This is a genomic window from Actinomadura sp. 1N219 (assembly GCF_044326405.1).
Classification (GTDB): Bacteria; Actinomycetota; Actinomycetes; order Streptosporangiales; family Streptosporangiaceae; genus Spirillospora.
The window spans coordinates 681,686-910,485 of record NZ_JBIRAY010000001.1; the positions used below are offsets into that span (position 1 = coordinate 681,686).

The 228,800-nt window shown below is 71.7% G+C and carries 201 protein-coding genes and 3 pseudogenes (2 of these 204 running past the window's edge); 121 read left to right on the plus strand and 83 right to left on the minus strand.

Going from position 1 to position 228,800, the window contains the following annotated elements; all coding sequences use genetic code 11:
• On the minus strand, positions 1–1,240 hold the 5' portion of the coding sequence (locus ACH35V_RS03120; protein WP_395971122.1) for an LVIVD repeat-containing protein. Its footprint begins 116 nt before the window's first position; 1,240 of the gene's 1,356 nt are visible here — the first part of the coding sequence; its start codon is at positions 1,238–1,240; the stop codon falls past the left edge of the window.
• A 253-nt stretch (positions 1,241–1,493) separates the two neighbouring features.
• Here ACH35V_RS03120 and ACH35V_RS03125 point away from each other — a divergent pair, with 253 nt between their 5' ends.
• Entirely contained in the window at positions 1,494–2,138 is a 645-nt protein-coding gene (locus ACH35V_RS03125; RefSeq protein WP_395969973.1) for a DUF305 domain-containing protein, read from the plus strand.
• A 37-nt stretch (positions 2,139–2,175) separates the two neighbouring features.
• Here the strand turns inward: ACH35V_RS03125 and ACH35V_RS03130 are convergent, their stop codons facing one another.
• Positions 2,176–4,893 (minus strand): BTAD domain-containing putative transcriptional regulator, encoded by a 2,718-nt coding sequence (locus ACH35V_RS03130; RefSeq protein WP_395969974.1) that lies wholly within the window; start codon positions 4,891–4,893, stop codon positions 2,176–2,178.
• 247 nt (positions 4,894–5,140) lie between these two features.
• Here ACH35V_RS03130 and ACH35V_RS03135 point away from each other — a divergent pair, with 247 nt between their 5' ends.
• From ACH35V_RS03135 to arsB, 3 genes are all read left to right on the plus strand, one after another.
• Positions 5,141–5,677, plus strand: a complete 537-nt coding sequence (locus ACH35V_RS03135; protein WP_395969975.1) for a hypothetical protein — start codon at positions 5,141–5,143, stop codon at positions 5,675–5,677.
• Between the two features lie 86 nt (positions 5,678–5,763).
• Positions 5,764–6,075 carry an ArsR/SmtB family transcription factor gene (locus tag ACH35V_RS03140; protein WP_395969976.1) on the plus strand — a complete coding sequence of 104 codons (312 nt, stop codon included), beginning with the start codon at positions 5,764–5,766 and terminating at the stop codon, positions 6,073–6,075.
• Between the two features lie 56 nt (positions 6,076–6,131).
• Positions 6,132–7,169, plus strand: coding sequence for an ACR3 family arsenite efflux transporter (gene arsB / locus ACH35V_RS03145; RefSeq protein ID WP_395971123.1), 1,038 nt, complete (start codon positions 6,132–6,134; stop codon positions 7,167–7,169).
• Positions 7,170–7,176: 7 nt separating this feature from the next.
• On the opposite strand, the gene ACH35V_RS03150 is transcribed toward arsB, so the two are convergent.
• Both ACH35V_RS03150 and ACH35V_RS03155 read right to left on the minus strand, forming a co-directional pair.
• The gene (locus ACH35V_RS03150) at positions 7,177–7,779 is read right to left on the minus strand and encodes a DNA-binding response regulator (RefSeq protein WP_395969977.1); all 603 of its coding nucleotides are present in this window, start codon (positions 7,777–7,779) and stop codon (positions 7,177–7,179) included.
• A complete protein-coding gene (locus ACH35V_RS03155) occupies positions 7,776–8,996 on the minus strand; it encodes a sensor histidine kinase (RefSeq protein ID WP_395969978.1) in 1,221 nt (406 codons plus the stop codon). The genes ACH35V_RS03150 and ACH35V_RS03155 overlap by 4 nt, the downstream gene beginning before the upstream one ends.
• Before the next feature lie 106 nt (positions 8,997–9,102).
• Here ACH35V_RS03155 and ACH35V_RS03160 point away from each other — a divergent pair, with 106 nt between their 5' ends.
• Together ACH35V_RS03160 and ACH35V_RS03165 are read left to right on the plus strand one after the other, a co-directional pair.
• Complete coding sequence (locus ACH35V_RS03160; RefSeq protein ID WP_395969979.1) at positions 9,103–9,522, plus strand: hypothetical protein; 420 nt, start codon at positions 9,103–9,105, stop codon at positions 9,520–9,522.
• A complete protein-coding gene (locus ACH35V_RS03165) occupies positions 9,515–10,096 on the plus strand; it encodes a hypothetical protein (RefSeq protein WP_395969980.1) in 582 nt (193 codons plus the stop codon). Before ACH35V_RS03160 ends, ACH35V_RS03165 begins: the two co-directional genes overlap by 8 nt.
• Before the next feature lie 64 nt (positions 10,097–10,160).
• Here ACH35V_RS03165 and ACH35V_RS03170 read toward each other — a convergent pair whose 3' ends face one another.
• Complete coding sequence (locus ACH35V_RS03170) at positions 10,161–11,501, minus strand: aspartate aminotransferase family protein (protein ID WP_395969981.1); 1,341 nt, start codon at positions 11,499–11,501, stop codon at positions 10,161–10,163.
• Positions 11,502–11,676: 175 nt separating this feature from the next.
• Between ACH35V_RS03170 and ACH35V_RS03175 the strand changes: the two genes are divergently transcribed.
• The 13 genes from ACH35V_RS03175 (at position 11,677) to ACH35V_RS03235 (ending at position 24,928) form a co-directional block, all read left to right on the plus strand.
• Positions 11,677–12,687, plus strand: coding sequence for a Gfo/Idh/MocA family protein (locus ACH35V_RS03175; RefSeq protein WP_395969982.1), 1,011 nt, complete (start codon positions 11,677–11,679; stop codon positions 12,685–12,687).
• Positions 12,687–13,610, plus strand: a complete 924-nt coding sequence (locus ACH35V_RS03180; protein WP_395969983.1) for a Gfo/Idh/MocA family protein — start codon at positions 12,687–12,689, stop codon at positions 13,608–13,610. Before ACH35V_RS03175 ends, ACH35V_RS03180 begins: the two co-directional genes overlap by 1 nt.
• Positions 13,611–13,613: 3 nt before the next feature.
• Positions 13,614–14,468, plus strand: a complete 855-nt coding sequence (locus ACH35V_RS03185; protein WP_395969984.1) for a fumarylacetoacetate hydrolase family protein — start codon at positions 13,614–13,616, stop codon at positions 14,466–14,468.
• Between the two features lie 54 nt (positions 14,469–14,522).
• On the plus strand, positions 14,523–16,139 hold the full coding sequence (locus ACH35V_RS03190; protein WP_395969985.1) for an ABC transporter substrate-binding protein: 1,617 nt from the start codon (positions 14,523–14,525) through the stop codon (positions 16,137–16,139).
• Positions 16,140–16,216: 77 nt separating this feature from the next.
• Positions 16,217–17,176, plus strand: coding sequence for an ABC transporter permease (locus ACH35V_RS03195; RefSeq protein WP_395969986.1), 960 nt, complete (start codon positions 16,217–16,219; stop codon positions 17,174–17,176).
• The gene (locus ACH35V_RS03200; RefSeq protein WP_395969987.1) at positions 17,173–18,054 is read left to right on the plus strand and encodes an ABC transporter permease; all 882 of its coding nucleotides are present in this window, start codon (positions 17,173–17,175) and stop codon (positions 18,052–18,054) included. Before ACH35V_RS03195 ends, ACH35V_RS03200 begins: the two co-directional genes overlap by 4 nt.
• Positions 18,051–19,055, plus strand: a complete 1,005-nt coding sequence (locus ACH35V_RS03205; protein ID WP_395969988.1) for an ABC transporter ATP-binding protein — start codon at positions 18,051–18,053, stop codon at positions 19,053–19,055. Before ACH35V_RS03200 ends, ACH35V_RS03205 begins: the two co-directional genes overlap by 4 nt.
• Positions 19,042–20,043, plus strand: coding sequence for an ABC transporter ATP-binding protein (locus ACH35V_RS03210; RefSeq protein WP_395969989.1), 1,002 nt, complete (start codon positions 19,042–19,044; stop codon positions 20,041–20,043). The genes ACH35V_RS03205 and ACH35V_RS03210 overlap by 14 nt, the downstream gene beginning before the upstream one ends.
• 16 nt (positions 20,044–20,059) lie before the next feature.
• Positions 20,060–20,533 carry a RidA family protein gene (locus tag ACH35V_RS03215; RefSeq protein WP_395969990.1) on the plus strand — a complete coding sequence of 158 codons (474 nt, stop codon included), beginning with the start codon at positions 20,060–20,062 and terminating at the stop codon, positions 20,531–20,533.
• The gene (locus tag ACH35V_RS03220; RefSeq protein ID WP_395969991.1) at positions 20,530–22,074 is read left to right on the plus strand and encodes an amidohydrolase family protein; all 1,545 of its coding nucleotides are present in this window, start codon (positions 20,530–20,532) and stop codon (positions 22,072–22,074) included. Before ACH35V_RS03215 ends, ACH35V_RS03220 begins: the two co-directional genes overlap by 4 nt.
• Positions 22,075–22,104: 30 nt before the next feature.
• Positions 22,105–22,971 (plus strand): IclR family transcriptional regulator, encoded by an 867-nt coding sequence (locus ACH35V_RS03225; RefSeq protein WP_395969992.1) that lies wholly within the window; start codon positions 22,105–22,107, stop codon positions 22,969–22,971.
• Entirely contained in the window at positions 22,968–23,795 is an 828-nt protein-coding gene (locus ACH35V_RS03230) for an amidohydrolase family protein (protein WP_395969993.1), read from the plus strand. Before ACH35V_RS03225 ends, ACH35V_RS03230 begins: the two co-directional genes overlap by 4 nt.
• Positions 23,792–24,928: an alanine racemase gene (locus ACH35V_RS03235; RefSeq protein WP_395969994.1), complete on the plus strand. Its 1,137-nt coding sequence runs from the start codon at positions 23,792–23,794 to the stop codon at positions 24,926–24,928. Before ACH35V_RS03230 ends, ACH35V_RS03235 begins: the two co-directional genes overlap by 4 nt.
• 6 nt (positions 24,929–24,934) lie before the next feature.
• Here ACH35V_RS03235 and ACH35V_RS03240 read toward each other — a convergent pair whose 3' ends face one another.
• The 3 genes from ACH35V_RS03240 to ACH35V_RS03250 all read right to left on the minus strand — a co-directional run bounded on the left by ACH35V_RS03240 (position 24,935) and on the right by ACH35V_RS03250 (position 27,707).
• Positions 24,935–25,789 (minus strand): hypothetical protein, encoded by an 855-nt coding sequence (locus ACH35V_RS03240; protein WP_395969995.1) that lies wholly within the window; start codon positions 25,787–25,789, stop codon positions 24,935–24,937.
• An 83-nt stretch (positions 25,790–25,872) separates the two neighbouring features.
• Entirely contained in the window at positions 25,873–26,922 is a 1,050-nt protein-coding gene (locus tag ACH35V_RS03245; protein WP_395969996.1) for an LLM class flavin-dependent oxidoreductase, read from the minus strand.
• Between the two features lie 86 nt (positions 26,923–27,008).
• The gene (locus ACH35V_RS03250; RefSeq protein WP_395969997.1) at positions 27,009–27,707 is read right to left on the minus strand and encodes a TetR/AcrR family transcriptional regulator; all 699 of its coding nucleotides are present in this window, start codon (positions 27,705–27,707) and stop codon (positions 27,009–27,011) included.
• 145 nt (positions 27,708–27,852) lie between these two features.
• Between ACH35V_RS03250 and ACH35V_RS03255 the strand changes: the two are divergent.
• Positions 27,853–28,275: pseudogene (locus ACH35V_RS03255) on the plus strand (FAD-dependent monooxygenase); the annotation flags it as partial.
• Here the strand turns inward: ACH35V_RS03255 and ACH35V_RS03260 are convergent.
• Positions 28,239–28,418, minus strand: a complete 180-nt coding sequence (locus ACH35V_RS03260) for a hypothetical protein (RefSeq protein WP_395971152.1) — start codon at positions 28,416–28,418, stop codon at positions 28,239–28,241. The pseudogene ACH35V_RS03255 and the gene ACH35V_RS03260 sit on opposite strands and share 37 nt — an antisense overlap.
• 9 nt (positions 28,419–28,427) lie before the next feature.
• On the opposite strand from ACH35V_RS03260, the gene ACH35V_RS03265 reads away from it, so the two are divergent.
• From ACH35V_RS03265 to ACH35V_RS03275, 3 genes and pseudogenes are all read left to right on the plus strand, one after another.
• Positions 28,428–29,318 carry an FAD-dependent monooxygenase gene (locus ACH35V_RS03265; RefSeq protein ID WP_395971124.1) on the plus strand — a complete coding sequence of 297 codons (891 nt, stop codon included), beginning with the start codon at positions 28,428–28,430 and terminating at the stop codon, positions 29,316–29,318.
• A pseudogene (locus ACH35V_RS03270) lies at positions 29,315–29,422 on the plus strand (biphenyl 2,3-dioxygenase); the annotation flags it as partial. The gene ACH35V_RS03265 and the pseudogene ACH35V_RS03270, both read left to right, overlap by 4 nt.
• 241 nt (positions 29,423–29,663) lie before the next feature.
• Positions 29,664–29,930: a VOC family protein gene (locus ACH35V_RS03275; RefSeq protein WP_395969998.1), complete on the plus strand. Its 267-nt coding sequence runs from the start codon at positions 29,664–29,666 to the stop codon at positions 29,928–29,930.
• A 46-nt stretch (positions 29,931–29,976) separates the two neighbouring features.
• Here ACH35V_RS03275 and ACH35V_RS03280 read toward each other — a convergent pair whose 3' ends face one another.
• From ACH35V_RS03280 to ACH35V_RS03300, 5 genes are all read right to left on the minus strand, one after another.
• A complete protein-coding gene (locus ACH35V_RS03280; protein WP_395969999.1) occupies positions 29,977–30,399 on the minus strand; it encodes a hypothetical protein in 423 nt (140 codons plus the stop codon).
• A 57-nt stretch (positions 30,400–30,456) separates the two neighbouring features.
• Positions 30,457–31,023, minus strand: coding sequence for a hypothetical protein (locus tag ACH35V_RS03285; protein WP_395970000.1), 567 nt, complete (start codon positions 31,021–31,023; stop codon positions 30,457–30,459).
• A gap of 154 nt (positions 31,024–31,177) precedes the next feature.
• On the minus strand, positions 31,178–32,185 hold the full coding sequence (locus ACH35V_RS03290) for a helix-turn-helix domain-containing protein (protein WP_395970001.1): 1,008 nt from the start codon (positions 32,183–32,185) through the stop codon (positions 31,178–31,180).
• A 273-nt stretch (positions 32,186–32,458) separates the two neighbouring features.
• Positions 32,459–33,514, minus strand: coding sequence for a chromosome partitioning protein ParB (locus tag ACH35V_RS03295; protein ID WP_395970002.1), 1,056 nt, complete (start codon positions 33,512–33,514; stop codon positions 32,459–32,461).
• Positions 33,515–33,884: 370 nt separating this feature from the next.
• Positions 33,885–34,208: a hypothetical protein gene (locus tag ACH35V_RS03300; protein ID WP_395970003.1), complete on the minus strand. Its 324-nt coding sequence runs from the start codon at positions 34,206–34,208 to the stop codon at positions 33,885–33,887.
• Positions 34,209–34,630: 422 nt separating this feature from the next.
• Here ACH35V_RS03300 and ACH35V_RS03305 point away from each other — a divergent pair, with 422 nt between their 5' ends.
• From ACH35V_RS03305 to ACH35V_RS03320, 4 genes are all read left to right on the plus strand, one after another.
• Positions 34,631–35,683, plus strand: coding sequence for an NAD-dependent epimerase/dehydratase family protein (locus ACH35V_RS03305; RefSeq protein WP_395970004.1), 1,053 nt, complete (start codon positions 34,631–34,633; stop codon positions 35,681–35,683).
• Positions 35,684–35,829: 146 nt separating this feature from the next.
• A complete protein-coding gene (locus ACH35V_RS03310; RefSeq protein ID WP_395971125.1) occupies positions 35,830–37,371 on the plus strand; it encodes an acyl-CoA carboxylase subunit beta in 1,542 nt (513 codons plus the stop codon).
• 31 nt (positions 37,372–37,402) lie between these two features.
• Positions 37,403–38,164 carry a DinB family protein gene (locus tag ACH35V_RS03315; protein ID WP_395970005.1) on the plus strand — a complete coding sequence of 254 codons (762 nt, stop codon included), beginning with the start codon at positions 37,403–37,405 and terminating at the stop codon, positions 38,162–38,164.
• A complete protein-coding gene (locus ACH35V_RS03320) occupies positions 38,161–39,021 on the plus strand; it encodes a maleylpyruvate isomerase N-terminal domain-containing protein (RefSeq protein WP_395970006.1) in 861 nt (286 codons plus the stop codon). The genes ACH35V_RS03315 and ACH35V_RS03320 overlap by 4 nt, the downstream gene beginning before the upstream one ends.
• 79 nt (positions 39,022–39,100) lie before the next feature.
• Here the strand turns inward: ACH35V_RS03320 and ACH35V_RS03325 are convergent, their stop codons facing one another.
• Complete coding sequence (locus ACH35V_RS03325; RefSeq protein WP_395970007.1) at positions 39,101–40,054, minus strand: ScbR family autoregulator-binding transcription factor; 954 nt, start codon at positions 40,052–40,054, stop codon at positions 39,101–39,103.
• A 75-nt stretch (positions 40,055–40,129) separates the two neighbouring features.
• On the opposite strand from ACH35V_RS03325, the gene ACH35V_RS03330 reads away from it, so the two are divergent.
• From ACH35V_RS03330 to ACH35V_RS03380, 11 genes are all read left to right on the plus strand, one after another.
• Positions 40,130–41,146 carry a DUF1702 family protein gene (locus tag ACH35V_RS03330; RefSeq protein ID WP_395970008.1) on the plus strand — a complete coding sequence of 339 codons (1,017 nt, stop codon included), beginning with the start codon at positions 40,130–40,132 and terminating at the stop codon, positions 41,144–41,146.
• Positions 41,147–41,500: 354 nt separating this feature from the next.
• A complete protein-coding gene (locus tag ACH35V_RS03335; RefSeq protein ID WP_395970009.1) occupies positions 41,501–42,472 on the plus strand; it encodes a DUF1702 family protein in 972 nt (323 codons plus the stop codon).
• 3 nt (positions 42,473–42,475) lie between these two features.
• Positions 42,476–44,461, plus strand: coding sequence for a CRTAC1 family protein (locus tag ACH35V_RS03340; protein WP_395970010.1), 1,986 nt, complete (start codon positions 42,476–42,478; stop codon positions 44,459–44,461).
• A gap of 6 nt (positions 44,462–44,467) precedes the next feature.
• Complete coding sequence (locus ACH35V_RS03345) at positions 44,468–45,538, plus strand: enediyne biosynthesis protein (protein ID WP_395970011.1); 1,071 nt, start codon at positions 44,468–44,470, stop codon at positions 45,536–45,538.
• Positions 45,535–51,324, plus strand: coding sequence for an SDR family NAD(P)-dependent oxidoreductase (locus ACH35V_RS03350; RefSeq protein ID WP_395970012.1), 5,790 nt, complete (start codon positions 45,535–45,537; stop codon positions 51,322–51,324). The genes ACH35V_RS03345 and ACH35V_RS03350 overlap by 4 nt, the downstream gene beginning before the upstream one ends.
• Positions 51,321–51,791, plus strand: coding sequence for an acyl-CoA thioesterase (locus tag ACH35V_RS03355; protein ID WP_395970013.1), 471 nt, complete (start codon positions 51,321–51,323; stop codon positions 51,789–51,791). The genes ACH35V_RS03350 and ACH35V_RS03355 overlap by 4 nt, the downstream gene beginning before the upstream one ends.
• Complete coding sequence (locus tag ACH35V_RS03360; protein WP_395970014.1) at positions 51,788–52,327, plus strand: flavin reductase family protein; 540 nt, start codon at positions 51,788–51,790, stop codon at positions 52,325–52,327. The genes ACH35V_RS03355 and ACH35V_RS03360 overlap by 4 nt, the downstream gene beginning before the upstream one ends.
• Positions 52,324–53,709, plus strand: coding sequence for a cytochrome P450 (locus ACH35V_RS03365; protein ID WP_395970015.1), 1,386 nt, complete (start codon positions 52,324–52,326; stop codon positions 53,707–53,709). Before ACH35V_RS03360 ends, ACH35V_RS03365 begins: the two co-directional genes overlap by 4 nt.
• A 36-nt stretch (positions 53,710–53,745) precedes the next feature.
• Positions 53,746–54,324, plus strand: coding sequence for a DUF5987 family protein (locus ACH35V_RS03370; protein ID WP_395970016.1), 579 nt, complete (start codon positions 53,746–53,748; stop codon positions 54,322–54,324).
• Positions 54,321–55,982 (plus strand): FAD-dependent oxidoreductase, encoded by a 1,662-nt coding sequence (locus tag ACH35V_RS03375; RefSeq protein WP_395970017.1) that lies wholly within the window; start codon positions 54,321–54,323, stop codon positions 55,980–55,982. The genes ACH35V_RS03370 and ACH35V_RS03375 overlap by 4 nt, the downstream gene beginning before the upstream one ends.
• Positions 55,983–55,997: 15 nt before the next feature.
• Positions 55,998–57,119: a carboxymuconolactone decarboxylase family protein gene (locus ACH35V_RS03380; RefSeq protein WP_395970018.1), complete on the plus strand. Its 1,122-nt coding sequence runs from the start codon at positions 55,998–56,000 to the stop codon at positions 57,117–57,119.
• 64 nt (positions 57,120–57,183) lie between these two features.
• On the opposite strand, the gene ACH35V_RS03385 is transcribed toward ACH35V_RS03380, so the two are convergent.
• The 3 genes from ACH35V_RS03385 to ACH35V_RS03395 form a co-directional block, all read right to left on the minus strand.
• On the minus strand, positions 57,184–57,990 hold the full coding sequence (locus tag ACH35V_RS03385; protein ID WP_395970019.1) for a TIGR03084 family metal-binding protein: 807 nt from the start codon (positions 57,988–57,990) through the stop codon (positions 57,184–57,186).
• 132 nt (positions 57,991–58,122) lie between these two features.
• Positions 58,123–59,538 (minus strand): DHA2 family efflux MFS transporter permease subunit, encoded by a 1,416-nt coding sequence (locus ACH35V_RS03390; protein ID WP_395970020.1) that lies wholly within the window; start codon positions 59,536–59,538, stop codon positions 58,123–58,125.
• Between the two features lie 192 nt (positions 59,539–59,730).
• A complete protein-coding gene (locus tag ACH35V_RS03395) occupies positions 59,731–60,405 on the minus strand; it encodes a TetR/AcrR family transcriptional regulator (protein WP_395970021.1) in 675 nt (224 codons plus the stop codon).
• Positions 60,406–60,489: 84 nt separating this feature from the next.
• Here ACH35V_RS03395 and ACH35V_RS03400 point away from each other — a divergent pair, with 84 nt between their 5' ends.
• On the plus strand, positions 60,490–61,704 hold the full coding sequence (locus ACH35V_RS03400; RefSeq protein WP_395970022.1) for a carotenoid oxygenase family protein: 1,215 nt from the start codon (positions 60,490–60,492) through the stop codon (positions 61,702–61,704).
• A gap of 20 nt (positions 61,705–61,724) precedes the next feature.
• Here ACH35V_RS03400 and ACH35V_RS03405 read toward each other — a convergent pair whose 3' ends face one another.
• Genes ACH35V_RS03405 through ACH35V_RS03420 form a run of 4 tightly spaced genes read right to left on the minus strand, consistent with a single transcriptional unit; the run spans position 61,725 to position 67,592 of the window.
• Positions 61,725–63,020 (minus strand): hypothetical protein, encoded by a 1,296-nt coding sequence (locus ACH35V_RS03405; RefSeq protein WP_395970023.1) that lies wholly within the window; start codon positions 63,018–63,020, stop codon positions 61,725–61,727.
• A gap of 2 nt (positions 63,021–63,022) precedes the next feature.
• Positions 63,023–64,411, minus strand: a complete 1,389-nt coding sequence (locus ACH35V_RS03410; protein WP_395970024.1) for a transaminase — start codon at positions 64,409–64,411, stop codon at positions 63,023–63,025.
• 26 nt (positions 64,412–64,437) lie between these two features.
• Positions 64,438–66,636, minus strand: coding sequence for a N,N-dimethylformamidase beta subunit family domain-containing protein (locus ACH35V_RS03415; protein WP_395970025.1), 2,199 nt, complete (start codon positions 66,634–66,636; stop codon positions 64,438–64,440).
• Positions 66,633–67,592: an LLM class flavin-dependent oxidoreductase gene (locus ACH35V_RS03420; protein ID WP_395970026.1), complete on the minus strand. Its 960-nt coding sequence runs from the start codon at positions 67,590–67,592 to the stop codon at positions 66,633–66,635. The genes ACH35V_RS03415 and ACH35V_RS03420 overlap by 4 nt, the downstream gene beginning before the upstream one ends.
• Positions 67,593–67,995: 403 nt before the next feature.
• Between ACH35V_RS03420 and ACH35V_RS03425 the strand changes: the two genes are divergently transcribed.
• Genes ACH35V_RS03425 through ACH35V_RS03440 form a run of 4 tightly spaced genes read left to right on the plus strand, consistent with a single transcriptional unit; the run spans position 67,996 to position 73,296 of the window.
• A complete protein-coding gene (locus ACH35V_RS03425) occupies positions 67,996–68,973 on the plus strand; it encodes an ABC transporter permease (RefSeq protein WP_395970027.1) in 978 nt (325 codons plus the stop codon).
• Positions 68,970–69,839, plus strand: coding sequence for an ABC transporter permease (locus ACH35V_RS03430; RefSeq protein WP_395970028.1), 870 nt, complete (start codon positions 68,970–68,972; stop codon positions 69,837–69,839). The genes ACH35V_RS03425 and ACH35V_RS03430 overlap by 4 nt, the downstream gene beginning before the upstream one ends.
• Positions 69,836–71,671, plus strand: a complete 1,836-nt coding sequence (locus ACH35V_RS03435; protein ID WP_395970029.1) for an ABC transporter ATP-binding protein — start codon at positions 69,836–69,838, stop codon at positions 71,669–71,671. Before ACH35V_RS03430 ends, ACH35V_RS03435 begins: the two co-directional genes overlap by 4 nt.
• Positions 71,668–73,296 (plus strand): ABC transporter substrate-binding protein, encoded by a 1,629-nt coding sequence (locus tag ACH35V_RS03440; protein WP_395970030.1) that lies wholly within the window; start codon positions 71,668–71,670, stop codon positions 73,294–73,296. The genes ACH35V_RS03435 and ACH35V_RS03440 overlap by 4 nt, the downstream gene beginning before the upstream one ends.
• Positions 73,297–73,362: 66 nt before the next feature.
• Here the strand turns inward: ACH35V_RS03440 and ACH35V_RS03445 are convergent, their stop codons facing one another.
• Positions 73,363–73,602: a hypothetical protein gene (locus ACH35V_RS03445; protein WP_395970031.1), complete on the minus strand. Its 240-nt coding sequence runs from the start codon at positions 73,600–73,602 to the stop codon at positions 73,363–73,365.
• A 159-nt stretch (positions 73,603–73,761) separates the two neighbouring features.
• Here ACH35V_RS03445 and ACH35V_RS03450 point away from each other — a divergent pair, with 159 nt between their 5' ends.
• The gene (locus ACH35V_RS03450; RefSeq protein WP_395970032.1) at positions 73,762–75,486 is read left to right on the plus strand and encodes a hypothetical protein; all 1,725 of its coding nucleotides are present in this window, start codon (positions 73,762–73,764) and stop codon (positions 75,484–75,486) included.
• Here the strand turns inward: ACH35V_RS03450 and ACH35V_RS03455 are convergent, their stop codons facing one another.
• Positions 75,487–76,467 (minus strand): zinc-binding dehydrogenase, encoded by a 981-nt coding sequence (locus ACH35V_RS03455; protein WP_395970033.1) that lies wholly within the window; start codon positions 76,465–76,467, stop codon positions 75,487–75,489.
• Between the two features lie 5 nt (positions 76,468–76,472).
• Positions 76,473–77,372 (minus strand): haloalkane dehalogenase, encoded by a 900-nt coding sequence (locus ACH35V_RS03460; RefSeq protein WP_395971126.1) that lies wholly within the window; start codon positions 77,370–77,372, stop codon positions 76,473–76,475.
• A 54-nt stretch (positions 77,373–77,426) separates the two neighbouring features.
• On the opposite strand from ACH35V_RS03460, the gene ACH35V_RS03465 reads away from it, so the two are divergent.
• The gene (locus ACH35V_RS03465; protein ID WP_395970034.1) at positions 77,427–77,924 is read left to right on the plus strand and encodes a MarR family winged helix-turn-helix transcriptional regulator; all 498 of its coding nucleotides are present in this window, start codon (positions 77,427–77,429) and stop codon (positions 77,922–77,924) included.
• Between the two features lie 28 nt (positions 77,925–77,952).
• Here the strand turns inward: ACH35V_RS03465 and ACH35V_RS03470 are convergent, their stop codons facing one another.
• Positions 77,953–78,900, minus strand: a complete 948-nt coding sequence (locus ACH35V_RS03470; RefSeq protein ID WP_395970035.1) for a D-2-hydroxyacid dehydrogenase family protein — start codon at positions 78,898–78,900, stop codon at positions 77,953–77,955.
• Between the two features lie 66 nt (positions 78,901–78,966).
• Here ACH35V_RS03470 and ACH35V_RS03475 point away from each other — a divergent pair, with 66 nt between their 5' ends.
• Positions 78,967–79,770, plus strand: coding sequence for an SAM-dependent methyltransferase (locus ACH35V_RS03475; protein WP_395970036.1), 804 nt, complete (start codon positions 78,967–78,969; stop codon positions 79,768–79,770).
• On the opposite strand, the gene ACH35V_RS03480 is transcribed toward ACH35V_RS03475, so the two are convergent.
• Entirely contained in the window at positions 79,767–80,870 is a 1,104-nt protein-coding gene (locus ACH35V_RS03480) for an NAD(P)/FAD-dependent oxidoreductase (RefSeq protein ID WP_395970037.1), read from the minus strand. The genes ACH35V_RS03475 and ACH35V_RS03480 overlap by 4 nt on opposite strands.
• Positions 80,871–80,972: 102 nt before the next feature.
• Between ACH35V_RS03480 and ACH35V_RS03485 the strand changes: the two genes are divergently transcribed.
• Positions 80,973–81,362 carry a helix-turn-helix domain-containing protein gene (locus ACH35V_RS03485; RefSeq protein WP_395970038.1) on the plus strand — a complete coding sequence of 130 codons (390 nt, stop codon included), beginning with the start codon at positions 80,973–80,975 and terminating at the stop codon, positions 81,360–81,362.
• Positions 81,363–81,372: 10 nt separating this feature from the next.
• On the opposite strand, the gene ACH35V_RS03490 is transcribed toward ACH35V_RS03485, so the two are convergent.
• A complete protein-coding gene (locus ACH35V_RS03490) occupies positions 81,373–81,975 on the minus strand; it encodes a ClpP family protease (RefSeq protein ID WP_395970039.1) in 603 nt (200 codons plus the stop codon).
• On the minus strand, positions 81,972–82,628 hold the full coding sequence (locus tag ACH35V_RS03495; RefSeq protein ID WP_395970040.1) for a ClpP family protease: 657 nt from the start codon (positions 82,626–82,628) through the stop codon (positions 81,972–81,974). Before ACH35V_RS03495 ends, ACH35V_RS03490 begins: the two co-directional genes overlap by 4 nt.
• A gap of 137 nt (positions 82,629–82,765) precedes the next feature.
• Here ACH35V_RS03495 and ACH35V_RS03500 point away from each other — a divergent pair, with 137 nt between their 5' ends.
• The 4 genes from ACH35V_RS03500 (at position 82,766) to ACH35V_RS03515 (ending at position 88,225) form a co-directional block, all read left to right on the plus strand.
• Positions 82,766–84,277 carry an MFS transporter gene (locus ACH35V_RS03500; RefSeq protein WP_395970041.1) on the plus strand — a complete coding sequence of 504 codons (1,512 nt, stop codon included), beginning with the start codon at positions 82,766–82,768 and terminating at the stop codon, positions 84,275–84,277.
• Between the two features lie 143 nt (positions 84,278–84,420).
• Complete coding sequence (locus tag ACH35V_RS03505) at positions 84,421–86,409, plus strand: DNA/RNA non-specific endonuclease (RefSeq protein ID WP_395970042.1); 1,989 nt, start codon at positions 84,421–84,423, stop codon at positions 86,407–86,409.
• 172 nt (positions 86,410–86,581) lie between these two features.
• The gene (locus ACH35V_RS03510; RefSeq protein ID WP_395970043.1) at positions 86,582–87,061 is read left to right on the plus strand and encodes a peptidoglycan-binding protein; all 480 of its coding nucleotides are present in this window, start codon (positions 86,582–86,584) and stop codon (positions 87,059–87,061) included.
• A gap of 30 nt (positions 87,062–87,091) precedes the next feature.
• Positions 87,092–88,225, plus strand: a complete 1,134-nt coding sequence (locus ACH35V_RS03515; RefSeq protein ID WP_395970044.1) for a hypothetical protein — start codon at positions 87,092–87,094, stop codon at positions 88,223–88,225.
• A gap of 7 nt (positions 88,226–88,232) precedes the next feature.
• Here ACH35V_RS03515 and ACH35V_RS03520 read toward each other — a convergent pair whose 3' ends face one another.
• From ACH35V_RS03520 to ACH35V_RS03560, 9 genes are all read right to left on the minus strand, one after another.
• Entirely contained in the window at positions 88,233–88,559 is a 327-nt protein-coding gene (locus tag ACH35V_RS03520) for a hypothetical protein (RefSeq protein WP_395970045.1), read from the minus strand.
• Positions 88,556–89,668, minus strand: coding sequence for a zinc metalloprotease (locus ACH35V_RS03525; protein ID WP_395970046.1), 1,113 nt, complete (start codon positions 89,666–89,668; stop codon positions 88,556–88,558). The genes ACH35V_RS03520 and ACH35V_RS03525 overlap by 4 nt, the downstream gene beginning before the upstream one ends.
• A 163-nt stretch (positions 89,669–89,831) precedes the next feature.
• The gene (locus tag ACH35V_RS03530) at positions 89,832–90,938 is read right to left on the minus strand and encodes a hypothetical protein (protein WP_395970047.1); all 1,107 of its coding nucleotides are present in this window, start codon (positions 90,936–90,938) and stop codon (positions 89,832–89,834) included.
• Between the two features lie 11 nt (positions 90,939–90,949).
• Positions 90,950–94,777: a hypothetical protein gene (locus ACH35V_RS03535; RefSeq protein WP_395970048.1), complete on the minus strand. Its 3,828-nt coding sequence runs from the start codon at positions 94,775–94,777 to the stop codon at positions 90,950–90,952.
• A 24-nt stretch (positions 94,778–94,801) separates the two neighbouring features.
• Complete coding sequence (locus ACH35V_RS03540) at positions 94,802–96,787, minus strand: hypothetical protein (RefSeq protein WP_395970049.1); 1,986 nt, start codon at positions 96,785–96,787, stop codon at positions 94,802–94,804.
• Positions 96,780–99,701: a hypothetical protein gene (locus ACH35V_RS03545; RefSeq protein ID WP_395970050.1), complete on the minus strand. Its 2,922-nt coding sequence runs from the start codon at positions 99,699–99,701 to the stop codon at positions 96,780–96,782. Before ACH35V_RS03545 ends, ACH35V_RS03540 begins: the two co-directional genes overlap by 8 nt.
• Positions 99,698–102,463 (minus strand): DUF6603 domain-containing protein, encoded by a 2,766-nt coding sequence (locus ACH35V_RS03550; RefSeq protein ID WP_395970051.1) that lies wholly within the window; start codon positions 102,461–102,463, stop codon positions 99,698–99,700. The genes ACH35V_RS03545 and ACH35V_RS03550 overlap by 4 nt, the downstream gene beginning before the upstream one ends.
• Positions 102,464–102,500: 37 nt before the next feature.
• On the minus strand, positions 102,501–103,769 hold the full coding sequence (locus ACH35V_RS03555) for a hypothetical protein (protein WP_395970052.1): 1,269 nt from the start codon (positions 103,767–103,769) through the stop codon (positions 102,501–102,503).
• A gap of 64 nt (positions 103,770–103,833) precedes the next feature.
• Positions 103,834–104,811 carry an endonuclease/exonuclease/phosphatase family protein gene (locus tag ACH35V_RS03560; RefSeq protein ID WP_395970053.1) on the minus strand — a complete coding sequence of 326 codons (978 nt, stop codon included), beginning with the start codon at positions 104,809–104,811 and terminating at the stop codon, positions 103,834–103,836.
• Positions 104,812–105,367: 556 nt separating this feature from the next.
• On the opposite strand from ACH35V_RS03560, the gene ACH35V_RS03565 reads away from it, so the two are divergent.
• Both ACH35V_RS03565 and ACH35V_RS03570 read left to right on the plus strand, forming a co-directional pair.
• A complete protein-coding gene (locus ACH35V_RS03565) occupies positions 105,368–105,904 on the plus strand; it encodes a TetR/AcrR family transcriptional regulator C-terminal domain-containing protein (protein ID WP_395970054.1) in 537 nt (178 codons plus the stop codon).
• A 101-nt stretch (positions 105,905–106,005) separates the two neighbouring features.
• A complete protein-coding gene (locus tag ACH35V_RS03570; protein ID WP_395970055.1) occupies positions 106,006–106,458 on the plus strand; it encodes a hypothetical protein in 453 nt (150 codons plus the stop codon).
• Positions 106,459–106,563: 105 nt separating this feature from the next.
• Here the strand turns inward: ACH35V_RS03570 and ACH35V_RS03575 are convergent, their stop codons facing one another.
• From ACH35V_RS03575 to ACH35V_RS03600, 6 genes are all read right to left on the minus strand, one after another.
• Positions 106,564–107,757, minus strand: coding sequence for a ferritin-like protein (locus ACH35V_RS03575; protein ID WP_395970056.1), 1,194 nt, complete (start codon positions 107,755–107,757; stop codon positions 106,564–106,566).
• Positions 107,754–109,778 (minus strand): GMC oxidoreductase, encoded by a 2,025-nt coding sequence (locus tag ACH35V_RS03580; protein WP_395970057.1) that lies wholly within the window; start codon positions 109,776–109,778, stop codon positions 107,754–107,756. The genes ACH35V_RS03575 and ACH35V_RS03580 overlap by 4 nt, the downstream gene beginning before the upstream one ends.
• Positions 109,775–110,512 carry a hypothetical protein gene (locus ACH35V_RS03585; protein ID WP_395970058.1) on the minus strand — a complete coding sequence of 246 codons (738 nt, stop codon included), beginning with the start codon at positions 110,510–110,512 and terminating at the stop codon, positions 109,775–109,777. The genes ACH35V_RS03580 and ACH35V_RS03585 overlap by 4 nt, the downstream gene beginning before the upstream one ends.
• A 248-nt stretch (positions 110,513–110,760) precedes the next feature.
• A complete protein-coding gene (locus ACH35V_RS03590; RefSeq protein WP_395970059.1) occupies positions 110,761–111,831 on the minus strand; it encodes an amidohydrolase family protein in 1,071 nt (356 codons plus the stop codon).
• Between the two features lie 33 nt (positions 111,832–111,864).
• Positions 111,865–112,095 carry a hypothetical protein gene (locus ACH35V_RS03595; protein WP_395970060.1) on the minus strand — a complete coding sequence of 77 codons (231 nt, stop codon included), beginning with the start codon at positions 112,093–112,095 and terminating at the stop codon, positions 111,865–111,867.
• Positions 112,096–112,180: 85 nt separating this feature from the next.
• Complete coding sequence (locus ACH35V_RS03600) at positions 112,181–112,684, minus strand: DUF1269 domain-containing protein (protein WP_395970061.1); 504 nt, start codon at positions 112,682–112,684, stop codon at positions 112,181–112,183.
• A 266-nt stretch (positions 112,685–112,950) separates the two neighbouring features.
• On the opposite strand from ACH35V_RS03600, the gene ACH35V_RS03605 reads away from it, so the two are divergent.
• Together ACH35V_RS03605 and ACH35V_RS03610 are read left to right on the plus strand one after the other, a co-directional pair.
• Positions 112,951–114,750: an alkyl/aryl-sulfatase gene (locus ACH35V_RS03605; protein WP_395971127.1), complete on the plus strand. Its 1,800-nt coding sequence runs from the start codon at positions 112,951–112,953 to the stop codon at positions 114,748–114,750.
• A 45-nt stretch (positions 114,751–114,795) separates the two neighbouring features.
• On the plus strand, positions 114,796–115,788 hold the full coding sequence (locus tag ACH35V_RS03610; RefSeq protein ID WP_395970062.1) for a DUF389 domain-containing protein: 993 nt from the start codon (positions 114,796–114,798) through the stop codon (positions 115,786–115,788).
• A gap of 16 nt (positions 115,789–115,804) precedes the next feature.
• Here the strand turns inward: ACH35V_RS03610 and ACH35V_RS03615 are convergent, their stop codons facing one another.
• Positions 115,805–117,466: a SulP family inorganic anion transporter gene (locus ACH35V_RS03615; protein WP_395970063.1), complete on the minus strand. Its 1,662-nt coding sequence runs from the start codon at positions 117,464–117,466 to the stop codon at positions 115,805–115,807.
• A 254-nt stretch (positions 117,467–117,720) separates the two neighbouring features.
• Between ACH35V_RS03615 and ACH35V_RS03620 the strand changes: the two genes are divergently transcribed.
• The 3 genes from ACH35V_RS03620 to ACH35V_RS03630 all read left to right on the plus strand — a co-directional run bounded on the left by ACH35V_RS03620 (position 117,721) and on the right by ACH35V_RS03630 (position 121,790).
• Complete coding sequence (locus tag ACH35V_RS03620; protein ID WP_395970064.1) at positions 117,721–119,415, plus strand: SulP family inorganic anion transporter; 1,695 nt, start codon at positions 117,721–117,723, stop codon at positions 119,413–119,415.
• A complete protein-coding gene (locus ACH35V_RS03625; RefSeq protein WP_395970065.1) occupies positions 119,412–120,092 on the plus strand; it encodes a GAP family protein in 681 nt (226 codons plus the stop codon). Before ACH35V_RS03620 ends, ACH35V_RS03625 begins: the two co-directional genes overlap by 4 nt.
• A gap of 81 nt (positions 120,093–120,173) precedes the next feature.
• A complete protein-coding gene (locus ACH35V_RS03630; RefSeq protein ID WP_395971128.1) occupies positions 120,174–121,790 on the plus strand; it encodes an adenosine deaminase in 1,617 nt (538 codons plus the stop codon).
• Between the two features lie 39 nt (positions 121,791–121,829).
• Here ACH35V_RS03630 and ACH35V_RS03635 read toward each other — a convergent pair whose 3' ends face one another.
• Entirely contained in the window at positions 121,830–122,579 is a 750-nt protein-coding gene (locus tag ACH35V_RS03635; RefSeq protein ID WP_395970066.1) for an MBL fold metallo-hydrolase, read from the minus strand.
• 215 nt (positions 122,580–122,794) lie between these two features.
• Here ACH35V_RS03635 and ACH35V_RS03640 point away from each other — a divergent pair, with 215 nt between their 5' ends.
• The 4 genes from ACH35V_RS03640 to ACH35V_RS03655 all read left to right on the plus strand — a co-directional run bounded on the left by ACH35V_RS03640 (position 122,795) and on the right by ACH35V_RS03655 (position 126,075).
• On the plus strand, positions 122,795–123,328 hold the full coding sequence (locus ACH35V_RS03640; RefSeq protein WP_395970067.1) for a toxin-antitoxin system HicB family antitoxin: 534 nt from the start codon (positions 122,795–122,797) through the stop codon (positions 123,326–123,328).
• Between the two features lie 79 nt (positions 123,329–123,407).
• On the plus strand, positions 123,408–124,265 hold the full coding sequence (locus ACH35V_RS03645) for a DUF4097 family beta strand repeat-containing protein (protein WP_395970068.1): 858 nt from the start codon (positions 123,408–123,410) through the stop codon (positions 124,263–124,265).
• Between the two features lie 29 nt (positions 124,266–124,294).
• The gene (locus tag ACH35V_RS03650) at positions 124,295–125,275 is read left to right on the plus strand and encodes an ATP-binding cassette domain-containing protein (protein ID WP_395970069.1); all 981 of its coding nucleotides are present in this window, start codon (positions 124,295–124,297) and stop codon (positions 125,273–125,275) included.
• Entirely contained in the window at positions 125,272–126,075 is an 804-nt protein-coding gene (locus ACH35V_RS03655; RefSeq protein WP_395970070.1) for an ABC transporter permease, read from the plus strand. Before ACH35V_RS03650 ends, ACH35V_RS03655 begins: the two co-directional genes overlap by 4 nt.
• A gap of 72 nt (positions 126,076–126,147) precedes the next feature.
• Here the strand turns inward: ACH35V_RS03655 and ACH35V_RS03660 are convergent, their stop codons facing one another.
• Positions 126,148–127,128: an NAD(P)-dependent alcohol dehydrogenase gene (locus ACH35V_RS03660; RefSeq protein ID WP_395970071.1), complete on the minus strand. Its 981-nt coding sequence runs from the start codon at positions 127,126–127,128 to the stop codon at positions 126,148–126,150.
• Between the two features lie 142 nt (positions 127,129–127,270).
• Entirely contained in the window at positions 127,271–127,987 is a 717-nt protein-coding gene (locus ACH35V_RS03665) for a TetR/AcrR family transcriptional regulator (protein WP_395970072.1), read from the minus strand.
• Positions 127,988–128,157: 170 nt separating this feature from the next.
• Here ACH35V_RS03665 and ACH35V_RS03670 point away from each other — a divergent pair, with 170 nt between their 5' ends.
• Positions 128,158–129,279: a DUF6461 domain-containing protein gene (locus ACH35V_RS03670; RefSeq protein ID WP_395970073.1), complete on the plus strand. Its 1,122-nt coding sequence runs from the start codon at positions 128,158–128,160 to the stop codon at positions 129,277–129,279.
• A gap of 18 nt (positions 129,280–129,297) precedes the next feature.
• Here ACH35V_RS03670 and ACH35V_RS03675 read toward each other — a convergent pair whose 3' ends face one another.
• From ACH35V_RS03675 to ACH35V_RS03685, 3 genes are all read right to left on the minus strand, one after another.
• Complete coding sequence (locus tag ACH35V_RS03675; protein WP_395970074.1) at positions 129,298–129,969, minus strand: family 16 glycoside hydrolase; 672 nt, start codon at positions 129,967–129,969, stop codon at positions 129,298–129,300.
• A gap of 22 nt (positions 129,970–129,991) precedes the next feature.
• Complete coding sequence (gene wecB / locus ACH35V_RS03680; protein WP_395970075.1) at positions 129,992–131,128, minus strand: non-hydrolyzing UDP-N-acetylglucosamine 2-epimerase; 1,137 nt, start codon at positions 131,126–131,128, stop codon at positions 129,992–129,994.
• Between the two features lie 140 nt (positions 131,129–131,268).
• Positions 131,269–132,516, minus strand: a complete 1,248-nt coding sequence (locus tag ACH35V_RS03685) for a glycosyltransferase family 2 protein (RefSeq protein ID WP_395970076.1) — start codon at positions 132,514–132,516, stop codon at positions 131,269–131,271.
• Positions 132,517–133,017: 501 nt separating this feature from the next.
• Here ACH35V_RS03685 and ACH35V_RS03690 point away from each other — a divergent pair.
• Positions 133,018–134,841 (plus strand): DUF2334 domain-containing protein, encoded by a 1,824-nt coding sequence (locus ACH35V_RS03690; RefSeq protein ID WP_395970077.1) that lies wholly within the window; start codon positions 133,018–133,020, stop codon positions 134,839–134,841.
• A 39-nt stretch (positions 134,842–134,880) separates the two neighbouring features.
• Here the strand turns inward: ACH35V_RS03690 and ACH35V_RS03695 are convergent, their stop codons facing one another.
• The 3 genes from ACH35V_RS03695 to ACH35V_RS03705 form a co-directional block, all read right to left on the minus strand.
• Positions 134,881–135,831: a glycoside hydrolase family 113 gene (locus ACH35V_RS03695; RefSeq protein ID WP_395970078.1), complete on the minus strand. Its 951-nt coding sequence runs from the start codon at positions 135,829–135,831 to the stop codon at positions 134,881–134,883.
• Positions 135,832–136,030: 199 nt separating this feature from the next.
• Positions 136,031–137,296 carry a S8 family peptidase gene (locus tag ACH35V_RS03700; RefSeq protein ID WP_395970079.1) on the minus strand — a complete coding sequence of 422 codons (1,266 nt, stop codon included), beginning with the start codon at positions 137,294–137,296 and terminating at the stop codon, positions 136,031–136,033.
• 221 nt (positions 137,297–137,517) lie between these two features.
• On the minus strand, positions 137,518–138,222 hold the full coding sequence (locus ACH35V_RS03705; protein ID WP_395970080.1) for a pentapeptide repeat-containing protein: 705 nt from the start codon (positions 138,220–138,222) through the stop codon (positions 137,518–137,520).
• A gap of 367 nt (positions 138,223–138,589) precedes the next feature.
• Here ACH35V_RS03705 and ACH35V_RS03710 point away from each other — a divergent pair, with 367 nt between their 5' ends.
• From ACH35V_RS03710 to ACH35V_RS03740, 7 genes are all read left to right on the plus strand, one after another.
• Positions 138,590–139,612, plus strand: a complete 1,023-nt coding sequence (locus ACH35V_RS03710) for a hypothetical protein (protein ID WP_395970081.1) — start codon at positions 138,590–138,592, stop codon at positions 139,610–139,612.
• A gap of 22 nt (positions 139,613–139,634) precedes the next feature.
• Complete coding sequence (locus ACH35V_RS03715) at positions 139,635–140,816, plus strand: epoxide hydrolase family protein (RefSeq protein WP_395970082.1); 1,182 nt, start codon at positions 139,635–139,637, stop codon at positions 140,814–140,816.
• Between the two features lie 414 nt (positions 140,817–141,230).
• A complete protein-coding gene (lanL, locus tag ACH35V_RS03720; protein ID WP_395970083.1) occupies positions 141,231–144,068 on the plus strand; it encodes a class IV lanthionine synthetase LanL in 2,838 nt (945 codons plus the stop codon).
• Positions 144,065–146,104 (plus strand): alpha/beta hydrolase family protein, encoded by a 2,040-nt coding sequence (locus tag ACH35V_RS03725; RefSeq protein WP_395970084.1) that lies wholly within the window; start codon positions 144,065–144,067, stop codon positions 146,102–146,104. Before lanL ends, ACH35V_RS03725 begins: the two co-directional genes overlap by 4 nt.
• Before the next feature lie 4 nt (positions 146,105–146,108).
• Entirely contained in the window at positions 146,109–146,264 is a 156-nt protein-coding gene (locus ACH35V_RS03730; RefSeq protein ID WP_395970085.1) for a VenA family class IV lanthipeptide, read from the plus strand.
• Positions 146,265–146,409: 145 nt separating this feature from the next.
• Positions 146,410–148,191: an ABC transporter ATP-binding protein gene (locus ACH35V_RS03735; RefSeq protein WP_395970086.1), complete on the plus strand. Its 1,782-nt coding sequence runs from the start codon at positions 146,410–146,412 to the stop codon at positions 148,189–148,191.
• A gap of 26 nt (positions 148,192–148,217) precedes the next feature.
• Entirely contained in the window at positions 148,218–149,921 is a 1,704-nt protein-coding gene (locus ACH35V_RS03740) for an ABC transporter ATP-binding protein (RefSeq protein ID WP_395970087.1), read from the plus strand.
• A gap of 44 nt (positions 149,922–149,965) precedes the next feature.
• On the opposite strand, the gene ACH35V_RS03745 is transcribed toward ACH35V_RS03740, so the two are convergent.
• Positions 149,966–150,589: a GAF domain-containing protein gene (locus tag ACH35V_RS03745; RefSeq protein ID WP_395970088.1), complete on the minus strand. Its 624-nt coding sequence runs from the start codon at positions 150,587–150,589 to the stop codon at positions 149,966–149,968.
• A 97-nt stretch (positions 150,590–150,686) separates the two neighbouring features.
• Positions 150,687–151,079, minus strand: coding sequence for an STAS domain-containing protein (locus ACH35V_RS03750; RefSeq protein WP_395970089.1), 393 nt, complete (start codon positions 151,077–151,079; stop codon positions 150,687–150,689).
• Between the two features lie 210 nt (positions 151,080–151,289).
• On the opposite strand from ACH35V_RS03750, the gene ACH35V_RS03755 reads away from it, so the two are divergent.
• The 11 genes from ACH35V_RS03755 to ACH35V_RS03805 all read left to right on the plus strand — a co-directional run bounded on the left by ACH35V_RS03755 (position 151,290) and on the right by ACH35V_RS03805 (position 161,651).
• Complete coding sequence (locus ACH35V_RS03755) at positions 151,290–152,159, plus strand: alpha/beta fold hydrolase (RefSeq protein WP_395970090.1); 870 nt, start codon at positions 151,290–151,292, stop codon at positions 152,157–152,159.
• A gap of 126 nt (positions 152,160–152,285) precedes the next feature.
• A complete protein-coding gene (locus ACH35V_RS03760) occupies positions 152,286–153,278 on the plus strand; it encodes a MaoC family dehydratase (protein ID WP_395970091.1) in 993 nt (330 codons plus the stop codon).
• Between the two features lie 302 nt (positions 153,279–153,580).
• Entirely contained in the window at positions 153,581–154,555 is a 975-nt protein-coding gene (locus tag ACH35V_RS03765; RefSeq protein ID WP_395970092.1) for an ABC transporter substrate-binding protein, read from the plus strand.
• 26 nt (positions 154,556–154,581) lie between these two features.
• Positions 154,582–155,553 (plus strand): LLM class flavin-dependent oxidoreductase, encoded by a 972-nt coding sequence (locus ACH35V_RS03770; protein ID WP_395970093.1) that lies wholly within the window; start codon positions 154,582–154,584, stop codon positions 155,551–155,553.
• Positions 155,550–156,374, plus strand: a complete 825-nt coding sequence (locus ACH35V_RS03775; RefSeq protein ID WP_395970094.1) for an ABC transporter ATP-binding protein — start codon at positions 155,550–155,552, stop codon at positions 156,372–156,374. Before ACH35V_RS03770 ends, ACH35V_RS03775 begins: the two co-directional genes overlap by 4 nt.
• A complete protein-coding gene (locus tag ACH35V_RS03780; RefSeq protein ID WP_395970095.1) occupies positions 156,371–157,174 on the plus strand; it encodes an ABC transporter permease in 804 nt (267 codons plus the stop codon). The genes ACH35V_RS03775 and ACH35V_RS03780 overlap by 4 nt, the downstream gene beginning before the upstream one ends.
• Positions 157,171–158,028 (plus strand): ABC transporter permease, encoded by an 858-nt coding sequence (locus ACH35V_RS03785; RefSeq protein WP_395970096.1) that lies wholly within the window; start codon positions 157,171–157,173, stop codon positions 158,026–158,028. The genes ACH35V_RS03780 and ACH35V_RS03785 overlap by 4 nt, the downstream gene beginning before the upstream one ends.
• Entirely contained in the window at positions 158,025–158,945 is a 921-nt protein-coding gene (locus ACH35V_RS03790) for an NAD-dependent epimerase/dehydratase family protein (protein ID WP_395970097.1), read from the plus strand. Before ACH35V_RS03785 ends, ACH35V_RS03790 begins: the two co-directional genes overlap by 4 nt.
• A 48-nt stretch (positions 158,946–158,993) precedes the next feature.
• Positions 158,994–159,821 (plus strand): alpha/beta fold hydrolase, encoded by an 828-nt coding sequence (locus ACH35V_RS03795; protein ID WP_395970098.1) that lies wholly within the window; start codon positions 158,994–158,996, stop codon positions 159,819–159,821.
• A gap of 73 nt (positions 159,822–159,894) precedes the next feature.
• Positions 159,895–160,662 (plus strand): GntR family transcriptional regulator, encoded by a 768-nt coding sequence (locus ACH35V_RS03800; protein ID WP_395970099.1) that lies wholly within the window; start codon positions 159,895–159,897, stop codon positions 160,660–160,662.
• A gap of 17 nt (positions 160,663–160,679) precedes the next feature.
• A complete protein-coding gene (locus ACH35V_RS03805; protein WP_395970100.1) occupies positions 160,680–161,651 on the plus strand; it encodes an asparaginase in 972 nt (323 codons plus the stop codon).
• Here ACH35V_RS03805 and ACH35V_RS03810 read toward each other — a convergent pair.
• Complete coding sequence (locus tag ACH35V_RS03810) at positions 161,648–162,610, minus strand: LysR family transcriptional regulator (RefSeq protein ID WP_395970101.1); 963 nt, start codon at positions 162,608–162,610, stop codon at positions 161,648–161,650. The genes ACH35V_RS03805 and ACH35V_RS03810 overlap by 4 nt on opposite strands.
• Positions 162,611–162,666: 56 nt before the next feature.
• Between ACH35V_RS03810 and ACH35V_RS03815 the strand changes: the two genes are divergently transcribed.
• Positions 162,667–163,851, plus strand: coding sequence for a CaiB/BaiF CoA transferase family protein (locus ACH35V_RS03815; protein ID WP_395970102.1), 1,185 nt, complete (start codon positions 162,667–162,669; stop codon positions 163,849–163,851).
• A 21-nt stretch (positions 163,852–163,872) separates the two neighbouring features.
• Positions 163,873–165,039, plus strand: a complete 1,167-nt coding sequence (locus ACH35V_RS03820) for an acyl-CoA dehydrogenase family protein (protein WP_395970103.1) — start codon at positions 163,873–163,875, stop codon at positions 165,037–165,039.
• Here ACH35V_RS03820 and ACH35V_RS03825 read toward each other — a convergent pair.
• The 5 genes from ACH35V_RS03825 to ACH35V_RS03845 all read right to left on the minus strand — a co-directional run bounded on the left by ACH35V_RS03825 (position 165,014) and on the right by ACH35V_RS03845 (position 170,326).
• Positions 165,014–165,628 carry a TIGR03086 family metal-binding protein gene (locus ACH35V_RS03825; RefSeq protein WP_395970104.1) on the minus strand — a complete coding sequence of 205 codons (615 nt, stop codon included), beginning with the start codon at positions 165,626–165,628 and terminating at the stop codon, positions 165,014–165,016. The two genes, ACH35V_RS03820 and ACH35V_RS03825, sit on opposite strands and share 26 nt — an antisense overlap.
• A gap of 107 nt (positions 165,629–165,735) precedes the next feature.
• On the minus strand, positions 165,736–165,972 hold the full coding sequence (locus ACH35V_RS03830) for a hypothetical protein (RefSeq protein ID WP_395970105.1): 237 nt from the start codon (positions 165,970–165,972) through the stop codon (positions 165,736–165,738).
• Between the two features lie 177 nt (positions 165,973–166,149).
• Positions 166,150–167,124: a LysR family transcriptional regulator gene (locus ACH35V_RS03835; RefSeq protein ID WP_395970106.1), complete on the minus strand. Its 975-nt coding sequence runs from the start codon at positions 167,122–167,124 to the stop codon at positions 166,150–166,152.
• 161 nt (positions 167,125–167,285) lie between these two features.
• Positions 167,286–169,277, minus strand: a complete 1,992-nt coding sequence (gene ligA, locus ACH35V_RS03840; RefSeq protein WP_395970107.1) for an NAD-dependent DNA ligase LigA — start codon at positions 169,275–169,277, stop codon at positions 167,286–167,288.
• 71 nt (positions 169,278–169,348) lie between these two features.
• Positions 169,349–170,326, minus strand: a complete 978-nt coding sequence (locus ACH35V_RS03845; RefSeq protein WP_395970108.1) for a GlxA family transcriptional regulator — start codon at positions 170,324–170,326, stop codon at positions 169,349–169,351.
• 72 nt (positions 170,327–170,398) lie between these two features.
• On the opposite strand from ACH35V_RS03845, the gene ACH35V_RS03850 reads away from it, so the two are divergent.
• Positions 170,399–171,631, plus strand: a complete 1,233-nt coding sequence (locus ACH35V_RS03850) for an MFS transporter (RefSeq protein WP_395970109.1) — start codon at positions 170,399–170,401, stop codon at positions 171,629–171,631.
• Here ACH35V_RS03850 and ACH35V_RS03855 read toward each other — a convergent pair.
• Positions 171,609–172,529 carry a carbon-nitrogen hydrolase family protein gene (locus ACH35V_RS03855; RefSeq protein ID WP_395970110.1) on the minus strand — a complete coding sequence of 307 codons (921 nt, stop codon included), beginning with the start codon at positions 172,527–172,529 and terminating at the stop codon, positions 171,609–171,611. The genes ACH35V_RS03850 and ACH35V_RS03855 overlap by 23 nt on opposite strands.
• A gap of 46 nt (positions 172,530–172,575) precedes the next feature.
• On the opposite strand from ACH35V_RS03855, the gene ACH35V_RS03860 reads away from it, so the two are divergent.
• On the plus strand, positions 172,576–173,148 hold the full coding sequence (locus tag ACH35V_RS03860) for a DUF6506 family protein (RefSeq protein WP_395970111.1): 573 nt from the start codon (positions 172,576–172,578) through the stop codon (positions 173,146–173,148).
• Here ACH35V_RS03860 and ACH35V_RS03865 read toward each other — a convergent pair.
• Together ACH35V_RS03865 and ACH35V_RS03870 are read right to left on the minus strand one after the other, a co-directional pair.
• On the minus strand, positions 173,145–173,837 hold the full coding sequence (locus ACH35V_RS03865; protein WP_395970112.1) for a GntR family transcriptional regulator: 693 nt from the start codon (positions 173,835–173,837) through the stop codon (positions 173,145–173,147). The two genes, ACH35V_RS03860 and ACH35V_RS03865, sit on opposite strands and share 4 nt — an antisense overlap.
• Positions 173,838–173,842: 5 nt before the next feature.
• Positions 173,843–175,042 (minus strand): CaiB/BaiF CoA transferase family protein, encoded by a 1,200-nt coding sequence (locus ACH35V_RS03870; protein WP_395970113.1) that lies wholly within the window; start codon positions 175,040–175,042, stop codon positions 173,843–173,845.
• A 209-nt stretch (positions 175,043–175,251) separates the two neighbouring features.
• Here ACH35V_RS03870 and ACH35V_RS03875 point away from each other — a divergent pair, with 209 nt between their 5' ends.
• From ACH35V_RS03875 to ACH35V_RS03910, 8 genes and pseudogenes are all read left to right on the plus strand, one after another.
• Positions 175,252–176,427 (plus strand): acyl-CoA dehydrogenase family protein, encoded by a 1,176-nt coding sequence (locus ACH35V_RS03875; RefSeq protein WP_395970114.1) that lies wholly within the window; start codon positions 175,252–175,254, stop codon positions 176,425–176,427.
• A gap of 98 nt (positions 176,428–176,525) precedes the next feature.
• Positions 176,526–177,464, plus strand: a complete 939-nt coding sequence (locus tag ACH35V_RS03880; protein WP_395970115.1) for a transporter substrate-binding domain-containing protein — start codon at positions 176,526–176,528, stop codon at positions 177,462–177,464.
• Entirely contained in the window at positions 177,461–178,246 is a 786-nt protein-coding gene (locus ACH35V_RS03885) for an amino acid ABC transporter permease (protein ID WP_395970116.1), read from the plus strand. Before ACH35V_RS03880 ends, ACH35V_RS03885 begins: the two co-directional genes overlap by 4 nt.
• A complete protein-coding gene (locus ACH35V_RS03890; RefSeq protein ID WP_395970117.1) occupies positions 178,246–179,034 on the plus strand; it encodes an amino acid ABC transporter ATP-binding protein in 789 nt (262 codons plus the stop codon). The genes ACH35V_RS03885 and ACH35V_RS03890 overlap by 1 nt, the downstream gene beginning before the upstream one ends.
• Before the next feature lie 24 nt (positions 179,035–179,058).
• Entirely contained in the window at positions 179,059–180,666 is a 1,608-nt protein-coding gene (locus ACH35V_RS03895) for a 5-guanidino-2-oxopentanoate decarboxylase (protein WP_395970118.1), read from the plus strand.
• On the plus strand, positions 180,663–182,105 hold the full coding sequence (locus ACH35V_RS03900; protein WP_395970119.1) for an aldehyde dehydrogenase family protein: 1,443 nt from the start codon (positions 180,663–180,665) through the stop codon (positions 182,103–182,105). Before ACH35V_RS03895 ends, ACH35V_RS03900 begins: the two co-directional genes overlap by 4 nt.
• Positions 182,106–182,145: 40 nt before the next feature.
• On the plus strand, positions 182,146–183,363 hold the full coding sequence (locus ACH35V_RS03905) for an amidohydrolase family protein (protein ID WP_395970120.1): 1,218 nt from the start codon (positions 182,146–182,148) through the stop codon (positions 183,361–183,363).
• Positions 183,363–184,916: pseudogene (locus ACH35V_RS03910) on the plus strand (amidohydrolase); the annotation flags it as partial. The gene ACH35V_RS03905 and the pseudogene ACH35V_RS03910, both read left to right, overlap by 1 nt.
• 45 nt (positions 184,917–184,961) lie before the next feature.
• On the opposite strand, the gene ACH35V_RS03915 reads toward ACH35V_RS03910, so the two are convergent.
• From ACH35V_RS03915 to ACH35V_RS03930, 4 genes are all read right to left on the minus strand, one after another.
• The gene (locus tag ACH35V_RS03915) at positions 184,962–185,645 is read right to left on the minus strand and encodes a DUF305 domain-containing protein (RefSeq protein ID WP_395970121.1); all 684 of its coding nucleotides are present in this window, start codon (positions 185,643–185,645) and stop codon (positions 184,962–184,964) included.
• A gap of 208 nt (positions 185,646–185,853) precedes the next feature.
• The gene (locus ACH35V_RS03920) at positions 185,854–187,308 is read right to left on the minus strand and encodes an aldehyde dehydrogenase (RefSeq protein WP_395970122.1); all 1,455 of its coding nucleotides are present in this window, start codon (positions 187,306–187,308) and stop codon (positions 185,854–185,856) included.
• Positions 187,305–187,559: a 4-oxalocrotonate tautomerase family protein gene (locus tag ACH35V_RS03925; RefSeq protein ID WP_395970123.1), complete on the minus strand. Its 255-nt coding sequence runs from the start codon at positions 187,557–187,559 to the stop codon at positions 187,305–187,307. Before ACH35V_RS03925 ends, ACH35V_RS03920 begins: the two co-directional genes overlap by 4 nt.
• A complete protein-coding gene (locus ACH35V_RS03930; RefSeq protein WP_395970124.1) occupies positions 187,499–188,686 on the minus strand; it encodes an amidohydrolase family protein in 1,188 nt (395 codons plus the stop codon). Before ACH35V_RS03930 ends, ACH35V_RS03925 begins: the two co-directional genes overlap by 61 nt.
• A 175-nt stretch (positions 188,687–188,861) precedes the next feature.
• Here ACH35V_RS03930 and ACH35V_RS03935 point away from each other — a divergent pair, with 175 nt between their 5' ends.
• Genes ACH35V_RS03935 through ACH35V_RS03950 form a run of 4 tightly spaced genes read left to right on the plus strand, consistent with a single transcriptional unit; the run spans position 188,862 to position 191,887 of the window.
• Entirely contained in the window at positions 188,862–189,275 is a 414-nt protein-coding gene (locus ACH35V_RS03935) for a RidA family protein (RefSeq protein ID WP_131970760.1), read from the plus strand.
• A 36-nt stretch (positions 189,276–189,311) separates the two neighbouring features.
• A complete protein-coding gene (locus ACH35V_RS03940) occupies positions 189,312–189,830 on the plus strand; it encodes a 3-hydroxyanthranilate 3,4-dioxygenase (protein ID WP_395970125.1) in 519 nt (172 codons plus the stop codon).
• Positions 189,831–189,876: 46 nt separating this feature from the next.
• Entirely contained in the window at positions 189,877–191,088 is a 1,212-nt protein-coding gene (locus ACH35V_RS03945) for a 4-hydroxybenzoate 3-monooxygenase (RefSeq protein ID WP_395970126.1), read from the plus strand.
• Between the two features lie 16 nt (positions 191,089–191,104).
• Positions 191,105–191,887 carry a 2-keto-4-pentenoate hydratase gene (locus ACH35V_RS03950; RefSeq protein WP_395970127.1) on the plus strand — a complete coding sequence of 261 codons (783 nt, stop codon included), beginning with the start codon at positions 191,105–191,107 and terminating at the stop codon, positions 191,885–191,887.
• A 60-nt stretch (positions 191,888–191,947) separates the two neighbouring features.
• On the opposite strand, the gene ACH35V_RS03955 is transcribed toward ACH35V_RS03950, so the two are convergent.
• Positions 191,948–192,934 carry an ABC transporter substrate-binding protein gene (locus ACH35V_RS03955; protein ID WP_395970128.1) on the minus strand — a complete coding sequence of 329 codons (987 nt, stop codon included), beginning with the start codon at positions 192,932–192,934 and terminating at the stop codon, positions 191,948–191,950.
• Between the two features lie 122 nt (positions 192,935–193,056).
• On the opposite strand from ACH35V_RS03955, the gene ACH35V_RS03960 reads away from it, so the two are divergent.
• The gene (locus ACH35V_RS03960; protein WP_395970129.1) at positions 193,057–194,679 is read left to right on the plus strand and encodes an amidohydrolase; all 1,623 of its coding nucleotides are present in this window, start codon (positions 193,057–193,059) and stop codon (positions 194,677–194,679) included.
• 6 nt (positions 194,680–194,685) lie between these two features.
• Here the strand turns inward: ACH35V_RS03960 and ACH35V_RS03965 are convergent, their stop codons facing one another.
• Both ACH35V_RS03965 and ACH35V_RS03970 read right to left on the minus strand, forming a co-directional pair.
• Positions 194,686–195,390, minus strand: a complete 705-nt coding sequence (locus tag ACH35V_RS03965; protein ID WP_395970130.1) for a FadR/GntR family transcriptional regulator — start codon at positions 195,388–195,390, stop codon at positions 194,686–194,688.
• Positions 195,387–195,683, minus strand: coding sequence for a hypothetical protein (locus ACH35V_RS03970; RefSeq protein WP_395970131.1), 297 nt, complete (start codon positions 195,681–195,683; stop codon positions 195,387–195,389). The genes ACH35V_RS03965 and ACH35V_RS03970 overlap by 4 nt, the downstream gene beginning before the upstream one ends.
• 7 nt (positions 195,684–195,690) lie before the next feature.
• On the opposite strand from ACH35V_RS03970, the gene ACH35V_RS03975 reads away from it, so the two are divergent.
• The 8 genes from ACH35V_RS03975 to ACH35V_RS04010 all read left to right on the plus strand — a co-directional run bounded on the left by ACH35V_RS03975 (position 195,691) and on the right by ACH35V_RS04010 (position 202,166).
• Positions 195,691–196,491: an ABC transporter permease gene (locus tag ACH35V_RS03975; RefSeq protein WP_395970132.1), complete on the plus strand. Its 801-nt coding sequence runs from the start codon at positions 195,691–195,693 to the stop codon at positions 196,489–196,491.
• Positions 196,488–197,279 carry an ABC transporter permease gene (locus tag ACH35V_RS03980; protein ID WP_395970133.1) on the plus strand — a complete coding sequence of 264 codons (792 nt, stop codon included), beginning with the start codon at positions 196,488–196,490 and terminating at the stop codon, positions 197,277–197,279. Before ACH35V_RS03975 ends, ACH35V_RS03980 begins: the two co-directional genes overlap by 4 nt.
• A complete protein-coding gene (locus ACH35V_RS03985) occupies positions 197,279–198,163 on the plus strand; it encodes an ABC transporter ATP-binding protein (protein ID WP_395970134.1) in 885 nt (294 codons plus the stop codon). The genes ACH35V_RS03980 and ACH35V_RS03985 overlap by 1 nt, the downstream gene beginning before the upstream one ends.
• A 180-nt stretch (positions 198,164–198,343) precedes the next feature.
• Complete coding sequence (locus ACH35V_RS03990) at positions 198,344–199,342, plus strand: ABC transporter substrate-binding protein (RefSeq protein ID WP_395970135.1); 999 nt, start codon at positions 198,344–198,346, stop codon at positions 199,340–199,342.
• A gap of 25 nt (positions 199,343–199,367) precedes the next feature.
• Positions 199,368–200,342, plus strand: a complete 975-nt coding sequence (locus tag ACH35V_RS03995; RefSeq protein ID WP_395970136.1) for a creatininase family protein — start codon at positions 199,368–199,370, stop codon at positions 200,340–200,342.
• Positions 200,342–201,190, plus strand: a complete 849-nt coding sequence (locus ACH35V_RS04000) for a hypothetical protein (protein WP_395970137.1) — start codon at positions 200,342–200,344, stop codon at positions 201,188–201,190. Before ACH35V_RS03995 ends, ACH35V_RS04000 begins: the two co-directional genes overlap by 1 nt.
• A gap of 32 nt (positions 201,191–201,222) precedes the next feature.
• The gene (locus ACH35V_RS04005) at positions 201,223–201,558 is read left to right on the plus strand and encodes an extradiol ring-cleavage dioxygenase (protein ID WP_395970138.1); all 336 of its coding nucleotides are present in this window, start codon (positions 201,223–201,225) and stop codon (positions 201,556–201,558) included.
• The gene (locus tag ACH35V_RS04010; RefSeq protein ID WP_395970139.1) at positions 201,555–202,166 is read left to right on the plus strand and encodes a cysteine hydrolase family protein; all 612 of its coding nucleotides are present in this window, start codon (positions 201,555–201,557) and stop codon (positions 202,164–202,166) included. Before ACH35V_RS04005 ends, ACH35V_RS04010 begins: the two co-directional genes overlap by 4 nt.
• 163 nt (positions 202,167–202,329) lie before the next feature.
• Here the strand turns inward: ACH35V_RS04010 and ACH35V_RS04015 are convergent, their stop codons facing one another.
• Positions 202,330–202,932 carry a TetR/AcrR family transcriptional regulator gene (locus ACH35V_RS04015; RefSeq protein ID WP_395970140.1) on the minus strand — a complete coding sequence of 201 codons (603 nt, stop codon included), beginning with the start codon at positions 202,930–202,932 and terminating at the stop codon, positions 202,330–202,332.
• 108 nt (positions 202,933–203,040) lie between these two features.
• Here ACH35V_RS04015 and ACH35V_RS04020 point away from each other — a divergent pair, with 108 nt between their 5' ends.
• Positions 203,041–203,589: a dihydrofolate reductase family protein gene (locus tag ACH35V_RS04020; protein ID WP_395970141.1), complete on the plus strand. Its 549-nt coding sequence runs from the start codon at positions 203,041–203,043 to the stop codon at positions 203,587–203,589.
• A 40-nt stretch (positions 203,590–203,629) separates the two neighbouring features.
• Here the strand turns inward: ACH35V_RS04020 and ACH35V_RS04025 are convergent, their stop codons facing one another.
• The 3 genes from ACH35V_RS04025 to ACH35V_RS04035 all read right to left on the minus strand — a co-directional run bounded on the left by ACH35V_RS04025 (position 203,630) and on the right by ACH35V_RS04035 (position 209,728).
• Positions 203,630–206,629 (minus strand): right-handed parallel beta-helix repeat-containing protein, encoded by a 3,000-nt coding sequence (locus ACH35V_RS04025; protein WP_395970142.1) that lies wholly within the window; start codon positions 206,627–206,629, stop codon positions 203,630–203,632.
• A 96-nt stretch (positions 206,630–206,725) separates the two neighbouring features.
• Positions 206,726–208,192, minus strand: a complete 1,467-nt coding sequence (pntB, locus tag ACH35V_RS04030) for a Re/Si-specific NAD(P)(+) transhydrogenase subunit beta (protein WP_395970143.1) — start codon at positions 208,190–208,192, stop codon at positions 206,726–206,728.
• 3 nt (positions 208,193–208,195) lie between these two features.
• Positions 208,196–209,728 (minus strand): Re/Si-specific NAD(P)(+) transhydrogenase subunit alpha, encoded by a 1,533-nt coding sequence (locus ACH35V_RS04035; RefSeq protein ID WP_395970144.1) that lies wholly within the window; start codon positions 209,726–209,728, stop codon positions 208,196–208,198.
• Positions 209,729–210,019: 291 nt separating this feature from the next.
• Here ACH35V_RS04035 and ACH35V_RS04040 point away from each other — a divergent pair, with 291 nt between their 5' ends.
• The 5 genes from ACH35V_RS04040 to ACH35V_RS04060 all read left to right on the plus strand — a co-directional run bounded on the left by ACH35V_RS04040 (position 210,020) and on the right by ACH35V_RS04060 (position 214,621).
• Positions 210,020–210,211, plus strand: a complete 192-nt coding sequence (locus tag ACH35V_RS04040; protein WP_395970145.1) for a hypothetical protein — start codon at positions 210,020–210,022, stop codon at positions 210,209–210,211.
• A 185-nt stretch (positions 210,212–210,396) separates the two neighbouring features.
• A complete protein-coding gene (locus ACH35V_RS04045) occupies positions 210,397–212,139 on the plus strand; it encodes a substrate-binding domain-containing protein (protein ID WP_395970146.1) in 1,743 nt (580 codons plus the stop codon).
• Positions 212,133–213,380, plus strand: coding sequence for a sensor histidine kinase (locus ACH35V_RS04050; RefSeq protein WP_395970147.1), 1,248 nt, complete (start codon positions 212,133–212,135; stop codon positions 213,378–213,380). Before ACH35V_RS04045 ends, ACH35V_RS04050 begins: the two co-directional genes overlap by 7 nt.
• A gap of 32 nt (positions 213,381–213,412) precedes the next feature.
• Positions 213,413–214,087, plus strand: a complete 675-nt coding sequence (locus ACH35V_RS04055; protein ID WP_395970148.1) for a response regulator — start codon at positions 213,413–213,415, stop codon at positions 214,085–214,087.
• 114 nt (positions 214,088–214,201) lie between these two features.
• Positions 214,202–214,621 (plus strand): hypothetical protein, encoded by a 420-nt coding sequence (locus ACH35V_RS04060; RefSeq protein ID WP_395970149.1) that lies wholly within the window; start codon positions 214,202–214,204, stop codon positions 214,619–214,621.
• 75 nt (positions 214,622–214,696) lie between these two features.
• Here the strand turns inward: ACH35V_RS04060 and ACH35V_RS04065 are convergent, their stop codons facing one another.
• The 6 genes from ACH35V_RS04065 to ACH35V_RS04090 form a co-directional block, all read right to left on the minus strand.
• A complete protein-coding gene (locus tag ACH35V_RS04065) occupies positions 214,697–215,488 on the minus strand; it encodes a BTAD domain-containing putative transcriptional regulator (RefSeq protein WP_395970150.1) in 792 nt (263 codons plus the stop codon).
• 95 nt (positions 215,489–215,583) lie between these two features.
• Positions 215,584–216,564 (minus strand): SCO2521 family protein, encoded by a 981-nt coding sequence (locus tag ACH35V_RS04070; RefSeq protein ID WP_395970151.1) that lies wholly within the window; start codon positions 216,562–216,564, stop codon positions 215,584–215,586.
• Positions 216,542–217,492, minus strand: a complete 951-nt coding sequence (locus ACH35V_RS04075; RefSeq protein WP_395970152.1) for an SCO2522 family protein — start codon at positions 217,490–217,492, stop codon at positions 216,542–216,544. Before ACH35V_RS04075 ends, ACH35V_RS04070 begins: the two co-directional genes overlap by 23 nt.
• Positions 217,489–218,409: an SCO2523 family variant P-loop protein gene (locus ACH35V_RS04080; RefSeq protein ID WP_395970153.1), complete on the minus strand. Its 921-nt coding sequence runs from the start codon at positions 218,407–218,409 to the stop codon at positions 217,489–217,491. The genes ACH35V_RS04075 and ACH35V_RS04080 overlap by 4 nt, the downstream gene beginning before the upstream one ends.
• Before the next feature lies 1 nt (position 218,410).
• Positions 218,411–220,258 (minus strand): SCO2524 family protein, encoded by a 1,848-nt coding sequence (locus ACH35V_RS04085; RefSeq protein WP_395970154.1) that lies wholly within the window; start codon positions 220,256–220,258, stop codon positions 218,411–218,413.
• A gap of 4 nt (positions 220,259–220,262) precedes the next feature.
• Positions 220,263–221,051 (minus strand): SCO2525 family SAM-dependent methyltransferase, encoded by a 789-nt coding sequence (locus tag ACH35V_RS04090; RefSeq protein WP_395970155.1) that lies wholly within the window; start codon positions 221,049–221,051, stop codon positions 220,263–220,265.
• A 49-nt stretch (positions 221,052–221,100) separates the two neighbouring features.
• Here ACH35V_RS04090 and ACH35V_RS04095 point away from each other — a divergent pair, with 49 nt between their 5' ends.
• From ACH35V_RS04095 to ACH35V_RS04105, 3 genes are all read left to right on the plus strand, one after another.
• Positions 221,101–221,343, plus strand: coding sequence for a hypothetical protein (locus ACH35V_RS04095; protein ID WP_395970156.1), 243 nt, complete (start codon positions 221,101–221,103; stop codon positions 221,341–221,343).
• Positions 221,333–222,271 (plus strand): DUF6879 family protein, encoded by a 939-nt coding sequence (locus ACH35V_RS04100; protein WP_395970157.1) that lies wholly within the window; start codon positions 221,333–221,335, stop codon positions 222,269–222,271. Before ACH35V_RS04095 ends, ACH35V_RS04100 begins: the two co-directional genes overlap by 11 nt.
• Positions 222,272–222,348: 77 nt before the next feature.
• A complete protein-coding gene (locus tag ACH35V_RS04105) occupies positions 222,349–222,975 on the plus strand; it encodes a DNA-binding response regulator (RefSeq protein WP_395970158.1) in 627 nt (208 codons plus the stop codon).
• On the opposite strand, the gene ACH35V_RS04110 is transcribed toward ACH35V_RS04105, so the two are convergent.
• Positions 222,953–223,822 carry a LysR family transcriptional regulator gene (locus ACH35V_RS04110; RefSeq protein WP_395970159.1) on the minus strand — a complete coding sequence of 290 codons (870 nt, stop codon included), beginning with the start codon at positions 223,820–223,822 and terminating at the stop codon, positions 222,953–222,955. The genes ACH35V_RS04105 and ACH35V_RS04110 overlap by 23 nt on opposite strands.
• Before the next feature lie 118 nt (positions 223,823–223,940).
• Between ACH35V_RS04110 and ACH35V_RS04115 the strand changes: the two genes are divergently transcribed.
• The 5 genes from ACH35V_RS04115 to rox all read left to right on the plus strand — a co-directional run.
• Positions 223,941–224,519 (plus strand): dihydrofolate reductase family protein, encoded by a 579-nt coding sequence (locus ACH35V_RS04115; RefSeq protein WP_395970160.1) that lies wholly within the window; start codon positions 223,941–223,943, stop codon positions 224,517–224,519.
• Positions 224,516–224,944, plus strand: a complete 429-nt coding sequence (locus ACH35V_RS04120; RefSeq protein ID WP_395970161.1) for a VOC family protein — start codon at positions 224,516–224,518, stop codon at positions 224,942–224,944. Before ACH35V_RS04115 ends, ACH35V_RS04120 begins: the two co-directional genes overlap by 4 nt.
• 112 nt (positions 224,945–225,056) lie before the next feature.
• Positions 225,057–226,358, plus strand: a complete 1,302-nt coding sequence (locus tag ACH35V_RS04125) for an aspartyl protease family protein (protein ID WP_395970162.1) — start codon at positions 225,057–225,059, stop codon at positions 226,356–226,358.
• Positions 226,355–227,491, plus strand: a complete 1,137-nt coding sequence (locus ACH35V_RS04130; protein WP_395970163.1) for an endonuclease/exonuclease/phosphatase family protein — start codon at positions 226,355–226,357, stop codon at positions 227,489–227,491. The genes ACH35V_RS04125 and ACH35V_RS04130 overlap by 4 nt, the downstream gene beginning before the upstream one ends.
• A gap of 274 nt (positions 227,492–227,765) precedes the next feature.
• Positions 227,766–228,800, plus strand: the 5' portion of a protein-coding gene (gene rox, locus ACH35V_RS04135) for a rifampin monooxygenase (protein ID WP_395970164.1). 399 nt of this gene lie beyond the right edge of the window; only the first 1,035 of its 1,434 coding nucleotides appear in the window; the start codon lies at positions 227,766–227,768; its stop codon lies off the right edge, out of view.

Genomic DNA, 228,800 nt, shown 5'->3' on the forward strand with positions numbered 1-228,800 from the left:
TGGAGTAGATGTAGCCGTTGTAGTAGTACGTCGACCACGTGCCGGCCAGGTACTGCAGGTTGTTCGCCCACTCGCCGCGGTCGAGCCAGGCGATCTCCTTCGGGTTCCGGGAGTCGGTGAAGTCCATCACCGAGATGCCGCCCTGGTACCAGGACTGCACCATGATGTCCTTGCCCTTCACCGGGATCAGCGAGCCGTTGTGGGCCACGCAGTTCTCGTTCACGGTGTTGTGGCGCGGAATCTTGTAGTAGCTCCGGAACTTCAGCTCGCGGTGCTTGCCCTTCCCGACGATGTCGTAGATGGCGTTGGCGCCCTTCTCAGGGCCGATCTCCGGGTTGCAGGTCGCCGCCGAACCGCCGCCCAGCTCATCGGTGAAGACGATCTTCGTGGCGCTGTTGTTGAACGTCGCCGAGTGCCAGAACGCGAAGTTCTGGTCGTCGCGCACGCTGGTGATGGTGCGCGGCTTGAGCGGGTCGGAGATGTCGAACAGCACGCCGTCGCCCATGCAGGCCCCGGCCATCAGGTCACGGTCGGGGTAGGCGGTCAGGTCGTGGCAGCCCGAGGTGGCCCGGGTCTGGTTCGGCCACTGCGTGTCCGGCGGGTCGCCGGGGTTGCCGCCGTCCGGGAACAGCACCGGCTCGGCCGCCACGCTCGCCGCCTCCGGGTGCCGCAGCGGGACCTTCACGATCGAGATCAGGTCGTGCGGGGTCTTGCAGTCCGGGTAGGTGTCGTTCGGCGAGTACGAGGACACGTAGATGTAGGCGTTGCGCTTGCTCGGGACGAGCGTGTTGGTGTGCGAGCCGCACTTGGTCTCGACGGCCTTGACGTACCGCGGGTTGCGGACGTCGCTGATGTCGAAGATCTTGATGCCCTCCCACGCCGACTTCTCGGTCGCGGGCTTGGCCACGGACTGGCACGAGTCGTCGCTCCGCGAGCTGTCCGTCGACAGGAACAGCAGGTCCCCGGCGATCGAGACGTCGTTCTGTGAGCCGGGGCAGTGCACGACGGTGACGACCTTCGGCTGCGTCGGCCGGCTGATGTCGTAGACGGTGAAGCCCTCATAGTTGCCGCCGAAGGCGTACCGGCCCTTGAAGGCCCAGTCCGAGCCGTACGCGGCGGGTGCGGCGAGCGGCCCCTGCTTGGGGATGTTCGCCAGATGGTGCATGTTCGGGGTCTTGGTGATCTCGTCGCCCGCCGGGACGCGGTCGGCCGACGCCCCCGGGACGAGGACGGTGGACATCACCAGGACGATGCCGGTGAGGGTACCCAAGATGGTCCTGCGTCCGGTTCTTCGCTTAGGAGCTCTCGTCACCCCTGACTCCTTTGTCTGCGCGGCTCCATGAATGGATCCTGATCTTCCGGAGTATGGAGTGTTTTGGGTTCAATGTATAGGTCTGAACTTGTCTGTATGCGACTTGGTACTTAAGACCCTTTTGTTTAACCCTGCTCTACGGATACCGTCCGTGTGCCGGGTGGGACGTTCGGGAGGTTTGATGAGGCACCGGATCGCGGTGGCGGGCGCGGCGGTCGCGATGGCCGCGGGCGCCCTGACGGGCTGCGGCGGCGATGGCGACGACGGCGAGCGCGAGGCGGCTCCGTCGCGGACCGTGGTGGTCCCCGGACGGCCGGGCGAACCCAACAAGACCCAGGTCGCGGGCCCGCGCACGGCCGCGCCGCCCACCGCCGCCGAGGTCAGGTTCGTGCAGATGATGATCCCGCACCATGCCCAGGCGCTGGAGATGTCGGCGCTGGCCCCGGGCCGCGCGTCCGACAAGCGGGTGCGGTCGCTGGCGTCCCGCATCGACACGGCGCAGAAGGTCGAGATCTCGGCGATGCGGTCGTGGCTCGAACAGAACGCGGAGGCCGTCCTGAAGGCGTCCGGCCGCAACCACGGCGGGCACGCCGGCATGCCGGGGATGGCGACGTCTGAGCAGCTCAAGCAGCTCAAGGCCGCGAACGGCGCCGCGTTCGACAGGCTCTACCTGACGCTGATGATCACGCACCACCGGGGCGCGCTGACGATGGTGAAGGACGTCCTGGACAAGGGCACCGACGTCACCGTTCAAGAGATGGCGCGCGACGTCCAGTCCACACAGATGGCCGAGATCGGCCGCATGCAGGAGCTGCTGTCGGGTTGACCGCGGGCCGGCCGCCCGCGCTGACCCGACCCCGCGGCTAGGGCTCGGCGGCGGTCAGGCGGGCGCGGACCTTGGCCGCCTGCGGGGCGCCCAGCTGCTCGAAGATGCCGAGCGCCTGGCCCCATAACCGGCGCGCGGCCACGCGGTCGCCGGTGTCGTTCTTGATCTTGCCCAGATTGAACAGGGCGAGGCCCTCGCCGAGGCGGTTGCCGATCGTGCGGGCGACGGCCAGGGCGCGCAGCGAGTGGTCCTCGGCCTCGTCGAGGCGGCCGAGGTCGCGGTAGGTCTGGCCGAGCGCCCACAGCGCCCGGCTCCTTCCCCAGTGGTCGGCGACATCGTCGAAGAGGGCCAGCGCCCGCCGGGAGTACTCGATGGCGTCGCCCGGCCGGCGGACCTTCGCGCAGATCTCGCCGAGCTGGTAGAGGACCCACGCCTCCCCCCACTGATCGCCGATGGCGCGGAAGATCTCCAGCGCGCCCAGGCAGTCGTCCATCGCCTCCTCGAACTGCCGCAGGTCAGCGTGCGCCACGCTGCGCAGGGTCCGGGCGGACGCCTCGACCCAGGGTTCGCCGATCTCCCGGCTGATCGCGACGGCCGCCTCGAACCGCTCGAACGCCGTGTCGTGCCGGTGCAGGTCGCGGTACGCGTTGGCGATGCTGGTCAGCAGGTGCGCCTCGGCGTACCGGTCCTCGTTGCGGCGGGCGGCGGCGAGGCCGAGCTCATGCGTGGTGACCCACTCGGTCCACCGGGTGCGGAGGCTGAAATAGCTCCAGAGCGTGAACGGGAGCTTCCACGCGACGTCGTACAGGCCGGTGCGTGCGGCGTGGCGTGTCGCGGCCACCAGGTTGAGCCGCTCCTGCTCGCACCACCGCAGCGCGGCGGCGGGGGAGGACGGCGCGGCGGGGCGGCAGTCCGGAACGTCGAGCGGGACGCGGCGGCGCCCCGGCATCAGGATCCGGTCGGTGGCGTCGGCGGAGTGCAGGTACCAGTCGAGGACGCGGCGTACGGCCGCGTCCCGCTCCGCCGCCGGCTCGTCGGCCTGCGCGCGGTCCCGGGCGTAGACGCGCAGCAGGTCGTGCAGCCGGTACCGTTCGCAGGCCGTCTCCTGCAGGAGGTGGACGTCGGTCAGCGTGTCCAGCTGCCCGCGCGCACGCTGCCGTTCCTGGCCGGTGAGCGCGGCGACCGCGTCGAGGCTGATGTCAGGACCGGGATGCAGGCCGAGGAGCCGGAAGGTGCGGGCGGCGTCCGGCGGCAGCGCGTGGTAGGACCAGGAGAACGCGGCGCGCACGGCCGTGGTCTCGTCGTCGGGCGCCGCGAGCAGGTCGAGGCGGTCGTGCTCGTTCTCCAGCTCCCGGGTCAGATCGGCCAGCGTGAGGTGCGGGCGCGTCGCGGCGCGCTCCGCGGCCAGCCGCAGCGCGAGCGGGAGGCCCGCGCACAGCCGCGCCAGCTCCTCGGCCGCCTCGGGTTCGGCGTCGACCCTGGCCGCCCCCATCACCTCGCGCAGCAGTGACAGCGACTCGTCCCGCGACAGGACGTCGACGGGAACGCGATGCGCGCCCGACCGGACGACGAGCCCGGACAGGCTGCTGCGGCTGGTCACGACCGCCAGGCATCCGCCCGCGCCCGGCAGCAGCCACCTGAGCTGCGCGGACGACGCGGCGTTGTCCAGCATGATCAGCATGCGCCGCCGGTCGAGCTGGGACCGGTACATCGCGGCGCGCTCCTCCAGCGTCGGCGGGATCGCCGCGGGCGGGACGCGGAGGGCGCGCAGGAACCCGTCGAGAACCTCGTCGGGCCGCGCCGGCGGGCCGATCCGGCTGTAGCCGCGCAGGTCGGCGAAGAGGGTTCCGTCCGGGAACTCGTCGCGTATCCGGTACGCCCAGTGCACCGCCAGCGTCGTCTTGCCCACACCGGCCATGCCCGACATCGACGCGATCACCACGGTGCCCGGCCGGGCGCCGGGCTCCGGCAGCAGGCCCGCGAGGCGGGCGAGCTCGGCGGTGCGGCCGCTGAAGCCCGACACGTCGGGCGGCAGCTGCTGGGGAACCGGGGCCGCGGGCTCAGCGCCGTCCACCGCCCGGACCGGGGCGGCGAGATCCAGCGACGGGTCGCCGGCGAGGATCGCCGCCTCCAGCCGGCGCAGCCCGGCGCCGGGTTCGATGCCCAGCTCCTCGCTGAGCGCGCGGCGCGTGTCGCGGTAGACCTGCAGCGCCTCGGCCTGGCGGCCCGAACGGTACAGGGCGAGCATGAGCTGCGCCCGGAACCCTTCCCTGAGCGGATGCTCGGCGGCCAGCACCCGGAGCTCGCCGGCCAGCTCGGCGTGCCGGCCCAGCTCCAGGCCGGCGGAGATCCGGTCCTCGACGGTTCCCAGGCGCATCTCGTCCAGCCGGACGGCCTCGTCGCGCAGCGGCCGGCATTCGCCGAGCCCCTCGTAGGCGTCGCCGCGCCACAGGTCGAGCGCCTCGCTCAGCATCGAATGCGCGGCGGACACGTCACCGCTCTCGGCGGCCTCGCGTCCGCGCCCGACGAGGTCGGTGAAGCGCTGGGCGTCGAGTTCCCCTGGCCGGACGGTGAGGGCGTAGCCGCACGCGAGCCTGGCGATCCGCTCCGGGCTCTCCAGCGTCCTGCGCAGCGTGTGCACGTACATCCGCAGGTTCGCGGCCGCCGATCGGGGCGGCCGGTCCTCCCACAGGGCGTCGGCGAGCAGGTCGTCGGAGACCGCCTTATTGGCGTTGCGGAGCAGAACGGCCAGCACGATCTGTAATTTCAACGGAGTCGGCTCAAGGGCGCGTTCGCCTTCCGTCACCGAGAGTGGCCCCAGAATTCCGAACCGCATAGAGATCCCCCATCTCCTACGCGGGACCATAGCACGCGACCTGCCGATCAGGACGATCCGTTACCGGCGGCGCTCTTCGTGATCTACGAAGAATGTACAGCGGCTATACGGTCCATTCCTAACGTGCCGCAGGTACTGGCCATTCCTCCGGGACAAAGGAGATCTCATGCGGAACAAGGTCATGCGTGCGGCGGCTCGTACCGCCGCCGCCGGCGCGGTCGTGGCACTGGCCGGGACGGCGGCTCCCGCCGCCCTCGCCCAGGACTCGGAGCCGTCCGCGAAGAGCCGGATCTGCGTGCTCAAGCGCGGCGGCGGCCTCGACTGCGGCGACAGCGCACAGCGCCTCGCCGCCGGTCCGTGGGCGATCAAGATTCACCAGCACCCGTACTACGAGGGCGAGGCGCTCACCATCAATCTGCCCGCCGGAGTAAACAAGTGTTCGGCGGCTTTTGACAACGAATATCCGGTCGACATCGCGCACAACTCTTACTGGGACAACCGGCTCAGCTCCGTGCAGAGCAACGACGCGACCAACTGCAACATCAAGATGTACGACGGGCACAACCTCACGGCGAACGTGAAGGGCAACACGGGCTTCGCCGACCACTGCCGCCGGATCAGCCAGCCGTCGACCTGCGTCTACCACACCGCCCCGAGGGACAAGCCGTTCGACAACGTCACGAGCTCGTTCATCATCTCCTGAGCCGCCACCCTGATGATCGCCTGCCGTCGGGGGACGGCAGGCGATCAGCCCTGTCAGCCCTACCGGCCCTGGCATATCATTCCGGGATGATGTCAGTTGAGACTGATGTGTTGAAGGTGCTGGCGGATCCGCTTCGCGCCCGCATCGTGACCCTGCTCGCCGGTGAGGCGCTGTGTACCTGTCACCTGGTGGAGGAGACCGGCGCCAAGCAGACCAACATCTCCAACCACCTGCGTGCGCTGCGTGAGGCCGGGCTGGTGGACACCGAGCCGTGCGGCCGGTTCACCTACTACCGGCTCCGTCCAGATGCCTTGGACGCCCTGGCCGCGTTCCTCGGCGAGCTGGCCGACGCGGCGCGCGCCGCGCGCGCCGAAGACCGGAAAAGGCCCTGCACGTGACCGCGACCGATCCGGCGGCGTCGCACGCCGAGGACGCCGGGACGGACGCGTCCGGCCTGGTCGGCAAGCTGTCCACGCTGGACCGGTTCCTGCCCGTGTGGATCATCGCCGCGATGGCCGCCGGTCTCGGGCTCGGCCGCGCGGTGCCCGGACTGGACGACGCCCTGGCCAAGGTCGAGATCGGCGGCGTCTCCCTGCCGATCGGGCTCGGCCTGCTGGTCATGATGTATCCGGTGCTGGCCAAGGTCCGCTACGACCGGCTCGACACCGTCACCGGCGACCGCCGCCTCATGATCGCCTCGCTGGCGCTGAACTGGCTGGCGGGCCCGGCGGTGATGTTCGCGCTGGCCTGGATCTTCCTGCCCGACCTGCCCGAGTACCGCACCGGCCTGATCATCGTCGGGCTGGCCCGCTGCATCGCCATGGTCATCATCTGGAACGACCTGGCCTGCGGCGACCGCGAGGCCGCCGCCGTCCTGGTCGCGCTGAACTCCGTCTTCCAGGTCGTCGCGTTCGGCGCGCTCGGCTGGTTCTACCTCAAGGTCCTGCCCGGCTGGCTCGGCCTGGCCACCGACGACCTGCACTTCTCCACGGGCGAGATCGTGGTGAACGTGCTGGTGTTCCTCGGCGTCCCGCTGCTGGCCGGGTACCTCACCCGCCGCACCGGCGAGAAGGCCAAGGGACGCGACTGGTACGAGACCCGGTTCCTGCCCCGCATCGGCCCCGTCGCCCTGTACGGGCTGCTGTTCACCATCGTCATCCTGTTCGCCCTCCAGGGCGACACGATCACCGGACGGCCCGCCGACGTGGCGCGCATCGCCGTCCCGCTGCTGGTGTACTTCGCGCTGATGTGGGGCGGCGCGTTCGCGCTCGGCCGCGCCGTCCGCCTGCCCTATCCGCGCACCGCGACGCTGGCGTTCACCGCCGCCGGAAACAACTTCGAGCTGGCCATCGCGGTCGCGATCGGCACCTTCGGCGTCACCTCGGGCCAGGCGCTGTCCGGCGTGGTCGGGCCTTTGATCGAGGTGCCGGTGCTGGTCGGCCTGGTCTACGTGTCGCTGTGGCTGCGCCGCCGCATGCCCGGCCGGAGCTGAGCCCGGGTCAGATCCAGCCCTCCTCCCAGGCGCGGTGCGCGGCGGCGTGCCGGGAGCTCGCGCCCAGCTTCGCCATCGCGGCCGACAGGTAGTTGCGGACCGTCCCGGGCGCGAGGTGCACCTCGGCGGCGATCTCGTTGACGGACGCGCCCGTCCGCGACGCGCGCAGCACCTCCAGCTCCCGGCCGGTGAGCGGGCAGTCGTTCTCGGTCAGCGCGGACGCGGCGATGTCGGGATCGACGTAGCGGCGGCCCGCCGCGACGTCCCGGACGATCTCGGCCAGCCGGGTCGCGGGCGTCGTCTTCGGCACGAACCCCCGCACCCCGGCGGCCAGCGCCCGCCGCAGCACGCCCGGACGCGCATGCCGGGTCACCAGGATGATCTGGGTGGGCAGCTCGGCGCGGATCTGCTCGGCGGCGTGCAGCCCGTCCGCGGGCGGCATCTCCAGGTCGAGCACCGCGATGTCGGGACGGTGCTCGCGCGCCAGCCGGACGGCGTCGGTGCTGGTCGCGGCCTCGGCGACGATGGTCAGGTCCGCTTCGAGCTCCAGCAGCGCGGTCAGCGCGCCGCGGAGCAGGTCCTCGTCGTCGGCGATCAGGAGCCGGATCATCGGGCGCCCGCTCCGGCGGGCAGCGGCAGCGACCCGGTCAGCTCGAACCATTCGCCGTCGTGCCGCCAGGTCAGCGTGCCGCCCGCCTGTTCCAGCCTGTCCGCGAGGGCGCGCAGCCCGGTGCCCGATCCGGATGGTTCCGCCGCGCCGTCGTTGCGGACGCGCACGTGGGCCGAGCCGTCCGCCACCCGGTAGCCGATCGTGGCGTGCCGTGCCCGGCTGTGCCGCAGGAGGTTGGTGGTCGCCTCGCGCGTCACCAGCCCGAGGAGGTGACGGACGGCGTCGGGCAGGACGTCCGGGCTCGCCTCCTGCTCGACCCGGGCGTCGATCCCGGCCGCGGACAGCACCTTGGCGGCGTTGGCGAGTTCCGCGTCCAGCGTCGTCCGGCGGTAGCCCTGGACGACCGCGCGGGTGTCGCGGAGCGCGTCCACCGCCAGCCGCTGCACCTCCGTCATCTGCGCCGCCGCCCGCGCCGGGTCGGCGTCGGCGAGCCGCGCGGCCAGCTCGCTCTTGAGCGCGATGACCTGCAGGTGGTGGCCCTGGATGTCGTGCAGGTCGGCGGCGAAGCGCAGCCGCTCGTCCTTGACCGCCAGCTCGGCCGCCATCCCGCGGGCCCGGTTCAGCCGGTCGGCGACGTCCCAGGCCCACAGCATGCCGAGCATCGTCCACGCGGTGAAGGCGACCATCCCGGCGGGGAACGCGGTCGCGAGCCGCCATCCGTCGCCGGTGGCCGTGCCCGCCGTCCCGCCGATCACCCCGGCGGCGACGATCGCGGCGGCGAGCAGGACCCGGCGCCGCTCCGGCGGCAGGAACATCGCGGTGACCGACACCATCACGGCGGGCGCGAGCGACCACAGCCGCTGGCCCGGCAGCGTCAGCGGGATCACCCCGAGCACCGCCGCCGACGCCCCTCCGGCCGCCAGCCACGCCACCGGCGGACGGCCCGCGACCGCGCCGGCGGACGGCAGCCGCCGCCCGATCAGCACCACCAGCGACGCCGTCATGGCGAGCAGCGCGGCGGCGGCGACGGCGCGGGCCCAGGCGGCCAGCTCGGGAAGCGCGATCCAGTCCTTGGCGAACAGGGCGATGAAGAGGACGAACATGCCGGTCAGCGTCCACCTGGTGTGCCGGCGGAAGCGATCCAGGTTCGTCTCGCGGCCGTCCGCGCCTTCGAGCGGAAGGCGGACTCCCGCATGACAGATGTCATCGGATCCCATGACGGCTCCCTGCTCTTCGGTGCGGTTCCGGCACTGCCGGACGTTCCCGGCGTCCACCACCGTAGAACGCGAAGATACCCCACCCCCGTACCGAAGGGACACCGTCATGACGACACGAACCGAACGCCCGCACCCGATCGCCTGGCGGCATTTCCTGCGCCACTACCTGGAGATGGTCGCGGCGATGTTCGTCGGGATGGCCGTCTTCGGCATCGCCGTCCAGGGCCTGCTCGCCCTCGCGGGGCTGGAGCCGCCCGGGGGCGTGGAATGGGGCTCCCTGGAGATGGCCGCCGAGATGTCGGCCGGGATGGTCGTCTGGATGCGCTTCCGGGGGCACGGCTGGGCGAGCTCCCTGGAGATGACGGGCGCGATGTTCGCGCCGCTCGCCGTCCTGTTCCCGCTGCTGTGGCTGGGCGCCGTCTCGGGCGACTCCCTGATGCTCCTGGAGCATCTCGTGATGCTGCCGGCGATGTTCCTGCTCATGCTCCGCCGCCGCGACGAGTACGGGAGCGCCGCCCATGTCTGACACCGTGTCCGGCGCCGCCGCCACCGCCGCCCGGCGTTTCCGGCTCGCCGCGAAGCGCTTCTGGCCCGCCGCCCTCGCGATCGCGATGTCCGCCCCGTCCATGGGCGGGGGAGGGCCGGAGCAGGTCACCTCCCTGGCCCAGGCGCTCGCGCTGCTGCCCCTGCTGTACCTGCTGGTCGAGACGTTCCATTGGCGCCGGGGGACGTGGGCGGTGCTCGCCGCCCTGCTGGTGTCTTTCACCGTCCTGCGGGCGGTAGACGTGGTCGACCCGGCGGCGGTCGTGGCCGGTGTGGCCCTGGCCGCCCTGGTGTGGGGCTTCGTCCGAGGGCGCCTGTTCCGCTCGAAGGAGCTCCAGGCCCAGGCGCTGGGCATGATCGGGTTCGGGGCGGTGGCGCTGACCGGCCTGATCGTCGACCCGGACGCGGGACGCTACATCGTCGCGGCCGGCTGGTTCGCGCACGGCATCTGGGACCTCGTCCACCTCAAGCTCGACAAGGTCGTGCTCCGCTCGTACGCCCAGTGGTGCGCCGTGGTGGACGTCCTCATCGCCGCCGGCCTGGTCGTCGTCCTGTGACCCTGCCCATGCCGCGCCGATCACGCCAGAGCCTGGACGTGATCGGCGCGGCCGTCCGTGAGTGCTACTCGGGTCGGGCGAGCAGGCCGTCCTTGCGGATCGTGCGGAGGACGTCGTGGGCCGCCTCCAGCGTGCGGTCGACGTCCTCCGCCGTGTGGGCGGCGGAGATGTGGTTGCGCTTGAGCGTCAGCGGGAGCATCAGGAAGCCGCGGTCGGTCATGCGGCGGTGGAACGCCACGTACGCGGCGTCGTTGTTGCGCATGAGGTCGCGGTACCCCCTTATCGGGGATTCGGCGAAGTACAGCGAGAACACCCCGCCGAATCCCGCGGCGGTGGCCGCGATGCCGAGCTCGTCGCAGATCTCGGTGAGGCCCGTGCGCATGCGGTCGCCCAGGGCGTGGGTGCGCTCGTAGAAGTCCGGGTGGTCGCGCAGGTAGGTGATGGTGGCGATGGCGGCGGCGGACGAGACCGGGTTGCCGTTGAACGTCCCGGCCAGCAGGACGTCCCCGCCCGCCGAGCTGAAGTGCTCCATCAGGCGCCGCGGCCCGGCGAGGCCGGCGATCGGGTAGCCGTTGCCCATCGCCTTGCCGAACGTGGTCAGGTCGGGCAGGACGCCGCAGACCTGCTGGTAGCCGCCGAGCGCGTGCCGGAACCCGGTGATCACCTCGTCGAAGATCAGCAGCGAGCCCTGCTCGGCGGTCAGGTCGCGCAGCCCGGTGACGAACTCCGGGGCCGGGACGAGCGCGCCCACGTTGTGCGGGATCGGCTCCATGATCACGGCCGCGATCCGGTCCGGGTGCGCCTCGTACAGGGCGCGGACGGAGTCGAGGTCGTTGAACTCGGCGATCAGCGTCGAGCCGAGGGCCTCGGGCAGGATGCCGCGCGAGAGGGGGTCCTCGCCGTAGGCGCGGTCCGGCGCGGAGATCACGTTGCGGGCGACGGCGTCGTGCCAGCCGTGGAAGCCGCCCTGGAACTTGACGATCAGCGGCCGTCCGGTGACCGCCCGGGACAGCCGGATCGCCTGCGCGGTGGCCTCGCTGCCGGACATCGCCGAGATCATCTGCTCGGCGGACGGGATCGTCTCGGTGACGAGCCGGGCCAGCTCGATCTCGGGCTCGGTGACCCCCCAGCCGACCAGGTCCAGGCCGCCGCCGACGGCGGCGCGGACGGCGTCGTCCACCTCGGGCGCGGCGTGGCCGAGCAGGATCGCGCCGAACGCCGCGTGGTAGTCGAGGTAGCGGCGGCCGTCCGCGTCGGTGACGTGCGCGCCGGACGCGGCGGTGAGCGCGTGCGGCGCGCCGACCAGGCGGGTGGCGGAGTTGACGCCGCCGGGGATCACGGTCCGCGCGGCGGCGAGCAGCTCGCCGCCGCGGGACCGCTGCCCGGCCGGCTCGGCGGTGGTCATTCTGGGAGCCCCCAAGTGCTCTGACGGTTGCTTGCGGATGGGCGGAATAGTTCATGGAAAGGCGTTCCATGTCAATACCCCGCCTTGAACATCCCCGTACTGAGCTGGGGAGTCTCAAGATTTTGCGTGGCAACCACTTGACACGTGATTGGGCGGGGGATCAGGATCCCTCGACATGGAATCCCATTCCGTGCTTGTCGTCGGCACCGGGTTCATCGCCGCGCAGCACGCCGCCGCGATCCATGCCGAGCCGCGGCTGGAGCTCGCCGGCGTGGTCGACGTCGACCCCGGCCGGGCCGCCGCCGCGTCCCGCGCCAACGGCGGCGTGCCCGCGTTCACCGACCTCGCCGAGGCGCTCGCCGCGACCGGCGCCGAGGGCTGCGTCGTCTGCACGCCGAACGACACGCACGCGGGCATCGCCGTCCAGATCGCCGAGGCGGGCGCCCATCTGCTGATCGAGAAGCCGCTCGCCACCGACGTCGCCGGAGCGCGGCGGGCCGTGGAGGCGTTCGCGGCGGCCGGGCGGGTGCTGATGCCCGCGCACAGCCACCGCTACTACGACTACGCGCGGACGGTCCAGGACGTCCTGCGCTCCGGCGAGCTGGGAACCGTCGACCTCGTCCGGCTGTCCATCCTCGGCGGCTGGATCTGGCCGGACTGGCGCGGCTGGATGCTCGACCCCGCCCGCTCCGGCGGGCACGCCCTGCACAACGGCGTCCACCTGCTCGACCTCGTCACCTGGTGGACGGCCGACACCCCCGAGACCGTCTACGCGCGCGGCCGCCGCCAGACCGCCGCCGAGCTGGGCATCTACGACTACCTGGAGATGACGGTCGGGTTCGCGGGCGGCGCGACCGCGGTGTGCGAGATGAGCCGCGGGCACCGTCCGGCGTCGTTCGCGCGCCGGGACGTGATGGTCGCGGGCACCGGCGGGATCCTCACGCTCCCCTGGGACGCCGAGTCCGGGACCGTCACCGACGAGGCGGGCGCCGCGCTGCTCCCGCCCGGCGGCTCGGACGGGTTCGCCGCCCAGATCTCCGCCTGGGCCGACGCCGTCGGCGGGGGCCGTCCCGCCGTGACGGGCGCGGACGGGCTGCTCGCCGTGGCGATGGGCGTCGCCGCCGAACGATCGATCGCGACCGGCGAGCCCGTCCGGGTGGCCGACGTCCTGAAGGAGGCGTCCTGATGCGCGCGCTGAAGGTGCTGCCCTGGGGGACGGGCGGGTTCGGGACCCAGGATCACCAGCACGACATGTACGTTCCCGCGTTCCAGGAGCACGCCGGTTTCACGGTCGTGGAGAGCGGGCTTCCCAGCCTCACGGATGCCGTGCGGGAGACGGGCGCCGAGGTCGTGTCCGTGTGCGCGCCGCCGGCCGAGCGCGGCGCCACGGTCGTCGAGGCGTTGCGCGCCGGATGCCACGTCCTCGCCGACAAGCCCCTCGCGCTGGACGCAGCGGACGTCGAGGCCATCGCGGGCGTCGCGGCCGTGACGGGCCTCGTCTGCATGCCCGCGCACCACCACCGGTTCGGCGCCGCCGTCCAGGCCGCCAAGGGCGCGCTCGCCTCGGGACGGATCGGCCTGCCCTGGAACGTTCAAGCCGACTTCCTCGTCGACGGCGGCGACCCGTGCCCGGACGGCGAACTCGTCAACTTCGGCCTCTACCCCGTGGACGTCGTCCGGGCCCTCACCGGGCAGGCCGTCCGCCGCGTGCACGCCCTCCCCGGGCGCGAGCAGGGTCGGATGACCGTCCTGCTGCTCGACCACGAGCACGGCCTGACCAGCACGATCACCGTCGGGCGGCTGCGCGGCACCGCGGACGCGCCCGGCATGGCGCTGCACCGCTACCGGATCAGCGGGTCGAGCGGGGTCATGGACGTCGACGCCGCCAAGCCGGGCGCGTCCGTCCGGACGGTGACGGGCGACCGCACCGCCTGGCACGGGCCCGGCACGGTCGCGCGGATGCTGACCGCCCTGCACACCGCCGTCGTCACCGGACGCCCGCCCGAGACCGGCCCGGCCGACGCCCTCGCCGCGCTGCGCGTCACCGACGCCGCCGCCCGCTCCCTCGCCCTCGGCACGCCCGTGCCGATCGACTCCCCGGAGGTCTGATCCATGAAGCTCGCGACGTACCGCCTGCCGGACGGACGGGTCCGCCACGGCGAGATCGTCGGAGCCGGCGGCCGCGTCACCGACCTCGGCCCCGGCGACCTCTCGGCCGTGATCGGCGCGCTCGGCGCGGTGCCGTCCGGCGAGCCGGCGCACGACCTCGACGACGTGACGCTGCTCGCGCCGCTGCTCCGTCCGGGCAAGGTCCTCGCGGTCGCCGCGAACTACCAGGAGCACGTGACCGAGACGGGCGGGGACCCGATCGACAAGTCGCGGATCTCGCCGCGGCTGTTCCTCAAGCCCGCCACGTCCGTCAGCGGGCCCGGCGAGGAGATCGCGCTGCCGTCCGTCAGCCCCAGCGTCGACTGGGAGGCGGAACTGGTCGCGGTGATCGGGCGCGGCGGCAAGGACATCCAGGTCGAGGACGCCCTGGACCACGTCGGCGGCTACACGATCGGCAACGACGTGTCGGCCCGGACGATGGACTACGGCCACGAGCGCGACACCGCCGACTCCGCGGTCGCGTTCTTCGACTGGCTGAACGGCAAATGGCTCGACGGGTTCGCCGCGCTCGGCCCGTACCTCGTCACCGCGGACGAGGTCCCCGACCCGCAGAAGCTCGACGTGGTCCTCGACGTCAACGGGCGGGTCCGGCAGCGCGGCGACACCGGTCAGATGATCTTCAACGTCGCGGAGCTGGTGGCGTTCGCGTCCCGGCTGATGACGCTGGAGCCGGGCGACGTGATCTACACGGGCACGCCGTCCGGGGTGGGAGTGGCATCGGGGGAGTTCCTGTCCGCAGGCGACGAGATGACGGTCCGCGTGACCGGCCTCGGAAGCCTGGTGAACCGCGTCCGCTAAGGACACGTGGCCGGGCGGACGGCGCCCGGTCACCGCCGAGAAGAGGGCAAGTCAATGACCATTCGTACCGGCAGACGGGGCGTCGCGGTGGCGCTGGGCGGGGTGCTCGCGGCCGGCGCGCTCGCCGCGTGCAGCTCCGACCCGACGCAGAAGGACTCCGGCGGGGACGCGGGCGTCCTGAACATGTACCTCTACCAGAAGCCGAAGACGTTCAGCCCGCTCGCGCCGAACAACGGCCCCGACCAGCTCGTCATGTCGTTCGTCTTCGACTCGCTGTACGGGTCGGACGCGTCCTACGCGCTGAAGCCGCACCTGGCCGCCGCCGCGCCCGAGGTGTCGGACGACGCCAAGACCATCACGCTCAAGCTGAAGCCGGGCCTGAAGTGGAGCGACGGGCAGCCGCTCACCTCCAAGGACGTCGTCTACACCTACACCGCGCTCGCCGACCCGGCGACGGGCAGCGCGCAGGCGGGCAAGTTCGCGGCGGTGACCGGCGCGAAGGCCCTCGCGGACGGCAAGGCCGACTCGCTCGCGGGCCTGACCGCGCCCGACCCGAACACCGTGAAGATCACGACGTCGCGTCCGGCGGCGGGGCTGCCGGGGCTGATCGGCAACACCCCGATCCTGCCCGAGCACGTCCTCGGCAAGGTCCCGGCGAAGGGGCTCGGCGACAACGGCTTCTTCACCAAGCCGACCGTCGGCTCCGGCGCGTTCGCGTTCGTCGACTACAAGACCGACCAGTACGTGGAGCTGAAGGCCAACCCGCACTTCCGGGAGCCCGTGTCGATCAAGAAGGTGTACCTGAAGCCGGTCACCTCCGACGTCGCGACCGCGCAGCTCCGCACCGGCGAGATGGACCTCACCCAGGTCTCGCCGACCGACCTGCCGACCGTGAAGGGGATGGACGGCGTCAAGGTCGTGTCCGCGGAGAGCCCCGGCTACACGCGGATCGCCGTCAACCAGTCGCAGGGCCGGTTCAAGGACGCGCGGGTCCGGCAGGCGCTGCTCACCGCCATCGACCGGAAGGGCCTGGTCGACAAGGTGCTCGGCGGCGCCGGGAAGGTCGTGAACACCAGCTTCCACGGCGACGCCGCCACGTCCGCCGCCAACCCCTACGCCTACGACCCGGCCAAGGCGAAGAGCCTGCTCGCGGCGGCGGGCTGGGACGCGTCCAAGCCCGTCACGCTGTCGTGGATCCCCGGGCAGCGCGACCGCGACACCGCCGTGACCGTGATCCAGAGCCAGCTCAAGGCGGTCGGCGTGGAGGTGAAGCTGAAGCAGGTCCAGGCGGACGAGCTGCTGTCGTCCTACGAGGACAAGTCGTACGACCTGGCGCTGTTCGGCGGCGGCAACTACGCCACCGAGCCGTCGACCGTCGCGACCATCGACGCCTGCGACCAGGCGTATCCGGCGGGCGGCAACATCAGCCGGTTCTGCGACCCGAAGCTGGACGAGCTGCTCTCCAAGGCCGACGCGATCGCCGACCCGGCGCAGCGCAAGAGCCTGTTCCAGCAGGCCGCGAAGATCGAGAACGCGCAGGTCCCGTACCTGTGGCTCTACAACCCGGACGCCGTCTGGGCGCACCGGACGGGCCTGTCCGGCTTCGAGCCGTCGGGCCTCCCGACGAACGAGGTCGGGACCTGGGACTTCGCCAAGTGGAAGCTGAGCTGACCGGCCGCGCCGGACCGGGGACCGCTGCCCCGGCCCGGCGCGGCCCGGTCCGTCGCGACGACGAGAGGAGGTGAGGCGTGGCGGCCTACGTCATCCGGCGGCTGCTGGTGAACGCCCTCGTGTTCCTGCTGATCAGCGTTGGGATCTTCGTGCTGGTGCGGGTCGCGCCCGGCGACCCCGTCCGCATGATGGTCGACCCCGAGCAGATGCGCGGCGGCGGCGCCGCGTTCATCGAGGCCAAGCGGCATGAGCTGGGGCTCGACCGGTCGATCGTCGTCCAGTACTGGAACTGGCTGGCGGGCGCGCTGCACGGCGACTTCGGCTACTCCTACGTCGGGCACCGTCCCGTGTCGGCGGTGCTCGGCGAGCGGGTCGGGCCGACGCTGCAGCTCATGGGCGCCGCGCTGGTCGTCGCGCTGGTCGTGTCGATCGCGCTCGGCGTGGCCGCCGCGGTGCGCCGCAACAGCGCGGTCGACTACGGCGCGACCGTCCTCGGCCTGGCCGCGGTGTCGGTGCCGCCGTTCTTCCTCGGCATCGTCGGGATCTACCTGTTCTCGCTGAAGTGGGGCGTGCTGCCGTCCGCCGGGATGACGACGCCGGGCGGCGGCGGGCCCGCCGACCAGCTCAGGCACCTGATCCTGCCGGGGCTGATCCTGGCGTTCGTGACCGCCGGTCCTTTCACCCGCTACGTGCGCGGCGGCCTCGTGGACGAGCTCGGCGCCGACTACGTCCGGACGGCGGAGGCGAAGGGCGCGTCCCGGTCCCGCGTCGTCCTGCGGCACGCGCTGCGCAACTCGCTGATCCCGCTGATCACGGTGGTGATGTACCAGATCCCGCAGATGCTGGCGGGCGCGGTAGTGATCGAGCAGGTCTTCGCCTGGCCCGGCATGGGGCAGCTCGCGGTCAGCTCGATCGGCCAGCACGACTACCCGGTCATCGTCGGGTTCGCGCTGTACGTGGCGATCCTGGTGCTGCTCTGCAACCTGATCGCGGACGTCCTGTACGCCGTCGTCGACCCGAGAGTGAGCCTGCGATGACCGCGACGACCATGGTGAAGGGACCCGGCGCGTCGGCGTCGCCGCGGGCGCGGGCGGTCCGGCGGTTCCGGCGGAACCGGCTCGCCGTCGCCGGGGCCGCCGTGCTCGCGGCGGTGGTGCTGGTGTCGCTGCTGGCGCCGCTGATCGCCGGGCAGCCGAACGCCGTGGACCTGGACGCCGTCCGGCAGGGCCCGTCCGGCGCGCACTGGTTCGGGACCGACCCGTCCGGACGCGACGTGTTCGCCCGCACCCTCCACGCCGGCCGGGTGTCGCTGCTGGTCGGGCTCACCGCCGCGCTCGGCGCCGTGATCGTCGGGACGCTGTTCGGCGCGGTGGCCGGGCTGTTCGGCGGCGTCGTCGACAACGTGATCATGCGGATCGCCGACATCGTGATGTCGTTCCCGACCGTCGTGGTGATCCTGGTGCTCGCCGGGATCGTCGGGCCGAGCGTGACCGTGCTGATCGTCGCGATCGGGCTCACGCAGTGGCCGGTCGCGGGACGGGTGGTGCGCGGCGTGACGCTGTCGCTGCGCGACCGCGAGTACATCCAGGCCGCGGAGGCGTCCGGGGCGAACGCGTGGTGGCTGATCCGCAAGCACATCGTCCCCGCGGCGCTGGCGCCGGTCACGGTGACCGGCACCCTCGCCGTCGCGCAGGCGATCATGCTGGAGACCACCGCGTCGTTCCTCGGGCTGGGCGTCCGGCCGCCGCAGGCGAGCTGGGGGAACATGCTGAACGACGCGCAGAACCTGACGCTGATCCAGACGATGCCGTGGCTGTGGCTGCCGCCGGGCATCGCGATCGCGGTGACGGTCCTCGCCGTCAACTTCGTCGGCGACGGCCTCCGCGACGCCGTCACCCCGGGAGGACGCACATGACCCGGCCGCTTTTGGAGATCGAGGATCTGGTCGTCGAGTTCGCGGGCGACGAGGAGACCGTCCGGGCCGTGGACGGCGCGGGCTACACGGTCGCGCCGGGCGAGACGCTGGGTGTCGTCGGCGAGTCGGGGTCGGGGAAGAGCGTCACCGCGATGTCCGCGCTCGGGCTGATCAAGCCGCCCGGCCGGGTCGTCTCGGGACGCGTCGTGTTCGACGGCGCCGACCTGCGCGCGATGCCCCCGCGCGAGCTGCGCAGGCTGCGCGGCGGCCGGATCGCGATGATCTTCCAGGACCCGATGACCGCGCTGAACCCGGTCATGACGGTCGGCGCGCAGATCGGCGAGGCGCTGCGGCTGCACTCGGCCGGCATGTCGCGGGCGAAGGCGCGGGCGCGGGCCGCCGAGCTGCTGACGCTCGTCGGGGTGCCGGGCGCGGAGCGGCGGCTGAAGCAGTACCCGCACGAGTTCTCCGGCGGGATGCGGCAGCGCGCGATGATCGCAATGGCCATCGCCAACGACCCCGACCTGCTGATCGCGGACGAGCCGACGACCGCGCTGGACGTGACCGTCCAGGCCCAGGTGCTGGACCTGCTCCGGCTGACCCGGCGGGAGACCGGCGCCGCCACCGTGCTGATCACCCACGATCTCGGCGTGATCGCGGAGCTGGCCGACCGGGTCGTGGTGATGTACGCGGGACGGGTCGTCGAGCACGGCACCGTCGACGCGCTCTTCGACTCGCCCCGGCACCCGTACACGCGCGGCCTGCTGGACAGCCTGCCCGCGCTGGACGGCGAGGCCGGCGAGCTGACCCCGATCCCCGGCTCCCCGCCGGTGCCGGGCGAGATCGAGGAGGGCTGCGCGTTCGCGCCGCGCTGCCCGATGGCGCGGGATCGGTGCCGGGTGGAGCGTCCCGAGCTGACCCAGTCCGGGCCGGGACGGGCGAGCGCCTGCCATTTCCACGACGAGATGGCCGAGGAGGGGGAGATCGATGTCCGAGCCTGACGAGGTCCTCAGCGTCACCGGGCTGGCCAAGCACTTCCCGGTGCGGTCGGGGCCGCTGCGCCTGCGGACCGGCAGCGTCCACGCGGTCGACGGCGTCGACTTCTCCCTGCGCGCCGGACGGACGCTCGGCCTGGTCGGCGAATCGGGCTGCGGCAAGACGACCACCGGACGGATGGTCGTCCGGCTGCTGCAGCCCACCGCCGGGCAGATCGCCGTCGCCGGAAAGGACGTCACGCAGGCGCGCGGCGCCGAACTCCGCGCCCTGCGCCGCGACCTGCAACTGGTGTTCCAGGACCCGTACGCGTCGCTGTCGCCGCGGATGACCGTCCACGACATCATCGCCGAGCCGCTGCGCGTCCAGGGCCGCTACGACGACGGCGGCCCTGAGCGGGTCGCCGAACTGCTCGACATGGTGCGGCTCGCGCCCGCGCACGCTCGCCGCTACGCGCACGAGTTCTCCGGCGGGCAGCGACAGCGCATCGGGATCGCCCGCGCGCTCGCCCTCGGCCCGAAGGTCCTCGTGCTGGACGAGCCCGTCAGCGCCCTGGACGTGTCGATCCAGGCGCAGGTCGTCAACACGCTGCGGGAACTCCAGCGCGAGCTGGGCGTGGCGTACCTGTTCATCTCGCACGACCTGTCGGTGGTGCGGCACGTCTCGCACGAGATCGCCGTGATGTACCTCGGCACGATCGTGGAGCAGGGCACCCGGGACGAGATCTTCCGCAGCCCGGCGCACCCGTACACGCAGGCGCTGCTGTCGGCCGTCCCGCGCACGCGCGGCCGCGCCGCCGGGCGGGAGCGGATCATGCTCACCGGGGACGTGCCGAGCCCCATCGACCCGCCGTCCGGCTGCCGCTTCCGCACCCGCTGCTGGAAGGCGCAGGACATCTGCGCGACCGAGACGCCGCCGCTCGTCGAGCGCGACGGCGTCGGCCACCCGGCCGCCTGCCATTTCGCCGCGCCCGCCGACGTGCTCGCCACCGCCTGACCTCTGAGGAGAGACCTTGAACGACGCAGACCAGCGACTCGCCGCCGCCGCCCTCGACCCCGGAGCGGCGGGGGAGCGCCCGTCCGTCGCCGCGGCGCGCCGCTCCGGCGCCGTGCTGATCGCGTCCGGCCAGGTCGCCGCCCGCGACGGGAAGCTCCTCGCCGAGGGCCGCGTCGGGGACGACGTCTCGCTCGACACGGCCCGCTCGTGCGCGCGGCAGTGCGCCCGGAACGTCATCGCCGCCGTCCAGGACGAGCTGGGCGGGCTCGGCGCGATCGAGCAGGTGGAGACGGTGTCGGTGTGGGTCGCGTCCGCGCCCGGGTTCATCGATCAGCACCTGGTCGCCGACGCCGCGACGGACCTGTTCACCGAGGTGTTCGGCGACGACGCCGGACGGCACGCGCGGGTCGCGCTGGGCGTCGCCGCCCTCCCCACCGGCAGTCCCGTCGAGGTGCAGGCGACGTTCAGGCTGCGCCCGGAGGCCCCGTGACCGACCTGCTCATCACCGGCGGCACGCTCGTCGACGGCACCGGCACGGCCCCGCGCCGCGCGGACGTCGCCGTCCAGGACGGGCGCGTCGAAGCGGTCGGCGACCTGGCCGGACGTCCCGCCGCGCGAACGGTCGACGCGTCCGGCCACGTCGTCGCGCCGGGGTTCGTGGACGTCCACACCCACTCCGACCTGACGCTCCTGTCGAACCCCGACGCGCACAGCGCCGTCCGGCAGGGGATCACGACCGTCGTCGTCGGCAACTGCGGCCTTGGCGTGACCCCGGTCGCGGCCGATCCGGACGCCCTCCGCTCCGCCGCCGCGTATCTCGACCTGGACCCGTCCGTCCCCTGGAACTGGACCGACCTCCACGGCTACTTCGCCGCACTCGACACCGCACGGCCCGCCGTGAACGTGGCCGCGCTCGTCGCGCACACGCCGCTGCGCGCCGCGGCGGTCGGGTTCGGCGACCGTCCGGCCGACGCCGCCGCGCTCGACCGGATGCGCGGCCTTCTCGGCGACGCCCTCGCGGCGGGCGCCGCCGGAGTGTCGACGGGCATGGTCTACGCGCCGGTCTGCTACGCCCGCGAGGACGAGCTGGAGGCGCTCGGCCGCACCGCCGCCGCGTACGGACGGCTGTTCGCCTGGCACGTCCGCGACTACGCCGACGGGCTGCTCGACTCCGTCCGGCAGGCGCTGCGCGTCGCGGCGGCGACCGGCTGCCGCACCCAGATCTCGCACCTGGTCGCGGTCGGGCGGCGCAACCACGGCTCGGTCGCGCGGGCGCTGGAGCTGATCGACGCCGCCCGCGCCGCCGGGCTGGACGTCGCCTTCGACGTCTACCCGTACCTGGCCGGGAACGCGCCGCTCTCGCAGCTCCTGCCCGCGTGGGCGCAGGACGGCGGCGAGGGCCCGATGCGGGCCCGGCTCACCGAGCCCGCCGTCCGCGCCCGCGTCCGGGACGAATGGCGCGACCTCCCGAACTCGTGGGACGACATCACCGTCAACGGCCAGACCATGACGGCCCTGGCCGCCGACACCGGAGCCGACCCGCAGGACGTCGCGCTCGACCTCCTCGCCGAGCACGGCAACGGCGTCCAGATGGTGGCGTACGGGCGCAGCGAACGCGACCTCCTCGACGCCCTCACCCACCCCGCCGCCGTGATCGGCTCGGACGGCCAGGCCCTCGACCCCGCCGGCCCCACCGGACACGGCACCCCGCACCCCCGCTCCTACGGCTGCTACCCGCGCCTGTTCGCCGAGTACGTCCGGCCGGGGCGGCTCGGGCTCGCCGCCGCCGTCCGCGCCTGCACGTCGGCCGCCGCCGAACGGGCCGGGCTCGCGGGACGCGGCGTGCTCCGCGCCGGGACGGCCGCGGACATCGTGGTCTTCGACCCCGCGCGCATCGCCGATCGGGCTACGTTCGCAGCAGCCCACCACTACCCGGACGGGATCCGCGCGGTCGTCGTCAACGGACGCCCCGTGATCGAGGACGGCGCGCACACCGGGTCCCGGCCGGGCGAGATCCTGCGCACCCCCTGAACCGCGCTCCTGAACAGAGACGAGGCACCCATGCAGAGAGCCAGAGGGACGAACGTGGACGACGACCGCCCGGCGGCGGCGAACTACCACGCCAACGCGCTGGCCCGCGGCCTGGCGCTGCTGGAACGCCTCGCCGCCGAGGGCGGCACGCTCACCCTGAACGACTTCTCGACCGGGACCGGCCTGCCGAAGAGCACGCTCGTCCGGCTCCTCGGGGTGCTGGAGGAGATGGGCTACGTCGTCCGCGCGGACGAGCGTCCCGCGTACCGGCTCGGGCACAAGACGCTGACGCTGTCCGCCGCGTACCTGACCGGTCTCGACCTGTCGCAGGTGGCGGGCGAGCACCTCGCGCGGGTCGCCGACGCCACCGGCCAGACCGCCAACCTCGGCGTGCTGGACGGACGCGAGGTCCTGCACGTCTGCGTCCGCGAACCCGACCGGCCGATCCGCTTCCACACCACGCCCGGCACCCGCGACGCCGCGTACTGCACCGGGCTCGGCAAGATGCTGCTCGCCCGGCTCGACCCGTCCGACCTCGGCGCGCACCTGCCGCCCGAGCCGTTCCCGGCCCGCACCGAGCACACCCTCACGACGGCCCCCGTCCTCGCCGCGGAGCTGAAGATCACCGCCGAGCGCGGCCACGCCCTGGACGACAACGAGGGCAGCGTCGGCCTCCGCTGCGTCGCCGCGCCGGTCGAGGTGGACGGGTCCTGCGTCGCGGCCGTGAGCGTGTCCGGGCCGTCCGCCGAGTTCGACGACGAGCGCCGCGCCCGCTACCTGGACGGCCTGCGCGCCGCCGCGGCGGGCCTCGCGGCCGACGCCGACGTCGTCGCGGCCCTGGAGTACCTGCATTCGTCCCTGCGCTCCGGCGCGCCACGCACCCGGGAGGACGGTTGATCGACTTTCACACCCACTGCCAGCGGCCCGACCACTGGGGCCACGAGTGGGACGACCACTGGAAGCCCGTCTACGGGCGGGGCGCGCACGAGTTCACCCCCGCCGACTACGACGAGGCCATGACGGACGTGACCGCGGCCTGCGTGTTCGGCATCCGCGCCACCGCCGCCGGGGTCCTGACCCCGAACGAGTACACCGAGAAGTTCTGCGCGGAGACCGCCACCGACACGATCGGCTTCATGGCGCTCGACCCGACCGACCCCGACGTCCTCGACCAGCTCGCCGACGGCGTCGCCCGCGGCCTGCGCGGCATCAAGCTGTACCCGGTGCTCGCGCTGTTCGACCCGCGCGACACCGCCTACGACCCCTTCTACCGCGCCGCCGCCGACGCGGGCCTCGTCGTCCTGTGGCACATGGGCGCGACGCCGAGCCCCGCCGGCGACCTGTCGGTCAGCAACCCGCTGGTCGTGGACGACGTCGCCCGCCGCCACCCCGGCCTCGTCCAGATCATCGCGCACCTCGGGCACCCGTGGCAGCGCGAGACGATCGTGACGCTGCGCAAGAACCGCCGCGTGTACTCGGACGTGTCGGCGTGCTGGGCCCGTCCGATGGACGGCTACCTGGCGCTCGCCCGCGCCCAGGAGTGGGACGTGGTCGACCGGCTCGTGTTCGGCTCCGACTTCCCGCTCTGGACGCCCGCCGAGGCCGTCGCCGGGATCCGCGAGATGGCCGGGCAGCGCCCGTCCGGCTTCCCCGAGATCAAGAAGGAGACCGTGGAGTGGCTGCTGGACGGCGACCCGCGCCCGTCGATGGGCCTCGCATGACCGCCGCCCTCCCCGCCGGGCTGGCCGCCCTCCCCGCCGGGCTGGACGAGCTGCCGACGCCCGCGCTGCTGATCGACCGCCCCCGGATGGAGGCGAACCTGACCGCGATGGCCGCGTCGATCGGCACCGCCGGGGTCGCGCTGCGCCCGCATTTCAAGACGTCGAAATGCCTCGCGGTCGCGCGCCGCCAGCTCGCCCACGGCGCGATCGGCTTCACCTGCGCGACCCCGGCCGAGGTCGCACTACTCCAGGACGCGGCAGTCGAAGACGTCCTGTGGGCGCACCAGCCGGTCGGCCCCGCCAAGGTCGCCTTCGCCGTGCAGGCCCTGGCCCGAGGCGGCCTGACCATCGCGCTCGACTCCCTGGAAGTCGCGGAACCGCTCTCCGCCGCGGCAACGGCCGCCGGGGTCAGCGTCCCGTTCGTCCTGGAGGTCGACACCGGCCTGCACCGGGCGGGCGTAGACCCAGACCGGGCGGTCAAGACCGCCGCCGAACTCACCGCGCTGCCCGCGCTGGAGCTGCGGGGCGTCCTCACCCACGAGGGCCACCTCGCCGCGCACGGCACCGACCGCGCCGGACTGGAGGCCGCAGGCGACCTGGCCGGACGCACGCTCGTGCAGGTCGCCGAAGCGCTCCGCGCCGAGGGCCACGCGTGCCCGCTGGTCTCGGTCGGCTCGACGCCCGGCGCCACGTCCGCGCCGTTCGCCGAAGGGGTCACCGAGGCCCGCCCCGGCACCTACGTCTACTTCGACGCCAACCAGGTCGGCCTGGGCAGCGCGCAGACCGGCCAATGCGCGCAAACAGTCCTGGCCCGCGTCACCAGCACGCAGCGTCCGGGAACCGCCATCGTCGACGCGGGCATCAAGGCGATGAGCTCCGACTCCATCGCAACCGCCGGAATCCTGGGCATCGTGTGCGACGCGTCAGGAACTCCCCTCCCCGGACTGGAGTTCACCAACGCCAACGAAGAACACGGCTACCTGACCGGCCCCGGCACCGCAGACCTCCACGTGGGCGACCTACTCCGAATCATCCCCAACCACGCCTGCGGGACGACCAACATGTGGAGTGCCCTGTACTTCGTGGACGGCGATCAGGCCACAGACCGCCACCCGATCGAAGCCCGCTATTAGCCCTCTCTAAGAGGTGGGACGCGGTAGGCCGATCGGGTTGGGGAATGGCATTTCGCCATGCTCCGCGACGGCACGGGCAAGGGGGACGAGTAGCCGGTAGAGGCTTTCGGGGTCGTCCAGTGCCTGGTAGGGCGGGGTGGCCAAGGCGTCCGTCCGGCGCTCGATGTCGGCTTTCAAGATGTGGCCGGTGCCGGTCGCGCCTTTACCGTCCTTCATCACGAGGCCGCGGGCGGCGAGGGCTGCGGTCGCCCGGTCCCAGTCGTCCTGCGACCATCCGCGGCTCTGGAACACCAGCTCCGCGGGGACGTTGCCCGTGGCCGAGGCGAGTACGTTCGCCTCCAGCCCGTTGAGGCCCTCCGCAGTCAGGACGGCGACATGCCCGTCGCCGCGGTGCTCCCGCAGCGTGGTCGCCAGTTGCCAGAGCGCCGCCACGGGGTCGTCCGGGAGGGGCAGGTCGCGGTTGGCCGCGAACAGGACCCGTCCGGCTGCGTCCGCCGCCTCGACGGCCGCGCGCAGCCTGGGCACCGCCTCGGCCGCCACCTCGTCGATTTCCGGCGCCACCCGCCGGAGCGCCTTCGCCGCGGCCGCGGCCCGCATTCGCAGGATGCTTTCGGGCGAGGCGAACGTCCAGGCGTCGGGCACCGCGCGCCGCACCCGCGCCGGATGGAAACCGTAGAAGGACGCCTCGATCACACCGGCGGGGACGGGCCCGAGCGGAGCGCCCCGGCTGCCGAAGTAGCCCATCCAGAATCCCCTGAGGCCGACGTCCTTGTTCCCGTCGATGCACTCCGGCGAGAAGTACGTCACCGAGTGAAGGGGTTCGAGGACCGTCCAGAAATCCCGCGCTATGGGCACGTTCATCCTGATTCCCAATCCCGCTGTGGATCAACCCGGCACCGCGGCCCCCGGCACCGCGGCTCCGGCGCCGCGGTGCCGGGCGCGCGTCACTTGAACGCGGGCATCAGGTGCTCGTGGATCAGGCGGAGCTGGCCGTCCACGTCCGGGACGCCGGTGAGCTCCCGTCCGGTGAACGACTTCACCAGCGCCGGGTCCGTGATGGCGCAGATCATGTGGTTGACGCCGGTCGGGGCGATGTCGCTCTCGATCTTGGCGCGGACCTCGTCCGGGGTGCCCGCCAGGGACAGCCGCTCGGTGATCTCCGGGGTGGTCTTCTCGATGGCCCCGGCCAGGTCGCCCGCGCCGATCGCCTCGATGATCGGGACCATGTCCGCCGGGTCGACGCCGTTGCGCACCAGCTGCTCGGCCGGCATCGCCGACGCGTACAGCCCGACCATGCTGCGCGCCGCCTCCTTCGCCGCGGCCGAGTCGGGACCGACCGCGAACACGACCCAGGCGCCGATGTCGAGCGTCCGCCAGTCCTTGCCCGCGCGCTCGGCGCCGATCTTGACGTGCTCGACCGCGTACTCGTACGCGCCGCGCGAGTAGCTCAGCGCGTGGTGCACGCCGTCCGACAGCTCACCGGCCGCCTCGAACGACTTCGGCCCGCGCATCGCGCCGATCTTCACCGGCACGTGCTCCTGGACGGGACGCGCGAACGTGAACAGCCCGTCGTAGGAGTAGAACTCGCCGTCGCGGGTGATGGAGCCCTCGTCCAGCAGGGTCCGGACGACCCCGACGGCCTCCTTCACCCGGGTGAGCGGCTTGGTCGTCGTCCAGTCGATCTTGTACTGGGCGAGCACCCCGAAGTTGCCGCTGCCGAGGACGACCTCGGCGCGGCCGCCGGTCAGCTCGTCCAGCGTCGCGGCGGCCTGCGCGATCAGCGACGGCTCGCGCAGCGTCACCGCCGACACCGACGGGCCGAGCCGGATCTGCGAGGTGTCCGCCGCGGCCGCCGCGAACAGCAGCCACAGGTCCTTGTGCCACGGCTCGTCGGCCGCGTAGACGGCGTGGAAGCCGAGTTCGTCGGCGAGCCTGATGGAGGCCAGCGACTCCGAGAGGGGGTAGTCGGGGAGCATCGCGTAGCTGAACTTCACAGGGAAACGTCTCCTTTGCGGTGCGCGCCTTCGCGCACGCTTCGGGGGCTGTGGGAGATCGTAGGTGCTCCGCTGTGTCCAGAGGCTTACTTTTCGTACACCTTGTCCGGGCTGTCGGCTGGGCCCGGTGCCCCGTCCGCGCGGAGCTCGGCGGCCCGTGCCTCTCCCAAGGCGACCATGGCCTCGGCGAGCAGCGCCATCTGGTCGGCGAGGCCGCGCTCGGGCTCGGCCTGCAGCGCGACGAAGGCGCCGTCGAATCCGGCGATGCCGAAGTAGTCCAGCTCGTCCGCGACGGCCTGGGCGATCTCCTCGCCCTCCGGCGCGAACGACGCCGCGATCATCGTGTTCATGTGCGCGCGGCCGTCCCGGCGCACCTGCTCGATCATGGCGTCCACCTCGGCTTCGGCGGCCTCGGCGCTCATGACCAGGAGCAGGTGCAGGCGCAGGAAGTCCGGACGCGCCATGAAGACCTCGCCGGTGCGCTGGAGGTACCAGGTGAGCCGCTCGCGGGGCGTGCCGCCGTCCGGCCCGTCCGCCTGCGCGGCCCGCATCGCGGCGAAGAACTCGTAGGCGCCGCGCGCCATGACCGCCGTGAGCAGCCCGGCCTTCGAGTGGAAGTGGTGGTAGACCGCGCTCTTGGGGAGGCCGCTCTCCCGGCTCAGCACCGACAGCGAGGTGGCCGCGTAGCCGCGCTCCGCCATGATCCGGGAGGCGGCGTCCAGGATCTCCTCCCGGGACCGGTGGCCACGGCGGTTGCCGCCCTTCTCGCCCTCGGGTCGAAGCATCGATTTCCTCGCCTTCACGCCTGCCACCTGCGGTTCTGCAGGGTGGAATTTCATGGACCCCGGCTGGACGGCCATGTGAGGGTGGCCACGATTGTACCGACCGATCGGTACAATACTGGAGATCGGATCGTCTTCCGGAGCCCGCATGACCCAGCATTTCGACGCCGACGTCGCGATCGTCGGCTACGGACCCACCGGCGTGACCGCCGCGCTCACCCTCGCCGGGCACGGCGTCTCGGCCGTCGTGTTCGAGCGGGACGCGGACATCTACCCCCGCGCCCGCGCGGTCACCGTCAACGACTGGACGATGCGGATCTTCCAGAGCCTCGGCGTCGACGAGCGGATCACCAAGGTGATCGAGCCGCAGCGCGCGCTGCGCTGGGTGACCTACGACGGCACCGAGATCATGCGGGTCGAGCACCCGCCGTCCGCGCTGGGCGCCGGGCCCCGCTTCTACAACATCTACCAACCGGTCATGGAGGCCGAGCTCCGCGCCTGCGCCGAGGACCGCGGCGAGCTGATCGACGTCCGCTACGGCGTCGAGGTGACCGGGCTGGACCAGGACGCCGCCGGAGTCACGGTGACGACGGCGGACGCCGCGACCGGCGAGACGCGGACGGCGCGCGCTGGTGGCCCGACCGCGATCTCCTCACGTTCTGGTCCGACCGGCAGCGCCCGGTCGTCGACATCGCGCTCTCCGCCGGGAACCACCGCTGGGAGATCCCGCTCAAACCGCACGAGACCGAGGCCGACTTCGCGACGGAGGACGAGGTCTGGCCGCTGCTCAAGGCGATGGGCGTCACCACCGAGGACGTCTCGATCCACCAGTGGGCCTTCTACCGCCACCACGCCCGGATGGCCGACACCTGGCGCGCCGGCCGGATCTTCCTCGCCGGAGACGCCGCCCACCTCATGCCGCCATGGGCCGGGGCCGGGATGCAGACCGGGATGCGGGACGTCCACAACCTGGGCTGGAAGCTGGCCCGCGTCCTCAAGGGCGAACTGGACGAGAGCTGGCTGGACACCTACGAGACCGAACGGCGCCCGAACGCCGCGTTCTACACCGGGCTGGCCGTCCAGCTCGGGCGGGTCATCAAGCAGGAGGCGACCCCGGCGGAGATCGAGGAGATGAACCGGGTCCCGGAGAACACCGTCACCCCGTTCGAGCCGCCGCTGATCGCGCCGCCGGTGCTCGACGAGGGCTGGATCCGCGGCCCGGTCGGGGACGCGAGCATCGTCGGACGGATGGTCCCGCAGCCCATCACGGGCGACACGACCGGCCGGATGGCCCGCCTCGACGACCTGCTCGGCGACGGTTTCGTCCTGCTCGGCGCGGACGCCGACCCGGCCACGCTGCTCTCGCCCGGCGAGAAGGCCGGATGGGACGCGCTCGGCGCCCGCTACATCGCGATCCGGCCGAAGTCGTCCTACACGCAGGGCCCGGACGAGCTGGTCGACCTCGACGAGCTCCTCCTGCCGTGGCTGGCACGGTACGGCGTCCGCGCGATCGCGGTGCGCCCTGACCGGTTCGTCGCGGCCGCCGACGTCTCCGGCCTGGCCGCCCCCGCCCTACCCGCCGTAGCCCTAACCGATGAGAGGAGTGCCCGATGACCGGAGTGAAGGAACTGGCGTACGTCGTGTACGAGGCGAGCAGCCTCAGCGACTGGGAGCACTTCGCCGTCGACCTGCTGGGCATGCAGCTCGCGGAGAAGACCGCCGACACCCTCGCTCTCCGCACCGACGAGAAGGCGTACCGCTGGCTCGTCCGGCAGGGGCCCGCCGACGACCTGGCGGCCAGCGGCTACGAGGTGGAGAGCGGCGCCGTCCTGGACGAGATCGCCGGGCGGCTCGCGTCCGCGGGCGTCGAGGTCACCGAGGGCGACGCCGCGCTCGCCGCGTCCCGCAAGGTCGACCGCATCCTGGTGACCGCCGCACCCGAAGCGGACCCACCACTTCATGGTCGAGGTCACCGACGTCCGCGACGTCGGCACGGCCTACGACCGCTGCATGGACGCCGGGCAGCCGTTCGAGATGACGCTGGGCATGCACCCCAACGACCACATGTTCAGCTTCTACGTCCGGACGCCGGCGGGCTTCAGCGTCGAGTACGGCTGGGGCGGCCTGCTCGTGGACGACGACACCTGGCAGGTCAGGACGCTGGACCGCCTGCACAGCTGGGGTCACCGTCCACCCGAGGTCGTCGCGGAACTGCTCTCCCAATGAAAGGACGCCCGCTGATGCCGCCGCCCCAGGCCGGCACAGCGCGCACCTAGGGGTCGCGTGTCGTCAGGACGTCTTCGGGGGCGGCGGGAGTGGTGCTGCGGCGGGGTCTCATTCTGAGGCAGGCGAACGTGAGGAGTATCGCGCTCGTCAGGACCATGAGCGCTATGGCCACCCATTCGCGGGAACCGTCCGGGCTGTACACGCGGCTGGTCCGTCCGACGTCGACGGCCTTGGTCTGCGCTCCGACCTGCAGCGAGTCGCGGCCGGCGCCGTGGAGGGAGACGCCCGTCCGGTGGATTCCTCCGGTGTCGGACCTGAACTCACCCTTCCAGCTGCAGCTCTCATGTCCGGGATGCTGGATGCATTGCAATTGCTGTGCGGTGAATACCCCTGGAGTTCCTTCGGCGCTGGCGGCGCGGAGGGCCGGTCCAACGTTCGGGACGGCCAAGTAGAGCAAGTAAGCCGCCACGAGGATCGAGATTACGGTCAATCCATGAGAGCGACGCCGGTCGGCCATCCCCGGCCTTTATCGCTTGGAATCGACGGCGCAGGTGCAAAGCATGTGACCGTGTTCGGATTCGCGCGGTCGCCGGTGCAGGAGCATCGCCACCACCATCGGCATGAAGACGACCGCGTTGTAGAACAGATGGAGTTCGACCCGTGGAATGAGGAGCTGGATGATGCTCGTCGGGGCGGCACGGCCCGCGATGTTGTTGCCGGTGAGTGCCTGCAGCAGCAGGAGCAGGTGCTCGAAATGGTGCCAGACCTGGATCAGCAGCGCCGCGTTCCACCAGGCCCTCGACCTGCCGACGAAGCCGGATCGCAGCAGGATGAAGCCGATGAGCATGATTAAGGCGTAGCCGTAGTGCATCCACTCCGAGGTGACGAGCCAGGGGAACGGCATTCCGAGCACGCCGCGCGCTTCCTTCAGCGACCAGCCGAGCGCGTAGATCTGAATCGCCTGCGCGATGTGCTCGGCCCAGTGCCCGATGACTATCACGAGGAAGACGCCCAGAGAGGCGCGGTGATAACGCTGGTTGAGTGGTCGCAGTCCCGTTCCGAATCGCCTTGCCGGCGCGGTTTCCGTCGCCATGCCAGGTCTCCCTCCTGCGTCGGCTCGTTCCGCCCTGATATCCAACACCGGCGCGGAGCGGCGGCTCTACTCGGAGATTGCTTTCATGCCTTCGCGCTACACCGGTCTGCTCTCGCGCTACACCGGTCGCGCTGTGTGAATTGGCGTGCGATCGTCACCGGCGGTGACTTGGGACGGGGGCGGGTCCGCGCCGTACCGGGCGCGGCAGGGTCCTGCGGCGGGCGTGCTCCTTGTCGGAGGACGGGATGGGCTGGTGGACGGCGGAGCCCCTGTCGGACCGGGCCGGGTCGGGCCGGGCCGGACGCGCGCGTCCCGGAAGGTCGGATCGTCCGGGGAGGTCGGCTCGTCCGGGGAGGTCGGCGCGTCCTGGAGCGCGTTCGAACGAACCCACCTGCGAGAGGTGCGCGTTGTCGTCCATGCCGCCGCGCCGGGCGGCCGTGTGGGACGTGTCGAGAAGGGCGAGGAGGACGGGCGGGTCGAGAGGCTGCATCCGCCGGAGCCCGAGCCGCACCATCGGGAGCTGCTGGCCGTTCCTGACCGTGACGGGGCCGTGCATGGCGACGCGCGCGCTCTCCTGGTCGTCCGTCACGCCGGGCTCGGCCGCGTACGCCAGCACGTACCACGTTCCCTCGGGGACGTTCTCCATTTTGAAGGGGCCGGGGCCGTCGAGCACCGTACATCGAGCGGGCATGCCCTGCGGAATCGCGTCGGGAAAGAGCCCGATGAAAACAGTTCTTTCTGCATTGTCCGGCTCGGCGGGCGAGAAATCTCCCTGCAGTGTCGTGGAGAGCGTTTCCGGGCGGTGGGTTTCGAGGGGGGAGGCCGGCTGGAGGCCCTGCAGATCACGATAATCGGTGGGGCAGAGCCCGACGCTGCTCTTGAAGCGCGAGCTGAAGGTGCCGACGCTGCTGTATCCCACCATGTGGCTGATCTCGGTCACGCTCAGGGAGGTCGACAGAAGTAACCGCTTGGCCTCCTGGAGGCGGACCGCGGAGAGGAACCGTCCAGGCGAGACACCCGTGGCCTGCTGGAAGAGGCGCGTAAAATGGAACTTGCTGAACATCGCCGTGCGCGCCATGTCGTCAATGGTGATCTGCTCGCCTATGTTCTCTCTGATGCTTTCGATGACTCGCCGGATGCTCTGGACGGTGGCGTCGTTCATGAATCCCCGCTTCGTAGCTGACCGGGTTGAACAAGTGCGATTCTGTGGGAGTTTCCGGGCTGCCTCTCAGTCGCCTTTTTATAGCGGTCATATTATCAGAGCGATTTGGCGCGTAAAGGGCAGGAAGTTGAACATAGAATGGCCCTGTGGACCAATTCGGCTACGCAGGGTGCAGGTCGGGAGCACCGGGGTCCGGCGCGGAGTGCCCGGGACGGCGGACGGCCCCATGAGCGCGGGTGCCCAGGCCGGCCCCGTGCGGCGGGGCGGGCGGAATCAGTCGGTGGTGACGCCCCGGTTCTCCAGGGCGAGTGCGAGATCGTTCCAGCTCTCCTCGCACAGCCGCGCGATCGTGGCGACCGTGGTGGCCTGGTAGGGCGGGACGGCCTCGACGAGGGCCGTCCAGTTCTCGATTGCGGTCGACCAGGTGCTCAGCAGCCGCAGGAGCTCGCGGCCACGGACGGTGTTCCGGAGTGCGGGGTCCTTGGCGACCTTTCGCAGCAGGAGCAGGGGGTCCTCCGCCGGTTCGGCCCGGGTCGCGGTGGGGACGGCGTCCGCTCCCGGGTCGTCGTCATCCGCGCCGGGGGGCCGGTCGGTCGCGGTGAGGCGCCGCCCGCCGTCCCCGGACCGGCGCTGGCGGGCGGGCAGGGGATCCTCGCCGCGGTCCAGCCGGCGGCGCACGTCGTGGACCGTGCCGAGCGAGACTCCGGAGATCCGCGCGATCTCCCGGAGCGGGGCGCCCGGATGCCGGGCGATCGCCTCGGCGGCCCGGTTCCGGCCCGCCGTCCCGTTCACCGGGCGGACCCGTCCGTCGGCCCCGAGGCGCGTGTTCGACCCCTGAGAATCCTCGGTTGAACGCGTTCGGATCACGGCGACCGTCTTGGCGGCGAGACCGGCGTGCCGGGCGATCTCGCGGTCGGACAGCCAGGGGTGGGAGACGATGATCCGCTCCGCGGCCGCCTTGCGGTCGGCCAGGCAGAGCGGCAGGCCGTGCGTCACGTTGTTGGTCACCGCGCAGAGGAAGGCGTCTCCGAGGTCGCCGTCGAAGTAGCGGACCTCGATCTCGGTGCGCCCCTGCCGGACCGCGGCGTGCAGCCGGTGGACGCCGTCGACGACCCGCATGGTGCCGCGGTGGACGAGGATCGGCGGCAACCGGTCCTCGATCTCGCTGAGCCGCCGGACGTGCTCCTCGTCCAGCAGGCGGCGGGGCGACAGGCTCGACGTCAGGGCGGAGACGGCGACGGTCTCGAGATCGTGGTGAGCGGTGGACGGCGACTCCCCCAGATGATCTTCCAGAGCTCTGCTCCGAGGTAACAGCCCAGGTCGTCTCACAGGAATACCCCCGTCCTTTCTGACGCAGTGTCGCCAGAGGGACGCGGTCATCCCGGCGATGGCGACGCGACGAGCTCCATGCCTGATCCCGATTGATTCAAAAAGATACCGGCTGTCCGACTTCTGGCAATACTTCTTGGATGCTCACCTTGATTGGCCGTCGCGCGGGGGCTCGCCCGTATCAACGCACAGTACACAGACAAGGTGGCGGGCAATCTCCGCAACGGCGTGAATCGGCTCCGCTAAGTGACCGAAAACGCTGGAAACATTCTACTTACTTGCTCTTGACAAGTGCCACGACGTGCAGAAAAGACCCGTGTCCCGGACCGGTCCCACGGCCTCCGGCTTGGCGTGTTCCGGCCGTCCGATGTCACGCAGCGTAATGATCGCGGTGCCGATCCCCGTTCGGTCCCGCGCTGCCGCGCGAGCGGGCCGAGGGATCGGAGGGTACGGCCGTCATGCCCCTGAGTTGCTGCGATGCGGCCGGCGGACGGGCCGCCTCGCCGATCCGGTCGCTCGCGGCGAGCCGGGCGGCCGCGCACGCCATGATGCCACCGTGCGGCGGTCCGGTCGTCCGGCGGTGGGACGCGGAGCGGTCCTGGGTGCGTCCGCCTCCGGCGACCGGAGTACCTCGAAAGGCGCTGTCACCTCGCCGTTCGAGGATGAGGTCGCGGCGCCCGTAGATGATCTCCAAGGCCGTTTCTCCTTGAACTCCCCTTGGACGGGAAGTGTGCCCCAGATGGCCGTGAGTGTTCCTATGAGATTTACATCGGAGTCCGTGCGTTCCTGACCTGTGGAGAGGGGCGGTCAAGCTGTTTTCGCGAAGCGAAGCGTATGCGATTTCGTATCGGCGGCAAGTCAGATAGTTGAGAGCGATGTTGCGCCCCTTCTCATTGGTGCGTTTGTGGTTGCTGTGATCTCTGTTCAGCGGGTGGTCGAGGGATGTGAAGCCGGGCGCGGGGGCGGGCCTGGGGCGGACCGCATGCTCAGAGATGCGCCGGTGATCGTCGCTGGGCACGCTGGGAGCGCCGGGGCCTTTCATCGCGCGTAATTGAAATGACTCCGGTTGTGTTCACTTTCTTTTCTCGAAGTACTGAGGGCGCGGGAGATGGTTCGATGTTGGTGAGCGTGACCGGCGGCACCGGGTTCGTCGGGGCGCATTCGGTCGCCGCGCTGGTGCGGCGGGGGCATCGCGTCCGGCTGCTGGTCCGCGACGAGGGCAAGGCCGAACGGGCGCTGGCCCCGCTGGGCGTCGACCTCGGCGCCGTGGCGACGACCGTCGGCGACGTCACGGACGCGGCGGCCGTCGACGGGGCGGTGCGGGGCGCGGACGCGGTGCTGCACGCCGCCTCGGTCTACTCCTTCGACAGCAGGCGCCGCGCCGAGATGCGCAGGGTGAACGAGCGGGGCACCGAGGTCGTGCTGGACGCGGCCCGGCGGCACGGCGCGGGACAGATCGTCCACGTGTCCACCTTCGGAGCGCTGTCCCCAACGACGTGGCGCATCGTTGGCGTCGACGCGCCGGTGGGTCGTCCTCGCGAGGCGTACACGGCGACCAAGGCGGCGGCGGAGCGGATCGCGCGCGGCCACCAGGCGGCGGGCGCTCCGGTGACCATCACCTATCCGCCCGCGCTCCTCGGCCCGCACGACCCCAATCTCGGCGACCAGACGGCCCGGCTGCGGAATGCGCTGCGCGGGCTGATGCCCATGTGGCCGACGGGCGGTTTCCCGGTGGGCGACGTCCGCGACACGGCGGAGTTCCACGCGGACCTCTTCGACGGCGGGCACGGCGAGGGCGGCGGGCGCCACCACACGCCGGGGCGCTACCTGTCCACGCGGCAGTACGTGGCGGCGCTCCGGGAGGTGACCGGACGGCGGCTGCCGGCGGTGTTCCTGCCCGCCCGGACGATGCTGCCCGTCGGCCTGCTGGCGGACGTCCTGCAGCGCGTGTGGCCCTGGCACATCCCGGCCGAGTACGGCGCCGTCCACACCTGCGCCGCGGACCTGCGGCCCGCCGGGGCCCCGAAGCCGCGGCCGGTGGACGAGACGTTCCGCGACACGGTGCGGTGGCTGCGCGGGAAAGGGCTGCTGACGGCGGGGCAGGCGGGCCTCGCCGGGCGGACCGGCCTGCCGGGCGATGAACGCGAACTACGGACGGAGGGGCGGTGAGCGCTCCGGAGGCCGATTTCGTCCCGGTCGCGGTGCCGCGGCCGAACGGGCGCGGGCCCATTCCCGGACCCGTCCGGGAGGGGACCGCGCCGGACGCGGAGAGGACCGCGCCGGGCGCGGAGGGCGGCGGGCCTGGCGCGCCGTCCATGCGGGAGCTGCGCGAGGAGCGCGAGCGGCTGCGGTCGCGCGTGCTCTCCGGGAGCGAGGCGGCGGTCGAGCGGCAGCACCGGCAAGGCAAGCGGACCGCGCGGGAACGCCTCGATCAGCTCCTGGACGAGGACTCGTTCGTCGAGATCGGCATGTTCCGGCGGCACCAGGCGCACGGCCTGAAGCTCGGCGAGAACCGTCCGCACACCGACGGCGTGGTCGCCGGGTCGGGGACGATCGGCGGCCGCCGGGTGTTCGTCTACGCGCAGGACTTCACGGTGTTCGGCGGCTCGCTGGGCCAGGCGCACGCCGCCAAGATCCACAAGGTGATGGATCTGGCCGTGGAGAACGGCGCCCCGCTGATCGGGCTGAACGACAGCGGCGGCGCGCGGATCCAGGAGGGCGTGCTGGCCCTCGACGGCTACGGCGGCATCTTCCAGCGCAACGTCCAGGCGTCCGGGGTGATCCCGCAGATCAGCGTGGTGCTCGGGCCGTGCGCCGGGGGAGCGGCCTACTCGCCCGCGCTGACCGACTTCACCTTCATGGTGCGCGACACCGCGCAGATGTACCTGACCGGCCCGGACGTGGTCGAGGCCGTGAGCGGGGTGCGGGTCACGCACGGCGAGCTGGGCGGCGCGGACGTGCACGGCGGCAAGACGGGCGTGGCGACGTTCGTGTACGACGACGAGGAGACGTGCCTGGACGAGGTGCGCTTCCTGGTCTCGCTCCTGCCGAGCAACAATCTCGACCTGCCGCCCGCCGCGGCGCCGACCGGCGCGACCCGGGACGAGCGGCCGCGGCTGGCCGAGATCGTCCCGGTGGAGCCGAACCGGCCGTACGACATGCGCCGGGTGATCGAGGAGCTGGTGGACGCCGCCGAGTTCTTCGAGATCCACGAGAACTGGGCGCGGAACGTGATCTGCGCGCTGGGCCGCATCGACGGCGAGGTGGTCGGCGTCGTGGCGAACCAGCCCCTGGTGCTGGCGGGCGTGCTGGACGCGGACGCGGCGCAGAAGGCGGCGCGGTTCGTCCGGTTCTGCGACGCGTTCGGCATCCCGCTGGTGTCGCTGGTGGACGTCCCCGGGTTCCTGCCGGGCGTCGACCAGGAGCACGCGGGCGTGATCCGGCACGGGGCCAAGCTCCTGTACGCCTACTGCGAGGCGACCGTGCCCCGCGTCCAGGTCATCGTCCGCAAGTCCTACGGCGGCGCCTACATCGTGATGGACTCGCGCTCCATCGGCTGCGACCTGTCGCTCGCCTGGCCGACCAACGAGATCGCGGTCATGGGGGCGGAGGGCGCGGTGAACGTCCTGTTCCGCAAGGAGCTGACCGCGGCCGCGGACCCCGGCGTGCTGCGCGCCGAGCTGGTGGAGGAGTACTCCAGGCAGCTCATGCATTCCTACTACGCGGCCGAACGGGGACTGGTGGACGATGTGATCGATCCGGTGCAGACCCGTTCGGCCGTCGCCCGCGGGCTGGCGATGCTGCGGGACAAGCGCAAGCAGGGGCCGCGCCGCAAACACGGCAACACCCCCCTCTGAGAGACGGATGCGTGACGAAGGAGGAGTCGGCATGGGCGAAGGGGAATCGGCACCCAACCACCTCGTCTACGAGCGGGTGCGGAACAACGTGATCGCGTTGCTGGAGGGGCGTCCGGACGCCGCCGGCCTGCCGGTGCCCGCCTGCCCGGAGTGGACGGTGCTCGACCTGGTGGGGCACCTCGTCGACATCTGCGGGCTGGCGACCCGCCGGCTCACGGGCGACGGGCCGGACGGCGAGCCCCGCGCGGACCCGCCGCCGGGCGACGACGCACCACGCCTCGCGCGGCTGTTGCGGGAATGGCGGGAGTCCGGCGCGCGGCTGGACGACCTGATCGCCGCCCAGCTCAACCCCGCGACGAACGTCCTGGTGATGGACGCGTTCACGCACGAACTCGACCTGCGCGAGGCACTGCGCGCGGCGTCGGGGCCGGGCGTGGCGCCCGGCCCGGGCGTGGCGGCGGTCGACGGGCATCCCGCCTATCCCGGCGTGCTCGGTGTCGTCGTCGGCGGATCCTCGGGCGAGGTGCGCAAGCGGGGCCTGCCCGCGCTGGAGATCACGACCCCCGGTGCGAGCTGGAGCACCGGCGGAGACAGGCCGTCCGCGAAGCTCACCGCCCCCAACCCGCACGACCTGCTCCGCAGCCTCACCGGACGCCGCACCGTCGAGCAGATCGCGGCGCTGGAGTGGAGCGCCGACCCGGCGCCGTGGCTGCCGGCCTTCGCGTGGGGGCCGTTCACGCCGCCGGAACGACCGGTCGAGAAGGCCGCCGACTCGGTGCGGGCCGGGCAATGATCGTCCCCATTACGCAGGACAGATGGACGAGTGCGCGAAAGGCGCTCGACGAGACCGGCGACCGTTTCGCCGAACTGCTGGAGAGGGCGGCGCGGACGACGTCCAACGCGACCCGGGACTGGTCGGTGGCGGACACCGCCGCCCATGTCGCGACGCTGGCGCGGATCTACGCCTCGATCGTGGACGCGAACGGCCGCCCGTATCCGTTTCCCGGGGCCGAGAACCTGGTGAACGAGACCGTCGTCGACACGGTCGATGATTTCAACGAGGAGCTCCTCGGCGAGTTCACCGAACGGGACCCCGAGAAGATCGGGCGCGTCCTGCGCGCCGACCTGGACACGATCCTCCAGGTCACGGAGGGAGCCGACCCCGCGGCGGCCATTCCGTGGCTGGGCGGCTCGGAGGTCCCGCTGGCGGGGGTCCTCGCCCATCTGGTCAACGAATTCCAGATCCACGGCCGCGACGTCGCGCTGGCCGCCGGGTCTCCGTGGGTCGTGCCGCCCGAAGAGGCGGGCCTGTTCTTCGACCTTTTCCTGCTGGGTGTCACGCATTACGGCTACGGCAGGCTGCTCGACGGCCATGGGCCCGCCCCGAAGGGCCGGGTCGCGGTGGAGTTCTCGTCCAAGTTCACGTCTACTCGCGTCATGGCCTTGACGGATGGTTTCGTCACGGTGGAGGAGCCGGGCGGCGGGCCGGTGGACGTGAGGTTGTCGTTCAATCCGGTGACGCTCAACCTGATGCTGTTCGGGCGGATCAGCAAGGCGCGCGCCGCCTTCACGGGCGGGGTCGTCCTGCGGGGCGGGCGCCGCCCGTGGACGCTGCCGTCGTTCCTCCGCATCGTCCGGCTGCCGTCGTGAGCCGTGCCGGACCGTCGTGAGCCGTGCCGGGCCGTCGTGAACCCGGGCTGTGCCGTCGTGAACCGGGGGCTGACGGGCGCTAAAGGGGTGGGCCGGGCGGGGTGAGGCCGGACGTCAGCTTGGCCGCGCAGACCGGCGTGACCAGGCCGGGGAACAGGTGGCGCCACATCGCCCGGATCCGCCGGTGATGGTCGACGCTCCACCCCTCGACCGGCCGGGACGGCCTGCGCCCGGCCACCCCGACGGTCGCGACGATCACCTCGGCCACGCTCCTGACCTCGACGTCCGGCAGCAGATCGCCCTGCTCCCTGGCCTCGGTGAGAAGGTCCTCGACCGCGTCGGTCCAGGTGGGCAGGAGCGGGGGCACCGACGTCCCGATCCGGTCGAGTTCGCAGGCCAGGCGGGTGCCGGCGCGGATCGCGACATCGTCGCGGAGCATCTCCGTCGTGCGCAGGGACAGGTCGACGAGGGCCTGGATCGCGCTCCGGCGGCGGTCGCGGAGTTCGTCGGCCATGGACGGGACCAGGCTGAGTTGTTCCTCCAGGATGGCCGTCGCGAGCGCCTCTTTGGAGGGGAAGTGGAAATAGAGGGCGCCTTTGCTTATGCCCCGGCCCTTGACTATGTCACTGAGGTGCGTGCCGACGTAGCCCCGGGCCTCGAAACGTTCTGCGGCCGCTTGCAAGATGAGACGCCGGGTACGGTCAGCTCTTGCCTGCATGTTCCTGCCGTCCTTCCTGGGGGTCTTTAAGACTACCGCAGAGACCGATCTGGAGAAATTGTCCGCCCGTGCCGTTTCCGGCTTCGCCGGGTTTGGCGACGGAGGGGTGAGGACGGTTTTGACTCTGGTCATGTGCAGGGTGGCGGGCCCGGGTGGAACGGCGTGCCCGGCCCTTAAGGCCGCCCGGCGCGGGAGATACGGTCCGCCCGCGCGCCTGGTCACCTTGGCCCGTTCCACCGATCTCCCCTCCCCGCGGGCGGCGTCGCTCATGATCATTAATGTGCGCCGGCATCCACGCCCGCCGCTCCGCGGCATGACGGGAGAAGCGTCCGGTCCTGCGGTGTGCGAACGTTGGTCGTGAATCGTCGGATTCCCGATGGGGAGATTGTGATGGCGACCGTTCTGGGGTCGGTGCGCAGGCTCGTATTGGCCCCGTCTCTGCGAGACGTGACCTTTGCGGAACGGGGCTTTCCCGCCGCGCCGGCGCCGGCGATCGAACACCTCGAAGCGATTCCCCAGTCAGTGGTATGCGGATTCGAATGGGGTATCGACGCGTCCGGCCTCTGGGAGCTCCAGCGCCGGCTGGACATGGTGACCCCGGAATTGCGCGGCTTCGCCTACGAGGGTGCGACGATGGCATGCACGGTGCGCGACGTGATGCCGGGCCGCAGTGGACGTGCGCATGAACTTCTCGCCGGGCCCGGCAGGGCGCATATCTTTCTGGCCTACATCGGCATCGGCTTCGCGATGGCGCGGCTGCCGAGGATGATGTGGAAGAAGGTCCTGCCCGACCTGAAGGACCCCGGATACTACCCCGAGATGAATTGGCTGGCCGTGGACGGCTACGGCTTCGATCTCGCCTACTTCGACGTCGAGCGATGGGTGCGGGGGCAGGAGCGTCCTTCTCCCTATCCGTGGCAGGGGTTTCCCGACTACTTCCCGCGGGCGGTGGACCAGGGAATCGGCCGGGCGCTGTGGTTCATCTGCGGCGCGCAGGTCGCGGACGTGGGCCGGGCGGTACGGCGCTTCGCGTCCGGGCGGCACGCCGACCTCTGGAGCGGGGTCGGGCTCGCCGCGGCGTTCGCGGGCGGCTGCGATCCCGCCGGCCTGTCCGCGCTCGCGGACGAGGCGGGCGAGCACCGGGCCGAGCTGGCCCAGGGAGCGGTCTTCGCGCTCAAGGCCAGGTCCTACGCGGGACACGTGCCGCCGAGCGGAGAGCAGGCGGCGTCCGCCCTGATCGGACTGCCCTTGCCGGCCATCGTGGAGCTCGCCGACGACACCGCCCCCGCAGGCGGCCGAACGGACGGCCAGGCGGACGGCCAGGCTGACGGTGTCCCGCGCTACGAGCACTGGCGCAGGAACGTCCGGGAGCGGCTCGCGGCGCTCGGCCCCTCCCGCCACACCTGATCGACCGAGCCCCCGGCCTCCACGCCGCCCCCATGCCGCACCGTGCCGCACCGTGCCGCCGACGCGGGACGGAGTTCGCGTGCGCCCCGCGATTTGCCGCCGACTTGTCTCGCAAATTGCTCTTCTTGTTTTGGCAGGTTGCTCTTCTGTTGGGTGAGCACAGATGAAGTAGCCGCGGCCTTGGCGTCCTTGTTTCTATGAGTCAAGGTGCGCCACGGGTTGCCGGGCCAAGGAGTCGGGTGGATCGCGGTGACGTCCTTGGCGCGGTTTCCGTGTGCATTGATGGAATCCGCGCAACTCCTGCGCTATGCGCAGCTCAGCGGCAGGAGAACGTCCGCGGATCGAGGAGTAACGTTGTCCAGAGGATCGAAAGCGCTGCTACGTCGCATGCTCACTCCGAATGTCTCGGCGACATCGCTTGAGACGCGTAAGTTTCATGTCAAGGACGCAATCGCCAAAGACCTTCTGGAAAGGGTCGGGCGCACATTCCTCACCGGCTATGGCCACGCGGTGGAGACGGGCGGCGGGGCGGCGCTGGCGGACCGGCTCGCGGAGATCCCGGCCCGCTTCCGCGGCTTCGCCTACGAGGGCGCCGCGATGGGATTCACCGTCGTCGACGGGCTGACCTTCGCCCGGGGCCGCAGGGTCGGGCGGTTCATGGCCGGGCCGGGCGCCCCCCACATCTACATGGCCTACGTCGGGATCGGCTGGGCCATGGCGCGGCTGCCGAGACCGCTGTGGCCGAAGATGGCGTTCGACCCGCTGCTGCAGTGGTTCGTCCTCGACGGCTACGGCTTCCACCAGGCGTACTTCAAGACCGACAAGTACGTGAAGGGGCAGCACGAGGACCCGGCGTTCCCCTGGCCGGGCGGCCGGCACCAGTGGTACGCCGGCCGCGCCCTGGACCAGGGCATCGGCCGCGCCCTGTGGTTCGTCGGCGGGACGGACGCCGACGTCGTCACCGACCTCATCGGGGAGTTCCCCGTCCGGCGGCGTCCGGACCTCTACGCGGGGGCCGGGCTCGCGGCCACCTACGCGGGCGGCGCCGACGAGGACGAGCTGCGCCGCTTCTGGAAGGCCGCGGGCGACTGCCGCCCCCAGGTCGCGCAGGGCTCGGCGTTCGCGGCCGAGGCCAGGCGGCTGGCCGGGCTGGAGTACCCGCACACCGGGGTCGCCACCGGGGTGTTCTGCGACCTGCCGCCGGACGAGGCGGCCGACATCTGCGTCCGGACCCGTCCCGACGGGCGGGACCAGGGCGAGCTCCCTGCCCACGAGGTGTGGCGCAGGCGCATCGCCGACGAATTCGTTTCGCGTGGGAGGAGCTGATCCATGGCAGTCCTCAGCTGGCTGCGCCGGCAACTGCCGGGTGTCGTGGCACTCGTGGTGGTGGTCGGGACGTTCTATGCCGTCCGCCTGCCCGACGCGCCCGCGGCCGAGAAGTCCGAGGTGGCGCAACGCTACAGGTTCACGCCGATGAACATCGCGCTGCCGGGCGGCTTCCGGCAGCAGACGATCCGGCGCGTCAACAAGGACTACAAGAACATCGACGCCTGGATCTCGTCCGTCGGCGCCGGGATCTCGATGAACGACCTCGACGGCGACAGTCTCGCCAACGACCTGTGCGTCACCGATCCCCGCATCGACCAGGTCGTGGTGACCCCGACGCCGGGCGCCCGCGCCGACCGCTACCGCCCGTTCGCGCTGAGCCCCGGCTCCCTGCCCATGAACCCGGCCATCGCGCCGATGGGCTGCTCCCCGGGCGACTTCAACGAGGACGGCCGCATGGACCTCCTCGTCTACTACTGGGGCCGGACGCCGATCATCCAGCTCGCCAGGCCGGACGCCAAGCAGCTCACGGCCGCCGCCTACACCCCCGTCGAGGTGGTCCCCAACGCGGGCGGCTCGACCTACACCGGGGCGGAGTGGAACTCCAACGCCGTGGCGGTCGACGACTTCGACGGCGACGGCCACGTCGACTTCTACCTCGGCAACTACTTCCCGCACGGGCCCGTCCTCGACGACCGCAAGAGCGGCGGCGTGGCGATGAACCGGTCGCTGTCGGCCGCGCACAACGGCGGCGAGGACTACTTCTTCCGCTGGACGGGGGCCGCGTCCGGCGACAAGCCCTCGGTCACCTTCCAGCGCGCCGACCACGCCCTCCCCGACAAGGTCTCCAAGGGCTGGGTGCTGGCGGCGGGCGCCAACGACGTCGACGGCGACGGCCTGCCCGAGCTCTACATCGGCCAGGACCACGGCACCGACGCGATGCTCTACAACATCTCCCGGCCCGGCAAGATCGAGTTCCAGGCGGTGAAGGGCGCGCGCGCCGCCGGCCTGCCCAAGTCCAAGCGGATCGGCGACGACTCGTTCAAGGGCATGGGCATCGACTTCGCCGACTTCGACCACGACGGCCTGTACGACATGTTCGTCAGCAACATCACGACGACGTTCGGCATCCAGGAGAGCAACCTCCACTTCTACAACACCGCCAAGAACCAGGCTGACCTGCGAACTCAGCTGCGCGACGGCAAGGCCCCGTGGAAGGACCGCAGCAGCGAGACCGGGACGGCCTGGTCCGGCTGGAGCTGGGACGCCAAGGCCGCCGACTTCGACAACTCCGGCCGTCCGGCGATCGCGCAGACGACCGGGTTCGTCAAGGGCGAGGTCAACCGGTGGCCGCAGCTCCAGGAGCTGGCGGCGTCCAACGACCTGGTGGTCGAGCACCCGGAGCTGTGGCCGAACGTGCGGGCCGGCGACGACATCGCCGGCAGCCAGCGGCTGCACTTCTGGGCCGAGAAGAGCCCCGGCGAGTACGTCAACGTCGCGCGGGAGCTCGGCATCGGGATCCCCGTGCCGACCCGCGGCATCGCCACCGGCGACGCCGACGGCGACGGGCGGCTGGAGATGGCCGTCGCGCGGCAGTGGGACGAGCCCGTCTTCTACCACAACGACAGCCCGAAGCCCGGCGCGTTCCTCGGGCTGCGGCTGACCCACGATTCCGCGCCCGCGAAGCAGGACACCGAGCCCGCGAAGGGGGCGGCCGGGACGCTGCCCGCGCCCGGGTCCCCGGTGGTGGGCGCCCAGGTGACCGTGACGACCCCGGACGGGCGCAAGCACGTGGCGCGCGTCGACGGCGGCAGCGGCCACTCCGGCAAGCGCAGCACCGACGTGCACGTGGGCCTCGGCAGCGTCTCGGGGCCCGTCCAGGTCAACCTGTGCTGGCGGGACCGCTCCGGCCGGATGCACAAGCAGGATCTGCAGCTCACCCCGGGCCGGCACGCGCTGAAGCTCGGCTCTCAGGCCAAGGAGGAGTGACCGCTCATGTCCACCACCGCTCCCTCGAACGACAACGTCTCGAACGGCGCCGTGGCCGCCCCGGCCGCCCCGGCCCCGGCAGGTCCGCGGCACAGCCCCAAGGTCGTCATCGCGCTGCGCAACTTCGCCATGTCGATCACGGTGTTCAACATCTTCGGCTACACGATCCTGGGGTTCGAGCAGCCGTGGGTCTGGCCGTTCATCGCGCTGGCCACCGCCTACTCCTTCGAGTCGGCGCTGGAGTTCGTCTCGGCCCGGGTGGAGCGCCGCACGCCGCGCTTCATGGGCAACGGGATGCGCGGGGTCATGGAGTTCCTCTACCCGTCGCACATCACCGCGCTGGCCGTGAACATGCTGATCTACGTCAACGACAAGGTCTGGGTGATGATCTTCGGGGTGCTGGTCGCGGTCGGGGCCAAATGGGTCCTGCGCGCCCCGGTCAAGGGCCGCATGCGGCACTACATGAACCCGTCCAACTTCGGCATCGCCGTGATCCTGCTGGTGTTCCCCTGGGCCAGCATCGCGCCGCCGTACCACTTCACCGAGCGGTTCGAGAGCCCGGTCGACTGGCTCGTCCCGGCGATCATCCTCAGCGCGGGCACGATGCTGAACGCCAAGCTCACCGGCCGGGTGTGGCTGATCATGGGCTGGGTCAGCTTCTACGTGATCCAGGCGGTGGTGCGCGGGGTCCTGCTGGACGTCTCCATCCCCGCCGCGCTGATCATGATGACCGGCGTCGCGTTCGTCCTCTACACCAACTACATGGTCACCGACCCGGGGACCAGCCCGTCCGCGCCCGCCTCGCAGTTCGCGTTCGGCGCCGGGATCGCCGTCGTCTACGGCCTGCTCACCGGCATGAGCATCGCCTACGGCCTGTTCTTCGCGACCGCCGCCGTCTGCGCGATCCGGGGCGGCTTCCTGTGGTCGCTGCACATCTCCAACCGCGCCCGCGAGCAGCGCGAGGCGCAGGAGCGGGCCGCCAAGGCGATCGAGGACGCCGGCCAGGACGGCGACGCCGGCCAGGACGGCGAGGCCGCCAACGGTTCGCTCGACGGGAAGAAGGTCGTCACCGCATGACCAGGCTGGCAATCGTGGGGATGGCGTGCCGCTATCCGGACGCCACCTCACCGCGGGAACTGTGGGAGAACGCCCTGGCGGGCCGCCGGGCCTTCCGGCGCCTGCCCGACGAGCGGATGAACCTGGACGACTACTGGGACCCGGACCCGGCCGCGCCGGACCGGTTCTACGCCAAGACGGCCGCCGTCATCGAGGGCTACGAGTTCGACCGGGCGGCGCACCGCGTCGCCGGGAGCACGTACCGGGCCACCGACCTCACGCACTGGCTGGCGCTGGACGTGGCGGGCGAGGCGCTCGCCGACGCGGGCTTCGCCCAGGGCGAGGGGCTCCCGAGGGAACGCGCCGGCGTGATCGTCGGCAACACCCTGACCGGCGAGTTCGTCCGGGCGAACAACCTGCGGCTGCGCTGGCCCTACGTCCGCCGGGTCGTGTCGGCGGCGCTGCGCGAGCAGGAGGGGTGGGACGACGACCGGCTGTCGGACTTCCTCGACGATCTGGAGGCGGCCTACAAGAAGCCGTTCCCCGGCATCGACGAGGACTCCCTGGCGGGCGGCCTGTCCAACACGATCGCCGGGCGCATCTGCAACCACTTCGACCTCAAGGGCGGCGGCTACACCGTCGACGGCGCGTGCTCCTCGTCGCTGCTGTCGGTGGTGACGGCGTGCAGGTCGCTGCTGGAGGGCGACGTCGACATCGCCATCGCGGGCGGGGTGGACCTGTCCATCGACCCGTTCGAGATCATCGGCTTCGCCAAGACCGGCGCCCTGGCCAGGGGGGAGATGCGGCTCTACGACCGGCACTCCAACGGCTTCTGGCCGGGCGAGGGCTCCGGGATGATCGTGCTGATGCGGGAGGACGACGCCCGCGCCCAGAGCCGCCGGATCTACGCGACCATCGCGGGCTGGGGCGTCTCGTCCGACGGGCAGGGCGGCATCACCCGTCCCGAGATCGGCGGGTACCGGCTGGCGCTGGCGCGCGCGTACGAGCGGGCCGGGTTCGGCATCGACACGGTGTCGATGTTCGAGGGCCACGGGACGGGCACCGAGGTCGGCGACAGGACGGAGCTCACCGCGCTGTCGCTGGCGCGCAGGGCGGCCGACCCGGGCGCTCCGCCCGCCGCGGTCAGCTCGATCAAGGGCATGATCGGGCACACCAAGGCCGCGGCCGGGGTGGCGGGGCTGATCAAGGCCGTGATGGCGGTGCACGACCAGGTGCTGCCGCCGACCACCGGCATGGTCGACCCGCATCCGGTGCTGGCGGAGGAGGGCGCGGCGCTGCGTCCGCTCCGCAAGGCCGAGGCGTTCCCGGAGGGGCAACCCGTCCGGGCGGGCGTGACCGCGATGGGCTTCGGCGGCATCAACACCCACGTCGTGGTGGAGAGCACCGCCCCCCGGCGGCGCGTCACCGTGGACACCCGGATCAGGGGGCTCTCCGCCTCCGTCCAGGACGTCGAGCTGCTGATCGTCGACGCCGACTCGCCCGGACGGCTGCGCGAGCGGCTGGCCGAGCTCGTCGAGTTCGTCCCGAAACTGGCCTACGCCGAACTCGGCGACCTGGCGGCGACGCTGCAGGAGCGGCTGCGCGACCTCCCCTACCGGGCGGCCGTCGTGGTGTCCTCTCCGGACGACGCCGAGCAGCGGCTGCGGCAGGTAATGGACGCGCTGGACGAAGGCGAGATCCGGCTGATCTCCCCGGACGCGCGCGCCTTCCTCGGGCACGCCGCCCGCGCCGCCCGCATCGGGCTGCTGTTCCCCGGCCAGGGCTCGGGCCGCGGCACCAGCGGCGGTGCGCTGCGGCGCCGGTTCGCCGAGGTGGAGGAGGTCTATCTCAACGCGGCGCTGCCCACCTCGGGCGACATGGTGGCCACGGCCGTCGCGCAGCCGCGCATCGTGACCGGGTCGATGGCGGGGCTGCGCGCCCTGTCGGTCCTCGGCCTGGACGGCGAGGTCGCGGTCGGGCACAGCCTCGGCGAGCTGTCGGCCCTGCACTGGGCCGGGGCGATGGACGAGGAGACGCTGCTCCGGGTGGCGGGCGTGCGCGGCCAGACGATGGCCGAGCACAGCTCGTCCGGCACCATGGCCGGGATCAGCGCCCCGCCGCCGCGGGTGGACGAGCTGATCAGCGGCCTCCCGGTGGTGATCGCCGGGTACAACGGCCCCGGGCAGACGGTCGTCGCCGGATCGGCGGAGGCGGTCGAGGCCGCCGGGCGCGAGGCGGCGGAGGCGGGCGTCGGGTTCACCCGGATCCGGGTGTCGCACGCCTTCCACTCGCCGCTGGTCGCCCCCGCCGCCGGGGCGTTCGGCGACAAGCTGGCCGGGGAGTCGTTCGGCGCCGTCGGACGCCGGATCGTGTCCACGGTCACCGGCGAGGTCCTGGCCCCCGGCGCCGACCTGCCCGCGCTGCTCCGGCGCCAGATCGTCGACCCGGTGCTGTTCGCGCAGGCGGTGGAGCTGGCGGCCAAGGACGTCGACCTGTTCATCGAGGTCGGACCGGGCACGGTGCTCAGCCGGCTCGCCACCGGCATCGCCGACCTTCCGGCGCTGCCGCTCGACACGGACGCCGAGTCGCTGGCCCCGCTGTTCGGGGCGATCGGCGCGGCGTACGTGCTGGGCGCTCCGGTGCGGCACGAGGCGCTGTTCCACGGCCGGCTGACCCGGCCGCTGGAGATCGGCGCCGAGTTCTCCTTCTTCGCCAGCCCGGCCGAGGCCGCGCCGCCGGTCACCATCCGCGGGGGCAGCGGCCGGAAGACGGGCGGCCCGGAGGCTCCGCCGGACGTCCTGGCCGACGACCCGGAGGACGGCCTGCCGGGCCTGGAGGTGCTGCGCCGTCTTGTGGCGGCGCGGATCGAGCTGCCGCCGGAGATGGTCACCGACGACAGCCATCTGCTCGACGACCTGCACCTGAGCTCCATCACGGTGGGGCAGGTCATCAACCAGGCCGCGCAGGCGATGAACCTGCCGGTGACCCAGGTCCCGACCAACTTCGCCGTGGCGACGCTGGCGGAGCTGGGGCAGGCCCTGGACACCCTGGCCGAGACCGCCACCGCCGACGCCGGGCCCGCCCCGGTCGTGGCGGGCGCGGCCTCGTGGTCGCGGCCGTTCGGCCTCGACCTGGACGAGCTGCCGCTCCCCGCGCGGACCTCGCCGCAGGACAACGGCACGTGGCACGTCCACGCGACCGAGGGTCATCCGCTGGCCGAGCCGCTGCGCCGCGCGCTGGAGCGCGCGAACGTCGGCTCCGGCGTCCTGGTCTGCCTCCCCCGGGACGTCGAGCGGGATCAGGTCGAGCTGGCGCTGGACGGTGCGCGGCGGGCGCTGCGCGAGCCGGACGGCCGGTTCGTCCTGGTCCAGCACGGCCGGGGCGCGGCGGGGCTGGCCAAGACGCTGCGGCTGGAGTCCCCGGGCCTGAAGGTCACCATCGTGCAGCTGCCGCCCGGCTCGCCGGACTCCGGCACCGCGGTGACGCAGGTCGTGGACGAGGTCGCCGCCACCGCCGACTTCAGCGAGGTGCACTATGACGGCGGCGGCGTCCGGCGCGTCCCGACGCTGCGGGCCATGCCCGCGACCGCCGGACGGGTCGAGCACGTCCTCGACGGCTCGGACGTGCTGCTCGTCACCGGCGGCGGGAAGGGCATCACGGCCGAATGCGCGCTGGCCGTGGCCGCCGACACCGGCGCGAAGCTGGCGCTGCTGGGCCGGTCCGACCCGGCCGACGATCAGGAACTGGCCGCCAACCTGGCGCGCATGGCCGACGCGGGCGTCACGGTCGGCTACGCCCGCGCCGACGTCACCGAACCGGACCAGGTCCGCGCCGCGATCGCGGAGCTGACCACGTCGGTCGGGCCGGTGACGGCCGTTCTGCACGGCGCCGGGCGCAACGAACCGGCCGCGATCGCGGGACTGGACTTCGAGGCGTTCCGCCGCACCTTCGCCCCGAAGCTCGACGGGCTGCGCGCGGTGCTGGACGCGGTCGACCCCGGCGCGCTGAAGCTGCTGGTCACCTTCGGCAGCATCATCGGCCGGGCTGGGCTGCGCGGCGAGGCGCACTACGCCACCGCCAACGAGTGGCTCGCCGAACTCACCGCCGAGTTCGCCGAGCGGCACCCCCGCTGCCGGACGCTCTGCATGGAGTGGTCGGTCTGGTCGGGCGTCGGCATGGGCGAGCGCCTGTCGGTGGTCGAGGGGCTGTCCCAGGAGGGCATCACCGCCATCACGCCCGACCAGGGCGTGCAGATCATGCGGCGGCTGGTGTCCGACCCGGACGCGCCGGTGGTCACCGTCATCAGCGGCCGGACGGGCGGGATCGACACCGTCCGGCACGACCTGCCGGAGCTGCCGCTGCTGCGGTTCGTCGAGCGGCCGCTCGTCCGCTACCACGGCGTCGAGCTGGTCACCGAGGTCGAGCTGAACGCGGGCACCGACCCGTACCTGGCCGACCACCTGCTGGACGGCAACCTGCTGTTCCCGGCGGTGCTCGGCCTGGAGGCCATGACGCAGGCGGCGACGGCCGCGACCGGCTGGACCGGTCCGCCGGTCGTGGAGGACGCGGAGTTCCTGCGCCCGATCGTCGTCCCGCCGGAGGGCTCGACCACCATCCGGGTGGCCGCCGCCGTCGTGGCCGACCGCGCGGTGCGCGTGGTCATCCGCAGCGAGGAGACCGGCTACGCCGCCGAGCACTTCCAGGCGACGCTGGTGTTCTCCGGCGCCGAAGTGGCCGCCGGGCCGCCCGACCAGGTCACTGAGGGCCTGCCCGACGTCGTGCTCGATCCGATGACCGAGCTGTACGGCGGGGTCGCGTTCCAGGGGGCCAGGTTCCAGCGGCTCCGCGCGTTCCACCGGGCCGCGGCCCGGCACGTGGACGCCGACGTCGCGCTGGCGCCGGGCGTGACCTGGTTCGCCGGGTTCCTGTCCGGTGAGCTGCTGCTCGGCGACCCCGGCACGCGGGACGCGCTGATGCACGGGAACCAGGTCTGCGTCCCGGACGCGACGCTGCTCCCGCGCGGCATCGACCGGGTGCACGTCGGCCCGGCGGCGGTGGTGGAGGCGAGTCGGCCCGATGGCGTCCTCCGGTACACCGCCACCGAGCGCAGCCAGGACGGCGACACCTACGTGTACGACATCGCCGTCCGGAACGGCGCGGGCGAGGTCGTCGAACGCTGGGACGGCCTGCGGCTCCAAGCCGTGCGCAAGGGCGACGGAAGCGGCCCCTGGGTGGCCCCCCTCCTCGGCTCCTACCTGGAGCGCGAGGTGGAGGACCTCACGGGCGTCCGCGTCGCCACGGCCGTGGAACCTGACGTGGAAGGCGGCGATCGGCGCACGCAGACCGCGCTGGCCGCCGGTCGCGCGCTCGGCCGTCCTGTGGAGGTCCGGTACCGCCCGGACGGGCGGCCCGAACTCGACGGCGGCACGGTCTCGGCGTCGCACGGCGCCGGGCTGACCCTCGCCGTCGCAGGCGACGGCCCGCTCGGGTGCGACGTCGAACCGGTCGCGGAGCGCTCCGCCGGGGACTGGGACGGCCTGCTGGGCGGCAACGCGCCGCTGGCCGCGCTCATCGCCCGGGAGGCGGACGAGTCTCCCGACACCGCCGGGACGCGGGTGTGGTCGGCGATCGAATGCCTGCGCAAGGCCGGGCTCCCGGCCGACGCGTCCCTCACCCTCACGCCCGGACGGCGGAACGCCTGGATCGTCCTGGCCTCGGGCCCGCTGCGGATCGCGACGCTCGTCACGACCCTGCGGGACCGCCCGGGGCCGGTCGTCTTCGCGGTCCTCGTGGAAGGACGGTCATGACCACGGACAACTACTACGAGTACCGGCACATCGTGGGTTTCGAGGAGACCAACATCGTCGGCAACGTCTACTACGTCAACTACCTGCGGTGGCAGGGGCGCTGCCGCGAGATGTTCCTCAAGGACCGCGCGCCGGACGTGCTGGACGACCTCCGCGACGACCTCAAGCTGTTCACCCTGAAGGTCGACTGCGAGTTCTTCGCCGAGATCACCGCGTTCCACGAGCTGTCGATCCGGATGCGCCTGCTGGAACTGGCGCAGACCCAACTGGAGTTCGGCTTCGACTACGTCCGGCTGGACCCGGGCGGCCTGGAGACGCTCGTCGCCCGGGGGCGGCAGCGGGTGGCCTGCATGCGCGGGCCCAACACGCGGACCGTCCCCACGCGCGTCCCCGAGGCGCTGACCCGGGCGCTGGCCCCCTACGTCCCCGGGAACGGGGCGCGCGTCGAGGCGGGGAGCACGGCGTGAGCGTCAACTCGACATCCGCCGAGCGGCTGCTGGACACCAAGGCGCTGCGGAGGACGTTCGGCACGTTCGCCACCGGGGTCACGGTGGTGACGGTCGGCGGCGCGACCCCGCACGCCATGACGGCCAACTCCTTCACCGCGGTCTCGCTCGACCCGCCGCTGGTGCTGGTCTGCGTGGGCCACAAGGCGGTCATGCACCACGCGCTGGACGCCGGGCTGTTCGGGGTGTCGGTGCTGACCGCGGGCCAGGAGCGGATCGCGCGGCACTTCGCGGACACGTCGCGTCCGCTGGGTGCCGCGCAGTTCGAGGACGTCGACACCGACGCCGGGCCCCTCACCGGGGCGCCGCTGATCGCCGGCGCCCTGGCCAGGTTCGAGTGCGAGACCTGGAACACCTGCGACGGCGGCGATCACTCGATCTTCCTCGGCCGGGTCCTGTCGATGGACCGGCCGGGCGCCGACCACGACGAGGCGCTGCTGTTCTACCAGGGGCGCTTCCACCGGCTTGAGCCGGGACGAAACGAGGTCCAGACATGACCACCACGACCCGGCGGGCGCGCGCGGCCCGGCGGCGCGGGCGCGGCGGGCGGCGGCTGCCGCCCGGGACCCCCTTCAGCGCCACCCCGCGCCTGCTGAAGCAGCTGGTCTCCGACCGGCTCGGCATGATGACCACCGCCGCGGGCTACGGCGACGCGGTGCGGATGGTCATGGGCCCCCGCCAGCTCTACTTCTTCAACCATCCCGACCACGCCAAGCACGTGCTGGCCGACAACGCCGGCAACTACCACAAGGGCATCGGCCTGGCGCAGGCCCGGCGTGCCCTCGGCGACGGGCTGCTGACCAGCGAGGGCGACCTGTGGCGCATGCAGCGCCGCGCCATCCAGCCCGCGTTCCAGCACAAGCGCATCGCCCGGCAGGCGGACGCGATCATCGAGGAGGCCGCCAAGCTGGTCTCCCAGCTGCGCAGGCACGCGGGTGGCCCGCCGGTGGACGTCGTCCGCGAGATGACCGACCTCACACTCGGCGTGCTCGGCCGCACGCTGCTGGACACCGACCTCAGCGCCTACTCCTCCATCGGGAAGGCGTTCGAGGCCGTCCAGGACCAGGCCATGTTCGAGATGGTCAGCCAGGGCATGGTGCCGACGTGGCTGCCGCTGCCCAAGCAGCTCCGGTTCCGCCGGGCCCGCCGGGAGCTGGACGGGATCGTCGGCCGCATGGTCGCCGAGCGCTCGGCCCGGTCCACTGAGGGCGACGACGCCCTGTCCCTGCTGATCGTCTCCACCCGCGCGGAGGCGGACCCGGCGGTGGGCCGCCGCCGGATGCGGGACGAGCTCGTCACGCTCATGCTCGCCGGGCACGAGACCACGGCGAGCACCCTCGGCTGGTCGTTCTACCTGCTCGACCGGCACCCCGCGGTCATGGAGCGGCTGCGGGACGAGGTGACCCGCGTCCTCGGCGACCGCACCCCGGTCCTGGACGACCTCCACGCGCTGCCCTTCACCACCATGGTCCTCCAGGAGGTCATGCGGCTGTACCCGCCGGTCTGGCTGCTCAGCCGCCTGGCCCAGGCCGACGACGAGATCGGCGGCTACCACGTCCCGGCGGGCTCGGACGTCCTGATCTCCCCGTACACGATCCACCGGCACCCGGCGCTGTGGAAGGACCCGGAGCGGTTCGACCCCGACCGGTTCGACCCGGACAGCCCGGACACCCGTCCCCGCTACGCGCACATCCCGTTCGGCGCCGGACCGCGGTTCTGCGTCGGAAACCATCTCGGAATGATGGAGGCCACCTTCGTCCTGGCGATGGTGGTGCGGGAACTGGGCCTGGCCAAGGTCCGGAACCACACGGTGGTTCCCGAGGCCATGCTCTCCCTCCGCCTCCGCGGCGGCCTCCCCATGCACATCACCGAACGCTGACCGATCACCGAACGCTGACGACAGGAGGTGGCGCCGGTGTCTGCCGAAACCCCGGCGAGAGACGAGGACCGGGCCGTCAGGGTCATGACGCTCGAAGCCTTCGCGGACACGATCGTCCCCGGCGAGAAGCGATGGCCGGACGACCGCGCCGTCGCGGGCGCGTCGCCGGGCCCCGGCGCCGTGGCGGCCGGCGCGGTCGAGCTGCTGGAGACCCCGGCGGCCGGCGTGCTGCCGGGCCTCGACGAGCTGGTCGCCATGCTGAACGGGCACGCGGGCCGGCACGCCGAATGGGCCGGCCTGACGCCGGACCCGGACGTTCCGCCGTTCGTCGCGCTGCCGTTCGCCGAGCGGACCGCCCTCGTCCAGGCGCTCGTCGCGCCCGGCCACCCGGAGAAGGACGCCTGGGTCAGCGTGGCCCTGTTCGCCAACATGGCGTTCGACACCGGCGCGCACCTGAACACGCTCGAAGCGATCGCCGACGGCCATCCAGGCATCGCGGCACTGGGCCTGGCCAAGCCCGGCGAGGACGGTCTCTGGCGTTTCTCCGAATACGGCTACGGCCAGAAGCTCGCCGACGTCCATCCCGACACGACCCCTTCAGGGAGCCCGGCATGACCAGCGTTGAGAGCACCGACGTCGTCGTGGTCGGCAGCGGATTCGGCGGCGCCATCGCCGCCTACCACCTCGCCGCGGGCGGGGCGCGGGTCACCGTGCTGGAGCGCGGCCCGTGGCTGGAGGGCGACGACTTCGACCACGACTTCAAGCTCGGCTCGTCCTACACCCGGATCTTCGACTTCGTCGTCGGGGACGGCATGAGCATCCTCGGCGGGAACTGCGTCGGCGGCGGCAGCGTCGTCTACTTCGCCGCCATGCCCCGCGCGCCGCGCTTCGTGTTCGAGCGGCGCGGCAGCATCAACCGCCGGGTCTGGCCGAAGGCGGTGTCCCGCGAATCCCTCGAACCCTGGTACGACCGGGTTGAAGAGGCGATGCCGGTCGTCCAGCAGACCTGGGACGAGGTCACCTACGCGGGCGGGCTGTGGGGGGCGGCCTGCAACCATTCGGGGCTCACCGCCAACCCCGTCCCAGTCGCGGTCGACAATTCGCTGTGCGTCAACTGCAACTGGATGATGGCGGGCTGCAAGTTCGACGCTAAACGGTCGCTGTTGTTCAACTACCTGCCCGCCGCGCTCTCCCACGGCGCCGCGATCCGTCCGATGCACGAGGTCCAGCACCTGACCCGCAACGACGACGGCGGATACCGGGTGCACTACAACGTCATCGACGACGAGGACTACCGGGTCAGCGTCGGCAGCGGAACGATCGACGCCAAGCTCGTCGTGCTGGCGGCGGGCACGGGCGCCACGCCGGTGATCCTGCAACGCTCGGAGCCGATGCTCGGGAAGATGCCGCACGGCGTCGGACGCTACTTCTCGGGGAACGGCGAGCGCCTCAACACCGCCGTGATCGACGAGGACCGCGTCCGCGAGGTGCTCGGCCTCGACCGGGGGAACGGCCTGTCCTACGCGGCCAACCAGATCGGGCGCGGCCCGGTGGTGGCCAACTGGGACCGCCTCGACGGCTCCCTCCCCGAATACTCGCGCTTCTCCCTTGAGCAGCTCTACTTCCCGCCCGGCCTGGGCACGATCCTGGCGCAGACGTCCGACGCGACCGGCATCTCGCCCACCTGGTTCGGCGTGGAGAAGAAGGAGATGCTGAAGCGCTGGCAGTCCTGGCTGACCATCTTCACGATGTCGGAGGACGACAACGAGGGCGTCTTCGGCCCTCCGCCCGCGACCGGCAACGCGCACCGCATCTCGCAGCAGATGCTCGGCCGCGGCAACCTGCGCTACGACCCGACCGTGAACACGCAGCGCGGTTGGCGCGAGTCGGACGAGGCCGTCCGCGCGATCATCGAGAAGGACGGCCTCGGCAAGGTCATGCCGTGGACGAACGACGTGGTCGGGGCGTACACCGTCCATCCGCTGTCGTCCTGCCGCATCGGCGACGACCCGTACACCTCCGCGCTGGACGACCGGCACGAGCTGCGCGACCACCCGGGCATCTTCGTCACCGACGGGTCCGCGGTCCCGACCGGGCTCACGGTCAACCCCGCGATGACGATCGCCGCGCTCGCCGAGCGCGCCATGCCCGGCCTGGTCGAGGCCGCGCGGGAGCGGGGCGTCGAGGTCTCCTACGGCGCGCCCGCGCCCGACGGGTCGACCGCCGCGCGCCGTGCCGCGGCGCCGGTGGCCGCCGGCCTGGCCCGCGGCTAGCGGAAGGACGACGCGATGACCACGCTGTTCGCGCGGATCGCCCGGCCCGGCGCGCAGGACCTGGTCCGGCACGTCGCCATCGTGCGGCACAAGGGGGCGCGGGCGCCGGTCGGGGAGATCTACGCGCAGGTCGAGCGGGACTTCGGCGTGCTCGCCCCGCCGGTGATCCTGCACTCGCCCGCGCCGGACCTCCTCGCGGCCTGCTGGATGACGCTCCGGGAGACGCTGGTCGCGAGCGGGGCGGCGGACCGGGCGGCCAAGGAGGCCGTCGCGTCCGCCGTCTCGCTCGACAACAGGTGCCCGTTCTGCGTCGAGGTGCACGGCATGACCCTGCACGGGCTCGTCCGCGGCGAGGACGCCGCCGCCGTCATGGCCGACGGCCTCGGGACGATCCGCGACCCGCACCTCCGGTCCATCGCGACCTGGGCGCGGACGCTCGCGCTGCGCGAGCCGGGCGGACGGAGCCCCGTGCCGTTCCCCGCCGGGCAGGCGGCCGAGCTGATCGGCACGGCGGTGGTCTTCCACTACATCAACCGCATGGTGAACGTGTTCCTGAGCGACTCGCCGTTCCCTCCGAGCCTGCCGTCCAGGGCCCGGGGGAGGGTCGTCCGGATCATGGGCAGGTTCCTGCGGAGGATCGTGCTCAAGCCACGCGCTCCGGGGGCCTCCCTGCCGCTGCTGCCTGCCGCCGAACTCCCCGCCGACCTGGCATGGGCCGCGGATTCCCCGGCCGTGTCGGGCGCGTTCGCGCGAGCCGCCGCGGCCGTCGACGCGGCCGGCGAGCGGTCGGTTCCCGCGTCCGTGCGCGCCCTCGTCCTGGCCGAGCTGGCGGGCTGGGACGGCCGGCCGCCCGGCATCGACACCGCCTGGATCTCCCGCGCCGTGTCCGGCCTGCCCGAGAAGGACCGCCCGGCCGGACGCCTGGCGCTGCTGACGGCCCTCGCGTCCTACCAGGTGGGAGACTCGGCGGTCGAGGACTTCCGGCGCGACCACCCGGGCGACGCCGCCCTGATCGAGCTCACTTCCTGGGCCGCTTTCGCGGCGGCCCGCCACGTCGGGTCCCGGGCGGCCGATCCCTCAGGGCGGGCCGTGCCCGCCGTCCCGCGCTTGCGGAGGCCCGAGCCGGACGCCTCCTGACCGCCCCCGCCCGAGAGCCGCGCATCCCGGTCCAGACCGGGTGCGCGGCTCTTGGTCTTTCGTCTCAACTCGTCGCGGACGTCGCGAACTGTCCCGGTTGCCGGCCCGCGCCCGCCGGGCCGCGGTAGGCCTGCGCGACGTCTAGGTGCAGGTTCGCCGCCCCGCCCGCGGCCGTGAGCGCCAGATCGTCGCGGTGCCGGCGGCGGAGCACCAGCAGGCAGAAGTCGCTCGCCGGGCCGCTGATCCTGTTCTCGGCGTCCTCGGGCCCGAACTCCCACGGCGTGCCAGACGGCAGGGTGAGCTCGTACCGGAACGGCACGGTGGGCGGGTTCAGGCCGCGCGCCTCATAGCCGAAGTCCTGCACCAGGACGGCGAAGCCGACCAGATGGACGATCCTGTCCGTCCACTCGCGCTCCACGCCGAGCGCGTCGAGGACGTCCTGCCCGTGCCCGAGCGTCTCCATGATCCCGGCGCAGGCGAGGATCGCCGGGGGCAGCGGCCGGACCAGCCACGGCACCGTCTGGTCGGGCGGCACCGCGCCGAGGTTCGCGACCGACGCGGCGACCTTCCCGCGCCAGGTGGCCAGCAGCTCGCCGGGCTCCTGAGCCAGGTACGGCTTCATCGCGGCGTCGACGTTGGCGTTGAAGTCGTCGCTCAGCCTGGACGTCATCGCGGTGAACGCCTCCGGATCGCCCGCTGCGAGCCCGGCCATGTCGAAGATCTGGCTCAGATGGGCGATCTGGTGGTGGATCGTCCAGCCGGGCGCCGGGGTCGGCGTCTTCCAGCCGGCCTCGTCGAGACCGGACAGCAGCCCGTCGAGGACCTTCCCCTCGGCGGTGAGATCGGCGAGCACCTGATGCGGGTCGGTCATTTTGATCTCCCTGAGATCGTTCGTCGTGAATCGCCCGACACCATTGTGTGATCGGCCCGGTCACGGGTGCATCTTCTGAATTGCGGGCCATTAATTCATCGGTCCGAATTTCGGGCTCGGACCGAGAGGAATTCATCGCCGGCGGGAGGTGGCCGCTTTCCGGTCGCGGCTGGGGAGCCGCAGGGACATCAGCGCGCCCGCCAGGACGACCACGCTGCCCAGGATGACCGCGGGGACCAGGCCGCTGGTGAAGGCGTCGCCGGAGGCGTAGCCGCCGTTCGCCGCGAACACCGAGGTCAGCACCGCGATGCCGAGCGCGACGCCGAGCTGGCGCAGGGTGCTGTTGGTCCCGGACGCCTTGCCGTGGTCCTGGTCGTCCACGCTGGCCAGCACGAACGTGGAGAGCGGCGTCAGGGTCAGCCCCATCCCGGTGCCGGCGAACACGAACGGCAGCACGAGGGCGCTGTAGGGGACGTCGGTCTCGATGACGGCGCCCAGCCAGGCGAGCGCCACCGCCTGCAGTGTCAGGCCGGCCGCGACGAGCACCCGGCCGCCGATCTTCCCGGTCACGATGCCCGCGATGGGCGCCACGACCATCGGCACCATCGTCCAGGGGAGGGTGCGGACCCCGGCTTCGAGCGCCGAGTAGTGCTGGACGACCTGGAAGAACTGGGCGAGGAGGAACACCGAGCCGAAGGTGCCGAACGAGAACGTGAGCGTGACGGCGTTGGCGACCCCGAACCCGCGGGACCGGAACAGGCGCAGCGGGAGCAGCGGCGCGCTGGCCCGGCGCTGCCAGGCCAGGAAGGCGACCAGCAGCGCCGCTCCGGCGATCAGCGGCGTGATCGTGGCGGTCGACGTCCAGCTCCTGGAGTCGGCCCGGACGATCGCCCACACGATCGTGAGCACCCCGATACCGGCGAGCACCAGGCCGAGCGGGTCGAGCGTCCGGTCCGGGCCGCGCGATTCGCGCAGCACGGTCAGCACCAGGGGGATGGCCACGATCCCGGCGGGGACGTTGATCCAGAAGATCCACTGCCAGGCCAGCCCGTCGACGATGACGCCGCCGAGCACCGGGCCGAGCGCGACGCCCAGGCCGCTCATCCCGCCCCAGATCCCGATCGCGACCGTGCGCCGCCCGTCCGGGACGCAGGCGGCCAGCAGCGTGAGCGAGAGCGGCACGATCGCCGCCGCCGCCGTGCCCTGCAAGGTGCGGGCGGCGATCAGGATCTCGGTGGTCGGGGCGAGCGCGGCGAGCACGGACGCCAGCGTGAACAGCGCGATGCCGCCGGCGAACATCCGGCGGCGGCCGAGCCGGTCGCCGAGCGCCGAGGCGGTGAGCAGCAGGCTCGCGAACGCCAGCGTGTAGGCGTTGACGACCCACTGCAGGGTCTCCAGCGAGGCGCCCATGTCGCGGCGGATCATCGGGAGGCCGAACGTGACGACGAGGCTGTCGAGCGTGGCCATGAACATCGGCAGCCCGGTGATGACCACGGCCGCGGCGAAGGACGGGCGGCGGCGGCCTGCAGCCGGTCGAACGTGCGCCACCGCGGGCCTCCTCGGCGTCCGATGATTGCCAGCGGTTCGGACGTTATGACACTGACCTATGGCCTTTCAACGGCGCGTGAGTGCGGCGTAAGCCGATCCTGGAAAAAGGGCACGCTAGAAGAAAGGAGACAGGAATGCGGCTCCTGATTTGCGGTTCGCGACCGGGCGCGGGTTTCGTTTCCCCGCGGCGGGTCAGGCGCCTCCGGCGGGGATCCAGCCGACCTCGTGCTGGAAACGCTTCCGGGACGCGTCGACCGAGCGGGCGGCGGCCTGCCCGTCGTCTCCCGCGCTCGTCATCAGGCCGACGAGCTGGACCTCGAAGAGGCTCTCGGCGTCATAGGGCTCGATCAGGTAGTGGCCCAGTTCGAGGGTGATGAGGCCGTGCAGCCCGCTCCACGCCTGGTGGGCGATGAGCTCGGGGTCGCCCGCCCGGAACCGGCCCGCCGCGATGCAGCGGGCGGCGCACGTGGTGACGTTGGCCAGGGTGTAGCGGCCGGACTGGCGGTCCTCCTCCGAGAGCGAGAACCCGCCCAGCGAGGACCCGCCGAACATGACCGCGTACAGGTGCGAGTTGGCCAGCGCGTTGTAGCGGTAGGCGCGGCCGAGCAGCGCCATGTCGGCGACCGGGTCGTCGGTCCGGCGGACGGCGGTGAGGTGCCGCTGGAGACGGTCGAAGCCCTCGTGGACCATCTCGCGCACCAGCCCGCTCAGCGCCCCGAAGTGGGTGTACACGGCCATCGTCGAGCTGCCCGCCTCGTTGGCGATGCGGCGGGTGGTCAGCGCCTGGGGGCCCTCCTCGTCCAGGAGCCGGGCGCCGATCTCGATGAGGGCGGTGCGGGCGTCTGGTGCGGTCCGTCGTGGGCTCACGTTGACAGTGTGGCATAACACCGATATGTTTTAACCACAACACTGTTATGTGTCCTGTGCGAGCCCCGGAGAGGGGCGGTGAGGATGGCCACGGCGACCAGGAGCGCCGGCCCGCGGACGGCCCTGGCCGCCGCCGCGATCGGCCGTTCGACCGCGGACGAGCCCCTCCCCGTCGCGGGGACGCTGCCCGAGTGGCTGGACGGCGCCTTCGTGCAGGCCGCCCGGCATCCGGCCGCGTCCGGGCCCGTCGGCCGGGCGTCCGCCGGGCCGCACGCCTTCTCCGGCGTCCGGGTGACCGGCCGCGGCGCCCGGTGGCTCCGGGAGCGGCTGCCGGTGCGGCACGGCGCGCCGCTCGGACCGCTGCCCGCCCTGGCCCCCTCACTCTGGCACGCGGACCTCGGCCCGCCCGACGGGCCCGGCACGGCGTCGCTCGCCCGGCCCGTCCGCGAGGCCGGGTCGGATCTCTGGCACACCGTGGCCGCCTATCCCGGGATGGGGCACGCCGAGCATCTGATCGCGTCCGGGGACGGGACCGTCCTGCACGCGGAGCCCTTCCCGCTCGACGGCGCTCCGCTCCTCCACGCGGCCGCCGTCACCCGCCGCCATCTGGTGGTGCTCGACCTGCCGGTCGCCTACTCGCGGGCGGCGGCGCTGGTCGGCGCCCGCTCGCCCTACGTCTGGCGGCCCGAGCGTCCGGCGCGCATCGGGCTCCTGCCGCGCTGGTCGCCCGGGGCGGAGCCGCGCTGGTTCCGAGTGACCTCGTGCTACGTGTTCCGGGCGGTCAACGCTTACGAGGACGGCGAACGAGTCGTCCTCGACGGCATCCGGCACGTGCGCGCCTTCGACGCCGAGCCCGAGCCCGCGCCCGCCGCCGAGCCCCCGCGGCTCCAGCGCTGGGTGCTCGACGGGGCGACCGGGGCCGTCCGCGAGGAGGTCCTGTCGGCCGGGCTGGACGACGCCGTCGTCGACGCACGGGTCTGCGGATCGCGGCACCGCGTGGTCTTCGGCTCGGCCCACGCGGGCGCGGACGGCGGCGCGGTCGTCCGCCACGACCTGCAGACGGGACGCGTCCGGCGGGCGTCGTTCGGTCAGGGCTGGACCGCCGGGCGGCCCGTGTTCGTCCCTGGCGGCGGCGACGTCGCGGAGGGCGCGGGGCTGCTGCTGGTCGTCGCGCGGCACGCGGGGTCGCGGCGCTGCGAGCTGCGGGTGCTGGACGCCGCCGCGCCGGACGGGCCGCCGCTCGCGGTCGTCCGGCTTCCCGTAGAGCTGCCGACCGACCGTCCCACCGCCTGGATCTGACGGGGAAGCAATGTCCGGCGTCACCTACGCCTGTCGGCGACCATCGCGCGGATTTCTTCGTCGGTCAGGAGGCGTCCCAGCCGGGTCAGTTCCGCGTGGCATCGCTCCGCGATGGACGGGAGCAGGGCCGGGTCCGCGTTGATGCCCAGGCGGTGCAGGGTGGCCGCGAGGACGCGCGGGCCGCTCTGGGGTGTCAGGGGAATCCGGCGCTCGTTGCCGAACAGGGCCGGTTCAATGCAGTTGTGCATCAGCGGGTCCACTTCGGACTCGATGACGACCCAGTCGCCGCCGCCCCAGCAGAACGCGTCCGGTCCGGTGATGGGCTGGTTGACCGCCGGCTTGCGGCCGGTCAGTTCTGCGGCCGTCCGGGACAGTTCCGTCAGCGCGGCCAGGCGGATGCCTGTTCCCACTCCGTAGAGCGCCTCGAAGGCGGCGGCGGTCGCGGCGAGGTCGGCGTTGCCGGGGCCGCCGCAATAGCCGTTCACCGAGGACTCGACGACGGTCGCCCCGGCCCGCACCGCGCTCACGGCGCACGCGACGCCGAGGCCGAAGGTGTTGTGCGGATGGAGGCCGATCTCCAGGTCCGGTGCGGCGGTGCCGGTGGCGCGGACGAGTTGCCCGAACGCTTCGGGCCCGAGTGCGCCCGGCCCGTCGAAGAGCGTGAGCTCGTCGGCGCCCGCGCCGGCCATGACCGCGGCGGTCTCGGCCAGTTCCCCGTCCGTCAGGAAGGACACCATCGTGAAGGCGACGGCGACCCGCAGGCCCTGCGCGCGGGCGTGCCCGGCGACCTCGGCCGCCTGCGCGACGACCTCTTCCCGGGAGGCCGGGACCGACGGGCGGTAGATGCCCGCCGCCGGGCCGAACGCGGGCACGGCCACCTGCACGCCGTCGAAGCCGAGATCGCGCGCGAGATCGACGCCGTCCGTCGCGGACACGAACGGGCAGTACACGACGCAGCCCGGCTGCTCCTCCCTGACCAGCGCCAGATCGGCCCGGACCGCGTCCAGGCCGCGCCCGTCGCCGTGGTGCCCGGACCGGCCGGGCGTGGCGAGGACGATCTCCGGCACCCCCGAACGGGCCAGCAACCGCAGGAACTCGGTCTTCGCCTCGCGGGACGCCGTGACGCCGGGCAGCGACTCGATCGCCCGCATCGATGTGTCGCGGAGCCGGACGCGTTCGGGCATCGCGCCGGTCATCGCGGTGTCGCGGTTCGCGGGCGCCACCGACCAGCGGCCCGGTTCGTAGGCGCCGGGCGTCCTCGAACGGTTGACGTCCGCGCGGAACTGTTCGAGCTGGGTTTCGGACAGGTCGTCCACGGCTAGCGGCCCTTCCTGCCCGTGAGCGCGCCGATCGCTTCGGCGAACAGCGCGCCGTGCAGTTCGACATCGGCCTCGGCCGTCATCGGCGACATCAGCGCCGCGCCGCTCATGGCGTTGAGGACGACGCCCCGGTTGGCCAGGTACAGCCAAAGCGCCTGGCGGGCCGACGAGCCGACGCGCGGGTAGAGCTGCCCGGCGTTGCGCGGCGGGGAGGGGGTGAACGCGTACGAGACGCGGCCGCCCAGCCGTCCGACGTGCCATGGCAGGTCGTGGTCGGCGATGACCGCCGCGACGTCGCGTTCGTAGCGTTCGGCCAAGCGGCTCATGTGGGCGTAGTTCTTGTCGGTCATGACTTCGGTGAGCACCGCGCGCATGGCCCGGACGGACAGCGGCCCGCCCGCCATCGTGCTGCCGAGGCCGCCGTCCCCGTGCTCGGTGTAGCGCTCCGCCGCTGCGGCCACCGCGTCCGACATCCCGTACAGGCCCGCCGGGATGCCGCCCGCCATCGGCTTGCCCAGGGTGATCAGGTCGGGGTCCAGGCCGAACTCCCGGGTACAGCCGCCAGGACCGGCCGGGATCGTCTGCGTCTCGTCGATGATCAGCAGCGTGCCGGTGCGCCGGGTGAGGTCGCGCAGCGCGGCGTGGAAGCCCGGCTCCGGACGGATCACCGCGCCGCCGTTGGTCATCACCGGTTCGGCGAGAACGGCGGCGACGTCGCGCGGGGCGAGGGCCCGTTCGAGCGCGTCGAGGTCGTTGAACTCCACGACCTTCGTGGTCTGGCGGACGTCCACGCCGTTGGGATCGACGCCGGGTTCCGGCGCCACCTCGCCGTCCGCCGTCAGGACGACCCCGGCCTGCTCCAGCGAACCGTGGTACGCGCGGTGGAAGACGAGGATCTTCTGCCGTCCGGTGGTCACCCGGGCGAGCAGCAGGGCGAAGCGGTTGGCGTCCGTCGCCGACACGGTGAACTGCCAGAACGGAAGGCCGAAGCGGCGCGCCAGTTCTTCGGTCACCGCGACGTGGTCCTCACCCGACCAGAGGGTGACGCTTCCCTTGTCGAGCTGGTCCCGGATGGCCGCGACGACCGCGGGATGGTCGTGGCCCCAGAGTGCGGCCGTCGCGGCCAGGCCGAAGTCGGCGTACTCGTGCCCGTCGGTGTCGTACAGGCGTGCGCCCACCGCGCGGTCCACCACCAGCGGGACCGGGGGCGGGAACTGGCTGATCCAGTGCTGCGGGGTGCCGTGCAACTGGGACCGCCGTGCGCGCTCACGCAGTGCCGCAGCCCGTGGCCGGGCCTCGGTCCACCTGGTCCGTTCGGCGTCCAGCAGCGCGGCGAGCCGGTCAGGGTCGATCCCAGGCGGCGCCGTGCTCGGTCGATCGCTCGTCATCGCTCTCCCCGGAGGTCGGTCGGTCGTCAGGTGGACGGTTCCTGGATTAACGGCGCCGGGTCCAGGAAGCGGTGCAGGACGTTGCCGGTCACCTTCGCCACCGGATTGGCGTATCCGTCCACGCCCAGCGCCGTGCACCAGGCCATCGAGCCGGTGCTGAACACGGCGCCGCCGTTCGGGTACTCGAAGAACGCCATATCGGCGTGGACGCGAGGCTCGACGGTGCCGCCCTGCCGCGAATTCGACTGGAGGATCTCTTCGACCGCGAGCTGGAAGGAGTCGCTGAACCCGTCGGCCGTGGCCAGGACGACGGTGTGCGGCGGCGTCCCGAGAGCGGCGTCCACCCGGTCGATCTCCATCCCGGCGGCGGCATGGCTGACCAGCCCGTCCGCCTCGATGAGACCGTCCACGCCGGAAAGCGCGAACGCGCCGCGCTTGTCGTCGGCGGGCGGCGCGAGACGGTAGGGACGGCCCGTGCCGCGCCCGCCCTGCGCGGCGAAGCCGACCCCGACGTGCCGCTGCGGCGCGCGGCCCCGATGCCGCCACAGCCCGCCCGCCTCGCCGGTCGTGCTCAGATGCGTCTCGCCGGGCGGGACCTCCCAGCCCCTGGTCCCGGTGTGGCCGCGGCGGATCTCGATGATGTGCGGCTGCAGCGGCGACACCCCGGTCACCCAGTAGTAGCCGTTGCCGCCCAGGTACATCACCCGTCCGCCGCCCGCCAGGTACGCCTCGTGCGCGTCGAGCATCGGCGCCGTGAAGTACTCAGGGTGCGCACCGGTCAGGACGACGTCGTACCCGGCGAGCGCGGCGACCCCCTCGGCGTGCAATTCGTCGTCGCAGACCACGTCGTAGCCGATGCCCTCGTGTTCGAGCCAGTCGAGCAGGCACAGGTCGGCGCTGAGGATCCACGGCCCGAACGAGCTCCTGTAGTCCGGCGTCAGGGTGGTGAGCGGACGGAGGCGCGAGGCGTAGTAGCAGCCGCTGCCGTCGCGGTGGAAGTCGTACAGGCTGCACACCTTGTGCGCCGCGGACCACCGGTGCTGCTCGGTCGTCGCGTAGTCGAGGCCGTCCGGGCCCGACCGCTCCAGGTTCCAATGCGAGTTGGCGTAGGCGAGATAGGTGAAGGTGGAGATCAGCACCGCCAGCCGGGACGTCGTCGTGCCCCACGGCGGACGGACGAAGAACGGGATGCTCAGGTGCTCCCGCCCGGCGCGGAGCCGGAAGGCGTAGGCGCCGCTGCGCAGCTCGTCCGGCAGGCGCAGGGTGAGCTGCGGTTCCCAGCCGGCGTCGGTGAGGTCGTCGTCGTGGACGTGGATCGCGTCGTACTCGTCCGGGGCGAGCCGGAAGTCGATCTCCCGGCCCGTCCAGTTGGCGCCGGGGACGCCGCGGACCGGCGTGTTCACGGCCTCGGCGGTCAGCCCGTGCGGACCGGCGTCGGGCACCGTCACGCCTCCCGCGTCCTGGCCGGGACGCCAGCGCGCCAGGACCGGCAGCCCGAGCCGCTGCTCCGGGTCGGCGGCGGCGAGCGCTTCTTCGTCCGCGGCTCCGGCGAAGATGGTTGGACGGTCGATGCGGCCGTTGAAGCATGCGGCCGCCGTCGTCCCGTCCGTCCACCAGGCTCCGACCTGGGGCTGGATGTCGGTCGCAGTGACGTCGATCTCGCCGGTGGCGGACGCGGACGCCCGCCATGAGCCGACCGGCCACTCGGGCACCGGGACCTGAACCAGGGTCACCTCATGGGAGCCGAAGGAGGCGGCGACGAACGTCCAGCGGTGGGTGGGGATCGCTTCGCCGGTGGCGGCGACCGGCTCGTCGCCTGCGCCCGCCCACGCCGCGAGCCGGTCGTCTCCGGTGAGGCCGAGCGCCCAGCCGCGATGTTCGGAGGCGTCGCGGCGGGCGATGACGGCGCGGGGACGTCCGCCGGCGGGCATCGTCGGCATGATCCACGCCGCCACGGTGAAGGCGTCGACGTCGAGCGACGCATGCGCGGGCGCGCGCAGGTACGAACCGGACGGCAGCGGCTGGACGCGTCCCGCCTGCGTCTCGAACGCCATGTCGACGCGCTCCTCGCGGGCCCCGGGACCGCGCGGATCGTCCGTGCCGTGCACGAGGCGCACCAGCTCGACCTGGTAATCGGAGGTGGCGCTCACCATCAGCCGGATCTCGTCGCCGGCCGCGACGCTGAGCGGGTCGACGTAGCCGAGCAGCGTGGGCCCGGCCGTCATGGGAGGCGGGCGGGCAGCGCCGACACCAGTTCGCCGAACGCCTCAAGCTGGTCCATCCGGTCGTACATCGGGTAGAGGACCAGCTCGTCCGCCCCGGCGTCGAACAGCTCGCCCAGCCGCTCGGCGCAGCGCTCCGGCGTGCCGAACACGGCGACGCGGTCGGCCATCCCGGCGGCGTCGTAGACCGGGTTCCCGCCGAACGCCCGGTCGAACGCGGGGATCAGCCGCTGCCGCGCCTTCTCCTCGGTGTCCTCGACCGCGATGTAGAGGCTCCTGGAGATGGTGAACCCGGCCGGGTCGCGTCCCTGGTCGGCCAGCTCCCGCTTGACGAATTCGAGCTGCTGGAGGAAGTCGTCCATCGCGGCGGGCGCGGCGCCGGTCCAGCCGTCGGCGATGCGCACGGCGCGCCGCAGCGCCGGCTCGGCGCGGGCCCCGATCCAGATCGGCGGGCCGGGCCGCTGCACCGGGTCCGGCTGCGACCGGATGCCGGAGAACGAGTACAGCTCCCCGTCGTAGTCGGCCTCGGCGCCGCTCCACAGGGCCCGCATCACGCCGATGCCCTCGACCAGCCGCCGGACGGGCCGGTCGGCCGCGATCCCCAGCGCGGCGAGGGTCTCCCGGTGGTAGTCGTTGCCGACGCCGAGCCCGACGGTGAGCCGCCCGCCGGACAGCTGGTCGATGGTGGCCAGCTCCCTCGCCTGGACGGCCGGGTTCCGGCGTCCGGAGTACAGCACGCCGATGCCGAGGCGGAGCCGTTCCGTGACGGCGGCCAGGTAGGAGAGCACGTGCAGCCCGTCGAGAGAGGAGTTCTTGGTGCTCAGCGTGTCCTGCGTCCAGATCCCGGCGAAGCCCAGCTCCTCCGCGCGGCGCGCGAACGGCACCAGCAGGTCCGGATCGTTCGGCGCCCCGACCGAAAGCCTGGGACCACTCGGCACGACCCTGTCAGAAACGGACACCACGCCCCACCGCCCGGCTATTCGATTCGCGTTTTCCCGTCGACCGCCCCAAGTCAGACCGCTCCCGTCGGACGGCCCTGGAGCGCTCCGAGTATCCGAGTGCTGTGTTGTGATTGTCAACAGTAAGGTCGGCATCGCCATGAACTGCGAAGCAGCCCGGCGATAGCGGGCCCGCGCCGACTTCGTGAGTTCGCCGCCCGGCACGCGCGAGCACGTGCACCACCTGCCGGTCGCGACCCGTTCCGGACGGCTGTGATCAGGTCGTCCTTCCCCAGATCGAGTCTCTGCCCGAAACATCGGCGAGCCGAATTACTGTCTCAGAACCGAGACTCTTTCCATTCCTCGACTGTTGACATCCACAACAGAGCCGCCGCATTCTTCCGGGGACGACGAGGTGATGAAGTTGGGCGAACGTTCCCCCCATGCCCGCTGGCTGTGGCTGGTACGGCGGCTGCTGCTCGGCGCGGCGGTGGTCCTGCTGGTGTCGGTCCTGGTGTTCTTCGCTACGCAGGTGCTGCCCGGCGACGCGGCGCGCGCGGCCCTCGGACGGGAGGCGACGCCGGACCGGGTCGCCGCGCTCCGCGCCGAACTCGGGCTCGACGAGCCGCTGCTGCGGCAGTACTTCTCGTGGCTGGGCGGCGTCCTCACCGGCGATCCCGGCCAGTCGCTGGTCACCAAGGAGCAGGTCGGCGCCCTGGTCGGCGACCGGGTCGTGAACTCCGCCGTGCTCGTGGTGATCTCGGCGGCCATCGTGGTGCCGCTGTCGGTGCTCGTCGGCGCGCTGACCGGACGCCGGCGCGACCGTCCCGCCGACCGGGCGATGCTCGTGGTCACCCTCGGGCTCACCGCGCTGCCCGAGTTCATCATCGCGCTGCTGCTGGTGATCCTGTTCGCGACGTCGGTGTTCCACCTGCTGCCCGGCACGGTGCTGCTCGCGCCGGGGGAGAGCCCGTTCAGCAACGTCGAGCAGCTCGTGCTCCCGGTGGTCGCGCTGGTGCTGGGCGTCCTGCCGTATCTGGCCCGGCTGGTGCGCGGCTCGGTGATCGACGCGTACGAGTCGGAGTACGTGCGCACCGCGCGGCTCAAGGGCGTGCCGGAACGCGTCGTGCTGCGCCGCCACGTCCTGCCGAACGCGCTCGTCCCGGCCATCCAGGGGACCGCGCTCGCGCTCGCGTACCTCACCGGCGGGATCCTCGTCATCGAGCAGGTGTTCAACTACCCCGGCCTCGGCAGCGCCCTCGTGGACGCGGTGAACAACCGCGACGTCCCGGTGATCCAGCTGATCTGCCTGATGTTCGCCGCCTGCTACGTGGTCTTCAACCTCCTCGGAGACGTCCTGACCGTGTACGTCACGCCCCGGCTGCGGACGGCCGGCGCATGAACGCCGCACTGCTGCGCCGCTGCCTGCGCGAACCCCGCATCCGCGTGGGGCTGGTGCTGACCGGGCTGATCCTCCTGGTCACCTTCGCCGGCCCGTTCCTCGCGCCGCACGGCCACGACGACATCGTCGGCGCGCCCTACGCGGCCCCGTCGTCCACCGCCCTGCTCGGCACCGACTACCTCGGCGAGGACGTGCTCTCCCGGGTCCTCGCCGGCGGGCGGAGCATCGTCTGGATCGCGTTCGCCGGGACGCTGGCCGGCGTCGCCGTCGGCGCCGCGATCGGCATGACCGCGGCCTACAGCGGCGGCGTCCTGGACGAGGTGCTGATGCGCGCGATGGACGTCCTGCGCGCGTTCCCGCCGCTCGTCCTCATCCTGCTCCTGGTGGCGATGGCCAGGGCGAGCACGGCGCTGCTGCCGCTGATCGTGGCTGTCGCGTGGGTGCCGCAGGTCGCGCGGGTGGCGTACGGCGCGTCCAGGGAAGTGGTGTCCAGCGAGTTCGTCGAGTCGGCGGAGACCCTCGGCGCGCCCCGCCTCCGGATCGTGCGCCGGGAGATCCTGCCGAACGTGATGACCCCGCTGATGGTCGAGTTCGGGCTCCGGCTCACCTGGTCGATCGGGATCGTCACCGCGATGAGCTTCCTCGGCGTCGGCCTGCAGCCGCCCGCCGCCGACTGGGGCCTGATGATCAAGGAGAACTACCAGGGCCTGGCGCTGCAGCCGTGGGGCGTGGTGCTGCCGGTGGTGTGCATCGCGGTGTTCACGTTCGGGACCAACCTGATCACCGAGGGCTTCTCCTGGACGGTCGCCCGCGTCTCGTCCCAGGACACGCAGGAGATCCGGGAGACCCCGGAGGTGAAGTCGTGACGGCGGTGACGGTCAAGGGCCTGCGCATCGACCTGGCCGGACGCGGCGTCGACGTCGTCGACTGCGTGGACTTCACGATCGACGCGGGCGAGGTGCTCGGCCTGGTCGGCGAGTCCGGCTCGGGCAAGACCACGGTCGGGCTGGCGCTGCTCGGCGACGCCCGGCGCGGCGCCCGCATCGCCGGCGGCAGCATCCTGATCGACGGGCAGGACGTCGCGAGCCTCGCCCCCGGCAAGCTCACCGCGCTGCGCGGCAGCACGGTCGCGTACGTGCCGCAGGACCCGTCGATGGCGCTGAACCCGGCGCTGCGGCTCCGCCGCCAGCTGACCGAGCTGTTCGAGTTCCACCAGCCGGACCTGCCCGACAAGGAGCGAGACGAGCGGATCAGGACCACCCTGCGCGAGGTCGGCCTCGACTCCGACGACGCGTTCCTCGACCGCTTCCCCCACCAGCTGTCCGGCGGGCAGCAGCAGCGGGTCACGCTCGCGCTCGCGTTCCTGCTCCGCCCCCGCGTGATCGTGCTGGACGAGCCCACCACCGGCCTCGACGTCACGACGCAGGCGCGCGTCCTGAAGACCGTGCGGGAGCTGTGCGCCGTCCACCGGGTGGCGGCGCTGTACGTCACCCACGACATGGCGGTGGTGGCCGAACTCGCCCACCGGATCATGGTCATGTACGCCGGACGGGTCGTGGAGGCCGGGACCAGCGCCCAGATCTTCGACCGGCCCGTCCACCCCTATACCCGCGCCCTGCTCGCCGCCGTGCCCGTCGTGTCGGAGCGCCGGGAGCTGGCCGCGATCCCCGGCGACACCCCGCCGCCTGGACGGCGTCCCACCGGCTGCATGTTCCACCCCCGGTGCGCCGAGGCGCTGCCGGAGTGCGCGTCGACCGTCCCGGAGCCGGTCGAGGTCGACGGCGGCCATGACGTCCTCTGCATCCGCGCCGAGCATCTCTCGTCGGGCCCGTCCCGCGAGGCGCCCCGGCAGGCCGCCGCCCGCACCGGAAGCCAGGACGAGGTACTCCTGCGCGTGTCGAATCTGGACGCCTTCCACGGGCGACGCCAGATCCTCCACGACGTGTCCCTGGACCTGACCCGCGGGGAATGCCTCGCGCTGGTCGGCGAGTCCGGCTGCGGCAAGACGACCCTGGCGCGGAGCATCATCGGCCTGCACCGACAGCACAGCGGCGGCATCAGCTTCCGGGACGCCGCGATGGCGACCCGCGCCCGCGACCGTCCGCTCGAACAGCGGCGCGCGGTGCAGTACATCTTCCAGAGCCCCTACAACTCGCTCAACCCGCGCCGCTCGATCGGCGAGACGCTGCGCGAGCCGCTGAAGGTCCTGTTCTCGATGCCGTCGGCGAAGGCCGCGACCACGATCGCCGAGGCGCTGGAACGCGTCTCGCTCTCGCCGAGCGTGGCGTCGTCCTACCCCAACGAGCTCTCCGGCGGGGAACGGCAGCGGGTCGCGATCGCGCGGGCCCTGGTGTGCCGTCCCGACGTGCTGATCTGCGACGAGATCACCTCCGCGCTGGACGTCTCCGTCCAGGCGTCGATCGTGCGGCTGCTCCGCACGCTGCAGGACGAGGAGGGCCTGGCGCTGCTGTTCGTGACGCACAACCTCGCGCTGGTCAGGACCATCGCGGACCGCGTCATCGCCATGCGCGCCGGCCGGCTCGTCGAGACCGGACAGGTGGACGACGTGCTCGACCACCCCGATGACCCGTTCACCAGGCAGCTCATCGCGGCCACCCCCGAGTTCGGGTCCCCCGGACTCAAGGCCGCGACGGGCGGCGTCCCAGCGGAACAACGGTCGCAGGAGGACCGCACATGACCACGCAACCACGATCAGGTCTCAGCAGACGCGGGTTCCTCGGCACGGCGGCCGCGGTCGGCCTGACCACCGTCGGCGGCGCGACGCTCGCGGCCTGCGGCGACGACGGCGGCAAACAGGCCGCGGGCAAGCCGCGCCGCGGCGGCCGGCTCACCGTCGCGACCGGCGGCGCCAAGGGCTCCGACACACTGGACCCGATGCTGCTCAACAGCGTCCCGGTCAGCTTCATGGCCCGCGTCCTCTACGACCAGCTCGCCGACTACAGCAACGAGATGCAGTACCACCTGCAGATGGCGGAGCTGATCGAGTCCAACCCCAAGGGCGACGAGTGGACGATCCGCGTCAAGCAGGGCATCGAGTTCCACAACGGCAAGACCCTCGACGCCGACGACGTGATGTTCACGTTCAAGCGCGCCCTCACCCTGCCCGGATCGGTGATCGTCGGGAAGTTCAAGCCGCTCGTCGACCTCAACGAGATCAAGAAGCTCGACGGCCGCACGCTGCGGATGAAGCTGCTGCGGCCCGCCGCCACCTTCCGGAGCACGCTCGCCAGCCCGTTCAAGATCGTCCCGGTGGGCTTCGACCCCCGCAACCCGGTCGGCACCGGCCCGTTCAAGTACAAGAGCTTCACCCCGAACCGGCAGTGGGTCTGCGAACGCTTCGCCAACTACTGGAACGCCACGGGCCCGTCCCAGCCGAGCGACTCCGCCGCCCCCGCGAACCTGGGCCCCAAGCCCTACCTGGACGAGCTGGTCGTCAACGTGGTCAACGACGACTCGGCCCGGATCGACGCGCTGGTGACCGGCCAGGTCGACGCGATCAACCAGCTCCCGTACCCGCAGATCCCCACCATCGAGAAGCACCGTCAGCTCAAGCTGATGGAGTCCAAGACCGGGGCGTGGACCGGGATCTACATGAACATGGAGCAGCCGCCGTTCAACGACGTCCGGGTGCGTCAGGCGCTGCGGCTGGCGATCGACCGGGAGCAGGCGCTCACCGCCACCCTGTCCGGGCATGGCGTGGTGGCGAACGACCTGCCCGAGCCGTTCGCCCCGGCCTACCCCAAGCAGCTCACGCGCAAGCGCGACGTCGCCAAGGCGAAGCAGCTCCTCAAGGAGGCCGGGCAGGAGGGCGTCACGGTCGAGCTGGTCACCGGCCCGGTCTCGACGGAGGCGGTGCCGATGTGCACCGTCCTGGCGCGGAACGCCGCCGAGATCGGCATGAACATCAAGGTCCGGCAGGTGGACACGGCGACGCTGTTCGGCCCCAACTTCCACAGCTGGAAGTTCTCTGTGGACAAGTGGCCGACGCAGGGCAACTACCTGACCCTGATGGCGCTGACCGACCTCAGCGAGACCAACTCCCTGACCCACCTCGGCGGGGACGACCTCAAGCAGGTGCGTTCGCTCTACGAGCAGGCGCAGAGCACCACTGACCTGGCCAAACAGAACCAGCTCACCCAGCAGATCTACCAGATCCAGTTCGACCGCGGCGGCTGGATCATCCCGTTCTTCGCCAACGTCGAGAACGCGCACCACGTGAAGAACGCCGGCTGGCCCAAGAACGACTTCTCCGGCCGCACCTTCGGCAACGCCCACTTCGAACAGGTCTACCTGACCGAGTGAAGCAGCCCCACGCCTGACGGCACCCGCCCGTGCGCGGAGGGCGGGTGCCGTCAGCCGGGACGGGCTCTAGCCGCGGTGGCGGTCGTGCCAGAGGCCGTACAGCGTCAGTGACAGGCAGGTGACCGTGATTCCGGCGCCGATGGGGAGCCAGATCTCAGGGGCGAGCCAGACCAGGCCGCCCGCCATGATCCCCACGAGGACGCAGGCCGCGGCGGCGACCACATGCTGCGGCACGAACACCCCGGGGCCCCGTCCGTCAGACGGGGGAGCCGGGGACCGGGAGACGTTGTCGGCGGGCTGAGGCATTCCTGGCTGTCCTTTCACCGATCGGGGAAACCAGCAAGCCAGATCCGCGTGGCGTTGCACCACGCCGCAACCGGTGCGGTGCGGGTGTTGCAGCAAACGGCAACGCTCGAAAGGCGGCAACGAGCGATTTTCCGGAGCGCGAGCGCCGACCATGGACCCATGACCGAACTGGCCCTCCGGCAATCGGCCGCCTGCGACGCGTCCGGCTTCGCGCCGCTGAGTCCCGACCTCAGCCCTGAGATCGCGGTCTGGACCCGTGAGCTGCGCACGATATGGACGGCCGCCGGGATGACGATCAACCGGTTCGCCGCACGTTACCCGGTGGACAAGGGCACCCTGTCGCGCTACCTCAACGGCAAGCGAGTGGCCCGCGACCTGTGGTTCCTGAACACGCTGCTGGCGATCCAGGCCGAACAGGGCAAGGAGGTCTCCCAAGAGGTCCGCGACCATTTGACCGAGCTGCATCTGGGGGCGCTGAAGGTCGCCCACCCGCAGCAGTACCAGGTGCGGGTGGTCAGCGACGCGCTGGAGCTGGCCCAGGTCGGTCAGCGCGAGGCCGAACGGTACGCCCACGCGCTGGAGGAGCAGCTGGCCGACCGGATCCGCCAGATCGAGGAACTCTCCGACCAGCACAGCCAACTGCGTGCGGCGTGGGACGTCGACCGCGCCGCCATGGAGGCCGAGAAAGACCGGCTGGAGCAAGAGGTCGCCGACCTCGAACACCGCCTGCGGCAGGCTCATGAGCGCATCGCCCAGACCGAACACCGCTGCCGGCATCTCGAAGACATGCTCGGCCATTTGCAGGACGAACCGTCCGGCGAACGCGCCGACTCCACTCACGGCGACACGGGCGCCCGCGACCCGGCGGGCTCTATCAGCGACCTCCCGCTCGCCAATCCGGTGACCGCGGCGGAAATGCTGGGGGCGTTCAGGAAGGCGCATGCGACACCGCAGGCGCTGGCGCTGGCGGTACGGGCCGCCAACGAGGTCAGCGTCAGCACCGACCCCGGCGACGTGACGAGACTGCTGGAGGAACTGCGTGCGCTGGGAGCCTATGACGCCGCCCGGACATGGGCCGAGCGAGTCGTCCCCGTAATGCACGTCACCGCCCCGGGCGAGGCGGCGCGACTGCTTGCCGAGCTTCGGCAGGCCGGTGCGCCCGATCTCGCATCGGAACTGGCTGGACGAGTCGTGGCCGAGGTCAGCCTGACGACGGACACCGACGGCGTGGCGAGACTGCTGGGAGAACTGCGCCAGCTGGGCGTCTCAGAGCTCGCCAATACATTGGCCGAGTGGGCCGCCCGGAAGGTCGAGGTCAGCGACTCATGGAGTGTGGTGCGGACGCTGGTCGAACTGCGATACCTGCAGCCGCGGTTCGCTGAGACGCTCGCTGAGCGAGCCGTTCCCGACGTCAACGCGACCAACGCGTACGACATGCTGCAGATGCTGCGGGAAGTGCGAATGATGAAGGGCGGGGCCCTGGCGAGGCAGTTGGCCGAACGAGCCGTTCCATCGGTCGACATCGCCAGCGCGTTCAGCATGGCGCAGATGCTGCTGGAAGTGCAGAACATAGACCCGCGGCTAGCCTTGATATTGGCTGAGCGAACGGTTGTGACAGTCCATCGGACCAATCCTTCTGGCATTGTAGAGATCCTGTTTGAATTGAGATGGACAGGTGCCCATGACATGGCCAGGACGTTGGCCGAGCGAGCCGTCCGTGCTTTCGAGTTCACCGGCGACACGAAGGGACTGCGGGAGGCACTGTCGGCAATGGGCGCCGACGATTTGATCGAGGAACTGTCCCGGCGACGCGTGCCCTCCGAGGCGAAGGCGACCCACTTGGCTGTCGACGTTCTGGGCGGACCGGGGCAGGAGCCGCGTTGACTACGGTCTCAGGACGGTCTTTCCGGTGGTCGCGCGGGATTCCAGGGCGGCGTGGGCTGCGGGCGCGTCCGCCAACGAGAACCGCTGTCCGATCACTGGGATGAGCCGCTTGTCGATGAGCGCCTCTAGGGCGTCGCGTTCCAGCGTCCGGGTGCCGCCGGGACGGTTCAGGATGCGCGCGCCGACGGCGGACGCGGCGCTGATGCCCCGGCCGAACAGGTCGGCGCTCGACAGTTCGGTCAGGGATCCGGACGACGAGCCGAACATCACCAGCCGTCCGGCGGGGGCCAGCAGTTCCAGCGCGCTCCGGCCGATCGGGCCGCCGACGCCGTCCAGCGCGAGGGTGATCGGCGTGCCGGCGAGCGCGTCGCGGACGGCGTCCGGCCAGCCGGGCCGGTCGTAGTCGACGGCGTGGTCGGCCCCGAGCCGCCGGACCAGCGCGACCTTGCCGGGACCGCCCGCGGCCCCGATCACCGTCGCGCCGGTGGCGCGCGCCGCCTGGATCAGCAGCGCCCCTATCCCGCCCGCGGCCGCGGTGATCAGAACGACGTCGTCGGCGGCCGGTGCGGCGAGTTCGAGGATGGCCATGGTGGTCCGGCCGGTGCCGACCATCGCCACGGCGGCGTCGGCGTCGACGCCGTCCGGGATGAGGTGGACGGCCTCCGCCGGGGCCACGGCCAATTCGGCGTACCCGCCGCCGGCAAGCCCGAGATCGGCCACGACGCGCCGGCCCGCGAGCCCCGCGCCGACGCCGGGACCGATCTCGTCGACGACCCCGGCGACCTCCCGGCCCGGCGTCATCGGCAGGCGGGGCGCGACGCGCGGCCCACCTCCGCCTTGGCGGATCACCGTGTCCAGCAGGTGGACGCCGGCCGACTCGACCCGGATCCGCACCTCGCCGCCTGCGGGACGCGGGTCGGGCACGTCCTCCAGCCTGAGCTGTTCGGGGCCGCCGAACGCGGACTGCCTGATCGCTCGCATCGCGCTCAGCCCTCCGCGCCGGAGAGGAGGCCGTGCTTCTCCAGCCATGCGACGAGCGATGCCGCGATGGCCTCGGGCTGGTCTTCGGGCGTGTGATGTCCGGCGGGGCCGTGCGTCTCGATTTCGAGAGCGGACATGTGGGCGGCGCACCAGCCGATGAGTCCCGCGCTCATCATCGTGCCCGGGCCGGGCTCGAACGCGAGCAGGAGTTTGGGGACGTCCGGGCTCGCCGCCAGCCACTCGTCATAGGCGCTGACTCTGGCGACGACGTCGGCGGGCTCACCGTCCAGCGGCATCGACCGTGGCCATTGCAGCAACGGAGTCCTGCTCTGCCTGGTCGGGTACGGGCGGGCATAGACCGCCAGGTCCTCGTCGCTCAGCTTGCGGGCGACGGTGCGTGGCAGCGCTTGCTCGATGAACGCGTTCTCGTCCAGCACCAGGGCCTCGCCGGCGCCGGGCGTCCGCATCGACTCGAACAGGGGACGGGCCTCGGCGGGGAACTCCGCCCAGGACATCGGTTTCACGATCGTCTCGGTGAAGGCGATGCCGCGCGCCCGTCCGGGGCGGCGGGCGGCCCAGTCGAAGGCGAGAGCGCCGCCCCAGTCATGGCCGACCAGCACGACCTCGCCGAGGTCGAGGGCGTCGAACCAGGCGTCGAGGTACCGCGCGTGGTCGTCGAAGGTGTAGGCGATGTCGGGCTTTCCCGACTCGCCCATGCCGATCAGGTCGGGCGCGAGGCAGCGTCCGGACGCCTCGGCGGCGGGCAGGACGTCCCGCCACAGATACGACGACGTGGGGTTGCCGTGCAGGAAGACCAACGGGACCGGCCCGGCGCCCGCCTCCCGGTAGAAGATCGTCGAGTCCAGGACGTGTGCGGTCGGCATGGCCGGCTCCTCGCGGACGATGACATACTAGACAGTTACCTGACCAACTTAGAAAGTAGACAGGTGCCTGTCAATATGCGTGCAGACTCGTCCTCGAAGCGGCCTCGGTTCTCGCTCCTCCTGCGCCTGCTCCACCGCGAGTACACCGCCGGCATCGAGACGGCCCTCGCCGACGCCGGTTTCGGCGACATCCGGCCCGGGGACGCGAAGGTGTTCCCGTTCGTCCCGCCGGAGGGGATCCAGATCCGCGATCTGGCGGTGCGCGCCGGCGTCCGCAAGCAGACGATGGCGCAGTCGGTCGACCAGCTTGAGCGGGGCGGCTACCTGGAACGACGCCCCAATCCCCGCGACGGCAGGTCCCGGCTGATCGTGCTCACCGACCGGGGGAGGGCGGTGCAGCCCATCACCGCCGGTGCCGGAGACCGGATCGAGGAACGGTGGGCCGAACTCACCAGCCCCGAGGAATTCGAGACCCTTCACGCCCTCCTGCACCGCCTGCTGAACCGGATCGGCGAAGCCGACCCGGACGCGGCCGATCGCCTGGCGTCCATCGGCGAAGACCGGCTCGACTGAGAGCCAGAAGCCGGGCTTCAGACGAACTTCACGAGTGCCGTACTCGAATCGGCGAACCCTTCGCGAACGCGACGATGTTCTCGACCGCGTCGCCGTACCAGGAGGCGTAGGTCTCCTCGGTCACGTAACCGATATGCGGCGAGGCCAGGACGTTGTCGAGGGTGCGCAGCGGGTGGTCGGCCGGAAGCGGCTCCCGGTCGTAGACGTCGAGGGCGGCTCCCGCGATCCAGCGTTCCCGGCAGGCGCGGAGGAGGGCCTCCTCGTCGCAGATCGGCCCCCGGCTGGTGTTGACCAGCCACGCGTCCGGCTTCATCCGCCGCAGCTCGGGCTCCCCGACCAGCCCGCGCGTGCGGTCCGACAGGACGAGATGGATCGTCAGCACGTCGGACGCGGCGAACAGCTCCTCCTTCCCGACGAGCGCCGCACCGGCTTCGGCGGCGCGTTCCGCCGTCAGGTTCTGGCTCCAGGCCACGACCCGCATCCCGAACGCGTTGCCCACGGCGGCGACCTGGGAGCCCAGGCGGCCGAGGCCCAGGACGCCGAGCGTCCGGCCGGTGAGGGTGGTGCCGAGCCGGGTCGTCCAGCCGCCCGCGCGGACGCTCGCCAGCTCGGCGGGCAGCCGCTTCACGGCGGCGAGGATGAGCGCCCAGGTCAGCTCGGCCGCCCCGCCCTCGGCCAGCGGGGCGGTGCCGCTGACCGTGATGCCCAGCCCGGCGCAGGCCGCGATGTCGATCGCCGCGATGCGCCTGCCGGTCACGACGATCAGCCGCAGGTTCGGCAGCCGTTCGAGCGTGCTCTTCGGCAGAGCCGTCCGGTCCCGCATCGTCACGAGCACGTCGTAGGGCTGCAGCGCGGCGACCACCGCGTCCTCGCCGCCCAGCGGGGCGCGGAACACGTCGATCGTTGCGTGGACCGGCGACCAGTCGGCCGCCCGGAGTGCGACGTCCTGGTAGTCATCGAGGATTGCGACGCGCATGAATGTCCTTTCTCGGCTTATCCATGAGCATGTCAAAGCTCCGAATAAGCGGCAGGATGGGGCGGTATGGACGACCCACCGGTTCAGCCCCCCGAGATCGACACGACCGTGCCGCACCAGGCCCGCGTCTGGAACTACTTCATCGGCGGCAAGGACAACTATCCGGTCGATCGCGTGTTCGCCGAGAACATCCTTCAGGTGTATCCCGGCTTCGAGGAGGTGCCGCGGCACGCGCGGGTGTTCCTGGGACGCGCCGTCCGGTTCCTCGCGGGCGAGGCCGGGATCCGCCAGTTCCTCGACATCGGCACCGGTCTGCCCACGCACGACAACACCCATGAGGTCGCGCAGCGGGTCGCTCCCGACAGCCGGATCGTCTACGTCGACAACGACCCGCTCGTCCTCGCGCACGCACGCGCGCTGCTGACCAGCACCCGCGAAGGGGCCTGCGACTACATCGACGCCGACGCCCGCGATCCCGCGGGCATCCTGCGCGGCGCCGCCGCCACGCTGGACTTCACCCAGCCCGTCGCCCTGATGATCCTGGGGGTGCTGGGCACGATTTCCGACGACGGCGAGGCGCACGCCATTCTTCGCGAGCTTCTGGACGCGCTCCCGCCGGGCAGCTATCTGGCGTTGGAGGACGGCACCAAGACCGTCCGGCCCGACGCCGCGGCGGAGGCCGAACGCGTCCGGGACGAGTCCGGCTACGACTACGAACTCCGCACCCCGGAGCGGATCGCGCGGTTCTTCGACGGGTTGGAACTGCTGGAACCCGGTGTGGTCTCGGTGTCCCGCTGGCGTCCCGAACCGAACCCGTTCGGTGAGGCGCCCGAGGTGGACGCGTTCTGCGGCGTCGCCCGCAAGCCCTAAGAGTCCGCGCGGTCTGGGCGGTAGGCGTCGAGTTCCGGCGAGGCGTCGCCGTGAATCTCCTGGTCGATCAGGACGGCGAGACGCGGGCCGAGCGTGATGCCGCTGTGGGTGACGGCGGTGTAGAGGCCGGGCCGCTGCGAGCCGATGAGCGGGTACCCGTCGAGGGGGAGAGGACGGACGCACCGCCGTACTCGGGCGACTTCGGCCGTCAGGCCGGGGATGAGCACCCGCGCCCGCGCGAGCAGCTCGGCGCCGACCGCGTCCATCAGCGCCGGTGAGGCCGACTCGTCGACGCCGGCGTCCAGGTCGTCGGCTTCCAGGACGAGACCGCCGTCCTCCGCCGGGCGAGTGGAGAGGCCCGGGGCGTGGACGAGGCCGTTGACGACGCCCGGCGCGGCCGAGGTCGTGGCGACGAGGCACGGCGCGTCCGATCCGGGCTCGGACGGGTCGACCAGCGGAAGGACGACGCCGGCGGTGGCCAGGAGCGCGGGGCTGCGCCAGCCGGCCGCGCAGATCGTGAGGTCGGCGTCCAGGTCCCGGCCGTCGTCCAGCCGGACGCCCGTCACGCGCTCGCCCTCGGTGTTGAGGCGCACCGCGCGGTGACCGGTGACGACGACGGCACCCGATTCGCGGGCGCGTTCCGCCAGTGCCCGCGCGGCGGGGCCTCCGTGCACGTAGCCTTCGTCGGCGTGGTGCGCGATGAGCGCGTCGTCCGGAACCCTGATGTGCGGTTCGAGCTCGCGCAACCGGCCGGGGCCGATCACCTCGGCGGCGTAGCCGAGGGCGGCGAGGCGAGTGACGCGGTCGGCCAGCCGGGACTTCGCGTCATCGGCGTCCGCCCAGATCGTGTTGCCGGCCGGCCGGTACCAGGCGGGATCGCCGAACCCGGCGGCCAGGTCGCGCCAGGTGGACATCGCCGCCGTCCGGAACCGGTGGTAGGACGGGTCCGCGGGGTCGTTGGCGTTGATCCAGGCGTAGCTGGTGCCGGACGTCCCGGCCCCCGGCCCCTCCGCCTCGACGAGCGTGACCTCGTCCCGCCCGGCGAGCCGGTCCGCCAGCGCGGCCCCGATGATCCCCGCACCCACGACCAGTATCCGCACGTCCCCAGAATGGCAGCCGCTCCCGGACATCGCGAGACCCCGCCTTTCCGCGGTCGGCGGAACGCCTAGGGCCTGGCGGCGCCTCCGACTTACGATGTGCGCATGGCCGAGATGACCCGTCCGCTCAAGCCCGCCGATGAGACACCGCACGAGCCGACCTCGCCGGACGAGCCGAACCCGCCGCGCGACCAGGCGGAGCCGCTGTGGCGGGACGCCCTCGGCCATTGCCTGCGCCGCCTGCGCCTCGAACGCGGCGAGACGCTGGTCGAGACGTCCCGCCGTGCCGGGGTGTCGCCGCAGTACCTCTCCGAGATGGAACGCGGGGTGAAGGAGCCGTCCAGCGAGATGATCGCCGCGGTCGCCGGCGCCCTGGACGTGACGCTCGGCGATCTGACGCTCTCCGTCGCGACGACCCTGCTGACCGCCCGCGCCCCCGCCCGGACGGCTCCGGCGGGCGTGACCTGCCAGGCCGCCTACGCCCTGGCCGCCTAGGCGGCGGGTCCTACATGGGCAGTGGCTTCCGTTCCTCGATCACCTGGTCGATGAGGCCGTAGTCCAGCGCCGACTTGGCGGTGAACACGCGGTCGCGGTCGGTGTCGGCGCGCAGCGTGGCGACGTCCTGCCCGGTGTGCCGGGACAGGATGCTCTCCATGTCGCCGCGCACGCGGACGACCTCGTCCGCCTGGAGGATCAGGTCCGGGATCGCGCCGCGGCTCTGCCCCATCGGCTGGTGCAGGACGACGCGGGTGTGCGGCAGCGCGGAGCGCATTCCGGGAGCGCCCGCGGCAAGGAGCACGGCCCCGACCGCGACGGCCTGCCCCACGCACGTCGTCGCCACCCGCGCGCGGATGTAGCGCAGCGTGTCGTACACGGCGAGCATCGCGCTCGGATCTCCGCCTTCGCAGTTGATGTAGAGCTGGATATCGCGGTCGGGGCTGTCCGCTTCCAGGTACAGCAATTGCGCGACGAGAGCGTTCGCGACTCCGGCGTCGATCGCGGTCCCGAGATAGATGATCCGCTCGGTCAGCAGGTGCGAATAGACGTCCATGATGCGCTCGCCGCGAGGGTGCTGCGCGATGACGTTCGGGATCGTGTAGGTGCTCATCGCACGGCCCCTTCCGAGGGAATTCCGAGCCCTATGGTCCGGTGACTGGTCGGGACGACTTCGTCGAAATCGCTGACGATCGCGTCGATGAACCCGTATTCGAGCGCTTCCTGCGCCGTGTACCAGCGGTCGTGAAGCGAATCCTCGAAGACCCGTTCAATGGGCTGCCCGGTGTCCTCGGCGATGAGCCCGAGCACCGTGTCGCGGGTGTGGCGCAGGTCGCCGGCCTGCAGCTCGATGTCGACGGCGGCGCCCGCGATCCCGGCGGACCCCTGGTGCATCAGCACGCGGGCGTGCGGCATGGCACGGCGCTTTCCCCGCGTCCCGGACGACAGCAGGAACTGCCCGGCGCTGTAGGCGATGCCGAGCACCATCGTGGACACGTCGCACGGGATGAGCCGCATGACGTCGCGGATCGCGAGCATCGACGGCACCGACCCGCCAGGGGAATGGATCCACAGCGCGATATCGGTCGACGAATCCTCCCGCGCCAGCGTCATCAGCTGGGTCGCCAGCAGTGTGCCATTGTCGTCGTCGAGCGCGCCGTCGAGGACGAGCACGCGCTGCTGGTAAAGCTCGCTCCGCACCCGTTCGTTGAACAACGGGGCTTTCTGTTCCTCGCTCATGCATTCACCATGCGCGAGCCCGCGCACTGCTCACAGCCGTATCCGCCCACGGCAGATCCGCCCACAGCAGCAAGCCACCCGTCCGCCCGGTTGCCGCCGGGTCCGCGTCCAGGTTGTCTGGTTCCATCGAGGAGTGCGGCCCATCGGACCGCGCCAGGAGCGAGGTGTCTTCCGTGCATGAGCAGCCGAGCAACGCGGACGGAGCCGCCGCCACGCGGGCCGCGAAGTCCTTATCGACGTCCGGCGGTCTCGGGTGGAACCGTGCGACCGCGACGCTGGTGCTGCTGGCGTTCGCGATGCTGATCGTCTCGCTGGACCAGTACATCGTCGTGGTGGCGCTGCCCGACATCGCCCGCGATCTGGGCTACTCGGCGCAGACGCTCCAGTCGGTGATCAGCGCCTACGCGGTGGCCTCGGCGGGCTTCCTGCTGCTCGGCGGACGCGCCGCGGACCTGCTCGGACGGCGCAGGATCCTCGTGGCCGGGCTCACGGTCTACACCGGGGCGTCGCTGGCGGGCGGGCTCGCCACCGAGCCGGCCCTGCTGCTGGCCGCGCGCGCGTTCCAAGGGCTCGGCGGAGCGCTGGTCTTCCCCACCACGCTGACGCTCATCAACACCACGTTTCCTGAAGGCCGCGCGCGCAACCGTGCACTGGGCGTCTGGGGCGGCGCGGGCGCGGCGGGGCTCGTGATCGGCGTCCTGCTCGGCGGGCTGCTCACCCAGGTTTTCGGCTGGGAGGCCGTCTTCCTGGTCAATGTCGTCCTGACGGGTCCGGCGCTGGTTCTGGCGTTCGTGCTGATTCCGTCCGACGGCGAGCGGGAGAAGGGACGGACGTTCGATCTGCCCGGAGCGCTGAGCGTCACCGCGGGCGTCACCCTGGTCGTGTTCGCGCTCGTCCAGGGGCCGGGGCTGGGCTGGCTCTCGCCGGGCGTCCTGGGCGGCGGCGCGGCCGGTCTGCTGCTGATCGGAGCGTTCGTGGCCATCGAGCGGCGCAGCCCCGACCCGCTCATGCCGCTCCGGCTGCTCTCGAACCCGAACCTCATCACCGGCGTCGTCATCGCGTTCATGTTCATGGCCACCTTCGGCGCCGTGCTCTACTTCCTGTCGATCTACCTTCAGGAGGTCCGCGGCTACGACGCCCTGGAGACCGGCGCCGGGTTCCTGATCCCGACGGCGGTCGTGGTGGCGGGCTCGACGGCGGCCGGGCAGTTCGTCACCCGGTTCGGGCTGAAGACCACCCTGGTGGGGGCGCTGGCCGTCGGGGCGCTCGGCGCCGTGCTGCTCGGCGTCGCGATCTCGCCGGACGGTTCGTACGCCGCGCTGGTCCCGCGGCTGGTCGCGCTCAGCCTCGGCGACGGCGTGGTGTTCACGGCCATGTTCATCGCGGCCGCGACCGGCGTGGCGGACCGGGAACAGGGCATCGCCTCGGGCATCGCCTCCACCGGCTCCGGCGTCGGCGCGGCGGTCGGGCTCGCCGCCCTCGTGCTGATCGCGACCGCCGGGCTGGACGACCTCACCGGCGAGCGCCTGCGCGTCGCGACCGCGGACGGGATCAGCACCGCGATGTTCGTGGTGGCCGGCGGGATCGTCGCCACGTTCCTCGTCGCCCTGACCCGGTGCCCGACGCGTCCGTCGCCGGGACCTGGTCCCACTCCCCGCCAATGGCGCCGCTGCTGACAATGCTTCGCGCGTCGCGCGCGTCAAACGTTTCCCGATGCGGGGTAAAAGGGGGAACCCGGGTCTGGCGATAACCGGCGAAAATCGAGGAAATTAAGAGAAGCGGGTGGTTCGCGGATATGTGCTGACCGGGGGGGCCTGAAATGGAATTCTATGAGCGGGAGCAGGAGCGCCAGCGGGAGACGGCGGCGCGGCGGGTGGCCGAGCGCGTTCCGGAGCGGCGCGAGCACGAGACCGTCCTGGCCTCGCCCGGCGGCGTGGCGGTGGCCGACACCGCCGAGCGGGTCGCCAAGCGGGTCGACAGGCTGAGCCGGTTCTACGGCGACGGCGCCCTGCTGGAGCCCGGCGCCGCCGAGCCCGCCGCGCGGCTGGAGAAGATCATCAATACGGTCGACTACGTGGGCGTCCGCTACCTGGACGCCGGGGTGGCCGCGGCGCGCACCGTCGGCCGGGTCGACATCCGCGACGAGGGCGGACGCACGGTCGGGTACGGGACGGGCTCGCTCGTCTCCCCGTCCCTGCTGCTGACCAACCACCACGTGCTGCCCGATGCCGGCACGGCCGTGACCAGCATGGTCGAGTTCAACTACCAGGACGGCGTCGACGGACGGCCGCTCGCCGTCGCGGCCTACGCGCTCGACCCGGAGCGCTTCTTCCTCGCCGACGAGGGGCTCGACTTCGCGCTCGTGGCGGTCGACGCGCCGTCCGCCGAGCTGGCGGCGTTCGGCTACAACCGGCTGATCGAGGCCGAGGGCAAGGCGATCATCGGGGAGTTCGTCACGATCGTCCAGCATCCGCGCGGGGACCGGAAGCAGGTCGCGCTGCGCGAGAACCGGATCGTCGACATTCCCGAGCTGTTCCTGCACTACGCGGCCGACACCGAGCCGGGGTCGTCCGGCTCGCCGGTGTTCAACGACCAGTGGGAGGTCGTCGCGCTGCACCACGCGAGCGTTCCGGTGCCCGAACCGGAGGAGACCGGCGGGTTCGTGAACGAGGGGATCCGCATCAGCCGGATCTGCAAGGTGGTGCGCGAAACGTCGCTGCCCGAGCCGCAGCGGGCGCTTGTGGATGAGCTGTTCGCTCCTCTGGGGACCGAAAGCGCGGCGTCCCTCCAGGCGTCGGCGGTCGGCCCGCCTCCGGTCGCACCTCCGGTCGCGGCCCCGGTTTCGGCGGCGGTCTCGCGGCCGCCGGCGCGGGCGATGGCCGCCGTTCCGCTGTCGCAGAGCCGAGAGGGGACGGTCACGATCCCGCTTGAGGTCACGGTCCGGCTCGCGGACGGGCATCCGGGCGAGGCCGCGCGCGAGACGGAGGCGATCGACCCCGACTACAGCACCCGCGACGGCTACGATCCCGCGTTCCTGGCCCGTCCGCTGCCGATGCCCGTGCCGTCGCCCGAACTGGCCGCCGTCGCGTCGGCCGAACTGCGCTACCACCACTTCAGCGTCGTCATGCACCGGCAGCGAGCGCTCGCGCTGTTCACCGCCTGCAACATCGACGGCCGGAGCGCGCGGCGTCCCAAGCGCGACAGCGACCGCTGGTTCTTCGACCCGCGCCTGCCCGCCGGGGAGCAGACCGGCGAGGACGTCTACCGCGCCAACGACCTGGACCGCGGGCATCTGGTGCGCCGCCTCGACCCCGCCTGGGGGACGGAAGCCGTCGCCCAGGCCGCCAACGACGACACCTTCCACTTCACCAACTCGACCCCGCAGCACCACAAGTTCAACGCGGGCCAGACGCTGTGGCTCGGGCTGGAGGACTACGTCCTGAACAACGCCGACAACCTGGACCTGGCGGTCAGCGTGTTCACCGGGCCGGTGCTGGCCGAGGACGACGACGTCTACCGCGGCGTCCGGCTGCCCCGCCAGTTCTGGAAGATCGTCGCGATGGCCGGTGCGTCGGGCGGGCTGTCGGTGACCGGCTACCTGCTCAGCCAGGCGGTCCTGATCGAGGACCTGGCCGGGAAGGAGGCGTTCTCCTACGGCGCGTACAAGACGTACCAGGTGCCGGTCCGCAAGATCGGGGAGCTGACCGGGCTCGACGTCGGCCCGCACGCCCAGGCCGATCCGCTGGAGCGGCTGGAGGCCGTCCCGGGGCCGCGCGAGGTCGTCCGGCCGGAGGACCTGATCCTCTGACGGGGCAGGGCGAAACCGGGGCGCAACCGGCGCGACCGGCGGAACTGATATGAGCGCGGAAATGCGGAAAAGGAGGTCTCCTGATGCCTCTCCTTGGTTCTTTCTCCGCCGGTTCGCTGATTCGCTGGTTGGGACGGGGTCCATGGAAGCGAGTCCAATAACAGGAGGCGCCATGTCGGCCCCACCGTTCACGCCACCGAAGCTTTCCTACCCGCCGGTCATGAAGAGCCCGCGGGTCAAGCAGTGGCAGCAGCAGATGAAGACGCGCAGCTGGAACATCGTCCCGGACGGGGAGTTCGGCCCGATCAGCAGGCGCACCTGCGCGAACTTCCAGACCGAGAAGGGGCTGGAGCCCGACGGCGTCGTCGACGCGGTCACCTGGAAGGCCACCTGGGAGGCGCCCCCCGCCGAGCCCCCGCCGCCGCCCGACGAGAACCTCGGACACGGGGCCCAGGGAGAGCACGTCAAGGTGTGGGAGCGCCAGGCGAACCGCCGCGGCTGGCGGATCAAGGAGATCGACGGGCACTACGACGACGAGGACGTCCGCGTGTGCAGGCAGATGCAGCGCGCCCTCGGCCTTTCGGAGACGGGCGTCGTCGACTACGAGACCTGGTACGCCACCTGGTGGGAGAACGTGCCGACGGCCGTCTGATCCGGCCCGCTCCCGGAAGGACATCGGCGGATGGCCCGCTGGACCGGCTGGATCCCCGGCGCCCCGAGACTCGACGAATGGGCGCGCGAGCGGGGCTCGTGGGTGCTGTGCGAGGAAGTGCGCGCGGACGTCCACGAACTGCGCGCGATCCTCGCCGCCCCGCGGGACGAAGGAGCCCAGCCGCCCGAGAACGCGGAACTGCTGCGCGGCGCGCAGCAGGCCCTGGACCGGGCGATGGACGTCATCGACCCCGGCGCGCACCGCAGGAACCTGACGGCGTCCCATGTGACGACCGCCCAGCTCCACCTGAACTGCGCGCGTTCCCTGTGGATGCGGACGCTCTCGCCCGGCGAGCTGCAATCGTTCCTGCCCGCCATGTGCGCGTTGGTCAAGCAGCATCTCGCCCCGGCCGACGAGCACCGGATCTTCGTGGAGCGGCTGGCCAAGGAGTCGCGCGACGCCCAGGAGACCGGCCAGGCCGCGTCCCTCACCGAGGGGCAGCTCGTCACCCTGGTCGCCGCCGTGGACACCGCGCGCCAGGCCGCGCTGCGGGAGAAGCTGCGCGCCGACAGCTTCGTGCGGATCGTCCGGTGGATCGCCGTGTTCCTGTTCTGCACGGTCATTGCCATCGGGGTGCTTTCGGCGTTGTGGCGGACGGCCGCCCCGCTGTGCTTCACCCCGGCTCCGAGCCCCGGCGCGCGGGGTGACTTCAGCGTCGTGTGCCCCACGGGCGCGGCGCCGTCCGTCCCGGCCGGGGAGCTGGACACGCGGACGCGCGAGGCCGCCGGATGGGGCGACTACATCGTCGTGATGTTCATCGGGCTGGTCGCGGCCGGGATCGCCGCGGCGTCGGCGCTGCGGAAGATCCGCGGGACGTCCACCGCATTCGGGATCCCGGTCGCGCTCGCCCTGCTCAAGCTGCCGACCGGGGCGCTGACCGCCGTGCTGGGCCTGCTGCTGATGCGCGGCGGGTTCGTCCCCGGGCTCAGCGCGCTCGACTCGCCGGGGCAGATCATCGCCTGGGCCGTCGTCCTCGGCTACTCCCAGGAGCTGTTCACGAAGTTCGTGGACAGGCAGGGCCAGGCCGTCCTGGAAGGCGTGCACGGGCCGTCCCCGCCGCCGCCTCCCGTCTCCGCGTCCGCGCCTGCCGAGCCGAAGCGCTGACCGGCGCTCATCTCGCGAGGACGAGCCTGTCCTCCGTCCGGGAGAGGACGGTGAGGGCGAAAGGCGAGCCGCTTCCGTCGGGGAAGGTTACGGCGATCTGGTCCGTTCCCTGCGCGTCCCAGCGTCCCTCCACCTCGTTCAGGCGGTCGTCGCGTGCGGGACGGCGCTCGGTGTAGGTGCCGTCCGGGCGGAACTCGATACGGCGGCGCGGGCGGCGCGCGGGTGGGAACGGACGGTCGGCAGGCCGGTACACCGCCTCGGCCGGGGTGTCCTCCTCGAAGGCGTGCACCCAGGAGCCCGTGACGTCGGGGCCCGGACGTCCGCCGCCGGTCATCCGCCGGGACGGTGGCCGACGAGGCCCAGCATGTTGTGGATGTCGTCCAGGACTTCCCTGGTCAGCCGCTCCGAGTCGTGCAGGAGCCGTTCGACGTCGCCGTTCTGCGTCACCCCGCCGGCCGGTACGGGCTGCTTGGCGGGCTGCGCCGGGGCTGCGGGCTGCTCCGCGGGTGGCTGCTGGCTCGCCACCACGAAGGACGACCGCGCCCCCTCCAGGCAGGCGTCGATCCGCTCGCGCTGGCCCTTGGTGAACATGAACATCGCGGCGTCGTCGACGTAGTCCATGTAGTTCATGAACATGTCGCCGTTCGGGCCGTTGTTGCACGTGACGTGCGGGAACTTCGGGGCCCCGGTGTTGGCGTCCGCCTGGTTCGGCGTGTCGGCCACCCGGTCGTCGTTGCTGCAGGCGCCGTCGTCGTCGCCCCAGATGTGGAACAGGTCCAGCCAGTGCCCGATCTCGTGGGTGGCGGTGCGGCCCCCGTTGAACGGGGGCGCGGCGGTGCCGCTCGTCCCGAACGCCGAGTGCAGGACGACCACGCCGTCGGTCTGCGGCGGGCCGCCGGGGAACTGCGCGTAGCCGAGCAGGCCGCCCCCCAACTGGCAGACCCACATGTTGAGGTACTGGTCGGTCGGCCAGGGATCGGAGCCTCCTGTGGTGCTGGCCTTCACGCCGTCGTCCGTGCCGAACTCGCTCTGCGCGGTCTCGACCCGGACGATCCCGTCGGTGGGGTTGCCGAGCGGGTCCTTCGTCGCCAGGGCGAACTGGAGCTGGGTGTCCGCGACGAGCGGCATCCAGACGCCCGGCACCTTCGAGACGTCGGGGTTCGCGGCCCGGAAGTCCTTGTTGAGGACGTCGAGCTGGCTCATGATCTGCTGCTCGCCGATGTTCTCGGCCGCGCCGTGGTGGACGACGTGCACGACGACCGGGATGGTGATCACGTCCGTGCGGGCGGAGCTGCGCCGTCCGGACTCGAACTGGAGCGCCCGGTTCTCGATCTGCGCGCGCCGCGCGCGGTACGTCATGCTCTCGTTCAGCAGCCGGCGGTGGACGTGCATGGCCCCGCACAGGTCGCGTCTCGGCGGCGGGAAGGCGCTGGGTTCCGTCATGGCGGGTTCCTTTCAGAGCTGAGTTCAGAACTGAGTTCTGACGGCCCGCGCCGCATGGCGGCGGGCCGCGTCCCGCCGCGTTGGCGGCCCTACCCGCAGCCCTCCATCAACGAAGCCCCGAAAGCTACAAATGCCGGTAATGTTCCATTTTGAGGGCTGGTGCTCAGATGGGCGTGAACGCGCTGATGGTCGCCTCGATGAGCCGCGCGACAGGCTCGAACGTGCGCCGGAACGGCACCTGGCCCGGCCCGAGCGTGTCGTGCACGTTCTGCCAGACGACGACGAAATCGAGCCCGCGCGAAGTGTCGTGCACCACCAGGCCCTCCGAGAAGGTCTGCTTCCCGCTTTTCAGCGGTCCGAGACCCACCTTGCTGGCCGTGGCGATGAAACGTCCGTCGCGCGGCCAGATCACGGGCCCCGGAATGAGACCGGTGTGGTGGAACCACTTTCCGGCGCGCCGCATCAGGTCTCGCATCTCGTTGTTGCTCGTCGGCCCTATCAGCCGGTCGTCGAACAAGAGCGTCAGCATTCGCGCGAAGTGTTCGACCGTGGTGGCCTGGGCGACCAGTTCGTCGTTCTCGCTGTCGATCCGCGCGGACGGCCAGTCGGCCTCGTTCGTGAAATCGCCGGCGAGCCACACCCCTTTGTTGTTCGAGCTATCGAAGAATCCGTCGTCGGCGAGCTTGCCGTTGAGGTAGGGATAGCCCAGGCCGTGGATCGTCGTCGTGGCGCCCGGGTTGTGCTGACCGACGATCATGTCCTGGAAGGCGCTGAGCTGGCCCGGGGTGAAGTCGACGACGAAGACCGGACCGGTGCCGGGCTTCAGCACCGCGCTATAGTCCGGCTTGCGGTCCCGGTCTTGCGGACGCAGCCTCGGTGAAAGGCCCGGGTCGCTGATCAAGGCCGGGGTGCGGGCGTCGATCTCGGGATCGAACGCGGCCGTCAGCTCGGCCTCGATGGCGGGCCAGGCGGTGAGGCCGGTGGGGGCGATCAACTCGTCGGCACTCGAGCGGAGGTCGAACGCCGCGTACATCGCCGCGACTTTGAGCAGGCTGGCCGAGTAATGCTCCTCGTCCGTCCGGACGCCTGCCCAGGGGTGGTCGTCCTGTCCCTCGTGCCCGGTCAACAGGACGACCATGAGCGCCAGCCGGTCGACGTTCGGCGTGCCGATCGCCAGCAGGCCCTGCCGGGCCGTCTCCAGCGCCATCTGCATCGGAATGTGCACGGTGCCGTTGAGCGGATTCGGCTTCGTGCCCGCGAAAAGGCTCATGCTCTCAACTCCTAGATCGGCCACGCCTCGGACGGGCGGACGATGTCGAACGCGAGACCGCTGGAGCTCTCGCCCGTCCCGGCCGTCTTCTCCCGGCGGATCCACGCGTGCCAGGAGCCGTCCGTCCAGCGGGACAGCACCGGCCGCCGCGTGACGTGGCTCCCCTCCCGGGGGACCTCCTCCTCGTGCAGCCAGGTCTCCCCGGTCAGCAGGCGGCCGCGCGGAGCCGAGTCGACGCCCGGCTGCAGCAGGCCGACGAGCTTGAAGCGGATCGCGCCGGCGCCGACCGCCTCGGGGACGAGCGGCAGCCAGTAGTCGGGCACGATGGTCTGCACGGCATAGGAGGGCCCTGCGGGGGCGGGCGGCGCCGGGGCGATCCGGAGCCATTCCTCACGGCGGTCCAGGAGTTCGCCGCGTCCGTCGGTGACGGTCCGCTCGATCGCCCAGCCGACGTTGGCGAGCTCGTCCCGGGCCAGGACGAGGGTCTCCAGCGGCCGTCCCGGCATGTCGGCCGCGGTGGGCATCATGAGGAGCCCGTCCGGAGCGCCGTGCAGGGCGAACATGTTCCAGGACGGGTCGTTCAGCCCCGCCCGCTCGACCAGGTACCGCTCGCCGAAGGTGTCGGTGACCAGGATGGACGTGAGCGTGGTCAGCGAGCCCGCGGGGACTTCCAAGGGGAGGGTGAACCAGTCGTTGCCGTAGGTCGTGGCGAACCCGATCAGCAGGAGCCGTCCGGTGTCCAGGGCGTCGACCGCGACCGAGCCGAGGTCGACGGCGGCGTCCTCCATCTCCCAGAACCGGTCGGCGGGAATGCCGCCATATCGGACGGGCGCCGGGAGCGCCTTGGCGTGCAGCGGCAGGGGCGAGCCCGCCTCGGGGTCGATCGCGCCCGGCTCGGCGTCCAGGCTGTACCAGTCGAGGCCGTCGCCGAGGTACTCGTCGGCGGTCAGCAGCGTGTCGCCCGCCGCCAGCGCCAGGCGGTGCTCGAACCGGTGGCCGTCGAACGTGTCGGGCGTCGGCGGCGGGACGGCCTCGGCCCACCAGTCCCGCCAGCGGCGGGCGACGTCGGCGAGCCCGTCGCCGGGGCCGTCGCCGGTCAGCCGCCCGGCGTCGATCGCCTCGGCCAGCGCGACGGCGTCCGGGACCCGGCCGCCGAGCAGCCCGACCAGGCCGCCGCCGGACGCGGGACGCAGCCCGAACTCCGCCAGCAGCGGGGGCAGCGCGTCCGACAGGCCCGCCTCGGCCAGCATCGCGGCGAACTGGGCGCCGCCCTCGGCCCGCGCCCTGTCGTCGGCGACCGGCGGCTCCGACTCGACCTGCGGTTCGAGCGGCCCGAGCCGCGGATCGTAGGGCGTCCACGGCCCGTCCGGCGGCCGCCAGGACGTGATGGGCCGGCTCTGGCCGGTCAGCTCGACGTCGATCGGCGACCCGGCGTCCTGCCCGGCGAACTCGCCGAACTGCCACTGCCTGGTCAGCAGCCAGGCCGCGTCGTGCGTCCGCGCCGCCAGGCCGGACGCCACCTCGCTGCTGCGGTGCAGCGGCTCCATCCGGTACATGTCGTCCGGCGGGAACCGGGCCTCTCCGGTGAACGGGTCGAAGAGGCGGATGCCGGAGTCCTCCTCGAACTTCGCCAGGACGCGGTTCAACGTGCCGAGGAAGACGGCGGTGACGCCGGGCAGCAGGTTGTCGAGCAGCGGCAGGTCGCCCAGGTCGACGGCGCGCATCTTGGCCAGTTCCAGGGTGTCGTGCACGGCCAGGGCCAGGACGTCGGCCGTCCAGCCGCGCTCCGGGTCGGGCGGGACGGCGAGCAGCACGGCCTGCGGCGCCTTGGCGTCCGGGCGGTCGAAGGGGAACGCCACCCCGGTCAGCTCGTGCGGCCGGGTCCCCGCGCCGCCGATCGCGCCGTCCGAGCCCGGCAGCGTCTCGGTCCACTCGTCCAGGACGATCCCGGCGAGCGGTTCCCCGGCGCCGATCGGCTCGGGCAGGTGGCAGGCGAGGTGCCACTGCGCCGGCGGACGGTCGTCCGGATCGAACGTCCCGCCGATCCACGGGTCGGCGGCCGTGCGCATCGGCTCCTGCGCGGCGGTGTGGTCCGCGGCGCCGCCGGTGAGCAGCAGGGTCTCGTGCCAGGCGCGGGCAGCGGGCCGGACGGTGGCGTACCGGCCGAGCCAGGCCCCGATCGCCGAGCCGGTCGCGCCCGCCGGTCGCGGCCCGATGGCCACTCCGGTCAGCCGCGGGGCCAGCGGAAGCCGTGCGCCGAGCAGGGCGGAGAGCGCGTCGGTGACCATGCGCAGCCAGTCCTCGCCGGGCGTCCCGGCGAGGACCGTGCCGAGCCGCGCGGCCGCGGCGGCCGGGTCGGCGGCGGTGACGCCCAGCGCGGCGAGCCGTTCGGGGTCGCCGCCCGCCGCGACGACCGCGTCCCGGTATGCGGTGACGCGGTCGCGCAGTTCGCCGAGGTCGACGGGGACGGGAGCCGCGTCCGGCGGCAGGAGATGCGCGGGCGCCAGCGGCTGCGCGGACGCCAGCAGGGTCCGCAGCCGCACCGCGAGTTCGCGCAGCCCGGCCCATCCCTCGCCGTGGAGGCGCCGCGTGCCCTTCCGCGTCAGCCTCGGCTGATCGGCGCTGGACGCGTCCAGGATCAGTGCCAGCGCGCCCATGCCGAGCTGGTCGGCGGTCTGCGTGAACTCCTCTCCGGTCTCGGTCACCGTCCCGGAGAGCCGCAGCTCTGTGGCGGGCCCGAGGAGCCCGGACACCCAGGCGTCCAGCCGGGGCTCCAGAGCCGTGAGGTCGTCGGCGGGCCAGCCGGGCGCGGGCGCGGGGACGTCCGGCAGCGCCACCGCCAGCCGCTGCGTGATCGCCCTGCCCCGGTGCGGGGTGGTCAGCACCTCGAAGCGGTCCGGGACGTCCCGGCCCTGGCCGAGGGTGTCGGCGGCCATCCCGGCGCGCAGCGCGTTGCCGCCGATCAGGTGGTGCACGCTCTCGGCGAGGACGAGGTCGCCGACGGCGTCGAGGGCGTCGACCAGGTCGCCCAGGTGCGGCGCGACCTCGCCCTCGTCGCCCAGGCCGCCGGACGTCACCGCCCGTGCGAGCGCAAGGCCGTCCACCACGTTCCGGTCGGCGATGGCCTCCCGGCTCCGCGCCCACAGGTCGGACGGGGCGTCGCCGTCCAGGGGCGGCGGCTCGGGGGCCGCGGGCGCGGGGAACCTGCGGCGGAAGCGCGGGATCCGGTCGTCGAGCCCGGCGTCGTGCAGGGCGCGTTCGAAGCGGTAGCCGAGGAGCGTCCCGAGGTTCTGGCCGTTGCGGACGCCCCGGAGCAGCCACCGCGCGACCCTGGCCCGCCGGGACGTGAGGTCCACCGCGAGGGTCGCGTCGCCCGCGTGCGCGAGGAAGCCGGAGCGCAGCACGGCGGCGGTGGCGGCATGGTGCAGGGAGGGCGCGTGGATGTAGCCGTCGGCGAGCGAGACCGACACCTCGCCGACGCCCGGGAGGTTCGTGGTGACCGGCGTCTCCCGCGACGGCCGCAGGTCCTCGACCCAGCCGTACCCGCCGATCCGGACGCCCTCGCCGGGCGGGGACGCCGCCAGCCGCTTGGCGGCCAGCGAGGTGATCCACGCGTCCAGGCGGTGGGAGAAGACGTCGAGGACCTCCATCAGGAGCGGGCCTAGCTCGTCCGGCCGCGTCCGTACCAGCGCCTCCAGGCCCTCGATGATCCGCGGCGCGGCGGCGGCGGCCGCGCGGGCCGTCCGCCCGGCCCCCTCGATGCCGTCGGGAGTGCCGGGCACGTCTGGAAGCTGGAGCCGCACCCACGTGTCGACGACCGGGGGGAGCGTCAGCGCCATGGCGACGGGGTCGTCAGAGCTGTCTCAGGGGAGGCGGCTCCAGTTCTCGGTGATCAGCACGGCCGGGATGAGGTCCGATACGTCGAACGTGTCGAAGATGGTGGGCGGACGGTCCTCGGGGATGTCGCCGCCCGGCAGCATCGGCCACCGTTCCAGGTACTCGTCGAGCGTCAGTTCCGCGCGGACGAGCGCGAGGGCGTCGGCGATGCGCCGCAGGCTGACCTCGAAGAGCTCCCGGCAGCCCTCCGGGTCGGGGGCGATCAGCCGCTGGAACCGGCCGTAGTCGAGCCGGGTCGCCTCCGACTCGGGGTCGCGGGCCAGGTCGGTGGTCACGTCGGTGGGCACCTGCCACCGCAGCCCGGACTCGGGCGGGACGCCGCCGACCGAGAGCACCGGGCCCGGCGCCATCCGGTCGGCGGCCTCCATCGTCGTGCGCCCGGTGTGCACGCGCCGGATCAGCAGGTCGGTCGCGACCGGGAGCCGCGCGAGGACGTCCACGGCGGCCCGGTCGGCGGGACGCCCGTCGCCGACGCGCGGGATCCAGCCGGGGGCGAGCGCGGCCCGCCAGTGGTGCCGCAGCCGCAGCATCCACTCGACGATCAGTTTCTCGGTCGCGGCGTCCTCGGCCCGCGGGTCCGGGCGCCACTCGTCCAGGCCCGCCACCGGCAGGACGCCGTAGGGCTGGCGGCCGACGCGGATCGTGGGGAGCGGGCCGCGGCTGCGGACGAACCCGGCCAGATGCTCCCGGATCTCGCGCCATGGCCTGGGGTCGGGGAGGGACCCGGCGTCCGGGTCCGCTCCCGGCGCGTCGGGTTCCAGGGTGGCCAGGTCGAACCGTTTCGTCGCGGCCTGCGCGAAACCCTCGGCCAGCCCGCCCCACCCGATCGTGCACATCCCGGCGATCGCGCGGTCGGACACGTCGTCCGCGCCGTCGCACAGGCCGAGGAAGCGCCCGTCCGGCAGGCCGAGCGCGGAGGCCAGCGACGCGGCCGCGGTGCCGGGTTCGAGGGGCGGGTCCTCGGGGACCGGCGGCGGGACGTTCGGCCGCGACGACCAAGCCGACCGTGTCTCCGGAGTGTTGTTGGTCGGCGTGCCCGCGGGCAGGAAGGCCAGCCCGTTGTTGTAGGAGTGCCCGAGCAGCAGGTCCGCCAGCCGTGACGCCGCAGGGCCCGGCTCCTCCTGCCGGACGCCGACCGCGATGAGCTCGTCCAGATGCTCGACGCCCTCGGGCAGGTCCAGCATGGTCGCCATCCCGGCCCGGACGGCGGCCTCGAAGTCGACGGCCCAGTCGCCGGGCTCCGCGTCCGAGGCGAGCAGGCCCAGCGGGAGCACGTCCGGCACCTGCTCCGCCGTCTGGTCCACGACGACGGACCCGCCGGTCAGGCCGATGAACCGCCACCGGTCGGGCAGCGTCGTCACGCGGGGCGGGCGGCGTTCCCCGTCCGCGCGGATCTCCGGCGCCGGTGCGCCGGGACGGGTGGCGCGGACCGTCCAGGCGGCGCGGCCGGGGCTCAGCGTGGTGAGCAGCCGCCGCCAGGCGGCGTCGCCGGGCGCCGCCCAGTACGCGCGGCCCGCGTCCGCCTCCGCCGCGGTCAGCCGGGATTCGTGCGCGTCGATGTGCAGGTCGTCGGGATAGACCCGCACCAAGATCTGCCGCCCGTCGGGCGTGAACCGGGTCTCCAGCCGGACGGGGAGCAGCGCGATCGGCCCGTTGTTCCCGGACTCGAACAGCGGGTCGCCTGCGAAGAGCTCCTCCCCGATTTCGAGGAGGACGAGATCCAGCAGGTTGTCCAGATCGTCGGCCGCCGCCCGGCGCCCGTTCTGCACCTCGCGCTCCATGTCGAGCTTCAGCTGCGTGGGCACCCCGTGCTTGTACATGTCCATGCCCGCCACCAGGCGTTCCTCCAGCCGCCGCACCCACAGCTCGTGGTCGTCGGCGGCGGCGATCGCGGTGTCGCGCCGCAGGCGCAGGTCGTCGGCGTCGCGCCGGAGCGCGAAAACGTCAGCCACCGGGAAGCATCTCCTCGGCACGGTAGGCGAGCTGGAACGGCTGCTGGAACGCGATCCGCGCGACGTCGGCCGCGTCCCTGCCCCAGCCGGGATCGGTCCCGTTCTCCTCCTCGGGCGTGGGCGGATCGCCTCTCACGTGGCGCGGCACGACGAAGCCGCGCTCGTCGACGGGCACGTCCGCCCAGGTCAGGTCGGACCAGTGGTCGAGCGGCGGAGGGGTGCCCGACTCCGGGACGTCGTCGAACCCGAAACGGGTCCCGCGCATCGGCTCGCGGATGACGAACAGCCATCCGCCGGCGGCGACCTGCTCGCGCGTGGGCGTCTCGAACGCGTAGAGGTTGGTCGAGTCGTCCGCCGGGATCGTGAACGTCGGCTCGAACCAGGTTCCGGCGTCCTGCGGCGGGACGGTCCCGTCCTCGGCGGCCCGCACGGCGTGGACGACCGTCCCCTGAAACCGGCGCAGCACCTCGCCCCGGACCAGCAGGGTCAGCAGCGACCTGCCGCCCATGCGGTCGTGCCCGCCGAGCGGGACCCCGAGCGCCCAGCGCGCGATCTCGTCGATGTCGGGCGGCAGGCCCTGCTCATGGGACGGAGACGGGTCGGGGGACGACCAGAACCGGGCGAAGGCCGTCCCGCGCTCGTCGGTCGGGTACTCCCGCCAGCGCAGCTCCCGGTTGAACTCGTGGTTCAGCCCGACCAGGAACGCCTCCACGAACGCGGGGTTGGTCTCCATCAGCACGACCGAGTCCTCGGGCAGGCCGCCGAGACCCGGCAGCGCCCACTCCGGCCAGCGGCGGAACAGCTCCACCGCCATCGGGACGTCGAACGACGGATGCGCCATGATCGGCTTCAGCGGGCGCGGGTCGGGGACGGCGGCGTCCCGCACCCCCGGCGCCGACACCATGTCCTGGACGCGCGCCAGCTGCAGCGGCACCGGCTCGATCCCGGTGCGGATGGCGTCGGTGAGCGTCGCGGCGCCCATGCCCAGCGCGCCGCCCATGTCCTGCGGGGTGTCCAGGGACGCGAAGTCGGCCGTCCGGCGCACCCCGCGCAGCCATCCGCTGGACACCACCGTCCGTTCGGACGTGCCCGTCTCGGCGGCGAGCGTCTGGGCCAGGACGCTGAGCTTCGAGGTGTCCGGCGCGCTGACGGCGTCGCCGATCCCGGCGAAGTCGGCGTGCGCGGAGTAGTCGCTGCGGACCCTGCACTGGGACAACTCGCCGTCCATGAGCATCGCCAGCCGCCCGGCCGCCGCCGCGCCCGCCGGGTCGGTCTGCCGGACGCCGAGCGCGCCCGCGCCGCCGGTGGCCTCGGTGCAGGACGCGGGCGGGCCCAGCAGCCGGGTCCCGTCCAGGCCCGCCGCCAGCACCGCGTCCTCCTGCGGGGGCTGCTGCGCGGCGCGGGCGCTGCGCCGGGCCAGCGCGCCGCCGCGACGGGTCAGCCGGGCGAACGCAGTGGTGAACGCGCCGCCGGGGACCGCCGTCTCGCCCACCACGTCGCCGAGGGGCTGGGGCTCGCCCGTCCGCTCGAAGCCGAGATCGATCTGCAGGCTCGTCCCGAGCGGGGCGGACAGCGAGGTGAGGGCGACCTGATCCATCGTCGACAGGTGCTTTTCCTGGACGCGCTGACCGCTCTCGGCCGCCAGTTCCGCCACCGCCACCAGGCGCGCCGCCGCGCGGATCGGCCCGGCCTGCTCCCAGGCCCGCGCCATCAGGAACTCCTGCTCAAGCTGGACGTACCGGGCGCCGAGCGACGCCGCGACCCGGTACCTGACCTGGAGGTTCAGCGCCGTCTGCCAGCCGGCCGCGTCCGCCCGGCGCATCCCGGTGAAGTGGCTGCCGTACAGCGGCGGCGTCACCGGCCCGACCCCTTCCGGGGGCGGCAGATTGGGGTCGAACCTGCGTCCGGGCGCGTTCAGCTCGCCGAGCAGGTCCCCCATGAACGTCTCCTGGGCGGACGCCGAGGACGGCGCCGGATCCCACACCTCGTCGACCACCTCGGAGCCCGGGATCCGCAGCGCCCCCTGGATCTGCGCCGTGACGGACGGCGGCGTCCCCTCGGGCGGTTCACGGTGCGGCCACGGCTGCCGCACGCTGACCGTCCGGACGCCGAAACCGGCGATGGCGGACGGGTCCACCCCGACCAGCCGCCGGGCCAGGGCCTCGAACGAGCCGTCCGGGCCGGTGCGGAACCGCCACCAGTAGTAGACCGGCACCTCGACCGGGGCGGCGCCCGCCGTCCACGCGGGCTCCGCGGCCCGGCGCGGATCGGCGGACCGCCCGGTCAGCCCGGCCTCGCGGCCCGCCGCCGTCGCGGGCACCACGCAGGCGACGTACGTGGTGTCCTCGTCCAGCCTCCGCGGGCAGATCAGCCGGGCGATGACGGTGTCGGACCTGCGCCGCACGCCCGCCAGGATGCCGCCGCGGGGGTCGCCCTCGTCCGCCAGGCGGGCCTCCACATGCGCCCACATCGCCGCTCCCGCCAGGTCGGGCTGGGCCTGCGGCGGGATCGTCACCACCGGCAGCGGGCGGCGGTCGGCGGGGACGCCCTCGTCCTGGCGGAGCACGACGAGGACCAGCCAGGGCGGCGCGCCGGGCGGCGACAGCTGCCACGGCAGGTCGGCGTGCGCGAACTCCACGCACGCGAGCTCGTTGGTGGCCGCGTTCACGCAGCCGTCCGGCGGCTCCCGCCGCGCCACCAGGCCCCGGTCGAACCCGATCACGTCGCCCGGACCGATCAGGGGCAGGGTGACCTCGGCGCCGGGGCCCGGAAGGGTGACGTCCTCGGCCTCGCTTTCCGGGCCGCTGCGGGTCAGCGTGACGGACGGGCGCACCTGCGCCCGCCCCTCGCCTCCGACGGCGGCCGCGGCGATCGCGCCGACCCGCACCGACGAGGCGAACCACCGGCCGGTCACGCGAGCCTCACCAGGGGTTCGGCGCGCCGCCAGCGCTCCACCCGCTCCGCGGCGTCCCACCGGCGGGCGTGCGCCTCGGCCGCCAGCGCGGCGATGTGACGGCTGAGATGCTTCGGACGTTCCGGGCGGTATCCCGTCTCGTACCCGTCGGCGGCCCGCCGCGGCTCGTCCAGCCTGACCGCGGACGGGTCGGCGGAGAACTCCAGCCCGCTGACGAACTCCCGGAACGCCTCGCCGCCGAGCCGCTCGTCCTCGGTCATCGTGAAGAACTCCGCCGGGACGAACCGGTCCCTGACGAGGCTCGGGTTCTCGACCGGTGCGCCGCCCAGGCTCGCGAAGGAGGGCCGCCACCGCTGCGGCGGGACCGGCATGCGCTGGAACCGGTCGAAGGTGACGTCCATCGGCAGCACCGTCTGCCGGGCGCAGAGCACCGAGTCCGGGTGGATCAGGTCACCGTCGGCCACCTTGGCCTTCGCGTCGTCGGTCGGCCACAGGCCCGTCCGGTCATGGGCGGGCGCCCGCGCCGACCACGCCTCGCGCTTGGCGAACGCCTCGCCGAGCCTGCGCGCGGGCAGCTCGGGATCGACCGGCGGGGGCGCCACCGCCGGGGCGGAGCCCCAGGACACGTCGAAGTCGAGCGAGATGTCCTCGAACAGCACCGAGACGCTGCCGGTGCCGAACGCGTGCCACGGCGCGGGGCCTTCGAGGGTGAAGTCGAGAGAGATCCCGGCCAGCCGCTGCCCGAAGACCTTCACGGCGACCCCGGCGAACACGCGCGCCGAGAACGAGAACACCGGGTCGAAGATGAACAGCGTGTCGAGCCCCAGCCAGCCCTCCACGCCGCAGCCCGCGATCACCGCCTCCAGGCGCACCTGCCCGCCGAACATCACCGCGTTGGACGTGACCGCGAAGTACGCCTCGGCCCGCAGCCCGAGCCCGCCGCCCAGCCCGAGGCTCAGCCGGCGCAGCTCCGGCACCCCCGGCGGCCGGACGTAGCGCGGATGGAACCCGCCCGCCGACAGCACGAACTCGCCCCCGCCGCTTCCGCCCGCGCCCCGGACCAGCAGGTAGATGTCGCCCGAGACCGGCACCCCGGCGATCCATGAACCGGTCAGCGACACCAGCAGCTCCACCGAGGGAGCCCCCGGGTCGACCCGCCCGTACAGCTCCGCCTGCAGATGGACGATCGGCGCCTCCGCGTGCGGCAGCACGGCGAGCATCCGGCCCAGCAGCAGGAACTGCGGCGGCGCGGGCAGGTCGAGGATCACCGCGGCGGCGAGCGACAGGATCCCGCCGCTCCACGTGATCCGCAGCATCGGGCCGACGACGAACCGGCCCCGCGCCTCCGGGAACGCGGCCCCGAGCGCGTCGAGGATCTCCGCCGCCCGGCGGGCCGGATCGTCGGGGAACAGCACCCGGTCGGCGTGACCGTCGGCGACCATGCGGCGCAGCGCGTCGGCGTCCGCGCGGTGGCCGATCCCGACGATGCCGCCGACCGCGTCCACGGCGAAACCGAGGCCGATCTGGATGCCCGGCGGCGGGAACGAGGCGTTCAGCAGCAGCAGGAACGACATCGGCGCGTTCCCGGACGGCGGGCGGAGCCGTCCGACCGCCTTCACCGACATGGCCGCGAGATCCAGGTCGAGGACGCCGCCGTACGCGCCCGGCCCGGTCCGCATCAGGGCGCCGCCGCCGCTCACGGGGCCGATGTCCAGGTCGATGTTGAGGCCGTCCGGGCCGACGAGCGCGCACCGGTCCGGGAGCGGGCCGACCCTGTCCCCGGCCAGCGCGATCGGCAGGTCGAGCCCGATCCGCGCCACGCCCGCCCGCAGCGGCAGCCCCATCGGCCGGACCGCGACGGAGACGCGCGCGCCGAGCACCAGGTCCTGCCCCGCGAGGCGCAGCTCGATGCCCTGCTGGAGGACGTCCACTCCCGGCAGCGCCCCGCCCGCCGCCCTGCCGCCCCCGGACGCGGGCCGGAGCCGGACCCCGTGCCTGAGCTGGATTCCGGTGGCGCCCGTGTCGGCGAAGCGCACGCCGCCCGCACGGTCCGCGGCGATCATCAGCGCGGTCGGCGCGGTCACGAGCGGGCCGAGCAGGCCGGACAGGTCGTCCGGGACGACCGCCACGCTGAACCCGGCCAGCTCGACGCTCAGCCGGGGAGCGGCCGCGGCGACGTCGACGTCCAGCTGCGCGACGATCTTGTCCACGGCCAGGCCGGGAGGCCCCAGCCGGACGGCCACGGAACGGAACAGGAGGACCCGCACCGAACCCGACACGTCCGGGGTGCGCACCACGGGAGGGGCGCCCGGCACGACCGTCAGATCCCAGACGCCGGAGAAATCGCTCGCCCGAACCTCAAGCCCCCACGGGCCGTTCTCGTGCGCCACGCGGAGGCGTCCCGTGACGACGACGTCCAGTTGAGGGCCGCCGGGGACGACGGCGACGGCGGCGCAGACGTCCCCCTGCCTGGCGACAAGGGCGAGGCCGCGCTGCCCGTCCGGGCGCCGCCACCCGTGCAGCCGCACCGGCTTACCCGGCCCCAGGTCGCCGACCACCGACCGCAGGAACGCCATGAGCCCACCCCGGTCGCCCGGGACGGCGTCGACCGGCGCCAGCAGCCGCCCCTGCAGTTCGGGCGGCGCGGTGGGATCGGCCCCCAGGCCCGACAGCCCCAGTGGATCGGCCGCGTCGGTCACCGCGCGCTCCGCCAGCGGCCACAGCAGCGCCGCCACTGCGTCGAGCAGCTCCCTGGAATTCATGATCGCGCCCTCCTCCGGCGCCGGTGGAGCCGTGCGGTCACTCCTGCGGGCGCCCCGCCCCGAACCGCGTGTCGGAGCCGAGCGCGACCTCTTGCGCGAAGGCCGCGTACGAACTCGGATTGGTCAGCGCGGCGGTCGGCGTCAGATCCGCGTATGCGCCCAGCGACGCGCCGGTGTCGGGATCGGTGGCGATGTCGAAGGTGTTGTCTCCGATCGTGGCGCCGGACCACTCGGGGACGTCGATATCGGCCCCGAACGTGAAATGGACGGCCTCGTGAATGAGCACGGCCGCCCTGCCGTTCGGGCCGTGGAGTGTGGAGAACAGGTCGCCGACCTCGGTGAGGGTGCCCCGGCTCGCCCGCGCCGCGACCCGCATTCCCGGCGTCCACTGGAACCTGTCGGGGATGGCGTTGAGCCTCTCCTGGACCTCCTCGAACCGGGCCTTGACCAGGGCGACCTCGATCGTCTCCGTCATCGCGAAATGGTTGCCGAACGCGGTCTCGAGCGCCGGTGTCAGCGGGCCGTCCAGCGCCGCCAGCGTCCGCGCGACCCAGTCCAGGGCGACGTCGGTGGCCGTCCCGGCGTCGAGCAGCGGCAGGAGTCCTCGCCATTGGGTCACCGCATCGAACGGGTTCGTGACCGTGAACTCGAACGCCCCGGTGTTGTAGTCGTAGCGCGCGTAGATGGGCGCGGACACGGTCCGGCCCAGGCCCGCCGCGATCGGGCGCCCCTCCTCGTCGACCACCGTTCTGGCGGTGCGGAAAAGGTAGGCCTTCGTGCCGAACGAGCCCAGCCCCGGGATCTCGCCGTCGATCCCGGCCGTGAACGGGCCGGTCGCATTCCAGTTCGAGGCGAACTGCTTCGGATAGTTCGGCGACCTCGCGCTCGTGGTCCAGTCGAATCGGCTGTATTCGTCGACTTGGAAGAAATAGGCGAACTTGCTCTTTGCGCCGCCTCCGGCGAACACCGCGTCCACCCAGGTCCAGCCGGGCGGCAGGGCAAAGTTCGAGGCCGTGTCCGCGGGCGGCGACCCGTCCGGGAGGCTGTCGGACGCGTTCAGCCGCAGATATTTGTCGTCCTTGAAGACGTAATGGAAGGCGGCGAAGCTTCCCTGCCCCGGCAGCGCGCCCGTCAGGTCCCGGTCGAACGGGGCCGGGAACGGGATCCGGACGGGAGCGCCCTCGGTCACGACCCGGCCGGCCACCCAGTCGTAGGGCGCCGTCCAGCCGCCCGAGAAGACCGCCGTGACATCGGGGCCCAGCGACGGCATCCTGAGAGCGCCGTCGATTCTGGCGGTCGAGGACATGGCTCCCAGTATGAATTACGCCGCCGGGCGCAACCCCGATCTGTTAAGCCTTCTTTAGCGCCTCTTAGCTAGATTCGGTGACGCGCATGGCGATGGGGAAGTGGTCGGAGAAGCCGTCCTCGTCGACTTTCTTGCCCATTCCGCCGAAAGGGACCGGCCGGGGATAGGGGCCGGTGGCCGCCGTGCCGGGGAACTTCAGGATCCGGACGCTGCCGGCGTCCGCGCGGATCGCCGCCTCCCGCCGGGCCATGTTGACGTTGACCATGAACTGGTCCAGCAGATTCGGCTCATTGTTGAAATAGAAACTGCCGTCCGGGGTGCCGATGGCGGGCCACATCAGGTTCCACAACCGCGGCGTGTCGGCCTCGATCACGCGCCGCCGCTGCCGGGTGCTGAGCGCGTGGGTGACGAGGGACGCGTCGAACGGCTCGTCGTTGAAGTCGCCCATCGCCAGCACCGGGGTGTCGGCGCCGTGCTCCTCCAGCACCCGCTGATGGAAGAACGCGAGCGTTTCCGCGGCGATGTGCCGATAGCCCGCGGACTCGAACGCCCCGCCGCTGCGGGACGGCCAATGATTGCCGAACACCGCCCACGTGCGGCCCTGCCGGGTGCGGAAGTTGACCTGGACGAGTTCCCGCGTGGCGTTGCGCCGCATCACCACATGGAAGAAAACCTGATCGGCCGGCGCCTCCAGCAGATCCGGGTCGTAGAGGAACGCGACGTCGATACCGCGGGCATCGCTCGTGTCGGCGTGCACGATCGAATACCGCCGTCGCGGAAGCCGCTCGTGGACGGCGTCGGCGAGAAGGTCCAGCACGAACCGGTTCTCCACCTCGCACACGCCGAGCAGGTCGGGCCCGGCGCCGTCGTTCATCTGGACGATGACCGACGCGAGCTGGGCGACCTTGCGGTCCAGGAGCCGCGGCGTCCACCCGGCCACGCTGTTCTTGATCACCCGCGCGACCTTCTCGGTGCGCCGCGGCGAGTTCTCCTCGTCGAAGAGATTCTCCAGATTCCACCAAGCCGCATGGTAAGTCGGCATCGCGTGCCCCCAGCCCGGACCCAGAACCGTCCACTACCGAATATGAGAACACAATGTTCTAACGGATAGAACCCTCGTCGATAAGTGTTCGCTTCAGCCTGGTGCGAGCCGCTCGATACCCGGCTCGTGGATCTTCAGGACGGCACCGCCGGCGTCCTCGCACAGCCGGTTCGGCACACGCGACGTGCCCTCGGCACGGAACCGTCCGAACGCGTCCGCTCCGGCGGGACGCCGCGTACCGAAACGTCCTGCGCCCCGGTTCTGATCGAGCGGATGGCACGCTCCTACAGGTCAGGGGGTCGCGCGGGCGGGCCGGACGCGTTCACCCCGTTCGCGCGCGCCCGCCGCACCGGAAGATCTTGCCGGTCAAGATTTCGTTTTCGTTGCCTGCAAAAGGCGTAGCCCATAATCTGGATTCGCCATCACGTGCCGCCTGCCGCCGGTAAGGCCGGACGCTTGACGGCGGTCCATTGGTGGGTGGACTTTATGCACGCGTGGGATGCCGAAATAGCCTGGGGAGATCATGCGGCCCGACCGGGGACCAGCTTCCAGCTCCGTGCCCGAAAGTCCCGCCGATCGTGTGCGGCGCCGCGTGGTCGAGGCGGTCAGCGATTCCATGCGCTCGGTGCAGCACAGGGAACACGGTGAGCTGCACCTCTACCTCTCGCTGCTGCAGGACCGGCTGCCCGTCTACGTCGGCACCGTCGCCGACCTTCTCTCCCATGTCGGGCAGGCCAGCGTCCACAAGAACCTCGTGATGGTCGCGGAGGCGACCATCAGTTTCTACGACGAGGTCCTGGCCGCGAAGGTGGCGGTGGTGGCCAGCCCGGCGCAGCTGGTCAGGCTGCGGCAGGTGATGGGCCCCCGCCAGATCGGCCCCCACCAGGCCGAGAATTCGGTCGCCGTCTACCTGCGCCAGGAGCAGGAACTGGGACGGGTGGCGGAGCACGTGGACCCGCAGGCCGCCGCCCGGCTCCTGATCGGCGCCTGCCTCAACTGCGCTTTCACCGTCCTCCTGCTCGGGGACGACGCGGTGCCCCCGCGCCACGAGTACGCCACTGGTCTAGTCCACGGCCTGCGGCTGTCTCCCTGACGATGGCCGACTGCGGACAAGGCCGCCGGTTGAAATGACACTGGAACGTTCGATAAATCTATAAATGTCGAACAAAGTTTCATTTCTTCCTGGGAGAACACATGAAGTTATTACCCGGCTCACGCCGCCTGGCGGTCATCACGGGTGCGGCCGTGCTGGCCACCGCCTTCAGCGGAGCGGCCACCGCCTCCGCTCGAACCACGGAAACCGTCTGCGGCGCCGAGGTCGAAAACGGTTCCGTCGTCTACCAGATGTGCAGCGACGTCGTCTACGTAGGCGAGACGATCTACACCACCCAGCCGTTCCTGGAGGCCCGGAACCGCGGCATCTCCTACGTCGACGTGGAGTTCACGCTCCAGCACTGGGACCCCGCGGCGAGCGGCTGGGCCTCCGACGGCGGCGGCTCGAAGACGCTCCAGTCCGGCGCCTCGACGCGCTGGTTCGCCGGGCCGACCTTCTGGCCGTGCGGCGCCGACGCCCCCGAGCGCGGCCAGGTCGACACCAGCGCCGGAACCGGAGACTGGGCCGACGTCGTCACCCCCGCGGCCTGCTGACCGGCCCCCGGCCCGCTAGACCGGACCGGCCTGCCGACCGGCCCGGTCTGCTGAACGAATCACCCCGCTGAACGAACCGCCCCGTCCGTCATGCCATGACGCATGTCATGACGGGCGGGGTGCGGTCAGGGCGGACAGGTCGACGGGCTCGCCGGCGGAGAGGCCGGCCGCCTCGATGCGGGCGGCGGCATGCTCGACCGCGCGGTCGATCGTCTCCTGATCGATCTCGAACGTGGCGCTCGCCGACGCTCCCTCGGCCGCCTTGCGCGAGTTCGGGTGCGGGTTGCGGTAGAGGGCCTGGCTGCGGTCCCGCAGTTCGAGCATGACCGGGATGGCGTGCGCGATTTCGCGCGGACGTCCGGTGAACCCCTCCTGCAAGAAGGCCAGCATCTGGGCGTAGGCGTCGTTGAACGCCTTCGCGTGGTGATAGACGGACTTGTCGCGGCACTCCTTGTACTCGGCGACGGTCGACGAGCCGTCGATCCGGTAGACGTCCTCCCAGGCGACGTCGAGGGGCGGGCCGCTGGGACGGTCCCTCGGGAGGTCGTGCGGGCCGTAGAGCCGGCCCTCGGCGATCTCGTTGAACCGGAAGTAGTGCGCGACCTGGCGTTCCTCGCCGAAGATCTGGTCGTCGCTGTCCCAGATGGAGTCGCCGAGCCCCTCGCCCTGCTCGCTGACCACGCGCAGCGCCAGCAGGGCGGTGTCGCGGCCCGTGACCTTGAAGACCTCGCCGCCGGAGTTGTAGAAGTCCTCCGGCCCGACCTGGTCGTCCGCGTCGCCGGTGAACACCTCCTCCTCGCCGAGTTCGTCGATCAGGTCGAGCAGGCCCTGGCGGATGTAGGCGTAGAACTGGCCGATCGACGTCCAGCCCCTCGGGTCGGGCGGACCGCTCAGCGACTGCGGCCGCTCGATGCGCAGGAACGTCTGCAGCGCGTCCCGCGAGAAGTGCTGGAGCGGGACGGAGACGTCCCCGGCGCTGAGGGGCAGCGTGGCCGGATACTTCTTGACGAACTCCGGATGCGCCACGCACGGGGTCCCGCCGACCGCGTTGAGCAGGTTCGACACCAGCGTCATGTGGAGCATCTCCTCCAGCACGACGCTGCGGATGACGAAGAACACGCTCCGGTTGGTGCCGGGCCGCAGCGTGTACATCGCGGTGAGGTACGGCGGGATCGTGATGTGCTCGATCTGGAGGGCGTACTGGAGGTACGTGCGGAGTTCGTCCAGGGTGGCGGGCGGCTCGACCTTCAGCTCATGGGCCTGGACGATCCGTCCGTCGGACGCGTTCTCGCTGGTCATGCCTTCACCCCCGTGGGCTGCGCGCCGGACTGCGCGCTGGGCTGCGTGCTGGACGGTGCGCTCAGGTTGACCGGGCGGTGCAGCCCGGCCAGGTGCCGGTGGATCGCTTCGGCGCTGCGCAGCGTCAGCGCGGCCATCGTGAGCGACGGGTTCGACGTCCCGACGGACGGCATGCTGCCGCAGCCCACCGCGTACAGGTTCGGGTGCTCGTGGGTGCGCTGGTCGGAGTTCACCACCGAGTCGCCGGTGCCGGCGCCCATGATGTGCGTCCCGGCGCCGTGGCCCGCTCCCCGGTAGCCCAGGTCCAACTTCTCGAACGTCTCGTCGGGGGCGAAGGCGAAGTGGCCGACCGGGTACGTGCCGTCCGGCCCGCGCCCGTAGTCGGTGTGGTCGTCGGCCGACAGCCTGGCGAAGATCAGCTGGGACACCTGCCGGGCCGCGTAGATGCCCTTCTTGACGTGGTCGTCGAGGTCGTAGGTGATCACCGGCCGGGGGTTGCCCATCGCGTCCAGGTCCCTGGGGGCGATGGTGACCGTGTTGGACGGGTTCGCGGGCTGCTCCACGGCGATCTGCAGCGAGATCTGGCGGCCGATCGTCTCGCCCAGGGACGTGCGGAGCGCGGGGCCGAACTTGTCCAGGGCGGGATCGAGGTCGAGCACCTCACCGGCGGAGTCGCCGCCGATGCGGAGCATGGCCGCGACGTTGCTGAACGGCGCGCCCATCGGCCATCCCCAGCCCCAGTTGCTGATCTCGATGCGGAAGGGCGAGCGGGCCCTGCGCGCGTCGCCGAAGCGGAAGCTCTCGTAACCGGACGTGTGGCCGGGCCCGCGGAACGGTCCCACCTGGTCCCCCGATGGCATCAGCGCCCACGCGAGCATGGTCGGGTGGTCCATGAGGTTGCGTCCGAGCTGCCCGCTGTTCGGGGCCAGGCGCGAGGTCAGCATCAGGCGGGCGTTCTCGATCGCGTGCCCGGCCAGGACGACGATGTCCGCCTCCGCCGTGTACACGTCGCTGACGGGGGTCGCCGGATCTCCGTAGGCCCGGTACTCCACGCCGCGGACGCGTCCGCCCTCGCCCAGGAGCACGCGGCTCACCACGCACCGCGTGGCGAGCGTGACCGAGTCGCTCCACTGCGCCTGCCACCGCAGCGGCGTGAACTTCGCCTGGACGGGGCAGATCGGGACACAGCTGGCGTTCCCGACGCAGCGCTCCCCGTAGTTCGGCAAGCCCACCGCGCCCGGCGGACGGTATCCCGCGCCGCCGTCGTACTTCGGGTCCGGGGTGCTGGTCCGGGCCTGCGGCAGGGCCGTGACGTGCAGGTTGACCGTCTGGCCGCCCACTTCTTCCATGATCGGGGTGTCGTCGATCGTGCGGAACAGCTCGTCGATGTGGCTCGGCGGGATCTTGTGCATCGGGTAGCGGTAGTGCGGGTCGGCGATGACGGACGGGTCGTCGGGGTCGTCCACGTCGCGGAGCCACGCGCGCTGCTCGGCGGCGTCGCCCGCGACACCGATCTCGTGCTCGGCCTGGGCGTAGTGCCGCTGCATCTCGGCGGCGTCGATGGGCCAGTCCCGGCCGTACCCGTACAGGGTCTTGGTCTGGAAGTCAGTGGGGTGCATCCGGGGGACGGCCCCCAGCCAGTGCATCGCGGTGCCGCCGAGGACGCGCAGGTAGTCGGTGCCGTACGGCAGGTTCCCGTTCTGCAGGAAGTAGCCGCTGGCGCGGTACCCGTCCCCGCCGGGGATGGGGGACAGGTCGAGCACGTCCGGGGACGGCGCGGCGGCATTGTGGCGGTACGCCGAGTTCGGCACCTTGATCGCCGCCGCCTGGAAGGTGTCGAGCGAGTCCAGGTAGCCCGGCCAGGTCTGCGTGCCGCCGTTGCCGCCCTCCAGCACGAGCACCCGCCAGCCCTGCGCGCCGAGGCGCTTGGCGAGCAGGCTGCCGGACATGCCCGCGCCCACGATGATCACGTCGTAGCGGCGGCCGTCGAGCCGGCCGGGCGAGGTCACGGTGTCGGTCATGACTGCTGCTCCTGTCGCGTGGGCGGTGCGGCTTCGGAGGCTCCGGGCCGGGCGGCGGCGCCGGGCGGGGTGGCTCCGGGGGCGGCGGCTCTGGGCTGGGCGGACGGCGCGACGTAACGCTCCGGCGCCAGACCGGGCAGCATCGAGGGGTCGATGTCGGAGACCGACACCGGGGCGGTGAAGACGGCGTGCCGCCCCGCGAAGTCGGGCTCCAGCTCGTCGAAGATCTCGTCGATCCCCGGGACGGGCGGCGGCGCCATCGACCAGGTGCCGAAGCCGGGTGGTTTCGCGCCGCCCGGGTGCCCGTGGAACGTCCGCCACACCAGGCTCTCGGTGTAGGAGCTGGGCGAGACGACGAACTCCTCGTTCGCCATCTGCCGGCGCAGCGCGGCGTGCGCGGCGGGGGCCAGGCGCGGCCAGGCGCCGGTGTACCACAGATACGCGATGGCCCTGGCGACCTCCAGCAGGGCCGAGCGCTCGCCCCAGTCCGGGCTCTGGCGCGGGGCGTCCTCCAGGATGGCGATCAGGTCGTCGTAGCCGGACGCGCCGATCTGGCGCTTGACCGTGTCCAGGTACAACTCGGCCATTCCGGTTCCCCGCAGGTCGTAGCGGCTGAAGCCGGTGAGCACCTCCGAGAGCTCGACGAACTCCGTCACGTCATCGGACACGTCCCCCGCGAGGTCAGCGGCGCGGGTTTCTGCGCGCACGTCGTCCATCAGGATGTTTTCCTCCATTTCAGCGGGCGTAATTCGGGGCGGCGATTTTGATCAAGCCCACTGGAAAATCATTGTAGTCAAGGCGCTGTCAGAGGTGAATTGCCTACGGCGCTGACCTCGCGCCATTCAACGGTTACCCGAGCGTTAGGAGAAAGTCGCGCGAACGCATTATCCGGACCGAGTGGGCATCCGGGCAATATTCCCGATTTGTACGAGCAAGGCCGAGATACACCGCCGCGCGGCCGGGGCGCGACTGCCGGGGTGGCTTAGTGGAGGCGGTGGCCGGCGGCGAACGTCACGGCCGGACGCCGCAGGACCTCGGGGTCGTCGCGGGGGTCGTCGTGGTAGGTGACCAGGTTGGCCGGACGGCCCGGTGCGAAATCACCGGATGTGTCATCAGTGAGCAGGTAACGGCGTGCGTCGCTGCTGGCGGCGGCGAGCGCGCTCCGCGGGGAAAGGCCCAGTTCGGTGAGGAGACGAACCTCGCGGGGCAGGTTGCCGACGGCGTCGGTGCCCGCCAGGACGGTGACCCGGTGCCGGACGGCCTCGTCCAGCAGGTACGCGAGCCTCTCGCGGCGCTGGGCGAGACGCCGCCGTCTTCCTGGATCGCCGTGCGGGGCGGGCGCCAGCACTGCGCAGAGGGTGGGAGTCCAGGCGCCGCCCCGGTCGGCCAGGGCTTGCAGCGCGTCGCCGGTGAGCGCGTCGCCGTGCTCGATGGTGTCCACTCCGGCCGCGACCAGGTCGGCGGCCCAGCCGGTGGTGGTGTGCGCGGCGACGCGGGCGCCCTCGGCGTGGACGGCCCGCACCAGTCGCCGGACGTCCTCGATCGCGTAGGTCGGCAGTGCCAGATCCGGACGTGTCACGCCTTGGTCGATGGCGGGGAAGTCACCGATCAGCTTCACCCATCGCGCCCCTGCGGCGATCTGGGTGCGCGCGGCTTGGACGAGGTCGTCGGCGTCCACGGGTTCGTGGAGTGCTGGGAAGTATCCGCCTGGCGGGGCCAGGAATCGTCCGGCTGCCAGCAGTCCGGCGCCCTCCGCGGCGGCGGGGATCTGCAGCGTGATGGCGCCGGGGCTGCCCATGTCGCGGATCAGGGTCGTCCCCGCCTGCTGCGCGGCGCGCAAGTTCTGGTGGGCCTGGGGGATGGGCAGCGGGCGGGGGCCTGCGGCGTCACTGTCGTCGGCGATGCTCAGATGGCAGTGCGCGTCGACCAATCCGGCCAGGACGAACCGGCCGGGGAGCGGCTCGGCGTCCGCGGGCGGAGTGTCGGTCCAGCGTCCGTGCTGGTCGATTCCGCCTTCTACTGAATGGCCGTCCGGTAGTCCGATTGCCGTCACTCGCCAGGGTTTCATGGGCACTGGGGCGGCGTGTCAGGGACGGTGTTGTTCGGCTTCTAGTTCGTCTGCTAGGGCCGAGCGTTCGGACTGGTGGCGGGCGAGGAGTTGGGCGCTGAAGGCCGTCCATGCGGCGTCCTGCTCCGGGGTCATCTGGGCTCCGGCGACCTCGGATTCGACGTCCGGACGGGTGTTGAGGAATTCCGCGAAGAGCTGGCCCATCTCCATGCTGTGCCGCCGGTTGAGCCGAATGCGTCGGGGGTCCATCGGGCCATCCTCGCAGAGCGTCGCCGGGGCAGAGGGGCGCCCGGCGGCTCCGGAGCGGAGTCGCCGGGCGGCCTCGGGCGTTGGGTCAGGCGGGCTGCGGTGCGCGGGCGGCCTTGACCGCCGCGCGGAGGTGGTCCTCCTCGTCGGACGACAGCGAGGTCTGGATGATCTTGCCGCCGAGCGGCGCCAGCTCGGGGATCGCCTTGTCCGGGTTGCGCTTGTCGACCAGGACGAACAACGCCGCGCCGCCCGGCGTCAGGTGGTCGCCGAGGTCGCGCATGAAGGCGTCGTCGATGCCCGCGTCGGACGCGGCGCCCATGGCGGCGCCGGTGGCCCCGCCGACCGCCATGCCGAGCAGCGGCATGAAGAAGATCAGGCCGATGAGACCGCCCCAGGCCGCGCCGCCCAGCGCACCGCCGGCGGCGAGGTTGCGGGCCTGGTGAAGCTTGATCTTGCCGTTCTGCTTGCGTTCCACGACGACGACGTCGGCCAGCTCGAGGACGTGTTCCTTCTGCAGCTGGACGAGCTTGTCGCGGGCCTGTTCGGCGGTGGCCAGGTCGTCGTAGGCGACGGCGATCAGGTCGCTCATGCTTTTCCCCCGGTTGGTCTGTTCCCTGCCGATGGCGCAGGAGATTACTTATGTCTTTCCTACCTCTGTTCGCGCCAGGTCTTCCGGCGTGAACGTCAAATTTGCGCTACGCCGGGCGATGAATCGGCAAAGTGTCTCGATTGAACGCAGTGGGCGACTGCCGGAGGGTTCACGATCTTTTGCCCTTCGCTGGTCGTGATCCGCCGTCCGGCGGGGGAAATGCTCGGGTACTGACGAATTCACTCCGGGGAGCAGCTGTGAGCGCCATGCCGTCGATGGAAGACCGGACCGATTTCGAGAACGCCGACAAGGGCTTCGTCGGATCGGCGTCGCAGGCGAAGATCAAGGACGCGTCCGGCAAGGTCGTCTGGGACCTGGACGCCTACGCCTTCCTCGACGGGCCCTGCCCGGACACCGCGAACCCGAGCCTGTGGCGGCAGTCGCAGCTCACCGCCAAGCACGGCCTCTTCCAGGTGACCGACGGCATCTACCAGGTCCGCGGGTTCGACCTGTCGAACGTCACGTTCGTCGAGGGCGACACCGGCGTCATCGTCGTCGACCCGCTGCTGTCCAGCGAATGCGCGGCGGCCGCGCTGGCGCTGTACCGGGAGCACCGGGGGGACCGGCCGGTGACCGCCGTCATCTACAGCCATTCGCACGCCGACCATTTCGGCGGCGTCAGGGGAGTGGTGCCGGACGGCGCCGAGATCCCCGTCATCGCCCCGGAGGGATTCCTCGAGCACGCCGTGGCCGAGAACGTCTACGCCGGGACGGCGATGAACCGGCGGGCCATCTTCATGTACGGGGCGGAGCTGCCCAGGAACGCGGCCGGCCAGATCGGCGCGGGCCTGGGGCCGACCACGTCCACCGGCACGATCTCGCTGATCGAGCCGACCCTGCTCATCACCGAGACCGGCCAGGAGGAGACGGTCGACGGCGTCCGGATCGTGTTCCAGCTGACCCCCGGCACCGAGGCGCCCGCGGAGATGAACTTCTACTTCCCCGGACGGCGGGCGCTGTGCATGGCCGAGAACGCCACCCACAACCTGCACAACATCCTGACGCTGCGCGGCGCGCTGGTGCGCGACCCGCGGGTATGGGCCCGCTACCTCACCGAGGCGATCGAGATGTTCGCTGACCAGTCGGACGTGCTGTTCGCCTCGCACCACTGGCCGACCTGGGGGACGCAGGAGCTCACCGCTTTCCTGCACGAGCAGCGGGACTTGTACGCCTACCTCCACGACCAGACGCTGCGGATGCTCAACCAGGGCTACACCGGCATCGAGATCGCCGAGACGATCCAGCTTCCGCCCGCGCTGGAGCAGGCGTGGCACGCCCGCGGCTACTACGGCTCGGTCTCCCACAACGTCAAGGCCATCTACCAGCGCTACATGGGTTGGTTCGACGGCAATCCCGCGCACCTGTGGGAGCTGCCTCCCGAGGAGTCGGCGAAGAAGCACGTCGAGTTCATGGGCGGGGCCCAGAGCGTCCTGCCGAAGGCCAGGGCCGCGTTCGAGGCGGGCGAGACGCGCTGGGCCGCCCAGGTCCTGAACTATGTCGTCTTCGCCGATCCAGGAAACACCGAGGCCCGGGAGCTTCTCGCCCGGGTCTACGACCGGCTCGGGCAGGGCAGCGAGAACGGCACCTGGCGGAGCTACTACCTTCAGGGCGCCGCCGAGCTGCGCGGCGACAAGCCCAGCGAGACGCTGGACACCTCGTCCACGGACGTCCTCATGGCGCTCAGCATCGAGCAGGTCTTCGACTCCATCGCCATCCGCGTCGACGGCCCGCGCGCCTGGGAGCACCGCCTGACCATCGACTGGAACTTCACCGATCTCAAGGAGGAGATCAGGCTCAGCCTCGGCAACGGCGTCCTCACGCAGTCCCGCGCCCACGACGGCACCCCGGCCGACCTCACGCTGACGCTGACGAAGCCGCAACTGCTGCGCCTGGTCGCCACCCAGGATCTCGGCGACATCAGGGCCGACGGCGACCCCCGGACGCTCACCACGCTGATGGGGCTGCTGGACGACGTCGACCGCGACTTCGACATCGTCACCCCGTGAACCTGGCCTTCCCGGCTTGACGGCGCATCTTCCTGCCCTGTGCGGATGCTGACCCAGGTTCGGGAGCTGCTGGTGCCGGCGGTGCGGCGGCGGACGCCGACGGAGCTGAGCGCCGAGCTGGATCTGCGATCGGGCGGCGAGGCGAGCCTGTCGGCGTACTGGACGATGCTCGTCCTGTCGGCGGTGATCGCCGCGGCGGGCGTGCTGGCGGACTCGACCGCGACGGTCATCGGCGCCATGATCATCGCGCCGCTGTCCACGCCGATCATGGGAATGGCGCTCGGCCTGGTCAACCGGACCAGGACGGGCGCGGGCGCGTTCGTCCTCGGCGGGGCCGCCGCGGTCGTCGCCGTCGGGCTGGTGGCGTCGCTGGCCGTGCCGCGGACCTACGACCTGCTGTCCAACAGCCAGATCTCCGGCCGGACCTCGCCCGGGCTGGCCGACCTGATCGCCGCGCTGGCGACGGGGCTGGCCGGCGCCGTCGCCCTCGCCCGCCGCGACGTCGCGGCCGTGCTGCCCGGCGTCGCGATCGCGATCTCGCTCGTGCCGCCGCTGGTCGTGGCGGGCGTGTGCCTCGGGGACGGCGCGCCCGTCCTCGCACTCGGCGCGATGGTGCTGTTCCTGTCGAACCTGCTGTCGCTCGTCCTGGCCGGGACGTTCGTCTTCGCCGCCCTCGGCTACCTGGACGCCCCGCCACCAGGCCGGACGCGCACCCGCGCCACCCTGGCGCTCGGCGGGCTCGGGCTGCTCGTCCTCGTCCCGCTGACCCTCAGCACCGCCGCGAACTACCTGTTCGCGGCGTGGGAGAACCGGGTGGAACAGGTCGCCGCCGAGTGGCTGGAGGCCGAGCCCGGCGCCGGCGTCACGAGCGTCCGGACGGAATCCAGGACGTTCCACATCTCCGTCCGCACGCCCTCCGGCCTGCCGCCGCTTCAGGACCTGCTGGCCCGCCTGGACGGGGTCGTCCCCGGCGGCTCGCAGGTGGTGGTCGAGACGACCCAGGGCCGCACGATCAAGGCCGGGAGCGTGGGGCAGTAGCCGTCGCGGGGGCGGGTCAGGGTCCGTCCGGGCGCTCGAAGTCGGCGACGGCGTCGGCGACCCGGTGGTACATCCGGTCGCGGCCGATGCGCTCCTCCAGCCCGGTCGCGCGCAGCAGTTCCCGGACCGGGGCGCGGACGCGGGCCAGCGCCAGCCGCGTGCCGCGCGCCTCCAGATCGTCCAGGACCCGGTGCAGGGTCTGGACGCCGGTGGTGTCCATGTCGTACATGGCCTCGGCGTTGACGACGACGAGCCGGGCGGGCGGGTCGGCCTCGCCGGTGAGCCGCCGCAGGTCGGAGCGCAGCGTGTCGGCGTTGGCGAAGTACAGCGGCGCGTCGAACCGGTAGACGATCAGGCCCGGCACGGTCTCGGCGTCCGCGACGTTCGTGATGTCCCGGTACGCGGTGCTCTCCCCCGTCCGGCCGAGCACGGCCGTGTACGGCATGATCGCGCGGCGCAGCACCTCCAGCAGGGACACGACGACCCCGACCACGATGCCCTGCAGCACCCCGAGCACCAGCACCCCGCCCGCCGTGACGGCGGCCAGCACGAGGTCGGAGCGGCGGATCCGCCACAGCCGCCGCAGCTCGGCGACGTCGATCAGCCGGACCGCGGTGACGATGATGATCGCGCCGAGCGCGGCGTCGGGCAGGTCCCGCACCAGCGGCAGCAGCGTCGCCGCCGTCACCGCGACGACGGCCGCCGCGATGATGCCGGTGAGCTGGGAGCGGGCGCCGGACGCGGCGAGCAGCATGCTCCGCGAGCCGCTGCCGTTGGCGGGGAACCCGCCGAGCATCCCGGACGCGGCGTTGGCGGCCCCGAGCCCGAGGAACTCCTGCCGGGCGTCGGTGTCGCGGCCCTCCTCGGCCTCCAGCGCGCGAGAGGTCAGCACGGTGCCCGCGTACGCCAGCAGCGCGATGCTGAGCGCCGGGACGAGCAGGTCGGGGACGTCGCCGAACCGCGCGTCCGGCATCTCCGGCATCGGCGCCCCGCCCGGCACCGACCCGAGGACGCGCAGGACGTCGTCCAGCCCGGCGGCCGCGACCACGGCGGTCGCCACCGCCAGCGCGACCAGCGGCCCCGGGATCCTGGGCGTGAACCGCTGCATCGCCAGGACGGCGGCGGCCGTGAGCGCGGCGCAGAGCACGGTCGGCCAGTGCGTCCCGGTCACCCCGCTGAGGAACCGCCCGGCCTTGTGCAGCGAGTCGCCCTTGCCGCTGTCCACCGCGGTGATCTTGCTGAGCTGGCTGATGATGATGACCACCCCCGACCCGGCCAGGTACCCGGTGAGGACGGGCGTGGACAGCAGCCGCATCAGCACCGAAGCCCGCAGCACGTAGCCCAGCAGCAGCCATCCCGCGACCAGCAGCGCGAGCAGCCCGGCCAGCCCGGTGTGCCGTCCCGGGTCGGAGCCGGCCAGCGGCGCGAGGACGCCCGCGACCACGATCGCGACCGACGACTCCGGCCCGACGTTGAGCCGCCGCGCCGGCCCGAACACCGCGTAGCCGAGCATCGCGCCGAACGCGGTGTACAGGCCGGTCGTCGGGGGCAGCCCGGCGAGCTGCGCATACGCGAACCCCTGCGGGACGATCACCGCCCACAGCGAGAGCGCGGCGAGGACGTCGCGCCGCAGCCAGGCCCTCTCGTACCGGCGAAGCGTGCCGAGCCCGGGCAGCACCCCGCTAACCGGACGCCCGGAAGGCCGTGCTCGCGTGGGAGGCGGTGTCCTCGTGGGAGGCGGCGGATGCGTGGACGTTCATCGGAACCTTCCCGGCCTCGGACGTCTGCGGCGGAGTCGTGCAGAGAATCTGCCGCACCTCCCGCCGCCGCAAACGACGGGGTGATCGATGCTGGCGCGTTCTTGGTCATTTCGTGGCGAGGCGCCGGGTACCTCCGCTGTGCGTCCTGAGACGGCAAGGGGTGGGGGTCCGCTTGACCGATGCTGATCCGCCGCGCCCGGCCGGTCCTTCGCGTTCGGCCGGTCCGCCGCGCTGGGCCGGGGGGCTGCGGGGCGTCCCGCGGTCGGCGCTGCCCCGCGAGGTGCTCGCCGGGGCGACGCTGGCGGCGCTCGCCGTCCCGCTGAACATCGGATACGCCCAGATCGCCGGGCTCCCGCCGGTGACGGGCCTGTACGCGGCGATCGTGCCGATGCTGGTGTTCGCGCTGCTGTGCTCGTCCCGGCAGCTGGTGGCCAGCCCGGACGCGCCGATCGCCGCGCTGATCGGGTCGCTGCTGGGCGCGATCGCCGCCAAGCCCGGCAGCGCGGAGTACGTGGAGCTCGCCTACGCGCAGGCGCTGGTGTGCGCGGCGGTGTTCCTGCTGTTCGCGGTGTTCCGGCTGGGGTTCCTGGCCGACTTCCTGTCCGAGCCGGTGCTGGTCGGGTTCATCGCCGGGCTGGCGATCGAGATCCTCACCAGCCAGGCGGAGAAGATCCTCGGCATCCGCACCACGGCGGACGACTTCTTCCCCGAGCTGTGGCAGATCATCACCGGGATCCCGGACGCGAAGCCGTGGAGCGTCATCGTCGGCGTCGCGACGATGGCGCTGATCGTGGCGCTGCGCCGGTACGCCCCCGCGCTGCCGGGCCCGCTGATCGCGCTCGTCCTCGCGACGGTCGTGGTCGCGGTCGCCTCGCTCGACAAGCACGGGGTGGCGATCCTCGGGCCGGTGCCGTCCGGGCTGCCCGCGCCGCACTGGCCGGACGTCTCGCTCGGCCGCTGGGCGTCGCTCATCCCGGGCGCGATCGCGATCTGCGCCGTGACGCTCGCCGACGGGCTGCTCACCGCGCGCCGCTACGCCGAGCAGCACGGCTACCCGCTGGACGCCGACCGGGAGCTGCGCGCGTTCGGGTTCGCGAACATCGGCGCCGGGCTCACCCAGTCGATCACGGTCGGGTCGAGCGCGTCCCGCACCGCCGCGATGGACGCCACCGGGTCCCGCAGCCAGATCCCCGCCGTCGTCTGCGCGGCCGTCGTGGCGGTCCTGCTCGCGTTCTTCTCCGGGGTGCTGAAATACCTGCCCGCCGCGGCGCTCGCCGGGATCGTCGCGGTCGCCGTGGTCAGGCTCATCGACCTCCCCGCGCTGCGCCGCCTGTGGACGCTGCGCCGCTCGGAGTTCTGGATCGCGGCCGTCTGCATGCTCGGCGTCCCCGTGCTCGGCTCGCTGACCGCCGTGGTGATCGCGTTCCTGCTTTCGGCGGTGGAGGTGGTGCGGCGCGCCGCGCGTCCCGGCGGCACGACGCTCGGGCCCGGCCCGGACGGCCGCTTCACCGCGGCGTCCCGGCCGCAGGAGGCCGCCGCGGGCCTGGTGCTCTACCGGTTCGGGAACGAGCTGTTCTTCGCCAACGCCGCCGAGTTCGCCGCCCAGGTCGACGACCTGACGACGTCGGGGGACGTGCGCTGGTTCGTCCTGGACGCCGAGGCGATCACCGACATCGACACCACCGGCGCGCAGACCCTCGCGGACACCGCCGGCAAGCTCGCCGACCGCGGCGTCACCTTCGCCGTCGCCCGCGCCCCCCGGTCCCTGCGCGACCTGCTGGTCCACTACGGCCTCGGCGACCTCACCCACTACGACTCCAACGAGGCGGCGCTCGACGCCTACCGGCAGGACGGAGCACACCAATGATCGAGGCCTTCGCCGGGATGCTCCCGTACGTGGTGGGCCTGCTCGTCTCACCGTTCCCCGTCGTCGCGGTGATCGTGCTGCTGATCAGCGCCGGCGGCCTGCGCAAGACCCTGATCTTCGAGATCGCGTGGCTGCTCACCAGCTGGGGCGCCCTGCTCGGGCTGACCCTCCTGCTCGGCGCGGCCGACGTCACCGGCGGCGACCCGCCCGCCTGGATCGCCGCGCTGATCCTCGCCATCGGACTCGCCCTGATCGCGTTCGCGGTGCTGGGGGCGCGCCGCGCCGCCCGGCGCCGGGCGGGCGAGGCCCCGCGCGTTCCCGGCTGGATCGGCGCCATGGACCGCATGTCCCTGGCCCGCATCGCGGGCGTGGCGGTGCTCCTGGTCGTCGCCAACCCGATCAACCTCAGCGCCCTCGCCGGGGCCGCGCTCGCCCAGAGCCTCGTCCCGCTGACCTTCTGGGAGCGGGCGCTGCTCGCGGCGATCTTCGTGGTGCTGGGCAGCGCCGGTGTGCTCGCGCCGTTCATCGTCGTCCAGGCGAGAGGCGAGAACGCCGACAAACCCCTGCAACGGATGCGGCAATGGCTCATCCTGCACAACGGGGCGCTCACCCTCGTCCTCGTCCTGGTGTTCGGCCTCCTCTTCACCGCCAGGGGCCTGGGCCACCTGCTCGCCTGAGCCCCGCTATGACGATCAGATGATCAACTATTTGATTCCTCCCGGGGGAGGCCGCCGCCTTTTCCGAGCATGCCAAGGGTGATGGCCGAGGCTTTTCATCCGGGGGAACGCATGCATTGTCGACGTACGGGCGGACGCCGTTTTCTGGTCGGATTCACCGCTCTGGCCGTCACGGCCGTCATGGCCGGTTCGTCACCCGCCGCCACGGCACTGGCCCAGGACGCGCCGGACGCGCAGGACGCGCCGGACGAACGGGTGGAGGCTTACCTGGATCAGATCCGCGACGAGCCCGGCCGCCTGAGCGTGTTCACCAGGGAGCTGCCCAAGGGCGGCGACCTGCACACTCACCTCTCCGGTGCGGTGGCGACCGGCTGGCTGATCGACAAGGCCGCCGCCGAAGGGCTGTGCATCGATCAGAACGACACCGCCGTCGCCCCGCCGTGCAAGGACGGCGCCAGACCCGCTGCCGACACACGAACCGACCGGGCCTTCTACGACCGCGTCATGCGCGCATGGTCGATGAAGGGATTCACGGCGAAAAGCGGGGAATCCGGGCACGATCACTTTTTCGCCGCCTTCGGCAAGTTCGGCGCGGCCACCACGCAGAAGGGCGCCATGCTCGCCGCCGTCGCCTCCGAGGCCGCGAAACAGAACGTCTCCTACCTGGAGCCCCTGATCAGCCGGCAGACCGGAGCGATGAAGGACCTCGCCTCCAAGCTCGACTGGACCGACGACCTCCCCGCGATGGCCGCCAAGATCACCGGCGCTCCGGGCTTCGACCGCATCGTCGCGAAGGCGGCCGCGGAGACCGACGCCGACATCGCCGAGATGCGGCGGCTCCTGGGTTGCGGCGCCGACCGTCCCGACCCCGCCTGCCGCCTGGCCGTGCGCATCGACCACCAGGTCAACCGCCTCGGAGAGCCCTCGGTGGTCTTCGCCGACCTGCTGCTCGGCGCCGTCCTGGCCGAACGCGATCCCAACGTGGTCGGCATGAACCTGGTGGCGCCCGAAGACGACCCAAGGGCGATCAAGGAATACAGCCGGCAGATGCGGATGGTCGGCTACCTGCACCGCGCCCACCCCGCCGCGCACGTCACGCTGCACGCCGGAGAACTCACGCCCCGATTCGCCGGGCCGGACGCACTGAAATCGCACATCCACGAAGCCGTCACCGTCGCGGGGGCGGAACGGATCGGCCACGGCGTCGACATCGCGGGCGAGGCCGATTCCGCCGAGACGCTGAAGACCATGGCGGAAAGGCACGTCCTGGTCGAGATCAACCTGACCAGCAATTGCCAGATCCTGAGGGTCTGCGGGGCGCGGCATCCCTTCACCCTCTACCGCGCCCACAACGTGCCCGTCACTCTCTCCACCGACGACCAGGGAATCGAGCACACCGATCTGTCTCATGAGTACCTTCGCGCACTACGTGACTTCGACCTCACGTACACGGATCTGAAGACCCTCGCGCGCGCATCACTGGAGCACGCATTCATCCAAGGCCGCAGCCTCTGGCGTTCGCGCGACGTCCACCAACTCGACCGGGCATGCCGGCAGTCTGAAATCGAAGCGTCCCAGCCGGGACCGGCCTGCGCCGCACTCTTGAGTTCCAGCCCCAAGGCTCAACTGCAATGGCGGCAGGAGATCGCCTTCCATCACTTCGAGCAACGCTACAGCGCTTCCGAGCCGGCCAGATAGGAGCAGCCGCCCGATGGCGACGCGCGTCCGTTCCGGCCTTCAGTTTCCTGCGGCGTGAAGACCGTCGGCGTCAATGGTGAACTGCTGACCGTCGGCCGGGAACAGAATGTTCGGACGCGATGACGCCGTTACGTCGTCGCTCACGTGCGTCGCGAGAAGGGGGAGGTCAGGCCAGCGGCCGGCCACGGCTTCGACGTCGTCGAGCCCCATGTGCCCGACTTTGCCCTGCCCGGGAAACGAGGTGTCGATGGCCATCGCGACGCTTCCGCCCGCGAGTTTCTCCACCGACGGACAATGGACGGTGTCGCCGGTGTACCCGAGCCGGGCGCCGGACTCGTCCACGATGGAGTAGCCCAGCGCGGGGACCGTGTGCTGCATGGGCAGGGCGGTAATGGTGTATCCGTCGCCGGACCAGTCGCCGCCCTGCTCGCCGAACTCGACATAGCGCGGCGGCACCCTGGTCTTGAGGTCGGCGAAGGTGCCGGGATAGGCGAGCTCGAAGAGCTCCTCCAGCCGCTCGGCGAATCCGGTCGGCCCGATCAGCACCAGGTCCCGGTCGCGGCTGTGCTGGATGCCCTGTTCCAGGAACAGGAAGACGATGTCGAAGAAGTGATCGGCGTGAAAGTGCGTGATCAGGCAGATGTCGACCGATGTCGGGTCCATGCCCGCGCGCCGCATCGCCTTCATCGATCCGTTCGGGGTGTCGATGAGCAGCTTGCCGTCCACGAGTGCGGACGCGCTCATGCGGTCGCTCAGGATCGAGCCGGTGCCGATGAAACGAAGCTCCACGATGCGTCCCTTCTCGTCGAGGCCCGCCCGCAGCGGACGCGCCGCCTGGTTGATAACCCACCGCAATCAACATCACACGCTCTGTTGTCGTCAGTCGGGCCTAGCTGGGATGGTGGCGTGACGTGTCCCGTGCGCGAGGGCTGACGTCGCTGCCGCGTCGGAGTGACGTCAGATTGGCGGTTGACGTGACGTCAGTCTGACGCCATACTTGTGGCATGGACCTGATGCCGTACGTGGAGAACCTTCGCCGCGAACTCGTCGTGGCCGCTGAGGCGGGCGGGCCCGAGGCGCGCGCCCTGGCCGAGCGCCTTACCGGCGTCCTGGAGTCGGCGGCGCGGCTCGCGTTGCTGGAGGCGCTGTCGGCCGCGGCGGACGAGATCACCAGCGAGCTCGCCCCGGGTTCGGTCGACGTGCGGCTGCGCGGCGGCGACCCGGCGTTCGTGGTGACGCCGCCGCAGCCCGCCCCGGAAAGCGCGGTCGGCGGCGGGACGGAGACCGCCTGGGAAACCGGGCCGCCGCCCGCCGGGCCGCCCGCCGGTGAGGAGGGCGGGACCGCGCGGATGACCCTGCGGCTGCCCGAGCACCTCAAGACGCGGGTGGAGGAGGCGGCGAACCGGCAGGGGATCTCGGTCAACGCCTGGCTGGTCCGCGCCGTCTCCGCCGCGTGCGAGGCCGGCGCCGGGAGCCGTCCCGCCGCACGGCCGCAGCAGCCCCAGAGCGGGCGCAGCTACACCGGCTGGGTGCGTTAGCGCCACCCGCCCGCCCCATCACTCATCGCCCGGCCGCGCGGCCGGGATGTTCCACCGGACCCATGAGGAGGGCTCCGCCATGCCAACTTTCGACACGCCCGAGCCGATCATCGCCGATATCGACGTCTTCGTCGGCCAGGTCCACATCCACGCCACCGACCGCGCCGACACCGTGGTGGAGGTGCGGCCCAGCGACCCGTCCCTGGAGGCGTGCGTGCAGACCGCCGAGCGGACGGTCGTCGAGTTCTCCGGCGGACGGCTGCGGGTCAGGGGCCCGCGGCCCAAGGGCCTCGGGTACCTGCGGACCTGGCGCGGGTCCATCGAGGTGACCGTCGAGCTGCCCACCGGGTCCGGTGTCGAAGCCGGAGTGGCCGCGGGAGGCATGGCGAGCTTCATCGCCACCGGCGTGCTCGGCCGGACGGTCCTGCACAGCTCGAACGGCGACCTGCGCTTGGAGGAGACCGGCCCGCTGGAGGCCAGGACGTCCATCGGCGAGATCACCGTGGACCGGGTGACCGGGCCCGTCGAGGTGACCGGGTCGGTCGGGGCGATCCGGATCGGGACCGTCGACGGAACCGGCACGGTGAAGAACTCCACCGGCACCATCAGCCTCGGCGAGGTGACCGGCGACCTGCAGCTGAAGTCCGGCACGGGCGACATCACGGTCGACCGCATGCTGGCGGGCCTGACCGCCAAGTCCGCGCACGGCCGGATCCGGATCGGCGCCGCGGTGAACGGCAGGGTCCAGGTGGAGGGCGGCCACGGGAAGGTCGGCATCGGCATCCCCGAGGGCACGGCCGCCCTGCTGGATCTGAACTCCAAGAACGGCGTGGTGCGCAACTCCCTGACCGCCGCCGACGGACCCGAGACCACCGACGCCGTCGTCGAGGTGCACGCGCACACCAACTGGGGCGACATCGACGTCCACCGTTCCTGACCCCCCGAACGTCACGAAGGAGACCCCTCATGAGCGACGCGATCACGGCCGAAGGACTGGTCAAGAGATACGGCGAGGTGACCGCTCTGGACGAGCTGAGCTTCTCCGTCCCGCAGGGGACGGTGCTCGCCCTGCTCGGGCCGAACGGCGCCGGGAAAACCACTACGGTAAGGGTTCTGACCACATTGCTGCGCCCGGACGGCGGCCGCGCGACCGTCGCCGGATTCGACGTCGTCGGCGACGCCCGCCGGCTGCGCGCGCAGATCGGGCTGTCCGGCCAGTACGCCGCCGTCGACGAGCACCTCACCGGCGCCGAGAACCTGGAGATGGTCGGACGCCTCTACCACCTGGGCGCCAAGCGCAGCAAGGCCCGCGCCCGCGAGCTGCTCGAACGCTTCGACCTCACCGACGCCGGCGACCGTCCGGTGAAGGGCTACTCCGGCGGCATGCGCCGCCGCATCGACCTCGCGGGCGCGCTGGTCGCCGACCCTCCGGTCCTTTTCCTGGACGAACCCACCACGGGCCTGGACCCCCGCGCCCGCGCAGCGCTGTGGGAGACGATCTCCGAACTCGTCGCGGGCGGCAGCACGCTGCTGCTGACCACGCAGTACATGGAGGAGGCCGACCGCCTCGCCGACCAGATCCTGGTGGTCGACCACGGCCGCGCCATCGCCCGCGGCACCGCCGACGAGCTCAAGGACCAGGTCGGCGGCAGCCGCATCGAGCTGACCGTGACCGACGCCGCCGAGCTGGAGACCGCCAGGGAGACGCTCGGCTGGGTCGCCGTCGGCGCGATGCGGACGGTCCCGGAATCGCTGCAGATCACCGTCCCGGTCACCGACGGGCCCGAGGCGCTCCGCCAGGTCCTCGGCCGGCTCGCGGGCGCCGGGGTCCGGGTGCGGGACGCCGGCCTTCGCCGCCCCACCCTCGACGACGTCTACCTCACCCTGACCGGGCACAAGACGTCCGGCGCGGGCACCGACACGCAGGCCGAGGAGGCCGCCCGATGAACGCCATCACGATGCCCATCGCCGACGGCTGGACGATCGCCAGGCGCAACACCCTGAAGATCCGGCGGCAGCCGGACCTGCTCAGCAGCACCCTCATGCTCCCGATCGTGCTCATCCTGCTGTTCGCCTATGTTTTCGGAAGTGTCATCGACGTTCCCGGGATGTCGTACAAGGAGTTCCTGCTTCCCGGCATCTTCGTCCAAGCCGTGATCATCGGCGCGCAGACCACCGGCTACACGCTGACGCTGGATTTGCAGAAGGGCATCTTCGACAGGTTCCGCTCGCTGCCGATGGCGCCGTCCGCGGTGCTGATCGGGCAGACCGTCAGCGACGTGCTGATGAACCTCGCCAGCCTCGTCGTCATGGCGGGGATGGGGCTGGTCGTCGGCTGGCGGGTGCACACCTCGCCGTACGAGGCCGTCCTCGGCTTCGCGCTGCTGCTGCTCTTCGCCTACGCGTTCTCCTGGTTCACCGCGACCGTCGCGCTGGCCCTGCGCACTCCGGAAAACTTCAACAACATCGCGACCATGGTCTCCTTCCCGCTGATGTTCGTCTCCAACGCCTTCATCGACAGCTCCAAACTGCCCACGCCGCTGCGCGTCGTCGCGGACTGGAATCCCGTCTCCACGTTCACCCAGGCGGCGCGGGAACTGTTCGGCAACACCAGCACCGCGATGAAGACGTCGGACGCCTGGCCCATCCAGCACGCCATCCCGGCGTCGTTGCTCTGGATCGCCGTCATCCTGCTCGTGTTCGTCCCGCTGGCGACCCGCCTCTACAAGCGGGCGGTCAGCGCCTGACCAGCGCGACAACAACGCCAAGGCGCCCCAACCTCGGGGCGCCTTTTGCGTTGCCCGGCCCGGGCGGGACGGTCAGAAGGCAATGGCGACTTTTCCTCGTGCGTGGCGCTGCTCGATGTAGCGGAGTGCCTCGGGGATCTGGTCGAACGGGTACGTCCGGTCGATGACGGGCGTGAGCCGGTCCTTTTCCATGAGGTCGGCGAGGAAGCGCAAGTCCGTGGAATTGGGCTTCCAATGGACCGTGCCGATGCGCTGGCTGACGAACGGGGGCGTCAACGCGCCGCGGTACACCTGCGCCGCCGGGCCGAGCAGCCCGCCGCGGCCCGAGGCGATGCCGCCCACGATCACCAGCGTCCCGCGAGCGGTCAGGGCGCGCCGTAGCCGGGCCAGCGAGCGGTTGCCCACGTTGTCGATGAGCAGGTCGTATCGTCCCTCTCGTTCTGTGAAGTCCTCGCGGGTGTAGTCGACGGTGTCGTCCGCGCCTAGGGAGCGGACCAGTTCGGCGTTGCGGGTGCTGCACACGCCGGTGACCTCGGCTCCGAACGCCTTGGCGAGCTGGACGGCGAACGTCCCGACGCCGCCGGACGCCCCGTTGACGAGGACGCGCTGCCCGGCGGCGATCTTTCCGACGTCCCGCAGCCCCTGGAGCGCGGTGATGCCGGCCATCGACACCGACGCCGCCTGCTCGAAGGTGAGGCGGGCGGGCTTGACGGCGAGCCTGTCCTGCGGGACGGCGACCAGCTCAGCGAACGAGCCCAGCCTGACCTCCCCGAAGACCTCGTCGCCGGCCCGCAGCCCGGTCACGCCGTCGCCCACCCGCTCGACCACCCCGGCGAGGTCGGCGCCGAGGACGAGGCCCGGCTTCGGTCGCCGCAGGCCGACCACGAGCCGTACCAGCTTCGGGTCGGCCGCCACATGGCGCCAGTCGTAGGGGTTGACGGACGCCGCCCGCACCCGGACGAGGACCTCGTCGCGGGCGATGCCGGGTTCGCCGACGTCCTTGAGGGCGAGCACGTCGGGTGGGCCGTAGCGGTCCCAGCTCCAAGCCTTCATGGGCTCTTCCTTTCGGCGGGCGACGCCGTCCGTCGTACGGCGTAAGGTTGTCATACGCCGTAAGGTTATCGTACGGCGTAAGGGAGTCAAGGGCCGCCGGGAAAGTGCGGGCTCAGCGGTGTGCCATGAGGACCGGCGGGGGTCACCTACCGGCGGTGCGGCGCCGTTCCAGCCCTTCGAGGATCAGGTCGAGCGCGAACTCGAACTCGAACTGGTCGTCGCAGAAGCCGAGGGTGCCGTCCGGATCGTTGTGGACGGCGTCCGCCATCATCCCGACGATGTTCGGGAACCGGTCCGCCATCTGCTCCATGATCGCGTCGGCTCCCTCGGCAGGGGCCTGGGCGCCGTCGGGGGAGAACAGTTCCTGCGTGAAACCCAGGGCGCGGCTGCCCAGGACGTGCAGCGCCCGGTGCGCCAGTTCGTAGGAGAAACCGCCCGCCCGGAGAACGCCGACGACATGGTCGTAGTAGGCGATGACGAGCGGGCTCGTGGCGGAACGGCTTTCGAGGACCTGCGGGGCCCAGCGGTGGCGCAGGAACACGTCCCGCGCCGCGAGGATCTGCGCGCGCAGCGCGGCCTGCCAATCCTCTTCCGGAGGCGGGGCGTCGACGTCGTCCACCGCCGCCATGATCTCCCCGAGGATCACCTCGACGACGCCGTCGAACACGGCCTCCTTGTTGGCGACGTGGTGGTACAGCGACATCGCCTCGACCCCGACCTCCTGCGCGAGCCGGCGCATGGTGAGCGCGCCGAGTCCGTCGCGGTCGGCGAGCGCCACGGCCGCGCGCAGCACCCGCCTCCGGCTCAGCGGAACGCGGGGCTGCTCGGTCACCTCGTCGGCGTCGGCCCGTGGGGTCATGCGTACACGGTAAGCCTGCCCGCTCCGCGCCCGGCACCCGGCCGCGACGCCCGGCGTCCGGCCGGCGTTCCGCCGATGGGCTGGGCGTTCGTCCGACTCGCCGTCCTTTGTCACAGGACGCTGCCATGATTCTCGGGCCATGCCACCGACGACGACCTTCCGGAGGAGCCATGCTCAAGGTGACGCACGACGGCGTGGAGTGGATCGACGGCGACGGCGGCGGTCCGCTCGGCGAGATCTTCTGTCTCACCTTCCTCAAGGGGGTCGATGAGACCGAGGCGCTGTCGCGTCTGGGCGGGCTGCCGGACACGCTGCGTCCCCGCACCCTGGCGGAGGCGGGCGAGGCGTCCATGTCGTACGAGGCGGGCTATGCGGAGTTCGCGTTCGCGCTGGACCTCGGCGGCTGGACGGTGCTGATCGAGCCCAACGGCTTTCAGGGCTCGCTTCAAGAGCCGCTGACGGCGCTGTCCCACGGCACCGAGGCGGTGGCGGTACAGCGGCACGACTACGCCGACCATGCCTTCCGGTACGCCGTCGACGGCACGCTGGTCACCGCGTTCGAACCCACCTGGCCCGATCATCGCTGGGGGAGCGAGCCCGACCGGTTGCTCGGGCAGATGCGCGCGGTGGGCCTGGACCTGGACGCCTACGACGAGGACGACGAAGACGGCGAAGACGGCGAGGACGACGGCTACGTGCCGAGCGCGTACGTCCCGGCCCTGCTGCTGGCGGGCCTGATCACCGGCGCCGTCCCGCATCCGGACGCCCTGGCCGAAGAGCTGCCGTCCGCCGAGATCGAACCGTGGTTCAGCCCTGCTCCGCCCCAGCTGTCCCACGCCCCCACCGATCACGCCGTGATCGCGGCCCTCCAGGCCGCCCCGCCGGACGTGCTCCGCGCCGTCGCCGCCCGCGAGACGATGCGCCTGGCCTCCGTCCTCGGCGTGGACGGGACGCCCGGCCTGGCGGAGGCGGTCGCCGCGGCCGAGCGCGGCGAGCCGGTCACCGTCCCACCCGGCTCCGAACTCGGCACGCACGTCCGCTCCTGGCTGCGGCGCTCACGTCAGGCAGGCGGATCACTCAACGACCCGTTCGCCCGCTCCAACCTGAGCGACGACGAGCGGACCGCCGCCAACATGCTGGGCTGGTTCACCTCCGTGTTGAACGCCGCGCTGTGGCCCGACCCGCACGCTGCTGCCCGCGCCGTACTCCGCCCGCTCACCGAGGGCCCTTCCGAGCTCCGCGACTCCGCCGCGGAGACCGCCGTCCTGCACGCCCTCCGCGGCGACGCCTAGTGCGGTGTCCAGCGACGCCTAGCGACGGGCCTGGACGAAGATTTCGCGGAACTCGACCTCCGCGTCCTCGGTGTAGAGGCCGACGGCGCCTCCCGCGTACGGACGTTCCACGTCGGTGAACTCGGTCACCGGCCGTCCGTCCACCCGGACGGACATGGTCGCGCCGCGCTGGACGACGCTGACCCGGTACCACTTGCCGATGGCGAAGGAGCGCTCGCCGGTGGCGAGGAACCGCTGCCCTCCCCGGTAGGCGGGGTCGCGTTTGCCCAGCTCCCAGCCCGTGGGTTTCAGGATGAAGTAGTAGAAGTGGTGCTCGTCGGAGTAGGCCCAGACGATCCACGCGGCCTCCCACGGGTTGGGGGCCTTGTCGCGCAACTGGGCGACGGTGCGGGCGCGCAGGCGGAAGTCTATATGCCCGTACCGCGCCTGGGAGACGACAAGGCCCGCGTGCGTCTCCGCCGGATCGGTGGCCGGCTTCGGACGCAGCGAGATGACCCCGCCGCGGGAGCCGTTGGCGCCGTGGCCGTCGAACACCGCACGCCAGGGGCCGTGGACGGTGCCGTCCCGCCATCGGACGAACCGGTCCCCGCCGCGGTCGAGCACGGCGGTCACGGCGGCGACGGTGAGCAGGGCCGCCAGGGCTAGCGCGGGCGACCATCGGAAGGCGCGGGGCATGGCGGAGGGTGTCATGGTCGACATCATGCGGCAGGGCTCAGTCCCGTGCCGCGCGGCGCACGGCGTCCGTCCGGAGGCAGTCGCCGACGAGCGCGTCGACGATCCGCCCGGCCGCCCGGCCGTCGCCGAACGGGTTGACCGCGCGGGCCATCCGGTCGCGTTCCGCGGGGTCGTCCAGCAGCCGGGTCGCCGCCGCGTAGACCTCGCCGGGGTCGGTCCCGACGAGCCGTGCCACCCCGGCGTCGATCGCCTCGGGACGTTCGGTGGTGGTCCGCAGGACGAGCACGGGCTTGCCCAGGCTGGGGGCCTCCTCCTGGACGCCGCCGGAGTCGGTGAGGACGAGGTCGCACGCGGCGAGCGTCGCGGTGAAGTCGGCGTAGCCGAGCGGCTCGCAGATCGTGACGCCGGGATGCCCGGACAGCCCGGGGAGCAGGGCCTCGCGCACCGCGGGGCTCTTGTGGAGCGGGAGCAGCACCTCGCAGTCGCCCCGGTCGGCCAGGCGGCGGACGGCCCCGGCGAGCCCGCGCATCCCGCCGCCCTGGTTCTCGCGGCGGTGCAGGGTCACGAGGATCCGCTTGCCGGCGGTGCGGAACGCGACCTCGCCCCTGTCCTGGCGGAGCATCCAGTGGAGGTTGTCGATGACGGTGTTCCCGGTCGTGTGGACGTCCGGCCCCGCGATCCCCTCGGCGCGCAGGCAGGCCGCGGCGCGTTCGGTCGGCGCGAAGTGCCAGCGGGCGATGCGGGTGATCAGCCGGCGGTTCAGCTCCTCGGGGAACGGGTTGTAGAGGTTGCCGGTGCGCAGCCCCGCCTCGACGTGGGCGACGGGGACCTGCTCGTAGGACGCGGCGAGCGCGCCGCACAGCGCGGTGGTGGTGTCGCCCTGGACGACCACCACGTCCGGACGCTCGGCGCGGAGGACCGCGTCGAGGGCGGTGACCAGCCGTCCGGTGAGCCCGGACAGCCGCTGCCGGTCGCGCATCACGGCGAGGTCGGCGTGCGCCTTGACGTCGAGGGCCGCCAGCATCGGCGCGAGCATCTCCCGGTGCTGGCCGCTGCTCACCACGATCGGCTCGCAGAGCGGGGAGGCGTCCATCGCGCGGACGACGGGCGCGAGCTTGATCGCCTCGGGCCGGGTGCCGAGGACGAGCATGGCCCGGACCGGAGGCTCGGTCACGACGTTCCGCGGCCGGTTCCGTGCGGGGTCACGCTGGGGGAGAACAGCCATTGTCTCTGCTCCTCGCAGGCATGGTCGGAATGACGCGACGCCCACGTGGGGAGGGCGTCGCGCGGCGGAAGTCGGGGTGGGGGTCCTGCCTAGGTCCGTGCGGTCTTGAGCCAGGTGTGCCTGCCCGTGAGGACGCGGCCGACGGCCCACCAGCCGGACACGAACCAGACGTAGCCGTAGATCACATAGAGGTGGCCGAGCAGCAGCGAGTACGGCCTGCTCACCGGCTCACGCTTGCGGTAGACGAACGCGTAGGCGGCCGCGAGGCCGAAGGTCATGACGTAGAACCAGGGCAGCCACCACAGGGACAGGGGGCTGGTCCCGGTCCGGATCGAGGCGACGGCCGTGTCGCCGAGCATGAGGGCGAACGAGATCGGCAGCAGCGAGGTGAGCAGCAGCAGCGCCGGGCTCGACAGGTGGTACAGCAGGTCCGCCGCCGGCCGCGGCGCGATCGTGCGCAGGATCAGCGGCGCGAGGCGCGACGCCTGGATGTGCCCCTGGAACCAGCGGGACCGCTGCCGGAGCAGCCGCCCCACGGTGAGGACGGCCTGCTGGTGGACGGCGGCGGTGCCGCAGTACGCGTTGGCCCACCCGGCCGCGATCAGGCGGACGCCGAGGTCGAGGTCCTCGGTGAGGCAGTCGCTCCACGGCCTGCCGGGCAGCGAGCGCAGCGCGGCGAGCCGCATGAACTGGCCGTTGCCGCCCATCCCGACGCTGCCGAGATGCCGCCTGGCGTTCTGGAAGATCTCGCCGTAGACGACGAATTCCATGTCCTGCAGCCGGGCGAGAAGACGATTGTGGCGGTTGTACATGCGTACGCCCACCTGGACCGCGCCAACGCCCGGATCGTTGAAGAAAGGGTCGACCTGTTCGGCCGCGTGATGATCGAGGCGGCCGTCGGCGTCCACCACGCAAATGATGACGTCGTGCGGGTCTCGACCGTCCAGGACGTTCGTTTCGGACAGCCATTCGAGTCCGGCGTTGAGCGCCGCGCCTTTTCCTTTGCGGGCATCCGGAAATACGCGCCGGTAGAGATGGATTCGGCCCGGCGCGGACGCCGCGGCCGCGGTGACGATTTGGGCCGTTCCATCGTCGGACGCGTCGTCCACGACGAGGACCATAAAGTCGGCCAGCGGGAGATCGGCGAGGCGCGCCAGGCTTTCGCCGATCACTTTTTCCTCGTTCAGGCACGCGAGCATGAAGACATAGGTTCGCTCCCTTCCCGTTTCGCGCGGATGCGGCGTCCGGCGCTGGGACAGCACGAACATTCCGCTGTTGTACGAGACGGCCAGCACGATGATCGCCAGGCTGCCGGCCACCGCGAGCTGGCCGATCATGGCCACTCCCGGGAACGCCTGGCCCTTACACCGGCCGCGGCGCGAATCCGCACACCGGCGAGGAAAAGGCCGAATGCGGCCACGCAGTATAACCCGAAACCGATTCCGGTTATCTGCAGAAAGATTCGTGCTACCTGCATGACAGGCGTCTCTTCCGGTGCCGCCACGATGCCGGTGAAGGCCAGAAGGACGCCGATGGACGACTTTATGTACACCGCCATATACCCCCGTTTCCGCGCATGCCTGCGAACGGAAGGACCGCGCTCTCCGTAGCTCCCCTTCGACGGATGCGGGACCCTCCGCGGTGTTCCACTCCGGGACTCGTCAACTGTTCCTCGCGAACGGTACCCCGAAGTAAAGTCCTGTCAAAGTCGAGAAGATGGAAAAGCCGCGGATCGGCCGGATCGCGCCAGTGCCGCATCGATTTCCGCGGGTGTGGCGCGAAATTTCGCCCAGGGTGCGGAGTTTTTCACTCTTCGTTGAGGACGTGGAGGCAGTTCCATGACCATGAAATGGCGCAGCCGAAAAGGGGCTGTCCTGCTGGCGGTGGTGACCGCGTTGGCCGTGCAGACCGTCCCGGACGCGGGGGCCGGGACGGCCGGGGGTGCGGCCGCACCGGGCCACGCCGGGCCGGACGCCCGGCACGCCGAACCGCACTCCCTCGGACGCCCGGCGTCCGCGCTGAAGCTGAAGGAATGGGCCAAGACCCAGCGGACGGCCGACCGGCGCCGGCAGGCGAAACCACCGGCGATCCGCCCGCTCAAGGGGCTCAACCTCACGCCGCCTACCAGGCGGCCCGCGCCGCGGGGGGCCGCTGACGCGTCGGCTCTCGTGCTCTACGACACGGCCGGACCGTACGGGTTCCTCGGCGAGCTGTACGGGATGGCCACCGCGAACCTGGCCGGCGGCTTCGGCGCCGTCTCGGCCAAGCCCGTCCAGCAGTACGCCGCCGGGGAGGTCGAGCAGCACACCGCCACCATCTACGTCGGCTCGACCTACTACGGCGGGTCCGTCCCCGACGCCATCCCGGACGCGTTCTACGCCGACGTGGCCGCGACCGCCAAGCCCGTCGTGTGGATGAACGACAACATCTGGACCCTCGCCGGCAAGGTCGGCGTGCCCGCCTTCACCCGCAAGTACGGGTGGGACCCGACCCGGTCGTCCTTCGAGCCGGTCGGGAACGTCACCCGGGTCGACTACAAGAACGAGCCGCTGACCCGCACCATCCCCGCCGGGGCGGACGGCGGCATCCTGCGTCCCGCCATCACCGACCCGGCCGCGGTGACCACCCTCGCGACGGCCCAGGACACCAGCACGACCCCGGCGACGGCCTTCCCGTGGGCGATCAAGTCGGCCAACCTGACCTATCTCGGCGAGATCCCCTACGCCTACACCAACGAGACCGACCGGATCATCGCCTGGCACGACCTGCTCTTCGACGCCCTCGCCCCCGACACGCCCGCCCGGCACCGCGCCGTCCTGCGCTTGGAGGACATCAGCCCGGCGAGCGACCCCGCCGACCTGATGGCCGTCGCCCAGTACCTGGCCTCGCAGAACATCCCGTACGCGTTCCAGGTGATCCCCGTCTACACCGACCCGAAGGGGGTCTACAACGACGGCGTCCCGGAGACCGTCACGCTGGCCCAGCGACCGCAGGTCGTCGACGCGCTGAAGTACCTGGTCGCCAACGGCGGACGGATCGTGGCGCACGGCTACACCCACCAGTACCAGGACGTCCAGAACCCCTACACCGGCGTGACGGGCGACGACTTCGAGTTCTTCCGCTCGCACATCGACGCGAACAACTCCGTCATCCTCGACGGCCCCGTCCCGGAGGACTCCCTGGCGTGGGCGTCCCAGCGGATCACCACGGGCAAGGCCTTGTACGCACCGGCCGGGCTGCCCACGCCCGACATCTGGACGACCCCGCACTACGCGGGCTCGGCCCTCGCCTACGAGGCCGTCAAGCAGTCCTACGCCGCGCGGCTGGAGCGCAGCCTGTACTTCGCGGGCCAGCTCTCCGGCGGCCCGATCGACGGGCAGCGGTACATCGGCCAGTTCTTCCCGTACCCGGTCCGTGACATCGGCGGGGCGACCGTCCTGCCGGAGAACCTCGGGAACTACGAGCCCGAACCGGCGAACAACCACGCGGCGCGGACGCCCGCCGACATCGTCCGGGCGGCCCGGTACAACCTCGCGGTGCGGGACGGCTTCGCGAGCACCTTCTACCACCCGTACTTCGGGACGGGCCCGCTCACGGAGATCGTGAACGGCATCCGGGACCTCGGTTACACCTTCGTCGACCCGGCGAGCCTCGTCCCGTAAGAGGGCGCGGATCCTTCGGCGCTAACTCCTTGCTGGGCGTTACCTGGGACGCCACCAGCGCCGGAGGATCCGCTCCGCGGGCTTGCCGTGCGGCGAGTACGAGAGGCCCGGAGGGGTCTCGGCCGCGCCGGGCCAGTCGTCCCACATCCACCAGTGGACGCCCGCCCACCATGACCGGCCGGTGCAGCTCGCCAGCAGGGCCTCGTAGGCGGCGGCCTGCTCCGCGGCCCCGTCCGCCTTGCTGATGTCCCAGGCCCACGGCTCGGTCGTGGACCCTCGCTGGCTCACGTACCCGGCCTCGGTGAACAGGACCTTGCGTCCCTGGCGCGCGGAGAAGCGTCCGACCCGCTGCAGGATCGGCGTCCAGGCGCGACGCAGCGCGGCGACGTCGGTGGTGGGACGGTCGGCCAGCGGCCAGTAGGCGTCGATGCCGATCAGGTCGAGGACGTCCCAGAACGCAACCTGCTCGTACTCGTCGTAGTTGGCGGCGTAGACGAGCGTCCCGTGGAACTTCGCGCGCACTGCCTTGACGATGGCCAGCCAGGGACGCCGGTCACCCGACAACCCGGCCAACTCGGTGCCGACCGACAACTCGTCAACGCCGGTCTCCCGCGCCAGGTCGGCGTAGTGGCCGATGAAGCGCGAGTAGGCGGCGTACCAGCGGCGCGCGTCCCGTGGCTTGATTTCAGCCCGGTCCCTGTCGCCGGGCAGATCCACGTGCGGTTTCAGCAGGACGCGGAGCCCTGCCTGCCGTGCCAGGCGAACGATGTGCCGCACGCTCGTGTCGCTGGCCGTCTGCTCCGTGCGGTGCATCTCGGCGTCCTGCGGCGACCGCTGGTACCAGGTGGGGTTGAGCTGGATCCAGGACGCGCCCGCAGCGGCGATCGACGCGACATAGGCGCCCACCTGCGGACCGGCGTAGTCACCGGAGTCCCAGGACGGCAAGGCGATCCCGTGCTGCCGCCCGGCTTGCGCCGGCGATCGGCTCACCGATTCTTCCGGCCCCGCCTCGCCGGACGTCGAGCACGAGGTGGCCGCGGACAGGACGACGGCGAGCAACGCCGTCGCCCGCAGTCCCCGACCATGGGCCGAAGGCCCGTCCGCGTTCCTCACTCGCTCCATTCCAGCCGACCCGGCCGCCCGGCGCGAGCGAGCGGCTCACCTTGGCCGGAATGCGACAGGGCCGGTACTAGCGGGTTTGGCCGAGCCTCCCCAGCGCGGTGACGTTCAGCAGGAGGTTCGGGGAGCCGCTGCCGGGATTGGAGATGACGCCCCGCTGCGCCGCGTTGACCACCGCGTTCCGTGCCTCCAGCGGCGTCGCGTTCGGGTGGGTCTCCATGTAGATCGCGAGCGCCCCGGCCGCGTGCGGCGTCGCCATCGACGTCCCGCCGAGCACCGTCGAGCCGGTGTCGGACCCGTTGTCGGCCGAGGTGATGTCGCCGCCCGGCGCGAACAGGTCGAGGCAGCGGCCGTAGTTGGAGAAGTAGGACACCCCGTCGCCCTCGTCCGTCGACCCGAGCGTGACGGCCTCGGACACATCGCCGGGCGCGTCGCAGCCGTTCCTTGAGTCGTTGCCGGCCGCGATCGCGAACTGGATGCCCGCGCGGATCGCGCCCCTTGTCGCCTCGCGGAACGCCTCCGGCTCGGGGACGGGCGGGTCGGAGGCGATGCTCATGTTGCCGACGGCGGGCTTCTGGGCGTTCTTCGCCACCCACTCCAAGCCCTGGATGGCGAGCCGGTCGGGGGAGTAGCCGTCGCAGTCCAGGACCCGCACCGCGACGATCTTGGCGTCCTTGGCGACGCCGTACTCCTTGCCGCCCACGGTGCCCGCCACATGGGTGCCGTGGCCGTGGCAGTCCTGCGCGGTGGTGTCCTTGTCGACGAAGTCGTAGCCGTCGACCGCCCTGCCCTCGAACGTCCGGTGGCTGATCCGGACTCCGGTGTCCAGGACGTAGACGCTGACGCCGGTGCCCGCGCCCGGGTAGGTGTAGACGCGGTCCTGCTTGCCGTCGACACGGTCCGTGCCCCAGCTCGGCGGATTGGGCTGCGTGCCGCCTCCGGCCGCCGTCCGGACCAGCACCGACTTCTGCACGTACCGCACCGCCGGATCCGCGGCCAGGCGGCGGGCCTGCGCGGCGGTCATGTCGGCGGCGAAGCCGCGCATCACGGCGCTGAAGACGCCCTGCACGGAGCCGCCATAACGGCCCGCTAGATCCTGCGCCTGGGCTGCCACCGGGGCGTCGGCTCCGGGCGCGAGGGACGTCGCGCCCTTCAGCGCGACGATGTACTGGCCGTCGACGGTGCCGGGCGAGTCCGCGTTGATCACGTGGCCCTCGGCGGCGTTCGCCGGGGCCACGAGCCCGCCGACGCCACCTGCGCCGAGCAGCGCGGCGACCGCGATCAAGACCGGGCGCCGGGCCCTCGGCCGTCTCTGGATCTTCCTGACCGTACCCATTCTCGTTCGCCTCCGTACCCGTGGCGCGGACGGCCGGGAGCTGGGCCGCCGGGCCATAACACTAGGCTTTGCCCGAAGGTCGAACAATCCGAGAAAACTGCCTAAAAGGGAAGCTTCTTCCGTCAGCTTCCCCCCTTTTCCGGTGCTCAGACGCCATTCCGGGGACTCTTGATGGTGATCATCAACGCCGAACTAATCTGTGGCTCGCTTTGCCGCACGGGTCACCGGCAGGCACCGCCAGAGGGCTTCCCGCTCCAGGTCTTCCCGGCGACCTCGTCATACACCGCACCGTCGAGATCGGCACGATCGACCCACGCCCCGCCCAGATTGGCCCCGGTCAGATCGGCGCGGCGCAGGCACGCGTCCCTGAGATCCGCGCCGCGCAGATCTGCGCCGCGGAAGCTCACGCCGTCCAGCCGGGTCCTCGACAAAGTGATGCCCTGGGCGGACGCACCGGCGAAGTTCTCGTGCCGCAGATCCAATCCACCCAACTGCGCCCCGGCCAGCAGTGCCCCACGAAAATCGGTCCGATTCACGACGTCTGCGGTCAGGGCCTTTCCGCGCAGATCGACCGGGCCCGCCGGTTTCTTGTCCGTCGTCCCCAGATCGACGAGGTCTCGCGCGGACGAAGCGTGGATGACGAGCGCCGCCAGCCCGGCGAAAAGGATCGCGAGCGCGACCGCGAAGCCCTGTTCTCGTGGGTTGAGCGCCCGGCCCATGAGGACGAAGCCGACCGCGAGGCAAACGCCCAGTGCCGCGAGAGAACCGCTCGTCCCGAAGAACTCCCCGCCGACCGCGACCAGCGTTATGGCAAGTGCCGGCCATATCCAAATCGGCAGACCTCTTGCCCGGTCGCCCTGGGGCGGCGGAGGATCAACGGGGAGCACCTGCTCGCCGGCGACGCTGGAGGTCGGTGTCTGCGCCACGCTTCGATATTGGCAGAACCGGCCCTCCCTGGCGAGCGGTCGTCCGTCTCGTCCGCACCATCCGTCCGCGCCCGATCCCACGGGCGAGCGAGCAGGCCAGCGCAGCGGGAGCCCCCTGACATGACACATTCAGGGCCGTTCACCCCACCCGGAGTGACCATCCGCGGCGGCACCGTTTACAAGCCGTGCCGTTCGTGCGGTGAGCATTACCAGGGCAGGCTCCGCAGCGACGGCTATTTCGAGTGCCCCTCCGGTCACGTCCGGATTTTCTCGTGCCCGCAGCAGGGCTGTGGAGAAGCGGTGCGGCTGAGAGACGGAAAATTGATCTGCAAAAACCAGCACGAGCTGAAAGAACGTTGAAGCCGCCATGAGCGCACCCGATCTCGGAGGTGCCGCGGGGGCACGAGTCGGACGCTATTTCAGCCTGGTCAGCGCACTGCCGTCCGCCGTACTGGTCTTCTATGTGTACGTGCTGGTGTCGAGCGGTGCCTGGAGCGGTCCGCCCGACTGGAAGCGCGCCGCCAGCGCCGTCACCGGCATCGGCCTGGGCGCCGCCGCGGCGCTCTCGGTCGTCTCGCTGCTCGCGGGGCTCGTGCTCCATCCCCTCCAGTTCGCGCTCGTTCAGCTCTACGAGGGCTATTGGGGGACGTCGAAGACCGCTCGCCTGATGGCCACCAAGCGTGCGATGCGGAGATGGCATCACGTCAGAGCCTTGCGAGCAGAGGAAATGGCCCTTGAGATGCATATCGATGGCCACCCCGAACTCAGCGATCCATCGCGGCATTGGCTCAGGACGACGCACTTCGAGTCGGGCAGAGTGAGCACATCGTTCCCGAAAAAGCCGGAGCTCTTCATGCCGACCCGGCTCGGCAACGTGCTGCGCCGGTATGAGACCGAATCGGGAAAGCCCTACAGGCTGAACACCATCCAGGTCGTCCCACTGCTCGCGCTGGTCGGGCAGGAAAAGGACGTCGAATATCTGAACGATCAGCGTGGAGCTCTTGATCTCGCGGTGCGGATGAGCGTCACGTCCCTGATCGCCTGCGCGTTGTCCATCGCTTTCCTCTGGCAGGACGGCCTGTGGCTCATGATCAGCCTGATCCCGTACGGATTCGCCTACCTTTTCTATCGCGGCGCCGTCGTGACCGCTCGCGAATACGGCACGGCGATGGCCGCGCTCATCCTGTTGAACCGCGAGGCGCTGTATAAGCGGATCGGCATTCCCAAGCCCGCCGACACAAGAGAAGAGCGGACACAGAACGAGGGCCTTCAACAGTTGCTCGACCACGACGGTCTCGCGGACCTTCCCTATGAACCTGAGCCTGAGCTGTGGTGGCAGCGGCTGGACAAACGGCTGTTCGAGAAGCCCGACCCTGGCGCTCAGCCTTAAGGGTCGCGCGTAGGGTGGGTGTATGTCGGACGGGTTGCATCGGCTTGAGGCGTTCACGGCGGAGGCCGAGCCTGCAGCGCTGGAGGATCTTCGTGCGCGGCTGCATGCGACGCGCTGGCCGGACGCGCCCGAGGACGCCGGGTGGTCGCTCGGAACCGACCTCGACTATCTCCGCGATCTCGTCGCCTACTGGGCGGACGGGTTCGACTGGCCGGCGCAGGAGGCGCGGCTCGCGCGACTGCCCCGCTTCCGGGTCGGGGTCGGCGGACTCGGGATTCACTTTGTGCACGCGCGGGCCGTGGCACCGGCCGGGCCGGTCCTGCCGCTGGTCCTCAGCCACGGCTGGCCGGACTCGTTCTGGCGCTATACGAAAGTCATCCCGCTTCTCACCGATCCGGGTGCGCATGGTGCCGATCCCGCCGACGCGTTCGACGTGGTCGTGCCCGACATCCCCGGTTACGGGTACTCCGATCGTCCTGCCGGGAAGCCGCTCGACTCGATCGCGGTCGCCGGTCTGTGGGCCGAGCTGATGGGCGTCCTCGGATATGAGCGGTTCGGCGCGGCGGGCGGGGACATCGGCAGCCACGTGAGCCGGTACCTCGGGCTCGACCACGCCGACCGGGTCGTGGCCGTCCACCGGACGGACGGGGGCCTGCCCGCCTACGCCGGCGACCCGGCGGACCTCACCCCCGAAGAGCGCGACTGGTTTCAGAGAGCCGCGGCCTGGGGCGCCGCCGAGGGCGCGTACGGCGCCGTCCATCGCACGAAGCCGCAGACCGCCGCCTTCGGGCTCACCGACTCGCCGGCGGGGCTCGCCGCCTGGATCGTCGAGAAGCTCCGGTCGTGGAGCGACTGCGACGGGGACGTCGAGCGGCGCTTCACCAAGGACGAGATCCTCACGAACGTCACCCTCTACTGGCTCACGGGGACGATCGGCTCGTCGATGCGCATGTACCACGCGAATGCCGCGATCCCGCCCGCCCAGCTCGCCCGCCGGGTCGAGGTGCCGTCCGGGTTCTCGCTCTTCCGCGGCGACATCGTCCGGCCCCCGCGGGCGTGGCTTGAGCGCACCACGAACGTCGTGCGCGTGACCGAGCCCGCGCGCGGCGGACACTTCGCGCCGTTCGAGGAGCCCGAGCTTTACGCCGAGGAACTCCGCGCCTTCTTCCGCCCCTATCGGACGGCGGCGGGCCGGCAGGGCTGACAGGTCCACGGCGAGTAGCACATCGCGTCGGCGACTCGCCAGCGGTGGATGTGGCAGCCATCGGCCATGACCAGCACCGAAACTGATTCGTCGCCGAATTGGTAAAATCCGTGCCGATTCATTAGACGGCCAAGGCGGACATTATTCGCATTCCGGGACGCCGCCGCTATTTGGATCATCTCTGCGGCCACATCGGTCACACGATGCCCCGTAATCAGTAAGGCCCTTGTATCGCTTCGGCAAAAGTCGCCGAGAGGCGTCCGCTGGCGCCGCCCGGGGTTCCGTGGCTACCTTGTTCTCGTTCGCCGAATGCCTACATTTAATGATCGAAGGCGATAGATCGGAAAGACGAACGAGCACACCCGCGAGACGGACCGGAAGCCGGGACGAAGCGGAAAGAGGGCGGCAACCCACATGGCGGAATTCAATTTCAGCGTCTTCTCCGGCGCGACGTCTCCAGGCGCCGGGGACGGCCGGCTGATCGAGGTACTGGACCGGGCGCTCGCCTCGTCGCCCGGCACGGCCGGCTGGACGGCGCGCCGCGGCGCCATGTGGTGCCACCTCGAACGTGAGGGCGGCGTCTGCCCAGCACAGGGGTGGAAACTGCACGTCTCCGCCACGCCTGCGTCGGCCGTCGAGGTGCTCTCGCGCTCGCTCGCGGTGCTCCTCGCCGGAGACTCCTCCTTCAAGTTCGCCGCCGACCATGATCGCGTCGCGGCGCTGAACGCGCGCAACACGTCCCGCGGGCATTCGGGCAAGTTCATCACCGTCTATCCGCGGAGCGACGACGAGGCCGTCCGGCTGGCGCTGGAATTGCACCGGGCGACGGACGGCCTTGCCGGGCCGCGCATTCTGTCCGACCGGCCCTACGCTCCGGGCAGTCTCGTCCATTACCGGTACGGCGCCTTCGTCGAAGATCGCCGGATTACCAACGACGGGTTCTATGCCTGGATGATCCTCGACCCCGACGGCAATGCCGTGGAAGACCGGCGAACCGGCAGATATCTGCCGCCTTCCTGGGTCGAATGTCCCTTCCCCGACCACCGGCCGAGCGGTCAAAGCACGGCCCCGGACGCCGGCGGCGGCAATGCCAATGGCGGCAACCGGAGCGAGATACTGATCGGAACGCGTTTCGCGGTCCGGGAGGCGATCCGCCACACCAACAAGGGCGGCGTGTACCGCGCGGTCGACACCCTCAACGGCGACCCGGTGGTGATCAAGGAGGCGCGCCCGCACGTGGCCGCCGACGAGAACGGGACGGACATCCGCGACCGCCTCCGGGCGGAGGCCCGGGCGCTCGCCGCCATCGAGCGCCTGGGCCTCGCCCCGCGCCCCGTCGAACTGTTCACCCAGAGCGGCCACCTGTTCCTGGCGCAGGAGATGATCCCGGGAACCTCGCTGCGGCAGTGGACGGCGGACCTCATCGCCGACCGCGGATGGGGCCCGCACCTGCCCGCGGCCCTGGCGATGGCGCAACGGCTGGCCGGGCTGATGCATGAGGCGCACGACGCGGGGATCGTCCTGCGCGACTTCAACCCGAACAACATCATGGTCCGGCCGGACGGCACGCCCGTCCTCATCGACCTGGAACTGGCGGTGACCGCCGGAGACCCCGAGCGGGGGCCGCTGCGCGCGGGCACCCCCGGCTACGCGGCGCCCGAGCAGATGGACGGGGCGTCCCCGCACCCCACGGCCGACCATTTCGGCCTCGGCGCGACGCTCTGCCATGTGATCACCGGCGGCCCGCCGTTCCTCCTGGACGAGGTTCCCGCGACGAGGTCCGCGTCCGGACGGCTCGCGGAGTTGCTGGGCGCCCGCACCCGCGGCCTGACACTGCCCCCGTCCGTGACCGCCCTGCTCCTCGGGCTCATGGCCGACGACCCCGGCGACCGCTTGTCCCCGGCGCAGGCCCGCGAAACGCTCGCCGCCCTGGCCACCGGCGAGCCGACCGTCCCGTCTGAAAGGGCGGCGGAGAATTCGGCGCCTCTGGTGTCCCCACTCCCGGACGACGACGGCCCGGAGTGGCTGCGGGAGCAGAGCGGGCGCGCGGTCACCGGAATCGCCGGGCATCTGCTGGCCTCGATGACTCGCGGTGAGGGCGGCGCCTTGTGGCCCGCGTCCTGCGTCCACGGTGCGCCCGACCCGTGCAGCGTCCAGCACGGGGCCGCCGGGGTCCTGGGCGCGCTGGTCCGCTGCCACGAGCTCGCCGCCGCCCCCGGTCTCCCGGACGCGATCGCGGACGCGAGCCGCTGGATCCTCGCGCGCTTGAACGACGGCACCGCGCGTCCCGCCGGCCTGTACTTCGGCGCCGCGGGCGCCGCATGGGCCGTCCTGGACGCCGGACTGGCGCTGGACGACGCCGAGCTGATCAACGGCGCGCTGGCCGTGGCCGACCGGCTGCCGCCCGCCGCGCCCGGCCCCGACGTCACCCACGGGACGGCGGGCATCGGCCTGACCGCCCTCCACCTGTGGGCCCGCACGGGACGCGAGCAGTACGCCGACCGGGCCGCCTCCGCCGCGGACGCGCTGGTCGCGGGCGTCGAGAAGGGGCCGGACGGGCTCGGCTGGAGCGCCCCGGCCCAGCACGAGTCCAAGCTCGCCGGGAAGCGCTACCACGGCTTCGCGCACGGCGTCGCCGGGGTCGGATACTTCCTGATCGCCTGCGCCGAGGCGACCGGCCGCGACGACTGCCGGAACCTGGCCGTCGCCGTCGGGGAGAACCTGCTGGACGCGGCGGCCGTCACCGAGCGGTCGGCGATGTGGGGCGCGGGCCCCGGAGACGCGCCGACGGCACCGTACTGGTGCCACGGCGGGGCGGGGATCGGTGCGTTCCTGGCCCGGCTGGGCGCGGCGACCGGCGACGAGCGGTTCGTCCGATACGCCGAGCGCGCCGCGGAAGCGGTCATGGAACACCGCTGGCGCGCCCCGCTCGGGCAGTGCCACGGGCTGGCCGGCAACGGAGACTTCCTGCTCGACGTGGCGGCGCTCACCGGCGAGGACCGCTACCGCGACGCCGCCTGGCGCCTCGCCGAGATCATCCTCGCCAACCGGGCGCACCGCGACGGGCACACCGTGTTCCCCGACGAGTTCGGCCAGATCTCGGTGACCTGGGGCGACGGCATGAGCGGCATCCTGGCCTTCCTGCTGCGGCTCCGGCACGGCGGCCCCCGCCTGTGGACGGCCGACCCCGCCCTCGCCTACCCCGCCCTCGCCCGCACCACCGCGGTGGCCGGTTCGGGGCAGGCGTCGTGAGGGCGGCGCCGCCGGATCTCGTCCTCCCGGAGACGCCGCTCATCCCGAGCCGGTTCGGGTTCGCGTTCTCCGCGAGCGGCCGGTGGGCCGCGTGCCTGAGCGCCGTGCAGGACGACGTCACGCTCGAACGATGGGACCTGGCATGTCCCTCGCCGTCCCGCCGTGCGCTCGACCGCACCGGCCACGGCGACAGGTTGATGATCGGCGGTCGGGTGGTCGACCGGCGGTGCGGCGCGCTGCCGCTGGACGACGGCCGCGTGCTGCTCCTGCGGCCTTCGACCGACGATCACGGAGTACCCGCCGGGCACGGAACCGTGCTCGCGGTGGGACCGGCCGGGCCCGGGATCCAGGTCACCCGGTCCTGGCCGGTCCCTTCCATGCTCGGCGGGTTCCTGCTCGCCGAGCCGGGACCGGCGGGGACGGCGCTGCTCGTCGCCGTCGAGGAGAATGGGGAGAACTCGCGAATCTGGCGGCTGGCGGCGTCCGGCCTCGAACCGGTCCTGCGCGTCCCCGGGGTGCTCGCGGGCGGCGTCTGGGTGGACGGCCCCCGCACCCTCGCCCTCGACCACACCACGCCGGGGCACCGGACCGACGGCATCCTGGTCGACCTGCGCGAACGCACCTGGCGCCGGGTCTGGTCGGTGTCCGACACGACGACCGACCGCATCGCGGCCTACAGCCCCCGCTCGGGCGCGCTGGCCGTCACGACGACGTCGCCGGGCGTCCAGCAGGCGGGGGCCGAGCAGATCGGGCTGCGGTTCCCGGACGGCGGCCCCGTCCGGTTCCCCGAGACCCTGAACCGGTCGTCCCCGCTCCGGACGCCGCTGACCTTCGACGCCGCGGGCGAGCGCCTGCTCGTCCGGGAGATCGACGGCGCGGTGGCGCGGCTCGCGGTCTACAGCCCGGCGACGGACCGGCTCACCTCCGTCCCAGGCCCGCGCGGAATGGTGTGGGCGCCCGCCCGCTGGACGGACGACGGCCGGATCCATGTGCGCTTCGCCGCTCCGCACCGTCCGCCCACCCTGGCGACGGTGCCGGCGACCCTGACGACCGTGCCGCCCACCTTGGCGACCGTGCCGGATCAGGCGCGACCCGGCCGGTCATCGTTCGGGGCCGGTGACCGGCCGGCGAATCCCGGCTGGTCACTGGCCCCGGACGCCCCGGGAGGCGGCGGCGCCCGGCACGGCGCCGACCTGATCGAGCTGCCCGGCCCGGCGGGGCCGATCGAGGCGATCGTCTACGGCGACCTGAGCCGCCCGCGCCTGGTGCTGGCCCTGCACGGCGGCCCGCTGGCGGCCTGGCGGTTCGAGTTCGAGCCGCTCTTCCAGCACCTGGCGGCGGCCGGCGCGGCCGTGGTCGCGCCCAACTACCGGGGCAGCACCGGCTATGGCGAGCGGCACCTGCGGCCGGTCATCGGCGACTGGGGCGGCCCCGACCTGGACGACGTCGTCCACCTGGCGGAGGCGATCGTCCGTGACCGCGACGCGGCGGGGCTGCCGCGTCCGGTCGTGCTCGGCGGAAGCTACGGTGCCTACCTCGCCCTGCTCGCGGCCTGCCGGTCCCCGGAGCTGTGGTCGGGCTGCGCGGCGCTCGCGCCCTTCACCTCGGCGGACGGCCTGCACGCGGCCGCCCCCGGCGCGGTCAGGGAGCGCGTCGCGCGCCTGAGCCGATGCCCGGCGAGCACAGCGAGCACGGCGAGCGCAGCGAGCACGGCGAGCGCAGCGGACGCGGCGGACGCGGCGGGCGGCGAACCGCAGGCCGGACGCGACGTGCTGCGGGCCTGCGCGTCGCTCACCGCGCCGCTGCTGATCGCCCACGGCGGCCGGGACGAGGTCGTCCCGGCCGGGCAGTCCCGGGCGCTGCGGCGGCGCCTCCTCGAACTGGGCAGGACCGAGGGAGTCGACTTCGACTACCTGGAGGTCGACGACGACCATCACGGCGTCGTCCAGGCCTGGCCGGCGGTCCTGCGCGAAGCGGTGGTCCGCTTCTGCCTCACGGCGGAGCGAACCTACGCCACCGAAAAGGAAGGGAGGTGAAGACATGGACACGTTCGACGGTGACCTCGTGGCCGCTCTGCAGGAGCTGCCCGAGTCGGACCCCATCGAGCTCGAGGGGATCCAGCTCGGAGGCACGTGCAACTGCGTGGGCCTGCTGACGCTGCTGAACACCGTGTGCGTCGGCGTTTCCTGCGCCTAGTGCCGCGCACCCCATGCGGAACCCGGGACCCCTGAGAAGCTTCCGGCCCGCAGAACCCCGGTCACGGACCGGCTGATGCCGGTCCGTGACCGGACCCACCACGAGTCTAGAAGACGTTCGCGTGAAAGGAACGGAGCCGACGAGGGTGGCCCGGAAAACGACAGTCTCCGCCGGCGCCGTCGTGCCGGGCGGCGCCTCCGCCGTCCTCCGCGCCGGCGGACGGCGGCTGCTGCGCGAGGCGTTGCGCCGCTTCCGGGTGCGCATGGCCCTGCTGTCGGTGCTCACGGCGATCCGCGTCGCGGCGATGCTGATCACGCCGGTGATGCTGGCCAGGGCCGTCGACGCCGCCCACACCCAGGAGGATCTGGGCGCCGCCACGGCGTGGCTGGCCGTCACCCTGGGCGTCGCGCTGCTGGCCGACGCGGCGGAGGACGTCCTCGGCGCCTACTGCGGCAGCCACATCACCGTCTGGCTCCGGCATCGGCTGCTCGGACGGGTGCTGGCGCTCGGGCCGCACGGGCAGCGGCGCTTCCCCACCGGGGACGTCCTCTCCCGGCTCACCGAGAGCGCGTCGGGGCCTTCGGCGTTTCCCGTCCTCCTGGTGACGGCGGCGGCCGCGCTCGCGACGACGGCGGGCGCCGTGACCGCCCTCGCCATGATCGACTGGTGGCTCGCGGCGGCGTTCGCGGCGGGCGTCCCGCCGCTGATCGTGGCGCTGCGCCTGTTCGTCACGCAGGCCACCGACCCGTTCGCGCGCTACCAGGCCGGCCAGGCGGCGATCGCGACCCGGCTGCTCGACGCCCGGCAGGGCATCCGGACGATCCAGGCGAGCGGCACCGCCGCCGCCGAGACCCGGCGGATCCTCGGGCCGCTCCCCGAACTGCGCCGGGCGGGGGAGGAGACCTGGGCGGTGCAGGGCCGGGTCAGTCAGCGGCTCGCGCTCCTCGCGCCCCTCACGCAGGTGCTGGTGGTCGGCGTCGCCGGACTGCGCCTCGCCACGGGCGACGTCACCCCCGGGCAGCTCGTGGCGACCGCGTCCTACGCCGCGATGGCCGTCGCCTCGGCCTCCCTCTTCGACACCTTCGTCGCGCTGCTCAACTGCCAGGTCGGCGCGGGCCGGATCAACGAGGTGCTGGCGGCCGTCCCAGCGGTGCGGCCGCCAGACCACCCGGTGCCTTTGCCGGACGGGCCAGGACGGCTCCGGCTGCGGCAGGTCACCGTCCGGATCGGGGACCGCGCCGTCCTCGACCGCCTCGACCTGGACGTCCCGCCCGGCGCCACCGTCGCCGTCGTCGGCGCGTCCGGGACGGGGAAGAGCCTGCTGGTGTCGACCGTAGGACGGCTCCTCGACCCCGACGAAGGGGTCGTCGAGCTGGACGGCGTGCCCGTGACCGATCTTCCGCTCCCGCGGTTGCGGCACGCCGTCGCCTACGCCTTCGAACGTCCCGCGCTGCTCGGCGCCACCGTGCACGACACGATCGCCTACGCCCGTCCCGGCGCGACGCGCGCCGAGGTCCGCCGCGCCGCCCGCGCCGCGGCGGCCGACGACTTCGTCCGGTCGCTCCCGGACGGGTACGACACCCCGCTCGCCCGCGCGCCCCTCTCCGGCGGCGAGCTGCAGCGGCTCGGCCTGGCCAGGGCCGCTCTCACCGACGCGCGGATCGTCGTCCTCGACGACGCCACCAGCAGCCTCGACACCGCCACGGAGCTGAAGGTGACCCAGGCGCTCCAGCGCGTCCTGGCCGGACGCACCAGCCTCGTGGTGGCCCGCCGCCCGGCCACGGCCGCCCGCGCCGACCTCGTCGCCTGGCTCGACGCGGGCCGGATCCGGGTGCTGGCGCCCCACGCTGACCTGTGGCCGGATCCCGGCTACCGCGCCGTGTTCGCGACGCGTCCGGCCGCCACGCCGGAAGCCGCGGGCGCATGACGGCCCTGCCGGAAGGAACGGGCCGCATGACGGCCGCGCCCGCCGCCCGCCTCCTGCACCGGCACGTCCGCGGGCAGTGGCCGGCGATGCGGCGGCTCGCCGCGTGGTCGGCCGTCGAGGCCCTCCCGGCGTTCGCGTCCGGGCTACTGCTGGCCCGCGCCATCGACCACGGCTTCCTCGCGGGACGTCCGATGACGGGCCTGGCCTGGCTGGCCGCGCTCGGGGCGCTGTACGTCGCCGGCGCCGTGGCGACGGGCCGGGTCTACCCGTGGCTCGCCGCGACCGTCGAGCCGCTCCGCGACTCCCTGGTCGGCGAGGTCGTGAGCGCCGTCCTGAACCGGGGGGCGTCCGGCACGGCGGGCGCCGGGGTCTCCCAGGTCACCGAGCAGGCCGAGGCCGTCCGGGCGCTGCTCGGATCCGCGCTGCGCAACGTCCGGCAACTGCTGTCGGCCGGGATCGCCGCGCTCGTCGGGCTGGCCCTGCTCTCCCCACGGCTGGCGCTGGTGACCGGGCTGTCGGTGGCGATCGGCCTGGGGATCTTCGGCGCGTTCATCGGGCTCCAGGTCCGCCGCTACCGCGCCGTCGTGCTGCGGGCCGAGGAGATCGGCGAGACCGCGGCGGCGGTCGTCCACGGCGTCCGGGACGTCGTCGCCTGCGCCGCCGAGGACCGCGCGTCCGCCACGGTAGGACGGGTCGTCGACGCCCAGGCCCGAGCGCTGCGCGCCTACGCCCGGACGCGCCTGGTCCGCGTGCCCGTGCTGGCGTTCGGGGTGCATCTGCCGCTGCTCGCGCTGCTCCTGCTGTCCCCCTACCTGACGGAGCACCAGGGATTCACGACAGGGGAGATCGCGGGGGCGGTCGCCTACCTCGTGACAGGGCTGCAGCCGGGCGTCACCGTCCTCGTCGACGCGGGAGGGACGCTGCTGCTCAGCCTCGCGGTGGTCCTGGGCAGGCTGTCCGAGATCTGCGCCACCGGCCCGGGGCCCGCCCCGGCCGCCGTCTCGGCCCCGTCCGCCGCCGGGCGCTTCGACATCGAAGCCCGGCATGTGACGTTCGCCTACTCACCGCGCGCCGCGCCCGTCATCGAGGACCTGTCGCTGCACGTCCCCGAGGGCACGCACCTGGCGGTGGTCGGCCCCAGCGGGGCGGGCAAGTCGACCCTCGCCAACCTGCTCACGGGACTCGCGACCCCGCAGCGGGGCCGCATCACACTCGGCGGGGCGGCCCTCGACCCCGCGCGGACGAAGACGTCCATCACCCTCATCCCGCAGGAGAGCTACGTCTTCGCCGCGACCTTGCGCGAGAACCTGACCTACCTGTGCCCGGACCCCGCCGAGGCTTGGCTGGACGACGCCGTCCACGCGGTCGGGCTCGCCGAGACCGTCGACCGCCTCGGCGGGTACGACGCCGAGATCCCGCCCGGCGGCGCCACGCTCTCGCAGGGAGAACGCCAGCTCGTCACGCTGGCGCGGGCCTACCTGTCACCGGCGCCGATCGTCGTCCTGGACGAGGCCACCAGCCACCTGCACCCGGCGGCCGAGGCCCGCGCCGAGCAGGCGCTCGCGGACAAGGGCGGCACCCTGATCGTCATCGCCCACCGCATCAGCTCCGCCGAGCGCGCCGACCTGATCCTGCTCCTGGACGGCTCCGCCCACGTCCTCGGCACCCACGAGTCCCTGCTGCGCCGCAGCCGCCTGTACTCCGAGCTGGTCGGCCACTGGCACACGTGATCCCCGGCATCGCCCGCCCTAGGCCAGAACTAGTTCCGCCGGCGTCACAGCTGCCTGGGCAGCGGCGGGTGGAGCGAGCCCATCTGCACGACCGCGGGATCCGGCCGGACGGTCGCGCGCCGGTCCTCGGCGAGCTGGACCAGGCGGGCGGCCGTGTCGGCGAACAGCAGCAGCTGGCGGGCGGCGGACGGGCTGAACGGCTCCGCGCCCGGCCGGCCGAGGACGGCGAGCACTCCGCGCGTCGCCTCCCCGGTGTCCAGCGGCAGGATCAGGATCGGGCCTGCCGGCAGGGTGCTGAGCGTCTGGTCGGCCACGATCCGCGCGGACAGGGCCCGGCGGGAGCTGAACGCCCGGCCGAGCATCGAGCGGCCGCGCCGCACCGTCAGCCCGCGGATGCGGTCGCCTTCCACGCCGACCGCGATGTCGATCCGCAGGGTGAGGGCGTCTTCGGCGGGCAGCGCGATGAACGCCAGCGGAACGCCCGCCATGCCGCGGGCCAGCTCGGCCATGCGGGTCAGCAGGTCGGGCAGGGCGACTCCGTCCAGGACGGCCGCCATCAGGTCGAGCGACGCGGCCACGCGCGGGCTGTTGTCCGCGCCGCGGGACCCGTTCGGCGGGCCCCAGCCCGGGGCGGTCAGATCGTCAGCGGTCAGATCGTCGGCGGTCATGTCGTCACCACGCTTCCTCCTCCTTCCGGAGGCCGACCCCGCCAAGTCCCGGCGCCCGCCGGGTCTGTGCCCGATGCCCGGGCGGACCCCGCGGCGATCAGGCCGCGGCCGATCGCGGGGCCGAGTCGCCGGTCCGCGCCCAGGCGGCGGGGGAGCGGACGGTGAAAACGCGGGACAGTCCGGTGACCCGCAGCAGCCTGGCCGTGTGCGGACGCGGGCGGGCGAGGATCAGCGGCGTCCCGCCCCCCTCGAGCCGGCGCCGCGCGCCGACGAGCATCGCCAGCCCGGACGCGTCGCAGAACGTCATGCCCGACAGGTCGATGATCACGTGCATGCCGGGGTCGCGCAGCGCGACGTACAGGCGCTCCCGCAGGGCCGGGGTGGTGGACACGTCGAGCTCGCCGCTGATGGCGACGACGGTGTGGTCGGCGAACCGTTCACAGGTGAGGTCGGCCCCGGCCGTCGGGACGGGATGGTGTTGCGGCGTCATAGCGCCGGACCTGTCTGGCCCGCGAAGGACCGAGAATCGAGAAACCAGGGGATGCGGGCTTGGCCGCCCGCATCTAGTGAACCCTCGTCACCACGAGTCTACGCCCTCGCCCCGTCATCGCAGGCGTGCGCAAGGCCCCACCTGCGATCAATCCGCGAAGCGCGGCCCTGGGCCCGATGAGTTCTGGAGGTGCGGGAAGTCGATAGGGGCATGAGCACGCACACACTTCGGATTCCCGGCGTGGACCTCGTCTACGACGTCCGCGGCCCGCTGCCGACCGCCGGCGGGCGCCCGCCGCTCGTCCTGATCGGCCAGCCGATGGACGCGAGCGGCTTCGGCACGCTCGCGTCCCACTTCCCCGAGCGGACCGTGATCACCTACGACCCGCGCGGCCTGGGGCGCAGCGCCCGCACGGACGGCCGGACCGACAACACGCCCGAGACGCAGGCCGCCGACCTGCACGCCCTCATCGCCGAGCTCGGCGCGGGCCCGGTCGAGATGTTCGGCAGCAGCGGCGGCGCGGTGACCGCGTTCGCCCTCGTGACGGCCCACCCCGGCGACGTGACCACACTGGTCGCGCACGAGCCGCCGCTCATCTCGGTGGTGCCCGACGCGCCGGCCGTGGAACGTGCCCGGGTCGGCGTCCGGGACGTCTACCAGGCCAAGGGCTGGGGCGCGGGCATGGCGGCCTTCATCGCGATGACGACCTGGCAGGGCGAGTACACCGACGACTACTTCGCCCAGCCCGTGCCGGACGCCGCCGAATTCGGGATGCCCACCGAGGACGACGGTTCCCGCGACGACCCGCTGCTGTCCGACCGGTCGTGGGCGGTCAGCAGCTACGAGCCCGACGTCGAGGCGCTGACCGCGGCGCCGACGCGGGTCGTGGTCGCGGTGGGCGAGGAGTCCCTGACCGCCTTCACCGGACGCGCCTCACTGGCGATGGCCGAACTTCTTGGCCAGCAGGCGACGGTGTTCCCCAGCCATCACGCGGGCTTCATGGGCGGCGAATTCGGCCAGACGGGGCAGCCCGAAGCCTTCGCCCGCAAACTCCGCGACGTCCTGGAAGCCACCACCTGACGACCGCTCGCACCACCTGACGAGCATCGGCCGTGCCGCAGGCGGTAGCGGCTCCACCCGCTACCGCCTGCGCAAACACGGGTTTGCTACGTTCGGGCCCGGAGGTGGCCGATGGTGAGCCCGCGCGTGGAAACGGTCGACGGTCCGTACTTCGAGGACCTCCACCACGGGCTGCGGTTCGAGGACGGTCCCGCGCGGACCCTCACCGAGGGGCTGGCCGCCGCCCATCAGGCCATCGTCGGGTGCCGGTCGCCGCTCGTCCTGGATCACGGGCTGTCCGGGCGGGTGCTCGGCGACGGCGTCCTGGCCGCGCCGAACCTCGTCTGGGACGTCGCCATCGGCCAGTCGACGACGGCCACGCACACGGTCGTCGCGAACCTCTTCTACCGGGGGGTCGTCTTCCGGCGGGCGCCTCGGCTGGGTGACACCCTCCGCACGACCACCGAGGTCGTCGGCCTCCGGCAGAACTCCCGGCGTCCCGGACGGCCCGCCACCGGCCTGGCCGCACTGCGGATCAGCACGGCCGACCAGGACGGCCGCCCGATCCTGGACTTCTGGCGCTGCGCCATGCTGCCCCTCCGGGACCAGGCAGCCGAGACCGGGCACGCCGACGACCTGTCCGCGCTCGGTACCGACCCCGGACAGGACGAGATGGCCGCGGTCGCGTCCGGATGGGATCTCGCCGCCTACCGGGACGCGCTGCCCGGCCGCCATTTCGCCGGGCTCGCCCGGGGGGACGTCTACGAGGTGACCGGCGGGGACGTCGTGTCGTCGGCGCCTGAGCTGGCCCGTCTCACGCTGAACGTCGCCAAGGTGCACCACGACGCCACCTCCGGCGACCAGGGGCGGCTGGTCTACGGCGGGCACACCATCGGCATCGCCCTGCACCAGGCGGTCCGGGCGCTGCCGAACCTCGTCACCGTCGTCGGCTGGCACGGCTGCGACCACGTCGGCCCGGTCCGCGAGGGGGACACGCTGACCAGCACCATCGAGGTCGAGCGGACCGAGCCCCTCGCGCAGGGCGGGCTTGTGCATCTGCGCTCGCTCGTCCGGTCGGTCGGCGCTGATGCGGCACCGGCCGACGTTCTCGACTGGCGGTTCGTCGCCCTCTTCGCCTGACTTTCGGTGGCTCGCCTGACGGTCGTCTGGGACGCGCGCTTGATCACCTGACGGTCGGTTGGTGCGCTCTGCCGGTGGGACCGCAGGTCAGGCAGTGTGCCGTGCGGCGTCCTCCGGCGTCCGGTCTGCGCTTGAACTCCCCTTGGCCGCCCATTGACGGGCAGATGTTGTATGTGACAACATCCGCCGGACGTGAGCGGCGCCACTTCCACGTGACCGTGGGCATCGGTGGCGGTCAGAGGAGCGAACTCGCGCGGACCCGGCCACGGGCCCGCGTCGCGCCGCCGGAAAGCGAGGGGTTCATGAGGATTCGGGCACGCGCTCTCGGTTCGGTGCTGATCGGTGCGTCACTCGTCCTCGCCGGTTGCGGCGGGGACGGCTCGGAGGGCGACGGCGGCGCGAAGAAGATCACCGTCGCGACCCAGCCGGACTTCTTCGGGATACCGCTGTACTTCGCGGTGCAGAAGGGCTTCCTGAAGAAGCAGGGGCTGGACGCCAAGCTCCAGAAGTACCCGACCGGCGTGGAGGGCACGGAGGCCGTGGCGACCGGCCAGGCGGACTTCACCACGGTGGCGGGGTTCCCCGTCGTCAGCCTGGCGGCGCGGAAGGCGCGGGTGAAGGTCATCGGGCACAACGCGACGTCCGCCCAGTGGTGGGGCTTCGTCACCGACGGCAGCATCAGCAAGCCGTCCGACCTCGAAGGCAAGACCGTCGGGTTCCAGTCGAACTCCACCGCCAACTACTGGTTCGACCGGTTCGTGGCGCACCACGGGCTGGACCGGTCCAAGATCAAGGTGCTGGACGCCAAGTTCGCGCAGCTCGTCCCGTCGTTCGCGCAGGGCAAGGCCAACGCCGTCATCCACTTCGAGCCCAACGTCTCCAAGGCGGTGGCCAGTCGCGGCGGCGCGAAGGTGACCTGGTGGGGCGGCGACGACGGCCTGCTCCCGTTCTACGGTTACGTGTCGGCGGGCCCGAAGGTCTACGAGGACAAGGACACGGCGCTGCGCGTCCTGCGCGGGCTGCGCGAGACGGCCGCCTACATGAAGGCCAACGAGGCGGAGGTCGTCGCGTTCGCCAAGGAGCTCACCGGGATGACGGACGACGCGGCGGTCCGGAAGATCCTGGCCCAGGTCGACTTCAGCCTCGCGTTCGACCCGAAGAGCATCGAGCAGATCCAGGCGATCGCCGACTACCAGCTGCAGCGCAAGAACATCAAGTCCCGCGTGGACGCCAAGAGCCTGGTCGAGACGACCTGGGTCCAAGAGTCCGACCGGTAACGACCTGCCACGCGGAGGCACGACTCGTGGAAATCGGGATCTCACACCTGCCGGCGTCGCCGTCCCGGGCGCTGCGCCTGGCACAGATCGCCGAGAGCACCGGCATCGAGCGGTTCGGGGTCGCGGACTCGTCGCACCTGTTCGGCGCCATGTACCCCACGGTGCAGCTGATCCTGTCCAGGACGTCGCGGATCAAGGTCGGTCCGTTCGTCACGAACCCGGTCACCCGGCACCCGTCCGTGCACGCGGCGGACGTCGCCGCGCTCGCGGAGCTGTACTCCCCGGAGCGGCTGGCGGTCGTCATGGGCGCGGGCGACTCGGCGGTGCACAGCGTCGGGCTGCGACCGGCCCCGGCCGAGCAGGTGCGGCTCGGGCTGCAGACGATCCGCGGCGCGGCGCCGGACGGCGTGACGCTGGAACTGGCGGCGAGCGGACCGAGGGCCGCCTCGATGATGGCCACCGGCATCGACGGGCTGGTGCTCGGCGGCGGCCTGTCCGCGTCCTGGACGCGGCGGCTCATCGAGGCGGCGGGCCGCCCGGTGAGCGCGCGGGTCTTCCTGATCGGCCACCTGGTGGAACGCGAGGACGAGGCGGCGCGGGCGCGCGAGGCCGTGCGCGCCTCGGTCCTCGCGGTGGCCCGGCACGCCATCGGCGTCGACATGGCCGCCCGGGACGTCCCGGCCCGGCTGCGTCCGGGGCTGGAGCAGGCGTTCGCCCGCTACGACTTCTCCGCGCACGCCAAGGCGGACGGGGCCAACGAGCGGCTCCTGGACGACCACCCGGAGGAAGAGGCGTACCTGTTCGAGCGCTTCGCGGCGGTGGGCACCGCGGGCGCCGTCGCCGAACGCCTGCGCGCGTTCCAGCGGCAGACCGGGATCGACGGCGTCGTGCTGAGCACCACCGTGCCCGACCCCGATTCGCACGTCGCCCTCGCGGGGGAACGACTGATCGCCGCGCTAGACCCTGACACCACAGCCGACGGGAGAGGCCGCGCATGACCCCACCGATCACGGATTCGCAGTCGCGTCCGTCCGACGAGGCATTCGTCGTCATCGACGACGTCTCGTTCGCGTATCCCGGCAGCCCCCAGCCGATCCTCCAGGACGTCAGCCTGGAGCTGCGGCGCGGGGAGTTCTTCGTCCTGCTCGGGCCCAGCGGATGCGGGAAGACCACGATCCTCAACCAGGTCGCGGGCTTCGAGCGTCCGTCCACGGGCTCGATCCGCATGGACGGCAAGCCGGTCAGCGGCCCCGGTCCCGACCGCGCGGTCATCTTCCAGGGGGACGACTCCCTGCTCGGCTGGCTGAACGTCCGGCACAACGTCGAGTTCGGGCTGCGGGCGCTGCGCACTCCCGCCGCCGAGCGGAAGCGGCGCGTGGAGCACGCGCTGGAAATGGTCGAGCTGGACGGGCAGCAGGGCAAGTTCCCGCACGAGCTGTCGGGCGGGATGAAGCAGCGCGTCCAGATCGCCCGCGCCCTGGTGGTGGACGCGCCCGTCCTGCTGATGGACGAGCCGTTCGGCGCCCTGGACGCGCAGACCCGCACCACCTTGCAGGACGCGCTGGCCCGCCTGTGGGAGCAGTCGCAGCGGACGGTCCTGTTCATCACGCACGACATCTCCGAGGCGCTCATCCTCGGCGACCGGATCGGGGTGATGACCTCCGGACCGGCCGCGCGGCTGCAGACGGTGATGGACAACCCGCTGCCGCGGCCGCGCGCACGCGGCGCCGCGGAGTTCGCGGAACTGTACCGGGAGGTGGAGGAGGCGGTCACGGCCGCGAAGTCCCGTCCACCGGCCGCCGCCGGGGAGGCCAGGTGAACCGGGCCGGGGCGGGGACAGCCGCCGCCGGGCGCTGGCGCTGGCAGCGGCTCTCCCTGAACGTCCTCGCCGTCCTGCTGGCGGTGCTCGCCTGGCATGGCGCGGCGCTGCTGAAGGACAACCTGCTGATCTTCCCCACGCCGCTGACCTGCCTGTCGGCGCTGGGCGACGTGCTGTCCGATCCGGAGCGGCGCGACCAGCTGCTCATCACGCTGCGGCGGGTGATCGTCGGGTTCGCGCTGGGCAGCGCCCTCGGGATCGCGATCGGCGGGCTGATCGGCAGCGTCCGGGCCGTCGCGCTGACGCTCGAACCGGTCGTCCATTTCCTCCGGTCGGTGACGCCGGTGGCCTGGATCGTCCCGGCCACCATCTGGCTGGGCGTGGGCGAGGGCTCGCTGCGGTTCATCGTGGTCTACGCGACGGTCTTCCCGGTGGCCATCAACACCCTGACGGGCCTGACCCAGGTGCCGGTCAACAAGGTGCGGATGGCGCGCACGTTCGGGGCGTCCCGGCTGCGCATCCAGCTCTCGATCGTCCTGCCGAGCGCCGTGCCGTACATCGTCACCGGCATGCGCCTGTCGCTGGGCTACGCGTTCATGAGCGTCGTCGCGGCGGAGATGGTGGCGGGCAACGACGGCATCGGCTTCCTGATCTACGACTCGCGCGTCTTCTTCGACACCGCGACGATGTTCGCCGGGATCCTGCTGCTCGGCGCGGCCGGGCTGCTGGCCGACCGGGTGTTCAGCGTCGTCATCCACCGCGGCCTCGCCCGCTTCTACGCCGGGCAGGTGAACACGTGAGCGCGACGACACGGGCCAGGACCGGCGACGGCGCGGCGAATCGGGCGCGGCGCGCCGCCGCCAAGCGGGCGCGGCGGGCCAGGCTGCGCGGGGCGCCCGTGGCCGTCGCCGGCCTCTGCGTGATCCTCATCGGGTGGGAGGTCGTCTCCCGCGCCTACGGCAAGCCGCTGCTGTTCCCCGGACCCGCGGACACGGGCTCCACGCTGCTCGACGGCCTGACCAGCGGGAACATCTGGACAGCGTCGGTCGCCAGCGTCCTGCGCGTGATGGCGGGCCTGCTCGCCGGTTCCCTGGCCGGCGTCCTGCTGGGCCTGCTGTCGGGGTCGAGCCGGGTGCTGGAGGCCCTGCTCGAACCGTTCATCAACGTGTTCCGGTTCATCCCGCCGCTGGCCTGGTTCGCTCCGGCGCTGCTGTGGCTGGGGTCCGGGGAGACGTCCAAGGTCGCGCTGATCGTCTACACCTCGGTGTTCGTCGTCGCCGTGAACACGGCCGCCGGGGTGAAGGCCGTCCCGCGCGACATGATCCGGATGGCGCGCACGTACGGCGCGGGCCCGCTCAGGCTGTTCTTCGCCGTGCGGCTGCCCGCGAGCCTCCCCTACATCTTCTCCGGCGTGCGCATCGCGCTCGGGAACGCCTTCATGACGGTCGTCACGGCCGAGATGCTCGGCGCCGAGTCGGGACTCGGCGTCCTGATCACCGAGGGGACCGCCAACACCGACGTCCGCGGCGTCTTCGCCGCGCTGATCACTTTGGGCGCGCTGGGGCTGTGCGCCGACCGCGTCTTCGTCCGCCTGCTCCGAAGGTACGGCGGACGGTTCTCGGCCGCTACGCGAGAGGAAGGTCTGATCCGATGACGACCCTGGTCACGGGCGCGTCCGGTTTCGTCGGCAGGTACGTGGTGCGCGAGCTGGTCTCCGCCGGAGCCGACGTCGTCGCGCTGGACCACGCGCCCGCCGCCGGGACGCCGCCGCGGTCCCCGCGGGTGACGGCCGTCCAGGGCGACGTCCGGGACCTCAGACGGCTGATGCGCATCGCGCACGAGCACCGCGTCGGCCGGATCATTCATTTGGCCTCGCTGCTGGCCCCGGCGTCGCAGGACGATCCGTACCACGCGCTCGAAGTGAACGTCGTCGGGACCCAGAACCTGATGGAGGTCGCGCTGGCGCACGGCGTCACCCATTTCACCTGGGCGAGTTCGATGGCGGTGTTCGGCCACCAGACGCAGGCGGACGACGGCGCCGAGGAATTCACCGAGCTGAGTCGTCACTGCCCTGACAACGTCTACGGCGTCACCAAGTCGTATGCCGAGGGAATTTCGCTCGCGTACCGCGAACGGTACGGGCTCAACACCGTCGGGCTGCGCATCGGCCTGGTGTACGGGCAGGGCAAGGAACGCGGCGAGGGCCTGTTCACCGAGCACCTATTCGACCGGCCCGCCCGTGGCGAGGACTCCGTCGTCCCGTACGGGGACGACGTTTTCTCCTGGCAGTACGTCCGCGACGTCGCCAGGGCGTTCATCCTGGTCAACGGCCTTGATGAGACCGATCAGGGAATTTACAACCTGCCCGGCACGGTGGCGAGCATGCAGGACGCCGTGGGCCTCGTCCGGGATCTGCGCCCGGGTGTGTCCGTTCGCACCGAACCGGGACGGCTGGGATTCCCGCACCGGTTCAGCGTGAGCGCCTTCGAGAAACTCGCCGGGGACGAATACCGGCTGACCCCCATGCACGACGCTTTCGCGGAGACGCTGGACCTGATCCGCAATGGCTGACTCTCCGCTGCTTCACGGCCATTGGCACGACGAGAACGGGAGGTGAGCGTGGGAACGCTCGAATTGAGCGACGGGTCTGTGATCTGGTACCAGCGCCGGGGGACGGGCCCGACGATCCTGGACATTCACGGGAGCGGATTCGGCTACCGGAACTTCGCGATGCTGACTCCGCATCTCGTCGACTCCTTCGACGTGATCGACGTGGACCTGCCCGGCTACGGCGAGAGCGTCGCGAAGGGTCCGCTGGGCGTGGCCGAGTGGGCCGATTACCTCGCCGAATTCATCGAGCGGCTGGACGGCGGTCCCGTCCACGTGCACGGCACTTCGATGGGGGCCCTGGTCGCCACGACGCTCGCGGCCCGCCATCCCGAAGTGTTGAAGGATCTGATCCTCTCCTGCTGCCTGTTCCGTTACGACAACGCCGCCCGGCACATGCGGCAAACCTGGAAACGCGGCGCGGTGGACAGCGGCATGGTCCAGGCCGCCGACCTGACGGCCGCGGCGGGATTCTCCCGGAGCTTCTACGATCGCCCGGACGCCACGGAGATCCTCGACCGGCTGAGAACGGCGATGGGCTCCAACGACCCGGCGGCGTTCGTCGCGGGCACGGAGAGCCTGGAGGCGATGGACCTTTCCGGCCTGTTGCCCCGGCTGCCCCGGACCCTGCTGCTCGGCGGCGACGAAGACCAGATGACACCGCCCGCCCCGGCCGGAAGCGGAGTCGGATTCGACACGGCCGTGAACGCCATCCCGGACGCGGAACTGCACATTCTGGAGAGCTGCGGTCACTATCTGGTGCTGGAGCGTCCGGAGCGCGCCGCCGAGATCATCAAGCGGTTCGTCCGCCATCGCCGGAGGCAGGCGGATCTGTCATGATCCGCGACAGCCGTACGCCCATCCTTACGCCGATCCGCACGCCCATCCGTACGCCCATCAGGAGGAGCAGAGAATGAGCAGCGAGCCGTCATCGCGGGCGAAGGCGTCGCCGTCCGATCGGTCGTCTCGCGCCATCAAGCTGGACCTGCCGAGCGACGCCTCCGGCCAGCCGCAGGTCACCGACACGGTGGAACAGCGCATCGCCCAGGAACTGCGCCGGTTGATCGCCGAGGGCGACCTCGCTCCCGGGGCCCATCTGCCGTTGCGGCAGCTCGCGGCGCACTTCGGCGTCAGCATCACGCCGGTACGGGTGGCGCTGATCGAGCTCGCCGCGGCGGGACTGGTGGTCAGCCGCCCGCATTCCGGCATGCGGGTCGCGCCGATGAGCCTTGAGGAATTCGAGGAGGTCTGGACGATCCGGGTGGGCCTGGAATGGTGGCTCACGCGCAGGGCCGTCGAGCAGGTACAGGACCACGACATCGAGCATCTGCGCGGCGCCCTGGAGAAGATCCAGCACGCCGCGCACAGCAAGGCGGAATGGCCGGAATACGTCGGGCACAGCTGGAACTACCGCCGCTACCTCTACTCGCTCGCCAACCGGCCGCAGATGCTGAGCAACCTGGACACGATGTACGTCCGATCGGCCAGGTACAGCCGGCTCATGCTCGTGGACGGCGAGCGGATCCACCGGGCCGCCGCCTCGATGGAGGAGGCGCACGCCGCCGTCGAACGGCGCGACGCCGCCGCTGCCCAGGAAGTTCTGCGACGTGGAATGGAATGGACGATGGAGGCCGCGCTCAAGCAGTTCGTTAGCGACCTGCCCGCCACGCAGGAATGGTGATCCCGCCGGTGGTCACGGTGTTTTCGCTTGGTGGGACGATCGCGTCCACTGAAACGCCGGACGGCGGTGGGGGCGGGGTCGTGCCGCAGCTCGGGGCCAAGGAGCTGCTGGACGGTGTTCCCGGCCTGGACGGCTCGATCGAGTTGGAGGCGGTGGCCTTCCGGCAATGTCCGTCCGGAGACCTCGCCTTCGCGGACCTCATCGCCTTGGCTGCGGAGATCAAGGCGCGGTTCGAGGCTGGGGCGGCGGGGGTCGTGGTCGTCCAGGGGACCGACACCATCGAGGAGACCTCGTTCGTCCTCGACCTGCTGATCGACGCGCCGAACCCGGTCGTCGTGACCGGGGCCATGCGCAACCCGACGCTGGCGAGCCCCGACGGGCCCGCGAACCTGCACGCCGCCGTCCACGTCGCCGCGTCGCCCGAGGCGCGGGGGCTCGGCTGCCTGGTGGTGCTCAACGACGAGGTCCATGCGGCGCGGTTCGTCAGCAAGACCCATACGACCAGCCTCGCGGCCTTCCACTCGACGACGGCGGGTCCGGTCGGCTGGCTCGTCGAGGGACGGCTCAGAATCGTGCTGCGGCCCGCACCGCCGCTGCCTGCCGTCCCCATGCCCGCCGGGCCCGTGCCGCCGGTGGCGCTGCTGACGACGTGCCTTGACGACGACGGACGTCTCATCGAGCAGGTCGGCGCGCTGGGCTACGCCGGGGTCGTCGTTGAGGCGTTCGGCGGCGGGCACGTTCCGGCGCGTACCGTCGCGGCCTTGGAGCGGCTGGCCGCGACCGCGCCGGTCGTGCTGGCCTCGCGGACGGGCGGCGGCGACATGCTCCAGGCGACGTACGGCTTTCCCGGGTCCGAGCGCGACCTCATCGCCCGCGGGCTGATCCCGTCCGGGTTCCTCGACGGGCCGAAGGCGCGCGTCCTGCTCAGCCTGCTGCTCGGGAGCGGCGCCGGCACCGACCAGGTACGGACGGCATTCGCCAAGGTCTAGGAGCCGGACGGTTGCGCCGAGGGCCACAGTCCCTGGCGCAGGGCTGAATGAACCTGGCGGGTCAGTTCTTCGACCACGACGTGGGTGGCGGGTGCTCTGCGTCCTGTCCGGGGTGTGCCGAGCACGATGGAGCGCCACGTCGTGGGTTCGGACAGCGGCGCGGCGGTCAGGGAACCGTTGGCGACGTCTTCGGCGATGCCGACGCCGGGCAGGATGGTCCAGCCATGACCGGCTCGGACGAGCTGTTTCTGCACGTGCATGGAGTTGGTCTGCACGACGACGTTCATCGGGGTCCCGGCTCGCGCGGCGGCCGCGTCGATCAGCGCGCGCAGCCCGTGCCCGGCGGCCGGCATCACCAGGGGATGCGCCGCGACCTGCTCGAAGGGGACCGGGACGGCGGCCCGGAGCCCGGCGGCAGGCGGCGCGACCGCCCACAGTTTCTCGCGCACCAGCGGTTTGACGTTCAGCGAGGGGGTGTCGGCCAGGTCGTACAGGAGGCTGAGGTCTAGGTCGCCGTCGTCCAGCCATTGCTGCAGGTGCCCGGAGTACGCGGTGAGCACGCGCAGCTCGATGCCCGGGTGGTCGCGGGCGATGGCGGACACGAGCGGCTCGGCGAGCAGGTCGCTGGAGCTGTCGAGCAACCCGACGGTCACGATGCCGGTGACCGCGCCCGGCGCCGGCTGGATCTCCGCGCGGGCCCGCTCCAGCTCGTTCAGGGCGCGTCTGGCGCGTTCGAGCAGGATGAGCCCGGCGTCCGTGGGACGCATCCCCTGCCGGGTCCGCTCGAATAGCGCGACGCCCAGGTCCTGCTCCAGGGCGCGGATCTGCCGCGTCACCGCGGGCTGGACAAGGTGCAGCACCTCCGCCGCCCGGGTCACGCTCCCCACTTCGGCGACCGTGACGAGCGCTTTGAGCTGCTTGACGTCCAAGGGTTCCACCGCGCCATCTGCGATCGGCATGGAGATATCAGGAATCAATATTTTACTCCGGGCAGCATGACCATCGATGATGAGGCATGACCGAACGTCCGCTTACCGGCGTCACCGTCGTGAGCCTGGAGCAGGCCGTGGCGGCGCCGTTCGCCACCCGGCAGCTCGCCGATCTCGGCGCCCGCGTGATCAAAGTGGAGCGGCCCGGGGGAGGGGACTTCGCCCGGCGCTACGACACGACGGTGCACGGGCAGTCGAGCTACTTCGTGTGGCTCAACCGGTCCAAGGAGTCGCTGTCCCTGGACGTGAAGTCCGCGCGCGGCCGTGAGGTCCTGGACGAGCTGCTCATCGGAGCCGACGTGTTCGTGCAGAACCTGGCTCCGGGCGCCGCCGACCGGCTGGGGCTGGACGTCGCGTCCCTGACCGCCCGGTATCCGTCGTTGATCCCGTGCACCGTGTCCGGGTACGGGACGTCCGGCCCGTGGGCGGATCGGAAGGCCTACGACCTGCTCGTGCAGTGTCAGACCGGGCTGGTCTCCTTGACGGGCACCGACGGGGCGACGGCGCGCGTCGGGGTGTCGGTCGCCGACATCGCCGCGGGCATGTACGCCTACTCCGGCATCCTCACCGCGCTCTACACCCGCGCGACCACCGGCTCGGCTCGCGCTGTGGAGGTCTCGCTGTTCGAGGCCCTGGGCGAATGGATGAGCCAGCCCGCCTACTACACGCGATACGGGGGCACGCAGCCGCCGCGAATCGGCACGCAGCACGCAACCATCGCCCCCTACGGCGCCTACACGGCGGGCGACGGCGGGCAGGTGCTGTTCTCCGTCCAGAACGAGCGGGAGTGGGCGGCGCTCTGCGAGCGGTTCCTGGAGCGTCCGGACCTGGTGGACGACCCGCGCTTCGCCACCGGATCCGCGCGCGTCGCCCACCGCGACGAGCTCAACGCGATCATCGAAGAACGGTTCCGGCGCGCCGGCGGCGATGAGGTCATGGAAGCGCTGGACGAGGCCGGAATCGCCAATGCGGGAGTGAACGGCGTCCCGGAATTCGTCGCCCACCCGGTGCTCGCCGACCGCGGACGCTGGCACGACGTCGATCTTCCAGGCGCCATGATGCAGGCCCTCCAACCACCGGCTGACCTGGCCGGAATCCAGCCGCGCATGGATCCCGTGCCCGCCGCCGGAGAGCACACCGAACAGATCCTGACCGAACTGGGACGCACCGCAGCGGAGATCGACGCCCTCCGCGCAGACGGCGTGATCTGACCGAGCGAGGAGGGGCACCTAGTGAGCACCCTGGACATCCTGTCTTCCGACGAGCGGCTCGTCGTGGAGACCGTGCGCGCCTTCGTGGACGACGAGGTCAAGCCGTCCGTCCGGGAACTGGAGCACACGAACGCCTACCCCGAGGCGCTGATCGAGCAGATGAAGCGGCTCGGGATCTACGGCCTGGCGATTCCCGACGAATATGGCGGCAATGCCGTCTCGCTGCCGTGCTACGTCCTGGTCACCGAGGAACTCGCGCGCGGCTGGATGAGCCTGGCCGGTGCGATGGGCGGCCACACCGTGGTCGCCAAGCTGCTGCTGGACTTCGGGACGGAGGAGCAGAAACGCCGCTACCTGCCGAAAATGGCGACCGGCGAGATACGGGCGACGATGGCGCTGACCGAACCGAGCGGCGGCTCCGACCTCCAGGCGATGCGCACCACCGCCCGCAGGACCGACTGGGGCTACCTCGTCAACGGCGCCAAGACCTGGATCAGCAACTCCAGGCGCTCCCAGCTGATCGCCCTGCTGTGCAAGACCGATCCCGAGGCCACGCCCGCGCACAAGGGCATCTCGATCCTTCTCGTCGAGCACGGGCCCGGCCTCACGGTCTCCCGCGACCTGCCCAAACTCGGCTACAAGGGCGTGGAGAGCTGCGAGATCGCCTTCGACGGCTACCGGGCCCCGATCGACGCCGTGCTCGGCGGAACCGAGGGCAGGGGATTCGCGCAGATGATGAAGGGGCTGGAGACGGGCAGGCTCCAGGTCGCCGCCCGCGCGCTCGGCGTCGGGCGGGCGGCGCTGGAGGACTCACTCGCCTACGCCCAGGAGCGCGAGTCGTTCGGCAAGCCGATCTGGCGGCACCAGGCGATCGGCAACTACCTCGCCGACATGGCCACGTCGCTGACGGCGGCGCGCCAGCTCACCCTCTACGCCGCGCGCGAGGGCGAGGCCGGGCGGCGGGTGGACATGGAGGCGGGCATGGCCAAGCTGTTCGCGTCCGAGACCGCCATGCAGATCGCGCTGAACGCCGTCCGGATCCACGGCGGCTACGGCTACTCGACCGAGTTCGACGTCGAGCGGTACTTCCGCGACGCGCCGCTGATGATCGTCGGTGAGGGCACGAACGAGATCCAGCGCAACGTCATCGCGAGCCAGCTCGTCAGCCGAGGCGGCCTCGACTCGTGAGCGCCCATTCCGGGTCGCGGCCGAGGTAGCGGAGGAGGGCGGCCACGTCGTCGTCGCCGGAGTGCTCGATGGCCGCGGCGTAGGCGCCGTACTGGCGCAGCGGCTCGACGATCTGCCTGGCGACGTCCAGCAGCGGGCGGGCCATCTCGGGGGTGAGCGGGGACGGCCGTCCGGTGGCGACGGCGATGTCCCAGGCGTGGACGGCGGCGTCCAGCGCGGCGGCCCCGGCGCCGGTCTCGGGCGTGAGGGACCCGGGCGGGACGGGGACGGACACCGATTCGGCGTCAGGGTCGACGGTGGCCCAGGCGGCGGCGCTCGCCGACACCGAAGGCTCCAGGAAATCCATCGGCGATCCGCCGAGCTTGCCGGACGGCTCGAAGGGGTCGTAGTCGGGCCCGGCCTGGCCGGTGATGCAGGAGGCGTAGGCGAGCTGGTCGCCGGCCGCGTGCTGGAGGACTTGGGCGACGTTCCATTCGGAGCACGGGGTGGGGCGTCCGAGGTCCTGGTCGGAGAGGGCGCGGACGGCGGCGCGCAGCGCCTCGTGGGCGGCGTCGAGGACGGGCCGGCCGGAGTCGGTGGTCTCGTTCATGCCCTCCAGCCTAGCAGAACGGAATAATTCGTTCCACTAGGCCGGAGGGATGGTGCCCCGGCCGCCCGCGGGGAGGAGTGGAGAGCACACGGGCGGCCGGGGAGGTCTCACGGCTTGCCGGACCCGGCCGGGCACTCGCCCGAACCGCTGTTGGCGTGGACGCGGTACCGGCCGATGTCCGGGTCGCCGTGGTGGGTGATGGAGTTGCCCTGCGCCTGGCCGTCCGTCCGGCTTGGGAGCGCGCCGCCGGGGTGGCCGGGGTCGGCGCGGTTGCCGGTTCGGATCTGGGCCGTGACCGTGCCCAGCGGGTACCGGGTGCTCGCATACAGCGGTCTGCGGGCCATGTGGCACTCCTGGGAGAACGGGGGCAGGTGGAGAGATGGGAGTCCATTCGCGGGTCTCGGAATGGCGCCCACGTTGAAGGGTGGCATTCAAAGAGGCATATGGGGCCTGCTAATTCTGCATAGCCTCGGAGCTATGCCCTCTGAACCGTCGCCGCGAATGGCCTGCCGGGCACGTCATCAGGCGGCGGGGACGTCGATGATCTGGGGCCGGGCGTCGGGATTGTCGGCGAGCCAGCGCTGCGTGGCGATGTTCCGCTGGACGATCGGCCGGTAGAGATCGTGGAACGTCCGGTGCAGGATGTCGATCTCGCCCGCCGGCATGCCGGCGGTGCGCCAGCGCAGCACCCGGTAGGCGTCGGTGACGTGGTCGGCGAGCGCGACGACGGTGATCCCCTCGGGGGCCAGCCAGGTCGGCGACGCCAGCGCGATGGCGAACCCGGCCGCGACGAACCCGACCATGACGTTGACGTCCGCGCCGGCGTACCGGAACCGCGGCGTGAACCCGGCCGTCTCGCAGGCCGCGCGCAGCAGGGCCGTGCCGCCGTCGTCGCCGCCCTGCGGCGGGATCCACGTCTCCCCGGCGAGATCGGCCAGGCTGACCCGGCTCCGCGACGCCAGCGGATGGCTGGACGCGATCGCGATGCCGCACGGCTCGATCGTGATGACCCGCTCGCTGATCCCCGGCGGGCACTGCGGGGCGTGGTGGTCGGCGACGCGTCCCATCAGGGCGACGTCGACCTGGTCGTTGGCCAGGCGGCGGGTCAGGACGGCGCCGGAGTAGTCCAGGGTGGTGCTGATCGTGCGGTGCGGCAGCTCGTTCTCCAGGCTGCGCAGCCACTCGCCCAGCAGGATGTGCGGGTGCGTGCCGAGCCGGATGCCGGTCCGGGACCCGTCGCCCGGCACGGTGGCGAGGAGATCGTCGACGTCGGCCAGCACACCGCGGGCCCGGGCCAGGACGTGCCGTCCCAGCGCCGTGGGGGTGATCCCCTGCGGGCCGCGGACGAACAGCGGCCCGCCGAACGCGTTCTCGATGCGGCGGAGCTGGTTGCTGAGCGTCGGCTGGGACACGCCGAGGCTCGCCGCGGCGCGCGTGATGCTGCCCGTTTCGGCGACCTGGCACAGCACCCGTAAATGGCGCAGTTCCACCTGCATAGCCGTGAAGCTATGCCGAATTGGCTGGCCCCCGCAAGCGCGACGTGAATTTCACATTTCATTCTATAAACACTGAATGCTTCCGCCGAACTCCTTTCACGTGCGGTTCCGGCACTGCCGAAAGCCGTCCGTCCCTACTGTTCGTGATCGCGGAGGCGGGATCAGGTGACGCCGGCTTCGGCCAGCCAGCGCCAGAGCTGCGCCTGGTCGACGACGGTGACTCCGAGCTTCTCGGCCTTGCCGGTCTTGGCGGCGCCGACGTTGTCGCCGGCGAGCAGGTAGTCGGTGGTGGCCGAGACCGACGAGGCGGTCGTCGCGGCGGCCTGCTCGACCAGGCGCGTGACGTCCGGGCGGCTGATCTTCGCGCCCGAGCGCGGGTCGGTGAACGCGCCGGTGATCACGACCGAGCTGCCCTTGAGCGGGGAGTCGCCCGCGGCCATCGCGTCGACCGGGCGGTCCTCGTCCAGCACGTCGAGGTGCACGCCGCGCTCGCGCAGCGCCGCGATCTCCTCCCGGACCTCGGGGCGGGCGAAGAAGGCCACGATGCTCTCGGCCGCCTTCGGCCCGATGTCGCGGATCGCCACCAGGTCCTCGACGGTCGCCGCCGCGACGTCCTCGATGCGCTCGTACCCGGCCAGGCACAGGCGCTTGGCCGTGCCCTCGGACGCCATCGGGATCGCCAGCCCGATCAGCGCGCGCCGCAGCCCCATCCCCGTGGACGACGCGATCGAGTCGACCATGTTCCTGGCGCTGACCTCGCCCATCCGCTCGTAGCCGAGCAGCTGCTCGGCCGTCAGGTCGTAGAAGTCGCTGCGGCGCCTGAGCACGCCGTCCTCGGCGAGCTTCTCGATCCAGGTGTCGCCGACGCCCTCCATGTCGGCCGCCGGGCGCGACGCCCAGTGCATCAGCCGCCGCGTCGCCTGCGCCGGGCACTGCAGGTTCAGGCACCAGCGCTCCTCGCCGGTGCCGCGGACCTCCAGCTCCGAGCCGCACGACGGGCAGCGCTCCGGCGGGACGATCTCGACCTCGCTCCCGTCGCGTTTCTCGGGCAGGGAGCGCCCGGCGAACGGGATCACGTCGCCGCGCCGCACGACCGCCACCGTGTCGCCGATCCGCAGGTCGCGCTCGCGGATCAGGCGCGGGTTGTGCAGGGTGATGTTCTCCACGGTCACGCCGCCGACGAACACCGGCGCGACCTTCGCCCGCGGCGGGACGCGTCCGATCTTGCCGACCGGCCACTCGACCGACAGCAGCGTCGTCAGCTTCTCCTCCGGCGGGTACTTGAACGCGATCGCCCCGCGCGGCTCGGCGCTGTTGAAGCCCGCCGCGTCGAACGCCGCCGGCTCGTGCAGCCGCACGACCGCGCCGTCGATCTCGTAGTCCAGCCCGTCGCGGCGGCCGCCGATCTCGTGGATCGCGTCCATCACCTCTTCGACGGTCGTGCACACGTACACGGCGACCGGCTCGAAACCCGCCGGGTCGTCGATCGCGACGCCGTCGCGGTCGGTGCCGAACGCGAAGAACCGCAGCACCCGCTTGGCTTCCGCCGCCGCCACGGGGTCTTTCAGCACCAGCGTTCCGGCGGCGCCCGACCGCGGGTTGGTCAGCGTCCGGTCCGGGTGGGCCTCGTTGTAGGCGCTCCACACCGACCGCAGCATCACGGCCTCGCCGCGGACCTCGACGCGTCCGGGCGCCTCGATCTCGGCCGGCAGGCCGGGAATCACGTGCCGCACCTTCTCGGTCACCAGCTCGCCGACCGCGCCGGTGCCGCGCGTGGCGACGTAGTCGAGCTTCCCGTCCGTGTAGACGAGGCTGAGCGAGAGCCCGTCGAGCTTCTCCGACACCCGGAAGACCTGGCCGCCGAACCGCTCGCAGAACGTCCGGATCTGCTCCTCGCCCGTCGCCTTCGCCAGCGACAGCATCGGACGAGCGTGCCGCACGGTCGGGCCCGCCAGCTCCGCCGGCGCGTTGACCTTGCCGAGCGGGCTGTCGGCCGGTTCCAGCTCTGGATGCTCGGCGACGAGCGCCGCCAGCTCGTCCTTCAACGCGTCGTAGTCGGCGTCCGGGACCGGGCTGTCACCGGCGCCGTAGTACAGGTCGTTCAGCCGCTTGACCTCGGCGGTCAGCTCCGCGATGCGTTCTCCAACGTCCACCCCTCGATTAAACGCGATGACACCGACACTGTTCATCACCCGTTGTCGCGGGGGGATCGGCGCGCGGACGATCAGCGGAAGGAGCGGCGGTAGGCGGCCGGGGTGGTGTTCAGGGCGGTGTGGAAGCGGCGGCGGAGGTTGACCGCCGAGGAGAGGCCGACGCGGGCGGCGATGGTCTCGACGGGCAGGTCGGTCTCCTCCAGCAGGGCGCGGGTGGCGGCGAGGCGGCGTTCCAGCAGCCAGCGGGCGGGCGGGACGCCGAGCCGGCCGGTGAACTGGCGGGTGAGGGTCCGGGGGGAGACGCCGGAGTAGGCGGCCATGTCCTCGACGGTGATCGGGTCGTCCAGGCGCGCGAGGAGCCATTCGAGAAGAGGGGCCAGCGAGTCCGGCATGGGGCCGGTGGTGGGGAGGGGAGGGTACTGGCGCTGGCAGCCCTCGCGGTGCGGACCGGCGGCGAGCTGGCGGCCGATGCGCATGGCGTGGGCCGCGCCGTGCTCCTGGAGGACCTGGTGAAGGCAGAGGTCGAGGGTCGCGGCGGAGGCTCCGGCGGTGGCGACGTCGCCGTGATCGACGTAGATGACGGCGCCGTCCGGGACGACGCGGGGGTGGCGGGCGGCGAGCTCGCCGGACAGCTCCCAGTGGACGGACGCGCGGCGTCCGTCCAGGAGGCCGAGGGCGGCGGGGATGAAGATCCCGGCGGCGACGGCGACGATGCGTGCCCCGCGGGCATGAGCGTCGGACACCGCTTGGAGGACGGCCGGCGAGGGGACGAGCGTCCAGCCCGCGATGACCACGGTGTCGGCGTCGTCGAGGGCTTCGAGGCCGCTGCCCACCTGGATGGGGACGCCGAGCGTGGTGGGGAGGGAGCCGGGACGTTCGGCGCAGAGGCCGAAGCTGTAGTGCTGGGGGATGTCGGGCCCGTGGTAGCCGAAGACGGCCGACGCGGAGGTGACCGGGTAGAGCTCCTGGTTCGGGGCGACCAGGGCGACCACGCGATGCGGGCTGGACGGCGGCGGCGGGGTTTCCGGGCACTCCGGGGGGAGGGGCATGGCGCAAATGTACCCAAGGATGTCATTTAGGACACCAGTGCCCTGACCTGGAAATATCCAGAATTGGGGATCATGTGGACGAGGAACTTCACCCTCTACTTCGGGGCCCGCACGATCTCGCTGCTCGGCGACGCGATGATGCCCGTCGCCTCGGCGCTGGCGATCGGGAAAGTCTATGGGATCGCCGGCGTCGGCTCCGTGCTCGGGCTCTGGACCGCGTCCGCCGTGCTGGTCATGGTGTTCGGCGGGGTCGTCGCCGACCGGATCGGCGCCCGCCGCCTGATGATCGTCGCGGACGCGGTCAGGATCGTCACCCAGGGGGTGGTGGCCGTCGCCTTCCTGGACGGCGCTCCGCCGTACGCCCTGCTCCTGGTGATGGCGTTCCTGTCCGGCACGGCCGCCGGGCTGTTCGAGCCGGGCGTCAACGGCATGGTCCCCCTGGTCGCCGACGACCCCCAGCGGGCCAACGCGACGCTGAAGATCGCCGAGGCGCTCACCCACCTGGCGGGCCCCGCACTGGCCGGAGTCCTCATCATCGCCGCCGGACCGGTCGTCGTTTACACAGTGGACGCCGCGACGTTCCTGGTCAGCGGGGTGTGCCTCCTGCTGGTCCGGGTCGCCGTCCCCAAGCCGTCACCGTCCAACCTCGTCAGCGACCTGCGGCGGGGCTGGGACGAGTTCAGGGCCAGGAGCTGGATGTGGTCGGTCATCCTGGTCTGGGTGTTCTGGGGCGTGCTGGTGATCGGCCCGTCCGTCCCGCTGGCGTCGCAGCTCATCGGGGACGACTACGGCTGGGTGATGGCGGCGCTCGGCCTTGGCACCGTCCTCGGCGGGCTGGTCGCGATCAGGCTCAGACCGCGCCGACCGCTGGCGGCCGGGGCGATTGCGGTGAGCGGCTACGTCCCGGTGCCGCTGACCGTCGCGCTAGAGCTGCCGCTCCCGCTGCTGATGGCCGGGCACCTGCTCGGTGGCTGCGCGCTGGCGTTCTGGTCGGTGATGTGGTCGACGAGCGTCCAGACGCAGGTCGCGCCGGACGTGCTGAACCGCGTCAACGCCTACCAGATCGCCGGTTCCGTCGCGGGCATGGCGGCGGGTCAGGCCCTGGCCGGCCCGGCGACCGCCCTGATAGACCCGCGCACCTTCATGCTGGGCTCGACCGCGGCGACGGCCGGCATCGTCGCCGCCCTGCTGCTGATCAACCCGATCAGAAACCTGGGCAGAGATCCCCAGCCCCCCAAATGCCGCCCGATCCCTAACGCTCACGAGGCGCTGCCCACCATTGTCAATCAAGGAACTCCGCTGTAGCGGGTCGGCGGCGATCGACCTGGAGGTGGAGGACGTCGGCTCGCGCATAATGCCCGCCGGGGTCGAAGTTCTGACGTTCGGCGCGGACGGCGGCGGCGTCGACGTCGGCGGTGACGAGGCATTCCTCGTCCGAGACCGGAGCAGCGATCCATTGGCCGTCGGGCCCGGCGATGGCCGAACCGCCGTCGTACCGGGACGAGCGTTCGGCGAGCTGATCGTGGAAAGGGAAATCAGCCGGGATATCGGCATAGGAGAACAGAGCACCCGCAGCCAGGGAGTAGACGCGGCCTTCGAGAGCGATGAAACGGGTGATGTCACCGGTAAGCCTGGACGATCCAGGCCAGACCGAGACATGCAAGGTCTCGCCTTGCGCATAGAGGGAGTGGCGGGCCAGCGGCATCCAATTCTCCCAGCAGATCAAGCCGCCGACCGTGAAGTCTCCGACCTGATGCGTACGCAGTCCGTGACCGTCGCCGATGCCCCAGACCAGCCGTTCCTCGTGCGTGGGCATCAGTTTGCGGTGGACGCCGACGATCGCACCGTCCGGGGAGATCGCGACAAGGCTGCAGTAAACAGTGCCGCGGACACGTTCGGTGATGCCCAGATAGGTGAATATCTTCAGATCACCGGCGGCCTCGACGATCGTGCGCAGTTCGGGGCCGTCGAGCTCGACGGCGGCGTCCAGATAGGCGGCATAGGCGCGCTTCTGGTCGGGATCGTCGAACCGGGCCCCGCCGGTCTGCTCGACCCAGAACGGATAGCCCGAAAGGAATGTCTCAGGGAACGCGACCAGTTCGACATGGTCCGCGGCCGCCCGCTGAAGGAAGTCCACCACTTTGGCGACCCCGGCGGCAGGGTCGAGCCAGGGACATCGAGCCTGTGCCGCAGCAACGCGCATACCGGTGATTTGACCTCAACTCTGGTTGAGGTGGCAACCTGCCGGCATGAGCGAAGACAAAGTGATCATCTATGAGGAGACCGGCGCCGACCCCTGGACCGACGTGATGACCGTCCAGAACGGCGGCGGACGCACGCGCGTGCGGGCTGTCGGCAAGCAGGAGGAGATGGTCGAGCTGGTCACCCGGCTGGTCGGCGAAGGGGTGACCCAGATCGAGATCTGCGGCGCGTTCGGTGCGGTGTGGCACGCCGCAGCCGGACGGGCGGCCGGTGGAAAGGTGCCCGTCGGGGCCATCTACTACGGCTTCGAGTCGCTCACCGGCGTCGCCTCGTACAAGTCGCGTTTCGAGGCCGGGGACGTCCTGTCCGAGGCGTTCATCATCGTGCACGAAGGCGCCGACCCCTCGGGCGACGTGGTGACTCACGAGAGGGCCGACGGCGGCAGGACGACCTTCGTGGCGGTTCCCGACGAGGCCGCCGCCGGCGAGGTGGCCGCGGCAATGGCCGACGACCTGCAATTGATCGAACTGTACGGAGCCTCCGGCCCGGAGGGCGCCGAGCCGGTCATCCAGGCAGTCGACGGCCGAGTACCTGTCGGCGTGAGCGCGTACCGGCGTTAGGTCACCGGGTTCGGGGTGGCGGCCGCTTCTTCGGCGAAGACCAGTTCCAGGGCCGAGACGGCGTGGGCGCGGTGCTCGTCCAGGGACGCGATGGCCTTGCCGGCGTCGCGGGCGTGCAGGGCGGCGAGCATGGCGCGGTGCTCGTGGTTCACCCGCTCGCGGTTCTCGTGGTCGCTGTAGTACAGCGAGCGGTAGGCGTCGGTCGCCTCCCACAGCAGGCGGATGTGCCGGACGAGACGCGGCATCCCCGAAAACTCGAACAGCGTGAAATGGAGCAGCCGGTTCGCGGCGGCCATCTCGGCGACGTCGCCGGCCTCGCTGGCGCGCTCGACCTCGCGCTGGATCTCCTCGAGCCGGTCCACGTCGGCGCCGGTGACCTTGTCGACGGCGCGGCGGACGGCCTCGGCCTCCAGGATCTCCCTGATCCGGTAGACCTCGCGCAGGTCCTCCATGGAGAGGGAGACGACGCCGTAGCCGCGGTGCACCTGGTAGGTGACCAGGCCCTCGCCCTCAAGGATCTTGAGCGCCTCGCGCAGCGGGACGCGGCTGACGCCGAGTTCCTCGGCCAGCGCGTCCTGGCGGATCGGGTCGCCCGGCCGCAGCTCGCCGCTGGTGATGGCGCGCCTGATCTCCTCGAGGACGAACTGCTGGGCCGTCGGCGGGCGCCGGGGCCGCTTTCCCGCGGTCATCCGGGTCACCCCCCTCCGGGTTTTGGATCTTGTGTCAAGGATTCCACATCTCGGCCGCGTTCTCCGGCGATCCGGGCGCGGACGGCGGCGGCGTCCTCGTCCAGGCGCGGTGGCGCGGTGCGGTACCGGGGCGGTGTGGCGCTCAGCCGGATCGGGTTGGCCACCTGCCCCACCGGGTGCGGCCGGCGCGGGTCCCGCAGGGCGACGCGGGGGGACAGGCCCAGGCGGGCGGCGAGGTCGAAGGCGCCGGCGACGTCGTTGATCGGTCCGCACGGGACCTCCGCCGCGGTGAGGGCGGCGAACCACTGGTCCGCCGTGCGCTCGGCGAGTGTGGTCGTGAGCTCGCATTTCAGGGGGCGGCGGTTCGCCACCCGGGTGCTGTTGGTGGCGAACCGCTCGTCGGCGGCGAGGTCCGGACGGCCGAGCGCCGCGCAGAGCGAGCGGAACTGGCGGTCGTTGCCGGCCGCGATGACCAGCGGCCGGTCCGCGGTCTCGAACAGCTCGTACGGCGCGATGCTGGGGTGCTCGTTGCCCATCGCGGCCGGCACGACGCCGGCAGCGACGTACGCCGAGGCGTGGTTGACCAGCCCGGACAGCAGCGACGACAGCAGCGAGACCTCCACCCGCTGGCCCTCGCCGGTGGCGTCCCGGTGCCGCAGCGCGGCCAGCACGCCGAGCGCGGCGTGCAGGCCGGTGATCACGTCGACGAGCGCGACGCCGACCTTCATCCCCTCGCCGTCCGGATCGCCGGTCACGCTCATCAGCCCGCCGACGGCCTGCACGATCAGGTCGTAGCCGGGCAGGTCCGCGCCGCCGTCCGCGCCGAACCCGGTGATCGAGCAGTAGACGAGCCCGGGGTTGGCCGCGCGCAGCTCCTCGTGGCCGAGGCCGTGCCGCTCCATCGTCCCGGGACGGAAGTTCTCCACCACCGCGTCGGCGCGGGCGGCGAGCGCGCGGGCGGTGGCGGCGTCGGCGGGGTCGGACAGGTCGAGGGCGATGGAGCGCTTGTTGCGGTTGACCCCGAGGAAGTAGGTGCTCTCGCCGTCCGCGAACGGCGGTCCCCAGGACCGGGTGTCATCACCGCCGCCGGGCCGCTCGATCTTGATCACCTCGGCGCCGAAGTCGGCGAGCAGCATCGTCGCGTACGGCCCGGCGAGGACGCGGCTGAAGTCGACGACGACCAGGTCGCGCAGGGCTTCGGTCATGCCCGCGCGCCGGAGGCCGTGCCGCCGCGCCCGCGCCCGTCCCGACCCCACAAGCCGCTGCTCTGCATCCGGTCGGCCCTCCTAGCGATCTCCGCACATGGACGTACCGCCGGGACTCTAACCAGTGTTTATTGGAGAATCAATACTGGATCCAAAATAGATTCTGTGCTTCGGTAGTGCCCCGAGCTTTCGTTGAGGAGGGGCCTGGAATGACCGGCCAAGCGGTTCGTCCGCTGGAGCTGTTCGGCGTGGACGATTTGCTGACCGAGGAGGAGCGGGCGATCCGCGACACGGTCCGCGCGTTCGGCGCCAAAGAGCTGCGACCGCACATCGCGGAGTGGTATCGATCCGGCGAGCTGCCCGCGTCCGAGCTGGCCCGGAAGCTGGGCGGCCTCGGCCTGCTCGGCATGCACCTGAAGGGCCACGGCTGCGCCGGCGCGGGCGCCGTCGCGTACGGCCTGGCCTGCTTCGAGCTGGAGGCGGTGGACTCGGGGCTGCGCAGCCTGGTGTCGGTGCAGGGCTCGCTGGCCATGTACGCGATCTGGGCCTACGGCTCGGACGAGCAGAAGGACGAATGGCTCCCCGCGATGGCGGCGGGCGAGCGGATCGGCTGCTTCGGCCTCACCGAGCCCGACTTCGGCTCCAACCCGGGCGGGATGCGCGCCACGGCCAGGCGCGACGGCGGCGACTGGGTGCTGAACGGCACCAAGCTGTGGATCACGAACGGCGCGGTCGCCGACGTCGCCGTCGTGTGGGCCCGGACGGACGACGGCGTCCGCGGGTTCCTCGTCCCGGCCGGGACGCCCGGGTTCAGCGCACGCGACGTCGCGGAGAAGCTGTCCCTGCGCGCCAGCGTGACGAGCGAGCTCGTCCTGGAGGACGTGCGCCTGCCCGCCGACGCGATGCTGCCCGGCGCCCGCGGCCTGTCCGGACCGCTGGGCTGCCTCAACGAGGCGCGGTTCGGGATCGTCTTCGGCGCGCTCGGCGCTGCCCTCGACTGCCTGGAGACGACGATCGCCTACGCGCGGGAGCGGACGGTGTTCGACCGTCCGCTCGCGGGTTTCCAGCTGACCCAGCAGAAGCTCGCGAACATGGCGCTTGAGCTGGGCAAAGGCATGCTTCTGGCGATCCGGCTCGGGCGGCTCAAGGAGTCCGGCGCGATCACCTCGGAGCAGGTCAGCCTCGGCAAGCTCAACAACGTCCGGGAGGCGCTGGCGATCGCGCGCGAGTGCCGGACGATCCTCGGGGCCAACGGCATCACCCTCGAATACCCGGTGCTGAGGCACGCCAACAACCTGGAATCGGTGCTCACCTACGAAGGCACCAGCGAGGTGCACAGCCTGGTCATCGGCAAGGCGCTCACGGGCGTCGCCGCGTTCTCCTGACCCCGGACGGGCCCGGAGACCGCGCTCACTTTCGCAGCTTCAACCTGCACAACTCGCACAACTTGCACAGCCTGCACGAACGAGCCTTGGAGGCCGGGATGCGTACTCGTCGACTGGGTGCGGCCGTCATCTTCACGTCCGCGATACTCACCGCCGCCGCCTGCGGCGGCGCCTCGGAGACCTCCGACGCCGGGGTCAAGCCCGCCGAGACCGCTCCAGGGCAGCGGACGGCGGGCAAGGTCAAGGCCCCGCCGAAGTTCGCGCAGCCGGGGACCATCACGTTCTGCTCCACCTTCACCAACCCGCCGCGCTCGTTCACGCAGGACGGCAAGCAGGTCGGCAGCGAGGTCGAGCTCGGCCAGGCGCTCGCCGCCACCCTCGGCCTCAAGCCGAAATGGGTGCAGGTCCGGGTGGACGGGCTCGTCGCGTCCCTGCTCGGCGGGCACTGCGACATGATCGTCAGCCAGCTCAAGATCGTCCCGGAGCGGGACAAGACGGCGTGGCAGCTGCCGTACTCGATCGCCGCGACGCAGCTCGTCGTGGGCGCGGGCAACCCGAAGAAGATCAGCGACTTCTCGTCGCTGGCCGGGAAGAAGATCGCGGCGCCGGACGGCAGCGTCGCGCACGGCCTGCTGGAGGACATGAACAAGCAGCTCGCCGGGAGCGGCGGCAAGCAGATCAACATCGTCCCCCTGGCCGGGACGAGCGAGTTGTTCCAGCAGGTCGCGGCCGGCACCGTGGACGCCGCCGCGACGACGTACTCGGCCGGGTCCTACTACCTGCGCAAGGCCCCGGGACGGCTGGAGCTCGCCGGGCAGCCGTGCCTGTCGGACGTGAAGGCCGGCGGCAAGATGGGCTTCATGATCGCGAAGAACAACCGCGATCTGTACACCGCGATGGAGCAGGCGATGACCGCCGTCCGGGGAAGCGGTGAGTACCGCGACATCTTCCACCGGTACGGCCTGGACAAGGAGACGCTCGACGCGGCGGAGACGTCCAAGCCCGTCGCGTGCCTGCCGGCGGGGAAGACTCCATGAACTTCGACTGGCAGTTCCTCGTCGACCACATCTTCGCGCTGAGCCCGCACTACGGGGTCGGCCTGCAGCGCACCATCTTCATGGCCGTGGTGTCGATGTTCTTCGGCGTCATCCTCGGCATGCTGGTGGCGCTGGCCCGGCTGTCCAAGATCGCGCCGATCCGGTTCCTGGCCGGGATCTACGTGTGGCTGCTGCGCAGCATCCCCGAGCTGGTCATCCTCATCCTGCTCTACACCGGGGTCGCGGCCGCGGGGATCTTCAAGTTCAGCGACCTGACCGTCGCCGGGATGACGCTGCCGGCCGCGATGCAGGCCGCCATCATCGGCTTCACGATCCGCGAGGGCGCCTACATGGGCGAGATCTTCCGCAGCGGGATCATGGCCGTCGACCACGGGCAGGTGGAGGCGGCCAAGGCGCTCGGCCTGAAGCGGATCCCGACGCTCCGCCGGGTCATCCTGCCGCAGGCGATGCGGGTGGTCGTGCCGCCGATGGGCAACCAGTTCACGATCATGCTGAAGGCGACGTCGCTGGCGAGCGTGCTCGGCGTCCCGGAACTGCTGCTCACGACGCAGACCTACGCGGCCGAGACCTTCCGGGTGTTCGAGCTGTTCATCGGGCTCGCGATCAACTACCTGATCCTCACCACGGTGTGGACGTTCATCCAGTCGCTGATCGAGTCGCGGCTGAACCGGCACGAGGCCGACGCCTCCTCGGGCGGCCTGCTCGACCGCGTCCGCCGGGACCTCCTCGGGAGCGCCGGGCCGCAGAAGGAGGCCGCGTGATGGCGGAGGAGACGGGCCGCGCCGTGTCGGACGAGGTCGTCATCGAGGCGAGCGGCGTGCACAAGTGGTACGGCAAGCTGCACGTCCTGAAAGGGCTGGACCTGACCGTGCACCGCGGCGAGGTCGTGTGCCTGATCGGGACGTCCGGGTCGGGCAAGAGCACGTTCCTGCGGTCCATCAACCATCTGGAGTCGATCCAGAAGGGCCGTATCACGGTGAACGGCCGCCTGATCGGCTACCGGAAGGGTGACGGCGACGGCCTGGTCCCCGAGCGGGAGGACCAGATCGCGTCCGCGCGCCGGGGCATCGGCATGGTGTTCCAGAACTTCAACCTGTTCTGGCACATGACGCTGATGCAGAACGTCGTCGAGGCGCCCATGCGGGTGCTCGGCCTTTCGCCGGCGGAGGCGCGCGAGCGCGGCACGGAGCTGCTCGAACGCGTCGGCCTGTCGGACAAGGCGGGCGCTTACCCGCGCAAGCTGTCGGGCGGCCAGCAGCAGCGCGGCGCCATCGCCCGCGCCCTGGCGATGCGGCCCGAGGTGATGCTGTTCGACGAGCCCACCAGCGCGCTGGACCCGGAGACGACGAGCGAGGTGCTGGACGTGATGGAGGAGCTCGCGTCCGACGGCATGACGATGGTGGTCGCCTCGCACGAGATGGGCTTCGTCCGGCGGGCCGCGCACCGCGTCGTGATGATGGCGGACGGGGTCATCGCCGAGGACATCGCCGCGTCCGAGATCGACGCGAGCGAGGGCCGGATCCGCGACTTCACCACCAGGCTGCACTGAGCCGGAACACGAGGAGCAGAAGAAATGCGGACCGGCGCGGCCGTCACGGCCACCCTCCGGCACTACGGCGCCGACACCCTGTTCGGCATTCCGGGCGTCCACACGCTGGAGTACTTCCGCGGGCTCGCCGAGCAGGGGTTCAGGATCGTGCTGCCCCGGCACGAGCAGGGCGCGGCGTTCATGGCGGACGGCTACGCCCGCGCGACCGGACGCCCCGCCGTGTGCTGCGTGATCAGCGGGCCCGGCCTGACCAACGCCGCCACCGGGATCGGGCAGGCGTACGCCGACTCGGTGCCGATGTTCGTGCTGGCCAGCGTCACTGCGTCGCACACACTGGGACGCGGCCGCGGGCATCTGCACGAGTGCAAGGACCAGCGGCTGATCGCCGAGCCGATCACCGGGCTCGCGCTGCACGCCGGTTCGGTGGACGAGCTGCCCGAACTGCTCGCCCGTGCCTGGGGCGCGCTGACGTCGGGGCGTCCCCGTCCGGTGTACCTCGAAGTCCCGATCGACGTGCTGGCCGAGGAGGTCGGGGACGGCTGGCAGCCGCTGCCGCCCGTCCGGCCCGACGTCGAGGCGCCGTCCGAGGATGCGCTGGCCGAGGCCGCGCGGCTGCTCGCCGGGGCCGAACGTCCGGCGGTGCTCGTGGGCGGCGGGGCGGCGGGCGCGAGCGCGCAGGTCAGGAGCCTGGTCCGGCGGCTTTCCGCGCCCGTGCTGACGACCGTGGCGGGCAAGGGGATCGTCCCGGACGACGACCCGCTCTGCGCCGGGCAGTCGCTCAAGCGGGTCGCGGTGCGGGAATGGCTCGCCGACCGCGACGTCGTGCTCGCGGTCGGCACGGAGCTGGCGTCCACCGACATCACCGTGGACGTCCTGCCGCTGAAGGGTCGCCTAGTCCGGATCGACGTCGATCCGACGCACCTGCCCGGCGACTACCCGGACGCGCTGTGCCTGCGAGCCGACGCGGCATGGGCGCTCGACCGGCTCCTCGAACAGCTCCCCGCGAGAGAGGACTCCGGGGCGGAGGCCGACGTCCGTGAGCTGCGGGCGCTCGCGGCAGCGGCGGCGCCGCCGTACCGGGGGTGGCACACGCGCGTCCTGGACGCCGTCTTCGCCGGAATCCCGGAGAACGCCCGCGTCTACAGCGACATGACGCAGCTCGCCTACACCGGGACGCAGGTCGTGCCGATGCGCGCCCCGCGCCGCTGGCTGCACCCGTCGGGGTTCGGGACGCTCGGCTACGCCGTCCCCGCCGCGGCCGGCGCCGCCGTCGCCGACCCGGACGCGCCCGCCGTCGCGATCGTGGGCGACGGCGGCCTCCTCTACACCGCGCAGGAGATCGTCACCGCCGCCGAGCTGGGCCTGCCGCTCGTCGTCGTGCTGTGGAACAACGAGGCGCTCGGCCAGATCCGCGACGACATGATCGCGCGCGGCATCGAGCCGGTGGCCGTCACGCCCGCGCCGCCGGACTTCTCCGGCCTGGCCGCCGCGATGGGCGCCGGAGTCGAGGCGCCGGAACGGCTGGCCGACGTCCCCGCGGCGATGGAGCGCGCCGTGCGGCGGCGCGGGCCCGTCCTCGTCCGGCTGGACGAGGACGTGCTGGCGGCGAACGAGGGAAGGGAGCAGCGGTGAAGGAGATCGTCCACTACATCGACGGAGGGTTCCGGGAGGGGACGGGCGCCGAGCTCGTGGACGTCAACCCGGCCGCGCCGGACACCGTCCTCGCGAAGGGCCGTGCCGCCGCCGAAGCGCAGGTCGACGCGGCCGTGGCGGCGGCGAGCGGGGCCGCGCCGGGCTGGGCGGCGACCCCGTTCCGGGAGCGCGCCGCGGTCCTGGTCCGCGCGGCCGCGCACATCCGCGCGCACGCCGACGAGTGGGGCCGGGAGCTGTCGCTGGAGGAGGGCAAGACGCTCGCCGAGGGCGTCGGCGAGGTCCGCCGCGCCGCCGACATCTGCGACTACGCCGCGTCCGAGGCCGACCGCCCGACGGGCGAGCTGTTCGACTCGCCGCGCGCCGGTGAGCGGATCATGGTGGTGCACAAGCCGGTCGGGGTGGCCGGGGTGATCACCCCGTTCAACTTCCCGATCGCGATCCCGGCCTGGAAGATCGCGCCCGCGCTGACCTACGGGAACGCGGTCGTGTGGAAGCCCGCCGAGGTGGTGCCGCTGCTCGCGATCCGGTTCGCCGAGGCGCTGGCGGAGGCCGGGCTCCCCGCCGGGGTGCTCAACCTGCTGCACGGCGGCGCGGACGTCGGTTCCCGGATCGTCGAGCATCCCGGCGTGAACGTCGTCGCGTTCACCGGCTCCACCGCGGTCGGACGGGCGCTGATCAGGCGGTGCGGCGACCTGGCCAAGCCGGTGCAGGCCGAGATGGGCGGCAAGAACGCCGCGATCGTGCTGGCCGACGCCGACCTCGCCGCCGCGGCGGCGCAGATCGTGCCGGGCGTGTTCGGCGTGTCCGGGCAGCGCTGCACGTCCAACACCCGGCTCGTCGTCGAGGACCGCGTGGCCGACGACCTGCTGGCCGAGGTCGTCCGGCTGGTGGACGGACTGGACGTCGGCGACCCGCTCGACCCGGCCGTCCGGATGGGCCCGCTGATCACCGCCGCCGCCCGCGACACCGTCGGCCGCGCGACCGGCGAGGCGCTGGACGGCGGCGCGAAGGCGCTCGCGGGCGGCGAGCCGTACACGTCGGGGCCGCTCGCGGAGGGATACTTCGTCCCGCCGAGCGTGCTCGCGCTGCCCGGCCCCGACCTGCCGCTGTGGCGGCGGGAGGTGTTCGGCCCGGTGCTGGCCGCGGTCCGCGCGGACGGCCCCGAGCACGCGCTCGCGCTGGCCGACGACAGCGAGTACGGCCTGTCCGGGGCGATCTTCACCCGGGACCTCGGCACGGCGCTGCGGGCCGTCGACGAGTTCGACGTCGGCGTCCTGCACGTCAACTCCAACTCGGCCGGGGCCGATCTGCACGTCCCGTTCGGCGGGGAGAAGGCCAGCGGGTTCGGCGCGAAGGAGCAGGGCCGCGCGCCCCGCGACTTCTACACCCGGACGACGACGGTCTACCTGCGCGGATGACGCGGACGACGAGCATGCGAAGCGACGGAGGGACGGACGGATGACGCGGATCGCAGTGGCCGGGGGCACGGTGTTCGACGGCACCGGGGCGCCCGCCGCGCCGGGCGACGTGCTGGTCGAGGACGGCCGGATCGTCGACGTCGGCCCCGGCCTGGACGGCGCCGCCGACGAGCGGATCGACGCGACCGGCATGACGGTGCTGCCCGGCCTGTTCGACTGCCATGTGCACGTGTGCTCGTCGGGGCTCGACCTCGTCAAGCGGCTGGAGCGCCCGTTCTCGTACCAGTTCTACGTGGCGGCGCGGAACCTGTCCCGGATGCTGGACATCGGGATCACGTCCGTCCGCGAGGCCAACGGCGCCGACCTCGGGATCAAGCGCGCGGTCGAGGACGGGCTGATCGACGGCCCGCGGATGCAGATCGCGATCACGATGATCAGCCAGACCGGCGGGCATGGCGACGGCCGGCGGCCCTCGGGCCTCACCATGACGTACAACATCGCGCATCCGGGACGTCCGGACGCCATCGCCGACGGCCCGGACGAGATGCGCCGCAAGGTCCGCGAGATCGTCCGGGCGGGCGCGGACGTCATCAAGGTGTGCACGACCGGAGGCATCCTGTCCGCCCGCGACCATCCGCACGACGCGCAGTTCGTCCCGGCGGAGCTGGAGGCGCTGGCGGACGCGGCGCGCGCGGCCGGCCGCCCGTTCATGGCGCACGCGCAGTCCCCGGTCGGCATCAAGAACGCGGTCGCCGCGGGCGCCCGGTCCATCGAGCACGGCATCCACCTGGACGACGAGTCCGTCGAGATGATGGTCGAGCGCGGCTGCTGGCTGGTGCCGACGCTGGTCGCCGGGCAGGCCGTGCTCGACCTGGCGGCCACCGGCGTCCGGGTCAGCCCGGTCGCGGTGGCGAAGGCCGCGGAGGCGGTCCAGGCGCACAAGGAGTCGTTCGCGCGGGCGGTGCGCGCGGGCGTCAAGATCGCGATGGGCACCGACACGGGCGTCGGCCCGTTCGGCTCCAACCTGGAGGAGCTGCCCCTCATGCGGGACGGCGGCATGACGCCCGAGCAGGTCCTGCACGCGACGACCGGATCGGCGGCCGACCTGCTCGGCTCCACCGACCTCGGCCGGCTCCAGCCCGGCCGGGTCGCGGACCTCGTCCTGGTCGACGGCGACGCCGCCGACCTGGACGGACTCGCGGACCGGGTGCGGCTCGTCATGGTGGGCGGCGAGATCCGGCGGCGGGTCACGGGCTGATGGCCGGGCCGCTCGTCGTCCGGAACGCGGCCCTGCCGGGCCGTCCGCCGTCCTCGATCGCGGTGGCCGCCGGACGGATCGCCGCCGTGGGCGACCTCGCCGACTGCCGGGCCGCCGCCGGGCCCGGCGCGACCGAGATCGACGCGGGCGGCGGGACCGTCCTGCCCGGGTTCATCGACGCGCACGCCCACCTGCTGAGCCTCGGGGAGGCGCTCGACGTCCTGGACCTGCGCGGGGTGCCCGACCCGGACGCGGTCGTCCGCGCGACCGCGCGCCGCGCCGCCGACACGCCCCCCGGCGCCTGGATCACCGGCCGCGGCTGGACGCCGGCGGGCGTCCAGGACAACCACCTGCTGTCCCAGGCGGTGCCCGACCGGCCGGTGCTGCTGAACCGGTTCGACCACCACGGCGCCCTGGTCAACGCGGAGGCGCTGCGCCGCGCCGGGATCGGCCCCGGCACCCCGGACCCGCCCGGCGGCCGCATCCTGCGTGACACGGACGGGCGGCCGACCGGGGTTCTGCTGGAGACCGCGGCCGACCTGGTCCGCGCGCAGATTCCCGCGCACGGCGCGGCAGATCGTCGGCGGCTGATGCGCGCCGCCGCCGCGCACTGCCTGAGCCTCGGCCTGACCGGCCTGCACGACGCCATCGACGACCTCGCCTGGATCGACGACATCCGATCGCTGCTCGACGACGGCGTGCCGCTGCCGCGGATCTTCGGGATGGTCCGGGCGCCCGCCGAGGGCGACCTGGACGAATTCGTCGGCGACGTGTTCCACCGCGACCCGCGCTTTGGCCCGCGCTTCGAGCTGCAGCGGTTGCGGCTGGTCTTCGACGGCGGCCTCGGTGCCCGCGGCGCCCTCTTCGACGAGCCGTACCAGGACGACCCGGACAACACCGGGCTCCAGATGATGCCCGAATCGCGCCTCCGGGAGGCGGCGGACGCGGTCCTGGCGCACGGCCGCGGGCTGTGCGTGCACGCGATCGGCGACCGGGCGAACCGGATCGTCCTCGACACCCTCGAACCGGCCCTCGCCGGACGGGGCGCCGCCGACCACCGCTTCGTCATCGAGCACGCCACCGTCGTCGCGCCGCCCGACGTCCCGCGCCTCGCCCGGCTGGGCCTGATCGCGTCCGTCCAACCGGCCCACCTGCACAAGGCGATCGGGTACCTCGCCGACCGCCTGGGCCCGGACCGGGCGCGGCACGCCTACGCCTTCCGGACCATGCTGTCCGCCCGCGTCCGGCTGGCCCTGGGCACCGACTTCCCGGTCGCCCCGCCCGACCCGCTCGGCACGCTGCACGCAGCGGAGACACGCCAGACCCCGGACGGGACACCGCCCGGTGGCCTGTTCCCCGACGAGCGGCTCACCCGCAGCGAGAGCGTCCATGGCGCGACCTACGAAGGCGCCTACATGGCGCGTCGCGAGCACGACCTCGGCACCGTCGTCCCAGGGCACCGTGCCGACCTGGTGGTCTTCGACCGGGACCTGTTCGCCCTGGACGCCGCCGACCTGCCTGCCGCCCGCGTCCGCTACACCGTCCTCGACGGTCAGATCGTCCACGCGGAGTCGTGCTGGGCGCCCCCACGACCGCGGTCAGCTGTTGAGCAAGCCGAGCAGCTGGCTGACCATCTTGCTGGTGCGTTCCATGGTGTCTTTCGCGTACGCCTTGACGGCGGGGTTGGCTCCCTTCTTCAGCTCCACTTTCGACATCTCCACAGCGTTGTGCTGATGGCCGAGGAGCAGGTTCAGGAATGTGGTGTCGAAACCGCGGGCTTCGGCCTGTTTCAGCGCCTTCATTTCAGCCGGGCCGATCGCGGGGAGGCCGCCGTGGGCGGCGTGGGCGTTCGCCGGCCCCTGCACCGTGGTCGGCTTCGACCACCCGGTGAGCCATGAGGTCATTTGCTGCATCTCACCGGTGCTGTCCGTGACGACGGTCGCGGCCAGCTTCTTGACGTCCCCGCGCCGGGTGCGGTCGGGGGCCAGCTGGGCCATGTCGAGCGACTGGCGGCGGTGCGCGATCATCATCTGCAGGAACATGACGTCGTCGGCGTTGTGATCGGCCGATGCGTCCTGCTTCGGCTTGTCCGCCGGATCGCTCGCCTTCGACGTGCCGCCGCACGCGGTGAGCAGCATGACGAGGGCGAGGAGCGTTCCGGCGAGGACATGGTGCCGGGAGCGGGACGCGGCCGGACGGGGGCGGGGGCGGTGACGGGGGGCGGGGGTTTCGCGGACGGACGCGATGCGGCGGCCGTCGCGATGCGGGAGCTTGGCGGTCATGGGGAGCTCGTGGCGGTGCCGCGGGAGCCGGTGGTTCTTCGCATGGGAATCCCTTCGTGGTGGGCTCGGACGTCACGCTATCCATAAAGCCGGGGGCGATCACAGGTTGAATCCATTGTCCGCGCCCACGCACGAGGGTGTTCGGTTTCTGCTCCGCGGCGAGTTCTGCTTCCGCGCCGCCGGCTGAATGCCGGCTGAATGCCGGCCGTTATGCCTGGTCGATCTGCATGACGACCGCCTTCGGCTCGGTGAAGAAGTCGCGGCTGAAGTCGCCGCCCTCGCGTCCGACGCCCGAGGCGCCGACCCCGCCGAACGGGGCGCGCAGGTCGCGGATGAAGAAGCAGTTCACCCAGACGGTCCCGGCGCGGAGCGCCGCGGACACGCGGTGGGCCCGGCTCAGGTTCTCGGTGAACACCATGGCGTTGAGGCCGTACGCGGTGTCGTTGGCCATCCCGACCGCCTCGGCCTCGGCGTCGAAGGGGGCCACGACCACGACCGGGCCGAAGATCTCCTCCCGCCAGTGCGGGGCGTCCTGCGCCATGTCCGTGATCACCGTGGGGCGGACGACCCAGCCGTCGCCGAGCCCCCCGGTGCGGATCCGGCCGCCCTCCGCCTCGATGGTCTCCATGTATCCGCGCACCTTCGCGTGGTGCGTCTCGGAGGCGAGCGGCCCGAGCTGGGTGCCCGGCTCGGACGGGTCGCCGACCACCATCGCCTCGGCGGCGGCGGTGAACCGGTCGAGGAACTCGTCGTAGACGTCGCGCTGCACGTACAGGCGGCTGCCCGCGAGGCACACCTGCCCGGCGTTGGTGAAGATCGCCTTGATGGACCACTCCACCGCCTTGTCCAGGTCGGCGTCGGCGAACACGAGGTTGGCGCCCTTGCCGCCGAGCTCCAGGCTCACCGGGACGAGGTTCGCGCCGGCGATCTCGGCGATGTCGCGTCCAGTGCCCGACGCGCCGGTGAACGTGATCCGGTCGATCGCGGTGCTCTCGGTCAGCGCCTGCCCGGCCGACCGCGGCCCGTAGCCGTGGACGACGTTGAGCACGCCCGGCGGCATGCCCGCTTCGAGCGCCAGCCGCGCCAGGAGCGTCGCGGACGCCGGGCTGTCCTCGGCGGGCTTGAGCACGACGGTGTTGCCCCAGGCCAGGGCCGGCGCGACCTTCCAGGTCTCCAGCATCAGCGGGAAGTTCCAGGGCGCGATCGCCGCGACGACGCCGGCCGGGCCGTACCGGGTGTAGGCGTGGTGGCCGCTGTCCATCGGCAGCGCGTCCGCCGCCGCCAGGCGTGCGTGGTCGGCGAAGAAGCTGAGGTTCAGGGCCGACCGGCTGACGTCGTTGCCGATGCTCTGGGCGACCGGCTTGCCCATGTCGCGGGTGTCCGCCAGCCCCAGCTCACGCTTGTTCTGCTCGACCAGCTCCGCGAGGCGGTGCAGGATGCGTCCGCGCTCCGCGTAGCCCATCCGCGGCCAGGGGCCGTCGTCGAAGGCCCGCCGTGCGGACGCCACCGCCTTCTCCACGTCCTGCTGGGAGGCCAGGGCCACCTCGGACCAGGGCTTCTGCGTCCATGGATCGACATCGTCGAACCGTGCGCCGTCGTGCGACTCGACTTCCTCACCGTCGATGACGTGGCCGTAGAACTCCATGTCGTGGTCAACCCTCATTCCTCTGTAGTGCCGGCCTCTGCGGTGCCGACCTCTGCGGTCCCGGCCTCGGTAGTGCCGGAGGTGTCGCGCTCGGCGAGCGTGATCCCGCCCGCGGCCCAATGTGTCGGCGGCAGCTCGTGGACGAGCACCCGTACGCGCGCCGGGTCGGTTCCGGTGGAACGCACGACCGCGTCGTGCACTTCGCTGATCAGTTCTCGGATCTGGTCGGGCGGCCGTCCTGCGGCCAAGGTGACCTGGACGAGGGGCATGTCGGATCCTCCTGGCGGGAAGGGGCGGTGAGGGCGGGGACCAGCCGCGCCGCGTTCCCGCCGAGGACGGCCCGCTCGGCTTCCGGCGGCAGGCCGAGCCCGCGGACCGCGGCGACCGCGCCGGTGTCGGCGAGGTCGAACGGCAGGTCCGTGCCGAGCAGGACGTTGCCGTGCCCGACGTCCTCGATCAGGCGGCGGAGCGCGGCCGCGTCGAAGACCGCGGTGTCGAAGTGGAAGCGGCGCAGGTGGTCGCGGGGCGACGTCGGGATCGTCCGCGACTCCTCCTTGCGCTGCCAGCCGAGGTCGAGCCGGGGCGCCAGACCGGGCAGGCAGCCGCCGCCGTGCACCAGGCACAGGACGGGGTCGTGCCGGTCCAGGACGCCGCCGAAGATCAGCCGGGCCGCGGCGAGGGCCGTCTCCGCCGGGTAGCCCAGCAGCTGCACCAGGTGGTAGTCGCGCAGCCGGGCGGGGGACGACGCGCGGCTGGGATGGACGAGGCAGAACGCCCGGCGCTCGGTCAGCAGGCTCCAGACGTCCTCGTTGGCGGGGTCGTCGAGTTCGCGGCCCCCGCCGAAGGTGCCGGTCGTCAGCCCGGCCATGCCGAGCTCGTCCAGGCAGCGGGCCGCCTCCCGGGCCGCTCCGGGCAGCCCCACCGGCACCGTGCCCAGCGCCGCGAGCCGCCGCCCGGCCGCCGCATCGCCCGCCCCGCCGGACGCCGTGTCGGACGCCACGTGCTCGGCGAGCGCGTCGTTGGAACGGCGGGTGATCTCCATGACCAGGTCGTGATCGTCGGAGGTCGAACCGAACACGAACGGCGGCGCCGCGACCAGCTGCGCGTCGATGCCCGCGGCGTCCATGGTGGCCAGGCGGCGCCGCACGTCGTACTGCTCGGCGGCCAGCGGGATGCGGGCGCCCTTGGCGACCCCGGACACCGCCGGGTCCAGCAGCAGCGTCCCGGCGTCCACTCCGGACAGGTCCGCGTAGCCGCGGTCGGCGAGGTACCGGAGCAGGGGCATGGGCAGCGCGTGGGCGTGGACGTCCACCGTCGCCGGTCCGCCCGGCGCCGTCGACGGCCCGTCCGGTCCCGGATCGGGGCCCGTCGCGGCGGGCCCGCTGGTCGATGTCATCCCCGTCCTCCGCTCGCTGGTTTCAGATAACCATTATGATGGATATGTGTGTCGCTGACAATCGGCCGCCGCGCGGGCGACCTCGGCAGCGCTCCCGGAAAACGGACATTGACTCTAATCAACATGGTGGTTAGAGTCGCCGCGAGCGCCGGTCCCGAGCCAACCGAGGAGTGCCATGTCGAAGATCTCGATCAGTTCAAGCAACGCGCCCAAGGTCGGCTTCTCCACGGGGACCACCCCTCCGCTGTCGCAGGCGATCGTGCACGGGGACCTGATCTTCTGCTCGGGGACGGGCCCGCTTGACCCCGCCACCCGCACGATCGTCTCCGACGACCTCGCCGAGCAGGTCCGGCAGACGCTCACCAACCTGGTCGCGGTGGTCGAGGCCGCCGGCGGGACCAAGGACTCGATCCTCAAGTGCAACTGCTACCTGCGCGACGCCGCCCAGTTCCCCGAGTTCAACAAGGCGTACCGCGAGTTCTTCGCCGACTGCGAGAGCTTCCCCGCGCGCACGACCGTGAACGCGCCCCCGCACCGGGCCGGCGTGCTGGTCGAGGTGGAGTGCGTCGCCGCCGTCGAGCCCAAGTAGCCGGCCGCGCCCCAGGACGCCGGGAAGGAGCACCCGATGACCGAGCCGTACCGTATGCCCGTCGTCGACCTCGACGGGATCGCCGAGCGCCTCGGCAAGAGCGGCAGGCGCGTGGAGGTGCTGTGGCAGCACAGCGAGTCCCTCGCCTTCGTGGCGCGGGGGCGCGAGTACCGCTCCGAGTTCCACCTCAACCCGAGCGATGAGGTGATGTACGTGATCCGGGGCGAGCTGCGCCTGCACAGCCGCCGGCCGGACGGCAGCGAGGTGGTCGACGTGATCCCGGAGGGCTCGGCGATCTTCACGCCGTCCCGGCTGCCGCACTCCCCGCGGTTCGACCCGGACGCCTACATCATCGTCATCGAGCGGCTCCGCCGCCCCGGCGAGCTGGACCGCTTCCAGTGGTTCTGCCAGGGCTGCGGCGAGTTCCTGCACGAGGAGTCGTGCCACGTCGCCGACTACTCCACCGACCCGGTCGGCCAGGCCTACCAGCGCTTCTTCGACGACGAAGAGGCCCGGACCTGCGACGCCTGCGGCGAAGTGCTGCGGCCCTACTGAACCTCGTCCGCGTACAGCCGGTGACCGGCCCCGAGTGGAGTCCACCATGGAACGAACACAGGTCGCCATCATCGGAGCAGGCCCGGCCGGCCTGCTCCTCGGCCGGATGCTCGAACTCGCCGGCGTCGACGCCGTGATCCTGGAGCACCGGACGCGCGCCCACGTGGAGGGCCGCATCCGGGCGGGCATGCTGGAGCATCGCACCGCGCGGCTCCTCGAAGAGCTGGGGCTGGACGAGCGGATGCGCCGCGAGGCGTTCGTCCACCACGGGTTCGAGATGCGCTTCGACGGGACGCGCCACCGGATCCCGATGGCCGAGCTGACCGGCGGCTGCACCGCGGTCATGTACAGCCAGCAGGAGATCGTCCGCGACGCGATCGAGGCCCGCGCCGCCTCGGGCCTTCCGCTGGAGTTCGACGTCGGCGACGTGCGGCTAGACGGCCCCGAGACCGACCACCCGAAGGTCCGCTACCGGGCGTCCGACGGCTCCGAGCGGGTCCTGGCCTGCGACTTCATCGCGGGCTGCGACGGCTTCCACGGGGTGTCGCGGACGTCGGTCCCGGACGGCGTGCTGACGGCCTACGAGCGCGACTACCCGTTCGCCTGGCTCGGCGTGCTGGCCGACGTCGCGCCGTCCACGTTCGAGCTGATCTACGCGTGCCACGAGCGCGGGTTCGCCCTGCACAGCATGCGGTCGAGCGAGGTCAGCCGGTTCTACCTCCAGGTGCCGCCGGACGCGGACCTGGCCGACTGGCCCGACGACCGGATCTGGGCGGAACTCCAGCTCAGGCTCGGGACGGACGACGGCGCGCCCCTCGCCGAAGGCGCCATCACGAAGAAGAGCGTCACCGCGATGCGGAGCTTCGTCGTGGAGCCGATGCGGCACGGGCGGCTCTTCCTCGCCGGGGACGCCGCGCACATCGTCCCGCCGACCGCCGCGAAAGGGCTCAACCTCGCCGCCGCGGACGTGCGGCTGCTCGCCGACGCGCTGTGCATCTGGTACGAGTCCGGCGACCCGACGGCGCTGGACGCCTACTCCGACGACGCCCTGCGCGGGGTCTGGCGCGCCCAGCAGTTCTCCCGCTCGATGACGTCGCTGCTGCACCACGACCCGAGCGACCCGATGGAATGGCGGCTCCAGCACGCCGAGCTGAAGCATCTCTGCACGTCGGAGGCGGCGATGAGGAACTTCTGCGAGAACTACGTGGGGCTCCCGGCGGTCGGACGCGTCCACCGGCGCGAGCCCGAGCCGACATGAAGGAGATGGCCAGCCCATGACCACTGACACCGGCGCGCTCGACCTGGCGGCGGGACGCCTGGACACCGCGCAGCACACCGCGGCCGCGGTCGGGCAGCTCCCCGGCGGGCTCACCCCCGCCGACGCCTACGCGATCCAGGACGCGGTGATCGCCCGCCGGCTGGCGCGGGGGGAGCGGCCGGCCGGGCTCAAGCTCGGCTTCACCAGCAAGGCGAAGATGGCGCAGATGGGCGTGTCCGAGGTGATCGTCGGGCGGCTCACCGACGCCATGCGCGTCCCCGACGGGGGCGAGGTCGCGCTGGCCCGGTTCATCCACCCGCGCGTCGAGCCCGAGGTCGCCTACCGGATCGCCCGCGACGTCACCCCGGACGACGACGAGCTGCCCGTGGACGCGGTCGCGCCCGCGCTGGAGATCATCGACTCCCGGTACCGCAACTTCCGGTTCAGCCTGCCGGACGTGATCGCCGACAACGCCTCGTCCGCCGCCTTCGTCATCGGCGCCTGGCAGCCGCCCGGCGCGGACCTGGGCGGCCGCGAGGTCCGCCTGACCGTCGACGGCGCCGACGTCGAGACGGGCTCCACCGACGCCATCCTCGGCCACCCGGACCGGGCGCTGCCCGAGCTGCTGAGGATCGCCCGGCGCCAGGGCATGCCGCTGCGCGCCGGCCACGTCGTCCTCGCCGGCGCCGCCACGGCCGCCGCCCCATTCCCGGCGGCGCACGTCGAGGTCCACATCACGGGCCTAGGCACCGCCTCCGTCCTCGGCACGGCCCCGATCCCGGACGCCGCCCTCAGCTGAGGACACGGAAAGTGGGCCGGATCGGGGAGGATCCGGCCCACTTCGTTCCCCAGTCGAGGGTCAGGCCTTCGGCTCCTGGATGAGCTCGTTCAAGCTGACCGGTTTCTCGACGAGCTTGTACTTCTGCGTCAGCCGCACCAGTTCCTCGATCGACGCCCGCTCGAACGTGGTCGGCCAGGCGATCATCTTGATCCTGGCCGCCTGGGCCGGCGGGATCTTGGTGTAGCTGTTGAGGATCTTGCGGACCTCGTCGGTGTGGGCGTTGGCGTAGTCCAGCGACTTGCGCACGGCCGCGTCGAACCTGCGCACCACGTCGGGGTTGCTCTTGGCGTAGGCCGTGGAGGTGAAGTACGAGGCCACCGCCAGCTTCGGGTGGGTCTCGGCGTAGTTGTTGAGGACGGACCTGGCGCCGCGGTCCAGCAGCGAGGTGACGAACGGCTCGCACTCCCAGGCCGCGTCGATGCGGTCGGTGTTGATCGCGGTGACCATGTCGGGGAAGCCGATCTCGGTGAACTTCACCGAGTTCGGGTCGACGCCGCCCTTCTCCAGCGCGGCGCGGATCGTGACGTCCCCGATGTTGTTGAGGGTGTTGACCGCCAGCGTCTTGCCGGACAGGTCCTTGATGCCGCGGATCGGGCTGTCCTTGGGGACCAGCACCTGGCATGCCTCGTCGTTGCCCGGGGCGATGCCGACGCCCGGCGTGATCGCGTGCAGCGGCACGCCCTTGCTCTTGGCGACGATCAGCGACACGTTGTTGGAGAAGCCGAACTGGTTGCTGCCGCTGACGACGGCGGGCACGATCGCCGCGCCGCCCGCGGCCAGCTGCGGTTCGATCTTGAGCTTCTGCTCGGCGAAGAAGCCCTGCTGGACGCCCAGGTACAGCGGCGCGACGTCGGTGATCGGGATCAGGCCGACCTTCACCGTGGTCACGCCCTCGGCGTCGGTCTTCCCGGCCGACGTCCCGCCCCCGCCGCAACCGGCGGCGAGGCCGACCGCGAGCGCGGCGAGGACCACCCGGAGCCGGCGCCTTCGGATCGTTCTCATCATGGCCTCACTCCTCCGAGCGGTACACGGCGCATTTCGCCACTTATGACCAGAACGATTATCATCATTAGGGTTTATCGTCAACGGTGTGTCCGGTCGCTTTTGGCTGTTAACCTACAATCGTTATGACGAATCAGGATGGCGATTACATCGTCCGGGCCGCGTCCGTCGTCACCATGGACGCGGACCGGCCGCGCGCCGAGGCGCTGGCGGTCCGCGGCGAGCGCGTCGTCGCGGCGGGCTCGCTCGACCAGGCCCGCGCGGCGCTCGGCGAGCACGCGCGCGTCCTCGACATGGGCGGCGCGACCGTCCTGCCGGGGCTGATCGACACGCACATGCACCTGCTGTGGACCGGGCTCGCGCACGTGCTGCTCGACCTGGCCGGTCAGCGCAGCATCGAGGGCGTCGTCGCGGCGACCCGCGCCTGGGCGGACGCCCACCCCGAGGCGCCGTGGGTCGTCTCCGCCGACGGGTGGGAGATCGAGGACATCGCCGAGCGGCGCCTGCCGACTCGCGACGAACTCGACCGCGCCTGCCCCGACCGTCCCGTCCTGATCCTGCGCTGCGGCCACGAGGGAGCGGCGAACTCGGTCGCGCTGAAGCTGGCCGGTCTGACCGATGGCATGCCCGACCCGCCCGGGGGCCGCCTCGGCCGGGACGCCGACGGACGCCTCACCGGCGTGCTGATCGAGCCGCCGGCGATCGAACTCGTCCGCCGCCACATGCCCCCGCCGGACGACCAGACCAGGCGGGCCGGGATCGCCGCCGCGGCGCGGCAGGCCCTCGCCGCCGGGCTGACCTCGGTGATCGAGCCGGGCCTGCGCACCGAGGAACTCGCCACCTACCAGCGGATGCACGCCGACGGCGAGCTGCCGCTACGGGTGACCGCGATGCCGCTGCAGGTGGCGGGCGCGTCCGTCGACGACGAGGTCGCCCGCCTCACCGGCCTCGGGGTGGGCTCCGGCTTCGGCGACGACCGGCTGCGCCTCGGGCCCGTGAAGGTGTTCCTGGACGGCGGCGGCTCGCTGGGAACGGCGTACCTGCGTGAACCGTGGCCCGGACGGTGCGGCGACCACGGCCAACTCCTGCTCGACCCCGACGCGCTGCGTGCTCTCGCGGTCGGGCTGGTGAGGCACGGCTGGGGGCTGGGGGTGCACGCGGTCGGGGGCGGGGCGCTCGACGTGCTCTTCGACGTCCTCGATCAGGCCGATCGCGTGGCCGCGCTGAAACCGCTGCGCTGCCAGGCCATCCACGCGTATCTGACGCCCTCGGAGCGCAACATGGCCGACGCCCGCCGGCTGGGCGTGGTCGTGGCCGCGCAGCCGACGATGCAGGAGCAGTTCGCCGACCGTCTCATCGCCCAGCTCGGCCGGAACGCCGCGGCCGCCGCCGCGCCGCTGGCCACCTGGCTGCGCGCGGGCGTCCGCGTGGCGGGCGGCTCGGACTCACCCGTCACGCCGTTCCAGCCGCTGCGCGGGATCTGGCAGGCGGTGACCCGCCACCACGCGCCGAGCGGCGGGCCGCTCGGCCCGGACGAGCGGGTCGGCGCGGCGGCGGCGCTGCGGATGTACACCGTCGACGCCGCGTACGCCGCGTTCAACGACCATGCGGTCGGGACGCTCCGTCCGGGCATGCGGGCGGACTGGGTGGCGGTAGGCGGCGACCCGGAACGATGCCCGCCGGACGAACTACGCGACCTGCCCGTGCTGGCCACGGCGGTCGACGGGGAGATCCGTCATCGCGCCTGATCGGCGTCAGTTGATGACCGCCGTGGGCGGGCTGTGACGGCGGACGGCGCGGCGGACGCGCGCCTGGTCCTGCGACTCGACCGCGTCGACCAGCGCGACGTGAATACGGAAGGTCTTGCTCGCCGTGAAGAGCGCGTCAGAGCTGACCTCCTCGATCTCGTTCTCGATCATGTCGAGCATCGTGGTGTAGATGACGCGCAGGACCGCGTTCGGGGTGATCTGGGCGATCCGCCGGTGCACGGCCCAGTTGGCGCGCAGGAACCCGGCGGCGTCGCCCCGCTGCTCGTCCATGCGCTCCAGCAGCCGGCGCAGGTCGGCCAGGTCCTCGTCGGTGCGGTGGACGGCGGCGTCCATGAGGATGGGCTCCTCCAGCGCGTCCCGGACCGCCAGGCACTGCGCGCTGGCCACGCCGTTCTCGCGCAGCCCGAGGATCAGGTGGTTGACGCGCACGTGGCTCGGCGTGCGGAGGGCGAAGAGCCCGCCGCCCGGACCGGGCTTGGCGGACACCACGCCGCGCATCTCCAAGAGCCGGACGGCCTCGTTCACGGTCCCGACGGCGACGCCGTACTCCTGGCGCAGATCCTCCTTGGTGCCGAGCCGGCTGCCGTCCGGCAGCGCGGTCTCGATGATCTTGCGTTCGATCTCGCGGGCGATGGTCTCGGCGCGCGACAGCCGCCACTCGGTGCGGCCAGGACGCTCGGGAAGACTCACCGGTCGCTCTCCAGGGGAAGGGGTCGGGCAACGGCCGGCCGGCGGACGACAACCGGGACAGCCGTCACATCTTGACAGATAATCATCATGCTCAATATATTCAGTTTGAGGCTGGATTGCAATCTGGTGGCGACCGCGCAGGCCATGCGAGCGGAACGCGGCGCGCAGGCGTGCCCTGATGTCCACGATGTGCGGCCGGGCCCGGCCGGCGCGACGACGCGGGAGGCGACGAGGAGCCGCCCCCAGAAGGAGTTTTCGTTGACCCGGACTTCGACCATGTCGACGCCGATCATTCCTGGCATGAGACGGCGACTCCCGCGAACGCCGAAGTTCATCGATGGGCTTCTCGGCGCAGCGGGGCTCGTCGCGGTGCTGGCCGCCCTTGAGCTTTCCACGATAGTCGGATTGCTGCCAGAGAAGACGTTTCCGCGCATCTCCGCTGATCTCGGGGAGCTCGCCGGATTGACCACCGGCTCGGAACTGTGGAAAGCCATCGGCGAGACCATGCAGGGCTGGGCCGCCAGCTTCGGCCTCGCCGTGGTGATCGCGGTCCTGCTCGGGCTCGCGATCGGGTCGAACGCCGTCCTGCACGCCGCCACCAGCGCGGTCATCGAGTTCCTGCGCCCGATCCCGTCGGTCGCGCTGATCCCGCTCGTCGTCCTGGTGCTCGGCACCGGCATGCAGAGCAAGGTCTTCCTGGCGACGTTCGCCGCGAGCTGGCCGATCCTGGTCGCCACCATCTACGGGATGCGGGACGTCGAACCGGTCGCCCTCGACACCGCGCGCTCGTTCCGGGCCCGTCCGCTCGACACGCTGCGGTCGGTGGTGCTGCCGAGCGCGGTGCCCTACATCGCCCCCGGCCTGCGGGTGGCGTCGACCACCGCGCTGATCCTCTGCGTCACCGCCGAACTGGTGATCGGCGCGCCCGGGCTCGGTCAGTCGATCACCGTGGCCCAGGCGGGCGGCCAGTTCCAGCTCATGTACGCGTTCATCATCGCGACCGGCCTGCTCGGGGTGCTGCTCAACCTGGTCTTCGTCGCCATCGAGAAGCGGCTGCTCCGATGGCACCCGTCCCAGCGAGTCCAGGGAGGCGCGCAGTGAGTGCTGGGAAAGGCATGGTGAACCGCCGCGGGGTGCTGCTCGGCATCCAGATCGGCGCGCCCGTCCTCGTCCTGCTCGGCTGGGGGCTGTGGTCGGCCGGCAGCATGAACATCTTCTACCCGCCGCTGACGACGATCCTCGACGTCTTCCAGGACACCTGGCTGTTCGAGCGGGTCGGCTCGGACGTCGTGCCCAGCCTGGCCAACATGCTCGCCGGGTTCGCGCTGTCGATCGTCATCGGCGTGCCGCTCGGCATCCTCATCGGCCTGCGGCGCACGCTGCGCACGGCGCTGGCGCCGGTCATCGAGTTCGTCCGGGCGATCCCGCCGCCGGCGCTGATCCCGTTCGGCATCGTCGTGCTGGGCGTCGGGACGAGCATGAAGGTGTTCATCATCCTGATGGTCGGCCTGTTCCCCGTCCTGATGCACACCATCGACGGGGTGCGCGGGGTCGACCCCGGGCTGCTCGACAGCGCGCGTGCCTACCGCGTCGGCCGGCGCGACCGGCTGGTGCGCGTCGTGCTCCCGGCCGCCGCGCCGCAGATCTTCGCGGGGATGCGCGTCTCCCTCTCGCTGTCGCTGATCCTGATGGTGATCAGCGAGATGGTCGCCAGCACCCGCGGGATCGGCTATTTCATCCTGGAGTCCCAGCGCACCTTCGCGATCCCCGAGATGTGGTCCGGGATGGTGCTGCTCGGAATCCTCGGCTACCTGTTCAACCTTGCCTTCGGCACCATCGAGCGTCGCGCGCTGCGCTGGCACCACGGAGCACGAAAGGGAGCATCCTGATGACCGACGAACAGCCGATCCTCGAGGTCGACGGCCTCGGCAAGACCTACGGCGGCGGCGCCGGGGCGGTGCACGCGATCGACGAGATCGGCTTCACCGTCGCGCGCAGCGAGTTCGTGTGCGTGGTCGGCCCCTCGGGCTGCGGCAAGACGACGCTGCTGCGCTGCCTCTCGGGTCTGATGCCCGCCACGAAGGGGCAGGTCCGCGTGGACGGCCGGAAGGTCGACCGCACCCCGGACGACATGGCGATCGTCTTCCAGGACTACAGCAGGTCGCTCTTCCCGTGGATGTCGGTGACGGAGAACGTCGCGTTCCCGCTGCGGCGCAAGCGGCTGGACCGTGCCAAGCGCCGGAAGCTGATCGGCGACTCGCTGGAGGCGGTCGGCCTCGCCGACGTCGGCAAGCAGTACCCGTGGCAGCTCTCGGGCGGCATGCAGCAGCGCGTGGCGATCGCCCGCGCGCTCGCCTACGAACCCCAGATCCTGCTCATGGACGAGCCCTTCGCCGCCCTGGACGCGCAGACCCGCGCCGACCTGGAGGACCTGACCCTCGGGCTGCGCCACGACTACGGCGTGACCGTGGTGTTCGTGACCCACGACATCGACGAGGCGGTCTACCTGGCCGACCGCGTGATCGCGCTGACGCCGCGCCCGACCCGGGTGCGGGAGATCATCGACGTCGACCTGCCGCGTCCGCGCGACCAGCTGACCACCAAGGAGCTGCCCGACTTCGCCCGCCTGCGGAGCCACGTCTACCGCCAGGTCCGCCAGCTAGGCGACAACGCGGACCGGGACGCCGCGGGCCAGGACGACGCCGGCCGGGGCGCCGCGCAGGGGACCGCCCAGCCCGCCGCCGACCTGGACGCGTCCGCCCGCGCCTCCTGATCGCGCCGGTCGAACACTTTCGACCTATTGAATATATGCATTAGGCGGATTATGTTGGGCGGGACGAACACGTCCCACCGGTGACGTACCCGGCGCCGCCGACCGGCGCCCCCGCACCCGCACCGGACCACATCGACTCGTGCACCCCTCGCGCACCCCCGATTCCCCTGGAGTTCCGAGATGTCCCTTCTCCACCGCGGCCGGTGCGGACGCCCGGTCCGCCGCCGCACCGCCGTCGCGGCCGGCGTGGTGCTGGCCCTGACGCCCCTCACCGCCTGCGGCTCCGGAGACGGCGCGAAGGTGAGCGCCACCGGCACGGCGGAGGTGAAGCTCGGCGTCATCCCCATCATCGACATCGCGCCGGTGCACCTCGGCATCTCGAAGGGCGTGTTCGCCCGGCACAAGCTGAAGGTCACCACGCAGAGCGCCCAGGGCGGCGCCGCGATCGTCCCGGCGGTGGTCAGCGGCGACTTCCAGTTCGGCTACTCCAACCTGGTCAGCCTGCTCACCGCCCGCGACAAGCGCATCCCCGTGACGATGGTCGCCGTGGGGGCGCGGGCGTCCGACGACGTCCTGGACGACGGGTCCGGGCAGCTGATGACCCGCGATCCCGCGATCAAGGGGATCGCCGACCTCAAGGGCAAGAAGATCGCGATCAACACCCTCAAGGGCATCAACGAGGTCGCGGTGAAGTCCAGCCTCAAGAAGCAGGGGCTGGCGCCCGAGGACGTCTCGCTCACCGAGGTCCCGATCCCGAACATGCCGGAGACGCTGAACTCCGGCAAGGTGGACGCCGCGATGATGAGCGAGCCGTTCATCTCCATCGCCAAGGGGCAGGGCGCCAAGCCCCTTCCGGTCAGCTACGCCAGCATGGGCCGGAACCTGCCGTTCGCGGGGTGGTTCACGTCCAAGCAGTTCGCGACCAAGAACCCCGAGGTCGTGAAGCGCTTCACCGCCGCGCTGAAGGAGTCCCTGACCTACGCCGAGGCCCACCCCGACGAGGCCCGCGCCGCCCTGAACGGCTACCTCAAGCTGGACGCCGGCCTCAGCGGCAAGGTGACGCTGCCCGGCTGGAACCCGGAGGCCGGACGGAACGAGATCGCCCCGCTGGCCCAGCTGGCCGTCGACGCCGGAGTGATCGGCAGCACCCGTCCACTGGACGACCTGCTCGCCCCCTGACACCCACAGAACCCTCGGGACGACCATGAGCTCACAACCGCGCACCGCCGCCGCACCGGCCGCCACCGCACCTACCGCAGGCCAGGACCTGTCGCGCGAACCGTCCGGAGCGGCGGCCATGCCCGGCGGCGAGGCGGGCGAGGCCGTGACCGGCGACGTCTTCGCCGGGACGCTGGCGGAGCTGACCTGGTACGAGGTCGACCGGGCCGCCCGGTCGGGAGCGGTGCTGCTGTGGGCGTTCGGGGTGATCGAGCAGCACGGCCCGCACCTGCCGACCGGCACGGACGTCTACCTGCCGGTCGCCCGGCTGCGCGCCGTGCGGGCGCTGCTGGCCGAGCGCGGCGTGCAGGCGCTGGTCATGCCGCCCTACTACTGGGGCGTCAACGTGGTCTCCGGGTCGTTCCCCGCGTCCTACAGCGTCCGGCCGGAACTGATGCAAGAGGTCATGGTCGATCTGCTCGCCGGCATGGCGCGCGACGGGTTCCGGCACGTGTTCTGCTTCTCCGGCCACGGCGACGCCCTGCACAACCGCACGATCCACGACGGCGTGCGAGCCGCCCGCGACCGCACGCCCGCCGATGCCAGCTTCGTCACCGAGCCCGCGCTCGCCCGGCGCATCGGCCTCGACCTGGACGACCCGTCCCTGACCCTGTACGGCCCGGACGAGCCGCCGCCGCCCGGCCCGGCCGACGTGCACGCCGGACGATGGGAGACGTCCCTGATGATGCACTCCCATCCCGGACTGGTGCGCGAGGAGGTGCGCGCCCGGCTGGAGCCCAGCGGGCTGGGCGCGTCCGACCTGGCCGTCTGGCGGCAGGGCTTCGACGCCGCCCGCCGCGTCACCCCCGACGGCTACTTCGGCGACCCCGCCGCGGCCGGCGCCGGAGAGGGACGCCGCCTCCACGCACTCGCCGCCGAACAGGCCGCCGACGCCATCGCGCTTCGCCTGCGGCGGCCGCCGCCCGCCCAGACCGCTCACCCTTCCCGGACGGAGGATTGATGGCTGAGATCAGCCTCGCCGTGGCCGCGAGCCACACTCCCGGTCTCACCGGCTGGTTCGACAAGGCGCCCGAGGCCGACCGGGACACGGTCCGCGCGGCCTACGCCGAGATCCACGACGCCGTCGTGCGGTCCCGCACCGACGTGCTCCTCATCATCGGCAACGACCATGTGGAGAACGCCCCGGTCAGCGACTGCCCCGACTTCACCTTCGGCCTCGCCGAACGGCACACCGGCCCGGACGAGTGGTTCAAGCCCTGGCTGCGCGTCGCCGACTACGCCGTGCCGGGGCGTCCGGACGTCGCCGACGTCCTCTACCGGAGCGTGCAGGGGGCCGGGCCGCGCGTGCGCGCCGTCCACGAGAACCTGCGCTACGACGACAACCTCTCCGTGCCGATCACCCTCGCCGGACTCGTCGACGCGGGCGTGGCGGTCGTGCCCGTGCTGCAGAACTGCACGGTCCCGCCCATCCCGGACGAACAGGCCTGCTACGCGTTCGGCGCGGCGCTCGGCGACGCCATCCGCACCCGCCTCCCCGCGGGCCTGCGCGTCGGCCTGTTCGGCTCCGGCGGCCTGTCGCACGAACCGGGCGGGCCGCGCTACCTGGAGATCGACGAGAAGTTCGACCGCTGGTGGCTGGACCTGCTGGTCGAGGGCGACCACGAGAAGATCCTCGCCGAGGGCACGTTCGACCGCATGGAGCAGGCCGGCTCGGGCGGCACCGCGGAACTGCTCTCCTGGACGGTCGTCATGGGCGCGATCGGCCCGCGCCCTTGCAGGTCCCTGGGCTACGCCGCCGTCCCGCAGTGGCGCTGCGGCGTCGGCGCGGTCCGCTGGGACCTGTCCTGACCCGCCGACTACTCGAAATGGACGCACCGGACATGGCACTCGAACACTTCGATCCGCTGCTGCGCACCAACGACCTCGTCCAGGACCTGAAATGGGACCGCGAACTGCGTGCCCGCTTCGAGTCCGCCGAGAAGGAGGTGCTGGACGGCTACCCGCTCACGGAGGAGGAGCGCACGGCGATCCTGGCCCGCGACTTCAGGCGGCTGTTCCTGCTCGGCCTGCATCCGTACCTGCTCTCCCAGCTCGCACGGCTGATCTACGGCACGGGGGAGAAGGCGGGCACCTCCGAGGCCGCGACCGCGCTGATCAAGTCGCTGCTGGGCGACCGGTACGAGACCTACATGGCGGAGCGCGGTGGCGAATCATGAGCGTGTCGCAAACAGCTTTGCTCGTCATCGACATGCAGAACGACTACTGCCACCCGGACGGTGTTTTCGCGCAGGCCGGGCTCCGCGTCCGCCATCTTGACGAGCTGGTCGGCCAGGTCAACACCCTCGCCGCCGCCGCCCACTCGGCAGGCCGGCCCGTCATCTGGGTGCGGATGGAATGGGACGGCGACGCCGACGTGGGCCTGCTCGCCGACCGCAGCCCTTTCCTGCGGACGCAGGGGTTGAGGCGCGGCACCTGGGGCTCCGAACTCCTCGCCGGCCTCGACCGCGCCCCGGGCGACCACGAAGTGATCAAGACCCGCTTCGACGCCTTCCACCGCACCGGCCTGCGGAACCTCCTGCACGACCTCGACGTCGGGACGCTCGTCGTCGCGGGCGTGCGCACCGACTTCTGCGTCGAGTCGACCGTCCGCCAGGCCTTCTTCCACGACCTGCGGGTGATCGTGGCCCGCGAGGCCGTCGCGGGATACGTCGACGACCTCCACCTCGGCAGCCTGCGCCTGATGGGCACCGTCTTCGCCGAGGTCGACTCGATCTCCGACGCGGCCGCCGCGCTCGCGGCAACCGTCCCGGCCGCCTCACCGTAATCCGCACCCGGCGCTATGCGGTCGTGGGCTTGGGGGCCGTTTCTGTGATGAGCGGGGCGGGACGGAAGCCCTTGATGACGAGCCAGATGCCCAGTGACAATTCCCACCCGTCCCAGGGCTTCAGCGCCCGCGGCACGGGCGAGACCTGCTGGCGCGTCCGGCGCTAGGCGGTCTTGGGGTCGCCGGTCAGCGGGACGAGTGCGGCGTCGATGGCGTCGGCGAGGCGGTGGGGGTCGGTTTCGGCGCGGGCGACGACGTGCAGGCCCTGCATGAGCGCGAGGAGAAGGCGGGCCTGGGCCCCACAGTCGACGTCCGGACGGATCTCACCCGATCGTTGCGCAGCCTGGAGGGCCTGCGCCAGGCCGGCCTCCAGCGCGCCGAAGCCGTCCTGGACGAGTCGGCCCGCGGTCTCGTCCCCGGGGAGCAGTTCGGCGGCGGTGTTGCCGAGCATGCAGCCGCGTCCGGGGGTCGCCTGCGCGGCCTCCAGAACGCTCAGGAGAAGCGTCCGGATTCGGGGCAGGACGGTCCCGTCGCCGGGGAGTTCGGCGGCCTGCTCCCGGGCCGCGTCCACGTAGCGCTCCAATGCGCGCAGGAAGAGCCCGTGCTTGTCGCCGAACGCGGCGTAGAGGCTGCCCGGCAGGACGCCGAGCCCGTCCTTGAGATCCCGGAGCGAGGTGGCCGCGTAGCCGCGGCGCCAGAAGAGCTCAAGGGCCTCCGCGGCGACCTGGCCGTCGTCGAAGGAGCGCGGTCGTCCGGTGCGGGGCATGGCCCGGATCCTACGTCTTCTTGACAGCTCGTTCAAGAATTGCGACGGTGTTCGCATCAACTTCTTGATCGGTCGCTCAAGAAGAACCCGTCAACCTGAGGAGATCCCGTGAGGCGCCTTTTCCTGCACATCAACGTGTCCGTCGACGGCTACATCGCCGACTCGGCGGGCGACATCGACTGGAGATTCGCCGACCAGGAGTTCCAGGACCACATCGACTCCATGCTGGAGTCGATCGACGGGATGGTGTTCGGCCGGGCCGCCTACGAGCAGCTCGCCGGATACTGGCCGACCGCCGGCGACGAGGTGTCCGCCACGCAGCGGCGCCGGATGCACGAACTGCCGAAGTACGTCATGTCGCGCACCCTCCGCGACCCCGGATGGCACAACTCCCGCCTGCTCGGAGACGACCCGGCGTCCGCCCTCGACACCCTCAAGCGGCAGGACGGGCGCGACCTCGCCCTGTTCGCCGGCGGCCGGGCCGCCACCGCCGCCCTCCGCCTCGGCGTCCTGGACCAGCTGCGGCTCGTCGTCAATCCCGTCCTCCTCGGCGGCGGGACCCCGCTGTTCAACGGCGCTTACCCGAAGGAGGACCTCCGTCTCACCGGCACCCGGACGTTCGCCTCGGGCGCCCTGCTCAACACCTACGACCTCTGAGCGGCGTGCGCTTTCGCCACGGCGCAGCGGTTCCGCGAGGTCAGGGGACGTCTTCGGGGTGCAGCAGGCGCAGGTCGTCCAGGGTCGGTTCGGTGCCGGCGCGTTCCAGGCGGGCCAGGCGGCGGGCGTGGGCTGTTTTCAGGGTTTCCAGAAGCTTGCGGATCTCGCGGGCGTTGCCCTGGGAGTAGACGTCGGCGTGCGCGGTGAGGTGGGCGCGGACGGCGTCGCGGGCGTCGGCGCTCAGCTCGAACCCGGCCGAACCGGCCTGGGTCTGGAGAATGGTGACCAGCTCGTCGGCGGTGTAGGGCGGGAAGGTGATGGTGCCCGAGAAGCGGGAGTCCAGGCCGGGGTTGGCGGCCAGGAACCCGTCCATCTCGGCGGTGTAGCCCGCGACGATGACGATGACCTCGTCGCGGTGGTCCTCCATGAGCTTGACCAGGGTGTCGATGGCCTCCTGCCCGAAGTCCTGGCCGGAGCCGCCGCCCCCGGACCTCGACAGCGTGTACGCCTCGTCGATGAACAGCACGCCGCCGCGCGCCTTCTGGAAGACCTCGGTGGTCTGGACGGCGGTGTGCCCCACGTACCGTCCGACCAGGTCGCCGCGCGAGGCCTCGATGAGCTGGCCGCGGGCCAGGACGCCGAGCGCGGCGAGCAGCTCCCCGTACAGCCGCGCCACGGTGGTCTTGCCGGTGCCGGGCGGGCCCGCGAAGACCAGGTGGCCGGGCGCGGCGTCGGAGGGCAGGCCCGCCTGGGCCCGGCGGCGGGACGCGGCGATCACGTCCAGCAGGTCGTGGACGCGGGCCTTGACCTCGGCCAGCCCCACCATGCCGTCCAGCCGTTCCAGCACCCCGTCCAGCTGGCCGGTGTCGCGGGCGTCGCCGCCGAACCGGGCGCCCAGACCGCGGTCCAGGACGCCGTCGAAGTCGTCGGGAAGCAGCAGCGTCAGGTCGCCGGGGGCCGGGTCGTCCAGGTCCGCCACGCGCACCGCCTGCTGTTCGAGGGCGGCCTCGAAGAGGCGGCGGGCCTCGCGGCCGTTGCCGAAGTTCTCGTCCCGGCGGACCTGCCCGAAGTGCGCCAGCAGCGCCTCGCGTGTCCCGGGGGCGAGGTCGAACCCGTACTGGTCGGCCAGGCCGCCGACGATCGAGGTGAGCTCGGCGGGCCCGTAGTTCTCGAACTCGATGGTGCGGGAGATCCGCGACTGCAGCCCCGGGTTGGCGGCCAGGAACTCCCGCATCTCCGCCGAGTACCCGGCGAACACCACCACGATCTCGTCGCGGTGGTCCTCCATCAGCTTGACCAGCGCGTCGATCGCCTCCTGCCCGAAGTCCGAGCCGCCGCCGAAGCTGCGCGACAGGGTGTAGGCCTCGTCCAGGAAGAGCACGCCGCCGAGCGCCTTGGCGAACACCGCGTTGGTCTTCTGCGTCGTCTCGCCCAGCGCCTTGCCGACCAGGTCGGCGCGTGACACCTCGGTGAACTGCCCCTCCGGGACGGCGCCCAGCGCGGCCAGCAACCGGCCGTAGATCCGGGCGACGGTCGTCTTGCCGGTGCCCGGCGCGCCGGAGAAGACCAGGTGCCGGCTCATCGCGGGGCCCTGCGGCAGCCCGGCCTGCCGCCGCTGCTCGGCCACCCGCAGGAACTTCACCAGCTTGCGGATCTCGTCCTTGACCTGATCGAGGCCGACCATGGCCTCCAATTCGGCGAGCAATGTTTCGATTGTTTCGGCAGGGTCGGTCTCTGCGGCGGAACCGGCCGGAGTCGTGGGATCGGCCGCCGTTCGGGCTCGTTCCCCCGGTTGCCCCGCGGGCTCCGGCGCCGGGGACGGCGACGCCGCGGCGGACGCGGACGCCCGCCTGTCCCCGGGGGCGAAGTCGGTGCGGTCCTCTTCGCCGTTGTCGTGCGAGGACGTCCCGTCCACCTGGACGGTGGCGCTGCGCGAGGCGATCAGGCCCGGCCCGCCGTTGCCGGTGAGAGTGCAGTTCCGCACGGTCATCGTGGAACCGGGGTCGGCGCCGGCCCCGGCGTCGTTGTTGTCGGCCAGCCGCGTGCCGTCCAGCGTCAGCGCGGCGCCCTTGGCGACCGCCGCGCCGTGCTCGCACCCCGTCATCGCGCCGCGGACGACCGTCATGGTGCTGGACGTGGTCGCGAACACCCCGCACCTTCGCGCCCCGACCACCTCGCAGTCCTCCAGCCGGACGGTGGACCCGCCCTCGCACGCGATCCCGTGCTCGACCGCGCCGCGCACGGTCACGGCCCGGCCGGTGAGGCGGCTCCGGTCAAGCGCGAGGACGCCGAACAGCTCGCTTCCCTCGATGGACAGGTCGGTCACTGTCACCTCGGCCCGGTCCAGGCAGCACAGGCCGTTGCGTCCGCTGCCGCGCACGCCCCCGCCCTGAACCGAGACCACCGAACGCGCCACCGCGTGGACGCCGTCGGAGGCGGAGTTCTCGACCCGGCAGTTCTCGACCAGCACCGACGAGCCCGAGTTCGCCCAGATCCCGTGCTCCCCGGCGTCCAGCAGGCGCACGTCCCGCAGCGTCACCTTGCTGCCGCTGTGCAGCGCCACCGCGCAGTTCGGCGCCGCGGAGACCTCCGTCCCCTCGACCACCCCGGAGGCGTCGGAGTAGAGGATCGAACCGTCCCGCACCGTGCACCGGCTCAGGAACAGCTCCGCACCGCCCCAGGCGCTGACCGCCTTGCTGGACGTGGTGACGATCTCGCACAGCTCGGCCCGGCAGTCGCCGCCCGCCGCCTGCAGCGGGACGCCCTCGGAGTTCCAGTTCCGCAGCTGGACGCCCTGCAGCAGCAGGCTGCCTCCGTCCACCCGCAGGTTGTAGTCGCCGGAACCGTCCAGCACCACCGTGCCCGGCCCGCCCACCGCCGTGATCACGCAGCGCTCGCGGAACCACCACGCCTCCATCCGGTACTGGCCCGGCTCGATCAGCACATGCCGTCCCATGCCCGGCGGGACACCGAACTCGAACGCCTGCCCGACGGTCCGGAAGGCCCTCGGGGCGGTCTGGGACACCACCAGGCGCTGCACTCAAGACTCCTCGCACTCGGCGGCCGCGGTCCCGAGCATTATCCCGATCCGATCAACTCCCGCGGATCGCGGCGTCCGGCCGGTGCGCTGCGGTGATCAGGATCGCGCGGCGGCCTTGGGGCGGTCGACCGCGGGTGTGAGGGTCTTGAGGGCCTGGAGGATGTCGTCGACTCGTTCCTTCGCGTCGCCGAAGAGCATGTGGGTGTTGTCGCGGAAGAAGAGCGGGTTCTGGACGCCCGCGTACCCGGTGGCCATCGAGCGCTTGAACACGACGACCTGCTGCGCGTTCCAGACCTCCAGGACGGGCATGCCCGCGATCGGGCTCGCCGGGTCCTCCTCGGCGGCGGGGTTGACGATGTCGTTGGCGCCGATGACCAGGACCACGTCGGCGGCGCCGAAGTCGTCGTTGATCTCGTCCATCTCCAGCACCAGGTCGTAGGGCACCTTCGCCTCGGCGAGCAGCACGTTCATGTGGCCGGGCAGGCGTCCGGCGACCGGATGGATGCCGAACCTGACCTGGACGCCGCGGTCGCGCAGCCGCGCGGTCAGCGCGGCGACCGGGGCCTGCGCCTGCGCGACGGCCATGCCGTAGCCGGGAACGATGATCACCGAGGAGGCCGCGGCGAGCGCCTCGGCGGTCTCGTCGGCGGTGATCTCCCGGTGCCGGCCCTGGTCGCCGCCGGACGCGGCGGGCGCCTCGAGGCCGAAGCCGCCCGCGATGACCGAGAGGAACGAGCGGTTCATCGCCTTGCACATGATGGCCGACAGGTAGGCGCCCGAGGCGCCCACCAGCGCGCCGACGATGATCAGGAGGTCGTTGCCGAGCAGGAACCCGGACGCGGCGGCCGCCCAGCCGGAGTAGCTGTTCAGCATGGACACCACGACCGGCATGTCGCCGCCGCCGATGGAGGCGACCAGGTGCCAGCCGAGCAGCAGCGCCACCGCGGTGACCGCGACGAGCGACCACGGCCGCGGGTCGGCGACGAAGGCGACGGTGAGCCCGACGAAGGCGACGAGCGCCGCGACGTTGAGCAGGTTCTTGCCCGGCAGCATCAGCGGCGCGGACTTCAGCCTGCCCGACAGCTTGCCGAACGCCACGATCGAGCCGGTGAGGGTGACGGCGCCGATGAAGACGCCGATGAAGACCTCGGCGCTGTGGATGCCGAGCATGTCCTCGCGGGCGAGCTCGGCCGCCTCCGCCCCCTCCGGGTGGTGCTCGACGTGCAGGTAGCCGCTCCAGCCGACCAGGACGGCGGCCAGCCCGACGAAGCTGTGCAGCAGCGCGATGAGCTCGGGCATCGCGGTCATCTCCACCGCCCTGGCCCGGTTCAGGCCGATCACCGCGCCGGCCGCGACCGCGGCCACGAGCAGCGCGAACGCGGGGACGCCGATGTCGCCGTCGATGGTGAGCGCGACGGTCGCGACGAGCGCCACCGCCATGCCGAGCATGCCGTAGGTGTTGCCCAGGCGGGCGGACTCGTGCCGGGAGAGCCCGGCCAGCGCGCGGATGAAGAACAGCGCCGCGACGATGTACGCGGCGGTCGCCGTGGTTGCGATCGTCATCGCCTAGCTCCTGACGAACATGGCGAGCATGCGGCGGGTGACCGCGAATCCGCCGAAGACGTTGATGCTCGCGAGCAGGATCGCCGCGAGCGAGAGCACGGTGATCGCCGCGTTCCCCGTGCCGATCTGCAGCAGCGCGCCGACCACGATGATCCCGGAGATCGCGTTGGTCACCGACATCAGCGGGGTGTGCAGCGCGTGGTGCACGTTCCCGATGACGTAGTAGCCGATCACGATGGCCAGCGCGAACACGGTCAGATGCACTTGCAGGGCGGCGGGCGAGACCGCGATGAGGCCGAACGTGGCGGCGGCCGCGGCGGCGGCGCCGAGCCGGCGCAGGGCCGGGTTCGCCTTGCCGGACGGGGCGGGCGCGTCGGCGTCCCGCTGCGCCGGCTGGGCGGCCGCGGGCGCCGCCGACACCGCCACCGGGGGCGGCGGCCAGGTGAGCTCGCCCTCGCGGACGACGGTCATCGAGCGCTGCACGACGTCGTCGAAGTCCAGGACGAGCACGCCGTCCCGCTGCGGGGTCATCAGCTTCATCAGGTTGAGCAGGTTGGTGCCGTACAGCTGGGACGCCTGCGCGGGCAGCCGTCCGGCCAGGTCGGTGTACCCGAGGATGATCACGCCGTTCGCGGTGACCACGCGCTCGCCGGGGACCGTGCCCTCGACGTTGCCGCCGTTGGCCGCGGCCATGTCGACGATCACCGAGCCGGGCCGCATCGTCGCGACCATCTCGGCGGTGATCAGCTTCGGCGCGGGCCTGCCGGGGATGAGCGCGGTGGTGACGACGATGTCGACCTCGCGGCACTGGTCGGCGTAGAGCGCGGCGGCGCGGACGTTGTAGTCGTCCGACATCTCCTTGGCGTAACCGGTGCCTGGAGAGTCGTCCGCCGCGGGCTCGGCGACGGCGAGGTAGTCGCCGCCGAGCGAGCGCACCTGGTCGGCGACCTCCGGCCGCGGATCGGTGGCCCGGACGATCGCGCCCAGGCTGCCCGCCGCGCCGATCGCCGCGAGCCCCGCGACGCCGGCCCCCGCGACCAGCACCTTCGCCGGCGGCACCTTGCCCGCCGCGGTGACCTGGCCGGTGAAGAACCGCCCGAACTCGTTCGCGGCCTCGATCACGGCCCGGTACCCGGCGATATTGGCCATCGAGGAGAGCACGTCGAACGACTGCGCGCGGGAGATCCGCGGCACCGCGTCCAGGGACAGCGCGGTGATCGGACGTCCGGCGAGGTCGTCCACCAGCTCCGGCTGGAACCGGGGGTTCAGCATGCCGATCAGCGTGGTGCCCGGTCGCAGCGCGTCCAGCCGCTCGGGCGAGGGCGGGTTGACGCCCAGCACCACGTCCGCGGCGGCCGCGTCCCCGATGGCGGCGCCCGCGGCCTCGTACCGGTCGTCGGGGAAGCCCGACCCGGCTCCGGCGCCGGGCTCGACGACCACTTCGTACCCGAGCTTCTGCAGTTGGGTGACGGTGTCCGGTGTCACCGCCACCCGCCGCTCCCCGGGCGGATCCTCCTTGAGGACTCCAACGATCATGACAACCACCTCACATCTGTCGCACGTCAGCGGCCTGCGGGCGCCGGAACGGGCAGCGCGCCGCGGGGCGTCCGCCAGTGCGGGCGCGGGCGAGCGGACGGCGTCGGGTATCTCGACATCAAGTTAATTCTGCCACGCGCGCGGCCGCTTCCGCTTTGCGCTGTCTGCCAGTCTTGGTCATGAATGTTTGGGAACTTGGAATAGTGCCGCTGCGGACGGTGACGAGAAGGACGCGCTCAGCCCTCCCGGCGGCGCGGCGGCGCCGCGAAGGCGAGCGGCGGCAGCGGGACGATGACCGCCGCCGACAGGCCCTCACCACCGGGACGGACGGTCGTCGCCGGCCTCTCTTCTTCGAGCTTCTTCGAGACTGAAATTGAAGGCCGCGACCCGACGGCGCGCCGCGAACATTGGGTGCGCAAGTCGCTACAGATGGTGGCCGCCATCGCCTTTCTGGACGGCTTGGACAATTACAACGGTCCATAACGTGGCGCGCTGATGTGATCAGCCGAAATGCGGTTCGGCGGTTGGTCACCGGCGGCGTCATAGCAGAATTCGGGATTAACCGGATCGCTACAGTTATGGTTGCGTTCGGCTGACGGAAGTGGGTCGAGCGCCCGTTTGGTCCGCGACGCCTCCGGCTTCGGGCTTCCCAGCACCAAGGACGGCTCATGATGGATCCGAGCACCGCACGGTCGCGCGCCTCCCGGCGCGACCGGATCAGTGTCGCCGCGGCCATCGCGCTCGGGGCCGGGCTCCTCCTCGGAGGCGGCGGCTGGGCGCTCATCGCGAATGGCGAGGAATGCGAATCCGGCGGCGCGACCCTGGTGGTGAAGGCCGATCCGGCGATCGCGGACGCCGCGTCCTCGATCGCCGCGCGGCAGGGGTTCGGCGGTTGCGCCGGCGTGCGGGTCGTGCCGGAGGCGTCCGCCGACACGGCGGCCGCGCTGGCCGCCGGGCGGGGCGTCCCCGACGTCTGGATTCCGGACTCCGAGCTGTGGCTGGACCTCGCCCGGAGCGGTCCGTCCGGACGCACCGTCCTCGGCCGCTCGGTCTCCGTGGCCGTATCACCACTGGTATTCGCCTTTCCCCCGGCGGGCTCTCCCGGGCGGAAAGGCCGGACGTGGGCAGGGCTCCTCCCCGGCGGGACGGGCGGCGAGCGGCCCGAGGCGGGGAACGACCTGCTGATCCGGATGCCCGACCCCGCGCGGACGGCGACCGGAATGGCCTCCCTCCTCGCGCTGCAGAACTCCATAGGGAACGGGCACGGCTTCAGCACGCTCAAGAGGTTCGCGGGCACGCTGCGCACGATCGAGATCCTGGAGCCGGGCCAGGACCCCGCCGCCGTGCTGAACGGGCCCGCGCAGGGCGCGTCCGCCCAGGTCGCCGTCGTCTCGGAACAGCAGGCGTTGCGCTGGGGCGCCACCGGACGGGCCGGGGTTCCCGGCACGGTGTACCCGTCGTCCGGCACGCCCGCGCTGGACTTCCCCTTCACCGTCACCACGGCGGACCTCGGCAGGCAGCGCCGCGCGGACGAATTCCTCCGGGCGCTTCGCGCTCCCGCAGGCGTCACGGAGCTGAACCGCCGCGGCCTGCGCTCCGCAGTGGCCGACGCGGGCGGCGCGGCCGGCTCGGGCGGCGCGGGGCGAGGGGGCCTGTCCACGCCGCTGCCCCGGATCCAGGCGGTGGCGAGCCCGGGTGCGGCGTCCTGGGTCCAGGAGACGTGGCGGAGCTTCAAGCAGGAGATCAACGTGCTCGCGCTGGTCGACCCGTCCGGTCCGGCGGGCGCGGCCATGACCGGCGCGGCCTGGCGCGGCGCCATCGGCCCCGGCGGCAACCGCCTGGACGCCATGCTGGTCTCCCTGAACAGGGGCCTCAACCTGGTCGGGGACGACTCCGAGTTCGGGCTGTGGACGACGTCGGGCGCGCAGAATCCCGGCGCACGGGGCACGCGCCGCGCGCACCGTCCGATCGTCGGGATCGGCGAACTCGGCAGCCGCACCCGGATGGGCACCACCCACCGGCTCTTCCTGGAGAAACAGCTGAACGCGATCCGGCCGCAGCGCGGCGGCGGGGGAGCCGTTTACGACTCGGTGGTCGCGGCCTATCAGGAGATGAAGCACCGATACGACGCCGATCAGCTCAACGTGGTGCTGGTGCTCAGCGCGATGGGCGCGGACGCCCGCCCGTCCGCGCAATTCGGAAAGGCGCTGGCAAGGCTGCGGCAGCAGATCGATCCCGCGCGTCCGGTCGTCTTCGTGGTCGTCGCTTTCGGCGCCGGAATCGACCCGGGGCTGAAACAGATGACCGGCGCGGTCCAGGGGCATTCGTTCCAGATCAAAAACCCGGAAGGAATCGAAGAGCTGTTCAGGAATTCCGATCTGATGCGCGTCTGCACCCCACCCAAGTGCTGACCGTCAGGGAACCCGGCGACGCGGGCGCGGCTCCCGACCGCGAGCGGCTCGGCGTCGCCTTTCGCGTGCTCCTGGTGCTGCGCGGGCTGGTCCTGGCCATGACGGTCATGCTCGTCCCGGACGACTGGCGCGACGCGTCCCTCATGGTCGCGGTCGCGGCCGTGGGCGCCGGGACGGCCGTCGCCTGCCTGGCCTGGCGCGGCGTCCTCTCCCTCTTGCTGCGCCATCCGACGCTGTGGTGCCTGGACGCCCTGCTCATGTGCCCGGTGCTGGTCTCGGGCGGGGCGCTCGGCCCGTACTTCCTGGTCACCGTCCTCACGTCCGCCATCGCCGGGGTCCTGTACGAATGGCGGGCGGTGCTGGTCATCTGCGCCGCCCAGACGGCGCTGTTCTTCGCCGCCGCCGCGGGCGGGGAGGCCGCGTCCGGGGCCTTGATCGGGCTGCCCGCGTGCTATCCCCTCGCGGCGTGCGCCGGGGTGGCGCTGCGCCGGTTCCTCGACGACTACGCCGACCTCGAAGAACGGCATCGGCACGCCGCGGCGGCGCTGGCGACGGCGGAGGAGCGCGCCCGGCTGGCCCGCGAGATGCACGACTCGCTCGCCAAGACGCTGCAGGGGATCAGCATGACGGCCGAGGCGCTGCCGATCTGGGTGCGCCGGTCGCCCGAGCAGGCCGAGACGGACGCCCGCGCCGTCGTCGCCGGGCTCCGGGTCGCCGCCAGCCAGGCCCGCGGCCTGCTGACCGACCTGCGCGACGACGTCTACCAGCAGCCGCTGGACGGCGCGCTCGCCGCCGTCGTCGCGGAGTGGAGCGCGCGGACCGGCATCGCCGCGGTGACCCGGCTCCCGGGAGGACCGGACGGCGACCACGAGACGGCGGCCGTCCGGTACGAGATCGTCTCGATCGTCCGGGAGGCGCTCGCCAACGTCGAGCGGCACGCGGACGCGCGACACGTCACGGTGACCCGCGACGCCGCCGCGTCAACGCTGGTCGTCCGCGACGACGGCCGGGGTTTCGCGCCGCCCGCGGGCGACCGCCTGGACCTACTGGCGCGGGACGGCCACTACGGCCTGATCGGCATGCGCGAACGAGCACACCGAATCGGCGGACGACTCACCGTGGACAGCACCCCCGACCAGGGCACGACCATAACCCTCCAAATCCCGACCACCGACCACCGACCAACACCGAACGCCTCACCAGAAGCAGCACCAACCGTCTCGCCGGGAGCGGTGCGGTGACTGCGCACGGGCGGCGTGCGGCGGGTGGGGCGTTGCCGCAGATTCGGGTCCTGGTCGTCGAGGACAATCCGATCGTCCGCAGCGGGCTCGTCACGCTGCTTCGGGCCGACGGCATCGACGTGGTCGGCGAGGCGGTGGACGGACGGCACGCGATCGAGCTGGCCGGACGCCTGCGTCCGGACATCGTCCTCCTCGACGTGCGCATGCCGGTGCTGGACGGCGTGGCCGCCGCCGGGCCGCTCAGCCGGATCGCCAAGGTCCTGATGCTCTCCTACGACACCGACGCAGCGGTGATCGGCGACGCGATCCGGAACGGCGCGTCGGGGTACCTCGTCCACGGCGCCTTCGACATGCCCGAGCTCGTCGCCGCCATCCGGGACACGGTCGGCGGGCGGGACAACCCGCTGTCGCCCGAGGCGAGCATGGCCGTCGTGGCGGCGTTCCGCCGGACGCAGCCCGCTGGGACGCCCGCGCCGGACCACGCCGGATTCGGTCTCACACCCCGCGAGAGCGCGGTCATGGACCTCATCGCCCGGGGCCGCACCAATGCCGAGATCGCCCGCGACCTGTTCATCTCCGAATTCACCGTGAAGAACCATGTGAACCGCATATTCGCGAAACTCGCGGTCGACACGCGCGGCGCCGCCATGGCCCGCTGGCTGCGCACGGACGAACCGCCACCGCCGCCAGCGCCGACAGATCCGTGAAAGAACCGGGACAGGACGGGAACAGCACCGGGACAGGAAAGGGACAGTAAAAGGACAGGACACCTCGCGACACTTCTCGCGTACGTCAGTTCACACGCGAGAAAGGTGTGCGAGATGCGGTACCAGAAACTGGCCCGAATGGTGGCCGTGCCCGGACTGGCACTCACCATGGCGGCCACCCCCGCCATGGTCGCGACCGCCCAGGCCGCCCCGGCGGCCCCGGCGACGCAGACCGCGGCCAAGCAGGCCGATACCGCGGCCGCCGCGGCCGCCGTCAAGCGGATGAGCCGGAAGTGCTCCAAGCCCAAGGGCAAGAAGCTCAACATCTCCTTCGCGCCCGGCAAGCAGTCCACGACCATCTACTTCAACAACCACTGCAGCCACAAGGGCTACATCAAGGTCCGCACGTGGACCACCGGTAAGCCCAACTACAAGACCACCTGCATCCGCGTCAACGCCAAGACCAAGGGGAAGAAGAAGGTCTGGCACGTCGGCGGGCGGTGGGACCGCACTCAGCTCGTCGGCAAGTGCTGACCCCTCTCCCGTTCCCATGCCCGCCGAGCCGGCCCGAGCGCCGGCTCGGCGGGCATGCGAGGCGCCGGTCACCGCTCAATCGACACCGGCGATTCGCGACGCGACGGGCGAGAGGTCGCCGTGCAGAATGCGCCGATGAAGTTCGCTGATCGAGGCTCCCGGCTCCACGCCGAGCGTCCCGATCAGCCGTGTGCGAACCGTCGTATAGCGTTCGAGCGCTTCGCCCTGCCGTCCGCAGCGGTACAACGCGACCATCAGCAGGCCCGCGATCTGTTCGTCCAAGGGATGTTCGTCGGCGAGCCCGGCGAGCAGCGGCACCGTTTCGGCGTGCCGCCCCAGCCGGAGCCTCGCCTCGGCGCAGGCGAGCACCGCCGCGAGCCTTTCCTGGTCCAGCGTCATGCGGACCCGGTCCGCCCACGCACCGGTGATTCCGGTGAGCTGCGCGCCCCGCCACATCCCGAGCGCGCTGTCGAGAAGGCGGACGGCCATTGCGTCCGCGCCATTCCAGACATTCTCGCGAGCCTGCCCGACGGCGCTTCGGAAACGGTGGACGTCGATGTCCTCGGGAGCGGCGACCAGCACATATCCTCCGCACCGCCGAATCACGCGCTCCCGCTCGGCGGCGTCCCCGGACGCCTCGGCGAACGCCGCCCGCAACCGCGCCGCAAGTGTGTAAAGCGCCGCCTGCGGATGCCGGGGGAGCGACTCGTCCCAGATCCGGTCGATCAGCGCGGCGTCGGGAATTATCTGGTTCGGTTCCCAGGCCAGCATCGCCAGCATCCCTTGCGCCCGCCCGGACCTCAATACCGCTTCGCTTTCCCCGAACCGCGCAGTCACCGAACCCAGCAGTCGCACTTCCACGGCCACCCCCACAGCTCCGGCAAGGACAAGGCTCACCCTGACGCCCACCCCACCAGGCCGTACAGGTGCCAGAGGCTTAGTGCCACAGCACTACCCCGCGCTCAGGCCATTTCCGACCATTCGCGCCGGTCTGTTCGCAGGGCCAGGCGGAGGCTGTTGAGGGCTACCTGGTCGCGGATCCGGTTGATGGTCAGGTCCCACTGCCGGGTCAGGCCCTGGAAACGGTCGAAGTCGTCCCACAGCCCGAACAGGCCGGGCTGGACTCGGGCCTTGGGCATCCAGTGGTGAAGCAAGTGGTCGATGACGGGTCCGATGTGCCGGATCGTTCGGTCCAGATCCCCGGAGCCGGGCCGCGCCCGCTCGATCTGGCGGGTGACGAAGTCGAGCAGCCAATCGTGCAGCGCCAGGTCCTCGACCAGGTCGAGCAGGTCGGACACGTTCGGCCAGACGACCGAGAGCCGGATCAGGCGGGTGCCTTCCGGCAGGACGGTGAAGCGGTAGAGGCCGGGGCCGGCGTCCTCCCGGACGGGCTGCAGCGCCCACCTCCACCGCCCCAGCGGAGCGCGCAGCGGCTGCCTGCCGTCGAGCAGCCTCGACCGCTGGACGTTGAAGATCGTGGACTCGGCGGTACGCCCCATCTCGATGTTCAGGTGGCCGTGCTCGGCCTGGGCGAAACCCGCGGCCGCGTCCTCCAGGCGCAGCCGGCCCAGGTATTCGACCACGCCGGGGCTGGCCAGGTAATGCGACCATGCCCGCCGGTACTGCTGGGACGACGGCACGAGCGTGGTGTGCGAGCAGGACTGAACGATCAGGCCGCCCGTCAGGGTGACCCGTGTCGCGAACGTGCCGACGCCCCGGACGCGGCGTCCCGAGCGCGAAGGCATGAAGCAGTCGATGCCGGTCAGCCGCTGGGGCGAGACCGCGTAGGCGCGCGGACGCGCGGCGTACCGTGCCTGCTCGCCGGGCACCAGGTCGAGCAGCCTGACCGCCTCCTCCAGGGACAGCTGTGCGGAGTGCCCGAGGAGGCCCGTCCGGATCTCTCCGATGGAGAGGGCGCTCTCACCAGCCGTCGCTGAAGACATGAGAGATCCTGCCGACGACGTCACCGGGTAGCTCGATCTTCTGGGCCGCGGCGTGGGCGGCGGTCTGCTCGGCGACGGCCGGATCGACGGCGACCTGGTCGAGGACGGTCCGCGCGGCGGCCTCCACGTCGGCGAACCGGGTATCGAGCACCGACATCGTGTGGAACGCGGCGAACGGCTGCGCGTCGTCGGCGAGCTGAACCAGCGGCGGAAGATCCTCCCAGCGGTCCGGGTACTCGGCCGTCCACCGCGCGGGTGAGATCACGGGCCTGCCCTCGTGGCGGAGCAGTCCCAGCCGGAGCAGTTGCCAGACCGCCGAAAGCAGCGCGCACGACCACCGCCGCCGACCGCCCGCTTCGTCCCAGAGCTGGACCTCCATGCAGATGGAGTGGCTCCGGGCGCCGTTCTGCTCGGGAGGGCGCCAGGCGCGGGTGGCGAGTGCCTCGTCCAACCCGTCAGGTCTGAGCCTGTCGCGGCTGTTGGAGACCCAGCCGGTCAGGTGAACCGGTGGGCGGAGGCCGTTGCCGCCCTGCGGGGGGTCGGAGACGATGCGTCCCAGGACGAGCTCCGCCGGAGACACTGCGCCAGTGGACGCGCACGCGGACTCCCGCACCAGATAGTCGATGCCGAGCCCGGCGCCGTGTGCCGCGTCGAGCAGTTCGGGCACGAGCTCCTTGGGCGAGGCGACCTGGCTGAAGTAGTCGTCGACCAGGAAGCAGGTGCTGATCCGCCGGGGCGCCGTGTACCGAGCGCGGACGAAGCCCGCCCATGGGCTGATCCGTGCGAACTGGCGGCGCAGGGCCTCCGGACCGTCCTGCAGGTCCTCCATGTAGAGGTGGCCGAGCTCGAGCGACAGGTGCGAGCGCGGCACCAGCTCCACGCGGGGCCGGCTGGTGAGGACGTCGACCTGCAACTCGGGTTCCGTCATATCCGGCCCCATGCCGCCGGGTCGTCCAGATTCGCGGCGAGCTCGGCGAACGCCTCGACGGTGCCGTCGTTGGCGATCTCGGCGTAGACGTCCTCGTCGGCGATGAGCTGTTCCCGCCACTGCAGCACCGGGTCGACGGGCACCGTCGCGATCACGGAGGTGCGGCCCAGACCCGCGGCGTTGGCCTGTTCGTTGAGGCCTTTGTCGACTTGGCGCAACCAGGCCTCCTGCTCGGCGCGCAGCCCCAGCAGTCCCTGGTCGCTCCTCGGGTCGATCACCGCCGTCCTGACGAAGCGGATGCATCGGCGCAGTGCGGTGCGATCGTGGCCGAACAGGCTGCCGAACTCCAGCAGCCCGCGATCCTCGAACACCAGGTCGGCCGCGGCCGAGATGTGCTGCCTGGTCCAGCGGTGGAAGACCAGCCAGCGCACGTCCGAGATCCGCTTCTCCCGCGCCGTGACGGTGAGGATCATCTCCGCCGCGTGCGACCGCCCGGCGCTCAGGTCGATGAAGATCACCGAGAACTGGCTCTGCAGTAGCAGCAGCAGGTCGGCGCAGCGCTCGATGACCTCGGGCTTGGCGGTGAACTCGCCCCCGCCCAGGTCACCGGGGTACAGGACGAGGCGTCCGGCGCCCGTCGGACGGGGACCGGTGCCCGGGGGCCGGCGGCTCTCCGACCATATGTCGACGTGGCACGGCGTCACCGTCTTGCCCTGCAGATACCGATGAAGCCCGTCCTCGCCCTGGGTTCCGTGGGCCATCCGCTCGATCCCGAAGATCGCTCCCGCGGTCGGCGAGCCGAAGTCGAAGTCGAGGTAGCAGACGTCATCGCCCTGGATCGCCCGTCGGTAGGCGACGTTGCATGTGGTGACCGAGCGCCCGGTGCCGCCTTTGTCGGACGTGGCGATGACGAGCACGTCAACCGGTCCCTTCCGCGGCGTTCTGCCGGGCTACGCCGATCCTCTCCAGCATGCGCAGGATGTCCATCGCGATGGCGATGGCGGTGGCGGGCCGCTGTGAAGCGATCTCGTGGGCGTGGGCGAGGTTGAGCCGCGCTTCCTCCAACTGGGTGCGCAGCGCTCCCCGATCGACCACATTGGCTTGAAGAAGCTCCTGGTCGAAGACGTAGTCCGTCTCGCTGAGGATGCTGCGAGCGTAGGCGTGCATGCTCCCGCTGCGCGGGAGCGGAGCCTCGATGAGGTTGATCGCCATGACGATGCACTCGACGACCCGTTCGGTGAAGTACCACGACGGGCGGTCGTTGTGCTTCTTGAGGCCCTCGAAGACGTTCGCCGCGTCGTCCCAGAGCCCCGCGTTGATCGAGTGTTCGATCCGGCGCCGAAGGATGTGGCTCCAGATCTCGTCCGCGGTCTGGACGAGGTCTTCCCGCAGGTCGGCGTCTCCGCACAGCTTGGCCAGCCGTAGGACGTTCTTGAGCAGCAGCGGCGAGAAGTCGGTGAGCTGCCAGAGCAGGCCGGGCCCGTCGCTCATCCCGCCGTCGAGCTGGATCTCCGTCCCCGGCGTGTGGTACCGGATCGCGGGATCGTCCCGCGTGGCCCGGGTGGTCACGCGGTTGCGCTCCCCGAGCTTCACGAAAATCTCCGCCAGCCGGGGGAGTTCCATGGTGCTCGCGCCACGGAGCTCTTGGTTCTGCAGCATCAGGGAGGTGATGAGCAGACTGAAATGGTCGGACTCCCAGTCATCAGTGGTGCGCCACGGCAGGTCTTCCAGCGGCGACCTGCCGGTTTCGCCGAAGGACGCGATCGTGCTCCAGTACCCCAGAGTGAGTTCCCACCGCAGCCTGAGCGCGCCGGCGAGGCGTTGCTGCTCCTCGTTGAGGAGGCCGAGAACGGCCGTGCGCCCGGAGAACAGGTCGGCGATGCCGTCCATGGCGTTCACCGTGAAGTAGAGGAAGGGCACGCTCCGCGCGACGCCGGTGCGCTGGTTCGTCACCGAGGGGGCGATGTCCACCTCCGGGGCGTCCTCGGCGACGCCCCAGGTCCATCCGATCTCGAACAGCCGGTTGCGGTTCTCGATCAGTTCGGCGACGCGCTGCTGCTCCAGACCGGAGATCACGTCCCCGAGGGAGGCTCGGATCTCCTGGAGCGACGAGCGGAGTTCCTCGGCGACCTGGCGATTCGAGCGATCGGTCCGGTTCACCGTGTCGAGCAGGATCCGGCCTTCGCTGGAGTCGGGCGTGAAGACGTTGATGACGAAGCTGCGCACCAGGCCCACCAGCGCGGCGGTCAGCCGGGCGTTCGCGATCCGCTCGAGGTGGCGCAGGCGGCTTTCGATCGCGGGGCTCAGGACCATGTCGCCGAAGCCGCGGACGAGTGAAAGCGTGCTCAGCATCAGCGTGACCGCCATTGAGAACGAGTCCACGACGTCGATTCGCATCTGCTCCGGAGTGGGTTCGACGCCGTCCTTGGCGCTCTTGAAGTAGCTGCCTCCGGCGAAGGTCGGGCCGTCGCTCCCGGTGTAGTACTCGATGTGCTCGATGAGCAACTCGACCAGGCGCTGGGGAATGTCCAGCTCGTCGCCGAGCGGCCGGAGCACCTCGAGGACGTCGTCGGCGGTGTCGTCGGGCTGGTCGAGGCGGAGATAGGGAATCACCGACGCCGGATAGACGATGCACAGGAGCTGCTCGGCATCGCCGATCGAATTCCGCTCGGACCGGCCGCCCCATTGCCACTTGTCTCCGTCGAGTGAGACCTTCACGATGGAGCGCCAGAGGTTCAGGAGTTCTTCGCGTGGCTGAATCCTCATGTGCTCAGCTCTCAGGTGATCTCTTGATACCGCAGGCCAAGATCATCCCAGTATACCCCGAGCGGATCGGCTTTTCCGCTGCGCTCAGCCGGTGCACGCGGTGGAGTTCTGTGTAAAAAGGCATGGAAGCGACGACGTCCGCGACGGATACTGGAACGGCTGGAAACTCTTGATCGCCGACCCGCCAACCTTGCGAGTTCTCCATGAATGCCATCGCGAATGGGGCGCCCGGTCGGAGTGCGCCGACGAATCTCGCGAGCGCCGTTCTGAACTCCTCACGGTCCCCGGATATGGATTCGGCGACGAAGAACATCGTGCCGACGTCCCACTGCTCGTCGGGGAGGTCGAAGACCGACGCCTGCTTGATCTCGATCCGGGTGCGGGCCCCGACTGCCTCGTGCAACGGGCCGGCGGCCGCGTATGCGGGGATCTTGGCGAACTCGTCCCAGAAGGGGGTCCAGGCCGCCAGCGAACCGCCGAGCTCGCGTGTGAGCCAGTCGATGCTGGAGGGAGACAGGTCGGTCAGTGTCAGTGCGGAGCAGAAGGGGAGCATGGAGAAAGCGGGATAGAGATTGGCGCCGGTGCCGACGTCGACGCCTTGGAGGCCGGTTCTGCCCTGAAGGTGCTCGATCATGAAGGCGGCGATCATTGCGACGAAGCTCAGGTCGTCCCCGTGTGGATCCTGGTAGTTGGACTGCCAGTAGGCCGGCAAGTCCATCCGGTCCCACGAGACGTCTCTGTTGAAACTCGAATTCATTGACCAGTCCTGGCCAAGATCGGTTTCCGGGCGCATCGGGAATCGTCCTCCTTGAACATCCCACAATCCTTGTAGAAAGGTATACGTGAGCGCGCATCTTGGATCAAGGGCGCACCGACCGGGCAGGTGGAGCATGTCCGCCTTTGCAATCCGCGAACCGCGGGAGCTCGACGAGCGCTGCTATACCTACGAGGGTAACTACATTGCCGGCGCGTTCCTCGGAGATGCACTCGTACGCCGCAACGCGCACTTCGAGTCCGACGTGAGAAACGCGGCCCTGCTTGAGGTGCCCCCGGACATCGAGGGAGTGGTTGAGTGTGTCGAGTGAACCGAGGCCGTCCTTCACCGCGGGCGCCGTGATCAGAAAGATCACCGGCGCCACGGGTGCCGGGGCCTTCGCCTTCCTCATCACGAACGTCGTCGCCGACCAGTCGATCGCCCAGTCGCTCACCCTGTCGATTCTGATCGGCGGCGTGGTCATGCTGGTCGAACTGCTGGTCGACTTCGACAAGCGGGTCGAGGGGATCGAACGGTGGATGCGCGCCACCGACCTGGCCATCGAGTCCGCCAAGTGGCAGCAGGCACTGGGCGACTCGGCGCTGGACCGTGAGGCCTTCACCCGGTTCCGCGAGGCCGTGGTGAACTTCGGCCAGGACTGCCCGCCGCTGATCAGGCGGTTCGCCGAGCTCGTGGTGAAGGCCGACACCGACCTGATCGACAGCCTCAGCCGGGGTGAGCGCGAGGTGACCTGCGACGGCGAGGACCACGACTGGATTCTCCAGCTGACCGGCGCCACCACGAAGACCCTCGACGCGACGAGCACCACGACGGTCGACGGCACCGGGGAGAACTTCAGCGGGGGCTTCTGGACCAGCGAGCACGGCCGGCGCTACCTCAAGGCCCAGGTCGAGGCCAAGGGCCGCGGAGTGATCATCCGTCGCCTGTTCATCCGTCACGATGACCGGTACTCCGACGACCTGGACTTTCCGGCGATCGCTCAGGAGCAGCGCCGGGCCGGGATCGAGGTCAAGGTGCTCCGCTACGACCAGATTCCCACCCAGCTCGACACTCCCACCGACTTCGTCCTCTTCGACGAGGAGGTCGCCTATGAAGTCGTCCCTGCCTCCAACCCTCAACTCGGCTTCTTCATGACCCGCCTGCGAACACGAACCGACTACACCCGCGAATGCAAGGAACGCTTCGAACGCCTCTGGCGACTCGCCGAGGAAAGCGTCCCGAGCCGGGTGGAGCACTGAACCGGCGCGTGAGTGCGGCCGTGCTGCCGGTTTGTGGGAATGGTCGTGGATACTTGGCAGATGCCGGGAGTGTGGCGGTGATCCGCGCCCTGCTGGCCGCGCTGCGGCACCGTCCCGACGTGGTGGTGATCGACATCGGGCTGCCGGGCAAGGACGGGCTGGCCGCCGCGGTCGAGGTGCGCGAGCGGCTGCCCGAATGCCGGATGCTGATCCTCACCGGGCTGGCGCGACCGGGGAACCTGCGCAAGGCGATGGCCGCGAAGGTGTCCGGCTTCATCCTCAAGGACGCTCCCCCGGAGGAGCTGTCCGAGGCGATCCGCAAGGTGGCGAGGGGCCTTCGGGTGATCGATCCGCAGCTGGCCATCGCGGCGCTGGAGGCGGACGCCGCGCCGCTGACCGAGCGGGAGCTCGAAGTGCTGCGGCTCGCCGCCGGCGGGCTCGACCCCGCCGAGATCGCCGAGCGGCTGTTCCTGTCACGTGGGACGGTCCGCAACATCCTCACGGCGGTCGTGGCCAAGCTCGGCGCCCGCAACCATCGTCCTGGACGGCCGCAACGCGCACCTGACCGATGGGGTGCAGCAGGCGGTGGGCCGTCCACCCACCGATTTCGGCGAGTACGCCCGGCGCACCGCCGCCAGCGGCGTCTGGAACGCGCGCTGACCACGGCGGGCGGTGGCGTGGCTAGGGCCGTATCGCGCGGGTGATGAAGGCGCCCGCCGCCGGGGTCGGGCCGAGCCGGCTCCAGATCAGGTGCTCGACACGATGCGAGGTGTTCTCCACGGGGACGACGGACACCCCGGGGAGCCGTACCGCGTAGGCGGAGGCGAGGAGGGCGACGCCGAGCCCTTCGGTCACCAGCCGCGCCATGATGTGAGGGTCGGTGACCTCGAAGGCGACCGTCCGTTCCAGGCCGGCGGCGCGGAAGGCGTGGTCGGCCTGGACGCGGCCGGTGGTGCCGGCGGGGAAGTCCACGAATTCCTCGGCGGCGATCGCCTCCAGCCGGATGCGGCGGCGCCCGGCGAGCGGGTGGCCGGGCGCCAGCAGTGCGGCCAGCGGGTCGCGGGCGAGCGGCCGGCTGTTGAGGTGGGGGATCTCGACGTCCTCGGCCAGGCCCAGGAACGCGACGTCGAGCGCGCCGTCGCGGACCTGGTCGGCCAGGACGGTGCTGCCCGCGGTGACGAGACTGATGCGCACCTGCGGATGTTGCTGGTGGAAGGATCGCAGCACCGCCGGGACGTCGACGGCCGCCACCGTGGGGATCATGCCGACGGCGAGCCGCCCGCGGATCTCTCCGGTCGCCGCGTAGACCTCGGCCCGCGCCCGCTCCGCGGCGGCGAGGCAGTCGCGCGCGGCGGGAAGGAAGGCCGCGCCCGCCGGCGTCAATGCCACCGACCTGCTCGTGCGGTGGAAGAGCCGGGCGCCCAGTTCCTGCTCCAGTTTCGCGATCTGGTGGCTCAACGCCGACTGGACGACCGAGCAGCGCTGAGCGGCGCGGGTGAAGTTGCCCAGCTCGGCCACGGCGACGACGTAATTCAGTTGCTGGAGGTTCACGCAGCGATTGTGAATCGCGATCGGTTACATGACAACAATGCATTGGACTCATCACTATCGCTGCCCCCAGGCTGGGCACGCCAACCCCCACCGGCCGCTGAGCAAGATGGGAACCGACATGACCGCTGTCTACACCTGGGACGTCTTCTCCACCCTCGACGGCTACGGCTCCTACACCGAGGGCGCCGACTGGGGCGGGTACTGGGGCAAGCAGGGCCCCGAGCTGCTGGCGCACCGCGCCGCCCAGTTCGACACCGAGCAGCGGATGGTCTTCGGCGCCACCACCTTCCGCGAGACCGCTGAGATCATGACCTCGGGCATCGACCCCAACACGCTCGACGAGTGGAACGTCCGGACGATGCGCACGCCCGCGACGGTGGTGTCCTCCACGTTGCACGACACCCTCGGCTGGCCGGACGCGACCATCGTCAGCGGCGACGCCGCCGACATCGTCGCCCGGCTCAAGCAGGAGTCGGACGTGCCGCTGCGCTCGCAGGCCAGCCTGTCGCTGAACCGGTCGCTGATGGCCGCCGGCCTGGTCGACCGCCTCCAGGTCACGATCTTCCCCGTCGTCTCCGGACGGACCGGGACCAGCCCGATCCTCCGCGGCGCGGCCGACTTCGACCTCGAACTGCTCCAGAGCCGCACGCTCGACGGCCACACCCTGGAGCTCGTCTACCGCCCCACGCTCCGGTGACGGCGTCCTCCCGCGGCGTCCTGCAGATGCGCCTGGTCGTGGAGGCGGGCGACTACGAGGAAGCGGTGCGGTTCTACCGCGACGTCCTCGGCGCGGCCCAGGAACTCCAGCTCCACCAGGACGGCGGCGAGCGGGTCACGATCCTCGACGTCGGCCGCGCGACGCTGGAGATCTCCAGCCCCGAGCAGGTCGACATGATCGACCGCGTCGAGGCGGGACGGCGGATCAGCCCGCGGCTGCGGGTGGCCTTCGAGGTCGCCGACGCCCAGGACGTCACCGATCAGCTGTCCCGAGCGGGCGCCGAAGTGCTCGCCCCGCCCACCCGCACCCCGTGGGGGTCCCTCAACTCCCGCCTGGACGCTCCCGCGGGTCTCCAGATCACCGTGTTCCAGGAACTCCCAAGCACCGAAACGCACAAGGACTGACCCGTCGCTGGTTGCGGAGCTGGGTCACAGCCGGGTCACAGGTTTGGGCACCGTGCTGTGACCGTCCGCTGGCTAGAAAGTTCTGGAAGGTGATCGCGAAAGGGAGAAGGCCATGGCTGATGACGGGGGATGGGACCGGCGTTCGCTGTTGCGGGGCGCCGCCGTGGTGGCCGGTGCCGCCGCGACCACGCCGCTGCTGGGCAAGGCGGCCACAGCGCAGGGCCGTGGCAGTGACGCGGACGCGTTGTTCAAGGCCGGGAAATTCGAGCAGGCCGGGCGTGCGTACGAGGAGATCCTGAAAACAGATCCCAAGAATCTGCACGCGGCCCGCCGTCGCGGCTATGTCGGGCTCCTGTCCAACCAGTTCCCCGTCGCAGAGAAATACCTAAAAATGGCCCTCCAGTTGGACCCTGCCGACAGGGACACCAACTACTACCTAGCCGACTGCTACATTCGGCAGGACAAATTCCCCCTGTCCGCACCACACTGGCAGGCAATCGGCGAGGAAGCCTACGCCAAATGGTTCGCTGCCGTCCGCGGCGAGGCGTATCAGATCCACGGCGACATCGCGCAGATGCCATTCCTGCAGATGGACCCGATGCCGCTGGTAGAGGCCTCGGTCAACGGCGGGCCGCCGAAGCGTTTCACGTTCTACACCGGCGCCCCGAACCTGGGCATGCGCGCGTCGGTCGCCAAGGAAGCCGGGCTGAGCCCCGTCTCCAGCCAGAAGATCGATTTCGAGAACGGCGCCGTATGGGCCCATTACGGGATCCTGGACTCGTTCAAGCTGGGCGGCATCGAATTGCGCAACGTCCCCGTGGGCTGGTCGTCGACGGAGTCGGGCGAAGACGTCGACACTGACAGCGACGGCATGATCGGCACGTGGGTCTTCTACCACTTGCTGACCACCTTCGACTATGCGGGCCGCTCGCTGATCCTGCGCCGCCGCACCGCCGAAATGGCCAGGAAGGCACGTGCCGCCGCCATACAGGCGGGCGCGAAGCCCCTGCCGTTGTGGCTGGCCCGTGAGCAATATGTGCACAGCACGGGCAGTATTGCCGGCTCCGGATCACGGGTGGTGGGCGTGAACCTCGGCGGAAGGGGCGAGAGCGCGGCGGTTCTGCGCGGGGAAACGGCCGAGCGGTTGCGGATCCGCACCGACTACGACCGTCCGATCGGGACGTTCGCCCAGAGCCACCCGGCCGTCACCTACCCCTGCTACCCGACGGAGATCCGCCTCGGCGAAGCCGTCGCGAAAGAGGTGTACTGCGAGACGCACCCGAACGGCGCGCTCGACCCCTTCGGGTTCGACGTGCCGGGCGCCTTCTTCCACTGCTTCCACAAGCCCTACAACATCACCCTCGACTTCACCGACATGCACCTTTACATCGCCCGCGGCAAGATGCAGCAGTGACCGGACGCGAGCCAGAACAGACGATGACGCGGGTGGACACGGTCGAGACCGGACAGGACGACGCCGACCGCCGCGAGACGGACGCGGAGACGGGCGCGGAGACTTGGCGCGCGGGCGTCCGCCGGGCGATCCGCATCGGCTCGCGGCCGGGGCTGGGGTCGGGGCCGGGGCCCTGGAAGCGCGGCCTGGTGCTCGCGGCGCTGGCCCTGCTGCTCGGCCTGGTCATGATGCTGCACGCGCACATCCCGAACCGGATCGGGAACCTCGGCAGCCTGACGGAGACCCTCCTACCGTGGTTCGGCCTGTTCGTCCCGGTACTGCTGGCCGGAGCACTGTGGCGCCGCTCCGCCTCCGCGGTGGCCGCGCTGCTGCTGCCGGTCGTGGTGTGGCTGAGCCTGTTCGGCGGGCTGCTCAACGACAAGTCCCATGCGGGCGGCGACCTCACCGTGGCCAGCCACAACGTCGGCGCCGACAACCGCGACCCGGCGGGTACCGCCCGTGAGCTGGCCGCCTCCGGAGCGGACGTGCTGGCCCTGCAAGAGCTGACCGAGCAGGCCCGGCCCACGTACGAGAAGGAGCTGGAGAAGGCGTACCCGCACCACACGGTGCAGGGCACGGTCGGGCTGTGGAGCAAGCTGCCGCTGTCGGACAGCCGGCCGGTCGACACCAAGATCGACGTCGGGCCGCTGGGGGACACCAAGCCCGCCCACGTCAAGCTGACCTACACCCGGGCGCTGCGCACAACGGTGGCCATGGACCAGGGCCCGCTGGCGGTGTACGTGGCCCACCTGGGTTCTGTACGGGTGAATCCCCGGGCGGGCTTCTCGACCGGCCACCGCGACAGGGGCGCGCAGGCGCTCGCCGAGGCCGTCGCCGCCGAGCGGAACGAGCGGATGGTGCTGCTCGGCGACCTGAACGGCACCACGGACGACCGCGCGTTCACCGGCATCACCACACGGATGCGCTCGGCCCAGGACGCGGCCGGGGACGGCTTCGGCTTCACCTGGCCCGCGTCCTTCCCAGTGGCGCGGATCGACCAGATCCTCGTCCGCGGCGTGGAGCCGGCGAGCTCATGGCTGCTGCCCGCCACCGGCAGCGACCACCTACCGGTGGCGGCCGCTATCAGCTGGTGAACCCGGCCCGGCCAGGCTCGGCCTCGGCTCGGCTCGGCCTGGCTTGGGGCGGGGTGGCCAGGATCAGTTCGTCGACCGTGGTCGTGGCTGGAAAGGGTTGGACGGGGTCATAGGCGGGCTTGTAGTTTGCAGTTGACTGTGACACCGCCTGAGGAGGTGAGACCCATGAACGCTGTATCGAAGTGGGTGCTCCCCTTCCGGTCACGGTCGGGCGATTGACGTAGGTGTCGCCGGGAGCGCCCCGCCAACAAGGCACTCCCGAAAGGCAACACCCATGCCCCTCGAATTCGACGTTGTCATTGCCGGGTGCGGGCCGACCGGCGCGATGCTGGCCGCCGAACTGCGGCTGCACGATGTGCGGGTACTCGTTCTGGAGAAGGAAACCGAGCCCGTGTCGTTCGTCCGCATCGTCGGTCTGCATATTCGCAGTCTCGAGCTGATGGCGATGCGCGGACTGCTGGATCGCATTCTCGAACACGGAAGGCGGCGTCCGGCCGGCGGCTTCTTCGCCGCCATCGCCAAACCCGCGCCCGCGGGTCTGGATTCCGCGCACGCCTATCTGCTGGGCATTCCGCAGCCGGTCATCGTTCGCCTGCTCGAAGAGCATGCGATCGAGGTGGGTGCGCAGGTCCGGCGCGGCTGTGCGGTGGCCGGGTTCGAGCAGGACGACGAGGGCGTGACCGTCGAACTGGCCGACGGGGAACGGCTGCGTTCGCGCTATCTCGTCGGCTGTGACGGCGGGCGCAGCACGGTGCGCAAACTGCTCGGCGTCGGCTTCCCCGGCGAGCCCTCGCGGAACGAGACGCTGATGGGCGAGATGGAAGTGGGCGTCCCGCAGGAGGAGATCGCCGCCAAGGTGGCCCAAATCAGCGAGGCCCATAGGCCATTCTGGCTGAGGCCCTTCGGTGAAAGGGCCTACAGCGTCGTCGTCCCCGCCGCAGGAGTCAGCGACCGCACCGAACCGCCCACCCTTGAGGATTTCAAACAACAATTGCGCGCCATCGCCGGGACCGATTTCGGCGTGCACTCTCCGCGCTGGCTGTCCCGTTTCGGCGATGCCACCCGGCTGGCCGAGCGTTACCGGGTCGGGCGGGTGCTGCTTGCTGGCGATGCGGCGCACGTCCACCCGCCCATCGGCGGCCAGGGTCTCAACCTGGGCGTTCAGGACGCGTTCAACCTCGGCTGGAAACTGGCCGCGCAGATCCGCGGCTGGGCCCCCGAAACACTGCTGGACACCTACCTGGCCGAACGTCGTCCGGTCGCCGAGGATGTGCTGGACAACACCCGCGCCCAGACGGAACTGCTGTCC

Bases quoted from the DNA above. Each gene is read 5' to 3' on its own strand.
- ACH35V_RS03125 (WP_395969973.1), top strand. From the start codon at position 1,494: ATGAGGCACCGGATCGCGGTGGCGGGCGCGGCGGTCGCGATGGCCGCG.
- ACH35V_RS03135 (WP_395969975.1), top strand. From the start codon at position 5,141: ATGCGGAACAAGGTCATGCGTGCGGCGGCTCGTACCGCCGCCGCCGGC.
- ACH35V_RS03140 (WP_395969976.1), top strand. From the start codon at position 5,764: ATGATGTCAGTTGAGACTGATGTGTTGAAGGTGCTGGCGGATCCGCTT.
- ACH35V_RS03150 (WP_395969977.1), bottom strand. From the start codon at position 7,779: ATGATCCGGCTCCTGATCGCCGACGACGAGGACCTGCTCCGCGGCGCG.
- ACH35V_RS03155 (WP_395969978.1), bottom strand. From the start codon at position 8,996: ATGGGATCCGATGACATCTGTCATGCGGGAGTCCGCCTTCCGCTCGAA.
- ACH35V_RS03160 (WP_395969979.1), top strand. From the start codon at position 9,103: ATGACGACACGAACCGAACGCCCGCACCCGATCGCCTGGCGGCATTTC.
- ACH35V_RS03165 (WP_395969980.1), top strand. From the start codon at position 9,515: ATGTCTGACACCGTGTCCGGCGCCGCCGCCACCGCCGCCCGGCGTTTC.
- ACH35V_RS03170 (WP_395969981.1), bottom strand. From the start codon at position 11,501: ATGACCACCGCCGAGCCGGCCGGGCAGCGGTCCCGCGGCGGCGAGCTG.
- ACH35V_RS03175 (WP_395969982.1), top strand. From the start codon at position 11,677: ATGGAATCCCATTCCGTGCTTGTCGTCGGCACCGGGTTCATCGCCGCG.
- ACH35V_RS03180 (WP_395969983.1), top strand. From the start codon at position 12,687: ATGCGCGCGCTGAAGGTGCTGCCCTGGGGGACGGGCGGGTTCGGGACC.
- ACH35V_RS03185 (WP_395969984.1), top strand. From the start codon at position 13,614: ATGAAGCTCGCGACGTACCGCCTGCCGGACGGACGGGTCCGCCACGGC.
- ACH35V_RS03190 (WP_395969985.1), top strand. From the start codon at position 14,523: ATGACCATTCGTACCGGCAGACGGGGCGTCGCGGTGGCGCTGGGCGGG.
- ACH35V_RS03200 (WP_395969987.1), top strand. From the start codon at position 17,173: ATGACCGCGACGACCATGGTGAAGGGACCCGGCGCGTCGGCGTCGCCG.
- ACH35V_RS03205 (WP_395969988.1), top strand. From the start codon at position 18,051: ATGACCCGGCCGCTTTTGGAGATCGAGGATCTGGTCGTCGAGTTCGCG.
- ACH35V_RS03210 (WP_395969989.1), top strand. From the start codon at position 19,042: ATGTCCGAGCCTGACGAGGTCCTCAGCGTCACCGGGCTGGCCAAGCAC.
- ACH35V_RS03225 (WP_395969992.1), top strand. From the start codon at position 22,105: ATGCAGAGAGCCAGAGGGACGAACGTGGACGACGACCGCCCGGCGGCG.
- ACH35V_RS03235 (WP_395969994.1), top strand. From the start codon at position 23,792: ATGACCGCCGCCCTCCCCGCCGGGCTGGCCGCCCTCCCCGCCGGGCTG.
- ACH35V_RS03240 (WP_395969995.1), bottom strand. From the start codon at position 25,789: ATGAACGTGCCCATAGCGCGGGATTTCTGGACGGTCCTCGAACCCCTT.
- ACH35V_RS03250 (WP_395969997.1), bottom strand. From the start codon at position 27,707: ATGCTTCGACCCGAGGGCGAGAAGGGCGGCAACCGCCGTGGCCACCGG.
- ACH35V_RS03275 (WP_395969998.1), top strand. From the start codon at position 29,664: ATGGTCGAGGTCACCGACGTCCGCGACGTCGGCACGGCCTACGACCGC.
- ACH35V_RS03285 (WP_395970000.1), bottom strand. From the start codon at position 31,023: ATGGCGACGGAAACCGCGCCGGCAAGGCGATTCGGAACGGGACTGCGA.
- ACH35V_RS03290 (WP_395970001.1), bottom strand. From the start codon at position 32,185: ATGAACGACGCCACCGTCCAGAGCATCCGGCGAGTCATCGAAAGCATC.
- ACH35V_RS03305 (WP_395970004.1), top strand. From the start codon at position 34,631: ATGTTGGTGAGCGTGACCGGCGGCACCGGGTTCGTCGGGGCGCATTCG.
- ACH35V_RS03310 (WP_395971125.1), top strand. From the start codon at position 35,830: ATGCGGGAGCTGCGCGAGGAGCGCGAGCGGCTGCGGTCGCGCGTGCTC.
- ACH35V_RS03315 (WP_395970005.1), top strand. From the start codon at position 37,403: ATGGGCGAAGGGGAATCGGCACCCAACCACCTCGTCTACGAGCGGGTG.
- ACH35V_RS03320 (WP_395970006.1), top strand. From the start codon at position 38,161: ATGATCGTCCCCATTACGCAGGACAGATGGACGAGTGCGCGAAAGGCG.
- ACH35V_RS03325 (WP_395970007.1), bottom strand. From the start codon at position 40,054: ATGCCGCGGAGCGGCGGGCGTGGATGCCGGCGCACATTAATGATCATG.
- ACH35V_RS03330 (WP_395970008.1), top strand. From the start codon at position 40,130: ATGGCGACCGTTCTGGGGTCGGTGCGCAGGCTCGTATTGGCCCCGTCT.
- ACH35V_RS03340 (WP_395970010.1), top strand. From the start codon at position 42,476: ATGGCAGTCCTCAGCTGGCTGCGCCGGCAACTGCCGGGTGTCGTGGCA.
- ACH35V_RS03345 (WP_395970011.1), top strand. From the start codon at position 44,468: ATGTCCACCACCGCTCCCTCGAACGACAACGTCTCGAACGGCGCCGTG.
- ACH35V_RS03350 (WP_395970012.1), top strand. From the start codon at position 45,535: ATGACCAGGCTGGCAATCGTGGGGATGGCGTGCCGCTATCCGGACGCC.
- ACH35V_RS03355 (WP_395970013.1), top strand. From the start codon at position 51,321: ATGACCACGGACAACTACTACGAGTACCGGCACATCGTGGGTTTCGAG.
- ACH35V_RS03365 (WP_395970015.1), top strand. From the start codon at position 52,324: ATGACCACCACGACCCGGCGGGCGCGCGCGGCCCGGCGGCGCGGGCGC.
- ACH35V_RS03375 (WP_395970017.1), top strand. From the start codon at position 54,321: ATGACCAGCGTTGAGAGCACCGACGTCGTCGTGGTCGGCAGCGGATTC.
- ACH35V_RS03380 (WP_395970018.1), top strand. From the start codon at position 55,998: ATGACCACGCTGTTCGCGCGGATCGCCCGGCCCGGCGCGCAGGACCTG.
- ACH35V_RS03385 (WP_395970019.1), bottom strand. From the start codon at position 57,990: ATGACCGACCCGCATCAGGTGCTCGCCGATCTCACCGCCGAGGGGAAG.
- ACH35V_RS03400 (WP_395970022.1), top strand. From the start codon at position 60,490: ATGGCCACGGCGACCAGGAGCGCCGGCCCGCGGACGGCCCTGGCCGCC.
- ACH35V_RS03410 (WP_395970024.1), bottom strand. From the start codon at position 64,411: ATGACGAGCGATCGACCGAGCACGGCGCCGCCTGGGATCGACCCTGAC.
- ACH35V_RS03415 (WP_395970025.1), bottom strand. From the start codon at position 66,636: ATGACGGCCGGGCCCACGCTGCTCGGCTACGTCGACCCGCTCAGCGTC.
- ACH35V_RS03430 (WP_395970028.1), top strand. From the start codon at position 68,970: ATGAACGCCGCACTGCTGCGCCGCTGCCTGCGCGAACCCCGCATCCGC.
- ACH35V_RS03440 (WP_395970030.1), top strand. From the start codon at position 71,668: ATGACCACGCAACCACGATCAGGTCTCAGCAGACGCGGGTTCCTCGGC.
- ACH35V_RS03445 (WP_395970031.1), bottom strand. From the start codon at position 73,602: ATGCCTCAGCCCGCCGACAACGTCTCCCGGTCCCCGGCTCCCCCGTCT.
- ACH35V_RS03450 (WP_395970032.1), top strand. From the start codon at position 73,762: ATGACCGAACTGGCCCTCCGGCAATCGGCCGCCTGCGACGCGTCCGGC.
- ACH35V_RS03455 (WP_395970033.1), bottom strand. From the start codon at position 76,467: ATGCGAGCGATCAGGCAGTCCGCGTTCGGCGGCCCCGAACAGCTCAGG.
- ACH35V_RS03465 (WP_395970034.1), top strand. From the start codon at position 77,427: ATGCGTGCAGACTCGTCCTCGAAGCGGCCTCGGTTCTCGCTCCTCCTG.
- ACH35V_RS03470 (WP_395970035.1), bottom strand. From the start codon at position 78,900: ATGCGCGTCGCAATCCTCGATGACTACCAGGACGTCGCACTCCGGGCG.
- ACH35V_RS03475 (WP_395970036.1), top strand. From the start codon at position 78,967: ATGGACGACCCACCGGTTCAGCCCCCCGAGATCGACACGACCGTGCCG.
- ACH35V_RS03485 (WP_395970038.1), top strand. From the start codon at position 80,973: ATGGCCGAGATGACCCGTCCGCTCAAGCCCGCCGATGAGACACCGCAC.
- ACH35V_RS03490 (WP_395970039.1), bottom strand. From the start codon at position 81,975: ATGAGCACCTACACGATCCCGAACGTCATCGCGCAGCACCCTCGCGGC.
- ACH35V_RS03505 (WP_395970042.1), top strand. From the start codon at position 84,421: ATGGAATTCTATGAGCGGGAGCAGGAGCGCCAGCGGGAGACGGCGGCG.
- ACH35V_RS03510 (WP_395970043.1), top strand. From the start codon at position 86,582: ATGTCGGCCCCACCGTTCACGCCACCGAAGCTTTCCTACCCGCCGGTC.
- ACH35V_RS03515 (WP_395970044.1), top strand. From the start codon at position 87,092: ATGGCCCGCTGGACCGGCTGGATCCCCGGCGCCCCGAGACTCGACGAA.
- ACH35V_RS03520 (WP_395970045.1), bottom strand. From the start codon at position 88,559: ATGACCGGCGGCGGACGTCCGGGCCCCGACGTCACGGGCTCCTGGGTG.
- ACH35V_RS03525 (WP_395970046.1), bottom strand. From the start codon at position 89,668: ATGACGGAACCCAGCGCCTTCCCGCCGCCGAGACGCGACCTGTGCGGG.
- ACH35V_RS03530 (WP_395970047.1), bottom strand. From the start codon at position 90,938: ATGAGCCTTTTCGCGGGCACGAAGCCGAATCCGCTCAACGGCACCGTG.
- ACH35V_RS03535 (WP_395970048.1), bottom strand. From the start codon at position 94,777: ATGGCGCTGACGCTCCCCCCGGTCGTCGACACGTGGGTGCGGCTCCAG.
- ACH35V_RS03550 (WP_395970051.1), bottom strand. From the start codon at position 102,463: ATGAATTCCAGGGAGCTGCTCGACGCAGTGGCGGCGCTGCTGTGGCCG.
- ACH35V_RS03555 (WP_395970052.1), bottom strand. From the start codon at position 103,769: ATGTCCTCGACCGCCAGAATCGACGGCGCTCTCAGGATGCCGTCGCTG.
- ACH35V_RS03560 (WP_395970053.1), bottom strand. From the start codon at position 104,811: ATGCCGACTTACCATGCGGCTTGGTGGAATCTGGAGAATCTCTTCGAC.
- ACH35V_RS03570 (WP_395970055.1), top strand. From the start codon at position 106,006: ATGAAGTTATTACCCGGCTCACGCCGCCTGGCGGTCATCACGGGTGCG.
- ACH35V_RS03575 (WP_395970056.1), bottom strand. From the start codon at position 107,757: ATGACCAGCGAGAACGCGTCCGACGGACGGATCGTCCAGGCCCATGAG.
- ACH35V_RS03580 (WP_395970057.1), bottom strand. From the start codon at position 109,778: ATGACCGACACCGTGACCTCGCCCGGCCGGCTCGACGGCCGCCGCTAC.
- ACH35V_RS03585 (WP_395970058.1), bottom strand. From the start codon at position 110,512: ATGGAGGAAAACATCCTGATGGACGACGTGCGCGCAGAAACCCGCGCC.
- ACH35V_RS03595 (WP_395970060.1), bottom strand. From the start codon at position 112,095: ATGGACCCCCGACGCATTCGGCTCAACCGGCGGCACAGCATGGAGATG.
- ACH35V_RS03600 (WP_395970061.1), bottom strand. From the start codon at position 112,684: ATGAGCGACCTGATCGCCGTCGCCTACGACGACCTGGCCACCGCCGAA.
- ACH35V_RS03605 (WP_395971127.1), top strand. From the start codon at position 112,951: ATGCCGTCGATGGAAGACCGGACCGATTTCGAGAACGCCGACAAGGGC.
- ACH35V_RS03610 (WP_395970062.1), top strand. From the start codon at position 114,796: ATGCTGACCCAGGTTCGGGAGCTGCTGGTGCCGGCGGTGCGGCGGCGG.
- ACH35V_RS03625 (WP_395970065.1), top strand. From the start codon at position 119,412: ATGATCGAGGCCTTCGCCGGGATGCTCCCGTACGTGGTGGGCCTGCTC.
- ACH35V_RS03630 (WP_395971128.1), top strand. From the start codon at position 120,174: ATGGCCGAGGCTTTTCATCCGGGGGAACGCATGCATTGTCGACGTACG.
- ACH35V_RS03640 (WP_395970067.1), top strand. From the start codon at position 122,795: ATGGACCTGATGCCGTACGTGGAGAACCTTCGCCGCGAACTCGTCGTG.
- ACH35V_RS03645 (WP_395970068.1), top strand. From the start codon at position 123,408: ATGCCAACTTTCGACACGCCCGAGCCGATCATCGCCGATATCGACGTC.
- ACH35V_RS03650 (WP_395970069.1), top strand. From the start codon at position 124,295: ATGAGCGACGCGATCACGGCCGAAGGACTGGTCAAGAGATACGGCGAG.
- ACH35V_RS03655 (WP_395970070.1), top strand. From the start codon at position 125,272: ATGAACGCCATCACGATGCCCATCGCCGACGGCTGGACGATCGCCAGG.
- ACH35V_RS03660 (WP_395970071.1), bottom strand. From the start codon at position 127,128: ATGAAGGCTTGGAGCTGGGACCGCTACGGCCCACCCGACGTGCTCGCC.
- ACH35V_RS03665 (WP_395970072.1), bottom strand. From the start codon at position 127,987: ATGACCCCACGGGCCGACGCCGACGAGGTGACCGAGCAGCCCCGCGTT.
- ACH35V_RS03670 (WP_395970073.1), top strand. From the start codon at position 128,158: ATGCTCAAGGTGACGCACGACGGCGTGGAGTGGATCGACGGCGACGGC.
- ACH35V_RS03675 (WP_395970074.1), bottom strand. From the start codon at position 129,969: ATGACACCCTCCGCCATGCCCCGCGCCTTCCGATGGTCGCCCGCGCTA.
- ACH35V_RS03685 (WP_395970076.1), bottom strand. From the start codon at position 132,516: ATGATCGGCCAGCTCGCGGTGGCCGGCAGCCTGGCGATCATCGTGCTG.
- ACH35V_RS03690 (WP_395970077.1), top strand. From the start codon at position 133,018: ATGACCATGAAATGGCGCAGCCGAAAAGGGGCTGTCCTGCTGGCGGTG.
- ACH35V_RS03700 (WP_395970079.1), bottom strand. From the start codon at position 137,296: ATGGGTACGGTCAGGAAGATCCAGAGACGGCCGAGGGCCCGGCGCCCG.
- ACH35V_RS03710 (WP_395970081.1), top strand. From the start codon at position 138,590: ATGAGCGCACCCGATCTCGGAGGTGCCGCGGGGGCACGAGTCGGACGC.
- ACH35V_RS03715 (WP_395970082.1), top strand. From the start codon at position 139,635: ATGTCGGACGGGTTGCATCGGCTTGAGGCGTTCACGGCGGAGGCCGAG.
- lanL (WP_395970083.1), top strand. From the start codon at position 141,231: ATGGCGGAATTCAATTTCAGCGTCTTCTCCGGCGCGACGTCTCCAGGC.
- ACH35V_RS03730 (WP_395970085.1), top strand. From the start codon at position 146,109: ATGGACACGTTCGACGGTGACCTCGTGGCCGCTCTGCAGGAGCTGCCC.
- ACH35V_RS03740 (WP_395970087.1), top strand. From the start codon at position 148,218: ATGACGGCCGCGCCCGCCGCCCGCCTCCTGCACCGGCACGTCCGCGGG.
- ACH35V_RS03745 (WP_395970088.1), bottom strand. From the start codon at position 150,589: ATGACCGCCGACGATCTGACCGCTGACGATCTGACCGCCCCGGGCTGG.
- ACH35V_RS03750 (WP_395970089.1), bottom strand. From the start codon at position 151,079: ATGACGCCGCAACACCATCCCGTCCCGACGGCCGGGGCCGACCTCACC.
- ACH35V_RS03755 (WP_395970090.1), top strand. From the start codon at position 151,290: ATGAGCACGCACACACTTCGGATTCCCGGCGTGGACCTCGTCTACGAC.
- ACH35V_RS03765 (WP_395970092.1), top strand. From the start codon at position 153,581: ATGAGGATTCGGGCACGCGCTCTCGGTTCGGTGCTGATCGGTGCGTCA.
- ACH35V_RS03775 (WP_395970094.1), top strand. From the start codon at position 155,550: ATGACCCCACCGATCACGGATTCGCAGTCGCGTCCGTCCGACGAGGCA.
- ACH35V_RS03790 (WP_395970097.1), top strand. From the start codon at position 158,025: ATGACGACCCTGGTCACGGGCGCGTCCGGTTTCGTCGGCAGGTACGTG.
- ACH35V_RS03800 (WP_395970099.1), top strand. From the start codon at position 159,895: ATGAGCAGCGAGCCGTCATCGCGGGCGAAGGCGTCGCCGTCCGATCGG.
- ACH35V_RS03810 (WP_395970101.1), bottom strand. From the start codon at position 162,610: ATGCCGATCGCAGATGGCGCGGTGGAACCCTTGGACGTCAAGCAGCTC.
- ACH35V_RS03815 (WP_395970102.1), top strand. From the start codon at position 162,667: ATGACCGAACGTCCGCTTACCGGCGTCACCGTCGTGAGCCTGGAGCAG.
- ACH35V_RS03825 (WP_395970104.1), bottom strand. From the start codon at position 165,628: ATGAACGAGACCACCGACTCCGGCCGGCCCGTCCTCGACGCCGCCCAC.
- ACH35V_RS03830 (WP_395970105.1), bottom strand. From the start codon at position 165,972: ATGGCCCGCAGACCGCTGTATGCGAGCACCCGGTACCCGCTGGGCACG.
- ACH35V_RS03835 (WP_395970106.1), bottom strand. From the start codon at position 167,124: ATGCAGGTGGAACTGCGCCATTTACGGGTGCTGTGCCAGGTCGCCGAA.
- ACH35V_RS03845 (WP_395970108.1), bottom strand. From the start codon at position 170,326: ATGCCCCTCCCCCCGGAGTGCCCGGAAACCCCGCCGCCGCCGTCCAGC.
- ACH35V_RS03850 (WP_395970109.1), top strand. From the start codon at position 170,399: ATGTGGACGAGGAACTTCACCCTCTACTTCGGGGCCCGCACGATCTCG.
- ACH35V_RS03855 (WP_395970110.1), bottom strand. From the start codon at position 172,529: ATGCGCGTTGCTGCGGCACAGGCTCGATGTCCCTGGCTCGACCCTGCC.
- ACH35V_RS03860 (WP_395970111.1), top strand. From the start codon at position 172,576: ATGAGCGAAGACAAAGTGATCATCTATGAGGAGACCGGCGCCGACCCC.
- ACH35V_RS03865 (WP_395970112.1), bottom strand. From the start codon at position 173,837: ATGACCGCGGGAAAGCGGCCCCGGCGCCCGCCGACGGCCCAGCAGTTC.
- ACH35V_RS03870 (WP_395970113.1), bottom strand. From the start codon at position 175,042: ATGACCGAAGCCCTGCGCGACCTGGTCGTCGTCGACTTCAGCCGCGTC.
- ACH35V_RS03875 (WP_395970114.1), top strand. From the start codon at position 175,252: ATGACCGGCCAAGCGGTTCGTCCGCTGGAGCTGTTCGGCGTGGACGAT.
- ACH35V_RS03880 (WP_395970115.1), top strand. From the start codon at position 176,526: ATGCGTACTCGTCGACTGGGTGCGGCCGTCATCTTCACGTCCGCGATA.
- ACH35V_RS03885 (WP_395970116.1), top strand. From the start codon at position 177,461: ATGAACTTCGACTGGCAGTTCCTCGTCGACCACATCTTCGCGCTGAGC.
- ACH35V_RS03890 (WP_395970117.1), top strand. From the start codon at position 178,246: ATGGCGGAGGAGACGGGCCGCGCCGTGTCGGACGAGGTCGTCATCGAG.
- ACH35V_RS03895 (WP_395970118.1), top strand. From the start codon at position 179,059: ATGCGGACCGGCGCGGCCGTCACGGCCACCCTCCGGCACTACGGCGCC.
- ACH35V_RS03905 (WP_395970120.1), top strand. From the start codon at position 182,146: ATGACGCGGATCGCAGTGGCCGGGGGCACGGTGTTCGACGGCACCGGG.
- ACH35V_RS03915 (WP_395970121.1), bottom strand. From the start codon at position 185,645: ATGACCGCCAAGCTCCCGCATCGCGACGGCCGCCGCATCGCGTCCGTC.
- ACH35V_RS03920 (WP_395970122.1), bottom strand. From the start codon at position 187,308: ATGAGGGTTGACCACGACATGGAGTTCTACGGCCACGTCATCGACGGT.
- ACH35V_RS03925 (WP_395970123.1), bottom strand. From the start codon at position 187,559: ATGCCCCTCGTCCAGGTCACCTTGGCCGCAGGACGGCCGCCCGACCAG.
- ACH35V_RS03930 (WP_395970124.1), bottom strand. From the start codon at position 188,686: ATGACATCGACCAGCGGGCCCGCCGCGACGGGCCCCGATCCGGGACCG.
- ACH35V_RS03935 (WP_131970760.1), top strand. From the start codon at position 188,862: ATGTCGAAGATCTCGATCAGTTCAAGCAACGCGCCCAAGGTCGGCTTC.
- ACH35V_RS03940 (WP_395970125.1), top strand. From the start codon at position 189,312: ATGACCGAGCCGTACCGTATGCCCGTCGTCGACCTCGACGGGATCGCC.
- ACH35V_RS03945 (WP_395970126.1), top strand. From the start codon at position 189,877: ATGGAACGAACACAGGTCGCCATCATCGGAGCAGGCCCGGCCGGCCTG.
- ACH35V_RS03950 (WP_395970127.1), top strand. From the start codon at position 191,105: ATGACCACTGACACCGGCGCGCTCGACCTGGCGGCGGGACGCCTGGAC.
- ACH35V_RS03955 (WP_395970128.1), bottom strand. From the start codon at position 192,934: ATGATGAGAACGATCCGAAGGCGCCGGCTCCGGGTGGTCCTCGCCGCG.
- ACH35V_RS03960 (WP_395970129.1), top strand. From the start codon at position 193,057: ATGACGAATCAGGATGGCGATTACATCGTCCGGGCCGCGTCCGTCGTC.
- ACH35V_RS03970 (WP_395970131.1), bottom strand. From the start codon at position 195,683: ATGATCGGCGTCGACATGGTCGAAGTCCGGGTCAACGAAAACTCCTTC.
- ACH35V_RS03975 (WP_395970132.1), top strand. From the start codon at position 195,691: ATGAGACGGCGACTCCCGCGAACGCCGAAGTTCATCGATGGGCTTCTC.
- ACH35V_RS03985 (WP_395970134.1), top strand. From the start codon at position 197,279: ATGACCGACGAACAGCCGATCCTCGAGGTCGACGGCCTCGGCAAGACC.
- ACH35V_RS03990 (WP_395970135.1), top strand. From the start codon at position 198,344: ATGTCCCTTCTCCACCGCGGCCGGTGCGGACGCCCGGTCCGCCGCCGC.
- ACH35V_RS03995 (WP_395970136.1), top strand. From the start codon at position 199,368: ATGAGCTCACAACCGCGCACCGCCGCCGCACCGGCCGCCACCGCACCT.
- ACH35V_RS04000 (WP_395970137.1), top strand. From the start codon at position 200,342: ATGGCTGAGATCAGCCTCGCCGTGGCCGCGAGCCACACTCCCGGTCTC.
- ACH35V_RS04005 (WP_395970138.1), top strand. From the start codon at position 201,223: ATGGCACTCGAACACTTCGATCCGCTGCTGCGCACCAACGACCTCGTC.
- ACH35V_RS04010 (WP_395970139.1), top strand. From the start codon at position 201,555: ATGAGCGTGTCGCAAACAGCTTTGCTCGTCATCGACATGCAGAACGAC.
- ACH35V_RS04015 (WP_395970140.1), bottom strand. From the start codon at position 202,932: ATGCCCCGCACCGGACGACCGCGCTCCTTCGACGACGGCCAGGTCGCC.
- pntB (WP_395970143.1), bottom strand. From the start codon at position 208,192: ATGACGATCGCAACCACGGCGACCGCCGCGTACATCGTCGCGGCGCTG.
- ACH35V_RS04035 (WP_395970144.1), bottom strand. From the start codon at position 209,728: ATGATCGTTGGAGTCCTCAAGGAGGATCCGCCCGGGGAGCGGCGGGTG.
- ACH35V_RS04040 (WP_395970145.1), top strand. From the start codon at position 210,020: ATGACCGCCGCCGACAGGCCCTCACCACCGGGACGGACGGTCGTCGCC.
- ACH35V_RS04045 (WP_395970146.1), top strand. From the start codon at position 210,397: ATGATGGATCCGAGCACCGCACGGTCGCGCGCCTCCCGGCGCGACCGG.
- ACH35V_RS04060 (WP_395970149.1), top strand. From the start codon at position 214,202: ATGCGGTACCAGAAACTGGCCCGAATGGTGGCCGTGCCCGGACTGGCA.
- ACH35V_RS04070 (WP_395970151.1), bottom strand. From the start codon at position 216,564: ATGTCTTCAGCGACGGCTGGTGAGAGCGCCCTCTCCATCGGAGAGATC.
- ACH35V_RS04075 (WP_395970152.1), bottom strand. From the start codon at position 217,492: ATGACGGAACCCGAGTTGCAGGTCGACGTCCTCACCAGCCGGCCCCGC.
- ACH35V_RS04085 (WP_395970154.1), bottom strand. From the start codon at position 220,258: ATGAGGATTCAGCCACGCGAAGAACTCCTGAACCTCTGGCGCTCCATC.
- ACH35V_RS04090 (WP_395970155.1), bottom strand. From the start codon at position 221,051: ATGCGCCCGGAAACCGATCTTGGCCAGGACTGGTCAATGAATTCGAGT.
- ACH35V_RS04115 (WP_395970160.1), top strand. From the start codon at position 223,941: ATGACCGCTGTCTACACCTGGGACGTCTTCTCCACCCTCGACGGCTAC.
- ACH35V_RS04125 (WP_395970162.1), top strand. From the start codon at position 225,057: ATGGCTGATGACGGGGGATGGGACCGGCGTTCGCTGTTGCGGGGCGCC.